217 protein-coding genes, 1 tRNA gene and 4 pseudogenes (2 of these 222 cut by a window edge) are annotated in these 230,686 nt (G+C 51.3%); 66 read left to right on the top strand and 156 right to left on the bottom strand.

From position 1 onward, the window contains the following. The 4 genes from JRJ22_RS06120 to JRJ22_RS06105 form a co-directional block, all read right to left on the bottom strand. On the bottom strand, positions 1-970 hold the 5' portion of the coding sequence (locus JRJ22_RS06120; RefSeq protein ID WP_206103679.1) for an acyltransferase family protein. Its footprint begins 1,193 nt before the window's first position; 970 of the gene's 2,163 nt are visible here — the first part of the coding sequence; it begins with the start codon at positions 968-970; its stop codon lies off the left edge, out of view. A gap of 206 nt (positions 971-1,176) precedes the next feature. Next, a complete protein-coding gene (locus JRJ22_RS06115; protein WP_206103678.1) occupies positions 1,177-2,160 on the bottom strand; it encodes a glycoside hydrolase family 43 protein in 984 nt (327 codons plus the stop codon). A gap of 37 nt (positions 2,161-2,197) precedes the next feature. Next, positions 2,198-3,301 (bottom strand): Gfo/Idh/MocA family protein, encoded by a 1,104-nt coding sequence (locus tag JRJ22_RS06110; RefSeq protein WP_206103677.1) that lies wholly within the window; start codon positions 3,299-3,301, stop codon positions 2,198-2,200. A gap of 35 nt (positions 3,302-3,336) precedes the next feature. Further along, positions 3,337-3,996 (bottom strand): ThuA domain-containing protein, encoded by a 660-nt coding sequence (locus JRJ22_RS06105; RefSeq protein WP_206103676.1) that lies wholly within the window; start codon positions 3,994-3,996, stop codon positions 3,337-3,339. Positions 3,997-4,167: 171 nt separating this feature from the next. Between JRJ22_RS06105 and JRJ22_RS06100 the strand changes: the two genes are divergently transcribed. Next, positions 4,168-5,004, top strand: coding sequence for an AraC family transcriptional regulator (locus JRJ22_RS06100; RefSeq protein WP_206103675.1), 837 nt, complete (start codon positions 4,168-4,170; stop codon positions 5,002-5,004). Between the two features lie 524 nt (positions 5,005-5,528). Here the strand turns inward: JRJ22_RS06100 and JRJ22_RS06095 are convergent. After that, on the bottom strand, positions 5,529-6,500 hold the full coding sequence (locus JRJ22_RS06095; RefSeq protein ID WP_206103674.1) for a LacI family DNA-binding transcriptional regulator: 972 nt from the start codon (positions 6,498-6,500) through the stop codon (positions 5,529-5,531). 125 nt (positions 6,501-6,625) lie between these two features. Between JRJ22_RS06095 and JRJ22_RS06090 the strand changes: the two genes are divergently transcribed. The 3 genes from JRJ22_RS06090 to JRJ22_RS06080 all read left to right on the top strand — a co-directional run bounded on the left by JRJ22_RS06090 (position 6,626) and on the right by JRJ22_RS06080 (position 12,087). After that, positions 6,626-8,041, top strand: coding sequence for a glycoside hydrolase family 1 protein (locus JRJ22_RS06090; protein WP_206103673.1), 1,416 nt, complete (start codon positions 6,626-6,628; stop codon positions 8,039-8,041). Positions 8,042-8,267: 226 nt separating this feature from the next. Then, complete coding sequence (locus JRJ22_RS06085) at positions 8,268-10,838, top strand: DUF2339 domain-containing protein (RefSeq protein ID WP_206103672.1); 2,571 nt, start codon at positions 8,268-8,270, stop codon at positions 10,836-10,838. Beyond that, complete coding sequence (locus JRJ22_RS06080) at positions 10,804-12,087, top strand: DUF3999 family protein (RefSeq protein WP_206103671.1); 1,284 nt, start codon at positions 10,804-10,806, stop codon at positions 12,085-12,087. The genes JRJ22_RS06085 and JRJ22_RS06080 overlap by 35 nt, the downstream gene beginning before the upstream one ends. 270 nt (positions 12,088-12,357) lie before the next feature. On the opposite strand, the gene JRJ22_RS06075 is transcribed toward JRJ22_RS06080, so the two are convergent. The 6 genes from JRJ22_RS06075 to JRJ22_RS06050 are packed head-to-tail and all read right to left on the bottom strand — an operon-like array spanning position 12,358 to position 19,122. Further along, positions 12,358-13,320, bottom strand: coding sequence for a sugar phosphate isomerase/epimerase family protein (locus JRJ22_RS06075; RefSeq protein WP_206103670.1), 963 nt, complete (start codon positions 13,318-13,320; stop codon positions 12,358-12,360). After that, positions 13,313-14,398, bottom strand: coding sequence for a sugar phosphate isomerase/epimerase family protein (locus JRJ22_RS06070; RefSeq protein WP_206103669.1), 1,086 nt, complete (start codon positions 14,396-14,398; stop codon positions 13,313-13,315). Before JRJ22_RS06070 ends, JRJ22_RS06075 begins: the two co-directional genes overlap by 8 nt. 60 nt (positions 14,399-14,458) lie before the next feature. Further along, positions 14,459-15,628 (bottom strand): M24 family metallopeptidase, encoded by a 1,170-nt coding sequence (locus tag JRJ22_RS06065; RefSeq protein ID WP_206103668.1) that lies wholly within the window; start codon positions 15,626-15,628, stop codon positions 14,459-14,461. A 22-nt stretch (positions 15,629-15,650) separates the two neighbouring features. Next, on the bottom strand, positions 15,651-17,219 hold the full coding sequence (locus tag JRJ22_RS06060; RefSeq protein ID WP_206103667.1) for an extracellular solute-binding protein: 1,569 nt from the start codon (positions 17,217-17,219) through the stop codon (positions 15,651-15,653). A gap of 40 nt (positions 17,220-17,259) precedes the next feature. After that, on the bottom strand, positions 17,260-18,135 hold the full coding sequence (locus JRJ22_RS06055) for a carbohydrate ABC transporter permease (protein ID WP_206103666.1): 876 nt from the start codon (positions 18,133-18,135) through the stop codon (positions 17,260-17,262). Between the two features lie 21 nt (positions 18,136-18,156). Next, positions 18,157-19,122 carry an ABC transporter permease gene (locus tag JRJ22_RS06050; RefSeq protein ID WP_206103665.1) on the bottom strand — a complete coding sequence of 322 codons (966 nt, stop codon included), beginning with the start codon at positions 19,120-19,122 and terminating at the stop codon, positions 18,157-18,159. Positions 19,123-19,367: 245 nt separating this feature from the next. On the opposite strand from JRJ22_RS06050, the gene JRJ22_RS06045 reads away from it, so the two are divergent. Beyond that, positions 19,368-21,713, top strand: coding sequence for a helix-turn-helix domain-containing protein (locus JRJ22_RS06045; protein WP_206103664.1), 2,346 nt, complete (start codon positions 19,368-19,370; stop codon positions 21,711-21,713). Positions 21,714-21,795: 82 nt separating this feature from the next. Here JRJ22_RS06045 and JRJ22_RS06040 read toward each other — a convergent pair whose 3' ends face one another. The 6 genes from JRJ22_RS06040 to JRJ22_RS06015 all read right to left on the bottom strand — a co-directional run bounded on the left by JRJ22_RS06040 (position 21,796) and on the right by JRJ22_RS06015 (position 26,255). Beyond that, a complete protein-coding gene (locus tag JRJ22_RS06040) occupies positions 21,796-22,443 on the bottom strand; it encodes a class I SAM-dependent methyltransferase (protein WP_206103663.1) in 648 nt (215 codons plus the stop codon). 310 nt (positions 22,444-22,753) lie between these two features. After that, positions 22,754-23,584, bottom strand: a complete 831-nt coding sequence (locus tag JRJ22_RS06035; RefSeq protein WP_206103662.1) for a PP2C family serine/threonine-protein phosphatase — start codon at positions 23,582-23,584, stop codon at positions 22,754-22,756. A 5-nt stretch (positions 23,585-23,589) separates the two neighbouring features. Beyond that, on the bottom strand, positions 23,590-24,069 hold the full coding sequence (locus JRJ22_RS06030; RefSeq protein WP_206103661.1) for a zinc-ribbon domain-containing protein: 480 nt from the start codon (positions 24,067-24,069) through the stop codon (positions 23,590-23,592). A gap of 43 nt (positions 24,070-24,112) precedes the next feature. After that, positions 24,113-24,646, bottom strand: a complete 534-nt coding sequence (locus JRJ22_RS06025; RefSeq protein ID WP_206103660.1) for a peptidase M56 — start codon at positions 24,644-24,646, stop codon at positions 24,113-24,115. Continuing rightward, entirely contained in the window at positions 24,643-25,398 is a 756-nt protein-coding gene (locus tag JRJ22_RS06020) for a hypothetical protein (protein ID WP_206103659.1), read from the bottom strand. The genes JRJ22_RS06025 and JRJ22_RS06020 overlap by 4 nt, the downstream gene beginning before the upstream one ends. A 227-nt stretch (positions 25,399-25,625) precedes the next feature. Beyond that, positions 25,626-26,255: a YfbR-like 5'-deoxynucleotidase gene (locus JRJ22_RS06015; protein WP_054939412.1), complete on the bottom strand. Its 630-nt coding sequence runs from the start codon at positions 26,253-26,255 to the stop codon at positions 25,626-25,628. Positions 26,256-26,564: 309 nt separating this feature from the next. On the opposite strand from JRJ22_RS06015, the gene JRJ22_RS06010 reads away from it, so the two are divergent. After that, the gene (locus JRJ22_RS06010) at positions 26,565-26,783 is read left to right on the top strand and encodes a PspC domain-containing protein (RefSeq protein ID WP_206103658.1); all 219 of its coding nucleotides are present in this window, start codon (positions 26,565-26,567) and stop codon (positions 26,781-26,783) included. A 62-nt stretch (positions 26,784-26,845) separates the two neighbouring features. Then, positions 26,846-27,538 (top strand): PspA/IM30 family protein, encoded by a 693-nt coding sequence (locus tag JRJ22_RS06005; protein WP_206103657.1) that lies wholly within the window; start codon positions 26,846-26,848, stop codon positions 27,536-27,538. 359 nt (positions 27,539-27,897) lie between these two features. On the opposite strand, the gene JRJ22_RS06000 is transcribed toward JRJ22_RS06005, so the two are convergent. The 12 genes and pseudogenes from JRJ22_RS06000 to JRJ22_RS05945 form a co-directional block, all read right to left on the bottom strand. Next, positions 27,898-29,145, bottom strand: a complete 1,248-nt coding sequence (locus JRJ22_RS06000; protein WP_232381045.1) for a M20 metallopeptidase family protein — start codon at positions 29,143-29,145, stop codon at positions 27,898-27,900. Continuing rightward, a complete protein-coding gene (locus JRJ22_RS05995; protein WP_206103656.1) occupies positions 29,142-30,479 on the bottom strand; it encodes an LLM class flavin-dependent oxidoreductase in 1,338 nt (445 codons plus the stop codon). Before JRJ22_RS05995 ends, JRJ22_RS06000 begins: the two co-directional genes overlap by 4 nt. A gap of 335 nt (positions 30,480-30,814) precedes the next feature. After that, on the bottom strand, positions 30,815-31,294 hold the full coding sequence (locus JRJ22_RS05990; RefSeq protein ID WP_206103655.1) for a DinB family protein: 480 nt from the start codon (positions 31,292-31,294) through the stop codon (positions 30,815-30,817). Next, a complete protein-coding gene (solA, locus tag JRJ22_RS05985; protein ID WP_332461391.1) occupies positions 31,294-32,469 on the bottom strand; it encodes an N-methyl-L-tryptophan oxidase in 1,176 nt (391 codons plus the stop codon). The genes JRJ22_RS05990 and solA overlap by 1 nt, the downstream gene beginning before the upstream one ends. Next, positions 32,466-33,647, bottom strand: coding sequence for an amidohydrolase (locus tag JRJ22_RS05980; protein WP_269751873.1), 1,182 nt, complete (start codon positions 33,645-33,647; stop codon positions 32,466-32,468). Before JRJ22_RS05980 ends, solA begins: the two co-directional genes overlap by 4 nt. Positions 33,648-33,714: 67 nt before the next feature. After that, complete coding sequence (locus JRJ22_RS05975; protein WP_206103653.1) at positions 33,715-34,731, bottom strand: LLM class flavin-dependent oxidoreductase; 1,017 nt, start codon at positions 34,729-34,731, stop codon at positions 33,715-33,717. An 11-nt stretch (positions 34,732-34,742) separates the two neighbouring features. Then, on the bottom strand, positions 34,743-35,495 hold the full coding sequence (locus JRJ22_RS05970) for an amino acid ABC transporter ATP-binding protein (RefSeq protein WP_206103652.1): 753 nt from the start codon (positions 35,493-35,495) through the stop codon (positions 34,743-34,745). Continuing rightward, positions 35,492-36,202 carry an amino acid ABC transporter permease gene (locus JRJ22_RS05965; RefSeq protein ID WP_206103651.1) on the bottom strand — a complete coding sequence of 237 codons (711 nt, stop codon included), beginning with the start codon at positions 36,200-36,202 and terminating at the stop codon, positions 35,492-35,494. The genes JRJ22_RS05970 and JRJ22_RS05965 overlap by 4 nt, the downstream gene beginning before the upstream one ends. After that, positions 36,199-36,984, bottom strand: coding sequence for an amino acid ABC transporter permease (locus JRJ22_RS05960; protein WP_206103650.1), 786 nt, complete (start codon positions 36,982-36,984; stop codon positions 36,199-36,201). The genes JRJ22_RS05965 and JRJ22_RS05960 overlap by 4 nt, the downstream gene beginning before the upstream one ends. Positions 36,985-37,017: 33 nt before the next feature. Continuing rightward, entirely contained in the window at positions 37,018-37,884 is an 867-nt protein-coding gene (locus JRJ22_RS05955; protein WP_206103649.1) for a transporter substrate-binding domain-containing protein, read from the bottom strand. Positions 37,885-37,888: 4 nt separating this feature from the next. After that, positions 37,889-38,404: a GNAT family N-acetyltransferase gene (locus JRJ22_RS05950; protein WP_206103648.1), complete on the bottom strand. Its 516-nt coding sequence runs from the start codon at positions 38,402-38,404 to the stop codon at positions 37,889-37,891. 119 nt (positions 38,405-38,523) lie between these two features. Beyond that, a pseudogene (locus JRJ22_RS05945) lies at positions 38,524-39,418 on the bottom strand (LysR family transcriptional regulator). Between the two features lie 298 nt (positions 39,419-39,716). Between JRJ22_RS05945 and JRJ22_RS05940 the strand changes: the two are divergent. Beyond that, the gene (locus JRJ22_RS05940; protein ID WP_206103647.1) at positions 39,717-40,286 is read left to right on the top strand and encodes a GNAT family N-acetyltransferase; all 570 of its coding nucleotides are present in this window, start codon (positions 39,717-39,719) and stop codon (positions 40,284-40,286) included. A gap of 73 nt (positions 40,287-40,359) precedes the next feature. Next, positions 40,360-41,022, top strand: a complete 663-nt coding sequence (locus JRJ22_RS05935; protein ID WP_206103646.1) for a 3'-5' exonuclease — start codon at positions 40,360-40,362, stop codon at positions 41,020-41,022. Between the two features lie 87 nt (positions 41,023-41,109). Here the strand turns inward: JRJ22_RS05935 and JRJ22_RS05930 are convergent, their stop codons facing one another. Further along, complete coding sequence (locus JRJ22_RS05930) at positions 41,110-42,066, bottom strand: 3'-5' exoribonuclease YhaM family protein (protein WP_206103645.1); 957 nt, start codon at positions 42,064-42,066, stop codon at positions 41,110-41,112. Positions 42,067-42,339: 273 nt separating this feature from the next. Continuing rightward, positions 42,340-44,235 carry an FMN-binding protein gene (locus tag JRJ22_RS05925; protein WP_232381044.1) on the bottom strand — a complete coding sequence of 632 codons (1,896 nt, stop codon included), beginning with the start codon at positions 44,233-44,235 and terminating at the stop codon, positions 42,340-42,342. A 46-nt stretch (positions 44,236-44,281) separates the two neighbouring features. Here JRJ22_RS05925 and JRJ22_RS29155 point away from each other — a divergent pair, with 46 nt between their 5' ends. Next, entirely contained in the window at positions 44,282-44,593 is a 312-nt protein-coding gene (locus tag JRJ22_RS29155; protein WP_232381043.1) for a hypothetical protein, read from the top strand. 987 nt (positions 44,594-45,580) lie between these two features. On the opposite strand, the gene JRJ22_RS05920 is transcribed toward JRJ22_RS29155, so the two are convergent. The 15 genes from JRJ22_RS05920 to ggt form a co-directional block, all read right to left on the bottom strand. Then, on the bottom strand, positions 45,581-46,033 hold the full coding sequence (locus JRJ22_RS05920) for an IDEAL domain-containing protein (protein WP_206103643.1): 453 nt from the start codon (positions 46,031-46,033) through the stop codon (positions 45,581-45,583). 370 nt (positions 46,034-46,403) lie between these two features. Further along, entirely contained in the window at positions 46,404-48,209 is a 1,806-nt protein-coding gene (locus JRJ22_RS05915; RefSeq protein ID WP_232381042.1) for an adenine deaminase, read from the bottom strand. Between the two features lie 155 nt (positions 48,210-48,364). Further along, a complete protein-coding gene (locus JRJ22_RS05910) occupies positions 48,365-49,597 on the bottom strand; it encodes a pyridoxal-phosphate-dependent aminotransferase family protein (protein WP_206103641.1) in 1,233 nt (410 codons plus the stop codon). A gap of 21 nt (positions 49,598-49,618) precedes the next feature. Then, complete coding sequence (gene allC, locus JRJ22_RS05905) at positions 49,619-50,866, bottom strand: allantoate deiminase (protein WP_206103640.1); 1,248 nt, start codon at positions 50,864-50,866, stop codon at positions 49,619-49,621. After that, entirely contained in the window at positions 50,863-52,257 is a 1,395-nt protein-coding gene (locus JRJ22_RS05900; protein ID WP_206103639.1) for an allantoinase, read from the bottom strand. Before JRJ22_RS05900 ends, allC begins: the two co-directional genes overlap by 4 nt. Before the next feature lie 86 nt (positions 52,258-52,343). After that, a complete protein-coding gene (gene uraH / locus JRJ22_RS05895) occupies positions 52,344-52,727 on the bottom strand; it encodes a hydroxyisourate hydrolase (RefSeq protein ID WP_206103638.1) in 384 nt (127 codons plus the stop codon). Continuing rightward, the gene (gene uraD / locus JRJ22_RS05890; RefSeq protein WP_206103637.1) at positions 52,724-53,257 is read right to left on the bottom strand and encodes a 2-oxo-4-hydroxy-4-carboxy-5-ureidoimidazoline decarboxylase; all 534 of its coding nucleotides are present in this window, start codon (positions 53,255-53,257) and stop codon (positions 52,724-52,726) included. The genes uraH and uraD overlap by 4 nt, the downstream gene beginning before the upstream one ends. A 235-nt stretch (positions 53,258-53,492) precedes the next feature. After that, positions 53,493-54,422 (bottom strand): ABC transporter permease, encoded by a 930-nt coding sequence (locus tag JRJ22_RS05885; RefSeq protein WP_206103636.1) that lies wholly within the window; start codon positions 54,420-54,422, stop codon positions 53,493-53,495. Between the two features lie 62 nt (positions 54,423-54,484). Beyond that, on the bottom strand, positions 54,485-55,606 hold the full coding sequence (locus JRJ22_RS05880) for an ABC transporter permease (RefSeq protein ID WP_206103635.1): 1,122 nt from the start codon (positions 55,604-55,606) through the stop codon (positions 54,485-54,487). Further along, positions 55,603-57,135: an ABC transporter ATP-binding protein gene (locus tag JRJ22_RS05875; RefSeq protein WP_054939382.1), complete on the bottom strand. Its 1,533-nt coding sequence runs from the start codon at positions 57,133-57,135 to the stop codon at positions 55,603-55,605. The genes JRJ22_RS05880 and JRJ22_RS05875 overlap by 4 nt, the downstream gene beginning before the upstream one ends. A 107-nt stretch (positions 57,136-57,242) precedes the next feature. After that, positions 57,243-58,412: a BMP family ABC transporter substrate-binding protein gene (locus JRJ22_RS05870; RefSeq protein WP_206103634.1), complete on the bottom strand. Its 1,170-nt coding sequence runs from the start codon at positions 58,410-58,412 to the stop codon at positions 57,243-57,245. 217 nt (positions 58,413-58,629) lie between these two features. After that, positions 58,630-59,250 (bottom strand): NTP transferase domain-containing protein, encoded by a 621-nt coding sequence (locus JRJ22_RS05865; RefSeq protein WP_206103633.1) that lies wholly within the window; start codon positions 59,248-59,250, stop codon positions 58,630-58,632. Between the two features lie 66 nt (positions 59,251-59,316). Next, positions 59,317-60,891 (bottom strand): PucR family transcriptional regulator, encoded by a 1,575-nt coding sequence (locus JRJ22_RS05860; protein WP_206103632.1) that lies wholly within the window; start codon positions 60,889-60,891, stop codon positions 59,317-59,319. Positions 60,892-61,226: 335 nt separating this feature from the next. Continuing rightward, the gene (locus JRJ22_RS05855; protein ID WP_206103631.1) at positions 61,227-62,414 is read right to left on the bottom strand and encodes an amidase; all 1,188 of its coding nucleotides are present in this window, start codon (positions 62,412-62,414) and stop codon (positions 61,227-61,229) included. A 61-nt stretch (positions 62,415-62,475) separates the two neighbouring features. Further along, positions 62,476-64,053 (bottom strand): gamma-glutamyltransferase, encoded by a 1,578-nt coding sequence (ggt, locus tag JRJ22_RS05850; protein WP_206103630.1) that lies wholly within the window; start codon positions 64,051-64,053, stop codon positions 62,476-62,478. A 226-nt stretch (positions 64,054-64,279) separates the two neighbouring features. On the opposite strand from ggt, the gene JRJ22_RS05845 reads away from it, so the two are divergent. Both JRJ22_RS05845 and JRJ22_RS05840 read left to right on the top strand, forming a co-directional pair. Then, positions 64,280-64,861, top strand: a complete 582-nt coding sequence (locus JRJ22_RS05845) for a chromate efflux transporter ChrB (RefSeq protein WP_332461368.1) — start codon at positions 64,280-64,282, stop codon at positions 64,859-64,861. After that, complete coding sequence (locus tag JRJ22_RS05840) at positions 64,861-65,400, top strand: chromate efflux transporter ChrA (RefSeq protein ID WP_206103629.1); 540 nt, start codon at positions 64,861-64,863, stop codon at positions 65,398-65,400. Before JRJ22_RS05845 ends, JRJ22_RS05840 begins: the two co-directional genes overlap by 1 nt. Positions 65,401-65,422: 22 nt before the next feature. On the opposite strand, the gene JRJ22_RS05835 is transcribed toward JRJ22_RS05840, so the two are convergent. After that, positions 65,423-65,800, bottom strand: coding sequence for a PH domain-containing protein (locus JRJ22_RS05835; RefSeq protein ID WP_054939376.1), 378 nt, complete (start codon positions 65,798-65,800; stop codon positions 65,423-65,425). A 167-nt stretch (positions 65,801-65,967) separates the two neighbouring features. On the opposite strand from JRJ22_RS05835, the gene JRJ22_RS29660 reads away from it, so the two are divergent. The 3 genes from JRJ22_RS29660 to JRJ22_RS05825 all read left to right on the top strand — a co-directional run bounded on the left by JRJ22_RS29660 (position 65,968) and on the right by JRJ22_RS05825 (position 68,683). Continuing rightward, on the top strand, positions 65,968-66,129 hold the full coding sequence (locus JRJ22_RS29660; RefSeq protein ID WP_408637868.1) for an RAxF-45 family protein: 162 nt from the start codon (positions 65,968-65,970) through the stop codon (positions 66,127-66,129). Between the two features lie 118 nt (positions 66,130-66,247). Further along, entirely contained in the window at positions 66,248-68,191 is a 1,944-nt protein-coding gene (gene abc-f, locus JRJ22_RS05830) for a ribosomal protection-like ABC-F family protein (protein WP_206103628.1), read from the top strand. An 18-nt stretch (positions 68,192-68,209) separates the two neighbouring features. After that, positions 68,210-68,683: an ASCH domain-containing protein gene (locus JRJ22_RS05825; RefSeq protein WP_206103627.1), complete on the top strand. Its 474-nt coding sequence runs from the start codon at positions 68,210-68,212 to the stop codon at positions 68,681-68,683. A 157-nt stretch (positions 68,684-68,840) separates the two neighbouring features. Here the strand turns inward: JRJ22_RS05825 and JRJ22_RS05820 are convergent, their stop codons facing one another. The 4 genes from JRJ22_RS05820 to JRJ22_RS05805 all read right to left on the bottom strand — a co-directional run bounded on the left by JRJ22_RS05820 (position 68,841) and on the right by JRJ22_RS05805 (position 71,333). Next, complete coding sequence (locus JRJ22_RS05820; RefSeq protein ID WP_206103626.1) at positions 68,841-68,993, bottom strand: hypothetical protein; 153 nt, start codon at positions 68,991-68,993, stop codon at positions 68,841-68,843. A gap of 202 nt (positions 68,994-69,195) precedes the next feature. Further along, the gene (locus JRJ22_RS05815) at positions 69,196-69,813 is read right to left on the bottom strand and encodes an NUDIX hydrolase (protein ID WP_206103625.1); all 618 of its coding nucleotides are present in this window, start codon (positions 69,811-69,813) and stop codon (positions 69,196-69,198) included. A 48-nt stretch (positions 69,814-69,861) separates the two neighbouring features. Next, positions 69,862-70,821 (bottom strand): TRM11 family SAM-dependent methyltransferase, encoded by a 960-nt coding sequence (locus tag JRJ22_RS05810; RefSeq protein WP_206104995.1) that lies wholly within the window; start codon positions 70,819-70,821, stop codon positions 69,862-69,864. Positions 70,822-70,859: 38 nt separating this feature from the next. Next, positions 70,860-71,333: a winged helix-turn-helix transcriptional regulator gene (locus JRJ22_RS05805; protein WP_232381041.1), complete on the bottom strand. Its 474-nt coding sequence runs from the start codon at positions 71,331-71,333 to the stop codon at positions 70,860-70,862. Between the two features lie 301 nt (positions 71,334-71,634). Here JRJ22_RS05805 and JRJ22_RS05800 point away from each other — a divergent pair, with 301 nt between their 5' ends. Then, complete coding sequence (locus tag JRJ22_RS05800; RefSeq protein WP_206103624.1) at positions 71,635-72,990, top strand: dipeptidase; 1,356 nt, start codon at positions 71,635-71,637, stop codon at positions 72,988-72,990. A gap of 92 nt (positions 72,991-73,082) precedes the next feature. Here the strand turns inward: JRJ22_RS05800 and JRJ22_RS05795 are convergent, their stop codons facing one another. The 5 genes from JRJ22_RS05795 to JRJ22_RS05775 all read right to left on the bottom strand — a co-directional run bounded on the left by JRJ22_RS05795 (position 73,083) and on the right by JRJ22_RS05775 (position 80,068). Further along, positions 73,083-74,321, bottom strand: a complete 1,239-nt coding sequence (locus JRJ22_RS05795; protein ID WP_206103623.1) for an extracellular solute-binding protein — start codon at positions 74,319-74,321, stop codon at positions 73,083-73,085. Next, positions 74,318-76,024: a methyl-accepting chemotaxis protein gene (locus JRJ22_RS05790; RefSeq protein WP_232381040.1), complete on the bottom strand. Its 1,707-nt coding sequence runs from the start codon at positions 76,022-76,024 to the stop codon at positions 74,318-74,320. The genes JRJ22_RS05795 and JRJ22_RS05790 overlap by 4 nt, the downstream gene beginning before the upstream one ends. A gap of 638 nt (positions 76,025-76,662) precedes the next feature. Next, positions 76,663-76,736, bottom strand: a tRNA-Gly gene (locus JRJ22_RS05785). Between the two features lie 75 nt (positions 76,737-76,811). After that, positions 76,812-78,935: a bifunctional diguanylate cyclase/phosphodiesterase gene (locus tag JRJ22_RS05780; RefSeq protein ID WP_206103622.1), complete on the bottom strand. Its 2,124-nt coding sequence runs from the start codon at positions 78,933-78,935 to the stop codon at positions 76,812-76,814. A gap of 170 nt (positions 78,936-79,105) precedes the next feature. Then, a complete protein-coding gene (locus JRJ22_RS05775) occupies positions 79,106-80,068 on the bottom strand; it encodes an aldolase catalytic domain-containing protein (protein WP_206103621.1) in 963 nt (320 codons plus the stop codon). Positions 80,069-80,307: 239 nt separating this feature from the next. On the opposite strand from JRJ22_RS05775, the gene JRJ22_RS05770 reads away from it, so the two are divergent. The 4 genes from JRJ22_RS05770 (at position 80,308) to JRJ22_RS05755 (ending at position 83,034) form a co-directional block, all read left to right on the top strand. Beyond that, on the top strand, positions 80,308-80,550 hold the full coding sequence (locus tag JRJ22_RS05770) for a FeoA family protein (RefSeq protein WP_232381039.1): 243 nt from the start codon (positions 80,308-80,310) through the stop codon (positions 80,548-80,550). Beyond that, positions 80,547-82,559, top strand: a complete 2,013-nt coding sequence (gene feoB / locus JRJ22_RS05765) for a ferrous iron transport protein B (RefSeq protein ID WP_206103620.1) — start codon at positions 80,547-80,549, stop codon at positions 82,557-82,559. Before JRJ22_RS05770 ends, feoB begins: the two co-directional genes overlap by 4 nt. A gap of 43 nt (positions 82,560-82,602) precedes the next feature. Further along, positions 82,603-82,785 (top strand): FeoB-associated Cys-rich membrane protein, encoded by a 183-nt coding sequence (locus tag JRJ22_RS05760; protein WP_206103619.1) that lies wholly within the window; start codon positions 82,603-82,605, stop codon positions 82,783-82,785. Between the two features lie 111 nt (positions 82,786-82,896). Continuing rightward, positions 82,897-83,034, top strand: coding sequence for a hypothetical protein (locus JRJ22_RS05755; RefSeq protein ID WP_167347598.1), 138 nt, complete (start codon positions 82,897-82,899; stop codon positions 83,032-83,034). Positions 83,035-83,139: 105 nt separating this feature from the next. On the opposite strand, the gene JRJ22_RS05750 is transcribed toward JRJ22_RS05755, so the two are convergent. From JRJ22_RS05750 to leuB, 5 genes are all read right to left on the bottom strand, one after another. Continuing rightward, entirely contained in the window at positions 83,140-84,672 is a 1,533-nt protein-coding gene (locus JRJ22_RS05750; protein ID WP_206103618.1) for a leucyl aminopeptidase, read from the bottom strand. 153 nt (positions 84,673-84,825) lie between these two features. Beyond that, positions 84,826-85,929 carry an ATP-binding protein gene (locus tag JRJ22_RS05745; RefSeq protein ID WP_408637867.1) on the bottom strand — a complete coding sequence of 368 codons (1,104 nt, stop codon included), beginning with the start codon at positions 85,927-85,929 and terminating at the stop codon, positions 84,826-84,828. 382 nt (positions 85,930-86,311) lie between these two features. Beyond that, positions 86,312-86,719: a hypothetical protein gene (locus tag JRJ22_RS05740; protein WP_054939362.1), complete on the bottom strand. Its 408-nt coding sequence runs from the start codon at positions 86,717-86,719 to the stop codon at positions 86,312-86,314. A 218-nt stretch (positions 86,720-86,937) separates the two neighbouring features. After that, positions 86,938-87,477: a peroxiredoxin gene (locus tag JRJ22_RS05735; RefSeq protein ID WP_206103617.1), complete on the bottom strand. Its 540-nt coding sequence runs from the start codon at positions 87,475-87,477 to the stop codon at positions 86,938-86,940. Between the two features lie 247 nt (positions 87,478-87,724). Further along, a complete protein-coding gene (leuB, locus tag JRJ22_RS05730) occupies positions 87,725-88,807 on the bottom strand; it encodes a 3-isopropylmalate dehydrogenase (protein ID WP_206103616.1) in 1,083 nt (360 codons plus the stop codon). A gap of 227 nt (positions 88,808-89,034) precedes the next feature. On the opposite strand from leuB, the gene JRJ22_RS05725 reads away from it, so the two are divergent. Next, on the top strand, positions 89,035-90,015 hold the full coding sequence (locus JRJ22_RS05725; RefSeq protein ID WP_206103615.1) for an aldo/keto reductase: 981 nt from the start codon (positions 89,035-89,037) through the stop codon (positions 90,013-90,015). Positions 90,016-90,115: 100 nt separating this feature from the next. Here JRJ22_RS05725 and JRJ22_RS05720 read toward each other — a convergent pair whose 3' ends face one another. The 8 genes from JRJ22_RS05720 to ilvB form a co-directional block, all read right to left on the bottom strand. Beyond that, complete coding sequence (locus tag JRJ22_RS05720) at positions 90,116-91,207, bottom strand: DUF4097 family beta strand repeat-containing protein (protein WP_206103614.1); 1,092 nt, start codon at positions 91,205-91,207, stop codon at positions 90,116-90,118. A gap of 20 nt (positions 91,208-91,227) precedes the next feature. Continuing rightward, positions 91,228-91,728 (bottom strand): hypothetical protein, encoded by a 501-nt coding sequence (locus JRJ22_RS05715; protein ID WP_206103613.1) that lies wholly within the window; start codon positions 91,726-91,728, stop codon positions 91,228-91,230. A 107-nt stretch (positions 91,729-91,835) separates the two neighbouring features. Beyond that, a complete protein-coding gene (locus JRJ22_RS05710; protein WP_206103612.1) occupies positions 91,836-92,279 on the bottom strand; it encodes a zf-HC2 domain-containing protein in 444 nt (147 codons plus the stop codon). Next, positions 92,276-92,818, bottom strand: coding sequence for an RNA polymerase sigma factor (locus JRJ22_RS05705; protein WP_054939355.1), 543 nt, complete (start codon positions 92,816-92,818; stop codon positions 92,276-92,278). The genes JRJ22_RS05710 and JRJ22_RS05705 overlap by 4 nt, the downstream gene beginning before the upstream one ends. Positions 92,819-93,072: 254 nt before the next feature. After that, positions 93,073-94,614 (bottom strand): 2-isopropylmalate synthase, encoded by a 1,542-nt coding sequence (locus JRJ22_RS05700; RefSeq protein ID WP_206103611.1) that lies wholly within the window; start codon positions 94,612-94,614, stop codon positions 93,073-93,075. 112 nt (positions 94,615-94,726) lie between these two features. After that, positions 94,727-95,719: a ketol-acid reductoisomerase gene (gene ilvC / locus JRJ22_RS05695; RefSeq protein WP_206103610.1), complete on the bottom strand. Its 993-nt coding sequence runs from the start codon at positions 95,717-95,719 to the stop codon at positions 94,727-94,729. Positions 95,720-95,900: 181 nt separating this feature from the next. Next, positions 95,901-96,389 carry an acetolactate synthase small subunit gene (gene ilvN, locus JRJ22_RS05690; RefSeq protein WP_054939349.1) on the bottom strand — a complete coding sequence of 163 codons (489 nt, stop codon included), beginning with the start codon at positions 96,387-96,389 and terminating at the stop codon, positions 95,901-95,903. Next, entirely contained in the window at positions 96,386-98,134 is a 1,749-nt protein-coding gene (gene ilvB / locus JRJ22_RS05685; protein ID WP_054939348.1) for a biosynthetic-type acetolactate synthase large subunit, read from the bottom strand. The genes ilvN and ilvB overlap by 4 nt, the downstream gene beginning before the upstream one ends. A 667-nt stretch (positions 98,135-98,801) precedes the next feature. Here ilvB and JRJ22_RS05680 point away from each other — a divergent pair. After that, positions 98,802-99,257 (top strand): GNAT family N-acetyltransferase, encoded by a 456-nt coding sequence (locus JRJ22_RS05680; protein ID WP_206103609.1) that lies wholly within the window; start codon positions 98,802-98,804, stop codon positions 99,255-99,257. On the opposite strand, the gene JRJ22_RS05675 is transcribed toward JRJ22_RS05680, so the two are convergent. From JRJ22_RS05675 to JRJ22_RS05655, 5 genes are all read right to left on the bottom strand, one after another. Then, a complete protein-coding gene (locus JRJ22_RS05675) occupies positions 99,254-99,595 on the bottom strand; it encodes a hypothetical protein (RefSeq protein WP_206103608.1) in 342 nt (113 codons plus the stop codon). The genes JRJ22_RS05680 and JRJ22_RS05675 overlap by 4 nt on opposite strands. A gap of 276 nt (positions 99,596-99,871) precedes the next feature. Then, on the bottom strand, positions 99,872-100,828 hold the full coding sequence (locus JRJ22_RS05670) for an ABC transporter permease (RefSeq protein ID WP_206103607.1): 957 nt from the start codon (positions 100,826-100,828) through the stop codon (positions 99,872-99,874). After that, complete coding sequence (locus tag JRJ22_RS05665; RefSeq protein ID WP_206103606.1) at positions 100,829-101,902, bottom strand: ABC transporter permease; 1,074 nt, start codon at positions 101,900-101,902, stop codon at positions 100,829-100,831. After that, a complete protein-coding gene (locus JRJ22_RS05660) occupies positions 101,895-103,433 on the bottom strand; it encodes an ABC transporter ATP-binding protein (protein WP_206103605.1) in 1,539 nt (512 codons plus the stop codon). The genes JRJ22_RS05665 and JRJ22_RS05660 overlap by 8 nt, the downstream gene beginning before the upstream one ends. 177 nt (positions 103,434-103,610) lie before the next feature. Further along, entirely contained in the window at positions 103,611-104,687 is a 1,077-nt protein-coding gene (locus tag JRJ22_RS05655) for a BMP family lipoprotein (RefSeq protein WP_206103604.1), read from the bottom strand. A 308-nt stretch (positions 104,688-104,995) separates the two neighbouring features. Here JRJ22_RS05655 and JRJ22_RS05650 point away from each other — a divergent pair, with 308 nt between their 5' ends. After that, positions 104,996-105,538 carry an acyl-CoA thioesterase gene (locus tag JRJ22_RS05650; protein WP_206103603.1) on the top strand — a complete coding sequence of 181 codons (543 nt, stop codon included), beginning with the start codon at positions 104,996-104,998 and terminating at the stop codon, positions 105,536-105,538. 91 nt (positions 105,539-105,629) lie between these two features. Here JRJ22_RS05650 and rplT read toward each other — a convergent pair whose 3' ends face one another. The 4 genes from rplT to JRJ22_RS05630 all read right to left on the bottom strand — a co-directional run bounded on the left by rplT (position 105,630) and on the right by JRJ22_RS05630 (position 108,310). Next, on the bottom strand, positions 105,630-105,989 hold the full coding sequence (gene rplT / locus JRJ22_RS05645) for a 50S ribosomal protein L20 (protein ID WP_038587257.1): 360 nt from the start codon (positions 105,987-105,989) through the stop codon (positions 105,630-105,632). 31 nt (positions 105,990-106,020) lie between these two features. Beyond that, entirely contained in the window at positions 106,021-106,221 is a 201-nt protein-coding gene (gene rpmI, locus JRJ22_RS05640; RefSeq protein WP_019912828.1) for a 50S ribosomal protein L35, read from the bottom strand. Positions 106,222-106,277: 56 nt separating this feature from the next. After that, positions 106,278-106,775: a translation initiation factor IF-3 gene (gene infC / locus JRJ22_RS05635; protein ID WP_054939340.1), complete on the bottom strand. Its 498-nt coding sequence runs from the start codon at positions 106,773-106,775 to the stop codon at positions 106,278-106,280. 296 nt (positions 106,776-107,071) lie between these two features. After that, positions 107,072-108,310, bottom strand: a complete 1,239-nt coding sequence (locus JRJ22_RS05630; protein WP_206103602.1) for a glycosyltransferase family 2 protein — start codon at positions 108,308-108,310, stop codon at positions 107,072-107,074. A gap of 412 nt (positions 108,311-108,722) precedes the next feature. On the opposite strand from JRJ22_RS05630, the gene JRJ22_RS05625 reads away from it, so the two are divergent. Both JRJ22_RS05625 and JRJ22_RS05620 read left to right on the top strand, forming a co-directional pair. After that, complete coding sequence (locus tag JRJ22_RS05625; protein ID WP_206103601.1) at positions 108,723-109,250, top strand: phosphatase PAP2 family protein; 528 nt, start codon at positions 108,723-108,725, stop codon at positions 109,248-109,250. Positions 109,251-109,308: 58 nt separating this feature from the next. Beyond that, entirely contained in the window at positions 109,309-110,424 is a 1,116-nt protein-coding gene (locus JRJ22_RS05620; protein WP_206103600.1) for an MGDG synthase family glycosyltransferase, read from the top strand. 114 nt (positions 110,425-110,538) lie between these two features. Here JRJ22_RS05620 and trmB read toward each other — a convergent pair whose 3' ends face one another. Together trmB and JRJ22_RS05610 are read right to left on the bottom strand one after the other, a co-directional pair. Beyond that, on the bottom strand, positions 110,539-111,255 hold the full coding sequence (trmB, locus tag JRJ22_RS05615) for a tRNA (guanosine(46)-N7)-methyltransferase TrmB (protein ID WP_206103599.1): 717 nt from the start codon (positions 111,253-111,255) through the stop codon (positions 110,539-110,541). Positions 111,256-111,462: 207 nt separating this feature from the next. Then, positions 111,463-111,645, bottom strand: coding sequence for a hypothetical protein (locus JRJ22_RS05610; RefSeq protein WP_054939336.1), 183 nt, complete (start codon positions 111,643-111,645; stop codon positions 111,463-111,465). A 351-nt stretch (positions 111,646-111,996) separates the two neighbouring features. Between JRJ22_RS05610 and JRJ22_RS05605 the strand changes: the two genes are divergently transcribed. From JRJ22_RS05605 to JRJ22_RS05580, 7 genes are all read left to right on the top strand, one after another. Further along, on the top strand, positions 111,997-112,950 hold the full coding sequence (locus JRJ22_RS05605; RefSeq protein ID WP_206103598.1) for a tRNA modification radical SAM protein MnmL/YtqA: 954 nt from the start codon (positions 111,997-111,999) through the stop codon (positions 112,948-112,950). Beyond that, positions 112,950-113,549 carry a tRNA 5-(aminomethyl)-2-thiouridylate-methyltransferase MnmM gene (locus JRJ22_RS05600; protein ID WP_206103597.1) on the top strand — a complete coding sequence of 200 codons (600 nt, stop codon included), beginning with the start codon at positions 112,950-112,952 and terminating at the stop codon, positions 113,547-113,549. The genes JRJ22_RS05605 and JRJ22_RS05600 overlap by 1 nt, the downstream gene beginning before the upstream one ends. A 7-nt stretch (positions 113,550-113,556) precedes the next feature. Further along, the gene (locus JRJ22_RS29655; protein ID WP_408637866.1) at positions 113,557-113,718 is read left to right on the top strand and encodes a VOC family protein; all 162 of its coding nucleotides are present in this window, start codon (positions 113,557-113,559) and stop codon (positions 113,716-113,718) included. A 39-nt stretch (positions 113,719-113,757) separates the two neighbouring features. Next, complete coding sequence (locus JRJ22_RS05590; RefSeq protein WP_206103596.1) at positions 113,758-114,726, top strand: type I phosphomannose isomerase catalytic subunit; 969 nt, start codon at positions 113,758-113,760, stop codon at positions 114,724-114,726. Positions 114,727-114,814: 88 nt separating this feature from the next. Then, positions 114,815-115,777 (top strand): alpha/beta fold hydrolase, encoded by a 963-nt coding sequence (locus JRJ22_RS05585; RefSeq protein WP_206103595.1) that lies wholly within the window; start codon positions 114,815-114,817, stop codon positions 115,775-115,777. Positions 115,778-115,955: 178 nt separating this feature from the next. After that, positions 115,956-116,153, top strand: coding sequence for a hypothetical protein (locus tag JRJ22_RS29150; RefSeq protein WP_232381038.1), 198 nt, complete (start codon positions 115,956-115,958; stop codon positions 116,151-116,153). A 9-nt stretch (positions 116,154-116,162) separates the two neighbouring features. Then, positions 116,163-116,813 (top strand): class I SAM-dependent methyltransferase, encoded by a 651-nt coding sequence (locus JRJ22_RS05580; RefSeq protein WP_332461390.1) that lies wholly within the window; start codon positions 116,163-116,165, stop codon positions 116,811-116,813. 11 nt (positions 116,814-116,824) lie between these two features. Here the strand turns inward: JRJ22_RS05580 and JRJ22_RS29145 are convergent, their stop codons facing one another. The 3 genes from JRJ22_RS29145 to recQ form a co-directional block, all read right to left on the bottom strand. Next, positions 116,825-117,916, bottom strand: a complete 1,092-nt coding sequence (locus JRJ22_RS29145; RefSeq protein ID WP_232381037.1) for a nucleotidyltransferase family protein — start codon at positions 117,914-117,916, stop codon at positions 116,825-116,827. A 321-nt stretch (positions 117,917-118,237) separates the two neighbouring features. Continuing rightward, a complete protein-coding gene (locus JRJ22_RS05565; RefSeq protein WP_206103594.1) occupies positions 118,238-120,172 on the bottom strand; it encodes a B12-binding domain-containing radical SAM protein in 1,935 nt (644 codons plus the stop codon). Positions 120,173-120,187: 15 nt separating this feature from the next. Beyond that, positions 120,188-122,023, bottom strand: coding sequence for a DNA helicase RecQ (gene recQ, locus JRJ22_RS05560; protein WP_206103593.1), 1,836 nt, complete (start codon positions 122,021-122,023; stop codon positions 120,188-120,190). Positions 122,024-122,306: 283 nt separating this feature from the next. Here recQ and JRJ22_RS05555 point away from each other — a divergent pair, with 283 nt between their 5' ends. The 9 genes from JRJ22_RS05555 to JRJ22_RS05515 all read left to right on the top strand — a co-directional run bounded on the left by JRJ22_RS05555 (position 122,307) and on the right by JRJ22_RS05515 (position 130,976). Next, positions 122,307-123,923 carry a spore germination protein gene (locus JRJ22_RS05555; protein WP_232381036.1) on the top strand — a complete coding sequence of 539 codons (1,617 nt, stop codon included), beginning with the start codon at positions 122,307-122,309 and terminating at the stop codon, positions 123,921-123,923. Next, positions 123,871-124,971 (top strand): GerAB/ArcD/ProY family transporter, encoded by a 1,101-nt coding sequence (locus tag JRJ22_RS05550; protein ID WP_206103592.1) that lies wholly within the window; start codon positions 123,871-123,873, stop codon positions 124,969-124,971. The genes JRJ22_RS05555 and JRJ22_RS05550 overlap by 53 nt, the downstream gene beginning before the upstream one ends. A 32-nt stretch (positions 124,972-125,003) precedes the next feature. Beyond that, entirely contained in the window at positions 125,004-126,188 is a 1,185-nt protein-coding gene (locus tag JRJ22_RS05545) for a Ger(x)C family spore germination protein (protein WP_332461367.1), read from the top strand. Between the two features lie 28 nt (positions 126,189-126,216). Continuing rightward, on the top strand, positions 126,217-126,402 hold the full coding sequence (locus tag JRJ22_RS05540; RefSeq protein ID WP_206103590.1) for a CLC_0170 family protein: 186 nt from the start codon (positions 126,217-126,219) through the stop codon (positions 126,400-126,402). A gap of 104 nt (positions 126,403-126,506) precedes the next feature. Then, complete coding sequence (locus JRJ22_RS05535; protein ID WP_206103589.1) at positions 126,507-127,538, top strand: RluA family pseudouridine synthase; 1,032 nt, start codon at positions 126,507-126,509, stop codon at positions 127,536-127,538. Between the two features lie 123 nt (positions 127,539-127,661). After that, positions 127,662-128,177, top strand: a complete 516-nt coding sequence (locus JRJ22_RS05530) for a hypothetical protein (RefSeq protein WP_206103588.1) — start codon at positions 127,662-127,664, stop codon at positions 128,175-128,177. 26 nt (positions 128,178-128,203) lie between these two features. Continuing rightward, a complete protein-coding gene (locus tag JRJ22_RS05525) occupies positions 128,204-128,599 on the top strand; it encodes a hypothetical protein (protein WP_206103587.1) in 396 nt (131 codons plus the stop codon). A 60-nt stretch (positions 128,600-128,659) separates the two neighbouring features. Continuing rightward, the gene (locus JRJ22_RS05520; RefSeq protein ID WP_206103586.1) at positions 128,660-129,229 is read left to right on the top strand and encodes a TetR-like C-terminal domain-containing protein; all 570 of its coding nucleotides are present in this window, start codon (positions 128,660-128,662) and stop codon (positions 129,227-129,229) included. A gap of 166 nt (positions 129,230-129,395) precedes the next feature. Next, entirely contained in the window at positions 129,396-130,976 is a 1,581-nt protein-coding gene (locus tag JRJ22_RS05515) for an oleate hydratase (RefSeq protein ID WP_206103585.1), read from the top strand. Positions 130,977-131,338: 362 nt separating this feature from the next. Here JRJ22_RS05515 and JRJ22_RS05510 read toward each other — a convergent pair whose 3' ends face one another. Both JRJ22_RS05510 and JRJ22_RS05505 read right to left on the bottom strand, forming a co-directional pair. Continuing rightward, the gene (locus JRJ22_RS05510) at positions 131,339-132,061 is read right to left on the bottom strand and encodes a DsbA family oxidoreductase (RefSeq protein ID WP_206103584.1); all 723 of its coding nucleotides are present in this window, start codon (positions 132,059-132,061) and stop codon (positions 131,339-131,341) included. A gap of 237 nt (positions 132,062-132,298) precedes the next feature. Then, on the bottom strand, positions 132,299-133,591 hold the full coding sequence (locus tag JRJ22_RS05505) for a glycosyltransferase family 4 protein (protein WP_206103583.1): 1,293 nt from the start codon (positions 133,589-133,591) through the stop codon (positions 132,299-132,301). A 280-nt stretch (positions 133,592-133,871) separates the two neighbouring features. Here JRJ22_RS05505 and JRJ22_RS05500 point away from each other — a divergent pair, with 280 nt between their 5' ends. Next, positions 133,872-134,804 (top strand): glycosyltransferase family 2 protein, encoded by a 933-nt coding sequence (locus JRJ22_RS05500; protein WP_206103582.1) that lies wholly within the window; start codon positions 133,872-133,874, stop codon positions 134,802-134,804. Positions 134,805-134,992: 188 nt separating this feature from the next. On the opposite strand, the pseudogene JRJ22_RS05495 reads toward JRJ22_RS05500, so the two are convergent. Both JRJ22_RS05495 and JRJ22_RS05490 read right to left on the bottom strand, forming a co-directional pair. Then, positions 134,993-135,868 (bottom strand): annotated as a pseudogene (locus JRJ22_RS05495) (IS3 family transposase); the annotation flags it as partial. Further along, complete coding sequence (locus tag JRJ22_RS05490) at positions 135,862-136,158, bottom strand: transposase (RefSeq protein ID WP_206103581.1); 297 nt, start codon at positions 136,156-136,158, stop codon at positions 135,862-135,864. The pseudogene JRJ22_RS05495 and the gene JRJ22_RS05490, both read right to left, overlap by 7 nt. 256 nt (positions 136,159-136,414) lie before the next feature. Between JRJ22_RS05490 and JRJ22_RS05485 the strand changes: the two genes are divergently transcribed. Both JRJ22_RS05485 and JRJ22_RS05480 read left to right on the top strand, forming a co-directional pair. Further along, positions 136,415-136,711 carry a transposase gene (locus JRJ22_RS05485; protein WP_206103581.1) on the top strand — a complete coding sequence of 99 codons (297 nt, stop codon included), beginning with the start codon at positions 136,415-136,417 and terminating at the stop codon, positions 136,709-136,711. Then, a pseudogene (locus tag JRJ22_RS05480) lies at positions 136,705-137,580 on the top strand (IS3 family transposase); the annotation flags it as partial. The gene JRJ22_RS05485 and the pseudogene JRJ22_RS05480, both read left to right, overlap by 7 nt. 182 nt (positions 137,581-137,762) lie before the next feature. Here the strand turns inward: JRJ22_RS05480 and JRJ22_RS05475 are convergent. Together JRJ22_RS05475 and JRJ22_RS05470 are read right to left on the bottom strand one after the other, a co-directional pair. After that, on the bottom strand, positions 137,763-138,953 hold the full coding sequence (locus JRJ22_RS05475; RefSeq protein ID WP_206103410.1) for an IS256 family transposase: 1,191 nt from the start codon (positions 138,951-138,953) through the stop codon (positions 137,763-137,765). Positions 138,954-139,204: 251 nt separating this feature from the next. Then, positions 139,205-139,777 carry a TetR/AcrR family transcriptional regulator gene (locus JRJ22_RS05470; RefSeq protein ID WP_206103580.1) on the bottom strand — a complete coding sequence of 191 codons (573 nt, stop codon included), beginning with the start codon at positions 139,775-139,777 and terminating at the stop codon, positions 139,205-139,207. Between the two features lie 247 nt (positions 139,778-140,024). Between JRJ22_RS05470 and JRJ22_RS05465 the strand changes: the two genes are divergently transcribed. Then, entirely contained in the window at positions 140,025-141,152 is a 1,128-nt protein-coding gene (locus JRJ22_RS05465; protein WP_206103579.1) for an FAD:protein FMN transferase, read from the top strand. A 79-nt stretch (positions 141,153-141,231) separates the two neighbouring features. Here JRJ22_RS05465 and JRJ22_RS05460 read toward each other — a convergent pair whose 3' ends face one another. The 6 genes from JRJ22_RS05460 to JRJ22_RS05435 form a co-directional block, all read right to left on the bottom strand. Next, the gene (locus JRJ22_RS05460) at positions 141,232-141,942 is read right to left on the bottom strand and encodes an HAD family hydrolase (RefSeq protein WP_232381035.1); all 711 of its coding nucleotides are present in this window, start codon (positions 141,940-141,942) and stop codon (positions 141,232-141,234) included. 23 nt (positions 141,943-141,965) lie between these two features. After that, positions 141,966-142,433 (bottom strand): GNAT family N-acetyltransferase, encoded by a 468-nt coding sequence (locus JRJ22_RS05455; RefSeq protein ID WP_206103577.1) that lies wholly within the window; start codon positions 142,431-142,433, stop codon positions 141,966-141,968. Positions 142,434-142,544: 111 nt separating this feature from the next. Next, positions 142,545-143,051, bottom strand: coding sequence for a metallophosphoesterase family protein (locus tag JRJ22_RS05450; RefSeq protein ID WP_206103576.1), 507 nt, complete (start codon positions 143,049-143,051; stop codon positions 142,545-142,547). A 529-nt stretch (positions 143,052-143,580) separates the two neighbouring features. After that, positions 143,581-144,867: an AAA family ATPase gene (locus JRJ22_RS05445; protein WP_206103575.1), complete on the bottom strand. Its 1,287-nt coding sequence runs from the start codon at positions 144,865-144,867 to the stop codon at positions 143,581-143,583. Position 144,868: 1 nt separating this feature from the next. Further along, positions 144,869-146,317 (bottom strand): RtcB family protein, encoded by a 1,449-nt coding sequence (locus JRJ22_RS05440; protein ID WP_206103574.1) that lies wholly within the window; start codon positions 146,315-146,317, stop codon positions 144,869-144,871. Positions 146,318-146,681: 364 nt separating this feature from the next. Next, a complete protein-coding gene (locus JRJ22_RS05435) occupies positions 146,682-146,942 on the bottom strand; it encodes a YqkE family protein (RefSeq protein ID WP_206103573.1) in 261 nt (86 codons plus the stop codon). An 89-nt stretch (positions 146,943-147,031) separates the two neighbouring features. Here JRJ22_RS05435 and JRJ22_RS05430 point away from each other — a divergent pair, with 89 nt between their 5' ends. Next, positions 147,032-147,376: a winged helix-turn-helix transcriptional regulator gene (locus JRJ22_RS05430; RefSeq protein ID WP_206103572.1), complete on the top strand. Its 345-nt coding sequence runs from the start codon at positions 147,032-147,034 to the stop codon at positions 147,374-147,376. Positions 147,377-147,407: 31 nt separating this feature from the next. On the opposite strand, the gene JRJ22_RS05425 is transcribed toward JRJ22_RS05430, so the two are convergent. Next, the gene (locus JRJ22_RS05425; protein WP_206103571.1) at positions 147,408-147,917 is read right to left on the bottom strand and encodes a GNAT family N-acetyltransferase; all 510 of its coding nucleotides are present in this window, start codon (positions 147,915-147,917) and stop codon (positions 147,408-147,410) included. Between the two features lie 83 nt (positions 147,918-148,000). Then, the gene (locus JRJ22_RS05420) at positions 148,001-148,843 is read right to left on the bottom strand and encodes an SDR family oxidoreductase (protein ID WP_206103570.1); all 843 of its coding nucleotides are present in this window, start codon (positions 148,841-148,843) and stop codon (positions 148,001-148,003) included. 119 nt (positions 148,844-148,962) lie between these two features. On the opposite strand from JRJ22_RS05420, the gene JRJ22_RS05415 reads away from it, so the two are divergent. Then, positions 148,963-149,676 carry an MBL fold metallo-hydrolase gene (locus JRJ22_RS05415; protein ID WP_206103569.1) on the top strand — a complete coding sequence of 238 codons (714 nt, stop codon included), beginning with the start codon at positions 148,963-148,965 and terminating at the stop codon, positions 149,674-149,676. A gap of 186 nt (positions 149,677-149,862) precedes the next feature. Further along, positions 149,863-150,957, top strand: a complete 1,095-nt coding sequence (locus JRJ22_RS05410) for a M24 family metallopeptidase (RefSeq protein WP_206103568.1) — start codon at positions 149,863-149,865, stop codon at positions 150,955-150,957. An 87-nt stretch (positions 150,958-151,044) separates the two neighbouring features. Here JRJ22_RS05410 and JRJ22_RS05405 read toward each other — a convergent pair whose 3' ends face one another. Continuing rightward, entirely contained in the window at positions 151,045-151,767 is a 723-nt protein-coding gene (locus JRJ22_RS05405; protein ID WP_206103567.1) for a queuosine precursor transporter, read from the bottom strand. Between the two features lie 396 nt (positions 151,768-152,163). On the opposite strand from JRJ22_RS05405, the gene JRJ22_RS05400 reads away from it, so the two are divergent. Then, positions 152,164-153,852: a methyl-accepting chemotaxis protein gene (locus JRJ22_RS05400; RefSeq protein WP_206103566.1), complete on the top strand. Its 1,689-nt coding sequence runs from the start codon at positions 152,164-152,166 to the stop codon at positions 153,850-153,852. Between the two features lie 197 nt (positions 153,853-154,049). Here the strand turns inward: JRJ22_RS05400 and JRJ22_RS05395 are convergent, their stop codons facing one another. The 9 genes from JRJ22_RS05395 to JRJ22_RS05355 form a co-directional block, all read right to left on the bottom strand. Continuing rightward, complete coding sequence (locus JRJ22_RS05395) at positions 154,050-155,654, bottom strand: cobyric acid synthase (RefSeq protein WP_206103565.1); 1,605 nt, start codon at positions 155,652-155,654, stop codon at positions 154,050-154,052. A 74-nt stretch (positions 155,655-155,728) separates the two neighbouring features. Continuing rightward, positions 155,729-156,541 carry an adenosylcobinamide-GDP ribazoletransferase gene (cobS, locus tag JRJ22_RS05390; RefSeq protein ID WP_206103564.1) on the bottom strand — a complete coding sequence of 271 codons (813 nt, stop codon included), beginning with the start codon at positions 156,539-156,541 and terminating at the stop codon, positions 155,729-155,731. Then, complete coding sequence (cobU, locus tag JRJ22_RS05385) at positions 156,538-157,086, bottom strand: bifunctional adenosylcobinamide kinase/adenosylcobinamide-phosphate guanylyltransferase (RefSeq protein WP_206103563.1); 549 nt, start codon at positions 157,084-157,086, stop codon at positions 156,538-156,540. Before cobU ends, cobS begins: the two co-directional genes overlap by 4 nt. After that, positions 157,083-158,144, bottom strand: a complete 1,062-nt coding sequence (gene cobT, locus JRJ22_RS05380) for a nicotinate-nucleotide--dimethylbenzimidazole phosphoribosyltransferase (RefSeq protein ID WP_206103562.1) — start codon at positions 158,142-158,144, stop codon at positions 157,083-157,085. The genes cobU and cobT overlap by 4 nt, the downstream gene beginning before the upstream one ends. A gap of 250 nt (positions 158,145-158,394) precedes the next feature. Continuing rightward, a complete protein-coding gene (locus JRJ22_RS05375) occupies positions 158,395-159,588 on the bottom strand; it encodes an aminotransferase class I/II-fold pyridoxal phosphate-dependent enzyme (RefSeq protein ID WP_206103561.1) in 1,194 nt (397 codons plus the stop codon). After that, a complete protein-coding gene (locus JRJ22_RS05370; RefSeq protein ID WP_206104988.1) occupies positions 159,581-160,600 on the bottom strand; it encodes a D-alanine--D-alanine ligase in 1,020 nt (339 codons plus the stop codon). Before JRJ22_RS05370 ends, JRJ22_RS05375 begins: the two co-directional genes overlap by 8 nt. Positions 160,601-160,614: 14 nt before the next feature. Further along, positions 160,615-162,072 (bottom strand): aminotransferase-like domain-containing protein, encoded by a 1,458-nt coding sequence (locus JRJ22_RS05365; RefSeq protein WP_206103560.1) that lies wholly within the window; start codon positions 162,070-162,072, stop codon positions 160,615-160,617. Between the two features lie 98 nt (positions 162,073-162,170). Beyond that, the gene (locus JRJ22_RS05360) at positions 162,171-162,635 is read right to left on the bottom strand and encodes a helix-turn-helix transcriptional regulator (protein WP_206103559.1); all 465 of its coding nucleotides are present in this window, start codon (positions 162,633-162,635) and stop codon (positions 162,171-162,173) included. 30 nt (positions 162,636-162,665) lie between these two features. Continuing rightward, entirely contained in the window at positions 162,666-163,013 is a 348-nt protein-coding gene (locus JRJ22_RS05355; RefSeq protein WP_206103558.1) for an AraC family ligand binding domain-containing protein, read from the bottom strand. A 149-nt stretch (positions 163,014-163,162) separates the two neighbouring features. Between JRJ22_RS05355 and JRJ22_RS29140 the strand changes: the two genes are divergently transcribed. Next, entirely contained in the window at positions 163,163-163,813 is a 651-nt protein-coding gene (locus JRJ22_RS29140; protein ID WP_232381034.1) for a sugar-binding domain-containing protein, read from the top strand. A 27-nt stretch (positions 163,814-163,840) separates the two neighbouring features. After that, on the top strand, positions 163,841-164,872 hold the full coding sequence (locus JRJ22_RS29135; protein ID WP_332461389.1) for a glycoside hydrolase family 2 protein: 1,032 nt from the start codon (positions 163,841-163,843) through the stop codon (positions 164,870-164,872). A 71-nt stretch (positions 164,873-164,943) separates the two neighbouring features. Here the strand turns inward: JRJ22_RS29135 and JRJ22_RS05345 are convergent, their stop codons facing one another. After that, positions 164,944-165,594: a TetR/AcrR family transcriptional regulator gene (locus tag JRJ22_RS05345; RefSeq protein ID WP_206103557.1), complete on the bottom strand. Its 651-nt coding sequence runs from the start codon at positions 165,592-165,594 to the stop codon at positions 164,944-164,946. Positions 165,595-165,719: 125 nt separating this feature from the next. Between JRJ22_RS05345 and JRJ22_RS05340 the strand changes: the two genes are divergently transcribed. Next, positions 165,720-167,180, top strand: coding sequence for an MDR family MFS transporter (locus JRJ22_RS05340; RefSeq protein WP_206103556.1), 1,461 nt, complete (start codon positions 165,720-165,722; stop codon positions 167,178-167,180). Between the two features lie 297 nt (positions 167,181-167,477). Here JRJ22_RS05340 and JRJ22_RS05335 read toward each other — a convergent pair whose 3' ends face one another. The 4 genes from JRJ22_RS05335 to cobD all read right to left on the bottom strand — a co-directional run bounded on the left by JRJ22_RS05335 (position 167,478) and on the right by cobD (position 171,759). After that, the gene (locus JRJ22_RS05335) at positions 167,478-168,221 is read right to left on the bottom strand and encodes a histidine phosphatase family protein (RefSeq protein ID WP_206103555.1); all 744 of its coding nucleotides are present in this window, start codon (positions 168,219-168,221) and stop codon (positions 167,478-167,480) included. A 7-nt stretch (positions 168,222-168,228) separates the two neighbouring features. Continuing rightward, positions 168,229-169,188, bottom strand: a complete 960-nt coding sequence (gene cbiB, locus JRJ22_RS05330) for an adenosylcobinamide-phosphate synthase CbiB (RefSeq protein ID WP_206104987.1) — start codon at positions 169,186-169,188, stop codon at positions 168,229-168,231. Between the two features lie 73 nt (positions 169,189-169,261). Continuing rightward, on the bottom strand, positions 169,262-170,017 hold the full coding sequence (locus tag JRJ22_RS05325; protein ID WP_206103554.1) for an adenosylcobinamide amidohydrolase: 756 nt from the start codon (positions 170,015-170,017) through the stop codon (positions 169,262-169,264). A 662-nt stretch (positions 170,018-170,679) separates the two neighbouring features. After that, the gene (gene cobD, locus JRJ22_RS05320; RefSeq protein WP_206104986.1) at positions 170,680-171,759 is read right to left on the bottom strand and encodes a threonine-phosphate decarboxylase CobD; all 1,080 of its coding nucleotides are present in this window, start codon (positions 171,757-171,759) and stop codon (positions 170,680-170,682) included. 312 nt (positions 171,760-172,071) lie between these two features. Here cobD and JRJ22_RS05315 point away from each other — a divergent pair, with 312 nt between their 5' ends. Further along, positions 172,072-173,073, top strand: a complete 1,002-nt coding sequence (locus tag JRJ22_RS05315; protein WP_206103553.1) for a lipoate--protein ligase — start codon at positions 172,072-172,074, stop codon at positions 173,071-173,073. Between the two features lie 86 nt (positions 173,074-173,159). On the opposite strand, the gene JRJ22_RS05310 is transcribed toward JRJ22_RS05315, so the two are convergent. From JRJ22_RS05310 to JRJ22_RS05300, 3 genes are all read right to left on the bottom strand, one after another. Next, on the bottom strand, positions 173,160-174,308 hold the full coding sequence (locus JRJ22_RS05310) for an ABC transporter permease (RefSeq protein WP_206103552.1): 1,149 nt from the start codon (positions 174,306-174,308) through the stop codon (positions 173,160-173,162). Then, the gene (locus tag JRJ22_RS05305) at positions 174,305-175,252 is read right to left on the bottom strand and encodes an ABC transporter ATP-binding protein (RefSeq protein ID WP_206103551.1); all 948 of its coding nucleotides are present in this window, start codon (positions 175,250-175,252) and stop codon (positions 174,305-174,307) included. The genes JRJ22_RS05310 and JRJ22_RS05305 overlap by 4 nt, the downstream gene beginning before the upstream one ends. 271 nt (positions 175,253-175,523) lie before the next feature. Then, positions 175,524-176,237, bottom strand: coding sequence for a metal-dependent hydrolase (locus JRJ22_RS05300; RefSeq protein WP_206103550.1), 714 nt, complete (start codon positions 176,235-176,237; stop codon positions 175,524-175,526). Between the two features lie 228 nt (positions 176,238-176,465). Here JRJ22_RS05300 and JRJ22_RS05295 point away from each other — a divergent pair, with 228 nt between their 5' ends. Together JRJ22_RS05295 and JRJ22_RS05290 are read left to right on the top strand one after the other, a co-directional pair. Continuing rightward, positions 176,466-177,410, top strand: coding sequence for a DMT family transporter (locus tag JRJ22_RS05295; RefSeq protein ID WP_206103549.1), 945 nt, complete (start codon positions 176,466-176,468; stop codon positions 177,408-177,410). A 43-nt stretch (positions 177,411-177,453) separates the two neighbouring features. Next, positions 177,454-178,260 (top strand): Cof-type HAD-IIB family hydrolase, encoded by an 807-nt coding sequence (locus tag JRJ22_RS05290; protein ID WP_206103548.1) that lies wholly within the window; start codon positions 177,454-177,456, stop codon positions 178,258-178,260. A gap of 77 nt (positions 178,261-178,337) precedes the next feature. Here the strand turns inward: JRJ22_RS05290 and JRJ22_RS05285 are convergent, their stop codons facing one another. The 8 genes from JRJ22_RS05285 to JRJ22_RS05250 form a co-directional block, all read right to left on the bottom strand. After that, positions 178,338-180,161: an ABC transporter ATP-binding protein gene (locus JRJ22_RS05285; RefSeq protein ID WP_206103547.1), complete on the bottom strand. Its 1,824-nt coding sequence runs from the start codon at positions 180,159-180,161 to the stop codon at positions 178,338-178,340. An 18-nt stretch (positions 180,162-180,179) separates the two neighbouring features. Continuing rightward, entirely contained in the window at positions 180,180-180,761 is a 582-nt protein-coding gene (locus JRJ22_RS05280) for a GNAT family N-acetyltransferase (RefSeq protein ID WP_206103546.1), read from the bottom strand. A 265-nt stretch (positions 180,762-181,026) separates the two neighbouring features. Next, positions 181,027-181,737, bottom strand: coding sequence for a 5'-methylthioadenosine/adenosylhomocysteine nucleosidase (locus JRJ22_RS05275; RefSeq protein WP_206103545.1), 711 nt, complete (start codon positions 181,735-181,737; stop codon positions 181,027-181,029). Continuing rightward, positions 181,734-182,894: an iron-containing alcohol dehydrogenase family protein gene (locus JRJ22_RS05270; RefSeq protein ID WP_206103544.1), complete on the bottom strand. Its 1,161-nt coding sequence runs from the start codon at positions 182,892-182,894 to the stop codon at positions 181,734-181,736. The genes JRJ22_RS05275 and JRJ22_RS05270 overlap by 4 nt, the downstream gene beginning before the upstream one ends. A 30-nt stretch (positions 182,895-182,924) precedes the next feature. Beyond that, complete coding sequence (locus JRJ22_RS05265) at positions 182,925-183,584, bottom strand: methionine ABC transporter permease (RefSeq protein WP_206103543.1); 660 nt, start codon at positions 183,582-183,584, stop codon at positions 182,925-182,927. Further along, positions 183,585-184,604 carry a methionine ABC transporter ATP-binding protein gene (locus tag JRJ22_RS05260; protein ID WP_206103542.1) on the bottom strand — a complete coding sequence of 340 codons (1,020 nt, stop codon included), beginning with the start codon at positions 184,602-184,604 and terminating at the stop codon, positions 183,585-183,587. Then, a complete protein-coding gene (locus JRJ22_RS05255) occupies positions 184,601-185,812 on the bottom strand; it encodes an aminotransferase class I/II-fold pyridoxal phosphate-dependent enzyme (RefSeq protein ID WP_206104985.1) in 1,212 nt (403 codons plus the stop codon). Before JRJ22_RS05255 ends, JRJ22_RS05260 begins: the two co-directional genes overlap by 4 nt. Before the next feature lie 171 nt (positions 185,813-185,983). Further along, complete coding sequence (locus tag JRJ22_RS05250; RefSeq protein WP_206103541.1) at positions 185,984-186,838, bottom strand: MetQ/NlpA family ABC transporter substrate-binding protein; 855 nt, start codon at positions 186,836-186,838, stop codon at positions 185,984-185,986. 218 nt (positions 186,839-187,056) lie between these two features. Between JRJ22_RS05250 and JRJ22_RS05245 the strand changes: the two genes are divergently transcribed. Both JRJ22_RS05245 and JRJ22_RS05240 read left to right on the top strand, forming a co-directional pair. Then, positions 187,057-187,512, top strand: a complete 456-nt coding sequence (locus JRJ22_RS05245; protein WP_206103540.1) for an S-ribosylhomocysteine lyase — start codon at positions 187,057-187,059, stop codon at positions 187,510-187,512. A 21-nt stretch (positions 187,513-187,533) separates the two neighbouring features. Next, on the top strand, positions 187,534-188,304 hold the full coding sequence (locus JRJ22_RS05240) for an SDR family NAD(P)-dependent oxidoreductase (RefSeq protein ID WP_206103539.1): 771 nt from the start codon (positions 187,534-187,536) through the stop codon (positions 188,302-188,304). A gap of 220 nt (positions 188,305-188,524) precedes the next feature. On the opposite strand, the pseudogene JRJ22_RS05235 reads toward JRJ22_RS05240, so the two are convergent. Then, positions 188,525-189,307, bottom strand: a pseudogene (locus JRJ22_RS05235) (MBL fold metallo-hydrolase). A 350-nt stretch (positions 189,308-189,657) separates the two neighbouring features. Here JRJ22_RS05235 and JRJ22_RS05230 point away from each other — a divergent pair. Beyond that, positions 189,658-190,848: an IS256 family transposase gene (locus JRJ22_RS05230; protein ID WP_206103410.1), complete on the top strand. Its 1,191-nt coding sequence runs from the start codon at positions 189,658-189,660 to the stop codon at positions 190,846-190,848. A gap of 142 nt (positions 190,849-190,990) precedes the next feature. Here JRJ22_RS05230 and JRJ22_RS29440 read toward each other — a convergent pair whose 3' ends face one another. The 5 genes from JRJ22_RS29440 to cysT all read right to left on the bottom strand — a co-directional run bounded on the left by JRJ22_RS29440 (position 190,991) and on the right by cysT (position 195,041). After that, positions 190,991-191,122, bottom strand: coding sequence for a hypothetical protein (locus JRJ22_RS29440; RefSeq protein WP_269751872.1), 132 nt, complete (start codon positions 191,120-191,122; stop codon positions 190,991-190,993). A gap of 152 nt (positions 191,123-191,274) precedes the next feature. Then, positions 191,275-192,345: a sulfate ABC transporter substrate-binding protein gene (locus JRJ22_RS05225; RefSeq protein WP_206103538.1), complete on the bottom strand. Its 1,071-nt coding sequence runs from the start codon at positions 192,343-192,345 to the stop codon at positions 191,275-191,277. A gap of 19 nt (positions 192,346-192,364) precedes the next feature. Next, positions 192,365-193,429 carry a sulfate/molybdate ABC transporter ATP-binding protein gene (locus JRJ22_RS05220; protein WP_206103537.1) on the bottom strand — a complete coding sequence of 355 codons (1,065 nt, stop codon included), beginning with the start codon at positions 193,427-193,429 and terminating at the stop codon, positions 192,365-192,367. A 2-nt stretch (positions 193,430-193,431) separates the two neighbouring features. Next, positions 193,432-194,229 (bottom strand): sulfate ABC transporter permease, encoded by a 798-nt coding sequence (locus tag JRJ22_RS05215; RefSeq protein WP_206103536.1) that lies wholly within the window; start codon positions 194,227-194,229, stop codon positions 193,432-193,434. Beyond that, positions 194,226-195,041: a sulfate ABC transporter permease subunit CysT gene (gene cysT, locus JRJ22_RS05210; protein ID WP_054939283.1), complete on the bottom strand. Its 816-nt coding sequence runs from the start codon at positions 195,039-195,041 to the stop codon at positions 194,226-194,228. Before cysT ends, JRJ22_RS05215 begins: the two co-directional genes overlap by 4 nt. A 186-nt stretch (positions 195,042-195,227) precedes the next feature. Here cysT and JRJ22_RS05205 point away from each other — a divergent pair, with 186 nt between their 5' ends. Then, complete coding sequence (locus JRJ22_RS05205; protein ID WP_206103535.1) at positions 195,228-195,629, top strand: secondary thiamine-phosphate synthase enzyme YjbQ; 402 nt, start codon at positions 195,228-195,230, stop codon at positions 195,627-195,629. Between the two features lie 150 nt (positions 195,630-195,779). Here JRJ22_RS05205 and JRJ22_RS05200 read toward each other — a convergent pair whose 3' ends face one another. The 3 genes from JRJ22_RS05200 to JRJ22_RS05190 all read right to left on the bottom strand — a co-directional run bounded on the left by JRJ22_RS05200 (position 195,780) and on the right by JRJ22_RS05190 (position 198,477). Then, a complete protein-coding gene (locus JRJ22_RS05200; protein ID WP_054939281.1) occupies positions 195,780-196,361 on the bottom strand; it encodes a TetR/AcrR family transcriptional regulator in 582 nt (193 codons plus the stop codon). Between the two features lie 3 nt (positions 196,362-196,364). Further along, the gene (locus JRJ22_RS05195; protein WP_206103534.1) at positions 196,365-196,997 is read right to left on the bottom strand and encodes a YigZ family protein; all 633 of its coding nucleotides are present in this window, start codon (positions 196,995-196,997) and stop codon (positions 196,365-196,367) included. Positions 196,998-197,121: 124 nt separating this feature from the next. Continuing rightward, positions 197,122-198,477 carry a glucose-6-phosphate isomerase gene (locus JRJ22_RS05190; protein ID WP_206103533.1) on the bottom strand — a complete coding sequence of 452 codons (1,356 nt, stop codon included), beginning with the start codon at positions 198,475-198,477 and terminating at the stop codon, positions 197,122-197,124. Positions 198,478-198,725: 248 nt separating this feature from the next. Between JRJ22_RS05190 and JRJ22_RS05185 the strand changes: the two genes are divergently transcribed. Further along, complete coding sequence (locus JRJ22_RS05185; protein WP_206103532.1) at positions 198,726-199,628, top strand: NAD(P)-dependent oxidoreductase; 903 nt, start codon at positions 198,726-198,728, stop codon at positions 199,626-199,628. A 106-nt stretch (positions 199,629-199,734) separates the two neighbouring features. Here JRJ22_RS05185 and JRJ22_RS05180 read toward each other — a convergent pair whose 3' ends face one another. Further along, positions 199,735-201,276: a M14 family metallopeptidase gene (locus JRJ22_RS05180; protein ID WP_206103531.1), complete on the bottom strand. Its 1,542-nt coding sequence runs from the start codon at positions 201,274-201,276 to the stop codon at positions 199,735-199,737. Positions 201,277-201,491: 215 nt separating this feature from the next. Between JRJ22_RS05180 and JRJ22_RS05175 the strand changes: the two genes are divergently transcribed. The 3 genes from JRJ22_RS05175 to JRJ22_RS05165 all read left to right on the top strand — a co-directional run bounded on the left by JRJ22_RS05175 (position 201,492) and on the right by JRJ22_RS05165 (position 203,285). Then, complete coding sequence (locus JRJ22_RS05175) at positions 201,492-201,974, top strand: GNAT family N-acetyltransferase (RefSeq protein ID WP_206103530.1); 483 nt, start codon at positions 201,492-201,494, stop codon at positions 201,972-201,974. A gap of 124 nt (positions 201,975-202,098) precedes the next feature. After that, the gene (locus tag JRJ22_RS05170) at positions 202,099-202,395 is read left to right on the top strand and encodes a transposase (RefSeq protein ID WP_090720361.1); all 297 of its coding nucleotides are present in this window, start codon (positions 202,099-202,101) and stop codon (positions 202,393-202,395) included. Between the two features lie 8 nt (positions 202,396-202,403). Next, positions 202,404-203,285, top strand: a complete 882-nt coding sequence (locus JRJ22_RS05165; RefSeq protein ID WP_206103441.1) for an IS3 family transposase — start codon at positions 202,404-202,406, stop codon at positions 203,283-203,285. Between the two features lie 75 nt (positions 203,286-203,360). Here the strand turns inward: JRJ22_RS05165 and ppnP are convergent, their stop codons facing one another. Together ppnP and tkt are read right to left on the bottom strand one after the other, a co-directional pair. Continuing rightward, positions 203,361-203,678, bottom strand: a complete 318-nt coding sequence (gene ppnP, locus JRJ22_RS05160) for a pyrimidine/purine nucleoside phosphorylase (protein ID WP_054939276.1) — start codon at positions 203,676-203,678, stop codon at positions 203,361-203,363. Positions 203,679-203,712: 34 nt separating this feature from the next. Next, a complete protein-coding gene (gene tkt / locus JRJ22_RS05155; RefSeq protein ID WP_206103529.1) occupies positions 203,713-205,761 on the bottom strand; it encodes a transketolase in 2,049 nt (682 codons plus the stop codon). A gap of 307 nt (positions 205,762-206,068) precedes the next feature. On the opposite strand from tkt, the gene JRJ22_RS05150 reads away from it, so the two are divergent. After that, on the top strand, positions 206,069-206,707 hold the full coding sequence (locus tag JRJ22_RS05150; RefSeq protein WP_206103528.1) for a hypothetical protein: 639 nt from the start codon (positions 206,069-206,071) through the stop codon (positions 206,705-206,707). Positions 206,708-206,756: 49 nt separating this feature from the next. Here JRJ22_RS05150 and JRJ22_RS05145 read toward each other — a convergent pair whose 3' ends face one another. From JRJ22_RS05145 to JRJ22_RS05080, 14 genes are all read right to left on the bottom strand, one after another. Then, positions 206,757-210,548 carry a glycoside hydrolase family 78 protein gene (locus JRJ22_RS05145; protein WP_206103527.1) on the bottom strand — a complete coding sequence of 1,264 codons (3,792 nt, stop codon included), beginning with the start codon at positions 210,546-210,548 and terminating at the stop codon, positions 206,757-206,759. 59 nt (positions 210,549-210,607) lie between these two features. Then, positions 210,608-212,869 carry a hypothetical protein gene (locus JRJ22_RS05140; protein ID WP_206103526.1) on the bottom strand — a complete coding sequence of 754 codons (2,262 nt, stop codon included), beginning with the start codon at positions 212,867-212,869 and terminating at the stop codon, positions 210,608-210,610. Then, a complete protein-coding gene (locus tag JRJ22_RS05135) occupies positions 212,866-213,495 on the bottom strand; it encodes a hypothetical protein (protein WP_206103525.1) in 630 nt (209 codons plus the stop codon). The genes JRJ22_RS05140 and JRJ22_RS05135 overlap by 4 nt, the downstream gene beginning before the upstream one ends. 134 nt (positions 213,496-213,629) lie before the next feature. After that, positions 213,630-214,127, bottom strand: coding sequence for a hypothetical protein (locus JRJ22_RS05130; RefSeq protein ID WP_206103524.1), 498 nt, complete (start codon positions 214,125-214,127; stop codon positions 213,630-213,632). A 19-nt stretch (positions 214,128-214,146) separates the two neighbouring features. Further along, a complete protein-coding gene (locus JRJ22_RS05125; protein ID WP_206103523.1) occupies positions 214,147-214,527 on the bottom strand; it encodes a hypothetical protein in 381 nt (126 codons plus the stop codon). 12 nt (positions 214,528-214,539) lie between these two features. Then, positions 214,540-214,683 carry a hypothetical protein gene (locus JRJ22_RS05120; protein ID WP_159067672.1) on the bottom strand — a complete coding sequence of 48 codons (144 nt, stop codon included), beginning with the start codon at positions 214,681-214,683 and terminating at the stop codon, positions 214,540-214,542. Beyond that, positions 214,680-214,904, bottom strand: coding sequence for a hypothetical protein (locus JRJ22_RS05115; RefSeq protein ID WP_206103522.1), 225 nt, complete (start codon positions 214,902-214,904; stop codon positions 214,680-214,682). The genes JRJ22_RS05120 and JRJ22_RS05115 overlap by 4 nt, the downstream gene beginning before the upstream one ends. 112 nt (positions 214,905-215,016) lie before the next feature. Next, positions 215,017-215,889 (bottom strand): hypothetical protein, encoded by an 873-nt coding sequence (locus JRJ22_RS05110; protein ID WP_206103521.1) that lies wholly within the window; start codon positions 215,887-215,889, stop codon positions 215,017-215,019. 9 nt (positions 215,890-215,898) lie between these two features. Next, positions 215,899-216,948 (bottom strand): hypothetical protein, encoded by a 1,050-nt coding sequence (locus JRJ22_RS05105; protein WP_206103520.1) that lies wholly within the window; start codon positions 216,946-216,948, stop codon positions 215,899-215,901. A gap of 13 nt (positions 216,949-216,961) precedes the next feature. Beyond that, the gene (locus JRJ22_RS05100; RefSeq protein WP_206103519.1) at positions 216,962-218,509 is read right to left on the bottom strand and encodes a P-loop NTPase family protein; all 1,548 of its coding nucleotides are present in this window, start codon (positions 218,507-218,509) and stop codon (positions 216,962-216,964) included. Then, a complete protein-coding gene (locus tag JRJ22_RS05095; RefSeq protein WP_206103518.1) occupies positions 218,506-219,570 on the bottom strand; it encodes a P-loop NTPase family protein in 1,065 nt (354 codons plus the stop codon). Before JRJ22_RS05095 ends, JRJ22_RS05100 begins: the two co-directional genes overlap by 4 nt. A gap of 16 nt (positions 219,571-219,586) precedes the next feature. After that, the gene (locus JRJ22_RS05090) at positions 219,587-220,333 is read right to left on the bottom strand and encodes an SAF domain-containing protein (protein ID WP_206103517.1); all 747 of its coding nucleotides are present in this window, start codon (positions 220,331-220,333) and stop codon (positions 219,587-219,589) included. A 130-nt stretch (positions 220,334-220,463) separates the two neighbouring features. Beyond that, positions 220,464-221,360, bottom strand: coding sequence for a formyltetrahydrofolate deformylase (gene purU, locus JRJ22_RS05085; RefSeq protein WP_206103516.1), 897 nt, complete (start codon positions 221,358-221,360; stop codon positions 220,464-220,466). 51 nt (positions 221,361-221,411) lie between these two features. Continuing rightward, entirely contained in the window at positions 221,412-222,539 is a 1,128-nt protein-coding gene (locus JRJ22_RS05080; protein WP_206103515.1) for a deoxyribonuclease IV, read from the bottom strand. 170 nt (positions 222,540-222,709) lie between these two features. On the opposite strand from JRJ22_RS05080, the gene JRJ22_RS05075 reads away from it, so the two are divergent. Together JRJ22_RS05075 and JRJ22_RS05070 are read left to right on the top strand one after the other, a co-directional pair. Further along, positions 222,710-223,165 carry a DUF2621 domain-containing protein gene (locus JRJ22_RS05075; protein ID WP_206104984.1) on the top strand — a complete coding sequence of 152 codons (456 nt, stop codon included), beginning with the start codon at positions 222,710-222,712 and terminating at the stop codon, positions 223,163-223,165. A gap of 28 nt (positions 223,166-223,193) precedes the next feature. Beyond that, entirely contained in the window at positions 223,194-224,096 is a 903-nt protein-coding gene (locus JRJ22_RS05070) for a TIGR01777 family oxidoreductase (protein ID WP_206103514.1), read from the top strand. 27 nt (positions 224,097-224,123) lie between these two features. Here the strand turns inward: JRJ22_RS05070 and JRJ22_RS05065 are convergent, their stop codons facing one another. The 7 genes from JRJ22_RS05065 to JRJ22_RS05035 all read right to left on the bottom strand — a co-directional run. After that, positions 224,124-225,779 carry a DUF6382 and FHA domain-containing protein gene (locus tag JRJ22_RS05065; protein WP_232381032.1) on the bottom strand — a complete coding sequence of 552 codons (1,656 nt, stop codon included), beginning with the start codon at positions 225,777-225,779 and terminating at the stop codon, positions 224,124-224,126. Between the two features lie 18 nt (positions 225,780-225,797). Beyond that, positions 225,798-226,310 carry an A24 family peptidase gene (locus JRJ22_RS05060; RefSeq protein WP_206103513.1) on the bottom strand — a complete coding sequence of 171 codons (513 nt, stop codon included), beginning with the start codon at positions 226,308-226,310 and terminating at the stop codon, positions 225,798-225,800. Between the two features lie 25 nt (positions 226,311-226,335). Continuing rightward, a complete protein-coding gene (locus tag JRJ22_RS05055; protein WP_206103512.1) occupies positions 226,336-227,313 on the bottom strand; it encodes a TadE/TadG family type IV pilus assembly protein in 978 nt (325 codons plus the stop codon). Between the two features lie 15 nt (positions 227,314-227,328). Then, a complete protein-coding gene (locus JRJ22_RS05050) occupies positions 227,329-229,593 on the bottom strand; it encodes a hypothetical protein (protein WP_206103511.1) in 2,265 nt (754 codons plus the stop codon). A gap of 75 nt (positions 229,594-229,668) precedes the next feature. After that, positions 229,669-230,331 (bottom strand): TadE/TadG family type IV pilus assembly protein, encoded by a 663-nt coding sequence (locus JRJ22_RS05045; RefSeq protein WP_232381031.1) that lies wholly within the window; start codon positions 230,329-230,331, stop codon positions 229,669-229,671. Next, complete coding sequence (locus JRJ22_RS05040; RefSeq protein WP_206103509.1) at positions 230,331-230,519, bottom strand: Flp1 family type IVb pilin; 189 nt, start codon at positions 230,517-230,519, stop codon at positions 230,331-230,333. Before JRJ22_RS05040 ends, JRJ22_RS05045 begins: the two co-directional genes overlap by 1 nt. Positions 230,520-230,532: 13 nt before the next feature. Beyond that, on the bottom strand, positions 230,533-230,686 hold the final stretch of the coding sequence (locus JRJ22_RS05035; protein WP_206103508.1) for a type II secretion system F family protein. 719 nt of this gene lie beyond the right edge of the window; the window shows 154 of its 873 coding nt (coding positions 720-873); its start codon lies beyond the right edge, outside the window — the gene reads right to left on this strand; the stop codon is at positions 230,533-230,535.

The raw sequence follows: 230,686 nt of genomic DNA, 5'->3' as shown, positions 1-230,686 counted from the left end.
CTAACTCTGCATTGGAAATGAGCACGGGGATCGCTACAACGGCAAGAACGATAATCACCCAGGGCACCGGATGGTTCAGGTAGGGATCTATGTACCGGTTAAGCCACAGCAGGATTCGCATCGCTACATAAGTACAGCCAAAAACCAGCCCCCACATGAGGACAATGTGCAGACTGCCCAAACCGAGACGGTCAAAAGTCAGGATGAAGAACAGATGGGTGAATAAAAATAAAAACGAATGCTGCCCGAAATATAAAATCAAGTTGGAGGGTGAATAGCTTCGTTTCCTTCTGAAGATGAAAAAGGCCCCAAATAAGACAAACAGGGACAGCAGAAAATATTTCACGGACATATTATATTTAATAAAATCCGCCTCATGCAGTCCTCCGTAAGAGAATATGCCCAATAACAGCGCTGCACCCAGAGCTAAAATAAGATTCATCTTATTGCTGCATCTGTAAGCGAACACTCCAGCCACAAAAGCAAATATCCAGGGGAAATAAGTGAAGCCTATCGTCTCCGTGAACAGCATGGATTTCAGCGGAAAGTCCGGCAAGTGGTTCCCGATAAAATAATGTACTGAGAATAGAAGAAGCGGCAAGAGAAGATAAACAACGAGCGCGGGCTTCAAATATTTCTCCAGGAGAAATACACTGAGCACTCCGAGTGTGATGATCTGGGGAACATCCATTACTGAAAAAGCCTGAACATCCGGTCTCCACATGAGATTATACGAGAATCCGATGACAGCGAAAAGCACATAGAAGCTGAACAGCGACAGGAAGCTTTTTCTGCGGGCCTGGAAGGTGGTAGTAACACCCGAGACTGCAAAGAACAGTACTGGTGCCAGACTGGCGATAATCTGAAACACACGTTCATTGCCATTAAAATAAATAGGAATATGAGCCACAATCATCAAAATACAGCTAAATCCTTTGATAGCATCCAACGAATAGTCATATTCCTTCAATTCTCTCACATCCTTTTCCGTTAGGTTTCTATTTCACACATAGAGTATAGAGGTTTGATGCCGACTTTCCATCCCTCAAAGGTGTAAGAATGTTAAGAAGTGCGCATCGCAGACATGCAAAAAGACTGCAGATTCTCCCCTAAGGGCAGATATCCGCAGTCCTCTACTAGTTGCAGCACACTATATTCTTTCTATTTCCTGAAAGCTTACTCTGCGTAAGGATCAATCGTTTGAATAGTTCCGTCGGCATTATATTTCAGCTCTGTATATTTCACGCAGCGTTTGTGATTGACGCCTTCGGATAAGGAGCTGTCATGATAGAACAGATACCATTTATCTTCAAACTGGACGATAGAATGGTGGGTCGTCCATCCGATGACCGGAGTAAGGATGGTCCCTTTGAAGGTGAACGGTCCCAGCGGATTCTTGCTGATGCCGTAAACCAGCTTGTGAGTAGTACCGGTTGAATACGACAGGTAGTAATAATCGTTATATTTGTGAACCCATGGTCCTTCAAAATATCTCCGATCTTCGTCACCGGCGAGAATCGGATTGCCGTCTTCATCCACGATCGAAATTTCCTGCGGCTCTCCTGCAAATGACAGCATATCCTCACTCAGCAATGCTACACGCGGGCCGATCGCCGGCTTGTCTGCCGGCGGCCCCTCTGTCTGCGACGGTTCAAAGCTGCCGGTCTGCCATTTCTCCAGCTGTCCGCCCCAGAGTCCACCGAAATAAATATAGGCTTGATCGTCCTCATCCACTAATACGGCAGGATCTATGCTGTAGCTGCCCTTGATATAATCCGGTTCTGCCTGGAAAGGTCCAGCGGGAGAATCTCCCGTTGCCACACCCAGTCTGAATATTCCGTCATGATCACGTGCAGGAAAGTACAGATAGTATTTATTGTTCTTATACGCAGCATCCGGTGCCCACATCTGGGCGGAAGCCCATGGAACATCCCGCAGGTGCAGCGCTTCGCCATGATCCACGACAGAAGCATCGAAGTTATCCAGGGACAATACATGATAATCCTCCATCGCATATTGGTCCCCATTATCGTTATCCGGCCCGTCGTGATCCAGATCGTGTGAAGGATAAATATAAATTTTATTCTCAAAAACATGGGCTGACGGATCAGCTGTAAAGATGTGGGTAACAAGCGGTTGATTAGGTTTGATGTTCGTCATGATTTCAGACTCCTTATAATTTATTTACTGGATTGCTCTAACTCAGATAGCCTTTAATGAGGCCAAGCGGCAAAGGTCTTGGCTGTTCACAGCGGGTTGCCAGCTCCACATAACGTCTGGTGTCCGAGCTGGTATGGAAGGCATTCATAATTTCAAGGACATGACCCGCCAGCTCGCCGGCCGCCCGCGGCTTGTTGCCGGATGTAATGCAGTCAGCAATGTCGGCGACACCGATCCCCCTGCTGTTGTCGGCATAATTATGCACCAGCGGAATTTCCGTAAATGCGCTGCCGTTCGCCGGCTTCAGCAGGATCGGTCCGCCGAAGGTATTAGGATCGGGAACAATCAATGTTCCGCGGGACCCGTAAATCTCGATGCGGGGCAGCGTGCTGTCCCAGACATCGAAGCTTGTAATAACCGTGGCCACTGCGCCGCTGACGAATTGTACCGTACCGGCAACATGGGTCGGCACCTCAACATCAATCTTCTGCCCGAACTTCTTCGAGCTGGTAATCGTACGCTGCGCAAAGGAAGTTTTGGTCATGCCGCATACCGTGGCAGCCGGTCCCAGCAGAGATACCAGGGCAGTGAGATAATAAGGCCCCATATCAAACATCGGACCTCCGCCACCCTTGTAATAGAATTCCGGGTCCGGGTGCCAGCTCTCATGCCCGTGACAGACCATGAACGCCGATGCCGCTACCGGTTCCCCGATAAACCCGTCATCGATTAATTTCCGGCAGGTCTGAAGCCCGGCACCAAGGAAGGTATCCGGCGCACAGCCGATCATCAGGCCTTTTTCTTCCGCCAGTTTAACCAGTTCATTCCCATGCTCCGGTGAAAGCGATAATGGCTTCTCGACATAGACATGCTTGCCTGAGAGCAAGGCCTGCTTACATACCTCGAAATGTCCTGCCGGTGTAGTCAAATTGACTACAATCTGAATCTCATCAGAAGCAAGTAATTCTTCAGTCGTCCAGACATGCGGAACGCCATATTTCTCAGCCGCTTCCTCTGCCCGTTCTCTGAACACATCGGCGCATGCGAAAACTTCTGTATTTACAAACAGCTGCGTAAGATTCTCAAAATAGATCCCGCTGATATTGCCGCAGCCGACAATTCCGACCTTAACCTTATCCAAAAACGATCCCACCTTACGTTATAAAGTCACTTGAGTTATCTGGCAGCCCACACGAATCCCCTGCGCATCAGTTCTTTGGCTTCCGGAATATCGAAGATGTCGGCATGATGGCCAAGCGAGTTATAGAACACTTTGCCCGCGCCCCATTTTTTGGTATACACGACAGGCATCGTAATGGCTCCGTTAGCGGAATGAGGCCCTTCGCTTACTGAAAAAGTGGTGGTTGCCAGTACATTCACCGTAGGATCTACATGCAAATAATACTGCTCCGATTTCACTTTGAAATCCTTAATCCCTTCAACAATCGGACTGGAGCTGGAAGGCACCATGTTGACCTCATAGTCCACGCCGTCGTTAAACGGATGGGCCACCCATTGCGATCCGGTCATAAATTGCCATTCCACACTGTTGCGGAAGGAATCGCACATGCCGCCGTGGCATCCTGCCAGACCTACTCCGGATTCTACGGCCTTCAGAACGGGCTGAAGCTGCTCATTGCTGATCTCGCCCATCGTCCAGATTGGAACGATCAGATTCAGTCCCAGTAATTTCTCCTCATCCTTGAAGCTATCTAACGTATCGGAGATCTCAACTTCAAAGCCTTCTCCCCGCAGCAATTCAGCGAAAACTTCAGATACCTGGACCGGTTCATGCCCATCCCATCCGCCTCTAACAATCAGTGCTTTTTTCGTCATGAATTACATGCTCCTTTGGATTATAAAGAATGGATATTGTATATTCGCTCAGTTCAATTGTAATGCAAGCGCTCTATTACGGCTCGTCATTTTCATTGCCTGGATGGTCATTTTTTGCTATTATCCAAGAATAAATGGCTTGCTGTTTCTAAAAAATCAAAGGAGCTCCGTATGAAGGCCTATCATGAAAACCGTATGTACCATTCCACCCTCCCGTTTAGCTGCGACTACTCGCATAATTTGAATTTCCTTGCCCATTGGCATAATGATCTTGAACTTATGTATGTGTGTGAGGGCTCCATCCGCATGGGAATTAATCTGGAGAGCCGGGTTCTCCACAAGGGAGATATGGCATTTTGCAGCAGCGGAGATATTCACTATTATGATAGCAGTGACTGCGAATCGACTATTCTGCTGCTCATCTTCAATCCCCAGCTGATCGGCAGCCCCGGGGGCTGGCCGAAGGACGTTCGCCTGACAAGCCCGTTTATCACCGCTGGTGACACAAACACAGCTGCCGGAATACAGCTTCTTTCCAGGGCGTCCCAGCTTATCCTTCAGTTGAATCAGGAGTCTGAAGCTGAGTTGCCGCAGCATGAGCTATTTATTACCGGAATGCTGTATGAGCTCTGCGGGCTGATCCTGCGGCATCTCCCTTGTGAGCCCGCTGATCAGAAAAAGGATAAGCGGCGGATGACCAGCATGAAGATCATGCAGGCCGTACTCGATTATCTGGAGACCCACTATTCGAGCATGATCACCCTGGAGGATGCAGCCAAGCATGCGGATATGAGCCTGTTCTACTTCTCCCGGTTCTTCAAGAGCACCACAGGTATGAGCTTTATCTCCTACCTGAACCATATCCGGGTGAACAAGGCGGAAGAGATGCTGCTGAATACGGACAAGTCGATCATCGATATTGCCCTTGACTGCGGATTTACGAATGTAAGAACCTTCAACCGGGTGTTCAAACAATTCAGGCACAATACACCGTCAAGCTTACGGTAGAGCCCCCCACGAAGCGTCCTGGCAGATCGGAAATACCGCACCGTGACCTGACAGGTCTATACCACCGCGTCGCCTTCTGCAAAACTTGGAACGCACCTGCCCAACACGTCACCGGAACTGCCCCCGCCAAGCATTTAGTTGGTTTTTATCCACTTAGTTCCACCTATTATCAACTTTAATAATCATTAGTTGGATAATCGCCACTTAGTTTTGCAGGAATCATCCTTTCAAGGCCAAAACAGCAGTATTAAGTGGCGTTTTTCCCACTAATGTTCTCCGGCCGGCAGTTTACCCGGAATTAGATGGCGAATTTCCACTTCGTTAATCAGCAGAGCCCTGTAGACTTCTCCTCATATAGATCACAAACTGAATCCGCGCTACCTCCCTAAGGCTTCAATTCCAACAGACAGGCTGTCCTTTCAGGGACAGTTAATCCTCAATATTTACTTTTCCTATATAAAAAAAGAGCCAATCCAAGCCAGTCATCTCCATGACCAGCCGGACAGCTCCTTCTGCTATATCCCTTACGTAGTGGCCCGCTGAACCAGCCTGTACTGCAGCTTCTGCTGCTCTTCTTCCACACCCTTCAGCTTGCTGAGCAGCAGATGAAAGGCATTCTTCGCCTGGTCAGCAATGGGATTATCGATGGAGGTGATGCCGAGCGTGTGGGCAAGCTCCGTATTGTCGAAGCCAACGACAGCCAAATCTTCCGGAATCCGCAGCTGCTGCCGGCGTGCTTCACTCACAATGCCTGCCGCTACCAGGTCATTGGCGCAGAGGATGACATTAGGCCCCTCCTCAGTGCCAACCAGCAGCTCCCGGACCAGCTGCTCTCCTTGACGAATAGAATATACACCGGTGCGTGACCAGTGGGGGTGTACAGGCAGCCCGTACTTCCTCATTGTGTCCTCATAAGCGTTGATGCGGCTGAGGGTATTCATACTGCTTGGCCTGCCGAATGCATTAGCAATACGGGTGTATCCCCTTTGAATAACATGTTCAAGCCCAAGCAGATAGCCGTCATATTGGTTCATCGCAACCGAAGCAATCTCCGGAAGCTCCATTCGCTGCCAGGAGACTATCGGACCATATTTGCAGTAGGAGTCTAACAGGGCCAGATCATTAACACAAGTACTGATTACCAGCGCATCCACTCTTTTTCTGCGCATATCCTCGAAGGCCTGGAGCTCTTTTTGGGGATCGCCGCCGGAAGTATATATAATTGTCTGATATCCATGCCCGCTTGCCGTCTCGACGAAGCTGTTCAGGAATGGCAGCATCACTTCATTAATCCCCTCCGTAACCATGCCGATCTGCTGGGTCTGCCCTTTGGACAAGGAGATGGCATTGCCGTTTGGGACATAATCCAGCTCCTCCATGATATTCGTAATTTTATCTCTCGTCGCCTGGCTCACATGGGGGGAATGATTCAGCACTCTCGACACGGTGGCTTTGGAAAATCCCGACAGCTTGGCAATTTGATCAAGATTCGACATGAGGCTCTCCTTAACTTTTCAAAAAATACTTGACATGTAACGCGTTACAACATTTAGCATGCAATTGCAGGACATATTATAAGCATACCATAACTCTCAAATATCAATAAAAAGGCGGGTTAACAATGAGCGTACAATTTCCTGAAGGCTTCTTATGGGGCGGCGCAGTAGCGGCCAACCAATGTGAAGGTGCATATAATGAGGACGGCAAGGGCTGGTCCACCCAAGACGTGGCTCCGCAAGGCATCAAAGGACCGATCACCGAGGTGCCGACCGAGGATAATATGAAGCTGGTAGGGATTGATTTCTACCACCGGTATAAAGAAGATATCAGGCTGTTTGCCGAGATGGGCTTCAAGGTGTTCCGTACCTCCATTGCCTGGTCCCGGATCTTTCCGAACGGCGATGAGCTGGAGCCTAATGAGAAGGGTCTGCAATTCTATGACGATCTGTTCGACGAATGCCATAAATACGGGATTGAGCCGCTCGTTACGCTCTCCCACTACGAGACTCCGCTGCATTTGTCCAAGCAGTATAACGGCTGGGTCAACCGGGATTTAATCGGCTTCTACGAACGGTATGCCAGAACCGTGTTTACACGCTACACAGGTAAAGTGAAGTATTGGCTGACCTTTAACGAGATCAACTCCATTCTGCACGAACCGTTCATGAGTGGCGGGATCTACACACCGAAGGAACAGCTGAGCAAGCAGGATCTGTATCAGGCTATCCATCATGAGCTGGTGGCCAGTGCCTCGGCAGTAAAAATTGGCCATGAAATCGACCCTGAAGCCAAAATCGGCTGTATGATTCTCAGTATGCCTACCTACCCGCTGACTCCGAACCCGGACGATGTGATCGCAGCGATGAAATCAGAGCACATGAACTATTTCTTCGGCGATGTGCATGCAAGAGGTGTATACCCTGGTTACATGAAGCGTTACTTCAGAGAAAACGGCATCGAGATTCATATGGAACCAGGAGATGCGGAGATTCTGAAGCACACGGTGGACTTCATCTCCTTCAGCTACTACGTGAGCATCTGTGAGACCGGCGACGACAGCAGACGTAACCAAACCGAAGGCAACCTGTTCAGCGGTGCAGCGAATCCGTACCTCGAAGCCAGTGAATGGGGCTGGCAGATTGACCCGCAGGGTCTGCGCTATGTGCTGAACATGTTCTACGACCGCTACCAGAAGCCGCTGTTCATTGTTGAGAACGGGCTCGGCGCCAAGGATGTGCTGATCACAGGCGAGGACGGTGTGCCGACAGTCAATGACGACTACCGGATCAAATACTTGAACGACCATCTGGTTCAGGTGGGTGAAGCGATCGAAGACGGCATCGAAGTGATGGGCTATACCTCATGGGGCTGTATCGACCTGGTCAGCGCCTCTACCGCAGAGCTCAGCAAACGTTACGGCTTCATCTATGTAGACCGTCACGACGACAACACGGGTACGCTTGAGCGCTACCGCAAGAAATCCTTCTACTGGTACAAGGACGTTATTGCTACTAACGGACAAAGCCTGCAGCGTTAAAACCTGCACCTGGGCATACAAAAACCCGCAAGCCTCTCCAGCTCCTGGAGGCTTGTGGGTTTTTCGGTTTCAGTGTCTGCTGCAGATTTACCCGGTGAGTGGCCGCCCGTACCCGGATTCGCCTTATCGTGACAACAGCATGAAGTTCCGCACAGAAAAGGAAGATTTTGCTTCTTTGTTTATAGTAGAATAAAGCTATTAGGACAAAAAGCCATTGGGGGCGCTTATGGAGCAGTTCAAAGATCGTCTTAGGGCCTTAAAAGAGCAGCAGGATGTACTTCTGGGAGAGTATCAGGAGCTGATCAAAGCCTATGAGGGCAGTAATCTGGTGAATGAGAATGAAGCTTTGAAGAAACGGGCGGCAGCGGTAGAACAGGCTTTGGCCGAGACCGAAGCTCAGAGAGTTAGGCTGAAGCAGGAGAACGCAGAGCTGCGTACAGCACTGACCGAGCAGATTCTGGATGAGAAGCTGGGGATTCTGCGGTTGTCCCGCAGGAAGCTGCATACCTATTTCGCTGCGCAAAGCGCTGCCCAGCATGACCGGCTGACCGCTTTTGAGCTTCGGACCAAGCAGCGTATCGCAGAAATGTACCGCACGGCGGACCGTCTGCTCAGCAAGGACAGTGCAGAGATCCGCACCAGCCTGGAGGCGCTGTCAGCCAGACTGAACGAGAGCATTCTTCTGCGCCGGGCGGAGCTGCTGGAAGCGGAACGGCCGCTCGCGGCAGAAGTGGATCACCGGCTGGATGAGCTGGCTTCCGAAGGGGTCAGCGAGGAAACGATCCGGCGGCGGCGAAGACAGAACCGGATCGAGATGAAAATCGGGCTGAACTGGATCAACCGGCTCGGTATCCTGCTGCTGATCCTGGCAGTCGGCGCTGGCTTCAAATACAGCTACTCTACCTGGTTCACAGGATATATGAAGGGCAGCGCCTTTTTCCTGCTCGGCGCCTTAATGCTGGGAGGGGGTGAGTGGCTGTTCCGTAGAGGCAGAGGCACCTTTGCGCTGGGGCTGCTCGGCGGCGGGATTTCTGTGCTGTACGGCTCGATCTTTTACAGCTATTTTCTGCTTGAGATTATCGGGATCTATCCCGGCCTTGCCCTCTCCGTCCTCGTTACGCTGACGGCGGTTCTGTTATCGCTCCGGTATGAGTCCCGGACCATCTGTTCGATGGGTCTAGTCGGAGGCTATCTGCCCTTGTTCTCCTATATAGGCGCGTTTGGCCTGGAGGGAGGCGCAGTGTATGCAGCTATGGGTTATCTGTTCCTGCTGAATCTGCTGATTGTGCTCATTTCCCTGCGTAAACGCTGGATCGTTGTCAATTACATCAGCTTCCTGTTCAATACACCTTCGATGCTGCTGCTGATTGTTCTGTCGGACAGCTACGGCATAAATATGTTCTATTCCATTCTGACCTTCGCCATGTACCTGGGAATTACGCTGTGGTACCCGTTCAAGTACCGTACCAAGCTGTCCTGGTGGGATTTCGCGCTGCTCGCCTGCAACACAATGGCCAGCTGTATAATCCTGTATGTACTGTTCCTGGATGCGGGGCTTGGTGCGTACAAAGGAGCGCTTGCCCTCGCCTTTTGCCTGCTGTATCTGGGACTCGGCCGCCTGCTGGAGAAGATGATGGGGCAGGAAAAAGAGAGCATGCTGCTCTTCTATGCCACTTCCCTAACCTTCGCGGTGCTGATGATTCCGTTTCAGCTGGGTACCGTCTGGTGGTCTATCGGCTGGCTGGTTGAGGCAGTTGTACTGACGGTTTACGGCCATCTGCAGCGCTTCAAAGCGGTCGAACGGACCGGCTGGGGCATCCTGATGCTCTCTTTGGCCCTCTTCTTCTTTATCGATGTGCTGGTGCAGTCTTCATCTGCCAACTCTGTGATTATCTACGACAATCCGTATTTTGCGCTAAAATACACCTTCATCACAGCAGGGATGCTAGTTGTCACTCTTGTCTACGCCATCCGCCATTCCCGGCGGGAGATTTTGCTTACCAGCTCCCCTGCTGAGGTTCAGGCAGGTATCTGGTTCAAATATGCGGCGCTGGTGAACACCTATGCTTATATCCTCTATGAATCGCTGCATCTGTATGACCTGTATGTACCGGAGGAATTCACCCGCGCTACGTTCTACAGACTGCTGCTGTCGGCCGTGCTGACGTTAGGGCTGGCCTATGCGCTGCCGAAAATCAAAGTGCTCTATGATGCCACCGTGGCATACATGGTTTATTTTCTGTACGCAATCGGTTATGTGATCTGTATTGCCTTAACTACCTGGCAGCATAGCCTTAAGGTTAATTTCTCCGATAATACGGCGGCGGATTATGCTGCACTCGGACTGCTAATCCTCTTCAATCTGTTCGTCTGGCAGAGTGGCGGGCGTCTGCTAAAGGCACTGCTGAAGCGTGAATCCAACAATGAGGAGCTGTATCCGGTGGTGATGGGCGTATATCTGCTGGTCATCGTTACGGCTTTCCTTGGGGTACAGCTGCGGCAGAACGATGGCGGTCTGATCTTCAGCCTCACTTATCTGCTGCTCGCGGTGCTGTTCATCATGTTCGGCTTCCGCCGCAGATATGTGTACATCCGGCGGTTCGGTCTGGCCCTGTCGCTGCTGGCTACCGGCAAGCTGCTGCTCTATGATCTGATGCTGCTGAATACCGGCAGCAAGATCATCGCCTATTTCAGCTTCGGCCTCTGCCTGCTGGGCATTTCGTATCTCTATCAGCGGGTATCGGCCAGAATGGAGGAAGTGTATGCAGAGGCGAAACAGGATTCTCCACAAGATTAGTACTATGCTTCTGTTGCTCGGTTCTCTTAACCTGCTCTCCCCCGGACAGCCGCTGTCTGCCGCAGCTGAAGGGAGCGCCACCGGCCAGGCATGGCGGTACTCGAAGCAGATTGTGATCCCCGGGCAGGCAGCCTATTATCAACTTTACCTTGATCCTGAGGTGTACCGGGGCTCGGCAGAGGATCTGCGCGATCTGCGGATCGTAAACAATACGGGCAAGTATGTTCCCTTCTACAGGGAGAGCGGAGAAGAGCGCCCGGAGGAACATAACCTAACCTACTCCGCTACACTGGTTCACAGCGTGAAGAAGAGCGGGAGCACAATGTTCGATTACAAGGTTACACCATTGGCCGAGAATACCGATATCGAGGGCAACCGGCTGGAGTTCAAGCTTCCGGCTGAGGACTTCCTGCTTCACGTGCAACTGCTTGGCAGCTATGACGGCGTGGTCTGGGAGCCTGTAGCCAAGAGTGATCTGTACGCCGTAGATGGGCGTGAACAGAATAGCATCGACCTCGGCAGCACTTATAAATTCAGTTATTACCGGCTGGTGGCAGAGAAGAATGCGGCGGATCTGCAGTTTCCTGCTATGACCCTGCAGCATAGCAACCGGGTAATCAAGGCTGAATTCTTTAAGCAGCAGCAGGAAGCAGCGTATGAGATTCAGGAAGAAGACAAGCGCACTGAGATTATCATTCACAATAATGACCGGCTGAGAGTTTCCGGGCTGCAGCTGGAGAGCAGCGGCAGCTTCACCCGCAGGTATGAGCTTTATGACGGGGAAGGCAGAGTCATTCCCGTAACAGGCACCGGAGAACTATACCGGCTGGATTTCAAGGATACGGAGATTGCCTCCACAGCTATTGTTCCTGTGAAGGCCTTGTCCGCGCCCATCCTGCGGATCGTCATCCATAATCAGGATGATGCGCCAATAGCGCTGTCCGGGCTGAAGCTGGAATACCTGCTGGACCGGATCGTTTTTGCTGCTGACGGAGCCCAGCCTTACCGCTTGCTCTACGGGAATGCTGAGGCGGCTGCGCCGCAGTATGATATTGTGAACTTCAAGGATTATATCGCCGGAGAAGATCGGCCGCTTGCCCGGCTTGGAGCGGCAGAGCTCCGGCAGGCGCCGGAAACGGCCCCTGCGAACTCCAGCTGGTTACAGAGCAGACTGGGATTCAATATCGTGATTATTGCCGTCTCATCGCTGCTGATCCTCTTCCTAGCCCGGAAGCTGGGAAGGAAGTAGCACGGCTGTTGTGAGGCCGATTCCGGATTTCATTAATATTAAATAGAACAGCGATCCTCCTGTCATTGGAGAATCGCTGTTCTAACGTGTGCGTACAAATAATGCAGCAAATCCGGCTGGGCTGGAATACTGCTTTAAGTAACCTTTCGATAACCATTTGGCCAAAATTTCAGACAAACAAAAACGTATGCCGCCCCAATTGGGCAAACATCCGTTTTTGCTATAGAGAATCGAGGGTGCATTCAGGTTAAACAGGCTAATCTCTCCATGTCAGCTGGCAGCAAGGAATGCCAGCAAACCGGTAACCCGTTCACCTTTCACACCAATAAGTGACGGCGGAGCCGGAACCAGCGGCTGTGCGCCGGCCAGCCATGACGCTATCTCTGCCAGGCTGATATCGGGATGATCCCCGAACCAGCCCGGGGTCAGTAACGGCATGACCAGCTCCGCCTGGTGCAGCTCTCCCCAATACCAGGCCCCGGGATCACTCCTGCGGATCTGCCCGATCAGTTCCGGCCACGGGATGCAACCGCTCCCGGCGGGGCATAAAGCCCGCGCCAACCCGCTGCCGTTCCACAGCAGCTTCGCGTCATCCACATGCACCTGGCCGATCCGCCCGGCCAGCCGCCGGGCCGCAGCCAGCGGATTCTCCATCCGCACAATCAGATTCACCGGATCAAAGGCAGCCGCAAATACCGTGGAATCCAGCTGATCCAGCAGGCGCGCAACCTCCCAGGAGGTGATCTCCTGATGCGTCTTGATCAGAATTCGCGAACCGATGGATCGGACATCTCGCTGAATCCGGCGCAGCAGGGAGGCAACCGCACTAAGCTGCTCGCTCCACTCCAGCGAGCGGTTAAAGCGGTCATATTCTGTACCGATGACCAGCATCACCTCTGGCTGTCCGAGCCACCGGGCGGCTTCGATCAGCCTGAGCAGGCCTAGCGCCAGATCGCCGCCGCCCGCCTCCAGCGCCTCTGCCGAACGACCCGGCTGGTAAGGGTTGAGCATGCCTGCGGAGATACCCGGGACGATCCCAGCCCGCTTGGCTAACTGTCCTGCCTCTTCCAGCTCCTTCCGGTCCAGCTCTGGACTGATACTGGCGGGCGAACCCAGATACAGGCCGTCAAAGCCCCGTTCCGCCGCTCTCACAATCGCTTCTCTCACAGGGAGTTCAGGAGCAAACAGCTCTTTGGCAAAGATACCCCGGCGCCCGGCCAGAACCTCAGACATGGGACGGCGCCTGCTCCCGCTGAATACCCAGCTCCCGGCACAGTCCATCCAAATAACGCCGGGAGGCAATCACTGCCTGCACCGCTTCCTCTTCTTCGAATCGTTCTGCGTTCAGAGCCTGCCAACCTTTGGCCTGACCGCTGCGTATCCGCTCCGAGTAATTCCGCGCCAGCTCATAATAAGCAGCGAAATCCTCACGCGTCAGATCCGGATGGCCCTGAATCCACTGCGGATCATACACCTCAATGACCATCGGTTCGCCGGGCATTCGCCCGCCGTGCGGAACCTGCGCTTCGAAGGATAACGTCAACTCCGGATTATAGCGGTTAAGCTCCTTCAGCACCTCGCTGAAATCAACCGCACCTTCGCCTTCACACGGCATCGCCCGCTGATAGACGCCTCCATCGGTCAACTCTAGATAGGCATCCTTGATATGCGTCTGCCGTACATAAGGTGCCAGGCGCCGGGCGGCAAGCACCGGATGCTCGCCGCGAATCATCACATTGGCGGTGTCGAACACCACGCCCATCACATCAGCTCCGACCGCTTCAATCAGTCGGACGATTTCATAGGAAGTAATCTCCTCATGAGTCTCCATATTGAGATGCAGCCCCAGATCGAGTGCCAGCGGCTTCAGCTTCAGCAGCAGCCGCTCTGTCGCCTCCAGCTGCTCCTCCCAGGTCACATCGGTGCGGAACCGGTCCGTGGCGAACATCCCCTTATAGGGTTTGGCACCGCCAGTGGAGACCCAAAGCTCGCGGATATCGGCCTCCGCAGCAGCCTCCATCATGCGGCGGAAGCCGAGCAGCACATCGCCGTTGCCAATCGCCCGCAGCTCCGGGGTTTCTGGATTTGTGTATGGATTAACCCGGCCCAGCCCGGCCTCCAGATACATACCGAGCTCCTGCGCTTTACGCTGTACAGCCTGAATCTCCGCGCCGTTCAGATTGGGACTGATGTGCAGGATAGTGCGGAAGAACACCCCCTCCAGGCCCAGACTATGAGCGTATTCCAGCTTCTCTACAGGACTTAGATTATGCCCTCCGGGCAAGTATTTTCCGTCGACACCAATACGCATAGCTTATCTCCCCTCAAATAAGATTATTACCGTTCGCTTAACCTTCCGGCTGCCTTCAGACTATGACAGATAATAGATTCCCCGCGGCGTCTTGGACAGCCAGCTTCCCTTGTCCTTCCCGGCAACGGCCGTATCCCCATGACACACATGCCCCAGCTCAGGCATTGTGAAGTTGGGATGCACTTCAAAGACCATATTTTCAGTTACCCTCGCCGATTCGCCATCCCTTGACTGATCTCTGCCCGCATTCAGGAAAGGGGCAACACCGGGATCGCTGTAGCTGTTGCTCATTCCGTGAATCGATTGGAACCGGAACGGATCTTCCGTCCTTGTATACGGGCAGTACTCATCGATCATGGACTCCAGCACATCCACCAGGACATGGACCGGCGTTCCAACCGCCATCTTGGCCAGTGCTGCATCCTGCATTTCAAGAATAGCTCCGGAAATACGCTGCAGCTCAGGAGAGGGCTCCTTGAACATCCCCATTCTTAACACCTGTGCGTAATACCCGTCCAGGCAGACAGTTGTACCGATCTGCACACGTGAATCAGGACCTATAGGCTCCACCAGCTCGAACAGCTCAAAATACGTTTCCGGCGGGCGCTCACCAACCGCCAGCCAGCAGGAGGCAGAGTCCGCACCGAGCCGTCTGCCCAGATACTCCACCTCGGCCATAATTTCCGCCCCTGTAATTCCCTTAACTGAGGCGATACCCATGGCGTGGGCCACCATTTTATCGGCAATTTCCGTCGCCTTCCGGTGTTTATCCACTTCATACGGAGTGCGCTCCAACCGCTGTACATTCACGATCTCGGTTCCCTCCAGCTTCTCGTAGTCATCCAGCAGGGCAAAGAACCTGGCCGACTGCGCGACTGTGAAATCATCCGCACCCGTGTAGGCGAGTACTGATCCGGGCGGCACCAGCTTCGCCAGCACCTCCTGCAGCGAGCCGTATAGATCCGTTGTTTTCACAACCTTCCCCTCCCCGCCAAAACGCATAAGGAACGCCCGCGCCCGGTTTTTATCCGCCGATACGATGACTGCGCTTCCCTTCGCGGGAACGACCAGGAATACTTCCGAACTGAAGGGCATCCAGCCGGTCAGATAACGCACAGTGCCCGCTCCTTCACGCGCGCCATTGGCAAAGGCGACCAGGGCGGAAATCCCCCGCCCGGCCAGTGTTGCCTGGAGTATTGCGATTCTTTGCTTCGTTTCATTGATTGTCATGGTCAAAGCCCCCTCAGCTCACTTACTTAAGCGAATCATTGTACATTTTCTTCAGCTTACCGACGCCCATCGAGTCCATTTCCTTCACATAAGCATCCCAGTCCGTCTCAATCGATTTCGTCCCGTATACAAACTGTTCCGTCATCTTGGCAAAATAATCATTCACAGTCGCATAGACCAGATTTTCTTCCTCGCGCTGTGCCGCCGACAGGGAAGGCACCTTCGTAACATCCGCGAACCAGCCTTCCTTATTTGCCACTTCCGTCATTTTCTCAAAATCAGGGTCGCCAAGCACCGCCGCGAACCATTTGTACGGCCAGAGCATTACGTAGGAGCCGTTAGCAGCGCCAATCTCCCACAGGGCCCGGTTCAGGTTATCCTTTTGCAGCATCTCATCACTGAACTTCTTCTCTCCGTCAACTACGCTATAGGTATCGCCTTCAATCCCCCAGGTCAGCAGATCAATCCCTTCGTCGGAGTACAGGTAATCAATGAAGCTCAGGAGCTGATCGAAATACGGCTTTTTCGCCGCCGACGCGGGGACGACCATGCCGTTTGAAATCCGGTCGCCGACCAGCATTTTTTTGCCGGCAGGACCTGCTATCGGTTCCAGCATCGAGATTTCAAAATCCGGACCGCTGTTCTCCTTGCCCAGCAGATTTATAGCACTCTTATGCTCGCCATTCCAGAAATAATAGACAAAGCTTTTACCCGTAGATATTTTCTGCATCAGCTGATCGGTGGTAGAGGTGAACATCTCGGGATCAGCCAGCCCCTCATCAATCAGCCGGTTGAGATAGGTCAGATAGGCCTTGTACTTGTCACTCGTAAATAAGTAGTCGTACTGCCCGGCGGCTTCATCATAGACAAAACCCTTATAGTTCGCATCCACTCCCCAGGCGGTCCCGAACATCGTCCGCAGATTCTCCGCGCTGGTCCCGGTCAGCGGGTAGCTGTCCGGATACACCTCCTTCAGCTTCTTCAAAAGGGTGTACAGCTCGTCCATATTCGTTGGCGCCTGCAGTCCGTTCTGCTTCAGAATATCGGTGCGGATCAGTGGCGCACGATTGTAGTTGGCATAATCCTTCATGAAGGGTACCACGTACAGCTTGCCGTCCGTCCCCCGCCAGTTATCCAGCTCGGTCTCGATCTGAAACTCTTCAATCCGGCTCTTGAGATGAGGAAGCTTGTCCATATAGTCACTGATGGGAAGTAGCACACCGGTCTCGCTCATTTCCAGCACTGTAGGCTGCTCCACGCTCGTCACCATATCCGGAATCTTGTCGGAGCTCAGTACAATTTTTGCTTTGCTTTGATAATCAGAGGGAACTGCCTGTACATCAAGCTCCACATTCGTCCGTTTCTCCAGTTCAACCAGTGTCGGCCAATCCTTGCTGAACGGCACCCCGCCTTCGGCCAGCAGCATTGTCAGGGTTGCTGGCCCGCTCCCCGCCGCAGCGGTCTCATTTCCGGAGATTTCGGCTGCACTACTACCGTTGGAACATGCACTTAGCATAAGCAGTGCGGTAAGTACCCCCGCCCCGGTCTTTACTCTACTGCCAATTCCTTGCACCTTCATGCTCTTTGTCATATGTTTCTCTCCTTTTCCCTCTGGGCTCTCTGAGTGAACTTTAGCCTTTAACCGCACCGATTAAGGCGCCTTTGGTGAAATACTTCTGTGTAAAGGGCAGCAGGATGAAGATCGGAAGTGACGTTACCATGATGGAGGCGGCTTTCAGCGAAGCAGTTGAGACGTATTTAGTCGTTTCCTGACCCGCCATTCCGCTGTTCACAAGCTGCTGTCCATCCAGGATATTTCGCACGATCAGCATAATCGGATACATACTGGTCTTGTTCAAATAAATCAGTGAGCTGAACCAGTTGTTCCAGTAGAAGACAACCATAAACAGTGCCATCGTGACCAGAATCGGCTTCGATAAGGGAAGTACTATGCGAAACAGGATTTGAATCGGATTGAGTCCATCGATCAGTGCCGCTTCTTCAATCGGTTCGGGGAACTCGCGGAAGAAATTCATCATTAGCATTAAGTAATAAGGAGTAATACAGAACGGCAGAATCACCGCCCAGATCGTATCCAGCATCCCCAGGCCTTTGATCATCATATAAGTAGGAATCATCCCGCCGTTGAACAGCATGGTCAGCATAATCATCCAGATGAAAAAGGACTGTCCGGCGATTTTTTTGGATAAAGGATAAGCACACATCGTCATCAGCAGGAGACTGAGCGCCGTTCCAACCGTGGTCTGCAGAACAGAATTCCGAAAGCCGCTGAGAATATCCCGGTGGCTCAGGATAAACTGATACGCCATCGTATGGAATCCTATCGGCAGGAAGCTTACTTTTCCGCTGGCATTGGCTGCAGAGCTGCTGAAGGATACCGCATGCAGATGTACAAACGGCAGCAATACCGCGCCGAATACAACGATGATGAACAACGCGAGAACCAGCTTAAAAACCCAATCTTCATACCTTCTAATAGTGCGCATGGCAGTCTCCTTTCTTCATGATCAATATAAGGAATAACGGGTATATTTCTTGGCTAGCGCATTGGCTGTGACCACAATTACGAGTCCAAGGAGGCCTCCGAACAGGCTGATTGCTGTCGAATAGCTGTAGTTGGTGCTCTGAATACCGATGCGGTAGACAAGCGTCTCGATGACATCGCTGCGCTCCGAGTTGCTTGGCGTGTACATCAGCAGCACCTTCTCAAAGGCGACAGTCATCAAGTGGCCGAAGGACATAATATAGACAACCACAATGGTTGGCATAATCTGCGGCAGCGTGACATGCCAGATCTTTTGCAGCCTTCCTGCTCCATCCATATCCGCCGCCTCGTACAGCTGATGGTCGATGGAGGTAATTGCCGCGAAGAAAATGATTGAGTTCCAGCCGGTAAACTGCCAGATTTCAGAGGAGATATACAAGGTCCGGAACCACCCTGCTTCATTCATAAAAAAGGTAGGCGGAACCCCCAACTTGCCCAGCAGCTCATTGACCAATCCGTAAGTCGGTGACAGCAGCTCCGTCATCAGACCGACAACGACAACAATGGAGATGAAATTCGGCAAATAAGAAACCGTCTGGACCAGATTCCTCATTCTGGCCGGTTTAATCTCGTTGACGATCAAAGCAAACAGGATCGACACCGGCACGGTAAATACTAAATGGTAGATATTCAGCAGCCAGGTGTTGTTGAACGCTCTCCAGAAGCTCGCCTCACCAAGGAACATTTTGAAATACCGCAGCCCCGTCCACTCTTCACCATAAATCGAACCGCCGGGGACAAATTTGCGGAAGGCCAGAATGTTACCAATAATCGGCCCGTAGCTGAACACCAGAATATACAGCAGCGGGATAAGCAGCAGAAAATAATAATGAATATTTTTTCTGATGATCCTCCGCGTCCTGTTCATCCGTCCCTCCTTCCGTACCTCTCTACTGTGTGCCTTGCCTATGACCATCACACGATTCATCTACTCACCTCCTTGTAGTTCCTATGTCATATTTAGAACCATCTCACTGTAATTAAAAAGAGACATAAATCATTTTGTGTAATATATAATGACAAATATATTTCAATTTCGACATACATTTTTATTAAATGTCTCATTTTTAGCCTTTTATGTTATTATACCTGTCATAAGAGTAGTATTTTTTTGTGCTCACCTACTATTATTGAACTTAAACCTATCTTCAGATTATAGAGGGGGAGACAATAGTGAGAAGGAGAGTTACTGCATGGGTCAGAGGCAAGTTCCGCAGCATGATGTACCGCTTTTTCTTTTGCTTTCTCGTCCTGGCCTCGCTTATCCAGCTGGTGAGCTTCATCAATTACCGGGTCAACCTGGGGTATCTGGAGACGCAAATGAAGGGGAATTACAATACCGTACTAAGCAATATGGCTGACGGGCTAAACAATGTGTTCACGGAAATTTACAGCCTGAATTATTTACTGTCACTGGATGAAGCGACGATGCAGGTCTTCTCCTCCAATTTCACTGTCGATTCACACGCCAAATATGCCCGAGTCTCCCAAAGCATCCGTTCGCTCGCTCGCATCCGCTTAATGAATGAATATATAGACAACGTCTTTATTTATAAGAAGCGGGATGGACTGGTCATCAGCGATCAGGGCACCTACTCTGCTGGTGACTTCTTTGGCCGGAGCCGGCGGCTGGAGCTCTACAGCGAGGATTTCTGGACTGCCTACGGCTCCCAAAACAGGCCTTTTCAGATTCTTCCTCCGTCCAGGTCTGTTTCCCAAAACGGCGCGTACATCCTCCCTGTCGTCCAGACAGCCATCGCCGAATATAAATCCAACGATTTGTTTGTCATCAGCGTTAAGGTAGATTCGCTCGTACAGCTGCTCATGGACTCCAAGCTCACCCCCAACAGCAAGCTGTTTGTGCTGGGGGATGACCGCCAGGTGATCGCTTCTACGGAGATGGACACGCCCGATGTGGAAATCAGCCAGTTTCTAAAAACCTTTCAAGCCGGTGAACAGACCCATCTCAAAACCGAAATCGGCGGAAAAGCGATGCTGGCGATACAGATGAACACCCGCTTTGTATTCAAGAATCTAAACATGGTAGCCCTTGTACCTGTCTCCGACATCCAGGAGAGTATGAGTGCAATCAAATTCTGGGGCAATCTTTTGAACGTGCTCGCTTTGCTACTCTCGATCCTCATCTCTTTTCTGCTGAGCCGGAAGCTGTATGCGCCCCTACAATCCCTGATCGTCAAGCTGCCCGCGACAGCCTCAGGTCCGCCGGCCAACGAATGTAAGCTGCTGGACAGGGTGTTCCACCGGATGCTGGATGATGTCAGCAGCCTCAATGACAAATTAACCTTCATCTATCCCCTTGCGCTGGAGCAGTGGATGGTTAACATTCTGCGCTTTAAGCGGCTACCCGATCAGCAGGAGACCGAGGCATTCCTTCAGAAAAGCGGCTTTGCCTTCGAGCACTCTTCCTTTGTCACAGCGCTGATTCGGGTCAAGTATGCCGGGCCGTTTCTTGGAGAATACAGTAAGAGCGAGCAAAATACAGCGCGCAACCGGATTCTCCAGTTGCTGAAGGAGCATATCCCGGCTGCCCGGCAGTGGATCGTTGTGGAAATAGAGGATAATGTGTATGGCCTGCTGGCCAATGTGCCGCAGCTTACCGGCCGTCAAAAGGAGCTGGACACCTATTTCACCCTCCTTCAGAACGCTCTGCTCACGGATCATGATGTTCAGAATATATCCATTGGCGTGGGAGAGATCCATCCAGGATTCGCCGGGCTGCAAGAATCTTACCTGGAGGCCATGAAGGCTATCTGGCGCATCTTACCGCTGCAGCATGAGCGGATTCATTATTTCGTAAGAACGGAATCGGAGAAGGCAGAGGCATTACTAAGCGCGGGCGACAGCAGAAAGATCTTTAATGTGGTCTGCTCCGCTAAAAAAGACGAGCTGTCCGTGCTGCTAGAAACGGTTGTGCTCCCGCATCTGTCCGGGGGACTGAATGAAATCGGACTTAAGGAGCTGTATCTGCAGATTTTTGTGATCGGTTCAGAGGTGCTGAAGTATAAAGACACCACCCTGCCGGATGGTGCCTACCGGGAGTATTTTCATAGAATCCTCTCGGATAACCCTCTGTCTGTAGATGGAACTATGGAGTTTCTTATTGAGTTTCTGGAGGCAATTATGGAGGCAGTAAATCCGGAGGCGGACGGGCCGGAGTCCGTGATCTTCAAACAATTTATAGACATGCATTATCAGGAGGATATTCATCTCGACCTGCTGGCAGACAAATTTCATACAACGTCCAACTACATGTCCCGTCTGCTCAAAAAAGAGCTGGGCAAACCGTTCCATCAGTACCTGCAGGAGCTAAGGATCGGAAAAGCGAAAGAGATGCTCGCCCGCACCGATCTGCCGATTCAGGACATTTGGGCGGCAGTGGGGTTTAATAACCGTAATTCCTTCATTCGTTCGTTCCGCAAGCTGGAGGGTATCTCCCCGACTGATTACCGCAACCAATTCCCGGCAGCAGGCGGCGAGGATATCCGGAAACAAATGTAGCGGATCCGAACTCCAGCTGTTTCAGCGCCTAGTATCGCTACCCACTCCACTGTTCCAATGTAACTCTTCCTGTTATCAGTCATCAGATGCTTTTCTTAGCGATAATATGCGTAAAAATAGCGACATCCCTGTAAGGACTCAGCTTGCCGAGTTCCAGCTCCAATTGCAACATCCGGTTATGCCAGTCCTCATCCTGTTTGATTTCATTATCCGCGATATATCCGTACAGGTTAAGGATCCCGAAACGTTCTTCAATTTCATAGCCTGCAGCCTGAAGCCAGCCTGCCAGCTGCTCATAAGGATATACGATAAACTCCGTCTGAATAAGTCCGCTGTATTCCTTGTTACTGCTTAGGCTGGCAAGTGCGCTGTCCGGATCTTTATTCAGGATGGCTTTCTTCATGACCTTCGCAGCCGGATTATGCGCAATTAGCGATACATAACCATTCTGCTGCTGACAGCCGCCAATATGCTGGACAAACTGCTCCGGATCTACCGTATATTCAAGAATATTGTGGCAAAAAATCCAATCGTATGTCCCCAGATTTCCATGAGCCCGCTCAAAGGAATCATTAAGGTAGCGGACGTTTGGGCCTTCCGCTACCGCAATCGCAATCATTTTCGTTGTAGGCTCAACACCAGTAACCTGGTGACCTTTCCGGCTGTATTCGTTACTGGAAATACCGAAGCCGCAGCCAATATCCAAGATAGACTGGATCGTATCAGGCATGAAAGTGCCGATTTGTTCCCAGGCCGTCCTATAAAATAATCTGCCCCAGGGCATTCGCGTGTAGTTCAAATACGGTTCTACTGATTCTGAAAATGCGGTCGTTGCATTCATCGGCTTCGTCCTCTCTACGTCGTATCTTTTATATGACTCCGCGCCGTCCCTGTTAATTTCCTCCACTTTAAAAACTATAATATAACCTCACTACCGCAGGATGAATAATCCATCACTGTAACTCCATCACATTATCCAATAGAAACAGCCCAAGCTGCCCGCTTGAGCTAAGAGATTTCTGAAATTCCCGCCGAATCACCTATTTGGCATCACTAGGCATTACCGCCGCCCGCTCATTATAGTAAGTCCAGGCAATAACGGTAGCACTGTCGCGGCCTTGCGCTTCATGTACTTCCAAGATTGCGGCCTCTACACAGGACTGCAAATTTTTTTCATTATAAAATGCTTGGTACAGCTTACACGGATCCTCAAAGGTCTGCCGGTCATGCTTCAGACGCCCGTATTCCAAAAGGCCATCTGTGGTCATGACGATCACATTGCGCCCTTTTCTCAATTCCCTGACCCCAGAGGAGAAGCAGGCTACCGGCTGATCAAAGGTATTTACATATCCGATCCACTCATAATAGTTACGCTGATTCAGCAGGTATTGCCCCCTGGCAGCCAGTTCGGGATGCAGCAGATACACCGAGTTGTCGCCTACCGAAAACCACCACAGATAATTTTCCTTGCGCACGCATATGAGGCACGCTGTTTCACCTGTAACTTTCCTGCACTGGCTTCTGAAATCATCAGATCCCAGGGTCGTGAGCAGCAGCGTCTCCAAATCCTTAAAGGCCAGATGGACAGGCCGCGAAAGGCATTGCTCAATCTCGCTGGAGATATGTTTGACTGTCCTGATCAACAGCTCTGCACTTTCTTCCGTATTATGGGCATCCAACAGCATACTGAACTCCCAGGTCCCGCCCGGTCCAATTAGAATGAATAACCCGTCTTCATTTTTGTCCGCGCCTGCCAGTGAATTGCCGCCATACCGGCCAATCACCATATTTTCAAAAGTTGCCGGCTTGAGATGATCCAGATACCTCTCCCTGCTGCCAACCCAGCTTAGCCCGCCCATTCTCTGACCCATGCCGCTTAGTTGTCCCCGGTGTCTTGTTTCTCCAGTGACAGGGGGGTTGCCTCCGCCTCGGGTACTTGCGGCGCTTGGTGAGTTTGCGCAATCTTAGGCTCTTGCGGAGTCAGCGGAACCTGCGGTTCACGCGGAGCTGCGAAGGTGTGCCCGCAGTTCGGACAGAAACGCGCTTCCGCCGGCACACTGCTGCCGCAGCTTTTACAATGCTTCCCGTCCCCCAGCGCTTCAATCTGCTCCAGATTGGCTTCAATCTCAGATTTCAGCACGAGCACACGATTCATATTTACCGCAAAGGCTTCTTTAGGCAGGGTTGATTCATTAAGCGTAGCTTCGAACAGCATTTTGCCCATCACCTGATACTGCTTGTCAATTTCATTCTGCTTGCTGCTGTTTTGCAGCTTCAAACGGTTTACCTCGACCACGTTCATGGCCTTATTCCCGGCTTCGGTCACACCCGCTTTAAACTTGTCAAAAAAACTCATCTGCATCCCTCATTTCCTGTTGATATCCCTTTCAGCATACTATTCAATACCTTTCAAGGATAGCCCAGATGATGATACCCTCCTTGCGGTATTTGTGGGGATAGACAAAGCTGGATTTGATCCGGCTTTTTTTGTCATAATACACTCTGGCTCTCAGCCCTTGATCATAGTCATACATCCGGACGGTGTAATGCTTCCCGAGTATCCCGGCAGCCTCTTCAAGGGTATGGAGCGTCAGCTCTCCCGCACTCACTACGCCCTCTGGAGACATCGTCCTCAGAATGATAATCTCTCCGCTCCTGTTATAGGCGATGGAGAAGTCCTTATAATAGACATACTCCGTATCGCCTGCTTTTTTGTCAGTGAAAGAAGGGTCCTTAGGGGTTCGGCTCAAATCCAGCTCCGCTATATTCTGACCCAGCCGGATTCCGGTAACCGTTAATGAAGTTAAGTCTGTTGACTCCGTAACCATCGCCGCCACCTGATTTTTCAGCAGGAACGCCAGGATGACGAGAGCCACAAGAGCCGCTGCAACCGCTTTTCTTTTTAACCCTCTCCCTGTGTTCAGCCGGTTCATAGACCCGATCCCTGCTGCACATTGCCCGCGGCTTCTATGTACAATATTTGGTCCCGGTTAATGCAATAGATATGGGCTGCCTCCGAACGGTGAATATGGTCTCCCGCGATAATGTCACCTCTGCCTGCATGCTGCAAAAGATACATCCCCGGCAGGATTTCACCGCTCACCAGCTTGATATTGACTCTGGGGTGTATCTGATAGTCCTCCGCATAGGAGGTATAGACCGGTTTCATATACAGCTTGCCGATTACAAAATATAAAGTAATGAGCAGAAGGAAGAATCCGTACACTACCGGCCGCTTTTGGTGATAGGCGAAATATAAGATATCGTAGTTATCTGTCATATTCAGGTTAAGCGTGATTTTAAGCCTGTCCATTAGCTTCATCGCGAATAAGCCAAAAAAGCAAGCGCCCAGCAAACTATGTACAGCCATTAACCCTAAACGGGCGGATTCCCGGTACTTACGATTTCCTGAGCCCAAAATATATGTAATAATAATGCCGATCAGCACCAAAGACATCAGAAGTGAGCTGTCAAACGGATGAAGCGCAAATACCACCACAGACGATAAAATAACAAAGATAAGAACTTCTAACGTTATTTTGTGCCAAGAAGAAGGTCTTCGACTGGCGTATACAAAAGGGGCTGTAGGGTAGTTCCTATAAAAATTAATACCGTACACAACGAACAACAGAATGCCAAACCATACCATCGCATTAAAAACAGGCAAGAAATGCAAATATTCCACAGACCAGGTCTCCCCTTCAAAAATTTTCCTTAATATTATCATATTTAAGCTGCTTTGGATTAAAGCTCTCATTTTTGTTATTTTTATCATATATTTGGTGACTGGTAACCATCTATACCTGGGGAATTCTGTTTATAGCAGCAAGCCTTATTACAGTCGTTCTATTTGCCCAGGCAACGGAATCCGTGATCCTGGCGTACATAAAAAAAAAGAGTACCGCTCATCAGTTACAGAGCCAGTGCCTCTTCCGTAATTCTTTTAATATCCACGGGTGACAACGTTTCTTCATTGACCATATCCGGCAAAATCTCAGTCAGGAAATACTCCACGCATCTCAGGTCAATATTCTTAATCTTGATCAGCGCATTGCGGTACATCACCACAAATTCCTTCTCCGTGTTCCCCCGCTGTATTTCGGCAAAAGCTTCATAGACCTGATCCATTTTATCCGCAACCTCCAGAATCAGCCCCTCCAGCGACTCATCCTTGCCTTCACGCAGCTGATGGAAGAAAATGCTTTTGAACTCCTCCGGGATATGCTCCTCAATAAAGTTATGAACCATGCCTTCCTCAACCTGCTGGATCAGCGACCGCAGCTGCAGCGAGGAATGCTTCACCGGCGTTTTGATGTCCCCGATAAAAATCTCTCCGTAATCATGGCTGCTCGTGATCTCATACAGCTTCTTCCAGTCAATGACCGCACCGTGCTTTTCTTCGATATCAGCCAAGGTTTTGGCATACTGCACAACCTTCCAGGAGTGGGCTGCTACACTATGCTCCTCGAATTTGAATTTACCCGGGCAGCGGATGATCCGTTCCAGCTCATTCAGCGAGCGGAAATACTTATGAATTCCCATAGGCCAGTCCTCCTTATTGTCCATAGTTTTATCCGAAATTTAATCCTTCTCTAAAAAGGTTTGGAGGGAGAAACTTACTACAAGTATAGGGCCGGAGTGTTAAGCGGGGATTACACAGGGTGGTTTCTTATGTAAAAAAGAATGCTGCAGCGCATCAGGTTCTGCCTGGACTTGCCCCGTCTTATTGCGGGAACCATCCCCGCCTTAGGTCTGGACTGAAAAACAGTCCCAAGGCCGTTTTGCAAGACTGCAAATCGCCGTAGAATAAACACATAGACAACGGACATTACAAGAGAGGAAGAGAAAACAATGAAAAAATTATTCCGTTCCGAGACAGACAAGAAAGTTACTGGTTTATGCGGAGGGCTGGCCCGTTACTTTAATCTTGATACCACGCTCGTCAGACTGCTTGTAGCAGCCGCTGCAATTTTCAGCTTCGGTACAGTGGTATTCATCTATATCGTTGCCAGCATTATCGTCCCTAAAGAATCTTTCTCAGGTTTCACCGATAGCTTCGATCATTATTAATCTTGGATGAAGTCACGGTTCAATTAATAAATCCAAAATTCAAATTCAAAGGAGAAATGAACATGAGCAGCATATTCGAACGTATTACCACCCTTACCAAAGCAGCAATTCACGAAGGATTGAACAAACTGGAAGACCCGGTCCTGCTGACCGGACAATATCTGCGGGACCTGGATGAAAAAATCGGCATTGCCGAAAGCAAGCAGCGTGAGCTCAGAGTAACGGCAAGCGTGCTGGAACGCCGCAAAGCCGAATATCAGGCGCAGGCGGAGAACAGTGAAGCCGCTGCTGTCAAAGCGATGAGTGAAGGCAATGAACCGGCAGCCAGAGCTTCAGTAATGGCTAAGCTGCGGTACCAGGAAAGTATTCAGGAAACAGAAGGCATCCTCGAAGAAACACTTCAGACTCTTGCTGCGCTTGAGGTTAATCTGCACAATGCCAAAGCTGAGCATGAACGGCTGAAGGCGAAACGGGCAGAGCTGGCTGAACGCGCCCGCAAAGCGGCGGAGCTGAGCAAACAGGCTGCTGCTCAGAACCGTTCTGGATATTCTGGCGCTCCCGGATACGGACCGATCATTAGTGCCGGTGCAGCATCACGAGGCTTCGAACGGATGGAGGACAAGATCAATGAATGGGAAGCACAGGCAGGCCAGCCGGCCCAGGCTCCCGCCATTGATCCGGCACTGCAAAACGCTGTGGAAGCCGAGCTGGCGCGTCTGCGCACACAGAAGCCGGAAGATGGCAGCGTAAAGTAAGGCAGCCGTTTATAAATTGCATACTATGAAACAGATCAGAGCAGCGATCCTCCGATATCCGGGGGATCGCTGCTCTGTGTTGTTGGCAGTTAGAGCAGCCACTCTTTACGTGTGGGGTAAGCGGGTAAACCTGACCTTCGCACTGGAAGGACGGAAACAATGGGATTATTCCGCTTATATCCGCACTTACGCATTGGAAGGATGGAAACAATGGGATTATTCCGCACCTGCCTTAACTTTTAATGGTTTTAAAGGCTCTTCCGGCTGCATCTGCACGGGTCCCGCTTCTATAACAAAATGGGATATCCAAGGAGCCTCCCGGCTCATTAGATATCCCTTAAATATTGGACGCAACTCGTTCATTTGTGCTGCATTACAAGGCTGACCCATATCCTTGCGCCGTGGACCAGCATATCTTCATCAATAGTAAACTGCGGCTGATGGATGGCATGAGTAATTCCTTTCTCAACATTTCCGCAGCCGATGAAGGCAAATGCACCGGGAACACGGTCAAGATACCAGCCGAAGTCTTCACCGGCAAGACTGGGCTGATCCAGCAATACTGCCTGATCTTCCCCCAGCACCTCACGGGCTGCACGAAGCATCCGCTGCACGGCTTCCCCGTCGTTGACCACTGTAATTCCCTCGCGTAGCTCCATCCGGTATTCTCCGCCGTATGCTTCCGCAGTCGACGAAGCATGCCGTTTTAGTCCCTCTGTAATCGCAGCTACTGTTGTCTTCGAGAAAGCTCTGAACGTTCCAGTCAGTTCACTGCGCTCAGCGATAACGTTCACGGCTGTACCTGCATTCACAGTGCCGAAAGCCAGCACTGCTGCTTCCTGCGGATCTGTCTGATTCGCCATCATTCCGTTGATGCCCGCTATAAACTGCGCGGCCATCTGGATAGCATCCACTGCATTGTGCGGGGCGCTGTGATGTCCGGCCGTTCCCTGAAATTCCACCTTGAAATGGCTGGAGGCTGCCATGGCATAATGCGGGTGAACGCCCAGCTGCCCTGCCGGAAGCTCAGGCATGACATGCAGTGCATATGCAAAGTCTACGTCTTCCAGAATTCCATCCTCGATCATATCGCGTCCCCCGGAGAGCAGCCTTCCGTCTATCGGGCTCCGGACTGCACCTTCTTCCGCCGGCTGAAAGACGAACAGGACCGTGCCTGCCAGCTGCTCCCTGAAGGCTGCCAAAGCTTTGGCCGCCCCCAGCAGCATCGCGGTATGGGCATCATGTCCGCAGGCATGCATGACTCCTGCCTTCACAGACTTGTATGGCAGCTCATTTTGTTCCTCAATCGGCAGAGCATCCATATCGGCCCGCAGCAGAATGACCGGACCGCTGCCCGCAAGCCCCTGCAGCGTGCCGGTGACACCCATTCCAAAATGCCTGCCAACATTCCGCCGTACCGAAATCCCCCATTCTTCTAATAGGCCGGCTACCTTATCAGAGGTGCGGGCAACATCGTACAGCAGCTCTGGATGGGTGTGCAAATCACGGCGGATCGAGATGATTTCTTCCTCTAGCTGACCGGTATAAGCCAGCATTTCCGCGATACCCGGGTTCCGGTTCACCGCAACGTTTCCATCAGCGGTCAAATCTGTCCTGCCGGCTGGGAAGCCTTAGCGTAGCGGTTCTCCGGCACAGGAATACCAAGATTACCGCGCAGGGTGTCACTTTCGTATTCCGTGCGGAACAATCCCCGCTCCTGGAGAATCGGCACCACCCGGTCCACGAATTCCTCCAGGCCGTTCGGTACAGCGGCTGCGATCATGAATCCGTCTGCGCCGCCCGATTCAAACCACAGCTGGACCTGATCGGCTACCTGCTCTGGAGTCCCGATGAAGCTGCTGCGCGGAGTAGCGGATTGAATAGCAACCTGCCGCAGCGTTAAGCCGCGCTCCTTCGCATCCTTTTTAATCTTATCCGTGCCGCTCTGGAAGCTGTTACGTCCCAGCTCGCCAACATCAGGGAACGGCTCATCCAGCGGATACTGCGAGAAATCATGATGCTCGAAGAATCTGCCCAGATAATTCAGTGCGTTCTCGATCGTTACGAGTCCGGCAACCTCCTGGTATTTGCGCTCCGCCTCCTCCGGCGTGTCGCCGATAATTGGGGCAATTCCCGGGAAGATCAGCACCTCATCCGGGTTCCGGCCAAACGAGGCAATCCGCGACTTCACATCACTATAGAAAGCCTGCGCATCCTCTAGCGATTCATGTCCAGTGAAGATAGCGTCCGCTTCCTTCGAAGCGTAGTTTTTGCCGACCTCCGAAGAACCTGCCTGGAACACGACCGGCTGCCCCTGCTTCGAACGGGCAATATTGAGCGGTCCCTTCACAGAGAAGAACTCCCCTTCATGGTTCAGCGTATGCATTTTTTGCGGATCAAAAAAGACGCCTGACTCCTTGTCGCGGACAAACGCATCATCCTCCCAGGAATCCCACAAACCGCGCGCCACCTGTAAATACTCCTCTGCAATGCGGTAGCGTTTGCTATGGTCCGGATGCTCTTTTTTGCTGTAATTCGAAGCGGAGCCTTCCAGCGGGGAAGTAACCACATTCCAGCCGGCCCGGCCGCCGCTGATAACATCGAGAGAGCCGAACTGGCGCGCAACCGTAAAGGGTTCACTGTAGGAGGTAGACAAGGTGCCGACCAGACCGATGTTAGTACTGACAGCAGCAAGTGCGCTGAGAATCGTCAGCGGCTCAAACCGGTTCAGGAAATGCGGAATGGACTTTTCGTTAATGTACAAGCCGTCCGCGATGAAGATCAGATCCAGCTTGCCTTCCTCTGCCTTCTGTACCCACTGTTTATATAATTCGAAGTTCACACTGGCATCAGGCTTGGCGTCCGGATGGCGCCACATCGACGTGCTGCCTCCCACTCCGTGCAGCAGTGCGCCCAGCTTCAGTTGTTTTGGTTTGGTCATGTTCGTTCCTCCTCAAAGTTATATTAGCATCCGCTTCATTGATCTTCTTCGCAAAACATGCTTCGGAAGCAAGTTCTTATTTTTAATTTATAGGTTGAACTTGTGAGTCTCTATTATGGGATAGGCCGTGACTACAGGGAATATTTGGACTTCCGGCCGCTGTTATGTTTGAATTTCCTGATTGAAACCGTTGTTCACGGTCGAAATTCAAACATAAAGGCGGATGCTACTGCTCCTACAGTTCCAAAATTCCCCTCCGCCACTTTTCCCTACATGTCTGTTTTCAAGTTCAATCTACATAACTTTGCATACGCCTAGTTTTGATACGCTAAGCCTTACTGAATGTATGCTGCGATGACTGCGCCCTGCTTAATCCGTCCAATCTGGGCAAGATGGTTCTGCACATGTGCAGTGAAGCTGCGGACAATGTCGGTTATTCTCACGGTGTCACCTTTGAAGTTGATTCCGCTTTTCTCCCAATCCTCTGCACTCAAACGGCCAAGCAGCAGGCTGTTATAATGCAGCAGGCTGCGGAACAGCTCCAGACTGTCGGCGGCGTTTCCCTGATTGGCATACTGCCCGCTGATCCAGGCATCCTGGTTAAAGGCCGGCAGCTGTGCTGTGGTACCTGCAAGGATGTCACGGATGCGGAATGAAACTACAATGCTGTGATCAGCTAGATGAGCCAGCACCTCCGTAATACTCCAGCTGGCCGGTTCCGCCTTCCATTTCAGCTGTTCCTCCGTTAACCCGTCTGTCGCTTGTACTAATTGCTGATGCGTATTTAGATACTCACTGATTTGAGCACTGCTCATTACATCCCCTCCAATATAAGACCTGCCTGTGAATGGCCAGACGGTGTGAAGCGCGATAACGAAAAGGGCCGGATATTATGGCTTGTTGCCCCGCTGATCGTGAGGTCCGCCAGTATTTCTCCTACGACACTGGAAAATTTAAAGCCATGCCCCGAGAATCCTCCGGCTAACAGCACATTAGGGTGGAGCGGATGGCGGTCTATGATAAAATCTTCATCCGGCGTATGCTCATATTTGCATACAGAGCCTTTAAGCAGCCGCCCGGCGGCACCCGGCATGTAAGCCTCCAGCACCCGGCGGAGGTCTCCCTCGTCGGCGGCTTCACTGCCGAACGGCGCCAGCGGTTCACCCGGCGACCATTCCCGACCCGTATCATGCCGGCCGATCTTCAGGCCGGCCCCGCCAATACCGGGAAAGCCGTAATAACCGCCTTCCTCGGTTCCCAGCGTAAACCCGGGGAAATTCCCGGCAGCAAAAGCCGGTGCGCTATCAAACCAGCCGACGACCTTGCGGACCGCCTTAATTGGCAGATGCACAAAAGGCGCCAACATGCTGAACCAGGCTCCGGCGCTAAGAATCGCTGCTGCTCCGTGATAATCACCTTTAGCCGTGTGAATCGTAACACTGCCTTCGCGCGCCGTGATATTCAATACCGGTGTATTCGTCAGCAGTTCCGCTCCATGTGCCAGAGCAAGCTGGCGGTAAGCTGCAATACACCGCTCACTGTACAAATATCCGGCATCCGGCTCATACATCGCTGCGAACGATTCAGGAATGCTCAGGGCCGGCCAGCGCCGCCGGATTTCCCCGGCGTCCAGGTGCTCTACCCGCACCTTCCGTTTCTCTGCTTCAGCCAGACGGCCGCTGAAGGAATAGACGGCGCTGTCCGCGAGATTGAGCACTCCCGAGCGTACCAGCAGCTCTGTTCCGCTTAGCTGCTCGGCTTCCTGCCATAACACATCTGCACGCAGTGCCAGATCAATATAGGCGGGATCTCCGCTATACGCATGGCGGATCAGCCGGGTATCGCCGTGATGACTTCCTTCTGTATGCGGCGGATCAAAGGCATCGATGAGCAGCGTCTTCACCGCGCGCCGGGCCAGCTCATACCCGGCACTCATCCCCATTGAGCCTGCGCCAACGATAATGACGTCATAATTTAAATGCTCAGCTATGATTCCGCACCTCCCCCGGAAGCGTAGTACTCCAAGGAACGTACAGCGATATCCGCGAGGAAGCGGGCGGCCACCGGCAATGCCCGTTCATCCAGATCGAAGGCCGGATGATGCCATTCCCGGCTTCCGTCCGTGCCGGCGAAGACGAACAGTCCCGGCACTACGCGCTGGTAGAAGGCAAAGTCCTCACCCGCCGGAGAGGGTACCGGCTTCACCGCTCGGTAGCCGAGTGCTTCGGCCGACTCGATCCCAAGCGCGGCAAGGGCTTCGTCGTTAATTACCGGCGGCGGTCCGCCGATCCAGCGGACAGTAGCAGATGCTCCCAGGGCGGCGGCTACTCCAGCCGTTACCTGCTCGAAGCGCTCCAAAACCTTAATGCGCACGGCTTCATCGAACGTGCGGATCGTGCCTTCCAGCACCGCTTGGTCCGGAATGATATTCCATGAATTGCCGCTGTGGATCTGCGTCACACTCACCACCGCGCTTTCAAGAGGGCTGACATTGCGGCTGATGATGGACTGAAGCGCAGTCACTATATGCGAAGCGGCTACGATAGGATCGGTCCCTGCTTCCGGCACCGCCGCATGTGAGCTCCCGCCCAGAATCTCAACCACAAACCCGTCCGCGGCTGCCATGAGCGGGCCGCCGGTAATGCCGATCGTTCCGACCGGCAGGTCGGGCTTGTTGTGCAGCCCGATTACCGCGCGCACCTCTTGCAGTGCCCCGCTGCTGATAATCCGCTGCGCCCCTTGTGCCTTCTCCTCTGCGGGCTGGAACAAGAGGCGCACCGTACCCGGCAGCTGCTCCTCCTGCTGCTTCAACAGATAGGCCGCGCCGAGCAATGCCGCCGTATGAAAGTCATGACCGCACGCGTGCATTTTGCCGTGAACCTGCGAGGCATACTCCGCGCCGGTTTCCTCCTGGATCGGCAAGGCATCAATATCGGCCCGCAGGGCGATGACCGGACCGGACCTGCCGCTTCCAATCTCTGCGATTACACCGGTTGCCAGCCCGTAATCCAGAATTTTAATCCCGGCCTGTGTAAGCTGCGAAGTAATATATTTTGTCGTTTCAAATTCTTCATTGGACAGCTCCGGGTGCCGATGCAGATGACGGCGGATTCCGGTTAACTGATCGCCGAGCGCTTCTGCGCTCAGCTCGGCGGTTTTACTGGTCATATACAGGCTCCCTTCCTTTTACGATTTCCTGTCTGATTCCGGTTTCCTTCGCCTTATACTTTGTACCTTAGGCCTCTGCCGTCACCTCAGCGAGCGCTTCACTCAACAGCTCAAACGAGCGAAGCCGTTTGTCAAACGGCTGCACATTCGTCGTTACGATGAACTCCTCCACACCGGAGGCTTCCGACAGTGCCAGCAGCTGTTCACGCACGGAGGCCTTTGTGCCTTTGGTAACCTCCGGCTCCCGCTCTTCGATCGTGTAGGCTTCTTGGCTCTGGCGGGCAAATTCCTCCGCCTGCTCCCGGGTAGCTACCGTCAGCGTCTTCCCGCCCGCCAGCGTAATCCGGATCAGCTTATGCGCTCCCGCCAGCTCCTTCGCTTCTTCCTCCGTCTCCGCAGCAATGAGTGCCAGGGCAATAATCGCCTGCGGCTCTCTGCCCTCCGCTGATACAAAACCGCTGCGGTAAGCGCGGATCGCCTCCAGCGCCACCGACCGGTCTCCGTTGATGAACAAGGAGAACACGTACGGTAAGCCCAGCTCAGCGGCAATTTCCGCACTGCTTACACTTGCCCCAAGCACATACAGCTCAGGAGCAGTACCCGGAATGGGGCCTGCCTTCAGCCCTGCCAGCGGATGATCTTCCTCAAGCCGGCTATGTACGTACTTCTCCAGCTCGATAATTTTATCCGTCAGGCTGGGGGAATCCGCCTTCCCCTGCTGAAGTGCCTGCGTGCTGCGCGGCAGCCCGCCCGGAGCACGTCCTACACCCAGGTCCACCCGGCCCGGAGCCAGGGAAGCCAGCACATTGAAATTCTCTGCCACTTTGTACGGGCTGTAATGCTGCAGCATAATTCCGCCGGAGCCGATACGGATACGCTCCGTCTTCGCAAGCAGATGGGAGATCAGCACTTCCGGCGAGGAGCCTGCCACCTGCTCAGAATCATGGTGCTCGGAAACCCAGAAACGGCGGAACCCCAGCTGTTCAGACAGCTGCGCCAGCCTGATGGTATGCCGGAAGGCTTCCTCCGCTGTTTCTCCCGGATAGATCGGACTTTGATCGAGTACGCTGATTGTAATGGCCATGATTTTGCCCCCTATATGGAATAGTTCAGTTCAGGTGTGATCCGCTTCAGAAACTGCTTCGTTCGTTCTTCACGCGGATGGTTGAACAGCTCTGTTGGTGTGCCTTCTTCAACAATGACGCCGCCGTCCATGAAGACCACATGGTTCGCCACATCGCGGGCAAAGCCCATCTCATGGGTCACCACAATCATAGTAATTCCTTCCTTAGCAATTTTGCGGATAACGGCCAGCACTTCGCCCACCAGCTCCGGGTCCAGCGCCGACGTCGGTTCATCGAATAGAATAACCTCCGGCTCCAGCGCCAGGGCACGGGCAATGCCGACCCGTTGCTGCTGGCCTCCGGACAGCTGGCTCGGATAAGCGTCCAGCTTGCTGCCGAGGCCAACCTTTTCAAGCAGCGCAATGCTCCGCTTTCTGGCTTCGTCCTTCGGAAGCTTTTTGACAATCAGCAGCCCTTCCATCACGTTCTCGAGTGCGGTTTTGTGCCGGAACAGATTGTACTGCTGGAACACCATTGCCGTTTTTTGCCGGAGCTGATGAATCTCCTTTTTGCGGGCATGCTTGCAGTTTACCTTGAAATCCCCGATGGCGATCTCTCCGCCGCTGGGCTTTTCCAGATAGTTCACACAGCGCAGCAGTGTCGTCTTGCCTGATCCGCTGGGCCCTAGAATGACGACAACCTCTCCTTTGGTCACCGTTAAATCTATATTGCTGAGCACCTGATGCCGGCCGAATGACTTCGATATTTGCGTTAAGCTGATCATGCCACTCCCCCCCGGTTATACAGATTAATCCGTTTCTCAATCACTGACGTCGCGCGCTCAATCAGGAACGTAAGCCCCCAGAAGATCAGCGCCGCCGCCAGGTAAGCCTCAAAAAACTTCCAGTTCGTCGAAGCCACAATCTGCGCCTTGGCGTTGATATCCACCACCGAGACGGTAAAAGCCAGCGTAGATCCGTGCAGCATTCCGATTACCGAATTTGACAGATTGGGCAGACTCGCCGCCAGCGCCTGGGGAAATACAATCCGCTGCAGCGCCTGGGGTGTGGTCATGCCGATGGAATGGGCGGCTTCCAGCTGGCCGCGGTCCACCGCGAGCAGGCCGGAACGGACAACCTCGGACATATAGGCACCTGCTGTAATCGAGAATGAAATATAAGCGAAGCCGATCATCGGAATCGACACCGACCTGAAGCTCCAGCCGAACTGCTCCGCCAGACCGTCAATCAGCACAGGAAGCCCGAAATAAATCAGCAGCAGATGGGTCAGCATCGGCGTGCCTCGGATAAAGGTGACATACCCGACAGCCAGCGGATAGAGCAGTGGAATCCGGTAGATCCGGATCAGGGCTACCGCCACTCCAATCACAAACCCGATCAAAACAGAAACCACAGTAATATATAAGGTCGTAGGAATTGCACTCAGAATCTGCACGAAGGCTGTCCAGATAAACGACGGGTCCAGCTTCATAATCCGGCGCCTCCTTTACCCGGTCCCAGTTCAGCAATAATGCGGCGGTAGGACCAGTTTTTGTGGATTTTAAACGATTTTTTCTCGGAAGTGCTACGTTTCTCATGCCGCAGCAGCCGGCGTTCTGCTATAAGCAGCAGCTTCTCGATGGTAAAGCTGATAACCAGATAGATCAGCGCAAGCGCGATATACGTTTCAATAAAATGCTGCGTTAAGCTGCCCAGCGTCTGCGCCTTCCCCGTCATTTCCATCACACCAAGCGTGAACGCCAGTGACGTGTCCTTCAGCAGGGCAATCACCAGATTAGAGAATACAGGAATGGCAATTCCAAGCGCCTGCGGCAGCACGATCCGTGTAAAAGCTTGAAACCCCGTCATCCCTGTTGCATAAGCAGCTTCGATCTGCCCCTTATCCACCGCCAGCACAGCGGCCCGGATCATTTCAGACATATAAGCCCCGGTATGCAGGCCGTAGGTCAGAATCACAAACACCAGCACCGGCGTACGGGTCATATCCACATGCACCAGCTTCAGAATTTCAGGCAGTCCGTAATAGAACAGGAAGAGCTGAATAAGAATCGGCGTGCCCCGGAAAAAGGAGATATAGATTTCAGAGCAGGTCTTCAGCACCGGCACTTTATACAATCTTGGCAGCGCTACGAGAAATCCGACAATAATTCCTGCCTGCAGTGAACAGCCAACAATCAGCAGCGTGGTACCCAAAGTCCCCAGCAGCTTAGGCAGATATGAAAATACATAGCTGATATCAAACGGTGCACCCATAAACTCCCTCCCTTCCCGTGCTCACCGGCTTAATCACTTTGCAGAATCCGCTGTAACATCCGCACCCAGCCATTCCGTGCTCAGCTTGCCCAGGGTGCCATCCGTCTTCAGCTCTTTGATCGCACCGTCAATGGCATCCGACAGCTTCTGCGAATCGGCATCATCCTTGCGGAACACATAGAGAATATCTGCGGAAGACAGTTCAGGACCGGTCGCCTTGAGCTTGCTCTGCGGATCAATGATCGGCAGGACAAAATCTGCAGCGAGCGTAGCATCCACACGGCCGGTGCTGATCTGGTCAGCTGCATCGTTGGCCGTACCGCTCTGGTACACGATGTTAATCGCATTGTCATGCTCTTTATTGTAGTTCTCAAGAATTTGCGCCTGAGCGCTGGTCGCGCCAACCAATGCTTTCTTGCCTTTCAGATCGTCCAGTGTCTGGACCTCATTGTTATCCTTAGCCACGACAATGCGGTTTCTCCAGTGGGCGTAGGCTTCTTTATTAAAGGAATACTTCAGCTCACGCTCCGGATTCTTTTCCATGACATGGGCCACGAGATCGATCTTCTTCGTCTCGAGACTCAGGAGCAGATTGCTGAAATCCATCGTCTGAAAATCGAATTCATAGTCCGGCAGCCGGTTATCAATTTCTTTGAGCAGCTCTACATCGAAGCCTGTAAGCTTGCCGTTCTCATCAAGGAAGCAAACTTGAGGAAAACCTGTGCCTGTGCCCACAATAATTTTCGTAGCTTTGGCTGGCTCAGCTGTTGCATTCGCGGAGGCGGCCTCAGCCGTATTTCCGGTCTGGCCGCTGTTCGCGGCGTTGTTGCTGTTATTCCCGCAGCCGGCAATCGCAAGTGTCAGTATGGATGCAAATACGAGTGAAATGGACTTTTTCATGTTTCTATCCCCTTTGAATGAATTGTGGTTTGTCTGCAAGTGTTTTTTTCAGCAGATACATAATGCCGTCGCCGTTCTGCGGGTCAAGCTCCAGGAACCGCTCGTAACCCCGGCGTTCATACATTTCAACCAGCCACGGATGCTTCTTCGCCGTTGCCAAAGTGACTTCACGTGAACCCAATTGTCCGAGAATAATATTCTCTTCCACCCAGTCCAGCAGCTTTCCGCCATACCCCTTGTTGCTGTATTCCGGGTGGGCAGCGAACCATTTGATAAAAGGCAGCGGGCTAAGCTTCCTGATCTCTTCCTCCTTGGACAATGTTATAGTCGCAATTATCGTTCCGCCGATTTCGAGCACGTAACACTCATTCGTGGCTATGTTGTCTTCAATAAGCGCCAAGTCGGCATTGGCCGCCGGCCAATGCAGCCCGAGTTCACGAATCAGCTCATAGGCGCGGTATGTAACATCCAGCAACTGCTCCGCATCCTTCAGCTCTGCCAGCCGATATACCTCACTCATGTCATGTCCTCCAGCCATTTAAAATTTAATTTTATAATCCCTATCGATTTAGTCGTGATTATATGCAATTAACTTTATCACTGCATAGCCCCGTTCGCTAATAGAGTTTTTTAATACATCTATACAATTAGTCGATCTCCCGCTTTGCCGAAACTCAGTTCTAGCAGCGTTTCAATGAATTCTGCATTTTCTCCATTCAGTGAAATCAGGCTGGTCCGCAGGGAGATGCCCTCCGTCTCCGCGATATCGACCCGGATCAGCGTTCCTGCCGCTACCTCCTCCTGCACGCTTAATGCCGGAAGAAAGCAGATACCCGCTTTTTTCAATACAAGCTTCTTGGCCGTTTCCAGATTATCGACCTGATATTCAATATTCGGCGGCTGTTCCATGCTCTCAAATACGCGGTGCAGCCGCATCCAGTCCAAGGATCCGCATTCAAAAAAAAACCAGCGTCTCCTTGCGTATATCCTGCAGGGAAGCACGCCCGCTCTTGGCCAGACGGTGCCCTGCATGAACATAGAGCGAAATCGGATCCTCGCAGAATGGAAAAGTCTGAATCGCCGGATTGACAACTTTACGGATAAAAGCCAGATCAATCTCCTTCGCTTTCAGCTTATCAATCAGCAGATCTGTGGATGCCGTCGTCAGCTTAATGCTGATATGCGGATATTTCCGCTTCAAATGAAGCAGCAGGTGCGGCATTAGATAATTGGACACCGACACTGTACTGCCGATTCTCAGCTCATTCGGAATGTGCCCCTTCGCCTGAAGCTGATGTTTACCGTTCTGATAGACCTGGAGAATTTGCTGGGCGTACGGGAGAAATTGCTTGCCTTTATCCGTAAGAAGGATCTGCTTACCCAGCCGGTCAAACACACGGCAATCCAGCTCCCGTTCGAGCGATTGAATGCGGGCCGTAACGGTTGGCTGTGAAATATACAGGACTTCGGCGGCTTTATTGAAGCTTCCATAGTGGTTGATGTAGACAAATGCCTCAATATTATCGATGTTCACTCCCAGGCCTCCTTTGATGCTTTTATAATATTTTACTATTCCGATGAATTAACAATGATTTATGGCAATGCTTACCTCATAGATTTTGTATATATCTTATTCACGGTCTATTTTTTTGTCAACACATCTTCACGGCACTTCAGCCCTTATTCCATTAAAATAATCACAAAAACAGATAGAAGTTTTCTATCCATTTATTAGAATGATTAAATTCATCTTATATCAATAGGAATTGTCGATTATAATAACATCATTCAGATGAGCTCACCATTTTGACTTAAGGGGGTATAACGAGAACATGTCAAAAGAGATTATTATCCGTGAAGCCGTAGATAGCGATCGTGAAGCCATCGCCGGAGTACTGCTTGATGCATACAGCCAATATTCAGCCTTCCTGCCTGAGGCCTACTGGCTTGAATACCGTGATTCCATTCTCGATTCCGTACACGGAAATGCCCCTGGTGCCCGTATCATTGCAGAAAGCGGCAAGCAAATTGTGGGCAGCGCACTGTTGTTCACTTCCTCGGAAACTGCCTACGGCAAGCCTGAGCTTGGCATCCACTCCCCTATCCTGCGCCTGCTTGCTGTATCCCCTGCTGCCCGCGGCCGCGGAATTGCTACACTCCTGATCCAGGATGCCGCGCGAAGATCCCTTGAATGGGGTGCCTCTACCCTGAACCTCCATACCTCCGACATGATGGCCTCAGCCATCAAGCTCTACGAGCGTCTAGGCTTCAAGCGGGCCTATGAGACTGATATTTTGAACGGTGAAACTCTGGTGAAAGGTTATCAGCTGGACCTCCTCCCCGCCGGCACTTGGAATTCTGATTTCCCGGTTCCTTCAAAACATACGATCACTTTTTTGTAAATTCAGTAGATTGTATTTCCCCCTTTACTAATCTAATATGAATAGTACATATGATAGATAAGGGGCTTTACCAATGAATTTTACAGCAATTGACTTTGAGACCGCGAACTCCAGCCGCTCAAGCGCCTGTTCTCTGGGGCTAGTCCAGGTAAGAGAAGGCGTTATCACCGCCGAGCATGTGTGGCTGATCGATCCGCGCCAGCGGTTTGACGGAATGAACATCGCTATTCACGGCATTACACCCTCAATGGTCCAGGGACAGCCTACGTTTGAGGAACTGTGGAGCAGTGTGGAGCCGCTGCTGCAGGGCGAAATCGTGGTAGCCCATAACGCAGCCTTTGATATGAGCGTACTGCGTTATTGTCTGGATGCCTCGGGAAACCGCTACCCTGATTTTCAATATTTGTGCACTTATCTGCTCGGCAAAAAAATGCTCCAGGAGCTGCCGTCCCATAAATTAAACATCGTATCCCAGCATTTCGGCATCCACCTGAACCATCATGATGCGCTCGACGATGCTCGTGCGGCAGCACTCGTACTGCTTAAGCTGATGGAGCAGGATCAGAAGTTTGAGCCGCTCCTGCTGGCAGACAACCAGGGGTACACAGCCGGTAAGATGTTTTCTGGCGGATATACGCCTTTTAAATCACCGCCTAAAAAAGCCCCCCGAAAGAAGCAGCCTGCCAAGACGCCTTCTTCGCTGCCACAGGCTCCGTCTGTTAAGCCGTATTTCTGAGCAAAGTCAGCTATGCAACACAACAAAGAGCAGGTCCTCCCCGCCGGGAAGAACCTGCTCTTTTGTTTTTTACAACGAGAATGGCTTTTACAGCTTCAGACGGTATACCGCCTTATTTTCCAGTCCCCGGATAAAAGGTGTCCATTCTTCGGTTTCAGGCGTTGTATCCAGCGCATCCTCCACCATCTGCAGCTTGGCATCCATAGCATCAATGTGATGCAGGGCTACCGCCTCCGCTGTCTGCGGCTGAACAGGGCTGCCCCATTCCCCCAAATTATGATGCGACAGCACCAGATGCTGCAGCGCCAGCACCTTTTCAGATTCCAAATCAATGTTAGAGCGGATCGCCGCCTCTGTAATCCAGTTGGAGGCCATCGAGATATGCCCGATAAGCTTGCCTTGTACACTGTAATCCGAGACAATTCCAAACTGGGAGATCATTTCCTCCGGTTTGGCGATATCATGTAAAATAATCCCCGCTTTCATCAAATCGGGATTCAGGAACGGGCGCTGCTTGCACAGGAAATCTCCGATTTCCAGCATCCGTACCATATGATAAGCAAGCCCGGCGAAATACGCATGGTGGTGGGTTTTAGCCGCCGGATAATGCATCAGCTTCTCTTCCACTTTACCTACACAAAACGCGACTAATGTTGAAATTTCCTGATCCATGATACTGGCCATGGCACCTTTGATCGTATGGATTAGATCCACCGGACGGATGGGGGCCGAACGGATGAAATCGGTCAATGACACACCATCGGACTCATTAGCCAGCCGTATCTTGGTGATCTTGATCTGCAGTTTTTCACGGTAGGTATGGGCAATGCCGCGTACTTTGACCAGTGCCATCGGAAAAAAAGTTTCTTTATCCGTCGTGCTGACATCCCAATACTTGGCCGATAACTGGCCGCTGGAATCACCGAGTACAATATCAAAATAATCCTTTGGAGGAGTACCGTTTGTTTGTTTCAGCGTCAGCTCTCTGAGCAGATAGAAGCCGACGAATTCATCCTGTGGTGATAGCTGTTTAATAAGTGTCATGTTGGAGCCTCCTGTTACTTACAGGCTTTCACCTGTTGTATATAGTAAACTTTAGACATTCATCTCCGAAATCCCTTTAAATACTATACGATTGTCATTACTAATTATGTCGCTGTTCTTTATGAATCTATTATTATACACGATAATACTAAGAAAAAACGACTTCACCGTCTTTTTATAGATAGGGTGACTGTTTCTATGTATTCAAAAAAAGGGGTCGTCCCCCGCCATTTGTATGGCTAAGGACAACCCCTTCATTTGTTGTAAATCAACTTATTTACTTGCTGTCGCCAGAGCGGAAGTGATTGCTTCAATGACTTTGGCGGAAACGGCCTTCTCAGCATCGTTCGCACCGAATGCCGCTGCACGATATCCGTACTTGTGCAGGGATTTGCCGTTCGAAGTGGACTCGATTTCAAACTTCACGGCAATTTCAGCTGCTGTCAGCATTTCTGGAATTTTAACTTTTCCAGCTTTATCCAGATAGTATACAGTCATTGCTACAGGAACATTGTTCTTCACAGTAACCATTACATTTACGGATTTGTCAGTGCTGGTACCGATGAAGATACCGTCAAAGTAAGCTGCTTTATCAACTTTTACAAGCTCTGCTTTTTCGTAAGCTCTGTCTACTGCGGTTTTGAATCCGTTACTGCTTGATGTTGCACCGGACACCGCATCAACCTGCTGTACGCCTTCTTTGGTGCCTGCTGCAAGGAAGCTTGCAGTGAGCTGAGGAATAGCCTTTTGCACTTCAGCATAAGCTGCTTTGCCCAGATCTACAAGGTTCATACCTACACGGGTCAGAACAACATTTACGATCTTGCCGTTACGCAGGGTAACATCGGCTTTGTTTGTGCCTTTATCATAAGCATTACCATAAGAGGTGAACGTACCGTCTTTATAAGTACCTTGAACCTTGGAAGCATTAGTCAATGCATCAGTCAGTGCTGCTCTTGCTGCTGCGGACAAGGCTTCTTGGCCAGCAACATCAGCCAATTGCACGCCTTTATCAAGCAGACCTGCGGTCAGCTGTTCAACCAGTGTTTTTTGGTCAGCAGTCAGTTTGTCATCGGCAATAAGCTTACCGTCTGTTCCGAACAGGCTGAGTTTAATTCCGGTTACTTGATCAGCTGCAACATCAACCAGCAGCAGGATTTTGGATTGATTATCCACACCTGCGAATTTGCCGTCGAAGTATTGGCCTGCTGTAGGAACCTTCAGGGCTTTCTCAAATGCTCTTTGTACTGCCTGATTCCAGCCGTGGCTGCTTTCAGTAGCGCCGGAAATACCGTCTACCTTTTCATCATAATTAGCAATATAAGAACCGTTAGCAAGCAATTTTGCAGTCATTGGAGCGTTAGCTTTTACCACTTCGGCATAAGCTGTTGTTCCTCTGTCAATCAGGTTGGTTCCAAGTCTGTACAGTTTCACGTCTACCAGTTTGCCGTTACGGATAACAACATCGGCTCTTTCAACGCCTACGCTTCTTGCAGTACCGTAGGAAGAATAGAAGCCGTCAACATAAGCAGAGGTGTTGTTAATTTTGGCATTTTGTTCTGCATCCCAGAAAGCGTTGATGGCAGCTTTGGATTCAGCTTCATAGCCGGCAACCGGCTGTGCGGAAGATCCCTTAGCGAGCAGTACAGGTGTAATCGCTGCAATTGCCGCAGTTTGTTCAGCTGTGTATGCTTTTTCGTCAACGAAGCTTCCAGTGCTGGTCATTGGGTACAGCTTCACTGCTGTAAGGCTGTTAGCATCGTAGCTTGCGAATACAGCGTATTTACCTTCAGGATCAACACCCATGTGATCGCCTGCGAAGTAAGTAGCATCTGCCGGTTTAACTTTCATTGCTCTTTCAAACGCTCTGTCCACAGACAGCTTCCAGCCGTTGCTGGAACGTGTTGCGCCGGATACAGCATCAACTGCTGCTGCACTGTCTCTGGTTTGACCTAGCAGTCTTTCTTTCATCAGACCGTAAGCTACCCACACGCCGCTATAGTTGTTGCTGACCGTGTTGTCGATGATTTTCGGGTTGGTTCTCATCAGTACGATATCAGCGATCTTACCGTCTTTGATCGTAACTTTTACGCCTTCAGTACCCTTGGAGTAAGCATTGCCGTAGGCAACATATACGCCGTCTTGATACACGTTTTGTTTAACCGTCACAGGTTTAGCCGTTGCAGCCGGTTTTGCCGTTGCAACTGGTTTTGCTGTGGCAGCTGGTTTTACTGTTGCTTTTGCTGTTGCTGCCGGTTTAGTTGTCGCTTTTGCTGTTGCTGCCGGTTTAGCAGCTGGTTTAGCTGTCGCTTTTGGCGTTGGTTTCGCAGTTGGTTTTGCTGTTGCCTTTGGTGTAGGCTTTGCTGTTGGTTTTGCTGTTGGTTTTGCTGTTGCCTTTGGTGTTGCCTTTGGTGTTGGCTTCGCTGTTGGCTTAGCGGCTGGTTTTGCTGTCGCTGCCGGTGCTTCTTCCGAAGCTGCTGAAACTGCATCCACTGTCAATTTCAGAGCCGGTGCGTTAATCGTGTAAGCGAATGGCGCAAGCAGTAAAGCTGCGCTGATTGTCAAAGTAACTAGTTTTTTCAATGCATATTCTCCTTTACCAAATCCCCAGTAGTATATAGCTCTTCGAAAAAATCCCCCTGCTGGTCCTCTCCCGTCCTTTCTTACGAAGAACAACATGTCTCTTCATAAGAAATCATCCCCCCTCTCCAGTTCCTCATGACCCAGTCTTGTGCTTCAGAAGATGCGTTCACATATTTACTAATTCTACTATAAGGTGAAACAATTCACATAAAAGGGTGAATTAAACATAAAAACTATGAACCTCTCAGAGGTAATTTCTGGCTTGATGGTATCAAATATCCGCTTCTTTTCTCTGTATATAAAATCACACACCCTATAAGAAAAGTCACTTTTTGCGATTAACATAAAAAATATATTTGATCTTACTCTCAAAATCTCCCATTTTCTCCGTCTTATGATAAGCCTATGATTTTATGTATTGTGTCCAGAGCAAGTGATGTGATATTTTATAGCGATGTCAAGTTTTCTGAAAGTGAGTGTCCGCTCAAATGAACCCGTCTCCTATCGGCGTTATTCTTGCCCAAATCGGAACACCCGAAGCCACCAAACACCAAGGTTGTCCGCACCTATCTGCGCAGGTTTTTGTCGGACCGCCGAGTAATCGATTATCCCCCCTTTTGGAAACATTGCATGAGCTTGCGGTGGAAGGACGGGAGCATTTCGCCTTTAGGCGGAGGAGAACGCGGGGAACTCATAACTGCACCCTGCTTGAACGATAGCAGGGAGTGGCTTGTCTTTCTCGCACAAATGGTTACTGACAACGCTCAGGGATGGCTGGCAGCAGAAAGCCCCCCGGTTCATTCGCCTTCTTCTAAACAGGAGATTATGCATAGCCCTCATTCTATTTCAAATAAGCCGCTAATCTCAGCTGTAAACTGGCAGATCTAGCGGCTCTTATATTTAAATGTATTCTATAGCTTGCGCATGAAGCTTATGCGGTTAATTGTTTGTATTTAGCGGTCAGTTCCTCAAACCAATTCTTATCCTGCAAGGCCAATGCAAAATCAATCAATTCAGCAATTTCAGCCGGCTGCAGCTCCGGGGAATCATTGAAGCAAACCTCAGCAGTTGCCGTTGCCAGCCCATTTGCACCTTCAGCAAAATCGTAAGAAAACATAAGCTTAATGTCACTCTCCATAAATTCATTGCGGAGGAAATACAGCACTTCACACATCAAAACCGGTCTGACATGGTTATCGAACACACAATCCATAACCTTTGCCCAATATTGCTGGTTGCTGAGATGCAGCTTATCATTGGTTAGCAGATATTGCTCCCCCCGAAAATCATTAACAAATCTGAGCTCAAGCGGCTCCATCTTAAAAATACCGGCAATTTGCTTCATTGTGATATTCACAATGTCCTGTGTATCTAATCTGATCATCTCATACACCCCGTTCCTTATATTTGAACTTTCAGTAACTGTTCAGCAGACTACGAATTGGCACTAATTTTAATTAATTTAAAAGTATTATCGTCGAATCTTGGCGGTTTGTTAATATTTTTTATTAAAAATCTCAAAATATATGTTTCGAAATGTGATGAATCGGTTAATATTATGTCCCTTATGTCAGAACTGTAACCATTCCGGTTATTTCTGGAAGGTGAGGCTCTGCAATCCGACTGCGTTGGAGTGAAAGATAAGGAGTTTAGTTGGATTTTTGCAGAGTCCTTCATATAGAAAAAAGTGCCTCCAGACCGGTAACCGGCTGGAGGCACTTTTGGTAGTATACGGGAATCCGGCGAATTGACGCCTAGCAGAATAAAGATACGAGCTGAATGCCCTCTTCCGGTGAAATCCGCACCAGACCCTTATCAGAAATCCGCAAGGTCGGAATAACTGCTAACGCCAGCAGAGACAGGGTCATAAAAGCATAATTCAGCGTGCAGCCTGCATCATACAGTACTGTACTGATTGCCGCAGACTGGGCGGCGGCTACCTCAAACGGCTCTGCAGACATTAGACCGGCGATGGCCAGCGGGAATAGCGTGGTACCGGTCCCTGTAATTACAGCCACACCGCCTTGAGCCTCTGCTACCGCAGCTGCTGCTTTTGCCATCAGGACATCATCATTGCCGATCACCAGCACATTGTGGCTGTCATGGGCAACCGTCATGGCAATAGCCGCCGGCTCCTGGAAGCCGATCCCCTCAACTACACCTACCGATTTGTTGCCGGTCCCTTTGTGCCGTTCAAATACTGCGATTTTGCAGAGTCCGTTTCCAACCTGCAGCACCCCGTTCTCTACCGGCAGCTGTACGATCCGTTCTTCTGTCTCCACATGATTCTCGATGACCTTGATTACCCGGGTAGCGAGGGTGCCTGACTCCACCGGAGCATGGATCACAAAGTCTTCCGGCACCGGAAGCTGCTGCAGATGAACCGAAGACCGCACCTCCTCAGGATAGGTATAAGACGGAAGCTCAGCTGTCATAATGCCGTTCTCAGCCACCACCACACCGGCAGCTATTGTCGTTACTACATGGACATCGGCCAGATTTCCATCCAGCAAAATAATATCCGCACAGGAGCCCGGCGTAATCGAGCCGATATCACGGGCTACGCCGAAGCGTTCAGCGGTGTTAATGGTTGCCATCTGGAAGGCAATCACCGGTTTTACCCCTTGGGAGATCGCATGGCGTACGACAAAATCCATATGTCCCTCGTCGCGCAGCGATTCCGAGCTGCGATCATCGGTGACCAGCATCATCCGGCGCGGGTCCAGCCCGTGCTCCGTATGCGCAGTGATCGTCTTCGCTACATCATGCCAGGCGGAGCCGCGGCGCATTTTGGCATACATCCCCAGTCGGACACGTTCCATGACATCCTCAGCCGTTACACATTCATGGTCGCCGGTTACACCGGCGGCGGCATAAACCGGAAGTCTCCAGTCGCTGGACGGCCAGGTGAAATGCCCATCCACGTATCTGCCGGCACGGAGTGTCGCCTGGATTTCGCCGATCATTTTATTATCGCCATATACCACGCCCGGGAAGTTCATAACTTCACCCAGAGCGATGACATCCTCACCCCAGGTATAGGCTTCTGCAATCTCGGCCGGTCCGAGTGAGGCGCCGGTTGTTTCGAACTCCGCCCCTGCCGAAGGTACACAGGAAGCTACCTGCATATACGCGGCAAGCGGCGTGCCGCGCATTTCATCCAGCATCAGCTTAATCCCCTTCAGCCCGAACACATTGGCGATTTCATGCGCATCAAAGAATCCGCCCGTCGTTCCCATCGGCAGCACCGCACGGGCAAATTCGGTAACGGTCAGCTGTGTGCTTTCGATATGGCAATGTCCGTCAAGTAATCCGGGAGCAATATATTTGCCGGCTGCATCAATAATCTTTGTACCTTCACCAATCGTATGAGAGACGTCCTTGCCGACATAGGCAATGCGTCCCCCTTGTACCGCAACAGACATCCCCTCCAAAATCTCCCCCGAGACCACATTGACCAGCTTTCCTCCCGTGATGACCAGAGATGCCGGCTGATCGCCGCGGGCTGTAGCCACAAGCTCAGGCACACAATCCGCAAGCGGTTTTCTTTTAAACGTCATGACTTCCACTCCCTCCGATTTGCTTTTATTTTAATAAAAACGGCTATGCCGCCCCTTTGCGGGACGCAAGCCGTTTCCTGGGTAATGCCTGAACCGTCCGGCTCAGCCGGGCAGCCTTATTGCATTTATTTTAGTCCCGTTGCCTATTCAGACGATTATCTTACTTTTGCCTCGTATACGTCAAGTGCCGCCTGGACACCGAGGCCGGCGGGAAGAGGATGCCCATGCCGCAAAAGCGTGGCCTCAAGCGCTCCTAGTACCCGCAGCACATTATTTTCACGGCAGCTGAAGCCCATCGTGCCAATTCGCCAGATTTGTCCTTTGAGCGGCCCGAAGGAGCTGGCAATCTCGATGCCAAAGCGGTTAAGCAGCATACTGCGAACAGACTCCCCGTCAATCCCCTCCGGAATCCGGACGCAGGTAACCACTGTCAGCTTGCTCTCCGGATCGCCATACAGCTCCAGGCCCATCGCCGATAGTCCGGCTGTAAGCGCCTCTTCATGCAGCGCATGTCTGGCATGCCGTGCCCGAAGGCCTTCCTCCAGCACCAGCCGCAGCCCTTCACGCAGTGCATAGAGCATCGAAGTCATCTCCGTATGATGGTTCAGCCGCTGCGGACTCCAATAATCCTGCAGCATGCTTAAGTCAAAATAATTGCTTCGCACAGGAGGCAGCTCCCCCGCTTCGAACTCGCCTGTTCTGAGCCCGCGCTCTACCTGCTTGCGCTTCAGCAGTTTGGCTTCCGCCCGTTCATTATACGTAACCGGTGCCATCCCGGAGGGAATCGACAGGCATTTCTGTGTACCGCCGATGACAGCGTCCAGCATCCAGGCATCCGTCTCCACCGGCACACCGCCGATTGTTGCAACGGCATCCACGATGAGCAGGGCATCCTGCTCACGGCAGGCTCGCCCGATCTCGGCCAGCGGCTGCACCCGGCCCGTGGAGGTTTCCCCGTGAACAATAGCTACTATATCCGGCTTAATGCTTTGGATCGCGGAAATCACTTCCTCGGGAGCAAATACGCTGCCCCAGGCTTTCTCAATGGTATAGACCTCTGCACCGCAGCGTTCGGCGATTTCATGCAGCAAATGGCCGAAGCGGCCAAAGATCGGAATCAGCACCCGGTCGCCAGGTGCGATTAAACTGACCATTACCGCTTCAATACCGGAACGCGAAGTGCCGTCGACCGGAAAAGCCCATTTATTGTTCGTAGCAAACAGCTCACGGAGCATCCCCATGGTCTCGTTCATAATATCCGTAAATTCAGGATCAAACTGGCCCAGAACCGGAAAAGACATCGCCCGCAGTACGCGCGGATCGACCTCCACCGGTCCCGGGGTCATGATACACCGCAAGGACGGTGACAAATCTTCGTACCGCTTCATGAGAACCTCTCCCTCTGATGTTCAGCTTTCTTTATAAGCCAACTCATATAATATGGCCGTTAATACATTCAATCCGGCAGCCAGCTCTTCCGGTGAAGAGTATTCATCCGGTGAATGGCTGATTCCGGCCCGGCTCGGCACAAAAATCATTGCTGTAGGACATAGGGGTGCGAAGAGCTGTGCATCATGGCCTGCTCCGCTAACCATCGTGCGGAAGCTTCTCCCCTGCTGTTGGCTGATCTGCTCCAGCAGCCTCTTCAGCCCCTCATCCATAGGCGCTGGAGTGGTAGCTAAGGTTGCTGTGAGCTCCAAAGTCAGTCCGCGGCTGTCGGCAATTCTTTCGAAATGTGCCTGAATGCCGCTACAATAGCGCTCCAGCTGCTCAGCTTCGCTATGGCGGATATCCAGCGTAAACTGTACCTCACCCGGTATGACATTCGGCGTACCCGGGGACGCCTCCAGCTTCCCGCAAGTTGCTACCAGCGGATCACCGGTCTGAACTGCCGCCTGCTCCATCGCCAGCAGCATCTCTGCAGCACCCGCTAGCGCATCCCGCCGCAGCCCCATCGGGGTTGTGCCGGCATGGTTAGCGGTGCCGCCAACTTTCACATGAAATCGCCGCTGCCCGGCGATAGCCTCAACAATTCCAATCTCCAAAGCCGATTGCTCCAGTACGATCCCCTGTTCGATATGCAGCTCAACATACGCGCCGATATCTTCTCTGCGGGGACCCTTCCCGGGCTTACGTTCCAATCCGCAAGCTTCCATAGCCGAAGAGATGGTTACCCTCCGGGAATCTGAGCAGCTATCCGCTTCGCTTCCGTTATACATCCCTGTTACATTGCCCGAGCCCCAGAAGGTGATGGGAAACCGGCTGCCCTCTTCTTCGCAAAAGGCTACTGCCTCCACGGTCCGCAGCGGCTGCCCGAAGGTCTGCTGCAAATAATGCAGGGCAGTAACGGCAGCAGCAATCCCGTATGCACCGTCATATTTCCCGCCGTTCAGAACGGTGTCAATATGTGATCCGGTTAATATGACTTTATCGGCTGTCTGCGAGCCTGTAAATCTTCCATAGACATTGCCGACCTCATCACGCCTTACTTCCATACCCAGGGCAGCCATCCTCTCCTGCAGGAACTGATGCGCCCGGAGCCATTCCGGAGTATACAGAAGGCGGGATACTCCGGCTCCTGGAGCGCTGAAGGCCGCAAGCTCCTCCAGCAGCTCCATCATCTCAAGCACCGGTGCCTTAATCGTCGGCGTTGTCATAATAAAGACTGCCCTTCATTGACCCGCAGCCACTGGCCGCCATCCTCAATCAATAGCCCGTCTGCTGCGGTATATACCACCGCTCCGCGGCTGATCGTTGCCGTAACCTTGCAGGATAAGGTCATGCCGGTATAGGGGCTATGTTTATGACGATAATAGAGATACTCTGCGCTCAACATATAGGAGTGATTCGGGTTCAGCAGCACCAGATCGGCGTCCAATCCAAGCTTGATCGAGCCTTTGCGGTGGTCCAGCCCGAACCGCCGGGCCGGCTGCTCTGCCAGCAGCGCGGCTATCAGCGTAACCGGCAGGCCGCGCACATTAACCCCTTCGTGGAACATCAGCTCCAGGCTGCTTTGTGCCCCGGAGATACCGCCCCAGGCTTCAAAGAAGCTCAGCCCGGGATCAAGCTTAAGCTCAGGCGGACAAGGGGAATGATCCGAGGCGATCAGCTCGATATGCCCGTCTGCCAGCACCTTCCACAGCTTCTCCTGCTCCTCCGGGCTGCGCAGCGGCGGCGCGCATTTAGCCAGCACTCCCAGCTCCTCCAGGCTGTTCTCGTTCAGAATCAGGTAATGGGGGCAGGTTTCTGCAGACACATCAAGCCCGCGGAGCTTGGCTTCATGGATCATTTCAATTGCTGCTGCCGTGCTGATATGCACAAAATGCAGCCTGCAGCCGGTGCGTTCACTGTACAGCAGCGCTCTCGCCACGGCCTCCAGCTCAGCTTCCGCCGGACGGGAAGCGGCAAAGTCACGTGCACTGGTCCGGCCGCTGCGTACAGCATCAGCCGACAGCACTGCGGTGATCTCCTCGCTCTCCGCATGCAGGGCAAGAATACCGCCGAGCCCGGCGATTTTTTTCATTCCCTGGAACAGGGTATCATCATCCACCTCGCGGAACCGTCCTTCTCCTTCACCTCCGGGATTGGAGATGAACGCCTTGAAGCCGGTAACACCGGCAGCCGCCAGCTCCTCCAAATCATCCAGATTGCCGGGAACCAGCCCGCCCCACAGCACATAATCCACGGCGGAGTTGCCGGCAGCCGCCTCAGCTTTGAGCTGCAGCGCAGCTTTATTCACTGTAGGCGGATTGCCGTTCAGAGGCATATCCGCATAACAGGTGCAGCCTCCGGCGGCAAGCGACGCCGAACCGCTGCGGAAGCCTTCCCAATGGCCCAGCGCCGGTTCATTAAAATGAACATGCATATCGATCATGCCGGGCAGAACATACTGTCCTTCCGCATCGATGACCTTGGTCTCCGGATAAACCGGCAGCTGCTCGCCCAGCGCGGCAATCTTTCCGTTCTTCACAGCGATGTCCATCTTGCGTACTTCTCCGGGCAGCACAACGTCCCCATTCTTGATGATAAGCTCATACGTTTCCTTCATGAATCGGTCACCTCCGGCCATCTTATATAATTGAACTTGTGATTATTCTATTTTGGGATTGGCCGGGAATACAGGGAATAGTATCATCAGCTTCCCCGGTACGTGCTGTACCCTCCTTGAGCCACTAGCAGCGGAACATGATAATGCTCTGCAGGATTGACTATGTTGAAACGGATCGGAATTTGTTCGAGAAAAGAAATATTATTATCCGCTGCAGCCCCCGAAGCGCCCTTGTCTGCCGGATCACTGCCGCGGAAATAGTCTCCGGCCCTAAATATCAGCTCATAGCTGCCGGGAGCAAGCTCGCTGCCCGCCAGCAGCGGGATATCCAGTCTGCCGTCGCCGTTCGTCACCGTTTCCCGCAACAGCTCCCGTGCAGCGCCGTCAAGCTTCCAGAGCTCCAGTGCCATCCCGGCCGCCGGCACTCCCCGGGCCAGGTCCAGCACATGAGTGGTGAGCCTGCCGCTCATGACTGTGTGCCCTCAGGCTCAGGCAGCAGATCGCGCAGCCGGAAACCGGTGATTTTGCCAATCTCATGAAGCGCCTGCTCCCATTCTTCTTCCAACGGACGGTTAACCCGTTCCCCGATCGCCATTATGATGTCATCCTTGTTTTTACCGCGTACGGCCAGAATAAATGGAAAACGAAATTTCTCCGTATATGCCGCATTCAGTTCCGTGAGCAGTTTGAACTCCTCTGGCGTCAGCCGGTCCAGACCCGCTCCCTGCTGCTCTGCCGCTGACAGCGGGGTAACCTGAAGTCTCGTTGCCAGATCGGGATGGGACCTAAGCAGGGCTTCAACTTGGCTGCGCGGTGCACTCCGTGCCGTCTCCAGCATCACATTGTGCAGCTCTTCCACCGAATGAAACGGAACATGCTGGTAAACCCCCTCTGCCACCCAGGATGAATGTTCGAAGATTCCGCCAAGTGCCGCCACAAACTGTTCTTTACCCATTCGGTTGATTTCGTCTATTGTTAATGAATCCGATCCTGCACTCATATTCCAGCCCCCGCTTTCTTCCGATTCTACATATTTTGCTATTAATGTATTAATATTCTCTGCAAAAGGGTAAAAAAAGTCCATTTGCTGTATTCAAGTCATCTACTTTTGCTCTGCGCCGGAAATAGCGATTTCTATGCTGGTTAGATGTTCGAACTACAAGAAATGGAAGGTTGGAACGATTATAGCACCAAACGATAACTTAAGTCTCTGTTACCTGCCTGCTTTCTTTCTCTTAGAACCGCTGTTCACGCACATAAGGTGTCCCCAGCGATTCCGGGGTGCCCGAAGGCTTGTTACGGTTGCGGTAGCCGAGATACATCAGCACCAGAATCGTTACGATATAAGGAATCATCTTGAGAAAATAAGATGGAACCACGCTGCCCAGCAGCTGGATGCGGAAGCCCAGCGAATCGAGTGCACCGAAGAAATAAGCGCAGAAGAGCGCGCGCAGCGGATTCCATCTGGCGAAGATAACCAGCCCGACGGCAATCCAGCCGCGGCCGGCCGTAAGGCCTTCATTCCAGGTCGGCGCGTAAGCGAGCACCATATCCGCCCCCGCTAAGCCAATCAATGCAGCACCGGCCGTTACATAGCTGTAGCGGATCAGCTGCACACGGATGCCCATAACATCAGCAGTCGCCGGGCTGTCCCCTACGGCCCGCAGATGCAGCCCCCAGGAGGTGTGATGGATCAGCAGATGCAGCACCAGTACCAGCAGCAGGCTGAACCAGGTTAAATAGTCCATCCTGCCGAAAATATCTCCGATGACCGGAATCCCGTTCAGCCAGCTGAGGTTCAGCTTAGGCGAAGTCCCTGGCAGCGGAAGGCCGCTGATCGACTTGCCCAGATACGCGCTGAGGCCGCTGCCGAACAGGGTCATGGCAAGCCCGGACATCGTCTGGTTCGCCCGCAGCGTCACACAAAGGAACGAATGCACCATTCCGAGCACTGCGGTGACTGCAATAGCCGCAAGGAGTGCCAGCAGGAGATTGCCGCTGCGGATATAGACGATACAGGTAGTCACTGCCCCCATCAGCATCAGTCCCTCAGCGCCAAGCTGGATTATGCCCGCACGTTCGTTCAGAATACCTCCCAGCGTAGCCAGCAGCAGCGGGGTTCCGGCAGAGATTGCGGCTATTAATAACTGTGTAGTGAAATCCATAGGTAAACTCCCTTCTCAAAATCCCCGCGGTAATATACGTTCTGATAGATGAATGGCGCCGCTTATGCGCTCCGGCGTATGCGGAAACGGTGAATCATATCGCCGGCTATCAGGAAGAACAGGATCGAGCCCTGCAGCATTTCAGAAATTGACGAAGGCAGTCCAATGGTCTGTACACTATAGCCGCCGACGATCAGTCCTCCGAATAGAACAGAGGTGATGATTAGACCGAGCGGGTTCAGCTTGGCAAGCCAGGCAACGATAATTGCGGTGTAGCCGTAGCCGGGTGAAATCCCCTGCATCAGCTTGTGCGTCACCCCGGAAACCTCAGCCATACCGGCTATTCCGGCCAGCCCGCCGCTGATCAGCATAACGATAATAATATGCCGTTTAATATGAATCCCTGCATAACGTGCAGCTGTCGGATTGGCACCAATCAGCCGCAGCTCATAACCCCAGCGGGTAAATTTAACCATCAGATAATAGATGACTACCGCGACAAGCCCAAAAATCAGCCCGATATGCAGTCTGGTCGTCCCAAGAACAGGTAAGGACTGGGCAGCCGTAAACATCGGTGATCCCGGGAAATTGAAGCCCTTCGGATCTTTCCAGGGTCCAAACACCACATAATCCAGAGCCAGCAGCGCCACATAATTTAACATCAACGAAGTAATCAGCTCGTTGACACCGAAGTGCGTCCGGGGAATAGCCGTCATCAATCCCCATAGCGCCCCTGCCGCTGTACCGAATAACAGCATCAGCGTTATCGACCAGAAGGAGGGGAGATCCGGAAAATAAATCGTAACCGCCGTAGCCGCCATCGCCCCGACGGTCAGCTGTCCTTCGGCACCGATGTTCCAGACGGAAATCCGGTAAGCAACAGCGATGCCTAGTCCGCACAGCAGCAGCGGGATCGCTTTTACCATCGTTTCTGTGAAGCCATAGGAGGTACCGAAGGCCCCCCGAAACATCTTTTCATATACCGTAACCGGACTCATCCCGTTAGCGGCAATGAATATCGCACACAGCAGAAGCGCCAGTATAACGGACAGAATCGGCGACCACCACGGAGAACGGGTACGGCTTGAATCGTATTCCAGCCGCAGCGAGAACCGTTTACCGGTCTTAGCCGGAGCCGGCTCCAGCACTGCTGCTGCAGAATTGCTTCCATTTTTCGGACTCATACCGCACTCCCCTCCCTGTGCCTGATTCCGGCCATCATCAGACCGATTTGTTCTCTGTCCGCGTGCTCATGATCACTTTCACCGATGATGGTGCCGTTGTATATAACCAGAATCCGGTCAGACAGCTGCAGCAGTTCATCCAGATCCTCAGAAATCAGCAGCACTCCACTCCCTGAACTGCGCAGCTCCATCAGCAGCTCATGCACCCCGGCCGTCGCTCCCACATCCAGACCCTGTGTAGGGTGAACTGCAACCATCAGCTTCGGCTTATGGCTGACCTCACGGGCAAACAGCAGTTTCTGCTGATTACCACCGGACAATTGCTGAACCGGTGTATCGAGCTCAGGTGTCTTCACATTGAACCGCTGGACCAGCTCCTGGGACCATAGACGGTTCTTTGCTGCTTTCAAAAAGCCGAATTTGGAATGCTCTTCACTGCGGTAGGACTTAAACAGCAGATTATCCACCGAGCCCAGCCGTCCGGCCAGACCGCTCTTCATCCGATTCTCCGGCACATGGGATATCCCTGAATCGATCGCTCCTCTGACCGAAGCTGTCGTCACCTTGCTGCCATCAAAAATAATCTCGCCGTTCTTCCAGGTTCTAAGCCCTGTAAGCACTTCTGCCAGCTCCTTCTGGCCGTTGCCTGCTACCCCCGCAACCCCGACAATCTCACCTTCACATACCTTCAGCGACAGGTTGTCGAGTGCCTTGCGGCCATGATCGGCTGAGACTTCCAGCCGGTTAACGATAAGCAAAGGCTCACCTTGGGTGACCTCACGCTCCTGGCGGCTGATCGTTACCTCTCTGCCTACCATCAGCCGGGCCAGTTCCAGCTCATCCGTATCCGCCGTAGCCAGCGTAGCAATCATCTTTCCTTTGCGCATAACAGAAATCCGGTCGGAAGAAGCCATCACTTCTTTCATTTTATGCGTAGTCATAATCACTGTCTTGCCCGCCTGCTTCATCACCCTCAGTGTTTCAAACAGCTGCTCCGCTTCTCCCGGAGTAAGCACAGAGGTGGGTTCATCCAAAATAATAATATCTGCCCCCCGGTACAGTGTCTTGACGATTTCCACACGCTGCTGTTCACCGACGGACAATTGCCAGATCGGACGGTCAACCGGAAATTTCAATCCAAACCGTTCTCCCAGCGCCTCAATTTCTTCATGCTTATGCTTGATCCACTTACTTCCCCGCCAGAAAGACGACTTTTCGCCAAGCACGATATTTTCCGCTGCTGTGAGACTTTGCACCAGTCTGAAGTTTTGAAATACCATACCGACACCCAGGAGTGCTGCATCCTTAGGCGACCGGATTCTGGCGGTCTGGCCATGAATCAGAATCTCGCCTTCATCCGCCCGGTATACACCTGACAGCATGCTCATAACCGTGCTCTTACCTGCTCCGTTCTCACCAAGCAGCGCGTGAACCTCACCCGCGTTTGCCGAAAAATCGACTTGATCGCTTGCCGTTACAGAACCGAATTTCTTCACAATCCCGCGCATTTCAACCGAATGGTCCTGCATTTTGGGATGCTCCTTTCCTTATAGTTGTAGTACGGGTGGGGAAGGTTCCACCTTAACGGAACCCGCCCCACCCATAAGGACATGCATATGAAATTATGATTAAAACATTATTGCGGGATTGTGCCCTCTACGCCTTTTGCCAGCCAGTTCATACCCAGTACTTCCTCAAGGGTCAGTGTCTGACCTGCCTTAACCTGCTCTTTGCCTTGGTTATCAGAGATCGGGCCAGTAAATACATTCAGCTCACCGCTGATAATCTTGGCTTTGGCATCTTCCACCAGCTTCTTCACATCATCCGGAACCTTGTTGCCAAATGGTGCAATATCGACCATCTTGTCATCCATGCCGCCGGAATATTGCTCATTGGTCCAGGTTCCATCCATAACAGACTGAACCACCTTGGTGTAATACGGACCCCAGTTCCATACCGGGTTAGTCAAATAATTGTCAGGAGCGTATTTGCCCATGTCGGAGTCATTGCCTCCGGCAAATGCGCCGCGTTCCTGTGCTGCCTGGAGTGTTGCAGGAGAATCTTGATAAGCCATCAGTACATCTGCGCCTTTATCCAACAGGCTGATTGCGGCCTGACGTTCCGTTGCCGGGTCATACCATGTGTTAGTCCATACTACGCTTACCTTCACATCAGGATTTACACTTTGGGCGCCCAGAGTAAAGGCATTAAGGTTATAGATAACCTCGCTGATCGGGAAGGCTCCAACATAACCAAGCTGGTTATTCTTAGTCATTTTGCCGGCTGCAATCCCTGATAAATAGCTTCCCTGATAGTTTTTACCGAAGTAAGTACCCATGTTTGCTGCTGTTTTGTAGCCGGAAGCATGCATAAACTTCACATTTGGAAATTTATTGGCTACGTTAAGCGTAAAGTCCATATATCCGAAGCTTGTTGTAAATACGATATCATGGTTCTGGGCAAGCTCTGTAATGATCCGTTCAGCATCCGCGCTTTCCGGAACGTTCTCCACAGTATCTGCAGTGATGCCCAGCTCTTTCTCCATGTACAGACGGCCTTGATCATGCTGATAGGTATAACCGCCGTCACCCGGAGGTCCGATGTAGACAAAAGCAACCGTCGGCTTCTTTGCAGCCGGCTCTGTTGTTGCTGCCGCCTCTGTTGCCGTTCCCGCATTCGTTGCCGCCGGCGCCTCCGTAGCAGCTGTGTTAGCCGCATTGTTGTTGCTTCCGCAGCCCGCCAGTACTACTGCAAGCAGGAACATGAGCACAAAGCTTAAAGTAAATCCCTGACCCCTTTTTTTCATAATTCTCCTCCTCCAGGATATCTCTCCTAATGGCTGTAACCATTAATGTATCTCTACTATACTGAGACCGGACGTTTACGTAAATTTATATAACATACGTTTGTGCCTTGTAATAAGAAGTCCTACTTTTTTTGTGCCTAATGCACTAAAACGAGAGTAATTATACTTAAAATATGTGATATTTTATGACATTTATCTGGATACACGTCTCTTGAGGTCAGCTTTCTCCATGAATACTCCATTCCTTCGGGTTTTGCACTGAATCAAACGGCGCACAGTTATCCATGAAAAGGCGGACGGCATCCGGTTCCAGGACTACCCCTTTATATTCAGCCGAACACAGAATTTCTTCCGCCCCCTTATCATCGTCCAACCCTTGCAGTACCTTAAACATTCCTCTGGAGAATAGAGCGGGCGGCATTACCATTCCCTCATTGGTGCTGGTCACATAATCGAGTCCCGGGTTCCGCTCAAAAGTGCCGATCAACCGGTTCACAAGTGATTCCGTAATAAACGGCTGATCAGCAAGAGCCACAACTACCGCATCAGGCTGCATCGGCAGAATTGCATTCAGCCCGCAGCGCAGGGAAAATGAAAGTCCCAAATGAGCGGTCAGGCAGGTTTCGGTACGCCTTACGTGCTGTTCACCGGCAGGAGGCAGCCATTCTAAATGATCATCTGCCCGAACAACAACCACCAGCGGTTCAAGGGCGCAGCGGTCAAGCTCACTGAGCACGACACTTCTAAGCGAGACCTCCGGGGATAGCTTAAGCGATGATTTCGACACGCCCGCTCGTCTGTTATGTCCTGCCGCCAGATAAATACCGGCTATTTTCAAAGCTCTCCACTCCTTTCGGCAGCGCCTGTTGTAATTGGGATTAATTCCTTAGCAATACCAGAGGACTCATTCGCGTTCCAGCATTTTGCGGAATACGAATACCAGCTTCAGCCTCATCAGGTCATTAATTTTTTTGAAATCGACATCCAGAAGCTCACTTAACTTCTCAATCCGGTAAGTGGCAGTATTGCGGTGAATGAACAGTTTTTTGGCGGTTTCGTTCACATGTCCGTCATTGTCCAGATAGACCTCCAGCGTATGGAGCATCTCCTTGACGTACTCCGGCTCCCGGCTGAGCAGCCCGCGCAGATTGCCGTTAATATACTTTTCCATCGTATCCGCCGGAATCTGGCCCAGCAGAAGATGCAGTTCAAGCTGGCGGTAATGCACCACATTCCCGTACGCCCCCCACTGCCGGACCATCGACATGCATTCCCTTACCTCGACAAAAGCTTCCTTCAGCCCTTCCGGTTTCACCTTAATACTGCTGACGGCCGCCCGGGGATAGTATGCTTTATCAAGCTTCAAATTGTGAAAACATTCATTTATCAGAGCACGAAACTGCTCAGGGGTGTGCTGGCTAACCGGCAACAGTGATACTAGCCCCTCATCCATGATGACATGAATGGCATTCAGTTCTCGCAGGGCAGGACGCTCTGCATATTCTTCCTTCAGCCGGAGCAGCTCCCCCTGCCTGTCATCTCCAATAGAGGCTGTATCGGTAAGCACCAGTTGAAAAGGGGAATGTAACAGTGTCACTTCCAGCTTGACTGCGGCCTGGGACAGCTCGCTGCAGGACAATCCGCCCTTCAGGCACCGGCGCAGGAGACTGCTGAATTCACGGTGCTCGGCATGCTCAAAATAATCTTCATAACCGGAATGAATATGAAAGGAAATAAGTTCGGCTCCCTGGACAAATAAGCTCTCTTCCACAGGGAGCAGCAGCGGATCAATCGAACAGTATAATAAATAGCCGGAGCATTTCTCCCCTTGCATCAACGGTATCCGCAGGCCTGTTTTGTCACCGATGCGAATACGCTGATTGCGGTTCTGCCAAGGCCAGCCTTCCAGCAGCTGTCGGTCTTCGTACTCCGAATTATTGTACACCGCGTCTCCCCGGGCGCTGACAACCGCAAGCGGGTAGCCAATGACCTCGGATACCGACTCGAACAGCGGACGGCTCCGTCCGGAGCGTAGCGCGAAGCGCATCAGCTTGCGCTGCTTATCCATAATACTCTGCAGCATGCTGGTGCTGCGCGACAGTTCTGCACGAAACAGCCCGTTCATCTGATCGGAGAATGTAAACTGGAACGGCAGCTCAATCAGCGGAAAATTCAGCGTCTCCGCTTCAGCGATCAGCTCCTCCGGGACCGTATCCCAGAAGCGGCCTAACTTGATGCCCAAGGCGGAAGAACCGCGGCGGTTCAGGGTGTGCAGCAGTGCAGACGCATCCTCCAGGCTGTCCTTGATCAAATAGGCTGTTGTCAGCAGCATTTCCCCTTCTTTAATCCAGTCCGAAATATCCGGCGCATCCATCACATTAATCGACTTCACAATTCTGTGCTTCCCCTTAGCTCCGGCTATAAGTTTTGCTTCGGATAAAGGATAAATGGACAACGCTTCTTCAACGGTAAGATGCATGCCACCCCTCCTCAAATAAGTTCATTTATTATCGTTCGGCCTTTATGTTACTTTATGTTACTTTATGTAACATTATAGATAAAATGACCTCTTATTGAAAGAGAAAGTTTAAAACTTTCGTATATCATGTTAGATAATATTACGCATGTCACAAAATATTAACGATTGTACTTCTATTCGCTGACCGGTCCAGATTCCGGCGCTGCGTTTGGCTTATGAATGGTTAATGGAGGGGAGCCCGAAATAGCGCGGAGTGTGAGGGATGAATAAAAAAACTTCCGTTCCCGCGTGAATACGCAGAGACGGAAGCCGGGTATGCCAACGTTTATTTGCTTCTAATTCCAATTTTGCCGGACCCATGAGAGCAGGCGGAGATCCTGGCCGTAACCGCCGATGACAGACAGTCCCAGCGGTAGTCCGCCTGGGCCATGAACCGGCAGCGTGATCTGCGGCAGTCCCGCCAGCCCCGCAATACAGCAGAGCATCATGGCTCCGCTGCGGTTCAGTTCCAGTTGCTGCAGATCACCGCCGCGCAGCGGTGCCGGTCCGGGAACGGTCGGGATGACCAGACATCCGTCTTCCCCAAGCAGATCCCGCAGCCTGGCTGTGATCTCCTGGCGCAGCGACATGGACCGGCTGTGATCCTCCCCGGCAATGGTTGCTGCCCATGTGAAGCGTGCGGCAATGTCCGGGCCAAAGACCGGCTGCTCCTGCTCAATCCACGCTCCATGGGTGGCCCAGATTTCTGTACCCTGCAGCTCCCTGAACACATCCATCCAGGTCTTCAGGCCTTCTGCTGAAACAATTGTTTCCAGCGTCTCATCTGCTCCAGCTTGCAACCGGGGGAGGTCTTGCTTAAGGAAAACAGAGCTTGCAGGCTCCGCCAGCGCCCAGCCATCCGCAGGGATGTACAGTTTGCTCATTCTGTCACTATTCTGGTGTAATGGCAGCTGTTCCTTACAGAGCAGCACCTTGCCTATCCGCAGCAGCAGTTCCGGGTTGTCCGCAATCCAGCCCACCGTGTCAAACCCCGGTGCCAGCGGAATCACCCCGTCCATCTCCACCGCCCCATGCGTCGGCCGAAAGCCATACACCCCGCAATAGGACGAGGGAACACGGATTGAACCGCCCGTGTCCGTTCCGAGCGCGAAGTCTGCTTCTCCGGAGGCTACCGCCACTGCCGAGCCGCTTGAGGAACCGCCCGGTATCCGGCCAGGTCCGCGCGGGTTAAGCGGTGTACCGTAGTGGTAATTCTCACCGCCCAGACTATACATCAGCTCATCCGTATGGGCAGCTCCGCGTAAAGAGGCTCCAGCCTCCAGCAGTTTAAGCACCGCCGCCGCATGGGCGGCAGATGGTTCATGACTGCGCAGCCAGTCGGGATTCCCGGCGGAAGAGCTGTGCCCGGCTATGGCGAACACATCCTTTACAGCAAAACTTAGACCTTCTAACACGCCTTGTTTCCGGCCGGTTACTTCAAGCTCCGGAACAATGAAAGCGCCATGTTGATTATTAAGGACCATCTCTTCCTCTCCTTTCCTCCCGGACCGAACGGGGAACTGATTCTTATACCGCCGCAATGCCCTACCAGCCAATGGCTGCACCATCGCAGCGCGGATCAGTACCGCCGCTGCGGTAACCGTTGCCGTCAATGGCGATGGCATGCGCATGGCCCATGATGCCGTCATATTCTTCGGCCTGCCGGACAATATGGCCGGCTGTGGCCAGGTCATCAAGCACATGCTGGCCTACGCGCTTCTCCACTTTCAGCTCCTGCGTCGGTTCTCCCCAGGTTCTGCCCCACACGAACCGCGGTGCATTCACCGCCTCCTGCGGATTCATGCCGTAATGCAGCATCCGTGTCAGCAGCATCGTCTGGGTCTGGGGCTGCCCTTCTCCGCCTTGCGTGCCATACAGAAAGGCGGGCTTGCCGTCCTTACAGGCCATGGCCGGCATAAGCGTGTGAAACGTACGCTTATGCGGCTCCAGCGTATTGATATGTGCAGGATCGAGCGAGAAGAAGGAGCCGCGGTTTTGCAGCAGAATTCCCGTCTCTCCAGCCACAGCACCTGATCCGAATTCAAAATAAAGACTTTGTATGAACGATACCGCATTGCCCTCGCCGTCCACTACAGCGGCATAGGCCGTATCCCGGCCAATCGGCTCGCTGCCCAGCGCTGCAGCCCGCTGCATGGAGATGGATGCCGCGAGCTGCCCGCCATACTGCTTATCCAGCAGCTGGTCCAGCGGGACCTTATGGAATGTCGGATCGGTAAGCACCTGATCCCGGTCGCGGAAGCTCAGCTTCAAAGCCTCTGCGAGCAGGTGATAATACTCGTAGGAACCCTGTTCGATATTCCCGAAATCAAAGTGCTCCAGTATATTCAGCGCCATCAGTGCCGCAAAGCCCTGTGAGTTGGGCGGTGCCTGATAGACAGTATGCCCGTGATAATCGGTGGAGACGGGGTCTACCCATTCCCCGTGATGATCGGCAAAATCATCACGGGTGAGATACCCGCCGGCGGCATGCATATAATTAGCTATATTCTGCGCAATTGCCCCCTTATAGAAGGCGTCGCGTCCGCCTGCCGCAAGTAACTGCAGCGTCCCGGCCAGCTGCGTCTGCACGAACTTCCCGTGGACAGCCGGAGGCCGTCCGCCGGGAAGATAGATCGCCGCCGCCTCGGGCGTCAGCGCGGCTCCGGCTAAGATACTGCCCCCGTACTGATCCGGCGACAGCGGAAACCCTGCGGAGGCGTAGCCGATCGCCGGCTCCAGCACCTCCGCAAAGGTCAGGCGGCCGTACTGGCGCTGGACCGCCGCCCAGCTGTCCGCCATTCCGGGCACCGTAATGGCGCTGCGGATCCCCCGCCGGGGAATCGCTGCTTCCCCGGCGTACCGGTCCCTGCGGACGCCGTAGCCGGATCGTCCGCTGCCGTTGTAAGCCCGGACGCTCCCTTCGCCGGCACTGTAAGTGAGCCAAAAGGCATCACCGCCCAGCCCGGTCATATGCGGATAGACTACGGCGAGCGTTGCACTGACCGCTACCGCCGCATCAAAGGCATTGCCCCCTTTTTGCAGGATTCCCGCCCCGGCCGCGGAAGCCAAGTAATGGGGGCTGACCACCATTGTTTTTGTGCCGATTACTGGCCCTGTCGTCATGCACCCATCTCCATTTCATGAAACGCTTAAGGTTAGTGTCATTTAACCGTACAGCAAATTCCCCTGTCAATGTGTTAAGGGCAAACTCAAATTCAGCCGGCCTGTTTTTGTGAGCCATGCACAAAGATTTACGCAAATCCGGCATGAGCAGTAGTTGCCCTCATACCAGTTGTTATAGAATGAGTCAAACTCAGACTACGTTTCTAAACTTTTTAGGGGGAGTCCCGTGAAATCAACCAATAATGAATATGCGCAGCTTGCAGTAGCGATGTGCAGAACGGGAATTCTCGGCTACGGAGGAGGACCGTCTGTCATCCCGCTGATCCGGCATGATGCCGTAAGCAGGTACGGCTGGCTGACAGATGACGAGTTCGGCGAGACGCTGGCTATCGCAAACGCCTTGCCGGGACCGATCGCCACCAAAATGGCGGCCTATCTCGGCTATAAGCTAAAGGGAGTCCGCGGGGCCATACTTTCCGTGTTGGCGCATATCCTGCCCAGCTGTATTGCAATGATCGCGCTGCTCTCTGCCGTTAATTATTTAAGCGGCTCCAAAACCGTGGCGGGAATGATCGCCGCCGTTTCGCCCGTGATCGCGGTGATGCTCGGAATGATGGCGTACGAATTCGCACAAAAAGCTTACAAAGGGCTTGGAAAGTGGATTGGAAGTGCTTTTCTCGTACTGGCGCTGGTGCTGCTGGAAGTGTTGCATCTGCACCCGGCCATCGTCATTGTGCTCTATCTCAGTTACGGAACGGTTCATTACCGGATACTTGCGGGGAAGAATAAGAAGGGAGGGACCGCCTAATGGAATGGCTGGAACTGATCTTTGGATTTTTCATGGCTAATCTGCTCGGCTATGGCGGCGGCCCCTCCTCCATTCCGCTGATGTATGAAGAAATAGTCCCGCATTACGGCTGGCTCACCGACGAGCAATTCTCCAATATGCTGGCGCTTGGCAATGCCTTGCCGGGTCCGATTGCCACTAAAATCGCTGCTTACGTCGGCTATGATGTCTATGGCTGGGTTGGAGTTATTCTTGCGCTGCTCGCTACCGTCCTCCCTTCTGCCGCTGCGCTGATTATCCTCCTCCAGGTCATGCAGAAATATAAGCAGTCTCCTGTCGTAAAAGGGATGACTCTGCTCGTGCAGCCGGTAATTGCTATTATGATGACTGTGCTTACGATTCAAATGGCGAAAAGTCCGGCAGAAGCCATCGGGTTCTGGCAGACACTTATCATTGCCGTGATAGCTTTTGCCGCCATGAAGTGGCTGAAGCTGCATCCTGCACTTGTGATTGTTGCCGCTTTTGCCTATGGAGCGTTTCTGCTTCCTTATACGGTCTAGCCGTGGCCGGACTCTCTGGTGTTCATTTCAAAATATACTGCGACAGCACCGCCTGCACCTCGTAAATATTAACCGATTTATTGAACGTCTTCTTCAGCGGCAGGGCACTGCCGGATACATACAGACACAGCTCCGCATCCAGATCAAAGTGGCCCGCCGTCTCCACGGAATAATGGGAAATGCTCTTATAGGGTATAGAGTGGTACTGTGTCTTCTTGCCGGTTACACCCTGTTTATCGACGAGAATCAGCCGTTTATCCGTAAAAATAAACATATCCCTGATTAGCTTATATGCCCGTTCAATCTTCTCCTGAGGGGCCAGAATCCGTGCGTACTCCCGCTGTACATCGGCTAGCTCAACCTGGGTTGCATTTCCCAGGAGACCGTTAAAAATCGCCATAGTCTCTCCTCTTTCCCGTGACAAAAATTTGGGCGGCCAGCACCGCTCCCTAACATCCTACTTGTGCCGCCGGAGTTATATGCGGTAAAAAATCCCTTTTGCCCTTGCATATTCTGAAGATATTGGTTAAACTAACTTTAAATTTGTTACGAAGGAGGTGTGGAGGAATGGATCACAATGTGACTAATAGTGTTAATAGCCGGCTGATTACAATCATGTCTGGCATCGTTCATGTAAATGCCGTCAACGGGAGAAGTCTGTCCATTTACAAGAATTTAATAACACTAAACCATTGTGAAATGCCTTTCCAGCCACACTTCAACGGATAGACCAGACCGGAGAACTGTTCAAGGCCGCGGGGAAATTTCCTCGCGGCTTTTTTATGTTCATTTTTTCGGCCTCCATCCTGATTAAGCGGCTCAGGGCATTCTAAAAAGGAGAATACACATGATCATCTCATGTCAAAATGTTCAGAAATACCACGGTGCCCAGCTCGTACTGAGTGACATCACCTTCGATATCCGTCAGGGCGAAAAGATCGGCCTGATCGGCCGCAACGGCTGCGGCAAAACCACCCTCTTCCGGCTGCTGAGCGGAGAAGAACGTCCGGATCAAGGACAAATATCCATCCGCCGGGGCAGCATTGTCGGCTTGCTCGCACAGATCCAAGAAGCCGACGCTCAGGAAACTGTCTATGCCGTACTGCAGCGCAGCTTTGCCGAACCTCTCGCGTGGCAGAGCCGGCTGCGGGAACTGGAGCAGCAAATGTCCGGGCCTGGCACCGGGACTGATGAAGCTGCCTGGAATAGGCTGCTCAAAGAATACGGCAGCCTGCAGGAGAAATTCGAAGCGGCCGGAGGGTACGAGATTGATTCGTCCATCCAGCGCGTCGCGCAAGGCCTCGGCATCACTGCCTCCCAATATGACCGCGTATTCGCTTCCCTCTCCGGCGGCGAGAAAACAAAGGTCGGTCTGGCTGAGCTGCTGCTGCGCCGACCCGACGTTCTGCTGCTTGACGAGCCGACCAATCACCTGGACATGGAGGCTATCGAATGGCTGGAGCAGTACCTCCAGAACTACGATGGCACCGTACTGGCCATTTCCCATGACCGCTATTTCCTCGATGCCGTCGTCAGGAAGGTGGTTGAAATTGAAGACGGTGAAGCCATTACGTACCACACTAATTATAGTGGTTATCAGATAGAGAAAGAGGCCCGGCTGCTTCAGCAGTTCGCCGATTACCAGGAGCAGCAAAAGAAAATCAAACAGATGCAGGAAAGCATCAAGCGGCTGATCGAATGGGGCAACCGTTCCAATCCGCCGAACCCTTCCTTCCACCGCCGGGCCGCCTCGATGCAAAAGGCGCTGGACCGTATGGTCAAGGTCAAACGTCCGGTCCTGGAGCGCAAAGCGATGGATCTGCAGCTGCAGCAGGATGACCGAACCGGCAATCAGGTCGTTATCCTGGACCAGATCAGCAAAAGCTATGGCAGCCGCGTCCTCTTCACAGGAGCCAGCGATATCCTGAGATACGGAGAAACCACCGCACTCATCGGAGGCAACGGCGCCGGCAAAAGTACCCTGCTGCGGATGATCCTCGGCCAGGAGGCCCCGGACAGCGGAAGCTGCACACTGGGCTCACGGGCGGCTGTAGGCTATCTCGCCCAGGAAGCCGTGCCTGAGGAAGGCAAGCTCTCTGTACTGCGTTATTTCCGTGAAGAGGCGGGACTGGAGGAAGGCGAAGCCCGTGGTCAGCTTGCCCGCTTCCTCTTCTACGGCAGTGATGTATTTAAGGACATCACCAATCTTTCCGGCGGAGAGTGGACGCGGCTGCGGTTCGCGGTGCTGATGCACCGCCGTCCAAACCTGCTCATTCTTGATGAGCCGACCAATCATCTCGATATTGATTCCCGCGAGGCGCTGGAAGAAGCGCTGGAGGAATTCCCCGGCACCGTGCTGGCGGTTTCGCATGACCGCTATTTCATCAACCGCTGCTTCGGCAAGCTGTGGTCGATTGAAGACGGCCGGTTCCATGCATTCTCCGGGAATTATGAATATTACAAAGTGAAACAGGCCGAGAAAGCCGCTGCCCGTTCTTCAGAAGCAGAGGCAGCCGGTTCAAAAGCCGGCGGTCCGCCAAAAAATGATTCCGCACGAAGCGGCAGCTCCACTCCTCCCGCTTCCTCCCGCAAACCGCTTACTGCGGTCCGCTGTGAGGAAGAGATCGCGGCAGCCGAAGAACGGGTGAGCCGCATTGATGCCGAGATGCTGGAGCCCTCTATCGCCAGCGATGCATTGAAGCTGGCTGAGCTACAGCGCTCGCGGGATGCCGCGCAGGCCCAGCTGGATGATCTATATACAGCCTGGATGAACGAAGCGGATTTAATTTGAGGGGAGAAGGTGAGTGGAATGACAGAAAACACAGCTATAGCAGACTACTGGAACGCATATGTAGAGGAGCACCCGGAGGCAAAGGATAAATACGACAGTGCATGGGCCTTCGGTGACAGCCCCCGGCTGGCAAACGAGCTCCTGGAGCTGGTACTGCAAGGAATTAAGACAGGGACTGCCTCCAATAAGGTACTGTTCGAAAAGCAGGGATTGAGTCTGCCTTTTATCGGCGGCCATTCTATCCTGCTGGATGGAGACGGCGTGCCCAGGGCAATCATCGAAACAACGCATATCGAGACTGTCCCTTTTAATGAAGTGACTGCGGAATTCGCTTATTCCGAGGGCGAAGATGACCGTTCGCTGAAATCGTGGCGTCATGAGCACGAGGTATATTTTACAAGAGAATTTAATCGCTACGGCATGCCTTTCGATCCTACTATGAAAGTAGTGTGTGAGAACTTCCGTCTGGTACATGTGAAGCCAATGCCGTAACCAGAAGCAAAAAGGCTGTGCCATCCTTAACAGGGGCACAGCCTTTTTTACGGAGCATAAAGTAGTTAGAATTAAAAAGGCCGCTTCTTCCGTGGCGGAGAGGCAGCCTTCATTGTATAGTTGCAATTCAAGTAGGATGTAATTCTTCGGGTGCTGTTTACCGCCAGATTCCCATGATCCAGCCGAATACTGAGATCCATAAGGGAATGCTGATCAGAATACCCCATACCAGTCCGGTAGCAATATTGCCTTCGGCAGGACGTGTTACACTCTCCTGTGTAAGCGGAAGTCTCAACTCTTCTTGTTCCATGCGATCCCCTCCTAAAATATCTTATCGTCACAGTAGAGGAAAAAATGTAGACCGCCCGGCCCAAAAAGTTGTGTTTCCGGATAATTTTTTAGATATAAAGGCTCAGCGGATTTTTTTGAAAAGGCTTTCATGTTTATTATTAACCAATTTTTGCCTCAATTAAAACTTATATTTCACTTTGTCATACATTATATGCACTTTCCTAGTCCAAAATGACTGGCTTTTGAGGATTTTTTAGGAATTCGAACAGCATCTTGATCTGCTTTTCCGTATTCCGTTCCTGCGACAGCTCAGGCAGTTCATCTTCACCAAAAAAGCCGACTCCGTTAGTTTCCACACCTTCCGATGCTTCTCCTCCTGTAATCCGGCACAGAATAAAAAATTTGTATACATGATACGGCTCCGGCGGGTGATTATGGAACTTTTTGTCCAGCACAGCGAGCAGCCGAACCGCTTCAGCCTGATAACCTGACTCTTCGGCGATTTCCTTGACCGCCACCTCTTTCGGAGACAGCCCGATATCCCCCCAGCCCCCGGGAAGCGCCCAGTTACCGTCGAGCTTCTCGCGGACCAGCAAAATTTTCCCATCCTGAAAAATAACGCCGCGGATATCCACCTTTGGTGTACAGTATCCTTCATCCTCTGCAAAAGCGAGCCGGATCTTCTCCTTGCTCTCAAACGTATAATTCGCCAGAATATCTACGCTAAGCTCACGCAGCGCCTGATACCGCTCAATATCGTATACATCCTTGGCGTATGTAAGACCCGTCTGGGCAATGGCCTGAATTTCCTTGGCCCAGGTCAACCATTTCGCTTCCATCACAGCAGCGCCTCCACTCAAGTTTTTATGTTTCTGCGGATTGTTAAGTTATCTGCAAAGCATCAAATGACGGGAGAACTGGCCTTTTTTGGCCACACAGCGGTCTATAATTTCAAACCCGGCAGCTGCGATCATTTCGTCCATCGCTTCAATGGCAACAATGACAACCCTGTCAGCAATTCTGTGGGCATTAACCAGGATATCAAACTGCTCTTCAGGCGTGATGCTCGAGTACAAATTATAAGGCATGTCCACAACCGCTGCATCGTAATGCTCCGTTATGTCGGCGATATCCCCCAGGGTGACCTCACTTTCAAAGCCGAAATGGGCAATATTCGTCCGTGCTCCCGCCGCAATGAAGGGATTAATGTCACGCCCGACAATATCAATTCCCATAGACAGCGCTTCGACCATTACCGTTCCGATACCGCAGCAGGGATCAATGACTCTGACACCCTCCGGAGCCGGTACAGCCATATTGACCGCCGCCCGGGCCACCCTTGTGCTGAGTGCGATGGAGTAACTGCGCGGTTTCTTCATCTGCCGGAACCAGGTAGCCTGATTCTTATGGTAAACACCGAAGTACCAGCGGCCGCCAAGCGTTACGATACCGTACACTAGCTCCGGATGGTTCACATCCGCCTCTCCCTCGATGCGCAAGCCGATTTCCCGCTCAATCCCTCTGCGTTCATCGTACTCTATTTTTTCCTCCGGGGACAAATCATTGGTCTTCACAAAAATCACCTTAAAGGTCTTTCCGTCCACCTCTACCTGCTCTGTCTGCTTATAAATTTCCATCAGGCTGTCTCCGGCGTACATTACATCAATCCGTTCCTTGATAAACGGACTGCGGCTGACTTCTACATTAATACTGCTGGCGAAGATCCCCGGAGGAATTGCTTGGCCAAACAAACAGCGCAGTTCCATACCGCATAAATCCAACTCGTCCCCGGAACAGGCATATGTATAAATATAAGCGGGAATCTCCCCCTTCTGAACTTGTTCCATTTCATGCTCCAAACCTGATTGTGAATTCGCTGACACTATTATTCCGCTCCTATCGCTCCCGCCGCTGGCGATGCTGTTGTTTCTTCCAGGCTGTCTGCCGTTATGGCATCCTCTAGCCTGCTGTCATAGTTTATACGTGCACTAGTAACTTCTTCACGATTCCTGTTTACCCAACCGACCAGAGAAGTCAGCGGCTGCAGCAGGGATTCCCCCAACGCAGTTAGACCATATTCAACCGTTAAAGGGACCGTGGGTGTAGCTTTGCGCCAGACCATGCCATCCCGCTCCAAAAAACGGAGGGTCTGGGCCAGCATCCGCTGTGAGATGCCAACGGAGCGCCGCTGCAGCTCCTTGAACCGCAAGGGTCCGGTACCGAGATTGACGATGATCAGCACACTCCACTTATCGCCGACCCGGTCCAGAATCTGCCGGGTAATGGTGCAATCCTCCAGCACCGGCTGCAGCCGGCCTTGCGCAATGAATGATCGGTCCATCAGCTTACCTACCTCCATGTAACCTAAGCATCAATAGTGCCTTTTTGCGCCATAGGTCAGTTAAGTCTAGCATGGTTACTGAACGTAATCAACAACCGGAAGAGTACTGATCTCTTTATAAACATCGCTAGTATAAACGCTGAAGCTGGATCGGCTGGTAACCGGATTTACAATCTGTTTTGATCCATAATGAGTTCTCCAGTATAATGGATGCATTACACTGCCAAACTAGCCGGTGGTCAATTAACGGTCCGGTTCAGGATTTAAGCTTATCTGGACGGTTTTGCGCAGCGAAACTCCAAGGAGGTACATATTCACTATGACTTATGAACAATATTTCCAGGCTGAGCGCGATGCTCAGCTCGCTGAACTGAAGGAATGGCTGGCCATTCCCAGTATTTCTGCCCTTTCTGTGCATAAAGAGGACGTAAACTCGGCAGCTCATTGGCTGACTGACACCCTGAAACGCGCGGGCCTCGAGAATATTGAAATCCATCCTACTGCAGGCCATCCCGTAATTTATGCCGATTACCTGCATGCTCCAGGGAAGCCTACTATTCTGGTCTATGGCCACTATGACGTGCAGCCGGTAGATCCGCTGAACCTGTGGACAACGCCTCCGTTCGAACCGGAAATCCGCGACGGCAAGCTGTATGCACGCGGAGCAACTGACGATAAAGGCCAGGTGTTCATGCACATCAAAGCCATCGAAGCGATCCTTAAACAGGAAGGCACACTGCCGGTCAATATCAAGCTGTGCATCGAAGGTGAAGAAGAAATCGGCAGCGTAAATCTGCCTCCGTTCCTGGAAGCAAGCAAGGATAAGCTGGCAGCAGATGCGGTACTTGTCTCCGACACCGCCCTCCTGGAACGCGGGCGCCCGGCGATCTGCACAGGACTGCGTGGCCTCTGCTCCCTTGAAGTCAGCGTCCATACGGCTTCTACAGATTTACACTCCGGCTCTTACGGCGGCGGGGTCCCTAATGCACTGCATGCGCTGGTCTCCTTGCTCAGCTCGCTTCATGATGACAAAGGCCGCGTAGCCGTTGAAGGCTTCTACCAGGGCGTACCTGAGCTCTCCCCGCTGCTGCGTGAAGAGTTCGCTAAGCAAGGTGTGAATGAAGAGAAGATCAGAGAATCCCTCGGCCTCGACCAGCTATACGGTGAAGAAGGCTACAGCTTTGTTGAGCGGGTCGGTGCCCGTCCAACGCTTGAGCTTAACGGTGTCTACGGCGGCTTCCAAGGGGAAGGCAGCAAAACCGTCATTCCTAAGGAAGCCCATGCTAAGATTACCTGCCGACTGGTCGGCGACCAGGATCCGCAGCATATTCTGGATGCTGTGGAAGCTCATCTGAATGCCAACATCCAGGCAGGGGCCAAAGTACAGGTAAAGCAGATGGAAAAAGCGCGCGCCTTCAACATTGATCCGTCGAACCCGATTCTGCAGACGGCTGCAGATGCTTTTGGCAAAGTATACGGCACCCGCGCGCTCTTCACCAAAGACGGAGGATCGATCCCGATTATGGAGAGCTTCTCCCGCATTCTGAAGGCGCCGGTTGTCCTGATGGGCTTTGGTCTTGATGACGAGAACCTGCATGCTCCGGATGAGCACTTCAACCTGGAGAACTTTGATAAGGGCTTGCTTACGATTGTTGAATTCCTGAAGACGGTATAAGCGAGACCGCTAGGTATTCGTGACGTGATATATGCAGTAATAAAGCCAGGCTCCCGGGGTATTCCGAGAGCCTAGCTTTTCTGTGTTTCTATTCACTCTATATTCAGCATAAGTTTCCATGCTTGTTCAATCTTTTGAACGCCAGCCTGAACAGATTGTTTGCCAAGTAAAATATCCGTGAGATTAGGAGTGAAATCGTTAAACATCTGGGAGCCTTCCGGAATTAGAGGCCTTGCTTTTGCTACATCTACCTGATCCTTAAATCCCTGGATAATGGGATCATCAGCCAGCTTTTGATTTTGATAGACACTGGTCTGTGTAGGCAATGTTCTAAGTCTTTCCGACTGGAGTAGCTGGATTTCTTCACTAGTTAGATATTTAATGACTTCGTAAGCTTCTTCCGGATAATCACTGTAATTCGAAACTACGAAGCTATGTCCACCTATTGGAGAGCCTTGCCCGTTTGGTCCTGCCGGAATCTGAGCAATACCAAGATTATCTGCGTCCTTGAATTCGCTCCCTTCCAGAATTTCCAGAACAGCCCAGGGTCCATTGATAATCATTGCTGATTTCCCCTCTGAGAAATCCTGCATCATTCTGCTATAAGAATCACTGAAATCAGGATACTTCTGAGTGGCCCCTTCTTGTTTTAATTGAAGCATAAAGGATAAGGCACTAATTGAATTAGCAGACGTAAGTTCGATTTTTTTATCATCTGTTATTGTGCTTCCGCCAAAAGCCCATAGGTAAGGCAATGCATAATAAGCATCATTATTTAAATAGACTCCATAACGATCTTTAGATGAAACTTTCTTGGCGATCTGCAGCAATTCGTCCATAGTAGCTGGAGGTGAACTATATCCAGCTTCATGTAATATCCGTTTATTATATAGAAGTGCCGGCGCTTCTAACACAGAAGGCAAACCATAAAGGCTCCCTTGATACTCGTTTGATTGCAGAGCAGAGGTAACATAACTTGCTCTATCTTTGTCTGATGCTAGCTCATCCAGTGGATACAGTAACCCTAAGTCCGCAAATTCTGGTATCCAGCTATTATCTGAGCGAAAGATATCCACCTTTTCGCCACTAAGCAAAGCTGATTTAAACTGGTTTGAAGCAGTACTAAAATCCACCGGTGCAAGCGTCACTTTCACGTTGGGATGTTCTGCATTATACGCATCAATCCGTTGTTGTAAAAAGTCTGTTTGTTCCCCTTTATCCGTAGTCGTCCAAAATGTCAACTCAACTTTATCTGCTGCAGAATTAGCGCAAGCCGAAAGTAGAAGCATCATTAATGCTGAGCCTAAAAGCATATTCAATTTTTTTCTCATTGTTCATTTTCCTTTTTCGCCAATTTGAATTGACCAATCAGGTCACTTAACTCTTCTGCCAGGTTGGCTAAAGCTGATGATGATGCAGAAATCTCTTCCATCGATGCAAGCTGCTGCTCGGTAGAGGCGGCAACACCATGTGTACCCGATGCATTTTCTTTGGCAATCTCAGATATTTGTTCCATAGTTCCAACCAAGTTCTCTGTATCTTCCTGGATGTATCCCATAGAGCGCGTTACTTCTACAATATCCTTTTGTACCTTCCCGATCAGGTTGAGAATCCCTTCAAAAGAGTTGCCGGCAATTTCAATGAGTTGGATCCCTTTCTGAACTTCTATTGTTCCATGATTCATTTCACTTCTTGCTATACCCGCCTCTTCCTGGATACCGGTAATCAGAGCAGCAATCTGATTAGCTGATTCTTTGGATTGCTCTGAAAGCTTGCGAACCTCTCCTGCTACTACCGCAAAACCTTTTCCGTGCTCACCTGCACGTGCAGCTTCAATACTAGCATTCAAAGCAAGCAGCTCCGTTTGCTTCGTGATCTGCATAATCAGTCGTATAGCCTCTCCAATTTGATTAGCTTGGTTGTTAAAGCCGGATACAATTCTGCCTAGCTTAGTGTTGCTCTCTTCGATAACACGCACTTGTTGAATAGCATTTACCAGATCCAACTTTCCTTGTATAGCCGTCTCTGAAGTAGTATTTATTGAGTTAAGTACCGTCTGATTATTTGCTGTGATTTGATGAACGTTAGTAGATAATTGTTTGATAATCTGCATGTCTTTCTCGACATGATTGGCCTGTTTTTCCGTTCCAGTCGTAAACTCCTGCATAATGGCGGCAATATGCGCAGTAGCACTGCTTGTCTGCTCCGCACTGAATTGTAACTGGGCAGAAGAGGCAGCTACCTGCATGGACACATCACCTGCACTGCTGATCAATGAACGAAGTGATTGAGTCATTGTATTAAATGCCACGGCTAAATCCGTGAGTTCATCTTTCCCTTTAAAATGCAGTTCAGGGACAGATAAGTCTCCTTGTGCAACTGTTATCGCCGAAGTTTTCAATAATCTTATTCTGCGGATTAAATAGTTAGATATTAAAAATGCAATCGTAAGCGAAAGCACAGTCGCTATAGCGGCCATGAGGATATTTACGAATTTGTTTGTTTGGCCGGCCGCTGCAATCTGGTCTTTATATTGTTCTACTCTTAGTTCTTCCTCTTTAGCAAAGGATACAAGCGAGAAGGCGACAGGATCGAATGAACGTCTTGTGAATCGGTCTTGTGCATTCGTTAGGTCACCGCTTTCTCTTAAACTCATGATTTCTTCAGTGTTTTTCTGATAAGTATCCCAATACTGTTCGAATTTTTGGATGCTTTTGGATTCCTTATTTTCAGTAATTGTTTTCAAGTACATCAACTTTTTTTTTACAGATTCTACATCTGTATTATATCTGCTCATAAAATTATCCTTTAAATGATCGGGTGCAAGCAAATAATGCGCTCCATCATCATTGGCCATTCTGGCAAATAAATTTAACATTTGAGCATTTTCCAAGCGTTCCTGGGCAAGCGTAATATCGTTTGTTAAATGGGTGATGCGCTGTGTCATCGAATTAGATACAGCAACAGTCACCAGCAAAATAACAATAATGGAAGAAAAACTTAAGTATAACTTACTGCGCATCGAAAAAGACAAAAGACTTCCTCCACTCATCATGTAGTTTTATTTGTTTATATTATCGGCAAATGCAACCCAGAAGTTAAGCTGTTTCTACTGGAACAGACCGCACAGGAAATACCCTCTTATAAATTAACATTCATATGAGGACAAAAAAACTACGTCTGCCCAATTAGCAAACAAATACGTTTTACAAGACGGCTTAAATAAAGATGAGGGTCTCGGCGGAAGCGCAGGCGGTTTGTGCCTTCGTGAAGCCGGGACTCTCATCCCTTACGCTCTTTAAAGTAATCTTCATACTCCACACGACTGAGCCGTTTTAATAAGTCGTTGCTCGTTAACCACTTCAATTAAGATTTCACGAAGATGGTCGGTAACCGAAGCGCGAAGTAGCGTCAAGTATCGCTCATACAGCCGCTCGCAGTTTCTCTCGGAGGTCACGACTCCCCGGCGATTCAGCTCCTCATGCAGTTCAGAAAGAGTGTAATGGTGTTTAAATCGGAGTTCACCAACGAGAGCAAGCACGTCGAACCCGTAGGACGTATGTTTCATGACGAGCGCATCCGCTTCGGTAGAACGGTAGTAGGATTTTGATAGTGAAACGGGCAAACGTAGAAAAAAACCCTTGCATAACAAGGATTTTAGAAGTTAAATATTGGAGCGGGTGATGGGAATCGAACCCACGCTATTAGCTTGGAAGGCTAAAGTTCTACCATTGAACTACACCCGCGAGCGTAAAGTGAAGACAAAAGATATTGTATCATTCCGATGAATAAAATGCAACCCTAATGACTTTCCACTCCGCTTACATTGATACTTCCAGCAATGGCTTCAGGAATGCCGTTTCAAATTCTGCGGCTTTTACCGGTTTGCTGAACAGATAACCTTGGGCTTCATGGCAATGCTGCTGGCGTAAGAAGTTCAGCTGATCTTTATTCTCTACACCTTCAGCAGTAACCTTCAGCTTCAAGTGGTGGGCCATGGATGTAATCGTAGAGACAATTGCGGCATTATTGCTGTCTTCCATCACTTCAGAGACGAAGGAACGGTCAATCTTCAGCCGGTCAATCGGCATATTCTTCAAATAGTGCAAGGAACTATAGCCTGTGCCGAAATCATCAATGCTGATGAATACGCCAAGCCGCTTCAAGCGGTTAAGCTGGTCAAAAGCGGTTTCCTTGTCCAAGGTCATGCTTTCCGTAATTTCCAAATCCACATAACAAGGATCAAGACCGATCTCCTGCAGGATGGCATCAATTTTACCGGCCAGATTAGGCTGTAGAAACTGTCGCATGGACAGGTTAATGGATACACAGATCGGGCGGTATCCCACTGCCTGCCACTCTTTATTTTGCCGGCAGGCTGTTTTGAGTACCCACTCCCCGATAGGAACGATAAGCCCGCTCTCTTCTGCAATCGGAATGAACTCTACAGGCGATACCATCCCCCGTTTCGGATGATTCCAGCGCAGCAGTGCCTCCATCCCGACAATCTCTTCGGTCTCAAGCCGTACCTGCGGCTGATAGACAAGATAGAATTCATCACGCTCCAGTGCCCGGCGCAGGTCGTTTTCCAGCTTGAGGCGTTCTTTGGCCTTCATCTGCATGGATGGTATATAGCGGCGGATCTCCACGTTTTGCTCTTTGGCATTATGGACAGCCGTATCCGCATTCTGGATCAACTGCTCCGCGGTATCCCCATCACCGGGGTGGATACTCATCCCAAGGCTAAGAGAGATATGATATTCACCGGATTCCAGCTGCACTGGAGTCTCGAACAGCCGCAAAAGCTCTGACGCGCGCACCAGACAGCTCTCTACACCAGTCCGCTCCGTCATCAAGAAGGCAAACTCATCTGCCCCCATACTGAACAGTTCTTCGTTCACCTGAACCTCATTTTGAAACCGCTCCGAAACAAGCTGCAGCAGCAGATCGCCGGCGAAATGCCCCAAAGAGTCATTGATATTTTTAAAATGATTAATATTCATAATGACAAGCGCCGAGAATCCACGGCTTTTATCTTTTTCACTCTGCACGATCATTTCTTCCACTCGCTGCATCAGACGCCTTCTATTCGGAAGACCTGTCAAATCATCGTGATACGCCAAATAGTTAATCCGTGCTTCCGCCTGCTGATTCTCATGGTAAGGTTCATCGATTGTCAGCCGGTAGACCCCGGTGAGCATCAGATAATAAGCTATTCCGCTGCTGAGCATTCCAAAGAGATAATCCATCTCCCCGACACTTAACAGGTTCATGAAGAATACCTGACTCAAGGCGAAAAAGATCAGGGCACGGATAATAATGAGCAGAGAGGCTGATTTCTCAACCCTGCCCGGGTATACAATAATGCCGACACTAAGCAGATAGACAAACAACACCGCCATATCCACCAGATGCTTCATCGTGTTTACCCAGGAATAGGCCGGAAATCCCTGAGCAATGGAATGGCTAAAGATCAGCACCGACAGCGAAAGGGCAATCAGTACGAGCGATACACCGAATACCTTTTTTTTACCCGTTACAGATACAGGCTGGTCTTCCTTGCTGAAAATAAACAGTATGCCGAATGCGCTGGCCAGACGCGAAAAGGTAAGCAGCCAAAGGGATTGATTCGTGCTGATAATAGAAGATATTGCAGGAATTCCTACAAAACTTAAGGTGTGTAGAAAATCAAAGATGCATACTCCTAAAAATAAAGCGGAGGTATAAAGTCTTGCTCTGGATAATTTGTCGGAGAAAAACAGCCATCCTTGGGCAAAAATCGCAAAACCAAAAGCAATATTGCAGCAGCCGATAATAAGATAGAGTGCTAGCAGTACATCCTGATTCTCGATGTGACTAAGCGGTGTACGGAAAATCTGAATTAGAAGGAACAGTGCGGCCCCTATAATCGCCGCTTGGATTGTCTTTCTCTCTTCTTGTCTCATAAGTCCCTCGCGTCTAAAAAAATGATATCTACTATATAGATGAATGAATGATTTGAGCCCTACATTTAAATATCGGCTGTAATGTCCTGTAAAGTTACACTCACCACTTATATTTAAAAGAAAAAGCACCTCCCTCTGAGGCAGAGGTCGGCACTTTTGTATGAAGACGATTATTTATCTCCGAAGCTAACCTCAGGCGTTGTCAGCTTGTCATAGAAATCGACAGCCTTATCTTTATCCTCTGATGAACGGAGCGCCATCGCTGAGCGCGGGTGCTCATCCAAAGTGCCGGTGATCATATATGGAATGATATATCCCCACTCTTCTTTCTCACAGAGCGGAATCATCAGACGCTCGATAATATCAAGAACCGGACGCAGCGTATACTTGGTATTCTTCAAGTGGGTAACCAGCAGCTCAGTCGGGCAGTTCCCGGCGGCACGTCCCATTCCGTAGCAGGAGGCATCCAGCAGTTCTACTCCCAGCTCAGCCGCAATAAGAGTATTGGAGAAGGCCAGCTGCAGATTGTTGTGCGTATGTACGCCCAGACGTTTGTTAGGCAGATGGGTTTTGAACTTGTCCACCAGGTATTTCATGTCGTTATGATCAAGACTGCCGTAAGAATCTACAATATAAACAACATCAACGACACTTTCGCGGATCATTTCAAAGGCTTCCAGCAGCTCATTCTCCATCACATTGGACAGAGCCATAATATTAATGGTTGTTTCATACCCGCGGTCATGGAAAGTCTGCACCAGCTGCAGCGCTTTGTCGACATCCTTGCTGTAGCAGGCTACACGGATCAGGTCAAGCATACTCTCGCTGCGCGGCAGAATATCATTTTCGTCCACCCGCCCGATATCTACCAGCGCCGACAGTTTGGTGTTTCCCTTTTGGGGAATAACCTTGCGCAGGAAATCATCATTCAGGAAACGCCATGGGCCTGCATCTTCAGCCCCTTTTAGCAGCTTGGGAGAGTTTTTATAACCGATTTCCATATAATCAACACCGGCTTCATTCAGACCGGCATACAGATTCTGCACAAATTCTACGCTAAAATCCCAGTTGTTGACGAGTCCTCCATCACGAATCGTGCAATCGACAATTTTGCTTTGATTATTCTTCACCATTTTGTTTCTCCCTTCAACATTTCCTACATTATTTCCGCCAGCATAAGATTACTATGCAATCATTATCGTACAATCATACTGTAGTGAAGAATAAAATGTAAAGATTATTTCTGTTCTCCTCCATAACTGTTTTTAGCACATGTAAGCTATGACATAAATCACTGCAAAATTTATTAAAATTTGCTACAGTACAAGAAAGTAAATGAGATTGATTATCAGTCTCTATTGGAGGGATTAAAATGGCCTCTACATCCTGCTCATTACTGCGCCTACAACCGGGCTCGACAGGCTCTATTTATAGAATTGAAGGTATGAACCCTATCCTGCGACGCCGTCTTGCAGATCTTGGGGTGTCCGAAGGCGTTATGATCCGTCTAAAAGGAAAAGGCCCCTTCTTGGGTCCGATTACACTGGAGTGTAACGGGCAATTGTTCGCGATTCGCCGGAAGGAAGCTTCCATGATTGAGGTGAATGTTTCATGAGTTCCATTGCACTCGTAGGTAATCCCAACACCGGAAAAACCTCACTTTTTAATACATTAACCTCTTCCTATGAATATGTAGGGAACTGGGCTGGCGTAACCGTTGAGAAAAAGGTGGGCAGCCTGAAGAATGGCGCAGGCAAGCTGATCGATCTACCTGGAATCTACTCCCTGCACCCCCTTTCCCGTGATGAGGGCGTTGCCGCGCAGTATCTGATCGATGAGTCGCCGGAAGCGCTCGTTAACATTGTGGATGCATCACAGCTGGAACGGAATCTGCTGCTGACCCTGCAATTGCTGGAATATGGCAAGCCGACCGTACTCGGCCTCAATATGATCGATGTCGCTAAAGCCCGCGGCATTTATGTTAATCCTGAGATCCTGCAAAAGCATTTAGGCATTACTGTACTGCCGCTGGTTGCCAGAACCGGCAAAGGCAGCGGACAAGTACTGAGCATCCTGGAAAAAACATCGAGCATACCTGCAGTAACCTTTAAGCTCCATTATGGAGAGCTCGTAGAGCAGGCCATCGCGGCCATTCAGCATGAATTGCAGCAAACTGCTGATTTACCGAACCACCGCTGGGTTGCTCTTCAATTGCTGGAACAGAATCCGGTGGTGCTCGAGCTGCTGAGTAAACGCATCAATATCAGCCGGCTGCTGGAAATCTGCGATACCTGCCAAACCGAGCTGCAGAACAAGAAGCTGGCCTTGACGCTGCCGCAATGGATTCGTTCAACCCGTAAAGAATACATTCATTCGATATGTCTTGAGGCAGTGGATACAACAGCCCAGAAGCCGCATAATCTGACGGAAAAACTGGATTCCATTCTGACCCACCGTTTTTTGGGACTTCCTCTATTTCTTGTTTTTATGTATGCAATGTTCAAAACAACATTTGACTGGGTCGGCGGACCTTTGTCAGATATCGTAGACGGCTGGATTTCCGGCCCCATCAGTGACAGTGCTAATTCACTGCTCCAGACGATCGGGGCATCAGGATTTACGCATGCGCTGATTGTAGACGGCATTATCGGCGGGGTAGGAGGCGTGGTTGTCTTCGTTCCGCAGATTTTTATTCTGTTCCTGATGATTTCTTTCCTGGAGGATTCCGGATACATGGCACGTGTCTGTCTGCTCATGGACAGCACAATGGAACGGATGGGGTTAAACGGCAAAGCATTTATCCCGTTTATTATCGGCTTCGGCTGTAATGTCCCCGCTATCATGGCTGCACGCAGCATTGAACAGCCTAAAGAACGGATGCTCACAACTCTCTTGTTGCCGCTCATGTCCTGCTCTGCCCGATTGCCGGTTTATCTATTGTTTGCCGCAGTATTCTTCCCGGCCCAGCAGGCAACGGCAGTTATGTCCATGTATGTGCTCGGTGTTATATTCGCACTGATCCTGTGCAAGCTGTTCTCCAAGCACTTGTTCAAGAATGAATCGTCCGTCTTCATCATTGAACTGCCTCCTTACCGTATGCCGCAGCTTAAGACGCTTGGCCGCAGCACCTGGGAGAAAGGCAAAGGCTTCCTGCGCAAAGCAGGTACCATTATCCTTGCCGGTTCCGTAATTATCTGGCTGATGTCCTATGCCGGGCCCACCGGATTCAATGTGGACATGGATAACAGTTTTTTGGCTAAATTCGGCGGGCTGATCGCACCGCTGCTGCACCCGCTCGGCTTCGGAACCTGGCAGGCCGGCTCCACGCTGGTTCCCGGCTTCCTTGCGAAAGAGGTTGTAGTCTCCACCATGAATATCATCTATCACACGCCGGACACTGCCGGATTGGAAAGTCAGATCTCACAGGTATTTACACCGCTGAGCTCCATCAGCTTCATGGCCTTTATCCTGCTCTATATTCCTTGCCTGGCCACTGTGGGGGTTATTAAAAAAGAAACAGCTTCCTGGAAGTGGACTTTCTTCTCTATGGGGTACTCCCTGGTGCTGGCGTATATGGTATCATTTATTATTTTCCAAGGCGGAAGTTTATTGGGATGGTCGTAAAGCCTGGATTAGCAGACTTTCTTGCAGAAAGCGGGGACAAACCATGTTAGTCAATATTGTGATTGTAGCTGCAGTGTTCGGTTATTCGGGCTGGATGATTTACCGGCATGTTCAAAAAGGGAAACAAGGTGCTTGCGCCGGCTGTGATAAAAGCAAAAGCTGCCCGGCTGCTTCGCTGGATTCGCCATTCGCCTGCTCTTCAGGAACGGCCGACAGCAAGCTGTAAATCAGCGGTATTATAGCTGCCAACTTCATACAGCAGGTTTAAACTCCTTGGTAATCGGGTATGTTTGTTATAAGCAATTGCAGCTAGACCACAACCTAAGGAGGAATAACCATGAATACTAAAAAAACGTTATTTACTACCGCAGCATTGGGAGCCGCTTATTTGCTAAAAAATAAAAATGCACGCGATAAGATTATGGAGGGTATCCAATCCTTCACCTCACAAGTGCGGGCTAAACGGAACAGCTGAACATTCTAAATCAGACCTTCATACCTTAACGATTTCACTTTGATTACAAAAAGCCGTAAAGCTCCTGAAAACTTGGAGCTTTGCGGCTTTTCGTCTGATATCCTCTTAGTTTCCGGTTGAAGCGGCAGCCTGTTCTGATCCTGTCCCGCACGTAAAATTCACTAAATATTCCAGCATCGTACGCACCATAACTCCTGTTGCCCCTTTGGGGTTCACGCCCCGCTCTTTGGACAGGAAGGCTGTTCCGGCAATATCCAGGTGAATCCACGGCCGCCCTTCAGCAAACTCACCGATAAATAAGCCTGCCGTTGTGGCACCTCCGAATCTTCCGGCTGCGTTGCGGATATCCGCTACTTCACTTCTCAGCATTTCACGGAATTCAGGATACACCGGCAGCGGCCAGATTTTCTCTCCGGACAACCTGGAAGCAGCCAGCAGCTCCTGTAAAAACGGCTCGTCATTAGTGACAGCACCGGTAGCAATATCCCCCAAAATCGATAGCACCGCACCAGTAAGTGTGGCTACATCAATGATGCGTTCTGCCCCCCATTCCATGGCATAGGTCAACGCATCCCCGAGTACTATTCTTCCCTCCGCATCGGTATTGAGCACTTCAACTGTTCTTCCGCTAAGAGAGGTTATTACATCCCCTGGCTTAAAGGCAGCAGCCGAGGGCATATTTTCAGCAGCAGGGATGACCATAACCACATTAACCCGCGGCCGCAATCTGCCCAGCGCGTCAATGACACCCAGTACAGCTGCCGCCCCGCCCATGTCACTGATCATATCTTCCATCCCTGGCGCTCTTTTCAGTGAAATTCCGCCTGTGTCAAAGGTAATTCCTTTGCCGACAATCCCTATGACATTCTCCCAGTCGCCGGTTCCCTGGTAACGAATAGCTATCATCCGCGGCGGATGCACACTGCCCTTCCCGACAGCAAGCAGGCCGCCCATCCCTTTTTGTTCCATTTCACGTTCATCCAGCACTTCAGCCGGAAGGCCATGACGCTCAGCCACTTCAATGGCTGCCGCCGCTAGAGTGGATGGTGTCAGCAAATTGCCGGGAAGGTTCGTCAAATCGCGGGCCAGATTCGTCGCTTCGGCAAAGGCCAAACCCCGCTGTATCCCCTGATTCCAGCTATGATTGACCGCTTCCCCCGTTTGCTGCTCCGTACGAAACACCACAGAGGTCAGTCCTCTATAAGGAGGCTGTTCCTGCTTGTAATGCTTCCTGCGGTAGCCCCCAAGCACAAGGCCTTCGGTAAGCATCTGGGCCACTGTTACAGCCTCCTTAGACATGAGCAGCTCTGGTACTTGAATGATAAGCACCGAGATTTTGTGGCGAAATGCAGCGCGGGAAACCTGTGCAGCCAGCACCCTTATTTCATCTGCATTCGGCATTCCTATTCCGCTTCCCGCTAAAATGACAAGAGAATGACTAGGCAGATCTCCGGCGGCCAATAGATAGGTCTGATTTAGCTTCCCTGTAAAAAGTCCTGCTTGGGCCAGTGGCTCTATTCTCGACTTCCATGCTGCCGGCATACTGCCGCGCTCCAGCTCGGCTTCGGATACAATAACACATAAGGCATCGCCTGTTATGGCAGCAGATGAACCGCCGCTGTTCCATTCAATGATCATATACTTCCCTCCAGCCGTTCTTCCTATAACCATATCCGCTATCAGAACGCAGATAAGGCTGACTTCCCGCACTAAGCCGTGCATCACAGGAATCAGCCTTTTAGCATTTCTTATTATATCGCATGGGTTCTGAAAAATCAGCCTGCAGTCCCGCTATTGAATCAGCGGCAGGGAAATGACAAAACGGGTCCCTTCGTTGACTCTGCTGCTGACCGAAATGCAGCCCCCATGATTCTTGATAATCCGGTCACTAACGGACAGACCGAGCCCCGTCCCGTTTTCCTTCGTGGTAAAGAATGGATTAAACAATCTGTCGAGTGTGCACAGATCCATCCCTTTGCCGTTATCAGAGATAAAGATGCGGACCTCTGCACCTTCTCTGCGGGCCCCAACCTCAATCTTGCCAATATAATCATCCGAGCGCTCTGTAATCGCTTCCATTGCATTTCTTATTATATTCAGCACTACCTGTTTCATTTGCTTGGCATCACCGGAAATGATCATATCGCCTTGAAGCGGATGGAGATTGATTTGGCAGCCCTTCATTAAGGCTTCACTCTCCGTAAGCAATACGACCTCTTTCAGTAATGCCGACACAGGAATCATGCTGACTTGGGGGGCAGAAGGTTTAGATGACGTCAGAAATTCGTGAATAATGTCATTAGCGCGGTCAATCTCGGCCAGAATGATCTTCGCGTATTCCTCTTTACCCAGCTGATGCAGATGCGGATGCAGTAATTGGATAAATCCGCGAATGGCTGTCAGAGGATTACGGATCTCATGGGCGATTGAAGCGGATAATTTGCCCAGCATGGCCAGGCTATCGTTCTGATAAGCGGTCTGCTCAATCAGCTTATAATCGGAAATCTCTTTCAGGATAAACAAATAGCTTCCCTTCATTTGCTCGCCTGAGCGCAGGGTGGCCCGCCAATAACGGCCATATTCATCTATGAATTCATAAGTAGGTTTGTTTTTTCTCACCATTTCGCGGTAAGCTCGCAGCACCTGCTTTCTTTTTAAACGGCTTAGCTGAATATTCGCCAGCAGATGAGTCATAGTGCAGCCTAGGAGTGAATGACGAGCTAATTCAAGGAAAGCATACATCTGCTTGTTTACAAAAACCAGAACCCCTTCTTCATCAAAAAGCATAATTCCACTCTCAATGTGCTCTAGTACATCTTCATATGTGGTTTTCATTGATACGGATTGAAACATTCTTGCCGGTAAAATCAAGCTTTCCTGATATTGGCTTATCACGATACGAAGTTCCCCCTTTTACTGCATTTGGCGTAGACGCTTAAGCGACATCAAATTACTATGTAAATGAGTATATGACGAAGCCGCCAGAACATTCGGAAATCGTATTATATTATCCAACCGTTTCAACTATATTCCAATCATATCCAAGAGAAGAAGACAACGCAATCAGAGAAACTGTCGAATGGCAAAAAACTTGCTAAAATGATTCTTAAGGCATAGTAAATATTATTACTAATGCAATAAGCCGCCTATAACGCGGCTTCAGGTTGCATTTCCCCGCATAATTCTACTCTAAGATATATCAAAAAGCCTTCGCAGCCGTAGCGAAGGCTTTGGTAACAGACTATATCCGGAACTTATTTGCATTAAAATAATGACCTTAAGCTTTTTGCTGGAGGCGATGGCGGCGCTGGCTCATTACTGCGAGGCGCTTCTTAAGCTCTCGCTCCCATTTGCTGTCACCAATCTGCTTGGCTACGCCCAGCAGGTCAAGAGCCATATCAATCTGACTGCGAACAATCGCCAGCGGATCTTCGCTCTCCATATTAATGACATTCTCGAAGATCGCCTCTTCGTCTTCCATTACATAGTCCTGAAAATCAACGTCGCTAACTCCATCGCCATGAGCATATTCCGCCAGAATCTCATACTCGTTCTCGACTTTGTAATGTACCTCTACCCGGTGACAGACCGGGCAAAAAAGCAGGGGAACATTATGGACTTGCGTGCGATAATGTTTAAGGGTTCCCTTCGTTCCGACCATACTCGCTCCACAGCAAAAGCTCATTTTTGTTCACCCTCCTTGGGTATGTTCCATTGATTTCGTATTATTGTATTACAATAACCTGCCGGAGATTCCTCTCCTTTTAGGCTATATATTAACCGCTCCGCCTATTTTTAAACGACATCACTGCCAGAAACTGGTGTTTTGTTGCAAAAAACCCCCTCGCCGGGAAATCTTCCCGCAAGGAGGTTTTCATCATTCTCTCAAAGAGCAGACAGCCCTTACAGGTTCTTGTCGCCCGGTTTCCAGTTCATAGCGCACAGACCGCCTGATTGCAGAGCCTGCAGCACACGGAGCGTTTCTTCTACGCTGCGGCCTACATCATTATGGTTAACCACTTCATATTTCAGTTCGCCATCAGGATCGATGATGAACAATCCGCGAAGGGCTACACCCTCTTCTTCGATCAGGACGCCGTAATCACTGGCAACCTTCTTCGTAATGTCCGAAGCCAGCGGGAAGTTCACTGGTCCCAGACCATTCAAGTCTTTTGGTGTAGTGATCCATGCTTTGTGGCTGTGGATGGAGTCAATGCTCACGCCGAGAATCTCAGTATCGAGTGCCGCGAAGTCAGCTGCTGCATCACTAAGTGCTGTAATTTCTGTAGGACATACAAAGGTGAAGTCGAGCGGATAAAAGAAGAATACAAGCCATTTGCCGCGATAGTCGGACAAGCTTACCTTACCAAAATCTTTACCGTCGCCCGAAACTGTTTCCATTGTGAAGTCCGGAGCCTGTTTACCTACCAAACGTTCTGCCATTGCTTAAATCCTCCTTTGATTATGTAAGAAAAACAACCACTCATAGCAGCCCTTAAGGGAGCTGAGGCAATATGCTTTTCTTGATTAAATGTGTTGGTCACTTACTTATTGCTATAGACCAAATGGTATCATCGCACCAAATTAAAGTCAATATTACACTCATTACTTTTTTATAATTATTATAAATAAGCAACATTTTGTGAAGTTTTCTGTTTTTCTGCGTCAAAGGAGGACTGCAGTGGTAGATTTACGCTTTACGGATTGCAGCAACGATCAGATCGCCCATTTCAGTCGTGCTGATGGCTTTACTCTTATCGACAGCAATATCACTGGTGCGGTGTCCTGCATCCAGCACCTCAGCTACAGCGGCTTCAATTGCCGCTGCGGCATCCTCATAGCCAAAGGTCATGCGGAACATGAGCGCCAGCGACAGGATAGTCGCAATCGGGTTAGCCAAGCCCTGGCCGGCAATGTCAGGCGCTGAGCCGTGTACCGGTTCATACAAGCCGTAGCTGCCTTCACCCAGTGATGCTGAAGCCAGCATGCCGATCGAGCCGGTCAGCATCGCTGCCTCATCGCTCAGGATGTCTCCGAACATGTTCTCGGTAACAATGACGTCGAAGCTCGACGGACGGCGCAGCAGTTGCATCGCACAGTTATCAACCAGCACATGCTCCAGCTCCACCTGCGGATATTCCGGAGCGATTCTGTTGACTACTTCACGCCACAGGCGGGAAGTCTCAAGTACATTCGCTTTGTCTACGCTAGCCAGCTTATTGCGGCGTTTACCGGCAATCTCAAAAGCCTGGCGCACGATGCGCTCCACTTCTGTTACATTGTACACGCAGGTATCAACAGCTTCTTCACCGTGCTCGCCCTGACGGCGAAGCTTCTCGCCGAAGTAGATGCCCCCGGTCAGCTCACGAACAACCATCAGGTCCGTACCTTCCAGCACTTCCGGTTTCAAGGTAGAAGCATCCTTCAGGCAATCGAACACTACTGCCGGACGCAGATTGGAGAACAGGCCCAGCGCTTTGCGGATACCGAGAAGGCCGGTTTCCGGACGCAGCTCCTTCGGGTTGTTGTCCCATTTCGGTCCGCCGACTGCTCCCAGCAGTACAGCATCCGCACTGCGGCATATTTCCAGCGTATCTTCCGGCAGCGGAGTTCCCCGCTCATCAATGGCAATTCCGCCAAACAGCGCATGCTCGGTTTCAAAGGTGTAGCCGAACAGCTCCTCTGCTTTTTTCAATACTTTTTCCGCTTCAGCCACAACTTCAGGTCCGATTCCGTCCCCGGCAATTACGGCGATTTTTTTAACCTCGCTCATTTCCGTCACTCCTTAGATGTTCTGCTGCACGCAGACATAGTTCTTCTGTCTATTGTTGTATCATAACGGGAGCCAAAGGACAAAGATATAGATTCTATGAAAGTGATAGGTATTGCCTATAATGATTGCTTACAGGAAATTTGCTCTTATTTCTTAAGTTGTTTACAATTAGTATGTTAGTGTTAATCTTTGGAAGCTACTCAATATCGTAAAGGAGTGATGGTAAAGTGCAATATACGAAGCTGGGTAAGTCAGGGCTTAAGGTTAGCCGCCTCTGTCTGGGCACTATGAACTTTGGCCCGATTACGGACGAGAAAGAAGCTTTCCGGATGATGGACGCCGCACTGGATGCCGGAATAAATTTTTTTGATACCGCTAACATTTACGGATGGGGCGAAAACTCCGGGCTCACAGAAACGATTATCGGCCGCTGGTTCAAGCTTGGCGGGGGACGGCGGGAAAAGGTCGTGCTGGCTACCAAAGTCTATGGTGCTATGAGTGATAAGCTTGACGGGCCTAATGATGAGAGCGGTCTCTCCTCCTACATTATCCGCCGCCATCTGGAAGGATCCCTGCAACGTCTGCAGACCGATCACATTGAACTGTACCAGATGCACCATGTGGACCGTACAGTGTCCTGGGACGAGCTGTGGGGTGCCTTTGAGCTAGCCGTAAGCCAAGGTAAGATCGGTTATGTCGGTTCCAGCAATTTTGCCGGATGGGATATTGCCGTCGCCCAGCAGGAGGCAAAAGCACGCGGGTTCCTGGGGCTGGTATCGGAACAGCACAAGTACAGCCTGACCTGCCGTCTACCTGAATTAGAAGTGCTGCCTGCGTCTCAGAACCTTGGTCTTGGCGTTATTCCCTGGAGCCCGCTGGACGGTGGACTGCTCGGCCGCAATGCACTTAAGAAAATTGAGGGCAGCCGCAGCGGGGGTAATCCGGAGCGTGTAGAACAACATAAACATCAGCTGGAGCAATTTGCGGATTTAAGCCGCGATCTCGGTGAACCGCAGGATAACATCGCCCTTGCCTGGCTGCTGACTAATCCGGCAGTAACGGCGCCGATTATCGGACCGCGCACACTGGAGCAGCTGGAAAGCGCACTGCGCTGTCTTGAGGTTGTACTGGATGAAAGTGTACTGAAACGATTGGATGAAATCTTCCCGGGTCCGGGCGGTGCCGCTCCGAATGCTTATGCCTGGTAAGCAGTACAATCAAAATAAACTGGTATGATTTAACATTCATTGACTGTAAAAAAGGAGCATTCCCCGATAATGCCTGCGCGGGGAGTGCTCCTGCTTTTTGTTATTCGGCTGTATCGACTGTTATCGATCCGTTGCTGGTAGATAATGATACCTCATGAGTACCTTTTCCAAGCACAGCTGTTCCATTGTTATCCCCATCACGTTCCCAGGCTACATTACCCTTCAGTGACCCGTTGCTCGTATCCGCTTTAATTTTGGCGTCCGTTGCTGCCGGCAGATTGACTGTGACTTTACCATTGCTCGAGGAGAAATCCCAGTCGCCTGTAACAGCAGAATTAATGCTGATCTTGCCATTACTGCTCTTCGCAGATAATGAACCGTCAATATTGGTAAGTGTTATTGCACCATTAGAGCTTACAAGCTCGGTTTCCCCCTGCACATTCTGTGCACTAATGGTTCCATTGCTGGTATGGGCATCTACTCCTCCGGCGATATCGTGGATATCGAGGGTTCCGTTGCTGGTATCCACTTCAAGCCCTGCCTGCAGGCTGCCCGCTTCAATGGATCCGTCGCTGGTCTCCACTTCCACGGCCAGATTCTTCGGAAGACTGACATTCAAATACGGCTCTTTGGTGTAGATCCCAAAATGAATACCGGATAGCCAATTCGTTTCCAGGTCCAGCTTCAGAATCAGCGTATCGCCTTCCGTTGACACCTTCCATTTCTTCTCCATCTCACTTGCCGCTTCGCTTTCCGAGCTGCCCGGCAATTCGAGCTTGCCCTCATAGTTGAGGGTAGCTCCTTCTACTCCCTGTATCTTCACTTTTCCGCTGGGCAAATCAATCTTAACCTGTTTAATCTCCGGCTTCACTTCCACTGTTCCGCTAAGCGGCGTCAATTGTGTTTTGCCAAAAATTCCGCCCAGTGTTCCCCCGGCCAATACGGTCTGTCCCCCGCTTGCAGCCACCAGGACGATAATCAGGACAATGGCCCATCCGCTGACACGCGTCTTCACATCCGAACGGAAGAACAGCCGGATCAGCATTTCCAGACCGAACAGAATAAGCAGTGCCGGCCACAGATAACCCAAGATGTCGTATGAAACCACATCAATCTGGGCCAGAACTATAATTACTCCCACTGCGATGCAGCCTAGTGCAGCAGTAAAGCTGCCGATTTTCCATCTCCCCATGGCTTTTAATCCCCATTTCTCTATACTTTTGAGTTATTTTTGAGCATTCTAAAGCCGTATCCGATGAGAGCCAGTGACAGCAGGATCGACCCGATATTCATATCGGAGAGGATGCGCCAGAGCCACGGAAACGCTGTAATCAGGAGCAGCATGCAGCCTGCAGCTACACAGCCGATGCCTACCCAAACCGGATTCACATCATCATGCGGATAATCTGGAATATGAGGAGGCATTCCCATACTCCAAGGAGCTCCGAAGCTGTCGGGGTGGAACATCATCCGTTCATGCTCGGCAGCCGCCATCTTCATCCATGCCGCCTTCTGCAGCGCATCAAACAGCTGGTAGAACCATAGGGCAGCCAGTGCGAACGGGAATACCATTGGCATGGATGGGATGAACATAATACACATTGAGGCTCCGATCATGTATTGCAGACCCAGCTTTTTGAACCCCAAATATAAATGCCCGAGTCCCGGAACCAGTGCCAGGAAAAAGGTAAGCCAGCGTTTTTTCTTAATCATCCTATATCCTCCTAAAAGTTTTGTGAGTAATCCTTCTGTAACTCTGTTTCGTACAAAACTGGCTTCGGAATCATTTACCAAGTTTTGTGAGTATAACTATTTATGGCTCACTTGGGATTAAACCACGCCGTCACCGAAGTGGACATCTGTCCGTTGATCTCGTTGATTCCATAGGCCAAATCTTCGAAAACACCAAACTGCAGCAGCAGGAAGGTCAAGCCTACTGCAACTCCATAATGCATCCACGAGGTTCCCGGCGCAGTACGGCGTCTGGCCATGGTCGCTTTTGTGGCGCGTTCCCGGCGTCCCGATTCAAGCTTTTCAATATGTGCCATCACATCTACGGTAAGGTCAGGAAAATCCAGAGGTTCCAGTGTGTCTGCTCCACGTTCCATGTCGCTCCATAGTGCAGCAAGCCCTTTAGCTTCCTCCAGCCACGATGAGCAGTCGGGACAAGCTTCAATGTGCAGGCGGATATTCAGCTCCACTTCTGGAGACAGCATGCCTTCGATATAATGCGGCATCCATTCTTTGACTGTAGCACAATTCATCGCCATTCCTCCCCGCTTTTGCGCATCATCTGTCTGGCTCTATAGAGCTGTGATTCAACTGTTTTGACCGAGACGCCTTTCTGCTCGGCGATCTCCTGATAGGAGTGACGCTGAAAATAATACAGCTGCACGACCGACCGGTACGGTTCTGTGAGACTGTTTAAATTCTGGTCCAGCTCCTCCGAGGCTTCCTTGCGGAGCGCAACATGCTCCGGCGTCTGTGAGGTGACCCAATCATTTTCCGTATAGTCCGCTGTACTGCGGTGCCGCCACTCTCTGTCATTCGCCCGTTTCCAGTCCAGACAGGTCCTGTAAGCAATCCGGTACAGCCAGGTGGAGAATGAGGATTGTCCCCTGAAGGAGGGGAGCGCCTTGTAGGCTTTGATGAAGACTTCCTGGGCCATATCCTTGGCCGACTCGGCTTCTCCCGTAATTTTGATGCATACTCTGTATACCATGCCCTGATAACGTGTTACCAAATGTCCAAAAGCTTGGCTTTGGCCGCTAAGCACAGCTGAAATCCATTCTGCCTCTTCCAAGTAGTTCTCCCCTCCTTCTTCATAACGTTAGACGCCGGGGACTCCTATACCCCTGCAAGCAAATGAAAAAATTTTTTCGTTTAATATCACTGTCTCCACTGTATATTCTAACAGGATAAATACCAAGCATTAAAACCATAAAATAACGATTGTAAATCCTTCTAAACCCAACACAAAAAACCATCCAACAGCGGAGAATTTCCCACTGAATGGATGGCTTCATCAAATGTAGTGATGCAGAAAATTATACATCTTTACAACTGCGCATGATCACGCCGTGTATACGTTTTACGTTTCTCCAACAGCTTGTTGAGCGCATCCAGATAAGCCCGGGCACTGGCCTCGAGAATATCCGTACTTAATCCGCGTCCCTGTGCGGCAACTTCACCCTGCGACAGCACAACATGAACTTCCCCCTGCGCGTCCTTACCTCTGCTGACGGCTTTTATGGAATAGTCACCCAGTGTAACTTCCTCGCCGGTAGCCTGATCAATGGCATTATAAATTGCATCTACAGAACCGTTACCTTCAGCTGTTGCGACAATCGGTTCAGCTTCCTGGCCTTTGATGACAACTTTTGCCGTAGGAACAGCTTCATTGCCATAAGTTACATAAATAGTCTGCAGGCTGAAAATCTCCGGCGTATCCCCCAGCTTTTCCTCCAGCAGTGCCAGGATATCCTCATCGGAAACCTCTTTCTTCTTATCCGCCAGATCCTTGAACTTCGCAAAGGCGGTGTTCAATGCTTCTTCCGGCACATCATAGCCCAGATCACTGAGCTTATCACGGAAAGCATGACGGCCGGAGTGCTTGCCCAGCACCAGCTTGCTCTCTTTCAGCCCGATGGTTTCCGGCGTCATGATTTCGTAGGTTGTTTTCTCCTTGAGCATTCCATCCTGATGGATACCTGACTCATGCGCAAAAGCATTGGCTCCGACAATAGCTTTGTTGCCCGGAACAGCCATACCGGTCAGCTTACTGACCAGACGGCTGGTACGGGAGATTTCCGACAGGACAAGCGAAGTCTTGGCGCCAAAAAATTCGCTGCGTGTCTCCAGCGCCAGAGCCACTTCTTCAATCGCCGTGTTGCCGGCGCGTTCCCCGATGCCGTTGATGGTACCCTCAATCTGATCCGCGCCGTTCTGGATTGCAGCCAGTGTATTGGCGGTAGCCATGCCCAGGTCATTATGACAATGGGCACTAAGCTGAACCTTCTCAATATCGGGCACCGTATCCTTCAGGAATTTGAAAATCGCCCCGTACTCTGAAGGATTCAGGTAACCAACCGTGTCAGGAATGTTCACCACATTTGCTCCTTCGCGAACGGCCATGGCTACCATTTCAGCCATGAAATCACGCTCGGTACGTCCTGCATCCTCCAAAGAAAATTCCAGCTTGGAGAAATATTTCTTCGCATAGCGGATTGCCGACTGCGCGGTTTCCAGCACCTGGGCCTTATCCATCCGAAGCTTGTGCTGCCGGTGAATTGGTGAGGTAGCCAGGAAAATATGAATACAAGGGTCTTGTGCTCCCTGCAGTGCTTCTCTTACCGCGTCAATATCCGACTCTCTGGAGCGTGACAATCCAATCAGTGTAACATTCTTCACCGCCCGGGCTACCGCGTTTACCGCTGCCAAATCCCCCGGTGATGCTGCGGGGAAACCCGCTTCCATCCGGTCAATTCCAAGCTTCTCTAACTGGTAGGCGATTTCCACCTTCTCACGCGTATTCAGGTTCACACCCGGCGACTGCTCTCCGTCGCGCAGTGTCGTGTCGAACACATATATTTTCCGCAAGCTGAGCACCTCCTGAAGATTGTGCTAAAACCCTCAAATGCGGCCCGCAAAAAAATACGGCCGCATCTGAGGATTACACTATTTTTATCTAAACTAATTTAAGTATATGAGACTATTTCTTAGCCCAGTGCATCATTTGGCGCAGCTGGCTGCCGACAACTTCAATTGGATGAGCAGCTTCATTGCGGCGGGTCGCTGTCAGGAAGGCGCGGCCGGACTGGTTCTCAAGGATAAAGTCGCGGGCAAACTTACCTTGTTGAATATCTGTCAGTACAGCTTTCATTGCTTTTTTGGTTTCATCCGTAACAATGCGTGGTCCAGTTACATAGTCACCATATTCTGCAGTATTGGAGATGGAATCGCGCATAGTGGCAAGTCCTCCTTCATACACCAGGTCAACGATCAGCTTCAGCTCATGCAGACATTCGAAGTAAGCCATTTCAGGAGCATATCCTGCTTCTGTCAGTGTTTCGAAGCCGGCTTTGATCAGAGCGGATACACCGCCGCAAAGTACTGCCTGCTCGCCGAACAAGTCCGTTTCAGTTTCTTCACGGAAGGAAGTTTCGATAACCCCTGCACGTGTACAGCCAATACCTTTGGCATAAGCAAGTCCGATAGCTTTGGCATTACCGGTTGCATCCTGTTCGATTGCGATTAGTCCAGGAACGCCGAAGCCTTCAACATAAGTACGGCGAACCATGTGGCCCGGGGATTTAGGTGCTACCAGCAGCACGTCTGCATCCTTAGGAGCAACGATTTGACCGAAATGCACGTTAAAGCCGTGGGAGAACATCAGTGCCGCGCCGTTTTTGAGGTTTGGCTCAATTTCATTTTTATATACGGATGCCTGTGTTTCGTCCGGCATCAGAATTTGTACTACATCTGCACGGGATACTGCTTCTGCTACTGGCAATACTTCAAATCCGTCATTCTTAGCGGTTTCGAAAGATTTACCTTCACGCAGGCCGATGACAACCTGAAGACCACTGTCGCGCAGGTTCTGCGCTTGGGCATGCCCTTGGCTGCCGTACCCGATTACTGCAATTGTCTTCCCTTTTAAAACGCTGAGTTCTGCATCCTGTTCATAGTACGTTGTCACTGCCATTGTCAATATCCTCCTTTAAATTGGGACCCATCGTAAAGAGCGGGTACTTCAAGAGCGCTGGAGACCAGAATTTCTGCTTCAGGCGCTCCTCAAGTTCCCGCTCTTTCGCGGGAAGTTCATTAAGATCTTATCAAATTAATGCAAACAAGCAGTAATTCGTTAAAGCCGTAAATTAAACCGACTAGGCATTCCCGCGGATCATGGCGGTTACTCCTGTGCGGGACAGTTCCTTAATGCCGTAAGGCTTCATTAGTTCAATCATTGCATCAATCTTTTGCGTATCACCAACTACCTGAACAAGCAGGCTTGTTGCTCCAATATCAACCACAGAAGCGCGGAAGGTTTCGACTACACCCATAATTTCCGGGCGCTCAGCCGGTTCGGCTTTGACTTTAATCAGTGCCAGCTCACGCGCAACCATCGGCTTAGAGCCAAGATCCACAACCTTGATCACATCAATCAGCTTATAAAGCTGCTTCTCGATCTGCTCTAGCGTATGCTGGTCACCGAGTGTAACGATGACCATCCGGGACAGCCCAATCTCTTCAGACTGTCCAACGGTAATACTCTCAATATTAAAACCCCTGCGTCCGAACAAGCCAGATACCCGCTGCAGCACACCCGGCTGGTCATTCACAAGCACAGAAATCGTGTGTTTCATCACTGTCATTCATCCCCCATCAGCATTTGATCAATGGTTGACCCTTGAGTTACCATCGGGTAGACATTTTCGTCTTTGGGAACAACGAATTCTACCAGAACGGGTCCCGGCGTTTCCAGTGCTTCCTTCCACGCTGCGCCTGCTTCTTCTTTGTTCGTTGCCCGCAGTCCTTTAACGCCATAAGCTTCAGCCAGTTTTACGAAATCCGGGCTGCCAGCCAGATCGGTATAGCTGTAACGTTTCTCATAAATGAGGTTCTGCCACTGCCGTACCATACCCAGAACCTGATTGTTAATAACTACAATCTTGACCGGTATATTATTGATTGCACAAATGGCCAGTTCCTGGGAACACATCTGCATGCCGCCGTCTCCGTTAATGGATACTACCAGACGTTCCGGATGTGCCATTTGCGCTCCGATGGCTGACGGGAATCCGAAGCCCATTGTTCCAAGACCCCCGGAAGTAATCCAGGAGCGCGGATGGTTGAATTTGTAGTACTGTGCGGCCCACATCTGATGTTGTCCTACATCTGTAGTTACGATAGCCTCGCCTTTTGTGGTGTCATTGATCATTTCAATGACCCATTGCGGCTTGAGCTCCGTATCAGAATCATTGTAGCGAAGCGGCTGATCCAGCTTCCACTGGGCAATCTGTGTTCTCCAGGCATCCGCATTTGCTGCACGCGTCACATCAGGAATGAGCATTTCCAGAACCGTCTTTACATCACCGACGATTGGAATATCAGGTGTAACGTTCTTGCCGATTTCCGCCGGATCAATGTCGATGTGGACAATCTTCGCTTTTGGTGCAAACCCGTCCAGCTTGCCTGTCACGCGGTCATCAAACCGTGCGCCGATATTGATCAGCAAATCACATTGCTGTATCGCGTTATTGGCCGTATAAGTACCGTGCATCCCAGGCATTCCCATCCAGAGGTCATCTGCACTAGGGAAGCAGCCGAGGCCGAGCAAAGTGGTTGTAATCGGGATTTCCGTCCGTTTCACGAATTCGTACATCGCTTCATGCGCCCCGGAGTAGATAACGCCTCCGCCCGCAATAATTATTGGACGTTCAGCTGCCGAAATCGCACGGATCAGCTTATCCAGCTGAAGCTTGTTAGGAGTGGTGCGCGGGTTATAGCCGCGGAGGTTAACTCCCTGATGCTGCACCGGTGTGAACAGCGTCTTCGCAGCCGATACATCCTTCGGAATATCGATCAGCACCGGACCCTTCCGTCCAGTATTTGCAATATGGAACGCTTCGTGGATAATACGCGGAAGATCCTCAACATCCCGCACCAGATAGCTATGTTTCGTTATTGGCATCGTTATACCAGTGATATCCGCTTCCTGGAATGCGTCCGTTCCAATCAGGCTGGAAAAGACATTCCCGGTAATCACCACGAGCGGAACCGAGTCCATAAATGCTGTAGCGATCCCGGTAACAAGATTGGTTGCTCCGGGACCGGAGGTTGCGATACATACGCCCGCTTTACCGCTTGCTCTGGCATAGCCGTCTGCTGCATGAATCGCACCCTGCTCATGACGGGTCAGAATATGTTTGAAATCATCGAATCCGTGAAGCGCATCGTAAATATACAATACCGCTCCGCCCGGATATCCGAATACAGTGTCTACACCTTCCAAAACCAGACTGCGCAGCAGGACTTCGGAACCCGTAATCACCTCAGGATTCTTCCACTTCTCACGTAATTCTTCTGTAGACCGCACTTCCGGTGTTTGCGCGCTCATCAGTATTCCTCCCTTCAATAGTTAACATTCATTATGCAAATGACGGACCGTCTTCTATACAACAGTAAGGGGCTGACAACAAATTATCCCCACAAAGTAGAGCTTTGCTTCAATGTTGCTCAGGTACTTTGCGGAGGTCCCCATATATACTTTCTAAACAAAAAAACCTTCCGCCTCCCACGCGCCAAAGAAGAAGCGCGTGAGGGACGAAAGGTTGATCTTCCGTGGTACCACCCATGTTTGCATTACATCTCACGATGCAACGCCTTATCAGGATACAAAAATCCATCGATGTAGGCAGGGCCCAAATCTCTGTAACCTGAAGTCCGTAACGCGGACTAAACGATTCCCCCTAATAATTTCACCACTTTTGCCGGTGAACCTTTCAGGGAAACAGCTCCGAGGTGAGCTCGTATATAAGGGATTCTGGTGGAGGTTGCAGCATATCCTCTCACTCTCTGAGCAAAAGAGCCCTTAAAACTTCGTCCTCATCATTGCCGATGCAAGTATGTTCGTTAAAATGTTTAGACACATTATATGATTCCTCACACGGTTAGTCAATACCCTTATTTCATAAACTGTCACAAAACGTTGTTCTACGGTTTCCGTAACGCCCACACCGACTCAGGCATATGATGTACGACAATGCGTGGAAAGGGGGCGCTCTATGATTCGTTACCGCAGACCCAAGCAGGACGACAGCGTCATTATGGACTTAATTGAAAAGCAGCTTGTCCCGTTGTCGCATCTGCCGCAAACCGTAATCAGCCAGGTCAGAAAAGATTTGCCCCGGCGCTTAGGCCAAGGCGTTACTCTTGTAGCTTGTCCCGACTATGAGAGCGATCCGCTGGGGTTTGTCCATTTCATGCTGCATGGTGATTTGCTCTATATTGATATGCTGGCCATAGCCCCGTCAGCGCGCCGCAAACGCTGGGGGAATATGCTGATGGACCGGGCGGAGCGATTTGCATTATCACGCGGCTGCAAACGGGCAAAGGTAGCTGTGGATACAGGTAATGCGGCAGGCATATCTTTTTATGAAAAAATGGGCTACAGCGTAGCCCGTTATCAGCCTCAGAACTATTGTTATGAGTTCGAAAAGCAGTTTACCCGATTTCTTTAAAAGAATCCGATCGGAGGATACGGAACTCCGCCGTAACCCGGGCCTGGTCCATAACCGCCATAGCCGGGTCCCGGTCCATAGCCTCCGTAAGGCCCGCCCCCGCCATAGCCATATGGACCGTAGGCATAAGGAGCTGTACCGACAGCAAGCAAATCAAACAGCACCAGCGGAATCAATGCTTTGGTTTGCACTTTTTTACTGCTGACACGTTGGAGAATAAGACGGTTTCCTGAAACGCGCAGCAGCTTGCCCATTACCTTGGAACCGTCTTTTTTTACTGCAACAATATTTTTGCCGACCAGCTTCATTACCTGCTTCTTTGTAACCGGATGTGCCATACAATCCCTCCTAAAAGTTTTGAGTTGAGCTTTCTTGAACCACTTCGTACTTCGTACAAAACTGGTTTCAGAAGTATAAACTTAGTCTTATATTCCTGCGTATTCGCTTAAGGTTCAACTCAGTCTATTCGGTGAAGCAGCAGTTCGCCTGTACACCTGTCCCTGCTTCAAGGGTGTAGCAGGTTAACATATCCATATCCGCTCAAAAACTTAAAAAAGCGCATGTCCAATTGGACATGCGCTTCTGTACTTTTTTAAACCCGCTTTAATTTGGGATTACCGCTTACCAGGATCGTATGGCTCACCTAGTGCTTTTGGCGCTGCAGACCGTCCTACAGCACTCACTAAAACTATAATCGTCAGAACATAAGGAATCATGAAAATGAATTCCTGCGGAATGCTCTTAGACCATTCAAACAGCTGCACATAGTTGCGGATCGCTTGTGAGAATCCGAAGAATACTGCAGCCCCGAAGGCACCCATCGGATTCCATTTCCCGAAGATCATGGCAGCAATCGCGATAAAACCTTGACCGGAAATCGTATTGTGCGCAAAGGTCCCCGTAGTCGTCAAGGTGATTGTTGCCCCCCCGATACCGGCAAGCAGACCACTGAGCATAACACCGATGTATCTCATCTTATTGACATTGACGCCCAGAGTATCGGCAGCACTGGGATGTTCACCGACAGCCCGCAGACGAAGTCCGAACGGAGTCTTAAATAATACAAAATAAATAACGATAACGAGCACAATCGCTAAATACGTAGTCGGATAGGAATTGAAAATCCCTTCACCGATAACCGGAATCTTGGACAGCCCTGGAACAGGAACTTTTTTGAACCCTTCCAGCAATGGAGTTTCACCGGCTCCCTCAAAAAACAGCTTAACCATATAAAGCGTACTGCCCGCAGCCAGGAAGTTGATGACCGTACCGCTGATCGTCTGGTCCGCCTTGAACGTTATCGAAGCTACCGCATGAATCAGCGAGCCAATAACACCAACAGCCATCGCACAAACCACACCAACCCATGGAGCCCAAGCTCCCATGCCTGCATCCTGGGCATAATATCCGCCGACCGCTGCGGCAAACGCACCAAACATCATTAACCCTTCAAGACCGATGTTTACTACACCGGAGCGTTCAGAGAAGATGCCGCCAAGTGCGGCAAAAATGAGCGCCGTGGAAAACACAAGCGTTGTATTGAGCAGCTGTCCTAACGTCTGCAAATCCATCTATAACACCTTCTCTTTCTTGCGCTTGAAGTAGAACGGTTTAAGCACCCAGCGTACAATTCCTTGTGCCGCAATAAAGAATATGATGGAGCCAATAACGATACGGATTAGTTCCGGTGGAACATCCGCACCAAAACTCATACCTGCTGAACCGTAAGTCAGCATGCCGTACAGAATTGCCGCCAGAACTACACCCAGCGGATGCGTTAGCCCCAGCAGCGCTACTGCGATGCCGTCAAAGCCGTAGCCGGGTGACGCCGCAAAGATGGACTGGTAATGGAATACGCCAAGCACCTCTCCTGCCCCTGCCAGACCTGCAAAAGCACCACTGATAAACATGGCCTTGACTACGTTGCGTCCAACGTTCATGCCTGCATATTCTGCGGCATGCGGGTTAAGTCCAACCGCACGCATCTCATACCCTTGCTTGGTCTTCCACAAGAAAACATAGAAGAACAACGCGGCACAAAGTGCAAGAGCCGTACCCCAGTGTACACGGGCGTTATCGAACAGCGAATTCAAAAATGTCATGGACAGCGAAGCCGGATTGTCCACCGAACGGTTCTGCCCTTTAAGCAGCAGAAAATGTTTAACAATATAATTGGACAAATACAGTGCGATCCAGTTAAGCATGATGGTAGTGATAACTTCATTAATACCGCGCTTTGCCTTTAGATATCCGGCAATCCCTGCCCAAATCCCGCCGCAAAGACCGGCGGCAATAACAGCAAGCGGCACCAGCAGGAATGAAGGTGTTCCTGCAAGCTTAATGCCGACAACTGAAGCTGCTGTCATTCCGATCAGCACCTGCCCGTCCGCACCAATGTTAAACATCCCTGAACGGAAGGCAAAGGCTACGGCAAGACCTGTAAACATGAGCGGTGTCATCTCACGTACCGCCTCGCCGAAGTCATACGGGCTGCCAAATACGCGTTTGAACAGTGCGGAGTAGGCGGCGATAGGATCATACCCGCCGATCAGCATTACGACAGCTCCGACCAGGAAGCCCATAATGATCGCGACAATAGGCACTATATAGCTGTCTGTCGCGAAGATTTTTTTAAGTCTATGCACCCGCTTTTCCTCCCTGTTTCAAGCTGCCCGCCATCATCAGACCCAGTTCCTGATCATTGGTATCCTGCGGGAATACTTCGCCGACAATCTGGCCCTCATAAATAACGGCAATTCTGTCGGATACGTTCATAATCTCATCGAGTTCAAAAGAAATCAGCAGTACAGCCTTGCCTTGATCACGCTGGGCAATCAATTGTTTCTGTACGAATTCGATCGCTCCTACATCAAGACCGCGCGTAGGCTGAGCCGCAATCAGGAGTGTCGGATTTTTGTCTATTTCCCGCGCAATAATCGCTTTTTGCTGATTACCGCCCGACAACGAACGGGCTTTATTCTCAATGGATGGCGTGCGTACGTCAAATTCCTTAATCAAATCTTCAGCGTGCTTATCAATGATATCCTGTTTCAGGAATCCGCTCTGGTTATATGGACTCTTATAATACGTTTCAAGAACCATGTTCTCACTGACGGTAAAATCAAGCACCAGCCCGTGTTTATGGCGGTCCTCCGGAATATGAGACACATTCATCTCAGAGATTTTACGCGGAGAAAGATTGGCAATCTCTTTGCCTGAAACAGTGATTGAACCGGAATCAATCTTGCGGAGTCCTGTAATCGCCTGGATCAGCTCGCTTTGTCCGTTGCCGTCCACTCCGGCAATGCCAAGAATCTCCCCGGCTTTCACTTCAAAATTGAGTCCGTTAAGCACGGATACACCATCTTTGTTCTTGCTGTGGACATTCGTCATTTTCAATACGCTGGTTCCCACCTGCGCAGGACGCTTGTCCACCTTGAATGTTACATCACGTCCGACCATTTTTTCAGCCAGTTCGTTCGGATTAGTATTCGCAGTTTTTACGGTATCAATCACCTTACCCCGGCGGATAATGGTAACCCGGTCAGAAATTTGCATAATTTCTTTCAACTTATGTGTAATAAGTATAATGGACTTGCCCTCTGCAACGAGCCGCTTCATTATTGCCATCAGTTCCGTAATTTCCTGCGGCGTCAGTACAGCGGTAGGCTCGTCGAATATAAGTATATCCGCTCCGCGGTACAGGGTCTTCATAATTTCTACCCGTTGCTGCATACCGACCGAAATGTCATGAATTTTCGCGTTCGGATTTACTTGGAGTCCGTACTGTTCAGATAGCTTACGAACCTGCTCCGCGGCGGATTTATAGTCGATTTTAAGTCCTTTTTTGGGTTCCATGCCAAGAACAATGTTCTCGGTTACCGTAAAAGGATCAACAAGCTTGAAATGCTGGTGAACCATACCAATGCCAAGCTCAATAGCTTTATTGGGGTTATCGATAATAACCGGTTTCCCGTCGATTTCGATGCTGCCTTCATCGGGCTGGTATAGTCCGAATACGATATTCATCAAGGTTGATTTGCCTGCTCCATTCTCCCCAAGCAGTGCATGAATCTCCCCTTTTTCCAGCGTCAGACTAATGGCGTCGTTCGCGACAATACCGGGAAAGCGTTTTGTGATTTGCTTCAACTCTACGACAGGAGCCGCAGCACTCATGGAATCACCCTCATCACAGAATATATATCATTGCCTTATAGACACGCCATGCCACCCCTCGCAGGGCGGCAGGCTGTGTTTAGATTAACCGCTTTTGTAACAGGGAACAAGGCCAGCTTAAGAACCGGCCTTGTTCCTTGTAATATGGTGACGTGAATGACATTACACTAAATCAGTTTATTCGGATGGAACAGTAATTTTTCCGTCAATGATTTGTTGTTTGTACTCGTCAACTTTAGCCAGGATTTCAGCAGAAACGTTTGCTTTGGATGTTTCTGGAAGGCCTACACCATTGTCTTTCAGGCTCAGCACGGTTGTAGTGCCGCCTTTGAATGTTCCGTCAACCACTTGCTGGGAAACTTTCTTAACCGCTTCATCCACACGCTTGATCATGGAAGTCAGGGTAACGTCATCGCCAAATTCCAGAGATTGGTCTTTGTCTACACCGATAACCCATACTTTAGTACCGCCAGCATCGTTGCGGGATTTAGCTTCGTTAAATACGCCGTTACCAGTTGCACCGGCAGCAGGGAAGATGATGTCGTTGCCAGCATCATACAAAGTAGCAGCCAGAGATTTACCAGTATCAGGCTTGTCATATGCACCTGCATAAGTAATGGTTACTGTTGCGTTAGGGTTAACAGCTTCTACGCCGGCTTTGAAACCAACTTCGAAACGTTTGATAACCGGGCTTTCCATACCGCCGATGAAGCCTACTTTGTTAGTTTTAGTAGTCAGACCAGCAACTACACCTACCAGGAAGGAACCTTCATTTTCAGCGAAAGTTACGGATTCAACGTTAGGAGCATCAACTACACTATCGATGATGGCCAGGTTGGCATCCGGATTTTCTTTAGCTACTTTAAGCAGTGCATCACCAAGGTCAAAACCGATACCCCAAGTCAGGTTGTAGCCGCCTTTTACGAATTGGTTAAGGTTAGGCTCATAATCGGCATTGGATTTACTTTGCAGATATTTAATTTGGGCACCGGATTCTGTTTCAAGAGCTTGCAGTGCTTCCCAAGCGGATTGGTTAAACGATTTGTCATTTACTCCGCCTACGTCTGTAACGAGACCGATCTTTACATCGGACTTAGGAGCTTCAGCTGGTGCATTAGTTGCCGTTCCGGCGTTAGTACCTTTGTCTCCGTTTGCTGCATTTCCTGAATTTGCGTTATTGTTGTTTCCGCATCCTGCCAGAACGACAGTGCAAGCCGTCAACAAAACGAGCGACGATTTCAAAAACTTTTTCATCGATTGTGATCCCCCTTATGAAATTGGATGTCTTCTGTCTTCTGCTTGGACATACCATTAGATCAAATTATAACTGTAAAAAAACCTAAAATCCAGTCTATAAATGACCTCAGGTCAATAATAATTTGCATTTTTTCACAAGAAAACGCTTCCTCTAACACAGCGCGTAACCTTTAAGGTCATAATATGTTAGAAAAGTTCCGAATTGGTTGAAGAAGCGCATTGTAGACTATAATATTATTGCACACAGTTAGAAATTCTATTATCATAAATGCTTACATATTGTAAGAAAAGGGAGTACTGAAACCATGAATGAACAAAATTCTCTTCAAGAAACGCCGTCTTTCAAATATAGCCGTGAATCGCGCGTCTTTAAAACCGGCCGTGTTTTCCCGAATGATGTCAACAATCATAAGACACTATTCGGCGGCAAGCTGATGAGCACCATAGATGAAGTCGCCTCCATCTCAGCTATGCGTCATTGCCGTAAAAATGTCGTCACAGCATCCACGGACTCCGTTGATTTCCTCCAACCGATCCGTCCTACAGACTCCGTCTGCTTCGAGTCCTTCGTCTCCTGGACAGGCCGTACAAGCATAGAAGTATTCGTCAAGGTCATCTCTGAGAACCTCTATACCGGCGAGCGCATAGTCGCCGCTACTTCGTTCCTCACCTTTGTAGCCGTAGAGGAAGACGGTACTCCAGCCCCTGTCCCGGCCATCATTCCGGAAACGGACGAAGAGAAACTGATCAGCGAATCCGCAAATGAACGTTCTGAATTACGAAAGATCAGACGGGCCAGCAGCAAAAAACTCGCCTCACTGCTGAACACCAGCAAATACTGGGAATAAGCCAGGCAGAAGCTGCCGAACCAAGCCGCACAAAAAAAGCACCGTCACACGGGTTCCCCCGCAGGCGGTGCTTTTCGGTTAATTATAACACTTACGCGTTGATCTTCTCTTTGGCTACAACAGCCAGGGAGTTGAATGCGTTAAGATCGTTTACTGCCAGGTCAGCCAGCATTTTACGGTTCACTTCTACTCCAGCCAATTTCAGGCCGAATACAAGCTTGCTGTAGGAAAGGCCGTTCAAACGAGCTGCTGCGTTAATACGAACGATCCACAGTCTGCGGAAGTTACGTTTAGTCTGACGACGGTCACGGTAAGCGTAAACCATCGATTTCATTACTTGCTCGTTAGCTGTTTTGAAAATGCGGTGCTTGGAACCGAAGTAACCTTTTGCCAATTTCAATACTTTCTTATGTCTACGACGAACTACAAATCCGCCTTTAACTCTTGCCATATTAATAAACCTCCCAAAAATGTGTGATAAACTATTTCAAGTTAGCTAGTCCTTGTTTCAAACGTCTTACATCCCCAGGGGCCATTACTGGATTGCCGTTCAATACGCGCTTAGCACGTTTCGATTTGTGGGACAGCAAGTGGTTCTTGTGAGCTTTATAACGCAGTACTTTACCAGATCCGGTAATTTTGAAGCGGCCTTTCAGGCTGCTGTGTGTTTTCATTTTAGGCATGGTGTTTCCTCCTTGAATATTATGCGGCGCCAAATTGCTGTGCAAGTGACTCCAAATTATTGGGCTTTAGGAGCCAAAATCATAATCATGCTGCGGCCTTCCAGCTTAGGCTGGCGCTCAACAACAGATATATCTTCCACTTCGGTCTTAACACGTTCCAGGATCTTCTGGCCGATGCTAGCGTGGGTAATCTCACGTCCGCGGAAACGGACAGAGCACTTCACTTTGTCGCCTTCGCCCAGGAACTTGATGACATTGCGGAACTTAGTCTGATAATCATGTTCCTCAATGTTAGCACGGAACCAGACTTCCTTGATGTCCACGATCTTCTGGTTTTTGCGTGCTTCCTTCTCTTTCTTCTGCGTTTCATAACGGAACTTGCCGTAATCCATGATGCGGCATACCGGCGGTTTCGCCTGCGGTGCTACGTTGACTAAATCCAGATTAAGATCAATCGCCATCTGCAACGCTTCGCGGATCGGCTTAATTCCGATTTGCTCGCCTTCCGCTCCAACCAACCGAACCTCTTTGGCCCGAATTTCATCATTGATCATATGTTCCTTACTGATAATACTCCACCTCCGGATCTTCTTAGACAATTTCTTTATTGCGGTTCTCCATAAAAAAGGGGTGCCGGTAACTCCCGACACCCCGTGTTTGATCAACGTTCATGAATTATAACATTCATAAAGCATTGAGATCAAAACCAGCTGGCATATTACCAGTCAGGTGAGAAGCCGGTGCTTCTGCTTGCAATCCCTATGTTTTGCATACTTGAATAATATACACCACAGCACAAGCTGTTGTCAACTGTTTTTCCGACAGCATTGTACGAAATACATTTGGCTGATTAGACCTGCTTACTCTGTACTTCCTCAAGCCGCACGACCCGCGTATGTTTGGTATGACTCCACTGCTTGTTGTTCTGCGTGAAGAATGCATAGAACGTAATGGGATACCACGAGAGCAGGTAGATTGGGAAGACCAGCAGGTACAGATATACCTTCTTGAATTTCACCTTCTCGAGCGCCATCGCCAGCAGGAAGGTCAAAATGTTCGCTCCGACTGCAAAATAGCTGAGCCAAATCGGCAGATGCCCGTAAATGTTCGCGATATGCGGACCGTCAAACACGGAAGTGTCAATCCACATGACCGCGGTCATCAGAAACGTCAGCAGAACGATATATACATTCGCTCCATACAGCGCGAGGTCAAACTTCGTCAGGCTGCGTTCTTTAATACTCTGCCACAGCAGAGGGAAGAAATAACGGCGGGCCACTGTGAAATGTCCCTGCATCCAGCGCAGACGCTGTCTGGACGACGCCTTGAAAGTGAGCGGCTTCTCATCGAATACCTTAGCATCATAGTTGAATTTCGGGTAGACGCCTTTGGAGGCACTGCGCATGGTAAATTCCAAATCCTCCACCAGGCTTGTCGCTCCCCAGCCCATTTCTTTAAGCAGGGCTGTCTCAAAGCACATGCCGGTTCCGCCAAGGAAGTTCGCCATCTGCAGATTGTGGCGCGACAGCTGCCATAAGCGGTTGATGTACCAGTAAGAAACACCATATGCGGCAGTAATCCAGGAATCCTCCGGATTCTTCGTATCGATGTAGCCCTGGATTACCCGGGCGCCCGAGCAAAGGTCATTGTTCATCTCCATCAGGAATTCTGTATGTGCCAGGTTGTCGGCGTCGAACATGACCACCGCATCATACTGGCGAGGCATAGCCCACAGTTCCTTCAGCATCCATTCGATGGCATATCCCTTGCCACGCAGATTGTTGTTGGTGCGTACACAGGCATTCATCCCGTGCTCCCTTACGATCTTTGCCGTCCCGTCCGTGCAGTTGTCACAGATGACAAATACATCGTACAGATCTTGGGGATAATTAAGCTGTTTCAGATTCTCCATCAGCGCGCCGACGACCTCTTCCTCGTTGTGCGCAGCCACCAGTACTGCAAATGACTTTTCCGGTGCAAAGTGTTCCTTTTTCTTTTTCTTGCGCAGTCCAAACAGTGAAAATCCAAACTGATAAACTGCAATTGCCGCCAAGATCACTTGGAGCGTAACAAACAATGCGTCTGTCATGATCTTTTGATGCCCCCTTTTTCACTCTTGATATGCCCTTTTTTTCTGTTTCTGGCATGTTAAACGTTGTTGCTGACCCATTTGTTGCATCCCTTACAGTAGATCAAGAGTTTCCCCTTTTTTGCGGGCAGGCGTTCAATTTATTTATATCCCGTTTAAAAGATGTTATAGGGATTCCTGCTGAACGGATTCCTCATTTTCTCTGTTACCTTTTAAACGCGTTCGGCCTGCTTGAATCATTGTACGGCGTAATGGGTTCTTAAGTCAAAACTGACAATTTCCGCGCACTGCTGAGCTTTTCCTTGAAATGGACTACCTTAAAAAAGTATGATAAAGACAGCTTTAGGGTATAAACCAAGATTAGCTTCAGCAGCGCTTACTATCCTCAGCCGGACTATCGGAGGGACAAGGTATGAGACAATTATTCATGAAACTGCTTCTCTGGGAACGCCGCCTTTTTAAATGGATCAACGGCCGTCTGCATAACCCATTCCTGAACTTTTGGCTCTTTTATCTTACCCATCTGGGCGGTGCAACCAGCGCTATCGGCATTAATCTGCTGGTCTGGGCCTTTGCTCCTCAGCCGCTCAAAACAACAGGACTTCAGGCACTGACAGCACTGGCCGTCAGCCACCTGCCTGTTGCCGTGGCCAAGAAGCTATACCCGCGCATGCGGCCTTATCTGGCTCTGCCGGGAACGAATACGTTTCACAATCCGCTTAAGGATCATTCTTTTCCTTCAGGCCATACTACAGCTATCTTCGCCTCTACGGTTCCTTATATGGCAGCTTATCCTGCCCTTACCGTTATTCTGCTGCCGCTGGCGTGCATTGTCGGCTTCTCCCGAATTTATCTCGGTCTGCACTACCCCTCTGATGTTATGGCAGGTGCAGTCATCGGCGGCGGCGTCGCGATAGGCACGATTGTTCTATGGATCTGAAGCCTGCTACAAAAGTCTGACCTGCGAAAACCATTTTTGGGAACAGGTGAAGTAAACATTGCGCAAAAAAAGAGTGTTATTACTGTCAGAAGGTTTTGGCGCAGGACATACACAGGCAGCATACGCGCTGTCGAGCAGCCTGCGTAAATTGTCGCCGGGCGTACAAACGAAGGTGCTGGAGCTTGGAAACTTTCTGAATCCCAAGATGGCGCCTCTGATCGTTTCGGCTTACCGCAAGACGGTAACCACCCGGCCCCGGCTGATGGGCTACGTCTACCGTCACCAGAAATCATTTAACCGTCTTACCACGCTTGCCCTGCACCGCTTATTTTATACACATACACAAAATATTGTGAAGCAGCTTAAGCCCGATATTATCGTCTGCACCCACTTCATCCCTAGTGCTGTGGTCTCACGCCTAAAACGTCTGGACCCGGCCTTCAAGGCACCGCTCGTGACAGTCATAACCGATTACGATGCTCATGCCAGCTGGATCAGTCCGGAGGTGGACCGCTATCTGGTCTCCACCCCCGAGGTGAAGTCGAAGCTGCGCCGCCGCAGCGTCTCCGCCGCCAAAATCCGGGTGACCGGCATGCCGGTACACCCGAGCTTCTGGGAGCATCCTGGACGCGAAGAAATTCTGGAACAGTTCAGCCTCCGCGATCTGCCGACTGTGCTAGTCATGGGCGGGGGCTGGGGCATGATGAACGACCAGATAGTGAACGAGGCACTTGCCGGCTGGAGCGATAAGGTGCAGATTGTCTTTTGTCTCGGCAAGAACGAGAAGCTGCTTGAAGAGATGATGAAAGACCCCACCTACAGCCATCCTAATATTTCGCTGATCGGCTTCACCCGTGAGATCGACAAGCTGATGGAGGTCTCCGATCTGCTGGTCACGAAGCCAGGCGGAATGACCTGCAGCGAAGGGCTGGCCAAAGGTATCCCGATGCTCTTTCATCACCCCCTGCCGGGACAGGAAGAAGAAAACTGCCGTTACTTTACGTCAGCCGGGCTTGGAGAGCCGATCTCCTCCCTGGAGGTCGTCGATAAATGGATGGAACGGTTGCTCTACAATTATGAGGATGTGCAGGCGAAGCGGAAAAGCCATCTGGAGGATATCGCAAGGTTCCACCCGCTGCAAAGCGCCCAGAGCATTATTGATATGCTCGAATAGGACACACGAGAACAAGTCGGCATATAAAAATGGCAGTCCGGGAAATCCCGTGGCTGCCATTTTTAGGGTTACTCCCTTCTATAGCTAATGCGTAAAACGCAGGCATTACACAGGCTACAGCCGGTATTTGTCCAGACGTCCGGCCTGATAACGGGCCAATGCCTCTGAACCGACAATCGCCTCACAGCGATGAATATTGACACCGCGTCCATAAAATTTGGTTTCATACTCGGTCATGACATGCTCTTCGTTAATGATGCCGTCTGCGTGCAGATCCAAGGAAATATTTTTCATCTGCAGGCCGTAATCGGCAAAAGCATTCAGTGAGAATTCGAACAGGCTGCGCGAATCCGTCTTCAGGTGAATTTCTCCCAGCGGGCTGAGCAGTCCGCGGTATTTGTCAAGAAAACGCGGGTGGGTCAGGCGGCGGCGGGCATGCTTGCTTTTAGGCCACGGATCACTGAAATTTAAATAGATGCGTTCCAGCTCCCCCGGTGCAAAAACTTCCTCGGCATAGTTAATATTCGCAAGGGCGACCTTCAGGTTAGGCGGCGTCTCGTGCCCGGCCGGTTCCCATACCAGTCTGGCCTTCTCAGCCGCACGGCGGATCAGCTCATCGTACATATCGACGCCGATAAAATTAATATCGGGATATTTGAAGCTCATTTGACTAATAAACTGCCCCTTACCCATTCCGAACTCCACATGGATCGGGTGGTCGTTGCCGAACAATTCTGACCAGCGGCCCTTGAGGCTGCGTGGATCAAGGATCACCAGGTCGGTTTGCTCCTCCAGGCTTTCACGTATTCCTTTTCTTCCGCGTAAACGCATAATATTCCTCCGCTTGTCTCTAATACATTACTTATAAATATGAACTCTTAGTATCACTTGAAATATTGTGCCGAACTTGTCCGCAAAAGTAAAGGGATTTAAGGCAAAATAGGAAAAAGGAATTCTCCGGAGGGCAGGAAACGGCCGCTGGAGAATCCCTTTTTTGTTGTATTTGGAATTGGGGTCCACTTTTCAACAGTTCATAGTCTACCTTGACGGAGTATCAAAATCAAATTTCTTCTCGAAAGCGTTTCTGATCTTACGCTGCGCTTCGGTCTTGATCTTGTGATTGCCATTAAATTCAACACCGGTAAGTGCAAGCGCCTCATCGGGAGTCAACTGTACATCAATCGAGCCTTTTCCTTCGGCATATGCCGTTTGAGAATTCATCGTGATCACCTCTTAGGTTTAGTATGGGCGGGACGACACGAAAGTATGAATTCAAGAAAGAAATTTTAGTTGGTGCATCAGCTTTTTTACAATTTAAATATAACATATCGTGTAAGCATTAACAAGGTAAACTTGGTAAATAAGCAGCCTATTTTTCACCTATTTTCCAGGCGGTAATGTTACGCTATACGCTGAATTTTGATACAATAGACGGGTTAGAAAGAAATGGCCGTATGTCCCTTAACGGAAATCCGCCTTTCTCAGTGAAAATATAAGGATTATGCCGGCTGAAACCAACATCCTTCGGCCCTCAAAATAAATGTTCTTATATGTACGAAAGGAGCTTCACCTGTGAGCCTTTTACAGACCCCCTCTCCACTGCTGTGGGGAGATAAACGTTTCCATACGTGGAACTACGAAATGCGCGAGCACATGGACACGAAAGTCTTCAAAGTTATGCTCGATGCGGGCTTTACCTGTCCGAACCGTGACGGCTCGATCGCCAAAGGAGGCTGCACCTTCTGCAGCGCCAGAGGCTCCGGTGATTTCGCCGGCAGCCGCCGGGATGATCTGGTCACACAGTTCAATCATGTGCGCGACCGCCAGCATCTCAAATGGCCGAACGCCAAATACATCGGCTACTTCCAGGCTTACACTAATACGTATGCTCCGGTTGAAGAGCTGAGAGAATATTATGAGGTTATCCTGCAACAGCCCGGTGTAGTCGGCTTGTCCATTGCGACACGCCCCGACTGCCTGCCGGATGATGTCATCGAGTATCTCGCTGAGCTTAACCAGCGTACGTATCTCTGGATAGAAATGGGCCTGCAGACGATCCATAACTCCACCTCGGAGCTGATCAACCGGGCACATGATACCCAATGTTATATTGAAGCTGTCGAAAAGCTGCGTGCCCATGGCATCCGAGTCTGCACCCACATCATCCATGGGCTTCCGCAGGAAACCCATGAAATGATGCTGGAAACCGTCTCGGCGGTTGCAGGCATGGATGTGCAGGGAATCAAGATACATCTGCTTCATCTCATGCGCAAAACGCCGATGGTCAAGCAATACGAAGCCGGCCTGTTACGCTTCCTGGAGCAGGACGAATACGTGAAGCTCATCGTGGATTCACTGGAAATTCTGCCTCCGGAGATGATCGTTCACCGCCTGACCGGGGATGCGCCGCGCGAGTCGCTGATTGGACCCTTGTGGAGCCTGAAAAAGTGGGAAGTGCTGAACGCTATCGACCAGGAACTGGTTGCACGCGACAGCTGGCAGGGTAAGTACTGGAGGAAGAGCTAATGGGCTTCATGTCTGTCCTTAGCTTTGCTCATAAATTAACCGCCGAACGGCTCGCTTCCGGCGGCAGAGCCATCGACGCAACCGTGGGCACCGGTGCGGATACGCTCGTTCTCGCCAAGGCGGCCGGGCCGCGCGGCGGAGTGTATGGCTTCGACATTCAGCCTGCGGCGCTGAAGCTTGCGGAAGAGCGCCTGCGGCTGGCCCGGGAGGAAGCGCCGGCTGCGCTGTCTCCCGTGACGCTGCTTCATCGCAGCCATGCAGCGATGGCAGAAGCCGTTCCGCCGGAATGGCGAGGAACGGTCTCGGCGGTGATGTTCAATCTCGGCTATCTGCCCACGGGCGATGCCGATAAGACCATCATCACCGAGACGGAGAGCACGCTGGCCGCGCTGGATGCCGCCCTGGCGCTGCTGCGCCCGGGCGGCATTATCACAGCCGTGCTCTATCCCGGCCATGAAGGCGGCGACCGCGAAGCCGCCGCCGTCGAATCCTGGGCGGCAGGGCTCGCCCAGCCGCAGGCGCAGAGCATTATATACCGCCAGCTGCAGCGGGCCTCCGCCCCGTATGTTGTTGCTGTAGAAAAGAAAAAAGGGAGCTGATATCTGAATGAAGGTACCGGAATTTGAAGCCGAGCATAGCCGCATTGCCGCGCTGAAGTTTCCTGGCCTGACAGAAATCAGCACACTGTTGAACGGCAGCCGTTATTTCTTTTTTGACGGGCCGGACGGTGAAAAGCTGGAGTTCTTCGAGTCTACCCGCAGTAATTAGAGAAACAGCATTATCAAAAACGGAGAGGAAGATACTGTGATGACAAAACCATATCCACTTAAGTTTCAACCGGAGTTCAAAGAACGTGTGTGGGGCGGCCGGGCCTTGGAGAAATTCGGCCTTAACCTGCCGGAGGGCCATATTGGCGAAGGATGGATGATCGCCGATCATCCGAACGGCGTCTCTTCCGTTGTGAACGGCGAATTGGCCGGACAAGGCCTCGACCAGATCCGTGAGCAGTTCGGACAGGAATGGTTCGGAAGCAAAGGCATCTCCGAAGCTGGCGGACGGTTCCCGCTGCTGATTAAGCTGCTGGACTGCAACGACAATCTGTCCGTACAGGTGCATCCTACAGATGATTATGAAGGATTGCCTAAGGGTGAACTCGGCAAAACAGAAATGTGGTATGTGCTGGACGCTAAGCCTGATGCCAAAATCATCTACGGCCTGAAAGAAAACGTCACCCGCGAAAGCCTGCGTGCCGCGCTGGAGAACGGTACAGTGATGGACAGCATGCAGGAAATCACAGTCTCTGCAGGCGACGCATTCTACATTCCCGCCGGCACGGTCCATGCGCTCTGCGCCGGAGTCGTTGTAGCGGAAATCCAGCAGAATTCGGATACTACATACCGGATTTATGACTACGACCGTCCCGGTCTTGACGGCAAGCCGCGCGAGCTGCATATCGAAGATTCGCTCAACGTTACCGCTTATGAAGGGGCTGGGGCCACTTCGATGAAGACAGATAGTGCAGTTCCAGGAGAATGGCTGCAAATCGCCTCCTCCCCTTATTTCATCGTTGAAAAAGGGGTTGTAAACGGTGAGTGGAACCTGTCCACCACCCCGGACAGCTTCACTATCCTGGTCATCTGCGAAGGCAGCGGACATCTGACATGGGAAGGCGGCTCCCAGCCTTATGCTGCAGGAGAATGCTACCTGCTGCCGTCTACCCTTGGAGCCTATGGCATCGAAGGCCACTCCACGGTGCTCCGTTCTTATTTGCCATAAAGCAAGCCCTTCCGTGAATAGACTATAGCAGCAGTTGGTTTTGTACGGCGTTGCTCACAAAACTAGGTTACTTTCAGGAGGACAGGCGATGAGGGAAAACAGTTTTACAATGACCGATCCTCTCGGTGTCAATATCCATGTCTATGAATGGCTGCCTGAACCGGAGGCTCCGGTCAGGGGTGTAGTGCAGATTGCCCACGGCATGTGTGAGACGGCTGCACGTTATGCCCGCTTTGCCTCGGCACTGACGGCGGCCGGGTATGCGGTCTATGCCAACGATCACCGCGGCCATGGCAAAACGGCAGGCAAGGTGAATCTGCTTGGCGATACCGGCGAGAACGGCTTCTACTGGATGCGGCGCGATATGCTGCAGCTTGCAGGCATTGTGCAATCCCGGCAGGAAGGCTTGCCGCTCTTCCTGCTCGCTCACAGCATGGGCTCCTTTCTGGCCCAGAAGCTGATGTGCGAGCCAGGCAGCGGAGTGTACTCCGGTTTCATTCTCAGCGGCACCAACGGGCCCCGCAGCATGCTTCGGGCCGCTGAATCTCTGGCGGCAATGCAGCTCAGACTGCAAGGGGCACACCACCGCAGTGTACTGATTAACGGCATGGTATTCGGTCCCTATAACCGCAACTTCACTCCGATCCGGACTGCGTTCGACTGGCTGAGCAGTGATCCACAAGAGGTGGACCGGTTCATTGCCGATCCGTTCTGCGGGGCGATCTGTACCACCCGCTTCTTCCGTGATTTCTTCCGGCTGCTGCGCGATATTCATTCCCGGGAAACGCTGCTTACGTTATGCAAAGATAAGCCGGTATTTCTATTCTCAGGAGCCAAAGATCCTGTAGGCATGAACGGGCAAGGTGTGCTGCGCCTGGCTGCTATATATAAGGACCACGGGCTAAGCGAGGTAGAGTACCGTCTTTACCCGGAAGGCCGGCATGAAATGCTGAACGAAGTCAACCACGATGAGGTCACTGCCGATGTGCTGGATTGGCTGGTCCGCCATCTTCCGGCCGAGTCCCTGCTGCTACAGCCGGCTGCAAACTAAAGACAACTCAAACATATAGATTATTTACAAAAGACAGGGCATCCGTTGTTCACGGAATGTCCTGTCTTTTTGGGCTGAGCGTAGCAAAGCTTCATCCAAGGCGGTATGCCTGAGAAATGTTATAGACATCTGCTCAGCCCGGCTGTACAATCCATCCAAAATAAGGAGGAATGTGGAAATGAGTTACTCAGGGAACAGGGGTACGGAACAGGATCTCGAGCAAATCCTCGAATATTACAATGCCGGAACCGAAAAGGACCGCCTCACGCGGGGTATAGGTGTCATCGAATGGGAACGCAGCAAAGTCATCATCTCCAGATACCTGAGCGGGAACAAACAAGTTATCTATGATGTCGGAGGCGGCACCGGTGTCTAATCCCGATGGCTGGCAGAGCTGGGTCATGAGGTCCATCTGCTGGAGCTGTCTCCCGCTGCCGTAGAATATGCCAGAAATCTGCAACAAAAGGAGAATACCTTCCCACTCCACAGCATCGAGTTGGCGGATGCCCGTCAGCTGCTTCGGCCGGATGAGAGCGCCGACCTTGTGCTGCTCATGGGGCCGCTCTATCATCTGACGGCCAGGGAGGAGCGGATTGCCGCGATCCGCGAAGCTGCAAGAGTGCTCAAACCAGGCGGAATCCTGATTGCTGCCGGGATCTTCAGATTCAGCTCCACGTTATGGGGTCTGTCCGTTTTTGGCGCGAAGAATGAATTCATCGATGATTCGGTATTCTTCGGGATGGTCAGACGGGAACTTACCGAAGGACAGCATATCCGACCTGAGGAATATCCGCATTTCATCTCAAGAGCTTTCTTTCATCTGCCCTCGGAATTAAAAAGCGAATTGACCGATGCCGGTCTCACTCATCTGTCTACAGCTGATGTCGAAGGACCAGTCTGGATCGTGCCGGCATTCAGTGAAAAGTGGAACGACCCCGGCAGCCGGGAAGCACTAATGCAAATAAGCTCCCTTGTTGAAGAACAAGAGAGCTTGCTGGGAATGAGTCCGCATATGCTGGCGATTGCCCGGAAATAACAGGCAGGGAGCTAGTCTTCCCAGGGCATGACCTGCAGCTCCGGCCATTTCTTTTGCCATTTGATTGTCTTGCTTCGGTAAATCTCTTCACTAATCAGCACCTTATTCGGTCTTAAGGTCAGACTGAACAAATCCTTCAGGCCAAACGGGGCGTAGATGTGCCACTCTCCGTTCCCGTCCAGCCTGGCCCCGAGCGCAGTCACCGTTGTCGGCCAGCTGTCGATGGCAGCCTCCAGACTGGGATAAGGCTGAAGCCTGACTCCGAACCTATCCTCATACCAGAGATGGACGCGGGCCTGATTCTTAATATCCACCGGGATAGCAGTCCCGAAAAAGCACTCCCGCCCCTTAGCAATGAGATGATCCTCTGCTGCAAAGCTCAGATCATCCGGATCAAAATAGATGAGATCGATATCCCCGATGCCGTAATCCGGAGCCCGGCCGGTAAGCTCATTCCATACGGTCTGCACCAGACAGCCCGCTCCGATGTAATACGGGTACGGCTCCATGAACTGAGCCTTGCGAAAGACGTCCATCAGCAGCCGGCTCCGGGAGAAAATACCGGTCAGGCGCCCCCGGAGCAGGAGCTCCTCATCCGGGTTGTCTTGCGGCAGGTCAAGCTCATACTGCAGAACCTTCTGCGGCCCTTTGCTCCCGGTTCGGCGCAGTCCGTGATCACGAAATCCGGCTCCCAGGTAGAGATGACCCGCAGGAAGATTCCGCTCGTTGACGGTCAGCACGATTTCATAAACTGCCGGAAGATAGGTACGGACAAAGGCTGGCAGTAAAGCCATGGCAGTCTTGGCGATCCCCCGCCCCTGGCTGGCATAATCCACAAGGAATGCCCGTACCAGCACTGCCCCCTGGTAATCCTTGTAGAACTCGGCGATACGCTTACCGGTATGCAGGATGAAAAATCCCGCGGCTTGACCGTCCTCCGTAATGACTACTGCAAGTTTGTCAGGATCACTTAACGCAGCGTCCAATGTCTCTGACGGCAATGCGGTAAATTCCGCCTGCTCCGGGGGAAGCTGAAACGCCATAAGCTGCTCCTTGAAGCTCTCTTCATACAAAACCAGTGAAATCCGTCCGGCCTCTCCCACCGCCGCACCTCTCCTTGCTTCTCGCAATTATATATTCCCAGCGTTCATGACGGACGCGCTAGCGGGAAAATCTCCACCTAAACCTTCCATTTTCGCCTGAAATGGCAATTAAGGCGGAAAATCTCCAGCTAATACCCCGTAAAACACTGATTTTGAGCTATCGGGGAAACACTAACGGGAGAAATCCCCTCTCATCCTCATCATCGTTCCGCCAGAGGAATTTAGAGGGATGAAATCCCATTATTGTGTCTCATCCCGCAAAACAATCGTTGTCTAAGCAGCTCATCGTGCTTTTTCCCATTGTGTAGAGTGCAACAGATTTTAATTTAACGGCAGGGTGTAATACTGCGCGCGCTGGCTCTCATCCTGCTGGTACAGCACGATGAGCAGAGTGCTTCCTCCTGCTTCCGGCAGGGCCTCAGCGACGGCTGCAGATGTCCCTCTGCCTGCTGCAGCAACTGCTGCCATGCTGTTACCCGGTGAGCCGGAGTTCCCTGCGGATTCAGCCATAAGTTCTAGAGCAGACGCATCAGCTTCGGCTGCTACAACAGCTTCCTTCACGTCAACCGATTCAGCCGCATCCGCACGCAATCCGCTGATCGAATCCAGTACCGTTTCCAGATGAAACGGCAGCACTTCCAGCACGGTGAACTTCTGCAGCTCCCGCTCGTTGAACCCCGCTTCGGCCAACGCTGCGGATACCCGCTCCGGATGAGCGGCTATCTCCTTCATATGACGCGCCCAGTCCGCTTTGTCCATTGCATGGTCCCACCAGATTTTGCGCGGCTTGTACTTGTGGCCCAGGAAATAATCCAGCTTCATCAGCCCGGTGATAATATCCATGGAAGGTGTACCGCTGTCCGTCAGGAACGCATGCAGCCGTGTAAACAGGTCCTCCAGCTGGTGGCCGATTTTTTGCCAGCCCCGCTCCTCCCAGTAATCGCCAAACGCCTGGAAGAAATCAAACGGCGATTCAAATACATGACGGATCAGATACTTTACCGTATGATCAAGCCGGTGGCTATTCCAGTATCTCTCCAGCACATCCTCCAGCCGCTTCAGCCGGATAATATCTGAGAAAGGCATGACATGGCTGCTGAGAATCTCATAAGGCGCATGCTCCATGTACGTATAGTCATATTTGGCTGCCTGGGCACGCAGACCGGTTCCACGCAGCATTTTGAGGAACCCGAGCTGTAGCTCCTCCGGCTCCATTGCGAAGACGTCGTTGAAGGTTTTACGGAAGGTGGCGTAATCCTCCTGCGGCAGTCCGGCGATAAGATCGAGATGCTGGTCGATGTTGCCGCTGGCTTTGATTTTCATCACTGTACGGGACAGCTTCGCGAAATTCTGGCGGCGTTTGACCAGCTCATTGGTCTCATCATTGGTTGACTGTACACCAATCTCGAACCGGAAGATGCCCGGAGGTGCATTCTCGGCCAGAAAATCCAGCACCTCAGGACGCATGATGTCTGCCGTAATCTCGAACTGGAACACACAGCCCTGATGGTTGTCGATCAGAAACTGGAACATTTCCATCGCATAGCTGCGGTTGATGTTGAAGGTGCGGTCCAGGAACTTAATGACCTTCGCCCCGTTATTAATCAGATAGAGCAGATCGGACTTTACCCGTTCAATATCGTAGTAACGCACGCCCACCTCGATGCTCGATAGGCAGAACTGGCAATTGAACGGACAGCCCCGGCTGGTCTCAAAATAAACGATCCGCTTGCTGAGATCCGGCAGATCCTCTGCAAACCGGTGCGGTGTCGGCAGGGTGTTAAGATCGCTCTTGGGACGCGGCGGATTGACAATCAGCTCCTCGCCTTTGCGGTAGGCAGCCCCGTAGACAAAATGGAACTTGCGGTCATCCCGCAGCTCCTGCAGCAGATGGTGAAAGGTCTCCTCCCCGTCCCCGTTCACGACAAAATCAACACCTGCTTCACGCTTCATCCAATAGAGAGGTTCGTACGAAACCTCCGGGCCTCCTAGTACAATCGCCACCTCGGGCAGCACCTGTTTGAGGATACCGACCAGCTTGATCGTCTCCTCTATGTTCCATATATAACAGGAAAAGCCGATAACATCCGGCTTCTTCTGAAAGAGGTCAGACACGATATTCATCACGGGATCTTTGATAGTGTATTCTGCCAGCAGAATATCCGGAAACTCATGCTCACTGTATGCCTTAAGCAGACGGATTGCGAGTGAAGTATGGATATACTTGGCATTTAATGTAGCCAGGACGATTCTCATGCCTTATTACCTTCTTTACATTTCATTTTGAAAAAACTCCAGAAACGGCTTGCCGTATTTCCGGTATTTCACTTCACCGACACCTTTAACCCTCAGCATTTCCGCTTCGGTCTGCGGACAAACCACACTCATCTCACGCAGAGTAGCGTCGTTAAAAATAATATAGGACGGCACATGCTCGCGCCCCGCCAGCTCGCGGCGGATCAGGCGCAGCTGCTCGAACACCGTCTCGTTGACCGCAGACGGCGAAAGATCGTAGCTCCGGCTGCGGCTCCGTCCTGAGCCGGAACCTCCGGTAAGCAGCGGACGGGCGACACGCTGCATCACCTCACGCTGGCCGCGAAGCACCTCGGCGGCCAGCGGCTGCAGCCGCACGACCGGATACTGGCCTTCCGACAGCGCCAGATAACCTTCCGAGATCAGCACATTGATGCTCTCGGTAATCTCTTTCTCCGTCCGGCTGGACATCGCACCATGAGTCGGCAGCTTCTCGAAGCCGTACTGCAGCACCTTCTGGTTACGTGAACCCTTCAGCACGGAAGCAACCAGCGCCACGCCATACCGTTCCCGCATCCGGTGGATGCAGGAGAAAATCTTCTGCGCATCCACTGTCATATCCACCAGCTCGCGTTCATCCGTGCAGGAGCTGCAGATTCCGCAGAGCTTGTCCTCATTGTCTTCCCCAAAATACTCCAGCTGCGCACTGCGCAGACAGCGGGTGGTGTAGCAGTAATCAATCATCTGCTGAAGCTTGCGGTATTCATTGGCTTTGCGTTCAGGATCCTGAGGATTCTGCTCGATCAGGAACTTCTGTGTCATAATGTCCTGTGCGCTGAACAGCAGAATACATTCACTCGGTTCCCCGTCCCGGCCGGCACGTCCGGCCTCCTGGACATATGCCTCCATATTCTTCGGCATATTGTAGTGGATGACATAACGTACGTTGGATTTGTCGATCCCCATCCCGAAGGCATTGGTCGCCACCATGACCCGGATATCATCATAAAGGAACTTCTCCTGGCTGTCCGCCCGCTCCTGGTCGCTCATTCCGGCATGATAGCGTCCGGCTGCGATTCCTGAGGCCTGCAGCCTCTGGTACAGATCGTCGACCTCCTTGCGGGTTGCAGCATACACAATGCCCGGCTGGTGGGAGTGACTGGCGGTATAATCGAGCACAAACTCGCGTTTGTTCTCTCCGCGCAGCACCGACATCGCCAGATTGTCCCGGCCCAGCCCGGTCATGAACACGCCGGGCTGGCGAAGACGCAGCAGCCGGACCATATCCTCCATGACCTCCGGCGTAGCAGTTGCCGTAAAGGCCGCGAGAATCGGCCGCTGCGGCAGTTCTTCCACAAACGGCGATACCGCAAGATAGCTGGTACGGAAATCATGCCCCCACTGCGAGACGCAGTGCGCTTCATCTACGGCGACGCAGGAAATGGACAAGCCTGCCATTTCCAGGCGGAACCAGTCCAGCTCCAGCCGCTCCGGCGCAACATACAGCAGCTTCAGCTCGCCCCGGCGCGCGGCGCGGATCCGTTCATTCACTTCTTTGCCGCTCAGGGTGCTGTTGATATAGGCAGCCGGGATACCCGCCGTTGTAAGGGCGTCCACCTGATCCTTCATCAGTGAAATCAGCGGTGAAATGACCAGCGTCAGCCCCGGCATCAGCAGCGCCGGAACCTGGTAGCAGATCGATTTGCCTCCGCCGGTCGGCATGATCCCCAGCGTATCGCCGCCTTCCAGCAAATGCTGCACGATTTTTTTCTGGCCATCCCGGAAATCGGGATAACCGTAATATTTTTGCAGTTCAGCCTGCGCCTGTTCCATAGTAGGTGCTTGCATCTTCATCTCTATCATAACTCCTAAAAGTTTTGTTGACATATGCTTCTGAGGAAACGCTTCGCAACAAAACTAGCTTCGGAAGCATACACATGTTTCTTTCTTTAGTTTACCGGGCAACCGGGTATTGAGCAACCGCGGGAAGGAGAAATGAACGCTTTCTCTTTGCGGGTTCCATAATCTATTTACATAAAAAAAGCCGTTCCAAGCAACACTTTATAGTGATCTTCTAAACTGTCAGTCTAAGGAGGCGGCCGATCTGGAAGCCTGGAAAGAAAAATATGCTTCATATGTGCAAAAGCAGCAGTCCTGCCCCCCGTCCGCTCCCGGCTCTGACAGCCTAAGCCATAGCCTGACAGACAATCTGGAGTCTTTGCTGGCCCTACTGGGGCAAAGCGGCGACCTGGTGGTCCGTGATTTCCTGCTATTCGGAAAATATCAGGCCTCGATGGTCTTCTTCTCCTCGCTGGTCAGCCAGGAGCAAATTCAGGAGCATATCCTGAAGCCGCTGATGGCCCGGCCTTCCGGGCATCCCGACTTTACGGATAACCTCGCGGATATGGTTCATTATATCTGGAATACGGCCGTTCAAGTAACACAGGGAACTACGGAGCAGTTCATCTCTTCCCTGCCGCCCGCCATCGTTAAGGGTGAGCTGGTCCTGCTGATTGAGGGAGTGAATGAGGCCCTCCTGCTTGATATGCGGCAGATTGACATGCGCGGTGTAGAGCAGCCGCAAACAGAGCAGGTGATCCGCGGACCGCGGGAAGGCTATGTGGAAAAGCTGGAAAACAACCTAGCACTTCTGCGCTACCGGCTGCAGAGTACGGATTTCCGCATCGAGATCAGCCCGCTCGGGACCCGGACCCAGTCACGGGTGGCCCTATGCTACTTAGACAGCGTAGCCGATCCGCATCTTGTAGCCGAAGCCATGCGCAGAATCTCAATTATTGAGACAGACAGTATTATTGATGCCGGATATATCGAGCAGTTTATTGAAGACCAGCCCCTCTCCCCCTTCCCTCAGGTACAAAGTACGGAGCGGCCAGACAAAACGGTGGCTGCGCTTCTTGAAGGGCGGGTGGCGATACTTGTTGACGGCTCACCGTTTGCCCTTGTGGTCCCCGCCCTGTTCAACCAGTTTTTCCAGACTGTCGATGACTACACCGAGCGGTTTATTATGGGCAGCCTGATCCGGCTGATCCGGCTGGTCGCATTATCGTTCTCCCTGTTCTTCCCAGCCATATATGTCTCCGTGATTTCCTTCAATCCGGAGCTGATGCCTACCGATTTCGCCGTCGCAATCTCAGGCGGCCGGGCGGGCGTTCCCTTCCCGGCGGTGATTGAGGTCCTGATTATGGAGGTGTCGATGGAGGTGCTGCGGGAAGCGACCATCCGCCTGCCGCAGATGATCGGCGGAGCCTTGTCCATAGTGGGTGTACTCGTCATCGGCCAAGCTGCAGTTGCTGCCGGGCTGGCCAGTCCGATCACTGTCGTCATAGTTGCACTCACAACCATCGGATCCTTCGCTACTCCGGCCTACAACGCCGCGATAGCGCTGCGGATGCTGAGGTTTCCGCTAATTATTCTTGCCGGGATGTTCGGCATGTACGGGGGCATGATCGGCACGATCCTGATCATCAACCATCTGTTGTTCCTGGAATCCTTCGGTGTGCCTTATATGTCCCCGTTTATTCCCGGTAAATGGCGCGACTGGAAGGACACGCTCGTGAGGGTGCCTTTATGGTGGATGCGCCGCCGTCCCAGCTTTCTGCATATTCAGGACAGCTCCAGACTTCCTGCTTCCATTCCAGGAGCCTATGCAGACCAGATTCTACAGCAGGGAGGTGAAGCGGATGAACACTCCAAGGCAGATCACAACGCTGCGGGCGGCAGCCGTGATCAGTAGCACAATTATCGGTGTAGGGATTCTAAGCTTTCCCCGGTATATGGCTGTTGCCGGAGGCAGCAGCGCTCCCTTTGTTGCCTTCTGCGGCATCGTTATTTCTTTCATCAGCTTCTGGTTGCTGGCTTCACTGTGCCGGCGCTTTCCCCGGGAGCCGCTGTTTGTCTTCAGCCGGCGTTTACTCGGGCGCCCGCTCGCATTCGTATTCACTTTGCTGATTTTTCTGATCTTCACCCTGCTCTCCGGTCTTACCGTGCGCCAGTTCGGAGATGTAGCTACCACCGTGCTGTACAAGAAAACGCCAATTGAAGCCACGATCTTCCTTATGCTGCTGATCTGCCAGCTGTCGGCCAGAAGGAGTATTATCAAGTTTTCGTATATTCATTTCTTCTATCTGCCGCTGATTATCGGCCCGACTGTTCTGATCACGCTGATTTCCATGCGGAATATCGATTGGCTGAATCTGCAGCCAGTGCTGACGATGCCCTCAGTATCGTTTTGGAGAGGCGCCCGGGAAGCCAGCTATTTGTTTCAGAGCTCTTTTGTGATCATCCTGCTGATTCCGTATATGCAAAAACCGAAACAGGCAGTACGTGCAGGCGCACTCGCCATTGCCGTTGCCGGCCTCCTCTATCTGCTGATCGTCATAGCTTCGGTAGGATTGTTCGGCTCGGAAGAGACCAAGCTGCTGATCTACCCGACACTGGAATCCGCCCGCTCCGCAGCCGTTGGCGAAGGGTTTCTGGAACGGCTGGATGCACTGTTTATCGTCCTGTGGGTCATTTCGGTCTACACCACTGTTTATACCACCTATTATTTAGCAGCTGTCCTGCTGCAGAATTTGTGTAACTTCAAGGATCAGCGAAGCACCTCTACCGTGCTGCTGCCGCTGGTCTTTATCTCCGCCATGCTGCCGACTAATGTTTTCGAGACCTACACCTGGTCGCTCACCCTGGGGAATGTTTCTCTTATGGTATTGACCGGATATGCAGGTCTTCTGTGGGCAATGTTCCTGTTTCGCCGGATCCAGAAGAAAGGAGCGTCAGGATGAAGCTGCTCCGGAGGTTTCTCTTAACAATTGCAGTGTTAATCATGTCATCCCTGCTTCTGGCGGGCTGCTGGGATCAGGTTGAAATTGAGGACCGCGCACTGGTGCTAGGACTGTCCATTGATGCTGCTTCTCCGGAACAGGCGGCACAAGAGGAGAAGGTCACTCATCTGAACGAAGACTCTCTGCCGAAAGAATTCATCACTGTAACTGCACAAATTGCCGTCCCGGGCCGTGTACCGCTGGGTCCGGGGAGCGGGAGTTCAAGCGGCGGCTCCAAGACAAGCCCGGTCTGGGTAGTTACCGTGGTGGGCCACACGCTGGATGATGCAATGAATAATCTGCAGCAGCAGATCGCTGATCCCCGTTATCTCGTTCATCTGCGGGTGATCATCATCAGCGAGGAGATTGCGCGGGGAAGGATGGAAGAGCTGAATGATTATCTGCGGCGCAATCCCGAGGTCAGGCGCAGAACCTGGCTGCTGGTCTCTGAGGGCAAAGCTTCAGTATTCATGGATGTAGATCCTCCTTTGCAGAGGGTGCCTACCCTATATATCCTGTCCATGATGGAAAAGGCTGTGACCAGCGGGAAATTCCCCCGTGATTATCTCGGCACGTTCTGGTCTGCAGATTCGAAGTTGGGACAAAGCGCCTATCTGCCTTATGTGGCACTGCGTAACAAAGAAAACATTCTCATTAACGGCTTGGCTTATTTTAGCGGCAATCAAATGGTCAACACCACGAAACCGCTGGAAATCGGCGCATTCATGGCGGTCCAGGGAATAGACCCAGGCGGTTATTCGACCTTGTTTACCACTAAAAATATGGGGATCGTGATGATCAAAATCAACCGCCGCTTTACAAAGATATCCAGTACCATTCAAGACGGAAAACCTAGCCTTGTGTATGAGCTTTTTTTGGAAGGGGATTTAGAAGAGCACTTTCACAGCAAACTGCCAGTCAATTCCTCTGCCGCCCTGCATCAGATCGAGCTGGAGTTCAATAAGCAGGCACAGGGTATTGTCAGTGGGCTGATCCGGCATACCCAGGCTGATCATTCCGATATTTTCGGGATGGGTGAAATCATCCGGGCCCGCCACCCGCAGTACTGGAAGCAGCATATCCATGAGAAACAGGACTGGGAAGAAATCTATGGCGGGATTCAGGTCGAAGCTAAGCTGCATTTGCGTTTGCGGCGGGTGGGACTGAAAGACAGGTAATATAAAGCCCTTCAAAGGGGGGAAACCAATGATCCGATTATTAGCCTGGAGCATTATGGTTCTGCTGTTTGCTGCGCTGGTGCTGCTGGCAGTGGACCGGAACATCTATAGGTCTAGCGGCTGGACCCGGGAACAAAGGTTCACGTCCATCCTGGGCTGGACCTACACCGTTGCAGCTTTGCTGATCTTGAGCGGTCTGCTGATTTATCTGTAGTTTCTACTTCAGCCGGGAAGGCCAAGTGCCACCCGCTCCATAGTATTTCTTCACCGCCCATGGTATATTGAGGAGTACTCTATTATAGGACGGAGAATGTATGCATGAACACGAGAAGAAATCCCAAAGAGTCGTCCAAGCGTGGCGCTAAATCCGGAGCCTCCAACCCATCACAGTCTAAACCAGGTGCAAGAAGCCATTCTAATAAACCCGCCGGCAAGCTGGGCCAAGCCGCCAAAGCGAAAACTCCGGTTTCAGTCAAAACCTACGCCGTAGCTGAGCCTGCCGAGCTGCTCCCTTTTCTGCTGAAGACCCTTACGAACCGCGGACGCAATTCCATTAAATCGCTGCTGGCCCGCGGACAGGTATCGGTGAACGGCAAAGCCGTTACCCAGCATAACTTTCAGCTCCACCAGGGTCAGACGGTTGCCATCGATCTGGAGAAGCAGGTGCAGGCCAAAGAGATGGCCGGACTGACTATCGTCCATGAGGATGATGATCTGATTGTGATCCAGAAGGATGCAGGACTGCTGTCTATTGCCACGGGTGAAGAGAATGAACAGACGGCATACCGCCAGCTGATGGAGCATGTCCGTCTGACGAATCCGCGCAACCGCATTTTTGTAGTGCACCGGCTGGACCGCGACACCTCCGGCGTCATGATGTTTGCCAAAAGCGAGCAGATTCAACAGAAGCTGCAGAATACGTGGAAGGATACAGTGAAGGAACGCTCCTATGTGGCACTGGTGGAAGGCTCAGTTAAAAAAGCTGAAGGCACAATCAGCTCCTGGCTGAAAGAAACTTCCACGCTCAAAATGTATTCCAGTCCCCACGAGGGCGACGGACAGCATGCCGTGACCCATTATAAGCTGATCCAGGCGAACCGCCATTTCTCGCTGCTGGAAGTACGGCTGGAAACCGGGCGCAAAAATCAGATCCGCGTACATCTGGCGGATATCGGCCATCCCATTGCCGGGGACAAGAAATACGGCGCACAAACCAAGGCTGTCGGCCGGCTGGGCCTGCATGCCCGTGTCCTCTCTTTCATTCACCCGACAACGGGAGACCTGCTGACCTTCGAGAGCCCGATTCCAAAAACTTTTCTGAAGTACACCGCACCTGCGCCGACGAACTAGTGTTAAAAAAATGAGGGGTGTCCAGCAGCTTCGCTGCTTGGGCACCCCTTGCCTGTATGTGGAACATTTTCACTCCTTTTTGCGTCATGGTACAATAAAGAGAAATGCCGAGAAGGTGCGCCCTTGTTCCATCCTACTGTTTTTGACAATATTAAAGTTTCCCTTGAGAACCAGCTGTACGATTATGACAATCTGGATGGAATCCTTATCATCACAGACCGCACCGACCTGCTCAATCTGGCGCTGATGTCCAGGGAATTCACGTTGTCGTTCAAGCTGAGCGGCGGATACAAAGTCACTTCTGAGGTTGTACTCCTCTCGTCGGTGAAGGATTTGAGCGATGAAATCCTGGAAAACCCGGGGACCGATCCCGGCTGCAGTCTCCTGCTCCGCTTTTATATGGAAATCGAAGATGTACCGCTTCAGTGTCCGGCGATTGATCGCATACTCTCCGGCATCTGGGGGCCTGATCTGAAGCCTGAGCAATCGCTCAGCTTCCGATATGGTGAAGAAGGCGACACTTACCACAACTGTATCCAGCTGACGTTCAACCGTCAAATTACCGAAGCGCAAATGGAAGACATTCCTGACCTGCTGAAACATCTGCTGCAAAGCGCGGAAGAGCTGGAAGGGGTATAAACTAAGAATGAGGTGAACCTTTAGCCATGAACTTCCTGCCGCCTGTCAAAAGCAATTCCTGGTTCCGGTGGATGGCCGTTTACGGCGTCCTGCTCTGGCTGCTGCTGCTTCTGCACCGTTTTCTGCTGCTGGGAGAACCGTTTAATGCGCTGATTGCCCTGCGTTTTGTCCTGCTCTCCCTGGTCGTATCCGGAGTGATCCATCTTTTGGGCTGGCTCGGTGCCCGGCTGCTCTGGATCTGCTCTACGGCCGGAATTATGATTGGGTTTGTTGTAATGGCCAGCTATACGTACAGGGATATGTCCGGCTGGGAGGATCTGGCGGGGTTTCTGTCCTTCGGCATGTCCATGCTGGGAGGGTTCGTCCTGGGTCTGGCTGCTGAAGGAGTATATCTGCTGATCAAACGCCGGCGTCAGGTGTAAACCAGCTTTTTTACAGCATAGCGTCTGTTATAGGACTACAAGATGAGGTGATCAAAAGCCATGTCCACTTCCTTTCTGACCAAAAATGCGCTTGCCCGTTCGTTAAAACAGCTGATGGAGCACACCCCGCTGAACAAAATTACCGTCAGGCATCTGGTTGACGATTGCGGGCTGAACCGCCAGACCTTTTATTATCATTTTCAGGATATCTTTGACCTGCTGGGCTGGATTTACAAGACTGAGGCGGTGGAGAGCATTGCCAAGTACCGCAGCTACAGCACCTGGACAGACGGCTTTTACCGGATCTTCTGTTATATAGAGAGCAACAAAGTCTTCTGCTACAACACACTGGATTCCCTCGGCAGAACTCACCTGGACGCCTACCTGTATGATGTGACGAACGACCTTGTGATGGGTGTGATTCAAGAGCTGTCAGCCGGAATGGAGGTCAGCAGTGAGGATAAGCGGTTTATTGCCAACTTCTATACCCTGGCCTTTACCGGCCTTGTCATTCAGTGGATGCGCGGAGGGATGAAGGATCAGCCGAAACATATCATTGAACAGCTCAGCGTCCTGATTGAGGGCAACTTCACCAGAGCGCTGCATAAATACGAGAAAAAGCTGACGTAACCTTGGGGTGCGCGGCTTTTTTTGTCTAAAAACTAGACACTTTATACCAAATGACCAAAATTCATACACTCCGGCGGTTTTGATTATACCTTATGTGCTACCCGTGCGTTACATTAGGGGCAGCAACAGAGCAATAGTAATCAGCAACCCTATGGAGGCGACTTTTGTGAAAAAAGAGTACGGTAACCAGCAGGTATATTTTGTCGGCGGCGGAATAGCATCCCTTGCAGGTGCGGTTTACCTCGTCAGAGACTGTGATTTTCCCGGACAGAACATTCACATTATTGAGGAGATGCCAATCCTCGGCGGCAGCAATGACGGCGCAGGCGATGTAGAGCACGGATATGTCATCCGCGGCGGACGGATGCTCAACGATGAAGCCTACGAGAATCTATGGGAACTTTTAAATACAATCCCGTCCATTGACCATCCGGGACAATCGGTGCGGGAAGACATTATTGCGTTTGACACTGCCAATCCGACGCATTCCAATGCCCGGCTGATTGACAGCAAGGGTGAAGTGCAGGACGTATTGTCGATGGGCTTTGATATGGCTGACAGGCTGGCGATGGGCAAGCTGATTATCACTCCGGAAGAAGCCATGGGCAAGGCACGGATCAACGACTGGTTCGGGCCGCACTTTTTTAAGACAAACTTCTGGTATATGTGGGCCACCACCTTCGCCTTCCAGCCATGGCACAGCGCGGTCGAGTTCAAACGGTACATGCTCCGCTTCATGCATGAATTCCCGAGAATCCAAACCCTTGAAGGGGTAACACGCACACCATACAACCAATATGACTCGATCATTCTGCCGCTGCACAAATATCTGGAACCGTTCGGCGTGGACTTCACCCTGAAATGCACCGTAACCGATCTGCAGTTTAAAGAAGGTGACGGACTAACGGTTACCGGAATGAATGTGTCCCGCCAGGGTGTAGCGGATGTTATTGAGGTAAACGAAGGCGATCTCGTCATTGTCACGAACGGCTCAATGACCGAAGGCTCCAGCCTCGGCTCAATGACCACAGCTCCCCGCCTGAACGGCAAAGGCAGCTCATGGAAGCTATGGGAGAACATCGCCGCCAAGAAGCCGGGACTAGGCAATCCTTCCGCCTTCGATGATCATGTCGATGAATCCAAATGGGAGTCCTTCACCGTGACCTTCCAGGATTCCGCCTTCTTCGACCTGATGGAGAAATTCACCCGTAACCGCGCCGGCACCGGCGCACTGGTCACCTTCAAGGATTCCAGCTGGTTCATGTCGGTGGTGCTGGCCTTCCAGCCGCATTTCCGTAATCAGCCGGAGCATGTCAAAGTGTTCTGGGGCTACGGGCTGTATCCGGACAACGTCGGTGATTTCGTCAAGAAGAGAATGTGCGACTGTACCGGGGAAGAAATTATGCAGGAGCTGATCGGTCATCTTCATTTCGATGCACACAAGGACGAAATTATGGCCACTGCCAACTGTATTCCCTGCATGATGCCATATATCACTTCCCAGTTCATGCCGCGGCTGAACAGCGACCGGCCGAAGGTTGTGCCTGAAGGCTCGACCAATCTCGCGTTCATCAGCCAATTCTGCGAGATCCCGGATGATGTCGTATTCACCGAGGAATATTCGGTAAGAGCCGCGCGGATTGCCGTCTACACCCTGATGGGCGTTAACCGCCCGGTTGAACCGATCAACCAGTATCAATATGATGTGCGGACACTTCTTTCGGGCCTCGTGACTTCTTTTAGATAGAAGGATAGCTGCATAACCAAAAAGCCCGCTCTCCAGGTGAATGGAGAGCGGGCTTTCTTCGGTTTGGAACAGGTTACTCAGGACACCAGCGCCTTTATTTGCCGGAAATCCGCCAGGTTTGCCTGATTATCGGACCCAGTTGCTCTTATTGTTGAGCAGCAAGGTGAAAAACAGCGTTATTCGCAACAATAAGGTCTCCTGTGTCCGTTACAGTCTGCATTTTCACTTTTAGAACAACATAACGGCTCTGGAGTCCGTCAGCTTTGGCAACCAGCACACATACACTCGATCCAAAACGCTGTAGCGATAACATTCGCTCTTACTTGCTAACCGGTGCTGTGATAGCTATTCAACGCCGAAGGTCAGATACTGCAGGAGCCGTCATCGCAGCCCTCAGCATCGGGAGCCTGGGACTTGGGCTGTCCTACAACCTGCAGCACCGGCGCCTTCTGCTCCTCAGCCCACACGGTGTCAAGTACCTCGGTAAATACCGGGCCGGGCTGGGCGCCAGAGACCGCGTATTTATTATTGAAGACAAAGAACGGCACGCCGGTGACGTTTAATTGCTGAGCCGCTGCGATATCCTGTTCTACTTCATCTGCATAAGCGCCGTTTTCCAGCACCGCCAAAGCTTCCGCTGCATCGAGCCCCGCCTCTGCAGCAAGTCCGGCCAGAACCTTGCGGTCCCCAATATTCACAGAATCGGTAAAGTATGCCTTAAGCAGACGTTCGGTCATTTCTTTGGCTTTGCCTTTGGTATCAGCATAATGATTCAAACGGTGAGCATCAAAGGTATTGGTTGGCACCACTGTATCAAAGTTGAACTGCAGACCGACGCCACTGGCCTGATCCGCCAGCTGTGCGTTCATTGCCTGTGCTTTGTCGCGGGTCATTCCATACTTGGAAGCCAGCATGTCATGGATATCTCTGGTTTCATCCGTCCGGGCAGACGGATCCAGCTGGAAGCTGCGGAACACAACCTCCACCTTGTCACGATCTGCAAATTGGCTCAGCGCGTGCTCCAGCCGTCTTTTGCCGATATAACAGAAGGGGCAGGCATAGTCAGACCATACATCTATTCTCATTGTGATTTCCTCCTAATGTTCAAGTATCTTGAGTAAAGAGTTTACTTATAAGTGACATTAGATTCATTAACAAAAAATATGTCACTTACAATTATATAGTTATAAACTGAAAATTACAAACACTATCTGCGGGAGTCTCCTCATTACTACGACAAAAAGGGCAGCCTGCTGCGTCAGTTGTCTGAACGAACAGTATGCCCTAATATGAGGCGTGTTTTGCACGGGGAGCAGATAGGATTAGAGCTGAACAGGCGGGCCCAGATCCGGAGGTGTAACAGCGGCCAGCTTTTCCGCTTCTGCCGGGTCCAGCCCCAGGCTCTCGTGCAGCAGTTTATACAATCTGGTCCCGATGATCTCCTCTGAATAATCGGACCGGACAATCTCCTGGGCAGCTTCCCCCATCTCCGCGCATAACTTCGGATTGCCGAGCAGGGTCTCAATAGAGGAGGCCAGCCCCGCGGGATCAAGTCCATCGGTGAGCAGACCGCTTAGTCCATGCTTCACTAGTCCCCTTACCCCCATTACGTTAAATCCAACCGTTGGCAGTCCGCAGGCACCAGCCTCCAGAATGACCAGCGGCAGCCCCTCATAACGCGAGGGCAGAACAAACATCTCGGAGGCCGTATAATAGTTGGCCAGCACATGTTTGTCCCGGACTGTACCGAGAAGGATGAATGTATCCTGCAGACCTTTTTCACGGATCAGCGCCTTCAGGCTCTGCTCATCCGGCCCGCCGCCGGCGATCAGGATCTTCAGATCCGGGATATGCCGCAGCTGCTCTGCTGCCTGAACGAGTAACGAATGGCCCTTCTGGTGCTCAAACAGCCGGCCCACAGTGATGACATAGCGGTTCTCCGGGTTCAACCCCAATGCTGCAAGAGCCCGCTGCTTATCCCGCCGGTAAAAAATCTCCGCGTTCACAAAATTCGGCAGCAGCCGGATCCGGTCCGCCATCGCCGGAAAATGATCCACCATGCTCTTCTGCTCATCTTCATTAAGTGTGGTCAGAAACGCGGCCTTGTGCAGCGTATGCTTCTTGATCGGCATAATCCACTTATGAATACTTCCTCCGTGGTAGGCGGCGATAATAGGAATCCCCAGCTGCTTGGCGGTTACAGCCAGCCGTTCAAACCTTCCGGAGGCATACTCCTGGGCATAAATAAGGCTGATCCCGTCGCCGCGCAGAATGTCAGCCAGATCTTTTTGAATGGTCGATACATATTGTGAAATGAATTTACCGATCGGTGTACGGTGCGACAGCGGAATCAGACAATAGGACCTGTAGAGCAGGCCTACCGGAATGAACTTAATCGTACAATCCACAATGCCGTGACGGTAAGTGCGGACTTTATCCCCGGTCCGTGTGAAATTATAGATGGTGGTTTGGATGCCTTTTCGATGCAAGAGACGGGCATAGTCGAAAGAAAAATCGTTATGATACGACTGTACATATTCCTCTTCCGTAAGACCCAGGCCTTTTACGAAGAAATCTTCAAAGTAATTGGTATGCATAAAGATCCCGACATGCATAACGTCTCCTCCTTAAAGTTTTGTTAGGATATACTGCTATGAATTACTGCGGCAAAACTGGCCTAGGCCCGGGTTTTGTCCAACTAGTTCATATTTCATAAAAATAACTGCAACTTATTTCCTACCAATTATAATGGTAAACGCTATAAAAAAAAGTAAACGAAAGTGGTATATACGGCCTTCCTAAGGGGGGGTACACTGGTATTAACATGAATTTTCGGTGGATTTCTTATTTATACAATAAGGCGGACGATTCAGGCGTCCCGGAAGGAGCAGCAGCATGCATGATGTATCCATAGTCATTCCCACGCGTAACCGAATTAAAGATCTGACCCTATGCATTGAATCCATCGGCAGGCAGACTGAGCTGGAGGAAGTCTCAATCGAGCTGCTGATTGTTGATGACGGTGAGATTGAGGAGGAAGTACTGGGGTATTTCCGTAAAGTACTGGCGCAGATGCCTAGTGCTGAGCTTCATTATTACCGCAAAACCAAACCCGGCGTCTGGCTCTCCCGCTATGAAGCGCTCGGACTGATCGACGGGGAGATTGTGCTGAGCTTCGACGATGACGCAGAGCTGGATGATCCGCTCTACATCCGCCGCATGCTCGACACTTATGACTCTGATCCTTCCATTGTCGGTGTAGGCGGCATTGCCAAAGGCCTCTCCAGCAGTCCGTCCGGCAAGCTGCTGGGTATGCTGACCTGCCAAATGTCACACTCGCCCGGCAGACTGTCGGCAAGCACCCTCGCCGGGTCTTTGCTGCTCTGGGGAGAGACGGAGAATATTTTTGAGACGGACTTTTTCCACGGCTGCAACATGTCGTTCCGCCGGGAGGCACTGAAGGACATGAAGCCTTACCCGTGGATGACCAGCTATGCGGTAGCCGACGATATTTATATGTGCCATCTGGCGAGTAAATACGGCAAGCTGGTCATTAATCCCGATATGAAGATTACCCATCATGAATCGCCAAGCTCCCGCGATAAGGCCGGCCGGGTCGCCCGGGCGACGGCGGTGAATCATTATTATCTGCTGAATCTGCGCAAAGCGCCGGTGAAGAATTATGCCGCCCTGTTATGGACGCTAACGTATCTGACAGCCAAGTCTACACTGAAGCGGAACTTTAACGCCGTAACCGGGTACGTCAGCGGCATCCTGTTTGTATTAAATCCGCGCAAAAACAAATATAGCGAGTATATGCTGGACTAGAATGATCTCCGCAAGTCAGTGCCGCAGCATGATCTCCCCCAAGCATCGCCCCACCTCAAAAACTCCCGCTGCCACATTTTCGGCAAGCGGGAGTTTTTTCTATAAATTATGCGGCTCAACATTAATTCACATCGCAAATAAAGGGAATCTTGGACCTCCGTCAAGAAAGTGGACACCAAAAGACAAAATTAAGCTGCTTTTCGCTTGAATTTCGCGGCGAACTGGACCGGAGATATGTAGCCCAGAGCGCCGTGGATTCGTTTGCGGTTATAGAAAAATTCAATGTACTGGTAGATTTCTTCATAGGCCTGTTTCTTTGTTTTAAATCGAGTACAGTACACAAACTCTTTTTTCAACAGGCTATGAAAAGATTCAATACAGGCATTGTCGTAACAGTTGCCTTTGCGGCTCATACTGGCCTGCATTTGGTATGTTTCCAAGCGCTCACGGTAGTCGGCAGAGGCATACTGTGATCCACGGTCCGAATGGTGTATGAGGTCTTTCTTGGGGCGTTTAGCCTTGTAAGCATCGTCCAGGGCACCTAAAACAAGATCGGTGGTCATACGGTCGCCCAGCCTCCAACCTACGATTTCCCGGGTGCATAGGTCAAGTACGCTGGCGAGATACATCCGCCCTTCCCGGCAAGGAATATAGGTGATGTCTGCGACCCAAGTCTGATTCGGTTTTTCGGTGAAAAATTGCTGGTTCAGTAAATTAGGTGCAACAGGCAAATCGTGATTGGAGTCGGTCGTATTCACGCGGAATTTCTTTGCTACACAGGACCGGAAACCCAGCTCTTTCATGTACTTCCCTACGGTGCGCTCGCTGACTACATGGCCTTCACGCTGCAGCAGAATCGTGATTTTGGGACTGCCATAGCGGCCCTGTGTATCGTGAAAATAGTAGGTAATCCGCTGGCACAGCAAAGCTTTCCGGGCTGCTTGTAGACTTGGCTTTGCGGTTCTCCACTTGTAATACCCGCTCCTTGATACCTCGAGGGTGCTGCACATCTTCTCCACAGAATACCGGGAGCGGTGATCTTCGATAAACTGAAATCTCAGTTCTTTGGATTGCTGAAGATGTGCACTGCTTTTTTTAAAATTTCCATTTCCTCGGCCAAGTCGGCCAGTTGCCGATCTCGTTCTTTCAGCTGGCGCTCGAGCTCTTTAACCTTTTCCGGACTGGACAAAGGCTCGCTCTGAAACTGCCGATATTTGCCCAGCCATTGATGCAGGGTTTTTGCAGGGATATCGAGCTCCTGGGCCAGTTCCGCCACCGTCTTGGTCTGCTCTTGGATATACTTTACCGTCTGCTTTTTAAACTCGTCGTTATAGCTTTTTCGTGTTCCACTCATGTGGACACCTCCTCGTTAATCTCATTATCTCTGGGCTTTTAACGGGTGTCCACTTTTAAGACTAACAGCATCTCTCCCTCTATTTCTATGACAGTCGCACCATTCAGGGAATTAACGGGAATGACGCCCGTTACTTTTGGTGATATTCCCTTTGGAAGCGGGCAGAGAAAAGATTATAGGGATAAATGCTGTTAGTCTTAAAAGTGGACACCCGTTAAAAGCCCAGAGATAATGAGATTAACGAGGAGGTGTCCACATGAGTGGAACACGAAAAAGCTATAACGACGAGTTTAAAAAGCAGACGGTAAAGTATATCCAAGAGCAGACCAAGACGGTGGCGGAACTGGCCCAGGAGCTCGATATCCCTGCAAAAACCCTGCATCAATGGCTGGGCAAATATCGGCAGTTTCAGAGCGAGCCTTTGTCCAGTCCGGAAAAGGTTAAAGAGCTCGAGCGCCAGCTGAAAGAACGAGATCGGCAACTGGCCGACTTGGCCGAGGAAATGGAAATTTTAAAAAAAGCAGTGCACATCTTCAGCAATCCAAAGAACTGAGATTTCAGTTTATCGAAGATCACCGCTCCCGGTATTCTGTGGAGAAGATGTGCAGCACCCTCGAGGTATCAAGGAGCGGGTATTACAAGTGGAGAACCGCAAAGCCAAGTCTACAAGCAGCCCGGAAAGCTTTGCTGTGCCAGCGGATTACCTACTATTTTCACGATACACAGGGCCGCTATGGCAGTCCCAAAATCACGATTCTGCTGCAGCGTGAAGGCCATGTAGTCAGCGAGCGCACCGTAGGGAAGTACATGAAAGAGCTGGGTTTCCGGTCCTGTGTAGCAAAGAAATTCCGCGTGAATACGACCGACTCCAATCACGATTTGCCTGTTGCACCTAATTTACTGAACCAGCAATTTTTCACCGAAAAACCGAATCAGACTTGGGTCGCAGACATCACCTATATTCCTTGCCGGGAAGGGCGGATGTATCTCGCCAGCGTACTTGACCTATGCACCCGGGAAATCGTAGGTTGGAGGCTGGGCGACCGTATGACCACCGATCTTGTTTTAGGTGCCCTGGACGATGCTTACAAGGCTAAACGCCCCAAGAAAGACCTCATACACCATTCGGACCGTGGATCACAGTATGCCTCTGCCGACTACCGTGAGCGCTTGGAAACATACCAAATGCAGGCCAGTATGAGCCGCAAAGGCAACTGTTACGACAATGCCTGTATTGAATCTTTTCATAGCCTGTTGAAAAAAGAGTTTGTGTACTGTACTCGATTTAAAACAAAGAAACAGGCCTATGAAGAAATCTACCAGTACATTGAATTTTTCTATAACCGCAAACGAATCCACGGCGCTCTGGGCTACATATCTCCGGTCCAGTTCGCCGCGAAATTCAAGCGAAAAGCAGCTTAATTTTGTCTTTTGGTGTCCACTTTCTTGACGGAGGTCCAAATTTCCCTTTAATCTCAAAATAAAGGGTAGCGTCAAGAAGTTTGTGTAAGAGAGCAGAATGTAACTTCTCGGGTGTTCGTTGGTAAGTGCAGATGTTCTTTGGGGCGGGGGAGACCCCGCCCCAAAGAACAAGGGATTTCGAGTTACTTCTCTGGCTCTGCCTGCGCTGGATATCGCTCTTCAAACATCTCATTTAGTTTCTTCTTTACTTCCAGATCGCCGAAGCCGCGAATGACCCGTTCGCTAAAACGTTCGTTGTAATCGATGACGTCCAGGTAGACAATTTTCTCTGCCGCATCCATATTCGTGAGGCTGTTCATCGGCTTCAGGCGTTTTCGAATTTCCTTGTTCATTCGTTCAATCGGATTGGATGTGTAGATGGCTTCTTTTATGAGCACGGGATACTTGTAAAAGGTCAGCAGCGTCGGTAACTGTTCTTCCCAGGACCGCATTTCTTTCGGGTAGAGCTTGCCCCATTTGGCCTTCACCGTGTCAAACGCAGCCCGGGCCAGATCATGGTCTGCAGCCGTGTAGATGGTCTTCAGATCTTCAATGACTTCCGTTTTGTGCTGAACTCGAATTTTCGGAAAGGTCGAACGCACTTTGTGGACGATACAATGCTGCACATCCGCCTTCGGATAAGTTTCACGGAACGCTGCATCGAGTCCCGGAAGCCCATCAAACACGCCCAGCAAGACTTCCTGGACACCACGGTCGTAGAGGTCTTTGAGCACCTCGCGCCAGCCGTTTGCGCTCTCCTGGCCGCCTACGTAAAAGCCAAGGATCTGGCGGTGACCGTCTTCGTCGATCCCCATGGCGAAATAAACGACTTCTCCGCTAACGGTGCTGCGCTTGAGTTTCACATATAGGCCATCCAGGTAGATAACGGAGTAGCGTTTGTTTAACGGGCGCTTCTGCCACTGATGAATGTCGTCAAGTACCGTAGCTGTAATGTTGCTAACGGTCGTGGGTGAATAGTGGCTGCCGAACATACTTTCAATGAACCGGGCCACATCTCGCGTTCCCATACCACTTTTGTACATCTGGATGACAGCCTCCTCTAGCCATCCATCTCGCCGCTGGTAGGGCTCGAACAACTGCGTTTGGAAGGCTCCTTGACGGTCCCTAGGAACGGCCAGATCCTCTACATTTCCGTATTTCGTGTGTAGATCCCGGGTGTAGTATCCGTTGCGGCTGTTGTGGTTCCCGGCTTCTTCACTGGTCATGAATTGCTGGATTTCCGCTTTCATAATGGACTCTAGATTATCTTTTACAAATTGGGTGACAAGATTTTCAAATAGATTATTTAACATGTTTTCGGGTAGAATAGTCATCGAGTAGGGTTCCTTTCTTGGTGGACTTCGACAATCCCGAGAATACCCTACTTTTTTGTTGCCTGACTAGGCTCCAAATCTTGGTACACAACTTACTTTACGCCATCAAATAAAGGCGTTTCGTCCATAAATAGCGGGCGTTTTTCTCTCTAAATTCTCAAAAGGGCGAATCCGAACCATCAAATCGGCAGCCTGCAACGTAGTTGCTCCAAACCTGATGAAACATCAGGCGGCCCTTTAAGCTGTCATCTTTATTTGAGGATACCATTCGAGATAAACAGGATCATATGCTCCTTAATCCGGTTTTCATCCAGCGGCTCATGCGCTTTGTTCCATTCTGTAGTCAGCGCCAGGTACAAACGCAAAATCATGAACGCGGCGACACTGGAATCGCAGGACTTCACTTCCCCGTTCTCTATCGCCGTCTCAATCTGCTGTCTCAGGAAATCCAGCGCATAATCCTCCATCCGCTTGACCCCTTCCAGCGCCTGAACAGTTCCGATGTCACGTACCTCCTGCGCCAGCTTAACGAACAGCTCATGATCGGAGCGGAACTCCAGGATCGAATCAAGCAGATTAAACAGCTTATGAATAAAGGTGTCATCTTCGGTGGCAATGCGGTTCATAACAGAAGTTAATTCCTGCGAAGCTTTAATCAGAATCTCCTCAAACAGGTCTTCTTTTGTTTTGAAGAATGTATAAATCGTACCTTTGCCGACATTCGCGATTTTGGATACCTGCTCCATTGTCGTTGCTTTATAGCCGAATTGCACAAAGGATTTTGAAGCGGCCTGCAGGATTAACGACTTGCGGTCGATAGACATAGATAAACTCCTTTCCTTCTAAAGCACCAACAATTGACTGAAATTAAATTCCGGTCAGCCAGTCATAAAACAATTTATCATGACCGCATGAAGAAGACAACTCTTTATTTCAAGCGGGACGGTTGATAGATTGACTATCCCTATTGTTGTTATGCGCAAAATGTCATGAAATTAGTATCCATTGCCATTCTTTCTGGGGTATGATAAGAAGGATGTGATCAAGAAACTACTTTATGGATGGTGGAATATGTTCAAAAACAAGAAATCGGCGCTTATCCTGACCGCATTGGGTCTTGTCATCGTTGCAGCTGTCGGCATCTGGCTGGCGCTTGGCAGCAAAGGAGACGACAACAGCAGTAATACGGCTGCGAATGAGAACTCCGGAGGCGCAACCGTATCAGAAGAAGGCGGAACCAAGGCCCTGTCGCAGACTTTTTATATCTATGATACTGTCGTTAACATTAAGGTGTTCGGCGATAAAGCAACTCAACAAAATATGGATGATATTCAGCAGATGCTGGAACGTATGGATACTGAGTTCAGCCGTACCAAAGAAGACGGTGAGCTGTATGCCGTCAATCAGGCAGCCGGCAAGGAAGCTGTTGCTGTATCCGATGAAACGCTGGATGTGGTCAAACAATCTCTTAAATATGCCGAGGAAATGGACGGGCTGTTTGATCCGACGATCGGACCGCTGGTGGATCTGTGGGCGATCGGCGAAGGCGGAGAACATGTGCCTGACCAGGCCGACATCGATGAAGCCAAAAGCCTGACCAATTATAAGGATGTTATTATTGATGAGGCTGCGAAGACGGTCAAGCTCGCCAAAGAAGGCATGGTGCTGGATATGGGCGGGATCGGCAAAGGTTATGCCGCTGACCGGATTGCTGAATATTTGAAGGAGCAGGGCCTGGACAGCGCGATGATTAATCTCGGCGGCAGCAGTATTATTGCACTCGGCAACAAGCCGAACGGCTCTCCATGGAATATCGGTCTCCAGGACCCTGATCAAAGCCGCGGCACACAGCTGGGCACGATCAAAATTTCCGATGAAGTTATCGATGCTTCCGGAGTATATGAGCGCTTCTTCATGCAGGATGGGGTACGTTACCACCATATTCTTGATCCGCGTACCGGCTTCCCGTCCCAGAACGGGCTGAAGAGCATCACCATCATGAGCCCGAATGCAACAGATGCGGATGCTTTGTCTACCGGCGTATTCCTGATGGGCCTGGAAGAGGGCATGAAATATCTTGAATCCCTGCCGGAAAAAGTAGATGCGTTCTTCATCACCGATGACAACAAAATCTACGCCACTTCAGGCCTCAAGGACAGACTTATCCTGACCGACCCTACGTATACCTTCGCGAATTAAACAGGATTGCCCATGAGGGCAACAAAAAGCGGCAGAGCTGAGGCTCCGCCGCTTTTATGTATTTTACTGCAAACTTTCCTCAGATCAGAGGTAGCTCACTAAATTCCTTGTAATTCGTAAAAGTATAGCTCGGAACATGCTCTGTACGGGGCTGTCTACCGCGGGGATTGTACCAGCACACCTTCCAGCCCGCCGACAGTGCGCCGACCACATCATTATCCCAGGTATCCCCGACATACAGTGAGTTGTCAGCGGTTGTCCCTGTTACCCGGTTAACATGCTTGAAGATCGCCGGGTCCGGCTTCGCCAGTCCGACAGCATCCGAGATGAAGATCATCTCCTGCGGAATCAGCTTGTCGATGCCGAGGCCGCGCAGCTTGTTCATCTGATGCTCCTCCGGCCCGTTCGTAATGATCCCGACCTTGTGTCCTAAGGCAATGAACCGCCGCAATTGCGCTTCTACCCCGTCAATCATTTCTATCGTGTACTGCCGGCCTATGTAAGCTGCCTGAACCTGCTCCGCCTGCCTGCGGTTAAGCTCAAGCCCATATTCGGCAAAAGCCAGCTCCAGCCGCAGCACCCGGGTCTCCTCCAGCTCAAGCTCGCCTTGCAGATACTTCGGCCAGAGCAGATCGCTGTGATGCCTTACGGTATAGAATAAATCCGCATAATTCAAATCGCTCTCATCCGGCGTCAGCACCTCGCGCACCGCTTCACGGAACGGCACCAAATGGTCGTACAGCGTATCATCCAGATCAAAAAATACTGCCAGTTTATTGCTGTTATCCACTTTAACGCCCCTTACTATAGCTTTCATTTTTCAAAAAACAGATCATAGGTATAAAATTCATCATCCCGGACGTAACCCTGTGCTTCATACAGACGCTGTGCTGATATGTTGTCAGTCATCGTAGTCAAAGTCAGGCCTTTGCTCCCTGTGTTCAGGGCAAAATCCCGCACCCCTTCCAGCAGCATGGTGCCAATCCCCTGTCCGCGCAATGGCTCTGCAACGTACAGGTCATTCAGCACCCACAGCCGCTGCAGCGTCACTGATGAAAAGGACGGATAAAGCTGGGCTAAGCCTCCGGCATGCCTGCTTCCACCTTCACCTGTCACCGCCATAAAAATGGCCGATTCCCCCGTTTCCAATCTCTGCTGCAAAAAATGCAAAGCCCCCTGCAGGTCCGGCTCCTGTCCATAATACACCCTGTAATCATTAAACAACGGGGCAATAAGCTCCGCATCCTGCAGTACTGCACGCTCTAAATGATAGGATATCATGCCTGTTCCCTCTTTTCGTCAAATGGCTATTTACGTATATTGTAAAATATCCGCCTCAGCACTGACCATGGAGAGAATGATGTTTCATTTGGACAAAAGCTCTCAGCCAGGCTACTCCTTGGAGTCGTAGAAGACATGCCGGGCATTGATTGTGCCGTCTTCAATATCCAGCAGTCCAAAGGAATACTGCTTCTCGCGCCGTTTGTCGGTTGGCGACCCCGGATTGAACAGCAGAATACCGTTCTCCCTGCGCAGCAGCGGCTGATGCGAATGGCCGAACAGAATACAGTCCACCTCTTCGCCTTCAAAAGCAAGCAGCGCGTTCCCATCCGTGCCTTTGCGGGAATAGGGGGCATGACCGTGGATCAACCCGATACGCATACCCTCAAGGGTAACAATCTTACGCTCCCCGAACCGCTGGATAATCTCAGCTCCATCATTATTGCCGGCAATCCCCTCTACCGGCGCAAGCTCGGCCAGCAGATCATAAATCTCCATGGCCACCCAGTCCCCAAGATGCAGAATCTGGTCCACCTGACGGAATTCCTTCACAAGTGCCTGCGGCAGTGACTTGGCCGACCGCGGCAAATGGGTATCCGATACAACTCCTATTCTCACCCTTATTCAGCTCCTAATCTGCATAATCTCGTACATCTATCACCCATAGGCGAATGCATATTTTCAGATCATTGTACGATTTGCAGGAGATAGAAGCAAGTAGAGCGGTCTGATTGTACGATCATTACAATTTCAGTCCCGCCAGTTCCACAGCCGTACAGATTTCTCCAACATATATTTCAAACATATCACTGATTCATCATACAGCGTCTTTAATAGGAAAACCGCCTAATTTACCCGTAACGGACTCAACTGCGCTTATTTGTACCAGAATCCATTTTGGATAAGGCTAACGGACTCCAGTGCGCTTATGTGCGGATTTTCGCCCCAACAATGACTAATACCGAGGCAATAAGCGCGGTACGGTCCGTTAGCCTGAGGAAATGCACGCCACCGGGAAAGTAAAGTCTTTCCGGTCCGTTAGCGCCACCTCCGCTTGCTTACAAATCACTCTTCTGAACAAAAAACAGCCATGCCACCCGCTGAACCTTCAGCAGGTGGCACGGCTTAGGGTGCTTATCTCATACTATCAATAAAATCCGATCGTGGACGAGGCATCCCGCATCCATTCCCGCTTGCGCCCCTTATCCAGCTCGCCGCGCATTCCGCGGACCAGCTGCTCCACATTGGCGGTGCCGTTCTCATGCCACTCCAGCGCGGCACTGACGTAGAGCTCACCCAGCTGGGTCAGTGAGAAGTCCGAGGTCAGGCGTGCAGCCAGGGCAACCCCTTCCTCGCCGGCAAAAGCGGAGAAGCCGCGCAGCTGCAGATACTCCAGCCGCAGCTCCTCGCCCGGCATTTTGATCTCGTAGGCCCGGTCAAAGCGCCCCGCGCGGTTCATGAGGCCGGGATCTATTTTCTCCGGATAATTGGTGGTGCCGATCAGAAAGATCCCTTCCTTGGAGGTCGCACCGTCCAGCGTATTCAGGAAGAACGAACGGACCTCCTGCGGCATCGAGTCAATGTCCTCAATGACCAGCACCATCGGTGCCAGCCTGGCTGCGGCCTCGAACACCTCATTTACCGATTCACTGCTGGTGTATTCAGTAATCTGCCAGTACACTACGGGTCCGGGCACGCTTCCGGCGATGGATTTGACGAGCGTTGTTTTACCGTTGCCGGGGTGGCCGTAGAGCAGAATTCCCCGCTTATAAGGAATATCGTATTTGACATAAAAACTGCGGTCTGCGTCAAAAAACTGGTCGAGCGAGCGGTAGATTTCTTTTTTAATTGCAGCATCCAGCACGACATCCTCCCGTCCTACGGAACGGGTAATCGGCTCGTCTTCACGGAACATACCGTTTCGTCTGTCGGTGAACACCGTCACCTTATTGATGTTCTGCTCCCGCTGCCGCTTGCGCACATTGCTTAAGAACACCTGCAGCTGTGCATCCGATGCGGCAAAGACGAAATCCTGAAAATTAATGCCGTTCTCCTGAAACACAGGCACCCGGGCGAGCGCTACCCCCATGGCCGGATAAGCCAGCACATTGTTGCGGATCGACAGGTGGATACTATACTCGGGCTGCTCCTTGTCATCATCATAGATGAAGGTCCGGTCTTCCAGCCGGTCAAAAATTCGTGCCACATGCTCCACCTCAGGATTACCGGACTCTACATCATTCTGCAGCAGCTTCCAATATTCACTGTTCGGATCGTCACTGGCATACAGCTCATAGCGGACACCATAGCGTGAATAGAGAGCTTCAAGGATTCCGTCAACGAGGCGGGCATAAACGTCATACCCCTTGATCAGGCCATTTTTGCCTTCGTCGTATTCATAAATCACAGCTTGTTTTCTGCACTCCTGCTCCATTCTATTTCGTCCCCTTTATCGCTGCGAGCGGCTTGCATTTGGCCACAACAGCAGCCAGGCCGGCGCCCGTAACGCTTTCTATGATCTCATCTACATTCTTATAGGCCTGAGGGGATTCGTCAATAATAGATTCCAGGGAATGCTGATTCACCACAATCTCATCTGCCTGCCCTACCTTCAGCGACTGTGAAAATTCATGGACCGACACCAGGCGTTTGGTCGCTGTGCGTGACCGGATACGGCCCGCTCCATGACAGATCGAATAATAATTCTCTTCCCCGCCGGGCTGGCCGGCCATGATATAGGAAGCCGTACCCATCGAGCCGGGAATCAGCGCCGGATGTCCAGTCGCAGTATAGACTGACGGATTATCCGGATGGCCGGCCGGCAGGGCACGTGTCGCCCCCTTGCGGTGCACAAACTTGGTGCCGGAGGAAGTCTCCTCTCTCCAGGCGTAATTATGCATCAGATCGTAGAGGGTGCGCAGCTCGCATTTTGTGCCGAACACGTCCCGGAAGGCCTCGCGGACCCCGTAAGCGATCAGATGGCGGTTCACCACCGCATAATTCAATGCGGAATACATTAGATTGACATAGCGCTGACCTTGCGGATGCGCAAGCGGAGCATATATCAGCCGCGGATCTGCACTGCCGAGCCCCAGCTGCCCCATTACCTTGGCGAAGGCGGGAGTACAGAACTGGTTGACCAGGCCGCCCCATGCCCGGGAGCCGGAATGGATCATCACGGCAACCTGCCCGTCCTGCAGTCCCCAGGCTTCGGCCACTGCCCGCTGATCTTCGGCAATCTCAATCGCCTGAATCTCCACGAAATGATTGCCGCCGCCGAGTGTGCCGAGCTGGCGGTGGCCGCGGTGCCAGGCCATATCGGGCAGCTCATTCAGAATCTCCTCGTCAAAGGATAGCTTGCTGATCTCCACATGGGACAGCGCGCTTGATTTCTTCGGCGTATAGCTGTCAGGGATGTATTTGTTCGGCAGGCCGTGCAGCCCCTTGCGGACGATATTCTCCAGCCGAATATCACTGTAATGGCCGCGCTGCTGTGCTTCCATCGGCAAATATTTCTCAATGGCGCGAACCAGCTTCCGGCGCAGCTTGACCTCTCGCAGATCTTCTTTGTGCAGATTCGTCAGATGCACACGCATGCCGCAGCCGATGTCGCTGCCCACGATGGACGGCGACACATAACCTGATGCGGCATCCCAGACCGCAGTAGTGCCGATGCAGGTTCCGACGCCTACGTGCACATCCGGGGTATAGCTCATATATTCTATATTTGGAATCTGCAGATTGTTATTGGCCATTTCCAGGACCTTGTAATCAAGTGAGCCAAACAGCTGCTCGCTGGCATATACCTTGAGGTCGCCGCCCGGAAGGGCCACCTCATGTTTATAGCGGGGCTCATAACCCGCTTGCTGATCTATGGTATTCATAAGTGATTTTCATTTCCTCTCGAGTTGGTAAGATGAGTTGTAATTTTCAGATAACACAAAAAGAGCCGCAGATCAGTTCTGATCGTACGGCTCCCGGAGCGCTGGGTGCAGCTTCGAATTCAAGCTTCCGCAAGTTCAAAGCACACCCGTATACAGTTGTGACTGATGGGCTGGGCAGCGCATCATGTCTCCCGGACGAAGGCGATGAGATCAGATTGTTCATATGCAGTTGTCATGCGGCTTAGCGGCGTTCTCAATCCATTCGTTCCAATCATGACCCATCGGCCTCCCTTCTCTAAATGATAAACCCAATATTAAATGGCACTGCTGCAGATTGTCAACCCTAATTCTGGTAAACTTTAATTTATTTAAATTTATGCCAGTCCTGGCTGCTGTTCTCCAGAAGATGGGCAAAATCATTCTCCAGCCGCTTCTGCTCCGCTTTACGCTGATCCTCCACCGCCTTGCGGGCCGCTTCCTTCTTGTCATTTTCTTCGGCCTTGAGCGCATCTGACTGCGCCTTCAGCTTGTTAAGCACATCACTGCTCAGCAGATCCTTAAGTGTTGCGGGAGCATCCGTTACAGCGGGGCGCTGCACACTTGCGGTCTTCTTCTTTTTAGCCATTTCAGACATCCTTTCGGTCTTGTATATCCTTCAAATTTGTTTTAGTTATAGGTCTTTTTGTTTATAATGTTCAGTAAGAGGTGAGCCTAATGAAATCCATTGACCTGTGTCCAAAGTTACAGAAAAGCATGGATATTATCGGCAGACGCTGGACGGGCTTAATCATCTATCAGCTTCTCCAGGGACCGCAGCGTTTCAGTACGATCGAGGCGGCACTGCCCGTTAGCGGCAGACTCCTGTCGGAGCGCCTAAAGGAGCTGGAGCAGGAGGGGATTGTCCTCCGCGAAGTATTTCCCGAGACACCTGTAAGAATTCAATACTCCCTGACAGATAAAGGCCGGGGCCTGGAATCGGTAATCCGCGATCTGGAAAAGTGGTCTGAATCATGGATTGATTCCAGCGACTGCGGGCCTGAAACAGTTCCGCCGCAATAAGCTTTTTAGCCAGATTCTCTAATAGCAGCCTTTAGTCCTGCAGCTTGCGTCCGATAATAACCAAATCACGCTGGATACCGTCCATTTCGGCAACACCCGGCAGCAGGCCCCAATCTTTAAAACCAAATTTCCGCAGCAGGGCGAGACTTGGTTCATTATGGCCAAATACAAAGCCGACCAGATTCTGGACGCCAAGGCGCGGGCATTCCTCAAGGGCCTTGGCCAGCAGAATGCTACCGGCTCCTTTGCCGCGGAATTTCTCATTTACATAAACACTGATCTCTGCGGTTGCATTATAGGCAGGACGCCCGTAAAATGACTGAAAGCTGAACCAGGCGGCAATCTCGCCCTCCTGCTTCAGCACCCATAGCGGACGATGGTGGCTGTTATGCTCATGGAACCATTTGACCCGGTCTTCAATGCTCACAGGCTCAAGATCGGCTGTTACCATCCGTCCCGCTACTGTTGAATTATAAATCTCCACGATTGCCTGTAAATCCTCAATTGCTGCATCTTCTATGGTGTAATTGTGCCAAGCCATACTGCCATTCCTCCCAAATTATACTCAACGACAAATCCTATGAATCAGCCCTGCTAATCGCCATGCTAAGGTTTAAGTGCGCCTCAGGCCAATCCCGTCTGCTCCAGGCTCCATTGCCAAAGGCGTGCTGCTTCTTCCGCATTCTCCGCCCTTGGCGACAGATGCTGGATTTGGCGGCGGTAGTAATACTGTCCGGTTACTCTGCTCAGCTCCGGGGCGGTCGCCAGATAAATGGCTGTGTCTGCCCCCTGCTCAGGAGTCAGGAAAAAGTGCGAGAGCAGCTTCAGCACCGAGCGGCCGAACCCTGTTTCGCGGTTCACTCCGATGCTTGTCCCCACCGCTCCCGGATGCACCGCATTGGCCGTAACCGCAGTTCCCTGCAGACGGGCGGACAGTTCTCTGGTAAACAAAATATTAGCCAGCTTGGAACGGGCATAAGCTTTGGCAGGATTGAAGCCGCGCGAAAGTGTATGATCGTCCAGGTGCAGCCTGCCAATCTTATAGGCACCGGAGGCTACAACCACGATCCGGCCCTGCTCAGCTGCCTTCAGCGGATTCAGCAGCAGATTCGTCAGGAGAAAATGCCCCAGATGATTGACACCGAGATCCATTTCGAAGCCATCTGCCGTAAGCTCACGCCGGACAGTCACGACTCCGGCATTAGTAATCAGCACATCAAGTACCGGATATTCGGTTAAGAAGTGACCGGCAAAGCTGCGGATGCTCTGGAACGAAGCCAGGTCGCACAGCATCAGCGTAATGTCGTCCGAACCGCTCTGCCGCCGGGCTTCCACCAGTGCTTCCTCACCGCGCTTCTGGCTGCGGCAGGCCATAATTACCTTTGCCCCCCGGCGGGCCATCTCGATTGTTGTTGCCAGTCCCATCCCGGAATTGCCGCCGGTTACGAGCACCGTTTTTCCCTGCATGGCCGAATTCCCCTCCCGTGCGCAGAACCTGCCAGCTTCAGCCCTGGCCTGGCCTTTAATAAACAGATGTATTAAGATTATGTTACATCATATCAGGGGTTGAAGAAAAGGAGCTCAGGATGAATATTGGACACAATGTTATTGCGCTTACGATACCTCTTGGCCCATCGGAGGTTCATCCGGTACTGCTAAAGGACGAGGATGGTCTGACTCTGATTGACACCGGCATGTTCGACCAGTACGATGCGCTGATTCAAGCGGTCAAGGATGCAGGAGAAGCCCCATCTAACATCAAACGGATTATCCTTACCCATCAGGACACGGATCACATCGGTAATCTTCCCGCTCTGGTGCGTGAACTTCCGGACGCCCAGTTGTTCGCCCATCCCGGTGATCTGCCTGTCATTAACGGGAGCCAGCCAATGCTCAAAATGACCCCGGAACGGATTGCCCAGCTGCCGCAGGCACGCCAAGAAGAGTTCCAGCAATTTCTGGAGCAGCTTAGGCAGCTGAAAGACATCACAGAACTGCATGACGGCGAGCACTTGCCCTGGGGCGGCGGGCTTGAGATTATCCATACCCCGGGTCATACGCCGGGCCACATCTGCCTCTACCTGCCGGAGCAGGAACTCCTGCTCGCTGCCGATGAGCTGCGCATAGTTGACGGCAAGCTGGCCGGCCCCTGGGATGCCGCAACACCGGACATGCCGCTGGCCCTCCGCAGCCTGCTGAAGCTGAAGGACCTGCCCATCCGTTCGGTCCTTTGCTATCACGGCGGGCTGTACGAAGGCAGCCCGCAGGCGCTTATCGGGTCATTGACCGGGGCGCTGTAGGCAGTTACGCCAATAGGGGAGTCTGCACTGGCTGTCCTGTCCGCAGATTCCTGCGGCGGGGCAGCTTTTTTACGCATTGCGTTGGTCCGGACACTGGCAACCACACCGGCAGGTGCACCCCGTCCGGTTATGATCTATAATGATAACGTTGTTTTTTAACGTGTAGACGAAAGGGGAACACCTGAAATGAACGAGGCTCTGAAAAGCCTGGAGCAAGGAATGGCGGGTAACGGGCTGGATGCCCTGCTCGTAACTGATCCCAAGCATGTATACTATTTGACCGGCTTTGCCAGCAACCCGCATGAGCGGTTTCTGGGCCTGCTGCTGATCCGCGGAGAGGAGCCTGTACTGATAGTTCCGGCGCTCGATGCCGAAGCTGCCCATGCAGCCTCCTCCGTCACCACGATCCTGACGCACAGCGATACGGATAATCCTTATGAGCTGCTGAAGTCGCGTTTTGGCGGCGCTGCCCCGGGAACACTCGGCATCGAGAAGGAACACTTCTCCGTGAGCCGTTACGAGCTGCTGTCTGCGGCGGTTCCGGCTGGTCAATTCAGCGACATCGGACACCTGCTGCGGGCCATGCGGGCCAAGAAAACGCCGGAGGAAGTCAAGCGGATGAAGCATGCCGCCGAGCTCGTGGAGGAAGTCCTCCGCCGCGGCCTGAGTCACATTAAGAGCGGGGTCACCGAAATCGAGCTGGTTGCAGAGCTTGAATATCTGATGAAAAAGGTTGGCGCTTCCGGCCCCTCCTTCGATACGATGGTGCTCTCGGGCCCAAAAACGGCTTTGCCGCACGGGGTGCCCGGAGACCGGGTAATCCGGCAAGGTGATTTGCTGATGTTCGATATGGGCGTATATGCCGCAGGCTATGCCTCCGATATTACCCGGACCTTTGCTGTGGGTGAGATTGACAGCAAGCTGACCGAGATTTACAACACCGTACTCGCCGCCAATATGGCGGGCATCGCAGCCTCGAGAGCCGGTGCCACCTTCGGTTCGGTCGACAAGGCGGCACGTGATGTCATCGACGCTGCCGGTTACGGCCAGTACTTCATGCACCGGGTCGGCCACGGCCTCGGCATGGATACCCATGAATATCCTTCACTGCACGGCTTGAATGAAGATCTTATCGTGAACGGGAACGTATTCACTGTCGAGCCCGGCATCTATGTACCAGGCCTGGGCGGCGTGCGCATTGAAGATGATGTGTTCATTACGGCGGACGGTCCGGTCACATTGACCAGCTATCCGAAGGAACTGACTGTTCTTCATCTGTAAACAGCCGTTTTCCAGCCATTCATACCAAAAAGCAGCAAGCTCCGCTTTCGGGGCTTGCTGCTTTTCTATATGGGCGCTAAGCCCGTTCTATAAATCAATCCGTGCTTCCGTGTCCCTGCGGGCCTCAGTCTCTTCAGCAAAGCGGAAGGAACGGGCAATATAAAGGATCGGCGTACCTGCAGCCGTCAGCAGGAATTTCGATAAGTAGGTCGTCAGCAAAATTTCGGTCCATACCTTTAAGTCGTAAAATCCGGCAAAGGCAATCAAGCAGAAAATCAGCGTATCTACAAAGGAACTGATCATGGTGCTGCCGTTCGAACGAATCCAGAGTTGGCGTGAGCTGCTGAAATATTGGCGTATCCATGAATAAAGCCGCACGTCCAGAAACTGACTGATAAAGTAGGCGGTAAGACTAGCCAATGCCAGACGCGGCATCATGCCGAAGATGGTCTCCAGAGATGATTGGGCAATATCTGTCTCCTGCGGCTCGAACTTCAGAACCATCTGCATAATTACCGTCGTCATCAGCAGTGTGAAGAAACCGAACCAGACTGCATTGCGGGCTTCTGAACGCCCGTACTTCTCATTCAGCAAATCGCTGGTCATATACAGCGTTACATACATGGTGTTGCCGAGTGTCATTACTATTCCCAGCGGCATTTCAATGGTCTTCGCCACTTGTATATTGGCAATAACCGTCGCAACTCCGACCCAGGCATATAAGCCTTTTTTACCGAACAGGCGGTAGCAGAGCAGAAAGAAAGCAAAATTGACCACCACAAATAAAATACCCCACAGCAGATTAAACATGTTTCTCTGAAGCCTCCTAGTTTTGGTTACGCGGGATGGTTACGAACCGCGGTTATTTAGTTTGTAAGAAACAAAAACATAAATACTCTATCATATATAAAGCTAACAAGCCATGGAAATTTATTTTCTGTAAATCCAGTGCGCTGTCCGCCTATTTTCGTAAAACTAGCATTTCTTTCGATAATTATTCATATTTTTCTGAAAATTATGCTTTATAATTCAATTTTTCACTATTCAACCGGAGGTTAATTCTATAGAATAGTTATCAGTCAGATTCCCGGAAAACGATAGCTTGATATATGACCTGGACCTACGGAATATATTGCTGCCTGCCCTGCTGTAAAGCATGGGCAATGGGATATACGATGCATCCAAACAAAAGAAGGAGAGAATGAAATGGTACGTTTTAAAAATTCGATCAGCCGCAAGTTCACGCTCTTATTGTTTGTCGTATTATTGCTTACGTCTCTTGTGCTAAGTGTCAGCTTCTACTTTATTTCCATGAATACGATCGACAACTACGTCATGCCGCAGATTAATAAGCTCCTGTCTGGCGCTGCCCAAGATGTATTCAAGAATATCAATGCAACACATGCACAGCAGACCCTGAATAAAAGCGAACAGGCTGCAACCAATCTTCAATTCTATTTTAAAGATAAAAAAGAGCAGCATGATGTAGAAACAGTCTTTCTGATTAATCTGGCCGAAGGTAAAGCTACTGTATTGACTGCCGATCAAGGCTCTAAGCTGAAGGCTGAAGAAAGCCTTACCGTAACCTCTGCAATGCAGCAGGCCGCCAAAGGAAAAACAGGACTCAGCGATACATATAGCGACAGTCACGGTATACATAAAACAGCCTATCTTGGCATTCCCGGAAGCACGATGATTATTGGTGTGAGTTATGATGTAGGTTTTGTTCAGGATAAAATCAACAGCATTATCTGGACCAGTGTGGCCATTACACTTGCTTCGCTGATTATCGGCCTTGCCGCCGCCTATTACATGAGCCGCAGAATCACCCGCCCGCTCACCCAGCTTACGGCATACAGCAACAAAATGGCCAGCGGTGACTTTACTCAGGAACTGGTGATTCAAGGAAACGATGAGGTCAGCCAGCTGTCTGAAAGCTTCCGCAGCATGGGCCAGAAGCTAAAAGATATGATTGGACAGGTTCTCGATACCTCCAATACCGTCGTCACGGATGCCAATGATCTGAAAGCACGGGTTGAAGTGCTGAACGAAATGGCTCAGCGTTCCTCTGAGTCCGTAAGTGAGATCAGCAAAGGCAGTGCCACAATTGCCAGCAGTGCTATGGAGAATTCCCGGGCCATGGATGAAATCAATGTCGGCATCCAGCATATCGCTTCCGCCGCCGGTGAGGTTACCGAGCAGATCAGTGAAGCTTCCGCAGAGGCTACGGGCGGCAATGAGATTGCCCAGAGTGCAGTAGAGCAAATGCGCCAGGTAGAGGTTGCCTCTGTGCATTCACTGGAGCAATTCCGCATCATGAACGAACGGTCGCAAATGATCGGTGAAGTTGTTCAGGGAATTACGGAGATTACGAAGCAGATCCAAATGCTGTCGCTGAATGCCTCGATTGAAGCAGCGCGTGCAGGCGAGCATGGCCGGGGTTTTGCCGTTGTTGCCGGAGAGGTACGCAAGCTGTCCGAGCAGTCGAAGGAATCCAATGAGCAGATTCGCGATTTCCTGCTGGGTCTGCAGGAGGATATGAACCGTTCGGTAGAAGAGATGAATCACGTAAACTCGGAGGTCTCTTCCGGTGTCAGCAAAGTAGTTGAAGCAGGAAATGCCTTCAACCAGCTGCTCATTCTTATTCAGAGCATCAACCACAGTATTCAGTCCGTCTCGGCTGCCACTCAGCAAATCTCCGCCGGAACCGAAGAAGTCAGCGCCTCTGTGGAGGAAGCGGCACAGATTACTGCCAAGTCCCGCTCCAATGCGGACTCGCTTGCCGAGAACTCATCCCGGCAGTATCAGGAGCTGGAAGGTCATGCAATGACCGTAGAGCATCTGCACGAACAAGCAGTCAGACTGCAGGAAGCCGTGCGGCAGTTCAAAATTTAGCCCCGCCCCGATCATAACATCTGCAATCAAACCAAGGGACTCCCTGGAAGCTGCTAGCTTCCGGAGAGTCCCTTTTATAATGCCGCACTAGCTTATTGGAGCGGACGTGATTCCCGCAACCAGAGCTAGGTCAAGATACCCGCTGCCGATCTTGGCCAGTCAGCCACCATAAACAGCAGAAATCGCCATGGACACTCTTATTCCTCTTCCCTGGGCAGGCCCATAATTGTGTACACAGCCTCCATATCAAGGTTCTCCCGTACAGATGCAGCCAGCCGGTCAAACTCCTGTTCACGCAGCTCTGCCGATGAGAAGGTTGCTGCCAGCGGCGTCAGCCCTTTAGCCTTCCGCAGACCATCAAGCCAGCTGCGGCGCAGCTCATCATTATGGAACAGGCCGTGCAGGTATGTCCCCCATATCTTGCCGTCAGGTGAGCCCCAGCCTTCAAGCTGCTCCTGCCCATCCGCAACTTCCAGCCTGAACAGGCTGCGCACAGCGGCGGGCTCCAGATTTGTCGTTGTTCCCATATGGATTTCATATCCGCTCACTGCGATATTGGCCGCTGCCGCCGTAGAGATTCCGCTTAATTGCAGCGGATGGCCGGCGGCCAGGACACCATTCACCCGCACGGTCGTTTTATGCTGCAGAAAAGCTGTCGACAGCGGGAGATAGCCTAGCCCCTCACTTTCTCCCGGCTCTGCGCTCTCCACAGCGTCCGGATCCAGCAGCTTCTGCCCGAGCATCTGATAGCCACCGCAGATTCCGGCGAGCTGGAGAGTTCCCTGATGGAGCGCATGCCATATCGCTTCCGGGAACCCTTGCTGTCTAAGGAACGTAAGATCGGCTGCTGTATTCTTCGTGCCCGGCAAAATAATGGCATCCGGTGTGCCAAGTTCTCCGGATGAGGTCACATAACGCACCGCGGTATCCGGTTCATCCTCCAGCGGATCAAAATCAGTAAAATTCGAGATTCGCGGATAGCGGATGACCGCAATATCCAGCTCCTTAATGCTGCCGGGCTGCAATCGGCCCGAGGTTCCTTCCAGAACTACGGAGTCCTCCGCTTCGATCCGCAGCTGCGGCAGAAATGGCAGCACGCCTAGCACCGGAATACCCGTGCGCTCCTCCAGCCAGTCCAGCCCCGGCTGCAGCAGGGAGAGATCACCGCGGAATTTGTTGATGATGAAGCCTTTGACGCGTGCCCGTTCATGCGGCTCCAGCAGCTCCAGGGTGCCTACCAGAAATGCGAAGACGCCCCCACGGTCAATATCCGCAACCAGTAATACCGGAGCGTCAGCCCAGCCTGCGAGATTCATATTCACAATATCCCGTGCCTTCAGGTTAATCTCGGCCGGACTTCCGGCGCCCTCCATCAACACGGCATCATAGCTGTCACGCAGCCGTCCGAGCGCAGACATCACCGTCTCCTTCGCCTCGGGAAGGAACTTCTCGCGGTACTCCCGCGCACTCAGTGCCGCATGCGGCACGCCGTGTACTACAATCTGTGCGCTCATCTCGCCTGAAGGCTTCAGCAGAATCGGATTCATATCGGTGGTAGCTGTAATGCCGAAAGCCTCGGCCTGCATGCCCTGGGCCCGGCCGATTTCTTTGCCGTCCAGCGTGACATAGGAATTGAGCGCCATGTTTTGGGATTTAAATGGGGCAGTGCGATAGCCGTCCTGTACCAGAATCCGGCCAATGGCAGCGGTAACGAGGCTCTTGCCGACATCCGAGGCCGTTCCCTGTATCATCAGCACAGCCGCAGGCCGCTGCTGTGGTTGTAGTTCAGTTTGTTGTTCCATGTATGGGTCCTCGCTCTCTTCCTGCTTTCGGTATGTGGCTTGCGGCGTATGGCTTGCGGCTAAGCCGCAACCAGCTACATCAGGTTGTGCTGCAGCAGCACAAGAAGCAGCAGTACCACTGCTTCCAGCAGCTCGTTCAGCGCGCCGTACACGTCGCCGGTGAGCCCGCCGAGCCGGCTGCTGATCCGCCGCGCCGTCAAGGTGCCGCAGGCCACCGCGGCAAGCGGAGCCAGGCAGGCCGCCGCCAGCTGCTGCGGCCAGGCCGTGCCTCCCGCGCCGAGCGCCAAAGGCGCAGCGGCAGCGGGCAGTGTCAGCAGGGCGGCGAGCAGCAGCGTGCGCCGCTCCTGCCTCAGCGGCAGCGCGGCGAAGCCCGCTGCCAGGCCTTCACTGCCGCGGGCAGCAGGGTAGCGGGCCATCGCCCGCACCATGTACCAGCGGCTCCAGACCGGCGGAAGCAGCAGCATCGGCAGCGTATAATACTGGCTGCCTCCGATAAAAGCTGCCAGCAGCGAAGCCTTAAGCAGCAGGAGCAGCACGCAGGCCAGCACACCCATGGCTCCCACGCGGCTGTCCTTCATAATCTCCAGCATCCGCTCCCGCGAGCGGTAGCTGAGCAGCGCATCGGCGCTGTCCATCCAGCCGTCCAGATGCAGTCCGCCCGTAAGTCCCACCCACAGGATGAGGGTAATTACAGCGGCAGGCCAGGCTGGCAGCAGCCAGACAGCAGCGGCCGCACCAAGCGCAGTGACAAGCCCGATTGCCGCACCGACCAGCGGATAATAGACCACGCTGCGCCGCAGCAGCTCCGGCGAGAAATCCCCGCCATCCTTAACCGGGAAGCGGGACAGAAACTGAAACGCAGCAGCGGCATCCCTCCGTGCACTCACAGCTTGTACTCCCTGCTTTTCAATTCAACCGGAATGCCGGCAGTGACCAGAAAGACCTGACGGCAGTGCCGGGCCAGCTGTGCATTCATCCTGCCGGCCAAATCCCGGTACAGCCGCCCGAGCGCATATTCCGGCACGATGCCGTCACCGACCTCATTTGTCACAAGAACAAGCGTCCCTTCGAAGGCGGCTACGCTCTGCTCAAGCCTCGCGATCTCCTGTTCTACCCTCTCCTGTCTGTCCGTCTCGCCCTCTACGTCCAGCAGCACATTGGAGAGCCAGAGCGTCAGACAGTCCACAAGTACAGCCTTTCCGCCCGAGAGGCGCTCAAGTAATGCCGGCAGATCAAGCGGCTCCTCCAGCGTCTCCCACTGGCCGCCATTTGCTTCGCGCTGCCGGCGGTGCAGGGCGATCCGCGCCTTCATTTCTTTGTCGAACGCCTGTCCGGTTGCTACATACAACGCTTCATCCGCCAGCGACAGTGTCAGGCGCTCAGCAAAGCTGCTCTTACCGCTGCGCGCCCCGCCTGTTACGAGAATGCTCATCGGCTCTCCGCCCCGGAGACCCCCGCGCTTTCAAAGGTAGCCATTTCACGCATAATCCGGCTGACCGCTTCAATCAGATGCAGGCAGAGAACTCCTCCTGTTCCTTCACCGAGGCGCAGCCCGAGGTCAAGCAGCGCTTCCAGGCCCAGACGTTCCAGCATGAGCTTATGGCCCTGCTCGCCGGAAACATGGGAGGCAATCATGTAATGGATGGATTCCGGGGCAAGCGACTTGGCAGCAAGAGCTGCTGCGCCGGAGATGAAGCCGTCCAGAACGACGGGAACTCCGGCCGCTGCCGCACCAAGAATCAGACCGGCAAGACCGGCAATCTCCAGCCCGCCTACTTTGGACAATACATCGATGGCATCCCCGGCATCCGGGGCATTGAGCCGAAGCGCCCGTTCCACAACGGCGATTTTATGACGCAGCCGCTCATCATCAATCCCGGTGCCCCGGCCTACTGCCGTGTCTGCCGGAATGCCTTGCAGCGCGCAGAGAACTGCAGCACTGGCCGTAGTATTGCCGATGCCCATTTCGCCGGTAATAAAAATCTCCGTCCCGCTCTTCACCGCTTCCTCAGCCACGCTGATCCCGGCCAAAATAGCCCGCTGCGCTTCCTCCCGGCTCATCGCAGGCCCCTGTGCCATATTCCCGCTGCCGAAGCGTACTTTATGATCAATCAGCCCGGGATGGCTCAAGTCCGCCCCCACACCGATATCCACCAGCTTCACCTCAGCACCGGCCTGACGGGCGAGTACATTCACTCCTGCGCCGCCGCTGAGGATATTGTAAGCCATCTGCACGGTGACCTCCTGCGGAAAAGCGCTGACCCCTTCACTGCATACGCCGTGATCGGCAGCCATTACCACCACCGTGCGTTTGCCGTAAGCCGGCTGTTCCGTCTTGGAGATGCCCGCCAGCCGCACGGCCAGCGTCTCAAGCCGGCCAAGGCTGCCCGGCGGCTTAGTCAGTATATCCAGCCGCTGCTCCGCGCGCCGGATTGCTTCCTGATCGGCCGGGACAATCCGTCCGATTACTGCTTCAATTGCTGAGATCATAGATTATTCCTCCTGTGCTGATGTATAATCGCATATTTTAGGTGCTTCAAGTAACTATTGCCGGCTATGTTCATAGGGTTCTGCTCCGTACGCAAAAAGGCCCCTTCTGCGAAGAAGGGGCCGATCGCCAACATGCTGCGGCCGCAAGCTATTATACTGCATATCCCTGTTTCTTCCTTTAGGATTATAGGGGATATAACAGGATCGTACAATTACATTTTTACCATTGTTGTATCCGTTAGGGAATCCGTTATATTCTAACCTTCATAAATCCTTCCATCCGCTCCAGCGCCTCGTTCAGTTTGGCCGTAGAGGTCGCATAGGAGCAGCGGATGTGCCCCTCTCCGCCGCTTCCGAACACATGCCCGGGAACAGCAGCCACGCCTGCTTCCCGCAGCAGCCGCACGGCAAATTCTTCCGATTGCAGCCCCGTATGGGCAATCGACGGGAAGGCATAGAATGCCCCCTGCGGCTCATGGCAGTGGAGTCCGATGGTGCGGAGACCTTCCACAAACAGCGTTCTGCGCTGCCGGAAACATTCCTTCATCTGATCCTTGTCGCGCAGTCCGCTGCGCAGGGATTCAAGGGCTGCAATCTGTCCCAGTACCGGCGCACACATCGCGGTGTACTGATGAATCTTCAGCATTGCAGCCAGCAGCTCGCGGTTGCCGCAGGCATACCCTACGCGCCAGCCGGTCATCGCGAAGGCCTTCGAGAAGCCGCTGATCACGATGGTCCGCTCCTTCATGCCGGGAAGCGCAGCAATGCTGGCATGCCTGCTGTCATAGGTCAGCTCGGCATAGATTTCATCCGAGAGCACCAGCAGGTTATGCTTTTTAACCAGTTCGGCGATAGGCAGCCAGTCTTCGTAAGACATCACCGCGCCTGTAGGATTGCTCGGGAAGTTCAGCATCAGCAGCTTGGAGCGCGGGGTGATGACCTTCTCCAGCGCTTCGGCCGTCAGCTTAAAGCTCTGCTCCGCAGGAGTCTCAACCTCTACCAGTGTGCCCCCGTTCAGATGGGCAATCGGGGAATAGGCGATATAGCTGGGCGAAGGGATAATCACTTCATCACCCGGAGCGGTGAAGGCGCGCTGTGCCAGATCCAGCGCTTCACTGCTGCCTACAGTGACGATCACTTCGTCTGCAGCATCATACTGCAGCCCAAACCCGTTATGCAGATAACGGGCAATTTCCTCCCGCAGCTCCGGCAGCCCGGCATTTGGCGTATACATAGTTTCTCCGCGCTCAAGCGCCCGGATGCAGGCAGCTCTTATATGCTCTGGCGTTGCGAAATCCGGCTCCCCCACACCGAGTGATATTATATCGTTGTTACCGGCAGTAAGATCAAAAAAAGCGCGGATGCCCGAAGGCGCAATCTCCCGCACACGCGGGGCAATCCACTTTTGCCCCAGCGTGCGCTGAAGTGAAGACTCTTTAAGCATGGCCGGTCACCTCCTGCATCCTTTTATCTGCCTGCGTTGCCTGCTCTCCGGCTTCCGCACCCGCTTCGTTTGATCCCTTCGCAGCCGGTACCTCCCCCGCTTGAGCTCCCCGCGCCTGCAGCGAACCGGCAATGATGGCATCGAGCAGGCTGCTGAAGGTGTAGCCGGCAGCGAGTGCGCTTCGCGGCAGCAGGCTGGTTTCGGTCATCCCCGGCAGGGTGTTCACTTCAAGGACATAGGGAACGCCATCTTTCAGCAGCATATCCACCCGGGCATAGACGGAGCACTTCAGCGCCTTATAGCAGGCAAATGCTGCCGTACGCACCCGTTCGTGAGTCCCCAGAGACAGCTGGATTACACGTTCATCCGCTCCGCCTAGCGCATATTTGGCGCTATAGTCGAACCAGTCCGCACCCAGCGAGCGGATGCCAATGACCGGCAGAAGGTCGCCGCCTAGAATCGGGCAGGTAATTTCCTGCCCTTCGGTGAATCCTTCAATCAGAATGGAACAGTCTGCGGCAAATGCTTTTTCCACCGCCCCCCGCAGCTCTTGTGCATTGTTCACCTTCGACATGCCGATACTGGATCCGCCCGAATTCGGCTTAACCATGACCGGATATCCGAGGCGTTCCACCGCTTCCGGCGCATAATCATCCATGCTGTCCCAGCACAGCCAATCCGGGGTCAGGATTCCCTGGCTTCTGAGGATGGTTTTGGACAGATGTTTATCCATGCACAGGCTGCTGGACAGCACGCCGCTCCCGGAATAGGGGATACCGAGCGTCTCCAGCGTGCCCTGCACCGTTCCGTCCTCGCCGTAGGCGCCGTGGAGCGCCAGCAGTGCGAAATCCAGCCCTTTTACCTGATCAATCAGCTGTCCGCGCTCTGTAATGACTACCGGCACCGCCTCGTATTTGCTCCGGTCCAAGTGCTTCAGCATTTCTCTGCCGGTATTCAGCGACACCTCATATTCAGAGGATACCCCGCCCATAATTACGCCTACTTTTAACATCTCCATACCCCTCTTCATCCCAGTAGTTGCCGTGCTGTCCTCCCGATAATCTCAATTCCCCTGCGTATATCTTCGTCCGCTACCCTCGAGAAGCCCAGCCGCAGCGTATGTTGTCCGGTTCCGTCCGTAAAGAAGATATCTCCCGCTGTAAAAATAACCCCCTGCTCCCGGCAGGCCGCCAGCAGCTCTCTTGTGCTGAAGCCTTTGGGGAAAGTAACAAAAAGATGCAGGCCCCCGTCACCGCTTATCCGGGAATAGGGCAGACATTCCTTGCAGCAGGCCATCGTCAGCTCGTATTTCCGTTTATATTCCGTTCTGGCCCGTTTCAGAAATTTCTCCAAATGGCCACCGAGCAGATACTGATACAGGATCGACTGATCCAGCGTTGAGGTATGAATGCTGCGTGCCCGCTTGACGCTTTCGAGCACATAAATCAGCTCCTGATCCGCCAGCACCCAGCCCACCCGAAGCCCGGGAAACAGTACCTTGGAGAAGCTCCCCAGGTAGATAATACTGTTGCCGCTCCCGGCTGCTGCGATCAGCGGAGCCACATGGGAGCCCGAATACCGCAGCTCCTCGTTGAACCCGTCCTCAATCACCGGCACCCTGTATTCTGCCATCAGCTTCATGAGTCCCTGTCTTTTCTCGGGCGACATCACAATTCCGGTTGGATTGTGGTAGGAAGGCACGAAATACGCACAATCAACCTCCTCTTCCTCCAGAGCCCGCTTCAGCTCACCCAGGTGAATGCCGTCAGGCTCCATCGCCACCCCTCTGATGTCAAAGCCGTTCAGCCGCAGGTTTTTGAGTGCCGTATGATGGGTGGGATTCTCACAGAGCACCGCTCCATGCCGCTGCCCCAGTGCAGACAACACAATATCAAAGCCCTCCGTGAACCCGTTTGTAATCAGCAGATCCTTGCCGCGCATGTCTACGCCCTTGTGCTCCATATATTGCCGCAAATAATCTATTAAAGGCTTATACCCCTTGGCATAGCCATAGTTCAGCAGAACATTGCCTTCCACGGACATCCGGTCCAGAAATGCCCGTTTTACATTGTCCAGGTCGAACAGGCTTTCATCAGGTGCGATGCTGGTAAAAGAAATCGTACCCTTACCCGCGCGGATGCCGCGCTTCATAATATCCAGCTCCTCCGCCAGCAGTGCTCTGCTGCTTAAGCGGGTCTTCCAGTCCATCGTCCAGGCCGAGACTGCTGTGGTGCTATCCGAAGCAGCCGCAGACGCCACATAGCTGCCCTGCCCCTGCACCGTGTAGGCGAAGCCGTCATCCTCCAGCGCCGTATAGGCGGAAATGACGGAATTGCGGCTCACCGCAAGCAGCAGGCTCAATTCCCGGGTAGAGGGCAGCTTTTGCTCCCCTTGGAGGGCGCCCCTTAGAATGAGGCTTTTCATATAATCCTTAACCTGAATATATACCGGCCGTCCGGCAATGAGCTTGAAATCCTTAAACATGCGTAAGTCGCCCCCCATAGCTATCATGGCATAGTCTTTCCCGTAAAAAAAGAACCACAGCCCCGGCTTTTTCTCCCGCCTGTGGTTCTATAGGTAATTTATTCTCCATTTCTCTGTCTGCTGCGGTAAAGGGTCGGGGAGACACCGTTTAACTGCTTGAATATTTTGCTGAAATGATATTCCTCGTAAAAGCCGCATAATTTGGCGATTTCTCTGACCGGATAACCGGTAAATATGAGATAGCGGCAGGCCTGCTGGTTCTGTATATGCATATGGTATTCCTTCGGGCCCATGCCTGTATGCTTCAGGAACAGCTTGCGCAAGTAAGAAGCGGAAATGCCATATTCATCAGCTAGCTTTTCGATCCGGTGATGTTCCATATAAGCGTTCTCGAGCTTACTCTTAATCTGTTCAAAGGCAGCGAAGGCTCCGGACTCCGGCAGATTCCAGTCGGCTTGTACGGTCTGGTGAAGCTTATGCAGCAGAATCTGCGATTTAGCCCGGGAGACGGCTGTACCGGCGGTCAGTCCGGGCAGCCAGTCCTGATGAATCTCCCGGAACAACCGGCCTAATTCCTCTGCCTGCTGGTCACATTACTGGCTTAAGAAGGGAAGTCTCAGGGTACCGATGGGCTGCACATCCTTCCAAACCGCATCATAGCCGAGCTCTGCACAATCGAACAGCAGCATCGTCATGCGGAGCGGAGCATCCATCTCCGAACGCATGGACAACTGGAGGCCCGGTTTCAAATAGATCAGCATTCCAGCCTGCACCTGATGTTCAACATTGGTCCGGAAAATGCCCGCTCCCTCATGAACCCAGTACAGGCTATGCACATTCACCATATTGCGGATATCCTCCCAGCCCGGATAGGTAACCTTGTCCAGTACGAAATGGATATGCACGTTGAGGTCATTCAAGTTGTAGCCGGCCGCTTCCAAGTCATGTCTCCCCCTATAGCTTAAAGCGCGATTTATACAAGACATTAGCGTTTTTTTCCATTCAATGCTGAAACGCAGAATGTTACTATCCATATTATCAGGATGCCTGTATTTGACAATATACCGGACAATAATGAGGAGGAATCGGCTTGTTAAGGACTTTTCGCCAGCATCAGATTCGCAGAACAGAATTACTGGACGGGCCTTGGGACTTTGTGCAGGATCCGCTTAATGCAGGGATTCAAGAACAATGGTATGAGCGTTTTCCACATTCTTCACAATCTCTCTATGTACCCTCCTGCTGGAATAATGAACTGGGTATGTACGAATACGAAGGAGTCGCCTGGTACCGGAAAAAAGTGCAGATTCAGGCGGCGCAGCATGTCCGGCTGATCTTTCATGCTGTGCTGGGCCATTCTGATGTGTATCTGGACGGCCGGCATCTTGGCTACCACTACGGCGGATTTACCCCCTTTGAATTCATTGTTCCTTCCCTGGCCGCAGGTGAGCATGAGCTTGTCGTCCGGACGGACAGCACGCTGGACCGCCTGACGATTCCGACCGAGCAGGTGGACTGGTTCCATTACGGCGGCATCATCCGGCCTTGCGAGCTGCAATATCTGCCCGATTTGTATATTGAACAATTGAAAATTGACTATGCGCTCCATGGCGCGGACGCCGATGTCTCTGTTCATGTACAGATCCGCTCATTCCTGCAGGTGCAGCAGTCGACTAGACTGACACTTAGCGAAGGCGGACATGAATTGCACTCGGAAGAAGTCCGGATTGAGGCTGGCTAGACCTTCAGCCACACCTTCAAACTTCTCCTGCCTGAGGTGCGCCTGTGGAATGTCGGCCATCCGGAACTGTATTCCTTTCAGGTACGGACAGAGGAAGACGACAAGACCGAACGGATCGGCTTCCGCCGGATTGAGACGAAGGATCAGCGCATCTTAATTAACGGCACTCCGGTCTATTTAAAGGGGGTTAACCGTCATGAGGAGCATCCCGAGTGGGGTTTTGCCTTTCCCCCGAAGCTGATGCACAAAGAGCTTGATATCATACTGGAGCTGGGCTGCAATTCCGTCCGGGGCTCGCATTATCCCCAGAGCTCTTATTGGCTTGATCTGCTCGATGAACACGGCCTGGTGTACTGGAGCGAAATCCCGATCTGGGGAGCTGCCCTGCCGAACGAAACGGTAAGTGAGCCGCTCTTTCAGCAGCGTGCACTTACCATGATTGAAGAAATGATCGGCTTGCATGTTCATCATCCGTCTGTCATCTTCTGGTCGGTTCATAATGAGATTGACAGCCGCACACAGGAGGCCTATGTCTTCACACAGGCTCTGGTCGGCCTGGTGAGAAGTCTCGATACTTCCAGGCTGGTTACCTATGCGACCATGCACCCGCTGGAAGATATTTTGCTGCCCCTGTTCGATGTCATCGGCATTAATAAATATTTTGGCTGGTACGAAGGTGAGGTGGGAGGCTTTAAAGACATGCTGGAGCAGTTCCATGAGCGGGCAGAGCGGCTGGGAGCCGGTGACAGGCCGGTGCTGATGACCGAGTTCGGCGGTGCAGGGCTGTCCGGCGATGTAGGCTGGGAGCCCCGATTGTTCAGCGAGGATTATCAGGCCTATATTGTTACCGGGGCACTGGCGATCTTCCGTAACGATCCCCGGATCGGCGGAACCTTCATCTGGCAGTTTGCAGACATCCGCGGCGATCTGAAGAGCACCAGCAAGAGCTTCCGTGACCGCGCCCGCGGCTTCAACAATAAGGGCCTTGTTAATGAATACCGCAAACCTAAGCAGTCATTCCGGGAGGTGCGGCGCATCTACCGTTCCTGGACCGAATAGCTCTCTTACGGAAATCCGTAAATATGAACACCCCTCCTTATCTCCAGGGAGGGGTGTTCAGCATATGCATATCACTGCTTCGGCCTTACAAGCGGCATGAAAATGTCATCGATAATCCCTGTAATCGTGGATTCCGCTACCGGCTCATGGGTGGTAAGGAGTTCATACACCAGCAGGTCTGCAGGAAGCGAGATGACGCGGGGACTCAAATCTGCCAGATTAAGCTCTCCGCGTTTCTCGGCATTCTGCAGAATGGCTTGGATAGCCGCTGTAAGCTTATTTTCAGTCTGGCTATGCAGCATTTCCGGCAGGGAAGCAATCAGACTCCCCCCGTAATATTCAGTCATCAGACCATGAATGGTCTCGGCGCCGATCATTTCCATCGGTTTCACAATGCCAAGCAGCAGGGCGAGCATATCACCGCGCAAATCACCGGTATCCGGTGTAAGACCGAAGCTGTCCGGCTTCACCAGATGTTTGCCTATGGCGGCAGCGACGATTGCAGTCTTGTTCGGCCAGCGGCGGTAGACCGCATTCTTATTGGTTTTTGCCCGCAGCGCGATATTCTCCATGGTCAGGCGGTTATAACCAACTTCATTCCATTCATCCCACGCAGCCTGCAAAATCGCATTCTCCAGCACATCTCCGCGGCGGCGTCCGCCCGTGGTTTGCTCTTCCCCGTCAGCAGGCTCTGCAGAAGAGTTCTTCTTTTTCTCGGCCATTATTTAGTTCCCCCCTTCATTATTTTCATAAATTTATTCTTGCATTTCAAGTCAAATTGAACTATCTTAATCACATAGAGTACGGTACGTACCGTACTCTATAGAGATAGGAGAGGAGTATTTCCATGGCAAAAAGTAAATCTGCTGAAAAAATTGACCCGGCCATTCTAAAAGTAGCTCTTATTCTGGTATTCGGTGCACTCGCCCCGCTTTTTGACTCAACTATGGTCAACGTAGCCATCAAGACGCTTACCCTGGACTTAGGCAGCACCGTTTCTGTGATCCAATGGGTGGTAACCGGATATGTACTGACTATGGGTATATCCATACCGGTCTCCGGCTGGGCGGTTAACCGTTTTGGCGGTAAAAGGGTGTATCTATTTTCACTCACCGTATTTTTAGCCGGTTCCATCCTTTGCGCGCTCGCCTGGAATCCGGGCAGTCTGATCGCCTTCCGGCTGGTGCAGGGGGTGGGTGCAGGCATATTGATCCCCACGCTGCAAACCGTGCTTGTCCAGTCCGCCGGCAAAAGTCTTGGACGCGTCATATCCATTATCGGCATTCCTACCCTGCTGGGTCCGATTCTCGGCCCGGTACTGGGCGGGGTAATTATCAACGGCCTGAGCTGGCGCTGGATTTTTTACGTCAATATCCCTATCAGCTTAATCGCCCTGTGGCTGGCCTCACGGGGAATTCCTGCAGACCAGCCTTCTGCGCGCAAACAGCCGCTCGACCTTACCGGCCTTCTGCTGCTGTCCCCTGCATTCGCCATCCTAATTTATGGCATTGCCCAAATCAGCCAATATGGCGGCTTGAACAGCAAGGAAGTGAGCATTCCGCTGGTGATTGGTCTTGTGCTTATGGCTTCATTTATTGTTTACGCGCTACGGACTAACCGAACACCGCTACTTGATCTTCGCTTGTTTAAATCCCGTATTTTCTCCGCTTCGAATGCTACCGTGTTTCTTGGAGGCATGGTCATGAACGGAGCCCTGCTGCTTCTGCCATTATACTATCAGCAGGTACGGGGTGAAAGCGTGCTGTTTACCGGAGTCCTGCTGATTCCGCAAGGAATCGGGATGTTATTGACCCGGAGCTGGATCGGCAGCCTGTCTGACCGTATCGGTTCACGGCTCATCGTGATCATAAGTCTTGCGGTAACGATTATTTCCACCCTGCCCTTTGCCTTTGCCGGTCCGGATACCAATCAGATATTGCTCGCGGCTGCACTCGTGCTCCGGGGGGCGGCACTGAATGGTCTACTCATCCCGGTCATGGTCTCCGCCTATGTCGGACTGCGCAAAGACCAGGTGGCCGATGCCAGCATTGCACTGCGGATTTTCCAGACGATCGGGGGAGCCTTCGGCGCCGCCATCCTGGCTACCGTCATATCGCATCAGCTCTCAAGCCACGCTGCCTCGGGCGCCCTTACCGTTGCCGGGGCCTATAATGTCGCCTTCTGGTGGTCGATCGGTTTTGCTGTGGTCTCTTTCCTTCCGGCACTGTTATTGCCAGACGGGAAGGAGGCAGCCATGGTAAAAGATGAATCTGCGTTAAAAAAAGGCAGCGGGGTAACAGAAGCCTGATTGAGCTTACAGAGCTTACAGAGCTTACAGAGCTTCAAGAGCTTCAAGAGCTTCAAGAGCTTCAAGAGCTTACTAGTTTACGAGCTTATAGAGCTTTATAGAGCTTTATAGAGCTTTATAGAGCTTTATAGAGTTTACAGAGCTTATAGAGCTTATAGAGCTTATAGAGCTTATAGAGCTTATAGAGCTTATAGAGCTTATAGAGCTTATAGAGCTTATAGAGCTTATAGAGCTTATAGAGCTTATAGAGCTTATAGCCCGTGAATCACGACTCCCGCCAAACGCAGCAGCTTAAATTCACATTTCCGTTCTGCTTAATGCCCAGCCTTCTGCCTGCAACACCAGGTGCAGCACCGCCACCGTTCCCGGCGGCGGTGCTGCTGTCGTGTGGAACGTCAACCCGGACCCAGCCTTCGCCAGCCATTGGCGGATGACACCGCCGTGTGTAACAATCAGCACTCGCAGTTTCAAGAGCTTTCCGCTGAATACAGCGGCACCCGGGCTGTTATTTTCCTTGCTCTCCCCCTGAGCTGAACATCGATACCCCGGTAAGCTCTCCCCGGCTTTCGCTTCGAGCACCAACCCGCTCATAAAATGCTCCAGCCTGGAGGTAAACGCCTCCCAGGGTTCCCCGCTCGGCGGCGTAACTGCCGATGGATCATCAATCCAGCTTCTGTACAGTGGATTATTCTTCAGCTGCTCATACGTGCAGCCTTCCCATGCCCCAAAACACATCTCCCGTAAGCGGGAATCATAGACAGTTTCAGCTTCCAGCGAGGGAGCAATGCAGTGCAAAGTCTCCCGGCAGCGGAGCAAATCACTGCAGTATACACGCCAGAAGCTGCCCGCCAGTTCCGGCTGTTCTCTTAATGCAGCCAGATTCTCCCGTTCCTCCGGCAGCAGCGGTAAATCGCTGCTCCCCAGATAACGGCGCTCCTTGTTCCATTTCGTATGCCCATGGCGAAGCAATACCAGCTCCAGCTCTATTTGTCGCTGCTGCCGGCCGGGATTCGGTGTTTGCTGATGTCCGGTGTTTTCCATTCCCGGCTCAGCCCCCCGTCCCTATGAAGGCCAGCGTTGCACAGAGGACTACAAATATTGAAGAAGACAGCAGCATCATCCGGGAGGTGACGATAATATCCTCCGGCTCCAGACTTCGCAGCGGTTCGCCCATATAGGCACGGAATGAGGCTACGCCGTGATAAACGTTGACTCCGCCCAGCCGGATGCCGAGCGCTCCGGCTACAGCTGACTCCGGATAGCCGCTGTTCGGGCTGGGATGCAGGCGGGCGTCGCGGCGTACGGTGCTCCAGCACCTGCGCCAGTCCAGCCGCAGCAGCCTTGCGCATAGGGTTAACAGCAGCGCTGTAATCCGCGCCGGTATGTAATTAGCAACATCATCGAGCCGGGCGGAAGCCCAGCCGAGGTCGCGGTATTTATCGTTCTTGTAGCCGACCATGGAATCCAGCGTGTTCACGGCGCGGTAGGCCATCGCCAGCGGCGCACCGCCGAGCAAAGCGTAGAACAGCGGAGAGATAATCGCATCGACGATATTCTCGGCAACAGTCTCTACGGTGCCGCGCACAATTTCCGGACTCTCCAGCGAAACTGTGTCCCGGCCGACAATCATTCCCAGCGCTTGCCGGGCCGCTGGAAGATCTCCCTTGCGCAGCTCCACATAGACAGCCATCCCGGCATCCTTCAGCCCCTTGGCGGCTATGGTTGTGGAGATCAGCCAGGCTTCCGCCGCCAGAGCCAGCCAAGGCGAGATCACGGACAGCAGCCACAGAAGCGCTGCTGTCAGCAGCCAGCTGCCGCCCGCGACGAGCAGCGGCAGCAGCACTCCGGCCCGTTTCAGGCTGCGTGGCTGTCGGACGAAGCGGCGGATCAGCCGCTCCAGTGCTGTTATCGCCTTCCCCATGAGCACCACAGGATGGGGCAGGCTGCGGGGATCGCCGACCAACCGGTCCAGCACATACGCTGCCAGTAATACCAGAGCAACGGTCATGGCTGGTCCCTCCATGACCGGCATAGTACTGCGCCTGTTGGCCCGTTCATCCGCATCCGGCTCAGATAAGGCCTCATTCGCCGTTCTTCCTTGCCTGCTCCTGCACAGCCTTCACCGACTGGAGACTGGCTGTCACAGCGGCATAGACCAGCCTGCCGACAGCGCCGCCAAGTTCAGTGGCTGTGCCGGCATAGACATGCTCTGCCCCGTAGCGGCGGCTCCCGCTGACCGCAAGCACGACCGCATCGGTCGTCGTACCTGTAGCGATCAGGCCATTCTCAGGATCGGTGATCCCGAGATCGGCCAGGGCGGCAGCTTTGGCTTCCGCTGCCGTCATCACGGCATTAACCATCGCTGCCGGTGTCAGCAGGCCGTCAATGCCGAGCATAATATTGATCGTGCCCAGGCGGTAAGCCTTCAGCACGCTCCGCTCCACCCCGGCCCGGGCCGCGTTGCCTGCGGCTGCAGTGACGCAGCAGAAAATACCTGCCGACCCTGTATCTTCTTCGGCTACAGCCGCATGCTCAAGCGGTACTGCTGTCATCAGCCCGGCACAGCCCTCCGCCGGGTATCCCCATTCCGCCAGCTTGTTCTCCATATCGCGCACAGGATTGCTGCACTCATAATCACGGCTGACGTACTGGTTCACGGCCCGCTTCAGCCGGCCCATTCCCCCGCCATACACCGCACTCGATATACAGTCCGCCTCAGCCGGGAATTCCAGCAGCAGATGCTCCTGCTTCCATTCCAGAACCAGCCCCGGCCAGACCTTTGAGTGATACGCCCTTACCCCTCCGGCAAGCTCAAAAGGAATCTTCACTTCCGTCATTTCTAATCCGCTCCTTCCGTAACTTTAATGTTGTCATTATGTGTTTACAGGGATCCGCCTATTTGGCTTTGGCGCAGAATCGATCCGCTCTCTATAGGCCTATCGGATGCTATCCCACCTATCGGATGCTATCCCGCCTATCGGATGCTATCCCCCGGCCATCCGATTCACTATAGCGGGAAAACCTCCAGCTAATTCTTTCATTTTCGCTTGAAACCGGACTATAGGCGGAATACCTCCCGTTAATTTCAAGAGAAACACGTATTTATTAGCTATAAGGGAATTATTAGCGGGAGAAATTCCCGCTAGGGTCTGTCTCCGTCCCCTTTATAGTGAGTTAGCGGGAGAAATCCCCACTACTGCTACTGTATCTCCGTCCCCTCAAAACAACCTTCTTAACAAGCCTGCACTTTGTACAACAGATCCGGCTAATTTCACCCGCCAAATCCATTCTGCTGTATTTCTTGCACTAGATTTCCGCGAATCACCTAGAAATCACACTTTTCTATTATTTCAACTGTACAAAGTGCAATAGATTTCAATTAATATGTCCCCAGCTTACATTCTGCTGTACAAAATACAACAGAATACTTCATACATACATTCAGGCTGAATCATTTGACTCCACAGAGCCTATTCTGTTGTCCAAAAAAAATTCAACCCTACAGGATCTCTCCCATCTCCCGCAGCAGCCGGGCATTGTCCTCATGGCCCTTAACCGCAACGCGGAGATGTCCGCTTGCAAGGCCAGGGTACATGGCGCAGCTGCGCACCAGGATGCCCCTGCGGCCAAGCTGCTCCTGCATAGCCGCAGCGCTCCACGCTGCGGGCAATTCCAGGAGCAGGAAGTTCGCCTCGCCCGGCGGCACAGCGCAGCCGAGGCGCAGCAGCCCCTCCCGCAGCAGCTCCCGCTCCGCTGCGATCAGCCCGCGCGTGCGCTCTTCGTAGCCGCGCCCGCTGCGCAGGCAGGCTTCCCCGGCCAGCAGCGCCAGGCCGTTCACGCTCCAGGTCACCTGCTTGCCGGTCATGGCTGCGGCAAGCTCCGGGGCTGCGATTGTGAAGCCCAGCCGCAGCCCCGGAATGGCATAGAACTTCGTCATCGAGCGGATTAGCACCGTATGCCGGTAAGACCCCAGCTCCGGCAGCAGGGATTGCCGCCGCTCCTCCGGGATGAAGTCGATGAACGCTTCATCCACGGCAAGGATTGTGCGGCAGGCTTCCGCCTTGCGGGCCAACAGCCGCACATCCTCAAGAGCGTACTGGACGCCGTTCGGATTGTTCGGCTGCCCGAGGAAGAGCAGATCGACCTGCTCCAGCAGCCCGGTGATCTGCTCCACTTCCGCCCGGTACTCCTGCCCCCTCGTCCCCTGGACGGAGAGCACCTCTGCTCCGAACTGTTCGGACAGCTGCCGGTATTCGGAGAAGCAGGGCTCTACGATACCCACCCGGCGAGGGGCCACGGCCAGCAGCAGCAGCGCCATCGATTCCGCAGCCCCGTTGCCCACAGTGATCCAATCAGCGCCGACCCCAAGCTCCCCGGCCAGCAGAGCCTTTAATCTGCGGTGCCCGGGATCGGGATACGCTGTAATAGCAGCCGCCGCATCCCGCAGCAGCTCCAGCACGCCGGGCGGCGGACCGAGCGGATTGATATTGGCGCTGAAATCCAGAAAAGCGCCGTTCCCCGCACCATAGAGTTCCGCGGCCGTCAGCAGATCGCCGCCGTGGCCATATTTTTCAAGCATGCCTACACTCCCTTTAATCTTCTCTCTCATTTAAGTTCATTGACCCAATTATTGCCTCTATCGCAGAAGTACGTCAATGCTTTCTATTTGGGCTGTGGCTACTGAGAATATTTGGACTTCCGGCCGCTGCACGTCTGCAGATTTCCTGATAATTCTTACTGCTCGCAGCTAAAATCTGCAGGCCGCCGCTACCACTTCCACAGTTTCCAAATTCCCCTCCGCCACTTTTCCCTGCATGTTTATTTTCAAATTCAGCTTAGATAGTTTAGAATAAATGCAGTAGTTAACCATGCACAGGCGGAGGAATACACTATGCTTTTTATTGATAACACAGGAATCACAGACGCATCGATTAATCTGGCGATTGAGGAATTTGCGCTTAAGAATCTGCCGATGGACGACAGCTACCTGCTCTTTTATATCAACAGCCCGTCCATTATCATCGGCAAACACCAGAATACAATCGAAGAGATTAACCAGGAGTATGTAAAAGACAACAACATTCAGGTCGTGCGCCGGTTGTCCGGCGGCGGGGCTGTCTATCATGATCTTGGCAATCTCAACTTTAGCTTCATTACCAAAGACGACGGCCAGTCGTTCCATAACTTCCTGAAATTCACCCAGCCGGTCATCGACTATCTGCAGTCCATGGGTGTCAATGCCGAGCTGAGCGGCCGCAACGACCTCCAGGTCGGTGAGCGCAAAATCTCCGGTAACGCCCAGTTCTCCACACGCGGACGCATGTTCAGCCACGGGACATTGATGTTTGACCTCAACCTCGATGATGTGCAGGCTTCCCTGAACGTCAATCCGGAGAAATTCAAATCCAAGAGCACTAAATCTGTGCGCAGCCGCGTAGCCAACATCAAAGAGCTGCTTGGTACTGACATGACCATCGAGCAATTCCGCGACGGGCTGCTGCGTTCCATCTTCGGCATGGAGCCTTCTGAGGTTCCGCAGTACAAGCTGACCACGGATGACTGGGTGCGGATAGGCGAAATCTCCAAGGAGCACTACCAGAACTGGGACTGGAACTACGGCCTGTCGCCGAAGAGCAATGTGAAGCACACCCGCAAATTCCCGGCAGGGCTCGTCGATATCCGCATGGATATTGAAGATTCCTACATTAAAGATATCAAAATCTACGGTGACTTCTTCGGCGTCGGCGATGTGGTTGACGTGGAGAACGCACTGCGCGGCAAACGTTATGAGAATGCAGAGGTCAGAGAGGCACTGTCCGGGCTGGACCTGACGCATTATTTCGGGCGGATTGAGCCGGAGGACTTTATCGGGCTTATTTTCCTGGAAGAGTAGATTATTGGGACAAGCCTTGTATTCACACCAAAACCAGCCAAGCTCCGCAAACCCGGGGTCTGGCTGGTTTTTTTTAATAGAATAGACTACGCTCTGGAAAGCTTGCGCTTCTGGTAGAGTATCAATCCTAATCCGAAATATATAACGGTGAGTATAGCAATCATAATGAAATCAAACCAGACCTCACTTAAGCCTGCTCCATAGTTCAGAATGTTATTAAAAGCATTTGCAGTATGCGTAAGCGGCAGCAGATCTGTTATCCCAAAGGAATGCCCGCGTACTGTAACTACATTCAGCTTCGGTAAAGGGAACATGCTGCCCGAGAAAAACATTAAGATAAAGAACGGAAAACAGCCAATCGTTAACACATCAAACATCGTATTCAGGAAGCTTGCTACCACTAAGCTTATGGCTACCATCGAGAGGCTCGACAGGATCCCAATGACAAGGAATGCGCCTAAGCCTCCGTCCGGTGCCGGCCTGTAACCTAACCCAAGTGCTGTCCCATAGGACAGAATAATGGCTCCTGCTGCTATAGTGGCTTGTGTAATACATATGCCGCCAAGGAAATTGAACGCGCCAAGACGGCTAAGCTTCAATCTGATGAGTGTCCTTTTATCATTTTCCTTCACAATGGAAGCGGATGCCGTAAAAAGAACCATTAGCACAGCCAAAGAAATTAAACCCGGAACATATCCTTCAAATTCATTCAAAGACTGTTTTTTCTCCAGAAAAGTTTCATTTATGTTTGCCGGCAGCGTTATTTTTGCGATATCCATGCCTTGCTTGTATACACCGTCTGCCGCGAAAACCGCTGCAACCGAATATCGCATATTCCCCATGCTTCCATAAAAGCTAACCTGAGCAGGAGCCAGGTTGTTCCCTGTAGCCTTGCCGGCTAACTTGCCGGAATAGTCTTCGGGTATAACGATGCCTATATCCATGGCCTTTTCTTTTACCTGTGCCTTCAACTGATCCTCATTATCGAAACCGCTTATTTTAAAGATCCGCGAGTTGTCCTGCCCCTCCATCATCTTGAGGCTATGGATTAATTCAATCGATGCACGTCCTGAATCCAGATTCAGAATACCTAAATGATAGGCAGCAGGCGTTCCCCCGTAAAAAAGATTCATCAGTACTAAAAAGAACGGAGAGAACAGCAGAACCATCGTAAGAATCTTCCAGTCTCTTAGGTTCTCCTTAAAGGATTTGCTAACCGAAGCCGCCAGCTTCATTCCCGCAGCCCCCTTCCGGTCAGAGCAATAAAGGCATCCTCAAGCGTCCGTTTTCGAACCGTCATATCTTCTATAGGTATGTTAAAAGCTTTTAATCTCTGGCTCACCTTCGGGATAAGCTCCAGCACACCGCTTCCTCCAAGCAGAAAAAGTCCATCTGTATACTTTCTCTCGGTACATTCATAGGGCATCGACTTCAGAACTTGACGGGCTGCATCGGCGCTTACCCCTTTTACCCGTATCTGCAAAAGCTCCCCCGCTCCGGACTTCTCCTTGAGCTTTTCTGGAGTTTCTGTCAGCAGCACCTTCCCGTGGTCTATGATGGCCACTCTGTCTGAAAGTCTGTCCGCTTCATCCATGTCATGCGTAGTCAGGATAACCGTCTTTTCCTCTGCCAGCTGCCGGATGAAATCACGCACAAGAATCCTGCTCTGGGGGTCAAGCCCGGCCTGCGGTTCATCCAATATGATCAGCTGCGGGTCATGGACAAGTGCCAGCGCGATATTAAGTCTTCTTTGCATACCGCCGGACAGCGTCTTGGCCAGCTTATTCCTTTTCTCCCACAGTCCAAGCGATTGGAGCAGGCTTTCGGCCTTATTACCGGCTGCTCTGGAGGTTAGGCCATAGGACATTCCGGCAAATTTCAATTGTTCAAGGCAGGTCAGCAGCTCCCATACCACAATTTCCTGCGGACACAGCCCTATCATCGCTTTAATCCGCTCATAGCCGGAAGACATGGAGATGCCGTTCACGGCAATCCGGCCTGAATCAACTTTTAAGAGACCGCATAACATTCTTATGGTCGTGGTTTTACCGGCACCATTGGGTCCGAGCAGCCCGAATACCTCTCCCTTGCGTACCGAAAAGCTTACATTGTCTACTGCGGGCAGTTGACCATAGCTTTTGCATAATCCCTCTACAGACAGAAATACCCCAAGCTCCATACACTGATTACTCCCTCCGTTTAGTCAGCCGGACCTACGTATGTTCAATATAGCAATGCCTATCCGTGGGGTCAATTAAATAAATAACATCATGCCTGAAGAAGGCAGCGAACGTAAAACCACCCCACAAAGCCGGGGCCTTCTCAAGGAAGCTGATTCAGATACTTTGCGGGGACCCCTGAATATATACTTTCTGATAGGTCAAAAAAAGGCTCCCCGCTGCAAGCAGCGGAAAGCCATCGGTGCCCCATGAGGGCTTTTTTTGCCCGTCTCATGGGGTAAGCACAAACACATAAACGGCCAGGGCCAATGTGAGCACCATGCACAGATGCTCCACCTTACTGCCCTTCTTCGTACCGGTGCTCATCAGCTTCAGCCGCAGCTTGAAGGGCAGCGGCGGCAGCGGGGTAATCCCGCGCTGGGTCAGCGAGTCGGCCAGCAGATGAAGCAGGTACGACATGCCTCCGGCGATCCACAGGCTGCCGCCGTCATTCATGCCGAGGGAGGCGAAGTAGAGCAGCGCTCCCCAGCCGGCAGCCGCGTACAGCGTATGCGTGATTCCCCGGTGCGGGACCACCGAGGATACGACCAGCAGGCAGGCAGCGATGTAATTCCAGGGATCGTAATCGTCTGCGAACGCGAACAGCGCCAGGGCGATCAGCAGCATGAACAGATGCCGCAGCCTGCGGCCCGGCAGAAACGACACACTGCCGACCAGCAGAGCCAGGGCGATATTCCACGGCGGAGCGGCGATCCCGGCAAAATAAAGATAAACCGCTGCCCCAATCAAGGTCACCTGCAGAAGCCGCAGCAGTGATTCAGGGACAGCCTTGCGGACCAGCAGCGAGTTTGGCTCATCAATATCGGGCAGCAAAGCGCTGACCGCCGCCACGGCAACCGCCGGAATCGTGATTTCATAACCGAGCAGATTCATCACAGAGAGCGTAACCCCGGTGCTGATTACTAAATGGGATTTGCCCATCATCTTGGAAACCGCCCCTTTCTAGGATGTCGAAATAAAATAAGAACAAATGTGCGGTTACCGAAGTATACCAAGAGAGCGTTTTTTTGTCCAGCCAGAACATTTATGTAGGATTAAGAATCCGGTTACCGGCTTGGCTCGGGCATAGTTTTGGCTTGTCCTTCCCTTGGTTTTAGGATACAATTTGGACAACTTGATACGTTTTCTGTATTTCATGAAAGGATGACCGCGGTGAACCGCTCCCGAATAGCCGATCTCAGTCTGCTCCTGGTGGCAATGATGTGGGGATGCACATTTCTGATTGTCCAGCATGCCGTCAGAGTGCTGCCGCCGCTTGCCTTCAACAGTATCCGGTTCACGGGTGCCGCCCTGCTGCTGGCCCTGATCACGGCTATTTTTTACCGCCATGAATGGAGAATGCTAAGCTGGCGCATGGTGGGACACTCCCTGCTGCTGGGCCTTTTTCTGTTTATGGGCTACGGATTCCAGACGATGGGCCTGCTGTACACAACCACTTCCAACACCGGGTTCATCACCGGCCTCTCGGTAGTGATCGTACCCTTCCTGTCCCTGGCGCTGCTGAAGCATTCCATCTCCCGGTATACCTGGTTCAGTGCGGGACTTGCAGTGGCAGGATTATATCTGCTCACCTTCACCGGCTCTGCGCTCTCGCTCAATAAAGGTGACACTCTGATCCTGCTCTGTGCCATCGCCTTTGCCCTGCAGGTCGCATATACCGGTGTATATGCACCGCGTTATCCGGCCCTGCCGCTGGCAACGCTGCAGTTAGCTTTTGTCGGCCTGCTCAGTACGTTTGCCTCACTGATAGTTGACGGAACCGCACCCCTGGCGCACAGTGCAGAGCTGGTCATGAAGCCTGATGTGCTGTGGGCGCTGCTGATTTCGATCGGGCCGACCAGCGCCTTTGCCTTCTGGATTCAGACGGCCTGCCAGAAGTACACCACACCGTCCCGGGTAGCTATCATTTATGCGATGGAGCCGGTGTTCGCCGCTTTCACAGGGCTTGTCTTCGGTGGTGAGACGCTGGGCTTATCCGCTGGACTGGGCTGCCTTTGCATCCTTGCAGCGATGCTCATGGCGGAGCTCAGCCCCGAGCCTGCCCCGACCATCCAGGATCATGATGAATCCGCTCCTTTGGCTTCATCAGACCGGTGAGTTCATCTATACTAGTACAATAACCTTTTAGGAGAGAACCCAAATGTACAAACTGATTGCAATCGATATTGATGACACCCTGATTAATGATGACAAGGAAGTTACCCCTGCCACCCAAACTGCGCTGGAGCAGGCTGTCGCTGCTGGCGTAGTTGTCACTCTCGCAACCGGCCGCGCCTATGCCTCTGCCCAGGCCATTGCCCGCCAGACCGGATTGAACGTGCCGATCATCACTTACCAGGGTGCACTGGTGAAGAATCTGATGGACGAAAAAGTGCTCTACGAACGTTACGTGCCGCAGGATGCCGTGCGCAAGCTGTTCCAGTACTGCGTGGATCATGACCTGCACTTGCAGACCTATATTGACGACAAGCTGTATGCGCGCGAAGAAAACCAGAAGCTGATCGAATACTCCCAGCTGAACAGAACCCAGTATTACATCGAGCCGGATTGGGAAGGTAAGCTCGTTCCGCAAAAAACACCAAAAATGCTCATCATCGATGATCCGGCGTTCCTGGATGAACTGTCACCGATTCTCCGTGAGCTGCTGGGCGATTCGGTCCACATCACCAAATCAAAGCCTCACTTCCTGGAGATCATGCACCATGAAGGCACCAAGGGTCTTGCGCTTGAGTTCCTGGCTCAGCACTTCGGCTGCGAGCTGTCCGAAACGATCGCCGTCGGCGACTCCTGGAACGATCATGAGATGCTGGAAGCGGCCGGCCTCGGTGTCGCCATGGCTAATGCCATTCCAGCACTGAAGGAAATTGCCGATTTCGTAACCCTCAGCAACAACGAAGACGGCGTAAAATATGCCATCGATAAATTCATTCTGCAAACAGCCGAATAATCAGCTTGTCTGCTTAACAAAAGGGTGCCTGGCGCCGGTTCTTGAAGAACCGGCGCCAGGCACCCTTTCTAATGCTTTTATTGCCCGGTTACAGCAGCCGTGAACGATTGGGCTGCCGTCGTTACCGTTCTTACAGTAGCAACTCCCGTAATTCCAGCCTCCGAAGCGCCGTCTTCCTGCTCCAGCTGCGAATGGTAGAGATCATAATACCGGCCTTCCGCTGCCAGCAGCTCGTTGTGGCTACCGCGTTCCACAATCTCCCCGTTCTCCATGACCAGAATGAGATCAGCATTCTGAATGGTCGACAGGCGGTGGGCGATAACAATCGTTGTTTTATCCTTCATCAGCTTACGGATGGCCTGCTGAACCATTTTTTCTGATTCATTATCCAGCGCCGCTGTGGCTTCATCCAGCAGCAGAACCGGAGCATTTTTCAGCATCGCTCTGGCAATCGACAGGCGCTGGCGCTGGCCCCCGGACAGCCTGGAGCCATGCTCACCGATATCTGTATCCATGCCATCCGGCAGCTCCATTACAAAGTCATAGGCGTTCGCCTGCCGCAGCGCCTCATTAATCTCATCCTCCAGCGCACCCGGTCTCCCGTTTTGAATATTATCGCGGATACTTCCGGTGTACAAACCCGATTCCTGCGGCACATAGGCAAAATAACTTCTCAGGTGGTCCAGACTTAATGCTGTTATGTCCGTTTCGTTAATTACAATCGAACCTTCATCCGGCGTATAGAACCCGAGCAGCAGCTTGAACAGTGTGGATTTCCCGCCTCCGCTCGGTCCGACCACCGCCACTTGCGAGCCTTGCGGCAGCTCCATGCTGATCTTGCTCAGGCTGGCTTTTCCGGCATCCGGATATTGAAAGGAAACCTCCGAGAGCACCAGACGTTCGAAGTCAGGCTGCTTCGCCAGCGGCTCCGGCAGAACTTTGACCTCGGCAGGCTCATCGATGACTTCAAAAATCCGCTCCGCCGCACCCAGCGACTGCTGCATGGAGGCTACCAGGCCCGGAAGCGACGAGAACGGCATGATCAGATAGTTCATCAGCTGAATAAATGCGATCATCGCCCCAACCTCAAGCTTACCCTTCGCTACGAACCATCCGGCAATAATCAGGGCCAGAAGGAACGTCGCATTACCCAGCACCGACGCTAACGCACCTGTAGCCCCTTCGATTGAACCGCGCTTTTGTTCTGTCGCATTAATATCCTCACTGTGTCCCTTATACTGCTTCAGGAGTCTGCGTTCGATGGAAAAGGACTTGAACACCACACTGCTCCCGAGGATATCATTCAAAAAAGACGTCGTCCGGCTCATGCTTTCCTGCAGCTTCACACTATTCATGCGCATCGCATTGCCGAATACTTTACCCGTAAGAAAAAGCAGCGGACCCATCGCAAAACAGATTAAAGCGAGCAGCCAGTTAATATACAGCAAGTAAGCAAAAGCTGCCAACGCGAGCAGCGGATTGCGGATGAGATCGATCATTACCCTTCCGCAGGCTTCACCCACCGATTGGTTGTCATTCGTGAACCGGGACAGCAAATCGCCGGAATGGTTGCGGTCGAAATAGGACTGCGGCAGACGGAGCGTGTGGCCCATCATCTCCAGACGCAGCTCATTTCTGATTTTGGCCGAGACGTTCGTTTTGAAATAGGCACTCGCATAATTGTTGAGCAAACCTACGAGCAAGAAGACAACGCCAAACGCAATCAGTCCCGAAAACGCACCCACATCGAGGCGTACCGCCGCATCGGTGATTCTAGACAGATACCAGGCTGTTGTAAGATCATAGACGATACTAATTAAAGTGGTCAGCAGCAGTACCGTATAAATCAGCTTATGCCTGAGCATGTATGTACTTAATCTGGAGAATGCACTCTTCTTCAATAGATGATCATCTCCCTTTTAAAATTCCGCCCCGCGCACCTTCGCATATACTTTCGTGTCATGAAGCTCTCCGTCAAAGCCGCGTGTGTTACACCGCAAAATGCCGTCCAGTGTATACCCCGTTCGCTCCGCCACAGCTGCGCTTTTGGTATTCCGTCCGCTGCACCGGATCTCAATCCGGTTAGCCTCCAGCTCCCGGATAGTAAACTCTGTGATCGCATTCACCGCTTCCGTCATATACCCCTTTCCCGCGCAGGAGCTTCTGATCCAGTATCCAAGCTCAAAAGCGCGGACATCCCAGTCTATATGGTGGAGGCCGCTGCAGCCGATGAAGGTTCCATCAGCCTTGTTATAAATATTCATGTGCATATTGCTCCGGTCGAGATATTTGAGCCGCGACTCCCGTGCGTATTGCTCGGTTTCCTCGGGCGTCTGCAGGCTTTGGGCAAAAATCATCCACGGCTTCAGCTCATTCAGACTCTCTGCGATCGCCTCATTCATCTCTGCTCCATCGCCCCAGCGCGCAGCCCGGATCAGCAGACGCTCTGTTTCAAAACTCTCTGGAATATCCAGCATAATTGGAATTACAGATTGAGACATTCTCTTATCCTCCTATCTTTAGGTCAAATCACCTTTTCCCGAATTATAGTGTTAAACCCTTTACCTGGAAGTGATATATCTCTTATTAGTTTACAGAACAGAGAGGAGGAATGTACAGAGACGCAGGAAGTAAAGTCTTCTCCTTCTCAAGGCGGAGCCTGGGGACAGACAGCACAAAGCCGTCCTGCTTGGCCGGGACTGAGCATGAATAAGCTCTCCTGTACCTGTAAGACGGCTGGTCTGTTCTATTATATTCTTGTTTCATTCAAGCTTTCTGCGTTTCGTACAGCGATAGAATTTCCAGCACCACCTCTGCCGAGTTCTGCGCTGCAAGGTCGAGGTGAGCTTTGAACAAGCCGGCAGCCCCGGCGCCGGCAATATCCGAGATCGACCGGACCGCCAAAAACGGGACACCGAACTGATACGCCGTCTGGGCAATCGCTGTACCTTCCATATCCGTAGCCAGGGCTTCCGGGAATCTGCTGCGGATCTCATCGGCCCGCTCCGGCTGGCTGATGAACGAGTCGGCCGTTGTAATCAGGCCGGCAACAACCTGCTCCTGCCGTTGGCCCCGCTGAATCACCTTTACCGCCAGCTCAAGTAGTCCGGCTGAAACCGGATAACGCTGCGGCATCTGCGGCACCTGACCGTAAGCATAGCTGAATGCCGTAGCATCCACATCACTGTAGACCAGCTCTTCCGCGATTACCACATCACCGACCTGCAGCCCTGCCCCCAGACCGCCGGCTGCTCCGGTATTAATAATTAATTCGCAGTGAAACCTTTCCAGTAGCAGTGTTGTTGTCAGCGCTGCGTTCACCTTGCCGATACCTGACTTAAGCAGCACCACCTCCCGCCCGTTCAAGCTTCCGCTGTACAGCTTGCCGCCGCCAGCCCGAAGTTCAATTACATCCTGCATCTTGGACAGCAGCAGGGCTACCTCTTCTTCCATAGCGCCTATAATTGCTATGCTCATGTTGCCTTTGCTCCTTCACCTTGAGGATTCTTTTCCCGCCCGTTTACTGCTGATGCGGGTTCGCATCTCCGCCTGTTTATGTATGCCTCCAGCTCTTCTACCGCACCTGCGACAGCTTCGGCGGTAATGATACCCGGCATCCGGTGAATGGATGCTTCCGGTACAGCCGCCCGGCTGCCGAGCTTCAGCAGATCCCCGCGCGTCAAATGCGCAAGCCCCAGATCACCGAGACTGGCCGGTAAGCCAATCTGCTCATAAAAGGGCAGCAGAGCAGCAATCTCGCTCCAGTTATTTTCGAGCGCCAGCTGGACCAGCACACCGTAAGCCACCTTGCTGCCATGCAGCACCCGGTGGGACTCGGGAATGCCGGTCAGGGCATCATGAATCGAATGGGCTCCCGCCGTCCGCCCGTAATCCTCAGCGAATCCGCCGACCAGACCGCCGGCCATAATATTCGTTTCAATGATCCGCACCAAGGCATCGTTCAGCTCGCCCGCTCTTATAGCAGCAAGCGCCTCCCCGCTGTACTTCAGCAGATTCTCGCGGCATTTACGCGCCGCATACCAGCCCAGCTCCACTTCAAGCGGCGGGGAGTCCAGATTTCTGATGATCACATCTGCTTCATACCATTTAGCCAGTGTATCTCCGATTCCGGCAGTCAGCAGCTCAGGCGGGGAAGCGGCAATCACCGCCGGGTCCAGCAGCACAAGCGCATTGCTGCGCGGGAAGATATCAAAGCGGATGAATTCGCCATGCTCATCATACATCACGCTGAGAGAAGACCAGGCCGCACAAGTCGCTGCAAGTGTTGGAAGAATCACTGCCGGTATATTCAGCTTAGCCGCCGCTGATTTTACCAGATCGGTAATTTTCCCGCCGCCCACACCGATTACGGCCTGAAGCTGATGATCCGCAGCATAGGCGGCAATCGTATCTCGTTCACTATAAGTGCATTCACCGCTGTACCTGTAAAAATGCGTCTCCGTCTCTGTAAGCTCCGGCCAGAACGGCGCTGCCGCAATCCATGACTGCCCACCTCTTACTACAAGCACCCGGCTGATTTCCCGTCTCTGTAGATGCTGTTCCAGACTGCCCCAGCTTCCCGCGCGGCAAATATATTCCTGAGGCGCGGCGCGGACGATTATTGGCTGATCCATAGCTTGATTATCTCCTCCCTGTTCCTTTCACTAATCACGGCGGGCTTTACGGGCCAAGCGGTTCCCGGCCGACTGGATGCCCTGGACAAATATGATCAGAATGATCACCGTCACGATCATGACAAAGGTGTCGAAACGCTGGTAGCCGTAAGAGATCGCCAGATCGCCAATGCCTCCGCCGCCTACCGTTCCTGCCATCGCAGTTGCTCCGACCAGCCCGATCATTGCGGTAGTCATGGTTAGAATGAGAGAGCCAAAGGCCTCAGGGAGCAGAAAATGCCAAATGACCTGAAAGGTCGTTGCCCCCATAGCCTCGGCAGCCTCCAGAATGCCAGGGCTGACTTCAAGTAAGGAGTTCTCCACCAGCCGTCCGATATACGGAGCCACGTAGACGATTAACGGCACAATCGCTGCACTGGTACCGATCGAGGTATGCACGAGAAGCCGGGTAAAGGGGATGATGGCCACCAGCAAAATAATAAACGGCAGCGAGCGGATAATGTTGATCAGCGGATTCAGCACGGCGTATATCAACCGGTTCTCGAGAATACCGCCGGGACGTGTAATCACTAACACGATGCCGATCGGAATACCCAGCAGCGCTCCAAAAAAGAGTGATACGCCCACCATCACCACGGTTTCCCGCAGAGCTTGAAACAGTTGCTCCGAAGTAATTACTGTATCGAACATTCAGGCTTCCACCTCCGTAATTTCAACCCCTTGGCTTACTATAAAAGAAGCCGCCTGGTCGATCACTGTATTCTCACCATGCATCTGCAGAATCATATTGCCCAGCGTGGTCTGTTGGATTTCCGTCATATTGGCGAACAAAATATTCACGTTAACCTCATATCTGCGGATCAGGCTGTTAATGATCGGCTCCGAGGCTGCTCCGCCGACAAATTTGAGCTTAAACAGCCGCCGTCCGTTCTCCGCCTTCAGCGTATGCAGCACACTTTGCGGCACTGAGTTATGAATAACGGTCTGTACGAAGTTCTGCGTGGTGGGATGAAGCGGGCTGCCAAAGACATCAAGCACATTTCCCTGCTCAATAATCTCCCCCTTCTCCATTACGGCGACCTTATTGCAGATTTGCTGGATGACAGCCATCTCATGGGTAATAATCATGATTGTAATGTTATAGGCTTCGTTAATCCGTTTCAGCAGCTCCAGAATGGATTTAGTCGTCTGTGGATCAAGTGCCGAGGTCGCTTCATCGCAGAGCAGGATGGAGGGGTTGCTCGCCAGCGCCCGGGCGATACCGACCCGCTGCTTTTGCCCGCCGGACAGCTCTTTAGGGTAGCTGTTTGCCTTATCACTTAGCCCGGTGAACTCCAGCAGCTCGGTTACACGTTCACGGATTTCCTGCTTGCTTCTCTTCAGCAATACAAGGGGGATGGCGATGTTGTCGAACACCGTCTTCGATTCCAGCAGGTTGAAGTGCTGAAAGATCATCCCGATCTTTTTCTTTACCTGCCTTAGCTCCGCCGGGCTGTATCCGGAGAGCGGCTCGCCCTGCACGAACACTTCACCGCTGGTCGGACGTTCCAGATAATTGACCAGACGGATCAGTGTGCTTTTTCCCGCACCGCTGTAGCCGATAACCCCGAAGATATCCCCTTTAGCGATACTCAGGCTGACTCCTCTTAAGGCTTCTATCGATTGTCCTTTGCGTGTAAAGGTTTTGTGCACATTTCTGATTTCAATCATGCGTCTTTGGCCTCCTGACCCCAAGCAGACACCGCCCGCTTAAAAATACCAGCCGCAGCAATCCGGTCCACAGCCTCGTTCAGCTTTTCTTCACTGTTTACCAGGCTGAGCCGGATATAGTTGCTGCCTTGGGCACCAAAACCGCCACCCTGGGCTACAGCCACCTGCGCTTCATCCAGCAGCCGCCCGGCAAAGGATTCACCGCTGTAGCCTTCCGGCACCTTAAACCAGGCAAAAAAAGTACCCTTCGGAGCGGCAACGTCCCATCCAATGTCCCGCAGCCGGCTGACAAGAACATCGCGCCGCCGCTCATACAGCTTGCCCAGCTCCTGCACAGCCTCCTGCGGCCCCAGCAGGGCGGCAACCGCCGCATCCTGAACCGCACCGAATACTGTGCTGTATGCCTGAGTGTGATAATGCTTGAGCGCGGCAATAATTGAGGCATTGCCTGCAGCAAAGCCGAAGCGCCATCCGGCCATATTGTAGGTTTTGGAAGCCGTGTAGGTTTCGACGCCGTATTCCTTGCCCCCCGGCTGCTGCAGCAGGCTGAGCGGCTTATAGCCGTCAAAGCCGAATGCGCCGTAAGCGAAATCATTCAGCACCGGAAATTCATAGGCCGCCGCAAAAGCAAGCGTCTTTTCAAAGAATTCCTCCGTGGCTACCGCTCCGGTCGGATTGTTCGGATAGTTCAGCATCAGCAGCTTGACCTTTCGGGCAATCTCTTTGGGAACTGTGCTGTAATCCGGAAGGAACCCCTCCTCTTCATAGACGGGAATCGTGTGAACCCGGGCCCGGGCCAGTGCAGCCGCTGCATGGTAGGCGGGATAAGCCGGGTCTGCAGTAAGCAGGATGTCACCGGGGTTAAGCAGACTCTGCGGAATTCCGGTCACGCCGATCCCCGAACCGTTGAACACTGCAATTTCTGTCTCCGGGTCAAGCTCAACGCTATATTCGCGTTTATAGAACGCGGCTATGGCTTCAAGGGTGCCTGTTTTGCCGTAAAAGGGCGGGTAGCCCTGATTCTCCGGCTTGTCGATCGCCTCTTTCAGCGCATTGATAATATGCTGCGGGGTCGGCTGGTCGGGATTGCCGCTGGCCAGATCGATGACATCCATTCCCTTGCTGCGATATAAGGCGATCTTGGCCTTCATCGCATTGAAATAATTGCCGGGGAGTTCTGTGACTACAGTAGAAGGCTTAAAGTCCATATATATTGCACCTCTTTGCAGGTTCTGTGGAATAGACAATGATCTGCCGCTCCTCCTTGCCGTTTTGCAGGCCATACAGCATCGCTTGGCTCGAACAAAACTTGCTGCGGAACAATCCGCATAAGGGGAACGGCAGACCAGATCGTGAGTCTCTTCTCTGTTTAGCTTCTTTTATTGCTTAAAGTAGTCAGGCAATCTGTATCCTTCATAGTCCGGTTTCGACTTGATATATTCCTGGAATTCAGCGGAATGATAGCCTTCAATGATATCTTTGACAAACTGGGCATCCTTGTTCTTGCTGTCCACCGCTACAACATTCGTAAACGGATCCGTCATATTTTCCAGCTGCAGCGCTGTAGTCAGTTTAATATTGTTCGATACGGCGAAATTCCCCTGTATAGCAGCGTAGTCTACATCCTCCAGAGCACGCGGGCCTTGGGCCGGCTCAGTGGCAATGAACTTCAGTTTATGAGGATTTGAGGTAATATCGGCTAATGAAGTCTGCAGCGGGTCAATATTATCCTTCAGTGTAATCCAGCCTACATCTTTCAGTACGTTAAGGGCGCGCAGCATATTTACGGGCTCATTCGGCAGATTGATCTGATCACCATCGCTTACCTCATCCAGACTGGTATGCTTTTTGGAGTAGAGGCCCATCGGCGGGGTTGGTACTTGCACTACACCCACCAGATCGATTTTTTCTCTTTCATTAATAGATTTCAAATACAGAGAGTGCTGGAATACATTCGCATCTATCTCCCCGTTAGCTACAGCCACATTAGGTTGAATGCCGTCTGTAAATTCTTTATAAGTAATCGTATACCCTTTCTTCTCCAGATAAGGTGCGACACCGTTCTTGAACTGGTCACTGTATGGCCCCGGGTTGAAGCTGATCCGCAGCGTCTTGCTCTCTTGTCCGGAGGAATCGCTGCCCGAACCCGAAGCTTCGTTATTGTTGCCGCATCCCGCAGTGAATAGAGCAACAGCAGTAACCAGCAGCAAGGAATGAATCCATTTTTTCTTCATCGTTTATTTCTCCCCCTTAAGTATCTTTTTCTGTGCATCGCAGGCGTGAATTAATACCAAGTAAATGCATCAGAATTTAATTGATTCATATGTTACAATGCATTATTATTCATGTCAATACATTTTAACTAAGTTGAGTGGAATACTCAGATTAACTATTTACTTCCTTTTGACATTGTGATAGGTTGATATGAAAAAGACCGAAAGGGAGAGAAAACATGGCTAAAGTTGAAAGTTTCCAATTGGATCATACCAAAGTAAAAGCCCCTTACGTCCGGATTGCAGGGACCGAAAAAAATGAAAAAGGCAGCACGATTCAGAAATACGATCTGCGGCTGCTGCAGCCGAATGTGGATGCCCTGCCTACTGCCGCTGTCCATACGCTGGAGCATCTGCTGGCCACGTATTTACGCGATGAGCTTGAAGGCATTATTGATATTTCCCCGATGGGCTGCAGAACCGGTTTTTATCTGATTATCTGGGATGAGCATAATCCTGCCGATGTCGCTGCCGCGCTGACCAAGGTACTGAATAAAGTGCTTGAAACAGAGCATGTTCCGGCAGTTTCTGCCCTCGAATGTGGCAACTATAAGGACCACTCTTTGTTCAGTGCCCAGGAATATGCCCGCATCGTGCTCGAAGCAGGCATCAGTGATGACCCGTTCAGAAGCTAATCCGGGAGGACAAGGGCAGCCATGCTAAGTATTGATTTCACTGGAAAAACACTGGTGGTCACCGGGGGGCTTACCGGGATAGGCAAAGGCATCGCCAATTTGTTCCTTGAGGCTGGAGCAAATGTCGTCATCGGCGATATCGCCTGCAAGGCAGAGCTGGCGCGTGTACATGAGCGGCTGGTGCTGATCCGGATGGATGTGACAATGAGCGGGGATGCTGCGCGGCTGATTGACTGTGCGGTGGAGACGTTTGGCCGGATTGACTTCTTGGTGAATAACAGCGGCATGTCAACGATGGATTTTGCCGTGGATATCAAGGAAGCGGATTGGGATAAGGTCATGGATATCAACGCCAAAGGCGTGTATCTGGTTTCTCAAGCCGGTGCGCGGCAGATGCTTCGGCAGGGCGGCGGAGGGCGAATCATCAACATCGCTTCACAGGCAGGCAAGAACGGCTACCGCTGTATGGGCAACTATGTTGCCTCCAAGCATGCCGTGCTGGGCTTCACCAAAGTGATGGCACTGGAGCTGGCCAAGGAACAGATTCTGGTAAATGCCGTCTGTCCGGGCATTGTGGAGACGGATATGAAACGGCGTGAGCGTGTCGAAGGTGCCGCTTTACGCGGAATGGAGCCGGAGGATATACTGGCTGAGGATCGCTCACAGGTGCCGCTGGGCCGGACGGCTGAAGTGGAGGATGTGGCTAATGTTGTACTGTTTCTCGCCAGTCCCCTCTCTGCTTATATGACCGGCCAGGCGATCAATGTCACCGGCGGCATGACCATGAATTAAAGACAGGGACCCTGCCCGGCGGCATACGCCGCTAAGTAGGGTCCCTATTTAAATGCTGCTAATATGGCAGGAATGCCGCGTCTATTAAAACTAAGTTTATTCAGCAGACCACCTGGTATGCACCATGAACGGCCGCCCGGAGAGCATTTTCTAGGAGTGACAAAGGGACAAAGCCGGTATTTTACGTGGAGTTAGATACCGCAGAATAATGAGCAGGTCTTCAACTCTTTCCCCGCTCCAGCGCAACCTTCATCCCTGTCTCAGCCAGAGTAACTCCCTCCGGCAAAATGTAGTCTTTGCGGATATCCACATCATGCGACATATGGGTATATATGGTGCGGCGCGGCTCAATAAGCTTCAGCAGCTCGGCTGCTTCCGTCATATCATATACAGAGCGTGTAGACAGCTCCGCCGCCTCGTAATAAAAGCTTGTGCCCAGCACCAGCAGATCCGCCCCAACCATCGGTTTGGTCTCCTCCGGTCCCAGCGAGATGGAGTCAGAGCAATACACCCACGCATACCCTTTCTTTTCCAGCCGGTAGGCATAGGAATAGCCGTTCTTGCCATGGTTCACCCGCCAGGTGCTGATCTGCTAGCCATCCAGCGCGATTCCGTCATCGCAGGGAATCATATCAATATGGCCGCTAAGCCATGGATACTGCCGCAGAATCACTGGGATCACCTCTGCCGGTGCATACAGCTCACCTCTATAGCCCATCCAGCGGCAGGCATCCGCCCATTCCGGCAGCCCCCCGATATGATCGAAATGGGCGTGGGTCACCAGCAGTCTGCGCATACTGCGCAATCCCTGCAGCTCCATTTGCCGCCGCCAGTCCGGCCCGCAGTCAATCGCCAGAAAATCACTGCCGTTATCTATAAGCACGGATGAGCGCAGGCGGGCATTCCGCCCGTCCGTTCTAGCTTCCATGCAGGTCTCACAGCTGCAGTACACCCGGGGTACGCCCATGGCGTCGCCTGTCCCCAAAAACACCAGCGTATCCATCTTCACTCTCTCCTTCAGTTCCGGTTCGGAAGTTATGTAACCCCCATTATAGTACATATCACAGTTCAACTCATCCATTAAGCTTCCAATGAGCCTTGGAACAAAATCACCCGGATGGCTAAACATTCAGCTTCTCTGAGGCCTGGCTTCACAGCCAGAACACTCTTACGCTTGTCCACGGGAAGAATACCCGGACAATCAGCGGGATTTTTACCGTTGATTTCTCCGCTCCGCCCACTTTACGATGGCGTAAAGTAAGTTGTGTACCAAGATTTGGAGCCTAGTCAGGCAACAAAAAAGTAGGGTATTCTCGGGATTGTCGAAGTCCACCAAGAAAGGAACCCTACTCGATGACTATTCTACCCGAAAACATGTTAAATAATCTATTTGAAAATCTTGTCACCCAATTTGTAAAAGATAATCTAGAGTCCATTATGAAAGCGGAAATCCAGCAATTCATGACCAGTGAAGAAGCCGGGAACCACAACAGCCGCAACGGATACTACACCCGGGATCTACACACGAAATACGGAAATGTAGAGGATCTGGCCGTTCCTAGGGACCGTCAAGGAGCCTTCCAAACGCAGTTGTTCGAGCCCTACCAGCGGCGAGATGGATGGCTAGAGGAGGCTGTCATCCAGATGTACAAAAGTGGTATGGGAACGCGAGATGTGGCCCGGTTCATTGAAAGTATGTTCGGCAGCCACTATTCACCCACGACCGTTAGCAACATTACAGCTACGGTACTTGACGACATTCATCAGTGGCAGAAGCGCCCGTTAAACAAACGCTACTCCGTTATCTACCTGGATGGCCTATATGTGAAACTCAAGCGCAGCACCGTTAGCGGAGAAGTCGTTTATTTCGCCATGGGGATCGACGAAGACGGTCACCGCCAGATCCTTGGCTTTTACGTAGGCGGCCAGGAGAGCGCAAACGGCTGGCGCGAGGTGCTCAAAGACCTCTACGACCGTGGTGTCCAGGAAGTCTTGCTGGGCGTGTTTGATGGGCTTCCGGGACTCGATGCAGCGTTCCGTGAAACTTATCCGAAGGCGGATGTGCAGCATTGTATCGTCCACAAAGTGCGTTCGACCTTTCCGAAAATTCGAGTTCAGCACAAAACGGAAGTCATTGAAGATCTGAAGACCATCTACACGGCTGCAGACCATGATCTGGCCCGGGCTGCGTTTGACACGGTGAAGGCCAAATGGGGCAAGCTCTACCCGAAAGAAATGCGGTCCTGGGAAGAACAGTTACCGACGCTGCTGACCTTTTACAAGTATCCCGTGCTCATAAAAGAAGCCATCTACACATCCAATCCGATTGAACGAATGAACAAGGAAATTCGAAAACGCCTGAAGCCGATGAACAGCCTCACGAATATGGATGCGGCAGAGAAAATTGTCTACCTGGACGTCATCGATTACAACGAACGTTTTAGCGAACGGGTCATTCGCGGCTTCGGCGATCTGGAAGTAAAGAAGAAACTAAATGAGATGTTTGAAGAGCGATATCCAGCGCAGGCAGAGCCAGAGAAGTAACTCGAAATCCCTTGTTCTTTGGGGCGGGGTCTCCCCCGCCCCAAAGAACATCTGCACTTACCAACGAACACCCGAGAAGTTACATTCTGCTCTCTTACACAAACTTCTTGACGCTACCCACTTTACGGACAATCAACGGGATTTATACCGTTGATTTCGCCGCTCCGCCCACTTTCCGGACAATCAACGGGATTTTTACCGTTGATTTCGCCGCTCCGCCCACTTTCCGGACAATCAGCGGGATTTTTACCGTTGATTCCGCCGCTCCGCCCACTTTACGGACAATCTACGGAATTTTTACCGTTGATTCCGCCGCTCCGCCCCGTTTTTTGCATCAAAAAAATCCGCCCCTCCAGCACTGAAGGAACGGCTCTGCTTATCCATTATTTCCGCTTTAATCACAGCCGCCGGCCGGCAGTCGAGAGGCTAAATGCCCGCCAGCACCTGATACCAGACACCCCGCTTGGAATACAGCGTCTCCCGGACCTCCGCCCAGCCGCCGAGATAATCGATCCCGAACAGCCCGGAAGGAACCGGATAACGGCTCTCATTCTCCGCATAAACCTGCTCGTTTACCGGACGGAAGCCGTATTTGGCGAAGACCTCCTGCGCCTGCTCTGTGGTCAGGAAATCCACCAGCGCCTCAGCAGCCTGACGCGTACCATGTTCATCGGCATATTTATCTACGACCGCAGCCGGATTCTCGATCAGAATCGTATCCTTCGGAAGGATAACCTCATATTTCACGCCCTGGGCAATCCGCGCCAGCAGCTCATTCTCGTAAGTGACAATGACATCGCCTACGCCATACTCAAAGGCCGCCATCGAAGCCCGCCCGCTCTTATCCAGCGATTCCACATTGGCATGCACGCTCTTCAGAAAAGCTTTGGCGGCAGCAGGGTCCTTAACCCCTGTCTGCTCCTCGGACAGCTTCAATCCGGCGCCATAGATCGCGTTGATATCCCACTGCGCTCCGCCGGACGTCTTCGGATTCGGGTAGAGCACCTTAACACCAGGCTTTGCGAGATCGGCAAAATCATGAATCCCCTTCGGGTTGCCCTCCCGCGTGCCAAGCGCCACTACTGAGCGGGTCACCATACCGTTCACACCGTGATCTTTCCATGTATCCGCTACGAGTCCGGCCTTCACCAGCTTCCCGACATCGCCTTCCAGGGCCAGCAGAGTTACATCCGCCTCGAATCCTCCGGCAATCGCCCGGGCTTGGGTACCCGAAGCTTCGTAGGACTCCTGGAATACGATCTTCTGGCCCGTCTTGGCCTTCCACTCCGCTGCGAACAGCGGCAGAATATCACTCATCGCATCCTTCACCACACTATAGGCGCCGACAACTAGCGTCAGATCACCTTGCTGCGGAGCCACTGCACCTTCCGCCGTTTCCTTACCGTTCCCGCAGCCGGCCAGAGCCAGTGCGAGCATTGCCAGCATTAGGGCTGCCAGCCATCCGTGCAGTTGTCTGCTCCTTTTGAGAACCCTCATCCCGGCACACATCCTTTGTTTAAATAAACACAGGCATCGGATCTTCCTTCAGCCCGTTCTCCTGAATCCAGCTGCGCTCGTCATTGAACAGATAGGCGCGGTGGACAAGCACGGAAATTTCCTGGCCCGGTGTAAGTGTCTCTTTCTCCAGAGACCGGTAAGTCACCAGCTTATGCCCGTTCACCTCAACCTCTACCAGCCATTCACTTCCGCGGAAATGCAAGTGCTTCACAATGCCCTGCTCTGTGGCCGAAGCCATTTTGAATTCATGCAGATGGCCTACTTCAATATATTCCGGACGGATCAGCGCCTTCGTCGGTTTACCGCCACCCGCATTCTTGAAGCCTTTCAGCTCATTAGCGCTCTCAATCAGCGTAGATTCTCCGATAAAGGTAGCCACGAACGGCGTCTTCGGCTCCTTATAAATATCCCACGGGGTCCCCTTCTGCTCCAGACGCCCCTGATTAATGATCATAATCTCATCGGCAACTTCAATCGCTTCATCCTGGTCATGCGTAACGAAGATCGAGGTGATGCCGACACGTTCAATCAGCTCGCGAAGCCATGAACGCAGCTCCTGGCGGATCTTCGCATCAATGGCTGCAAAAGGTTCATCCAGCAGCAGCAGCTGCGGCTCAGGTGCAAGTGCCCGGGCAAACGCCACCCGCTGACGCTGGCCCCCGGAGAGCTGATGCGGATATCGCTTCTCGAATCCTTTAAGCCCGGTAAGCTCGACAAGCTCCATCACCCGGCCATGGATGGTATTTTTGTTTACTTTTTTCACCTTAAGCCCAAAGGCAATATTCTCATACACGGTCATGTGCTTAAAGAGCGCATAGTTCTGGAACACAAAGCCGATTTCCCGCTCCTGGGGCGGAAGAGTATTGACCGTTTTGCCATGAAAAATAATTTCACCGCTATCCGGCGTCTCTAGTCCTGCCAGCATGCGCAGAATCGAGGTTTTGCCGCCGCCGCTTGGCCCGAGCAGGCCAATCAGATGACCTTTGGTAATTCCGAAATTGATGTCCTTAACGGCGTGAAAATCTCCAAAATGCTTATTCAGTCCCCGAACTTCTACATGCATCTCTAGTGCACACCCTTTCTTCTTTTACTCCATTCCATTAACAGCAGCAGCCCTGCGGAGAACGCGGCCAGTACCAGCGCCACACCGCCCGCAGCAGTCACATTGAAATTCTCTACATCCTGATAAACCAGTGTAGTAGCGGTTTGGGTTTTGTTCATGATGTTGCCGGAAACGACCAGTACCGCACCAAATTCCCCCAGCGAGCGGGCAACCGTAAGAATTACACCGTAGATGACCGCCCAGCGGATCGAAGGCCAGGTGACCTTCCAAAAGGTTGTCCAGCCATACGCCCCGAGCGTCGAAGCGGCCTCCTCCTGCTGTGAACCGATCTCCTGCAGCACCGGCATCACCTCACGCACCATCAGCGGGAAGGTGACAAACAGCGTGGCAATGACCATTCCCGGAAAAGCATAAACAATCTTTACTCCGATTTGTTCGAATACCGCGCCTAAAGCGCTATCCGGTCCCAGCAGCAGCACAATCATCAGTCCGCCAATGACCGGAGATACAGCGTATGGCAGATCGACGATGCTGTTCAGCAGTCCTCTCAGCTTTGCGCTCAGCCAGTTGGCACGTACAAGATAAAGAGCCATCATAATTCCAAACAAGGTGTTCAGCAGCGTAACCACAGTTACAACAAGCCCGGTCATCATCAGCGCATGCAGCGCCTCCGGCCGGGACAGGGATGCCCAGAAGCCGCCGAAGCCTTCGCTGAAGGCTTCCGTGGTCATCTTGCCCAGGGGAGCCGCAATCAGCAGGAAAAACACAAGATAAGTGAGTCCAATCCATAGTCTTCTCATGATCTTCTCCCCCGCATCTGCAGCATATTAATCAGCCAGAGAATCACAAAGGATAAGGTCAATAGAATAACAGACACCGCAGCGGCGCCAACCGGATTATCACTTTCTACCTCACCGAAAATAAACACGGAGGATACGAGTGTCCGTCCCGGAATATTGCCTGCTACAAGCACTACAGCACCGAACTCGGCCAGCGCCCGTGAAAAAGCAAGCATTCCTCCGCTAATCATCCCTGGAGCCATGGAGGGCAGAATGACCTGCCGGAATACCCGGCTGCTCTTGGCTCCCATCGTATAAGCCGCTTCCTCCTCGGAAGGGTCAAGCTCCTCCAGCAGCGGCTGCACCGCGCGGATCACAAACGGAAAAGTAACGAAAATCATGGCTATCACGATTGCCGGCTGATGAAAAACAATCTCGAAGCCGAGCTTCTCCGCCAGCCCGCCTATCAGACTGCCGGGGCCGAGCAGCAGCAGAATCATCAGTCCCCCTACTGCTGTCGGCAGGGCAAAGGGCAGATCGACCAGGCTGTTCAGCAGAGCTTTACCGGGAAAACGGTAGCGAATCAGCACCCAGGCGATCATTGTACCGAGCAGTACATTTATGACTGTAGCGATAACGGCCAATTTCAGCGTGAGGAGTACCGACTTCCAGGCAATAGGGTCACTTATGCTCTCGGCAAAGCTGCTGAAGCCCAGCGAAAACGAATTGTAGTAGACGCCCATAATCGGCAAAATGATCAATACTACAAAATACAGCAATATAGTTGTGCGAAATCCCCAGGTCCATCCCTTGTGTCTTAGCAGCGAATTCAAGTTATAAGTCCCCCCACCTCCGGGTATCCGGTCGGTATAGTAGCCATTACGCCATAATTATTCCTATTAACATACTTGGTTTTATAATTATTACTACTTTACCAAAGCCGCTGGTGCCCGTCAATTACTTTTGTTCAATTTGGGGTAAACTATAGTATATTTATTCTATAAGGAGGGGATAGCGTTATGCTACATACGATTGAAATATCGACCAGTAAGCGTGACGAGCTGCGCGATATTACCCGTGAAGTCATCTCATTTGTAAAAAAGAGCGGTGTGCAAAATGGAATTGCCGTCGTCTATTGTCCGCATACTACAGCCGGAATTGCCATTAATGAAAATGCTGATCCGGACGTAAAGCATGATGTTCTGATGAGACTGGACGAAGTGTACCCCTGGGAGCATCCTAAATACCGTCATGCAGAAGGCAATACCGCTTCGCACCTGAAGTCGATTACCTCCGGTCCATCCCAAAGCATCATTATTCATGAGGGCAGACTGCTTCTGGGCCGCTGGCAGGGCATTTATTTCTGCGAATTCGACGGGCCGAGACACCGTGAGTGTTATGTGAAAATTATCGAGGGCTGATCCGGTTATCCTGTTATTCGAAAAAAGAAGCGGCTCCGTCCGATTCTAAGGAGCCGCTTCTATATAATATATAGCTTCTATAACACTTTCACCAAGCAAAGTTATACCAATGCACAGCTCTAAAGCGAAGAGCCCCAAAAAAATTGCACTCTATAAACTGCGGCTCAGTACCTTAATATGCGTCAGTGCCGCCTGCTTCACGTCCTCGAATGATACCTTATCCTGAATATAATATGAAATAAATCCGTGAGCAGATAAAAATAATGTCAGCGGAACACTCTGCCAATCCTCGGAAACATATCCTTCTTCCTTCATATGCCGGCGCACAATGCCTGCGAATAATTCAAAACATCGTCCCTGTTCTGCCCGGCAATACGCGAGAAGCTCTTCATCACGGATCATAAACATGATCTCATACTGATATGGATGATCCAGTCCAAAACGGATAAATTCCATCACAAGCTGTTCTACCCGGGTCATCCCCTGTTCAGGAGGGTTGTTCATTGCCTCGCTAAGCAATGCTGCCACGTGATTGAAATCCTCAACTACAATCGCATAAAATAATTCTGCTTTTTCTTTGAAATGATAATAGAGTGAGCCATGGCTGTACCCCAAATGCTGACCGATGCTGCGCATTGAAATCGCACGGTAGCCCTTGGTAATAAACAGATGCCTTGCCGCCTCCAGAATCCTCTCTCTCGACAACTCCCGCTCCACTGCTCTTCTTGCCATAATCTATTCCCCTTCGCTGTAGTAAATCCGCCGCCCTTCTGTAACCAGTGCCTGCCCCTGGGTAAGATCTGTTATCCATGCCATAAAGGCGTCACCTTCATCATTCCGCGGAAGACACAGCAGCGTCACTGTATCGGTAAAAGCAGTTTCGCCAGTCTTAATGGCTCTGCTCCGCAGTTCATTCTCTACCTTGCCGAGCCAGGTATAGTCGATCTGCACGAACACTTCGCGCCTTAACACACGGGTGATCACTTCTCCGGCCTCCAGGGCCAGAACAGCACCATCCGTATATGCCCGGATCAGTCCGCCTGCTCCCAGCATGATACCTCCGAAATAACGGGTAACGACAATTGCGACATTTTTAACTTGTTGGTTGCGGATTACTTCCAAAATCGGTTTACCGGCCGTTCCACTCGGTTCCCCGTCGTCTGACTGTCTTTGAATCTCGTCTCGTTCTCCAATCATATAAGCGGAGCAGTTATGTGTGGCATTCCAATGCTGTTTCTTGATGTTCTCGATAAATTGCACAGCTTCTTCTTCATTGTCCACCGGCATTACATGGCCGATAAACCGCGACTTACGGATTACGACTTCCCGGGACCCGGGAGAACGCACCGTCCGATATTGTTCCAGCATCCTATTCCAGTCCTTACCTGTCTATGATAACTTGATATAGTTTGGGAGCAGCCCCGGTAAGAATTACCTGCGGACTGCTCCCAGTTACTGCATTTGTATGAATGGTCTGTGGTGTGCCGTAATGCTATTCAGTAAGTCTGGCTTCCAGCTCCGCTTTTTCTTTTTCGTAGCCCGGTTTGCCCAGCAGCGCGAACATATTCTTCTTGTATGCTTCTACGCCCGGTTGGTCAAACGGGTTAACGCCAAGCAGATATCCGCTGATACCGCAGGCTTTTTCAAAGAAATAAACCAGGTAACCAAAAGTATAAGGAGTCTGATCCGGAATGGTGACTACCAGATTCGGCACTTGTCCGTCTGTGTGCGCCAGCAGTGTTCCTTGGAATGCCTTCTTGTTTACAAAATCAACGGTTTGACCGGAAAGGAAATTCAGGCCGTCAAGATCGTCAGCATCGCTCTCAAGCGTAATGTGATGACGGACTTGCTCCACTTGGATCACCGTTTCGAAGATGTTGCGGTTGCCCTCTTGAATGAACTGGCCCATGGAGTGCAGATCCGTAGAGAAGTCAACGGAAGAAGGATAGATACCTTTGTAATCCTTGCCTTCACTTTCGCCGAACAATTGTTTCCACCATTCGGAGACAAAGTGCAGGGACGGCTCGTAGTTCACGAGAATCTCTGTAGTTTTGCCTTTACGGTACAGCGCGTTGCGCACTGCAGCATATTGATAAGCCTGGTTCGTAGCTACATCCGGATTGTTGAACTCATCCGCTGCGGCTGCTGCCCCCTGCATCATTTCTTCAATGTTGATTCCCGCAACAGCGATCGGCAGAAGTCCTACCGGTGTCAGCACGGAATAACGTCCGCCTACATCGTCAGGAATAATGAACGACTCGTAGCCTTCTTCGTTAGCCAGCTTCTTGAGAGCGCCTTTTTCCTTGTCTGTGGTAGCGTAAATGCGTTTGCGTGCTTCTTCCTTGCCATATTTCTTCTCCAGTGCTGCGCGGAAAATGCGGAAAGCGATAGCCGGCTCAGTTGTTGTACCGGATTTGGAGATTACGTTCACGGAGAAGTCTTTGCCTTCCACCAGATCAAGCAGGTGCGTGATGTATGTAGAGCTGATGTTGTTACCGGCAAAATATACTTCCGGTGTCTTGCGCTGATCTTTGGAAAGGTTATTGTAGAAGGAATGCGTAAGTGCCTCAATGGCAGCGCGTGCCCCCAGATAAGAACCGCCGATACCGATAACAATCAGCACGTCAGAATCACTCTGGATCTTCTTGGCTGCCGCTTGAATACGGGCGAACTCCTCCTTGTCATAAGCGTTAGGGAGATCGATCCAGCCTAGGAAATCGGAGCCTACTCCAGTCTTGTTATGCAGTTGCTCGTGGGCTAATTGAATTGGAGCGGCAAAATAGTCGATTTCATGCTGGTTGAAGAAGGACAGGGCTTTGCTGTAGTCAAAATTAATCTTCTTGGACATCGGTTATGGTAACCTCCTGTTTATCTCTTTAGATTTGACACCGTTTGTTACAACTTTATACTCTAGGATACTTTAATTTGCCTTGACTGGCAAGGTCTTAGGGCACATCCACGGCTTTTGGACCATGTTTTTGAGAGTTTCATGGAAGCGTTTGCCGTATATACAAAGATATCCTGCCCTGTGGAACAACCCTAAATGCCGTGATAGAATGTAGAAAAGTGAACTTAAAGAGTGAAGGTGGAGATGGAATGAAACAGATCGGCTTTATCGGACTCGGAACAATGGGTGCTCCTATGGCCTCCAATCTGCTGAAAAGCGGATTTCAGGTAACGGTATACAACCGCACGGCTGCGAAATGCAAGCCGCTGGAAGAAGAAGGCGCACAAGCGGCGGCTACTCCACAGGCTGCGGCACAGGGCAAGGATATTATTATTACCATGATCAGCAACGATGATTCGATTCGTGAGGTTTTCTACAGTGAGGACGGCATACTTGCAGCCCTTAAGCCGGGAGCCGTGGTCATCGATTCCAGCACAATTTCCCCCGGACTGGTTAAAGAAATCGCTGCAGCGGTGGAAGAACGCGGCGGCAGCTTCCTTGATGCTCCGGTAACAGGCAGCAAACCGGCTGCTATCGAAGGTACGCTAGTATTTATGGTTGGCGGCAAAGCAGAAGTCATCGAAGCGCACCGGGATATCTTCGACACCATGGGCCGCCTCCTGCTGCACATGGGCGATAACGGTAGCGGGGCCGTAGCGAAGCTTGCCCACAACTCTATGGTCGGCATCCATAACGTTGCACTCGCTGAAGGCTTCTCCATCGCCGTGAAGAACGGCGTACCGGCAGACAAGTTCCTGGAGCTTGTCCAGAACGGTTCGGCAGGCAGCAAGCAAGCCGAGCTCAAGGGACGCAAGATCATCGACAATGACTTCAGCAACCAGTTCTCACTGGCCCTTATGCTGAAGGATCTGAAGCTCGCTTCCTCACTCAGCGATGCCACAGGCGTGCCCACACCAATGCTTGGTGTAGCCAAGAGCATGTTCCAGGCCGGCTTCAATCATGGCTATGGGGACGAAGACCTGTCCGCTGTAATCAAATCCTATGAAGAATGGATTGGCCGGAAGATCGGCGGCAGCGCAAGCGAGGAATAGAAGTAATAAAAGGGGGTGTTCCGCAAGCCGTTATACGGCTTGCTGGAACACCCCCTTTTTTTGATGCGGGATTGTTGCGGGATCGATAGGATATGAATTTATATAATTACGGCGTGCTCACAGACTCTGGCACGATCTGTCCGGATACCTCCGGTTCACTTGGTACGGCTTGCCCAGGCTCGGTTGCCGTGTCTTGCTCAGTTTGTTTAACCGGCCAGATTAGCTCGGCCATTCTTCCGTCAATCCACCAGCTTCCGCTTGGAGTGGAGGCAAGCAGCCAGTTTCCCCATCTGCCGGTTACCTGAACAGTCTGCGGTTCCAGATTCGTAACTTTAGGAGCGTATCTATCCGGATATTTGTATGCCGGAGAACTCACCTTCAATTCAGCAGTTGCCATAACCTCCTCAACCACCGCCAGCTTTCCCGAAGCAGGATGAATCCAGCCGACGCCTTCACTCACCTGCACTTGATACCAGTCACCCTTCTTAGCGATAACATGGAGCCTTTGCGGCAGCAGATTGATGCCGCTGGCTGAAGCCCCTATCCGGGAATATAACTGAGTACCGGCCAGTAGATCCATAGACTGCTGCAGGTACTGGACCTTCTGCTTTTTCATCCATAAGGAGTAAGACTGCCCCGCGGAATATAGCCCCACCGTCCTGTTATTCTTCCAAATGCTTGCAAATTGGCTCAACGGAACCGATGTCTCACCAGCATATTGTGCAATTTCAATCGTAAATCCGGGGCGGCCAAACTCCTGGATGAACCAGTCCTTGTAGCCGCCGCCCGACGGGTTGTTCTCCGGTGCTACCAGCGAATAACCTGTCAGACTGCCAAGTGCCCGGGCCATCGTCCGGTCGCGGGACAAATTGCTGCCCAGTGTATTGAAATGCCAAAAAATGATTTCACCCGAGCTATGATAAGAGATCGTTACCTCCGGATCTATTCTGTATGTAAAATCCATCATAGTCTTTACTTCCGGCGCTTGTGCAGGCCTTTGTCCTTTATAATTCTGGTACCACGGATATGAGCCCGCATTCCTGATTGTGTTCCAGTTAGCCGGATATTGGCGGTTGAGGTCAACCCCCTGCATATTCGCCTTCCAGCGGGTGAAATTTGTACTATTGCCATTATAACGGCGCAGTGTCTGGGCCAGAGCTGCCGGGAGTCCGGCCGTGCCCTGCTGGGCCAGGGTAACCCCATCCGGATTGACCATCGGAACCAGCCAGATGCTTACTTCATCCAGAAGCTGGCGTACGTTGTAACCGGCAATAGCTGTATTGTTAGCGTAGGCCTGGGCGTATGTATCAATCATTTTCATCAGCACAGTAGTTGTCATCCACTCTCTTGCATGGTGTGAACCGTTAAGGAACAGCACGGATTCTCCTCTGCCCAGCTTTACAGCCCACAACTGGCGCCCGTAGGGACTCTGCCCCAGTGACTCCATTGAGACCAGGTCCGGATACGCCTTCACTAACCGTTCAATATCTCTCTGCATAATCGTATAGGAATAAACCTGATCAGGATTCACAATATTAGCCGCTGCCTCTGCAGGCCCAGCTACTCCTAGTAGAAATACCAGCAGTATACCACTCCAAAAGCTTAACAAAATCTTATGTACTCCCCTGCCAATCCGTGATGTTCCCATTCTTCTGCCTCCGCTTTATGTATTCGAGGATTCTAGCTTCTCTATCATTTAGTGGAAGTATATGAGAATGTTCCTGTCCCGTCAATATCTAGCAGGACTTCAATAGCCAGGGTACAGAAAGTGTTCATTAATAAGCTGCAGAAGCAGGTGTAGGGCGTATCTTTCGCGAATCCTATAACCCGAACATAATCCATAATATCCCAAGGAGGAATAAAGTGTTTACTATATTACTTGCTGATCTGCAGGATGCAGTCAGGCTGGCCGAAGTTCAGAAGCGGACATTCGATGCCGATGCCAGACAATTTCAGAATAAAGAAGAGGACGGACCACCAGGATATGACTCTGCTGAATGGCAGGCCGAGCAGATGAACAATAGGCATTATTACAAGCTGCTTGCTGATAACAATCTCATCGGAGGCATGATCGTTTTCCCGTCACCAGGAGCTGAAGAGTGCCATCTGGGCCGTATATTTATTGATCCACTGCATCAGAACCGCGGCTACGGTCAGGAGTGTTTCCGGTTCCTGTTTCAGACCTATCCCTCTGCAAAAAAATGGACACTGGACACACCTTCGTGGGCGGCCAGAAACCACTACTTCTATCAGAAGCTCGGCTTCGTCCGGACAGGAGAAACTCTGGATAGGGTGAACGGCGAAGCAATCATTGAATACGAACGGGCCAGCAAGCAGTCGGAGTAGAAATCTTTTTGCGTATATGAACAATTCCGGTATAAAAAAAAGCCCCGCAGTTTGATATGATCCCCCTATAGTAGACAGAAAAAAGCAAGCCGTTTAATCTGTCTACTATGGAGGGGATTTTTTTATGGGCGAAATGAGAAGAACGTACGATGAGAAGTTCAAGAAAAAGGCAGTGGACCTCTATCTCAAAAAGGGATTGGGGTATAAGAGTGTAGCGCGTGAAATGGGCATCAACGATTCCCTGGTGCGCCGATGGGTGAAGCACTTTGAGGCAGAGGGAGTAAAGGGCCTTGGAGAAAAAAGAGGGAAAGCAAAAGGGCCAGGAATGGGCAGACCCCGCACTCGTCCTGAAGATCCAGAGGCCAAGATTAAGCGCCTTGAGGCAGAAAATGAAATGCTAAAAAAGCTCTTACAGATGTGAAAGGAGGAATGGACGCTGTTCCGAGCAGCAAAAAGTTTGCAGTCATTAAGGAATTGCTTCATAAGAAATACAACCTTACCCTGCTATGTAATCTGGCTGGAGTATCTAGAAGTGGTTTTTACAAGTGGTTGAACCGGCAAACGTTCGTTTCACCCAAGCAACGCGAAGACGAAGCGATGAAGCTTAAAATTGTCGAATGCCACGAGAAGCTTAAAGGCATTTATGGATACCGCAGAGTGAAGGTATGGCTAAAGCGTACCTACGCCATTCATATGAATCACAAACGTGTACAGCGACTCATGGGCGAGCTAGGACTTCGAGCAGTTATTCGGAGGAAAAGACCTTACTATGGCAAGAAAGAGGCTTACGTGATCTCTGACAACCACCTGAATAGAGAGTTTACAGCAGAGCAGCCGAACCAAAAGTGGGTCACGGATATTACTTACCTTATCTTCGGTGGACAACGGTTGTACCTGTCTGCGATTAAAGATCTGTTTAACAATGAAATTATAGCGTACCAGATTAGCTCGCGGAATGATCTAAAGCTGGTGTTGGATACAGTCAAAAAGGCGAGAAAACGGCGGGATACCAAAGGTGTTCTTTTGCACAGCGACCAAGGATTTCAGTACACTAGCCGTCAATACAGTAAACTACTGGAGCGGTATGAGATAAAGGCAAGCATGTCCAGAAAGGGTAACTGCTGGGACAATGCTTGTATGGAGAACTTCTTCGGTCATTTTAAATCCGAATGTTTCTACCTCCACTCCTTTCACTCTGCAAAACAGGTGAGGCATGCTGTGCAGCAATATATCCGCTTTTACAACCATGCACGTTTCCAAACGAAACTAAACAACCTGAGTCCCTATGAATACCGAACTCAGGTTGCTTAAAATATTGCTTTTTATTTACTGTCTACTTGACAGGGGTCACTTCAGTTAAGCGGAGCTTCTTTTTTATACATTTAATTATAGAATCGGGTAAGAACAGCAATAATCAGTTAAAGCGAATACTTCCAGCGCAAATTTGGAGTTACCGGGAACGTGGAACGTTTCCGCTCCTTTAATTTCCTTCCACACATCTGTGCCGGGAAGCAGCACTTTCAGATCGCCGGATAAGATCTCCATTGTCTCCGGGCCATCCGTGCCGAATTCGTACACACCAGGCAGCATAATGCCGAGCGTCACCTTCGTACCATCCTCCAAAATAACTGTACGGCTGGTAACTTTTCCATCGTAATAAACATTCGCTGCTTTTTGAATTGTCGCGTTGGTAAACTGACTCATGTGCTTATTCTCCCCCTTGTCCTTATTCCGTCTATTATAGCAGTGCTTTTACGCGGCTGACTACATTTTCTACTGTGAAGCCGTATTCTTTCATTACGATATCGCCAGGCGCGGAAGCACCGAATGTAGTGATACCGAGAATGTCGCCCTGATCGCCTGTGTAACGCTCCCAGCCGAAGGTCTGTGCCATTTCAACTGCCAGACGGGCTTTAACTTCAGGCAGGATAACGGAATCGCGGTAAGCTTTGTCCTGTTTTTCGAACAGATCCCAGCTCGGCAAGCTGATAACACGTACATCAATACCTTCTTCAGCCAGCGCTGCTTGGGCTTTTACAGCCAGCTGCACTTCAGAACCGGTAGCAATGATCTGTGCCTGCGGAGTACCGTTCTTGGAATCGGAGACAACATATCCGCCGCGTTTGATGTTATCGCGTACGCCTTCAACAGTACCTGGCAGGATCGGCAGGTTCTGGCGGGTAAGCACCAGTGCCACAGGATTGGCAGTGTTCTCTACTGCATATGCCCAAGCCGCAGAAGTTTCATTGGCATCAGCTGGACGAATAACAGTCAGACCCGGGATAATGCGCAGGGAAGCCAATTGTTCGATAGGCTCATGGGTAGGACCGTCTTCGCCGACAGCGATACTGTCATGAGTAAGAACATAAGTTACCGGCAGCTTCATGATCGAAGCCAGACGGACAGCCGGACGCAGGTAATCGGTGAATACGAAGAAGGTACCGCCGAATACTTTGAGACCGCTGTGCAGGGCAATCCCGTTCATTGCTGCAGCCATACCGAATTCGCGTACGCCGAAGTAGATGTTGCGGCCGTCGTAGGAATCAGGTGTAAATTGAGTCAGACCATTCAGGTGAGTCATTGTTGAGCTTTCAAGGTCCGCGGAACCGCCCACCAGCTGAGGTACGCCGGCAGTCAGGCCGTTGAGTGCATGACCGGAAGCCACACGTGTGGATACTGCTTTGTCTTCTGCTTTGTAGAATGGAAGGTTTGCATCCCAGCCCGCTGGAAGCTCACCGCTGATGGCTGTTTCGAGCTGTGCAGCTAGCTCTGGATAGGCTTGTTTGTAAGCTGCGAATTTCTCATCCCATGCTTTGTTAGCCGCGATGCCTTTTTCTTTCACTTCAGCAAAACGCGCGCGCACTTCATCAGGTACATAGAAATCTTCTTCGTATACCCATTTGTAGAAGTCTTTAGTCAGCTTCGCTTCATCAGCACCCAGCGGGGAGCCGTGAGTACCGCCGTGGCCGCCTTTACCTTGCTTGTTCGGGCTGCCGTAGCCGATAACCGTCTTCACTTCAATCAGGGTTGGTTTGCTGCTGTCCGCTTGTGCTTCCGCAATCGCTTGGCCCAGAGCCGGAAGATCGTTGCCGTCTTCTACGCGCAGAACCTGCCAGCCGTAAGCTTCAAAGCGCTTCGCAACATTCTCAGAGAAAGCCAGGTTCAGCTTACCATCGAGCGAGATATCATTTGAATCGTACATAACAATCAGCTTGCCCAGCTTAAGGTGTCCTGCCAGGGAAGCAGACTCGGAAGAAATACCTTCCATAAGATCGCCGTCACCGCAGATTGCGTACGTATAGTGGTCAATTACATTGTAGTTGTCTTTATTATAAGTAGCGCCCAGCTGAGCTTCAGCCATTGCCATACCTACAGCCATACCGATACCTTGTCCAAGCGGACCAGTGGTAGCATCCACACCTGCAGTGTGGCCAAATTCAGGATGACCAGGAGTCAAGCTGCCCCATTGGCGGAATTGCTTCAATTCTTCCATCGGCAGATCGTAGCCGCTCAGGTGCAGCAAGCTGTACAGCAGCATGGAGCCATGTCCGGCGGACAATACAAAACGGTCACGGTTAACCCAAGTCGGATGATCCGGATTGTGATTCATAGTTTTGGCAAATAGTTGGTAACCCATTGGTGCGGAGCCCATCGGCATACCCGGGTGTCCGGAATTGGCTTTTTCAATTGCATCGATTGCCAAAGTACGGATGGTTGTGATCGCCAGGTTATCCACCGTCGAATTTTCTTCCTTATGGATCGCTTGTTCTTTTGCCTGTTCAGTCATTAAGATAATCCTCCTTGGAATCAAGAATGTCATTTTGACTATTATTGTATCACTAATGTGGAAGCATTTCCAATTGTTTTTGTAAAGATGAGGGGTGAACAGCTTATTTTTTGCGGCTTGAATCCAGTTTATACACTGGAACAGTCAAAAAAAGCGTAATTTAGAGGCAGTTACTTAGCCTTAAGTCTAGTTTCAGGTCAAGACTAAAGTTTGTTTTCCAAAGCAGGATTATACAGTAAGATGAAGGTAATTCATTAAGAAATTTTACCGGATTATCCAAAACTTCCAGCAGAAAGGATTTTATAATATGGGTACGGGCAAAAAAATCTATATTGTACTAACCGGAACGGGGACCGCCTTTAGCGGAATCATTAAATGGTTCACAAAAGCTGAACTGAATCATGCCTCGATTGCCTTTGACAGCGGACTGGACGAAGTATACAGCTTTGGCCGCAAAAAAGTGCATAATCCGTTCGTTGCCGGCCTTATCCGTGAAAACTTCATTCACCCCTTCTACAGCACAGCAGACTGTGCAATCTACCAGTTGAACGTCAGTGACGAAGAATATGAGGCCATGTACAACCATGTGCAAGGGATGATGGAGAACCAGGAGCGCTATAAATATCATCTGCTGGGTCTGATCGGAGTCCTGCTGAACGTCAAATTCGACCGGGAAGATGCTTATTTCTGCTCCCATTTTGTCGCCTCCGTATTTGAAGAGGCCGCGTTCAAGCCGGTGGCCAAGCCCTCTTGTTTCGTAACACCGGAAGATTTTGCAGAATCACTATGCGCCCATAAAATTTTCAGCGGCAAATTATCCTACTACTTGCACCTCACAAAAGGCAGCGCCTACATACCCTCACCCAAAACGCCCATATTTTCAACCTCAGCTCTGGGGGCCCGGATGCTTCAGGTAAGCGAAGAACGGACCGAGGGGATCGTCTAGCGATCAGCCCTCCGCCCGTTGCAGACCAGCTATAACAGCTCGGAAGAGATTATTTTATCCGGTGGCTCTGAAAATATTCACTCCAATCTCCCAGGATCGATACCGTCACAGTGTCCGTTTTAGTATTCCATTCGTTCCTTGCCGTAAAAGTAAATGTAACCGGCCCATCCGGCAGCTTCTCAAAAACGGGATCATACAGCTCACCCATCCATTGTGTTTTGTTGGCGTCCGTTGAATGCAGCACAGCTCTATAACCTCCGGTCATGGTCACTTCAACCGAATCCGGCAATCCTGCTGTGTTCGCCTGGAGGACAAAACGCTCCCCCGCCCAAAAGATATTATATCCCCGCGGACTCTCCGCCGTGCCGCTTTTGCCCATATTGTAAGTCTGACGGTTCACGTTCCATTCGGCCGTATGCCGTACTAATCCCTGTACCGTGAGTAAATTGACCATAAAATATTTCCGCGGGGTTACACTGCTCCAGCTAAAACCGTCATACACCTCAGCTTCAACTGCATATTTCTGGTTCTCCACTAATGCACCCGCTGGAATCTGCCACTGCTGTGCACTTGAAGTCTGCTCTCCTGACTGAACGGTAACAGCCCCCGTAGTTAAATTCATAATCCTCACTCTATACCGCTGCTGGACATCTCCATCGTCATCCTGATAATCCCACTTGATTACGGGAGTCAATGTGCTGACCACTGTGGGAGTGCTCTGGCTGGTACTGGACGGATAAGTAATGCTTGCGGTTGGAATGCGGTTTGCAACGTTGATATTCTGTACCAGCTCTCTCGATAGTCCCAGCGAGTCTGTTACAACCTGTCGCAGGGTGAAAATTCCGTTTGTGCTAAACTGCTTGGTAAAAGCACTCTGCGAGCTGGCCAGCTCTTCTGTTCCGCCAAAAGGCTTCAAATAGTATTTATAGCTGATGCTGTCGCCTTTGGCAGTGTCCGCATCCGTAGCAGTACCTTGAATCGTTAGCCTATCGGTGCGGTAGATCGGCACCTGAGCAGCGTTGCGGCCAGTATCGGTCATGAGCGTAAAGCCCGGCTGCGGGGGATTGTCGATGATGAAGGTTTTCTCGTTGGATACTTCGGACCAGGAATACATGGAGTACACTCGGCCTAGAACTGTAAATAATTTAAATTTTTCAAATGTACCGTTGGGTATTTGATACTGCCGTACCGCTCCAGTACCATCTGAATTCTCAATCGTTTTAGCAAGAATGCTATCTTTAGTATAAAATTCGAGCCTGTACTGTTCTTGAGGATCATTCTCCGGATCCACATATGTCCATTTGATAAGTGGATCACCAGTTATGCTCGCATCAATGATCGTTGGACTTGCCGCCGTACCGGCCGGAGCAGTCAAGGTCATAGCCGGTGCGAAGTTCTCGTTTACCGTCACCTTCAGGCTGGCAATATTTGATTTTGCTCCTATCTGATCTACCGCCCAATGCTCAATGGTATATACACCCGTATTGTAGAAGGTCACGTTGACTGATTTATTATTGTGCAATAGGGTAGCCTGTCCCTCACTGTCGATCACGCGCCAGTAATACTGCAAACTGCTGATATCCGCACTATCCAGATCCGATGCTCCAGATGTGTAAGTCTGGGTGGTATACTGAGTTGCCGCAGCCGGACCCGAAATATCAGTTGTAGGAACGTGATTCAAAATTTCAAATACCCGCGTTGCAAAGGCTTCTTGGCTTCCGTCGGATACATTCAGCCGCATTTCCCAGTCCTGTGAGATCGCCGCTTTGTCCGTGATTCCGAGCCCGCTAATCAGATTCCGGATAGCTACATTGTGGTTGCGATTGCTGCCGCCATAGATATAGCTGCTATTGCCTTTACGACCATACCATGTGTAGGAAAGTGCATCACCGTCCGCATCCGGATCTGGGGTTGTATTTTCCATCGTCACGACATCATCACGATATACTTGAGCTGGCATTGTAAATTGTGCAACCGGCTTGTTATTGATGACCGTAGCCCACTGAGAATAATAATTGGACCAGACTCCACGGTTATCTCTAACCCGCAAAATCACCTCGTAACTGCCGACGCCGTAATTCGTTAAGCTCGGAGGGGTAACATAAGATCCATTATTATAATAAACCTGCCCTCCATTTTTGCGGATGATCCACTCATAGGTATCCAGGTAATCGTTATCCGGATCATACGATTTATCTGTTATTGTTGTGCTTTTACGATAACTTACATGAATAGGATCAATAATAAAGTTGGCAACGGGAGGCAGGTTTGAGCCTGTACCCACTACTTGTGAAGCCCAGTCGCTATAAACGCCTATCCCTTGCGCTCCGTCCATGTCCCGTACCCGCAAACGTATTTCGTATGCGTCATTTGCCGGCCGGGAACTCAGCTGCCCATCGGTCCAGACCTCATCCCCTACCTTTCGCCATTGCCACTGGTGTTCGATAAGCCCCTTATTGGATGCAGTGGTGTGGTCAATGTCAAAGGAGTTGTCCGTTAATTGAATGGTGTTCCCGATCAGCCTGGCTGAGAAAAGAGCGGTGGGCTTCCGGTGAATCAAAAAAACAAGGCTGGATTGATTGTTACCGCTCCACAGCCGGAATTCATCGAAACGGTCATTTTTCGGATTGTCCCGGACCTGAACAATTGCATTATATAATCCGGAGTACGGAAATGAAGTATACATCGTTCCTCTCCATAGTCCTGAATCATAAATCGTGCCCATCGGATTATCAAAAAAGCTAGAATCTTGATCGTATCGGAATCGGACACTATACTGCGGATCAGATTCATAGTCTGAATAAGTGCTACCTATTTCAAATGGTGAATTGATTAAATAATAGTTTTTGTTCTTCAGCTTGTTTTTAACGTTGAAGTTAAACTGACCGCTTGCTTTTAGGTTAAACCTATCTACAACCGTAACGGTCCCCGTATAACTCCCAGGCTGCAGGGAATCGTTGATAGCATCTATAGGAACGGTAAACTGCTGCGAAGTATAGGAGTTATACACTTTTATTTTCCGGTAATACACATTAGGGATTTCAACGATTACATCTAATGTATCGTTATCCGGATCTTGTGCGTAGCCGGTAACATTAAATATGTTCTGCCCCTCTTCATTTTGAATCGTCAGATTATTTTGAGTAGTGAGGGATAAGCTCGGCGCACTATTGGTTATCAACGGAATTTTATGGTAGTCGTTTACGGCATAAGTAACATATTGTCCGTTATACAGCATATCAACCCATGAGGTACCGACCTCTAAAAATTTAGGATCTCCGCTTAAATAATGACCATAGTAATCTACAAAATTCATATCAAAAGAAAAGCTTTTACCCTCAGCGGTATAACTACTCTCTTCATATTCTATAGGCCTATCGTCAATAGAATTCCCTTCATGCCTACCATCCATTTCAAATTCATGATCTTTATTCACATACGGGCTAAACCCATAAACAGAATATTTTGTGTGTGCTGCATGGTCAGCCATAATGAACCATGTTGGACTATGATTTTCACGATATGTTTTTATGGTTGAAGTAAATGTAGTTATATCAAAAGAAAAATTCTTTGTTACTCTATTGTATTGAATGTTGGTAACCGAAAAGGCATCCCGATGAACGTAACTCTTAGCTTTAAAAGCATCATCTAAAAATCCGGAAGTTGGGGGCAATTCTGCATAGAGATCAGCTGCAGGCGCATAATAATCATTATATTTAACAACAGTTGTATCTAAAGCCAATGCAGATTGTGTACCAAAACCTCGTAATTCAAAAGGTAATAGCAGTAATAAACATAAAAGCACTTTGAGAATTCGTTTCCCTTTTTTGATCTTTACCACGTCCAATCACCCTCAGGTCCTCGATTTACTCGGATTAATTTCATTTGATCCTCCCTCATTTACAATGACCAATCCGATAATGGAGGACGATTCAGAACGGTAACGATTCGTTCAGCCACATTCTGGTTAGCAGTATCCGCTGACTTACGGTCATTTATTGAGACAAACTCATCTATTGTCGGTTGACCAAACTCTTCTTTCGTTGTTAGACGAATTTCGTAACGCCCTACTTCGGTTGGATAGAAATTAATTCGATCCAGATTACCGTTATTCATGAGCACCCATGCTTCCTCAGCATAGTTCCCATCGTTATCAGAATCATATCTATACTCCCACACTCGCTTTGCTAAATAATCATAGTCTGGAGAAATGGATAGGTCATCAATGGTTACACTTGCCTTGTTCCCGTTCGATGGATCCCGGTAAACAGTATTCGGCATGGAGATATAAGGTACAGGGGGTTGGTCAGGCTGGACGGTGAAAGTAATAGATTTCGTTGCCGAATAGCCCGCAGTATTTTCGACATACAGGGTGGCTTTATACTGCCCTGCGACTTTTATCAAAATGTCTGCATTGTCTGTCCCAGACAAGCTTCCACTGTACTTTATATCTGCATTTGTCCCTCCGGAAACTGCAGAAATCGTAAACTTTGTTTTGCCTGGAATCATCGGAAAATCGTCTGCAGCATTTTTGCTGGCATTGTGCAGTGTTATTTTACGATTTTCTTTTAATGTTCCAAGGATCTGCAACTTGGCAGCTGGCGCTGGGGCTATCACTTTAATATCGCGGGATGTCGTTGCTGTAAGGCCGTCGTTATCCACCACAGTAAGTGTGATAGTTTGAGTCGTATCAATGGAATCCAGGCCATAACGGGTATCACTCGATTTGCCGTATAAAGCATCTTGCACATTAGGATGCTGCCAGATATATTTCACAATCGTTCCATCCGGATCAAAGGAATCTGCTCCTGATACGATAAACTTTTCACCGGCTACAACTTGGTCTGGCATGGATATTCTGGCTTCAGGTGGTTTACCTGTTGAAGGTGGCGGCGTTGGATTAGGCCCACTCGAAGGCTTGGGTCCATTATATGTACTGGCACTTGAGCTCAGTGATTGCGTTAAGCTGCTTATGGGTCCATCGGGCATAATAATCGGTTTGGTGAAACGAACAGTAACCGTCAGGGCATACTCCTGTTTGAAGTTGGTAGCAGCGGCATTTTCCTTTTTAATGTAGAACGTGAATTCTTGTGTACTGCTTAGTTTTTTTACATAATCCTTTTTCACTTGTAGGGATGCGTCATTATTCGACTCCTTAGCGTAAAACACCCACTCCTGAATATTGGAAGTATCCGTATAGGCTGCCAAGGTTCCTTTTAATGAGATTACTACAGGTATATCGCTTCCTGTTGCTTCAGTCGGGTTAGGATTTGGTTTGATGAGATCTACTTCTCCTAGAAGGGTGGGCTCGGTGGGTAAGGAATAGTCGAAAGTTACTGTGCCACCATAGGAATAGGTGGGTATCTTGGCTGAAGAAGTGTAATAATACCAAACGTTCGCCTTATAGAACCTTCCCATTGCTGGATAAACTACTGGAGGATTGGCCGTGCTGGTTACATTGTCCCATCCTCCTTGATCATCAGCTGTAATTGGAATTTGATAGGCAATAACCAATTTGTTCCCTTTCGGGTATGCATTCGTTACCCATGCGTCAGTTTTCATTATTGTAACCAAGATTGAATTTTGATCAACGTACTTTTCGTCAACGGATTCCATACTCAACGTTTTCCAGAAACGCCCTTCGGTTGACTGATTACCAGCCGCATTTACTGTAACTTTTGGGACCCTTTCTGAAGGATAGGTGAAGTCTGGTGCGGGTAGATCCTTTTTAGTCATCGTATCCGTGCTTGGGCTGTAATCATTTATCTGCCATGTACGACCATCAGCATATCGCCAAATGCTATTGCCGATTTTAGATTCAAATGGGTATTGTCCACTATACAGACCTTTTACTTGAACCGTTTTGCTTGCTTCGACACCTTTCAAACTAAGTTTAATTTTACCATTACTGATCTGTAATGAATTCACAGCATTCGTGCCATTATACTTTAGAGTGCTCAGGTTTATCGATGAAGCATTTACACCTAATGGCAAGTCTAGTGTAAATGCTTTTGCACTGTTATCATCTCCAACAAGTCCATATGAAATGGGGACAGAGACTGTCCCCGTTCGGTTATTTGATCCTATAGCTGAAGCCACATGGATATTCAAAATTGAAAAGATAAGCATACTAGCAAGGAGTAAAACTCCTACCTTCCTCATTTGCCTACACCGTCCGGATCTACAAGATTGAGGGTCTTAGTATTATTTTGATTTATAACCGTAACAAAAAAATGTCTTGGTTTAACTTCTACGTAATAGGCTTCATAAGTGCTAATAGATTGATTTGGTTTAAGTACAAAATTACCGAGGGCTTCTTTGCTATTGTATGGATAGTTTGGATCTCCAGGAGATAGGAAATATCCATAACCATTGTTCAGGACATGATCGACTGAAACTACCCACTTTGAACTGAGGTCATACATATCTCTACGAATGGTCCGGGATGTTTTATTAGTTATCGTAAATTTCGTCCAGATTAAATATTTTGCCTTTGGGTACATATTAAGCGGCAGGAACTTATATGTTTTCCAAATAGTCTGCGCATCTTTCGAGTTAACATCATAAATCATTACCTTATGCAAGGTGTAAGAAAGTCCATCGGCATCGATCGTAGCCGGCAAACCTTGCGTTTTTTCCATACCATACTTAAAAAAGTTGTCGGTCATAGCAGGGGTTTTTGTAGCAGCTGCTGCTGCAACATGATTGTTTTGAGCAGTACCGCCTAATGTTAAAAGCTGTCCAACTAGCATTGCCGCAACAGATATTCTAAGAATCATTTTATTCATTATTTTTTCTCCCCTTAATAGTGTTATAGATTTTTTGTGAGCGGATATTTAAATTCACTTTGATTGGTACCTTCCAACCGAAAATAGTGACCTATAATCTCTTAACAAAAAGAGCTTACCATTCCGATTACGGATTAATCATTCATCTTATACTCCTGTACTGCCGGTACGATAATAGCCTCTTGAACCTTCGCGCGCGAGATCAGGACGGGATGCTTCGTCTCAATCACGGCAATGACGGAAGGCCCTTGTATGTATTTGGTGATGCCGTAAGTACTATCCTCATAGAGAAGCGGAAAAGTTACTCCGGTGGAATCATCCACGATATCAAATTTCACAATCTTCACACGGGTTTGCAGTCTGCTGCCGACCATTGGCGACAAGCCGTCGTCAAGTCCCAGATTACGCTGAAGCGACTCTATGAAGGTGGCATAAGCTTCAGCGGGATCGATGATAAGCCGGCCTTGCGCTCTTGCGCTTTCGTTAAGCTCCTGTGAGGCATCATGGACAGCAATGTTATTGGCATCCTTTAACATGCTGCGCAGCATGTCCCACTCCTGATTTTGAATTTGAAAAAACCAGGAGTAGACAAAGATCAGGAGCACAAAAGCGAGTTTGATAACATAATCCATAGTTTAGTTCATCCCTTAATTAGTCGAGATACTCGCTCATGATCGAACCGTGTCCGTAATAACTTGTCGGCTGTGACATGCCGGAGAAATTATAAGGAAACAGATTTAAGCGGGGCGCGGTGATATATACATCAATCCGCTGCTTGCGCTCCTGCACGCTTTCCGTACTGCTTGAGATTACAATTGAAGCTTCGGGAAAACCCACCGCCTTCAGGTTAGCAATCACCTCACTTTTCATCGATGCTGTTACCATCCCTTCTGTAGCCGCTTTTTGCGTAATGTAGGATGTATTGGCTTTGACCTGCAAATCAAGCAAATAGTCGATATAAGTAAAGATAGGCTGCAGGATGATGAACAAAACAAGCCACATAAATAATGCCCGGAGGACGGTTTCTTTCACCCCTACTCCCCCTTAGTACTGCTCCACTTGCTTGGTATGCGCGATAATATCATCCTGACTTCCGCCAATGATATTTGTGGCCGCCCCGATAAAAATACCGGCAATCACAAACCCGATAGCCAAAAACATAGCGATAGAGATCGAGTCTTTTTTCATACCGTTTTAGACCATAAAACTGGAGAAGCTTGTACTGCAGGGGTTTGATCGAGATCTGTGGGCAAAATCATAGCTGCACTTACACCTGGAATAGTTGGTCTGTTGTCATCCGCATCATTGATCACATCACGTACCACAGGAATCAGGATGGCGATGACAATAGCAACACAGAGGAATCCGATAGCGATAAACAAACCCGTAGAAATAGCGTCTTTTTTCATTGTTAATATCTCCCTTTTAATTTTATATTTTTAATAGATGCTTGAATATAACAAAAACCTCATTTGATGCAATTCCAAGGAATTGAACCTTTTTTGCAGACTCAGCAACTCCTCATTGAAACATCCCCACTCCATTAAAGTTTCCTTTAATCAGCATGATGTACTGCATAGCTAGCGAAACAATCATCAGAAAGGTGGCGATGGACGGGATTACGTTAATGATCGTCGAGACGTCGCCGATGAAGGACCACTTTTTCAGATATTGGTCGCTGGAGATTTTGGTGATAATCTTGCCCTGCTCCCGCAAATAATTGGCCGCTTCGGTATCATCATCCATCCCTTCGGTTGCCAGCAGAATCGAACGGATATCGTTAATAAAGACATGTCCGGCCGGGAAATTCCCGCAAAACCATTCGATTGCCCGCTCCGTACCTTCATCCACCGCCCGCTCGGAGAGTTCATACAAATCCTGCCGGATATAATGAAAATGGCTTGCTGTCCCTGCGCAAAAAGAACCAAACTGTACATACCCGCGCTTACGCAGCCGGTTGTTTTCATATAGCCGGATGAAGGAGATGAGCTCACCGTCTTTTTGAATCAGTGTCTTCTGATGCAGCCAGGACAGCAGCCAGCCAAACGGCAGATACCGCTTAGGACTGCTGATGATTAGAATGAGCATAGGAATCAGCAAATCGGTCGTTGAAAAAGGCAGTTCACGGATGAATTCGCTCACCGCCTGAACTGCTACATAAATCAGCGCTGCCGAATAGCGGAAAAGTGTGATTTTGCCTGCGGATATGGAAAGGCCGGCGGATTGCAGCAGCTGCTGCAGCCGTTCGTTCTGCACTTTTTCCCCAAGCGCTTTCCACTTTACTCCAAGCCTAAGGGCATAACGCTCCTGCTTACTGCTGCTGCTCACAAAAACCAGCAATGCGAGATAGACCACTCCACAGACAGCAAGTAAAAGCAATAACCGATCCATCATTCATCACCTCTAGTGGTAGTCCAGTTTGGGTCTGGCGAGTATCGTACTGATAATAAAAGAAATAAACAGCCCGGAGATGATAACCATCAGAAAGGTAAGACCTACGGTAGTCTGAAACTGCAGCTTAAAGTAGACATCCGGCTTCAGCATGTACATAAACGTCCCGACTGAAGAAACCAGTACGACCAAGTTCCCATAGAGCCCCAGACTGATCGCATCCCTGCTGCCTGCTTTTACCGTCATAATAGTGTCGCGCTGCTGCTCCATGGAACGGTTGAGCATCATGAGCGAGCTTTTTAGATAACGTGTCCCCTCCTTCTCGCAGTACAGCAGATCAGATACAAACTCAACAGCAAAGGTCGTGCCTATCGCATCCGAGAATCTCGCGGCCTGCTCATTTAGCTCATATTCATTGCTGTAATTGGCAAATGCCGCACTCAGCAGCCTCACGGGCGTCTTCAGAACATTTTCCTCGGTCAATAAATCGGCCGTTCTGGCCAAAATAGAATCCGCCGATAAATGCGTGAATTTGGTCGCAATCTTGATCACGTCAAGCAGATCGTAGCTGCCGTGTACTTTTCTCTGTGCATAACTGTATCGCAACCGTAAATATGGAATGCTTCCCGCAATAATTGCCACAAACAGCGGAAGCCGCCAAACCTCGTGAACCGGCAGCCGTTCCCCGAAGCTGATCCCCTCCAGAAATGGATTGTTAAAGCTCATATGTCCCGGCAGCTCACGCAATGTCAGTAAGGTGGACAAGAATACCGCTATAAACAGAAAACCCGAACGCATGACAAAACGCATAACACTGATCCCAGGCTCATACCTCCGGTGTGCAAAATAGAGCAGGTCATCTAAATGCCGGTACAGCCACAGCCTTTTCTTAACCTTGCTGATTCTTTTGCGGAAAAGACTCCTTCTAAGCTTCATATGCTGATCTATACTCTGCCCAAGCTGCCTCAAATGACGTTCAACCAGCGGCTTTACCATCTGCCAGAGCCCCCAGGCAACCAGCAAATGAAGAGCAAAGCGGATCAAATAAAAGATGAAGTCCACGCTTTACGCCCCCTCATTCGTTCAGTACAATCCTGGATTTCAGGCTCTCCTTCAGCGGATTCTCCATAGGCTTCATCGCAGCCAGATGACCCAATTCCTGCATTAGCACGCGCATGGCACGCGCATTTTTCTTACGCATCTTCGACATCAGCTTCTCCGTAAGCTTGTCATTATAGCTCCAGGCCGACTGCTCCTCCTCCCAGCGCATCAGATCATTCGCGAACACCGAGTTGTGCTCTTCGTCATAGAACACCTCGGAAATCCGGGCCAGCCGCTTTTTCCCGTCCGGTACGCTTTCCAGAATAAAGACCAGCTCGCAGGACTTCAGTGCTGAGATCAGATGCCCTTTCAGACTCCCGCCAATCCGCGTTGAAACTGCAAAAGCCCCTTGATACGGAATATCCTCTGAGTCAACCGTATGAAAAGTGCCGGTGATGCCGTCGTAACCTTTCTCGCCGCTCCACAGATAGAACTCCCACTCGTTATAGCGCATTTCCGTCATATAAAGGATGTTCGGATCGTGGCGCAGCGACTCCACCCCGACCTCCATCAGTTCCTCATTGGCCGCCTGTATCGGAATAATCCGGTGTCCCTTGATCTGATACGGCAGAATCGACTCCGGATGCTTCTCTATCATCACCACCCCCATGCAGGAGGCAGAACCCAGAAGCTGCTCACCGACAATCGTGTTGGCGAAGGTGGTTTTGCCTGAACCGACTGCACCGGCAATGACCGTATTGCGGAACGTTCCGGACAGTGCACGGATTAGCTCTATAGCCTCCGCAGGAATACACTCAGTGCCAGCCTGATCCTCCAGATCAAGAAACTCTACAACCTGGCGCCGCATCGAAATCGTCGTAAATCCTTCCCAAACCCTGGGCGACACCCAGATGGCAAGCCGGATGAACCTTCCGGGCCACAGCGGATCATCCATTTTGAACTCCACCGAAGGGTTGTCCTTGTTCAGCTTTTTATTCGGGTCGCTTTTAAGGAGGGAACGTTTCAGCTGCTCCACCCGGTCCAGCGAGGGCATGTCATAGGGATAGGCGACAAACCTGCCCCGATGGTTGTAAAAGATTTGCCGTCCGATCATCTGCAGTCCGGTAGATTCGCTGTACGCACGGTCTGTGAACCAGCGGTAAGCCGGGCCAAATCCCTTCCATTCATGAAAAAGAGCTTCGGCTGCGGTCCGGTATGCCTCAGGCACGCGGCCGGTAAATGGAGTTTTGCGCAAATACTTTTCAATTTCGTTCATAAAAAAGCTGACTGCCTGCGGATCGCCAATCAGCGCCTTCGCATTCAGTTCAAAATAACTGTCATCTTCCCGCTCCAGCCCCGCGTTCATGTCGCTTTTCATTTTTTGCAGGAAGCCGTAAAAATCTTCCTTCCCCGGCTTGCTGGTACGCAAAACACTCTGTTTCAGGGAGAACGGACGGACGGCTGTCGGTATAGCAAGCGGATTATCCATGAGCTCATTAGGTTGCCAAGGCGTTTTTCGCTTAGAATATTGCCCCTCATCCCGCCACTGTTCCTGCCAACTCTCTTCACGGTATTCGATCATTGGAAAATCCCCTTTTTCCGCACTTCCGCCGCGAGACCTAGGGACACTAACAGTGCGTGAACCTTGTCATCTACATGCTGTAGTTCTTTTTTGCCTAGGGGAAGGCTGTCCAAAAGCGGCTGGTAGTAGGGCAACTCATGCAGAATTTCACAGCCGAAGCGCAGCGCCAGACTTTTGGGTGAAGTTATTTCTTCCACATTGCTGCGGTTAATGATCCACTGGAAATCCTGCGCATGCAGATCCATGTGCCCGGTCAGCTCGAGTAGAGCTTGAAGCCGGTATTCATGCCTGGGGTGCGTAACCATCATGCGCAGTGCTGATTTTTGCATACCCACGTACCATGCCGCACTCTCAGGAATGGAGCCAAAGTCAGCAACAACCACATCTGCGTTCGCACCTGCTTCCGCCAGCAGATATTCAATCTCCTCCTCCTGATAATCGTGGACGCTTAGATAATCGAAATTGCCCGGTAAATAGGAATATCCGTCCTGCCTAACCAGCCCTTCAAAATCCTCGCCGTGGAGCATCTTCCCTGTGATCCGGGGACGCAATCGGTCCAGACTTACTGCTGGTTTACGGTCATAACCGGGGTCATACAGATCCATTCCCAGCAAAATCACCCGCAGCCCTGCCGCAGCAATCCGTCTGGCGAACAGCTTAGCTACACTGGTGCAGCCGATCCCTGGACCCGAGCCGAAAAAACCGACCAGATTTGCGCGTTCCTCATGGTCCTCCTCTATGATGTACCGCAGCTTTTCAATTATTGCCGAGGATGTGGAGCGCGGCGGAATAAAACAGATCCCCAGGCTTTCACACAGCATATGAATGGCCTGGTAGCCGCGCACTCCTTTTTGCAGATATACGTACAGGATCGTGGAGCGCGGAAACTTTCGGCTTAGCTCACTTAAGGCATTAACAGATACTTGTTCACTCGTAATCATCAGCAGGTGCCCTTCGGCATGGACAGGTTCAGGCATTACATTTTGCGAAATCACTGTAAATCCGGCCAGCTTCATTTCATTAATCGTCAGTTGATCCATGCCCAGACTGAATATTTTCAAGGCCCCTCCCTCCCTTCTATTCAACGCGTACAATCCACAGCTTCTTGCCCTGCTCCAGATATTGCCCCAGCAGCTCACCATCGCTTTTCTTCAGCTTCAACTCCGGTGCCGCTACCTTGCCTGTTGAAGTGACGCGGTTATTGGTATTGCCGTTCTCCGAGTCCAGCACATCATTGTTATCCTCTGAACGAACATAGTTTACGGTGACACCGCTCAGGAACACCTTTCGGGCAGGGCTTACCGGCTCAGAATCTCCTGTTCCCGCTCCCGGAGCGCCTGTCTCAGCTATTGTGCCGCCACTCCGCTCCTTATTCGGCGAATCACCCTCTACCAGGTAAATGTCGACCTTATCTCTGCTGCGCAGCGAGCCGTTGATGGCATAGATGGCTTCCTTGGGGATCGGAAATATCCCCTCGTCCTGCTGCGGCTCCAGATTACTCACATCTACCAGAGATGCCGTCAGAATGCTGCCGTCCATCAGATTCACATTGGTAATCTTGTGCTCCACCTGGGTAATTTCCGTAATTACGCCCGAGGGGACATCTTTCGTCTGAACAGAATCCAGGTAGAGATCACTTTGCTTCAGTTCATAGTTTTTTGGTAAAAAGCCGCCGTCAGCCACCTTAATCTTGACTACCGTCTGCGACAATACATAAGGCTTGAAATACAGATCGTAGCCGAGCAGCCCGCCGAAACCGGCAAGCAGGATCAAAAAGGCAAAGAAATAATTACGTTTTAACAGAGTTCCACGCTGTGAAGCCAACTCCCTTACCTCCTTTAAAAAGCGATTTTTGCCCACGAAAAAAGGCACTTTGGCAGAAGTAGCCAAAATGCCGGTAAAATGCTTTTTCACCTTTTGAAATTTATTCGTTTGTAATGTTTGGGAATTGTAATTAATTAAATACTACTGTCTTATTGTGATGCACCAAAATTCTGTCCTCGATATGCCATTTAACCGCCCGGGCCAATACTACCCGCTCGATGGTACGTCCGATTCGTTTCAGCTCGCTCACATCGTCGCTGTGGCTGACCCGCTGCACGTCCTGCTCAATGATTGGACCGCCATCCAGCTCTTCAGTGACATAGTGGGCGGTAGCTCCGATAATCTTCACCCCGCGCTGATACGCCTGGGCGTAAGGTTTACCGCCTACGAATGCCGGCAGGAACGAATGGTGGATATTGATAATCCGGTGCCGGTAATGCTCGATGAACGAAGGTGAGATGATCTGCATGTACCGGGCCAGAATAATCACATCGATATCGTCTCCGATGACCTCCAGCTGGCGCTGCTCCGCTTCCGCCTTCGTATCCGCTGTAACCGGAATATGGTGGAACGGGATGCCAAAGGATTCAACATAGGCCTGCATATCTGTGTGGTTGCTGACTACAAGAGCAATATCCGCATCCAGATCCCCAGCCTGCCACTGCCAGAGCAGCTCGACCAGACAGTGATCCTCTTTGGATACAAAGATTGCAAGTTTCTTCTTATGGCTCACATTGAAAATCTGCCAGTCCATCTGAAAACGCTCGGCGACACCGCCGAAGATAGAGCGCACCTCATCCAGCCGCTCATCAAGCTTAGGCAGGTCAAACTCTACTCTCATGAAAAACATGCCGCCGTCCGGATCCATAGTATATTGGTCAGACTGCACGATATTGGCACCCTGCTGGTATAAAAAATGCGACACAGCCGCTACGATTCCCGGTCCGTCAGGACAAGAAATGAGCATACGTGCCCGGTTCGGATATTGTCCGCCTGTAGAATGATCTCTTTTCACATGTAATTCCATAGTCCGCTGTCCATCCTCTCATCTACTTGCGCAATCTAACGTATGTCTAGTTTAAGCGTTCACGAGCACCTGTTTACCTGCAAGCCAGGCAATTAAGCGCTGATTGACAGCTTCCTCGCTAAGCTGCGGGAAGAGTCCGGCTGCGGCAACATTATCGTAAAGACGTTCCAGCGGCTCACGCGGATCAGCCTTTTTGGCCTTGGCATCATTTTTGAGCAGATCCCATACATCAAGCACATACTTACGGGAATCCATCTCCTGCTTGGCAAAGAAAGAATGCAGCTCCTCCACTTCCTGCAGGAATTCTGCGCCGAACCGTTCAGCCACATTACCGCGCAGCAGTGCGATTTCGATCTCGTACATCGGGCGCAGCTTTTTGGCATCCTTCCCGATCCATGGCGTCTCCAAAATAAACGGCAGACCTGAAAGAGCTTCGTGGTGGACCACCTTGTTGATCGTCTCGAAGCCTATCCAGCCTGAACCAATGGGAGTATGGCGGTCCTTGCCTGCTCCGCGCGGATTTTTGCTGTCATTGATATGGACCACACCCAGCCGCTTGAGACCAATAATCTCGTCAAACTGACGCAGGACGCCGTCCAGATCACCCACAATATCGTATCCCGCATCATGGATGTGACAGGTATCCAGACAGATGGACAGCCGCTCATTATGTACGACCTTATCAATAATGGAGGCAATCTCCTCGAAGCTGCGACCGATTTCTGTCCCTTTACCTGCCATCGTCTCCAGGGCAATATGCACTTCCGTCTCGTTCGTACCGCCAAGCACCTCATTCAGACCGTCAGCAATCCGCTGGATGCCGTATTCCGCGTCCTTGTCTGTGTAAGCTCCCGGATGAAGTACAATATGCTTGACCTCAAGCTCATGCGTACGGTGGATCTCCTGCTGCAGGAAATCAACAGCAAGCTGATATGTGTTGTCCTTATAGGAGCCCAGATTAATAATATATGGAGCGTGCACGACGATCTCTTCAACGCCGTTAGCCTTCATTGCCAGTTTCCCTTCGGCAGGATACATCGCTTCAATCGGCTTACGGCGTGTATTTTGCGGCGCTCCCGTATATATCATGAACGAGCTGGAACCATACTCATTTGCTTCATTAGCCGCGCTTAAGAGCCCCTTGTCCGCGCAGGACACATGTGAACCTATTTTCAGCATGCCTTTTTCCCTCTTTCCTTCACGAATTAACCCTTATTCTACCGTGATCGGGAAAATAAATCTAGGCAACCCTGGCGGAGTGCTTTCGCTTCGCAAAACTTTAGAAATACGCTATACTTTAAGTAAGATGAAGATTTGTGACAATCATCATTGTCAAAGGCGGTGTATACATGTCTGATTTCAGTTTATTATCGTCGATACCAAGCAATTGGTTTATGAACTCCATCGCATTTTGGACCTTTCTACTGCTGGGCTGCATGTGCATCGGCGGCTTCTTTATGTTCCGCAAATTCCTGAAGGTGCTGCCCAAAGCTGACGGCAAATCCAAGCTGGACTGGCAGAACTATTGGGTCGAACGCAGCCGTCCATTGTGGAGCGATGAAATGAAGGCGTTTCTGGATCAGCTGGTGCAACCGGTTCCAGGGCCTTTCCGCGATATCGCCAAGCATTCTATCGCTGCCGAGATCGGTAAGATCGCCGTGGAGAGCAATGCGCCGGCCGTGACCCGTGAGCACTGCATCAAGGGCTATATCGTTGCCACTCCGCGAAGGGACAACCGGTTTCTCGTTACCTTTCTTGAGAAGAACGGCATCGACTACACTCCCTATCGGCATCTCATCAAGTAAGTCTCATCCTGAAAGGGAGGATTCTCTCATGAAATATATCATCTGCGGCGGCAGCGGATTTATCGGCCGTGAGCTTACGGAATACTGGCTCGCTGCCGGACATCAAATCCTCTTAGCCGGCCGCAAGCTGCCGAATAGTAAGCCGGCTCATCCCGCTCTCAGCTATACAACATGGGATGACCTTGCCACGACTCCTGAAATTGCAGAAAATGCGGACGCACTGGTCAATCTGGCCGGAGCCTCACTCAGCCAGCGCTGGAGTCCAAGCGGGAAGAAAGCAATTATGGAATCCCGGCTTGAAACCGTGAGCGCCGCCGGTAAGCTGATTGCTGCTCTGCAGCATAAGCCACCTGTCATTCTTCAAGCCTCTGCTGTCGCCATTTACGGTACATCCTTTAACGATACCTTTGACGAAGATTCACCTGCCCGTGTCATGGACTTTCCTTCAGAGGTCGTTAAGACCTGGGAAGCCGCTGCAGATGAAGCTTATCAAGGGGTACGGCTGATCAAACTGCGCACCGGCGTTGTCCTGGGAAACGAGGGTGGAGCTTTCCCCAAAATGAAGCTGCCCTATTCCTTAGGCTTTGGGGGCAGAATTGGCAGCGGGAAACAGTGGCTCTCCTGGATTCACCTGGAGGATATCGCACGGCTGATCGATTTCTGTATCCGCACCCTGGAAATTACAGGCCCTGTCAATGCCACCGCCCCTAATCCCGTGACAAACGGGCAATTCGGTAAAATGATCGGCAAAGTATATCATCGTCCGCATTGGTTTCCGGTTCCTGCTGTGTTATTAAAAGCGGCTATAGGTGAACTCTCAGAAATCCTGCTGGAGGGCCAGCGGGTGCTTCCGGCCAAAGCGGTGAATCATGGCTTCACCTTCACTTATCCAACCTTGCAGCCAGCACTGGAGCAGCTTAAATCCGAGTAAGGCTTGCCCGTTCTCCCCAGGCTGTTCTCAGGCTGAACGGAAGGTGTAGCAGCCTTTTACGATTGTAAACACACTCCCTTCAGTCAGCGGATATTCTTTGTAGGGGATCATCGGAGCTCCCTGATACAGCGTTCCGTTTCTGGAATCCAGATCCTTCAGGATATACCCTGCCGGCCCTCTTGATATTTCGGCATGCACCCTTGAGGCTCCCTCGGACTTCTCTACATACTGGGCAACCTCCGGGGAGCGGCCGATGATAAAGCTGGCACGGTTCAGTTCAATCTTCTCACGAATATCGCCTTCATCTGTCTGGATTCGTTCAAGATAAGGAGCTGCACGTGCCTGCTCTGCCTTCTCTCGCTCTGTACCCGGAGCCTCACTGCGCGTCAGCAGCGCTGTTGCCGCTTCTGGGGCAGGTTGATGCCTGCCCGCCACTGTCGTCCTGTGCCGCATATCCTCAATATCCGGATAATCCGGTACAGCCGGCTCCCGTTCAGTCCTGATTGGAGCCAGGGGATGAACAGGCGCTAGCGGATTTCTGCCAAAATCCCACTCTAGCTCCTTCGGCTTGCGACTCTGCCTATGCTTGTCCACCCATCCCTCTTCAGCCTCAGGCTCTTCCCCGTAGTCAACCTCCCCACTATTCCGCCCAAACATCATTCTTTCACTCCATACCAGCCAGCACAGGATTCCAAGTATTAAGGTCGCTGCAAAGCAAACTATCAACCAGATCATGACCGGATTATCCAGATACAGAAACTTCCACAACAAGGCATCTGCCAAAACAGCGCCTAAGGCAGCATAAGTTCTATAGGAAGACGGGGAGTTCCCGTCATTCACGGCATCTACAGGACCAAGCGAGTCCGATTCTTCCTTTATTCGGAGTTTAGGCAAAGAATTGCTCCATGACGCTTCAATCTGCTCAGCACTGGCTGCTTCCACCTGCGGCTGAGTGAATGACCATCTCCGCGGCACAACTGGTTCCACCGCTGCAATCACCTGTGGTTTCTGCTTGATCATTGTCTCTGCAGCCGAAGCTTTTGCCCCGCTTGATAGAAAGCCCGCTGGGGCAGAATCTGTATTGTCAGAAGGTCTAATCACAGGAATTCCGTCAGCCAGCAGCTCTGCCAGCAGCGTTTTAAGCCCCGTCATGGTGAAATCCTCACTGCCGCAGTACTGCAACAGTCTTTGGACCCCGCTTCCGGAAAGCTCTGTTACCGATGCCATAAGCACCATGATCAGAGACTTCATGCCCTCTCCAGGTGGTGTCTGCAGCCTCTCAGACTGCAATGGTATGTAAGTTAGGTATACCTTGCCGCTGCTTAGAGACCCCTCTACAAAAATATAGTCCTCATGCAGTGCGTACTGTTCCGCCCGAAGCATATACAGCCTGCCTTCTTCGATTCCCCGGGTAATCTGCAGCAGAAGTCCGAAGAAATCGGCCATGCCCAGTTTTTCACTTTTCAGCAGATGACTGAGCATTTTGCGGCGGGAGACAGCATATTCAAGGGTAACCTGCAGATCAACCTCCCTCAACAGCAGACGCAGATGATGAGGAATAGCCGTATTCATCAGCATCCTGGCCTGAACCATGTTAAGCTCTGCGGCGGACAATCCGTCAGGGCTCCCCAACTGCATCGATAAACCATCCTGTTGTACAAAATCACGGTTTAATCCGAACAACAAGCTTCACCTCCTTATCTAAAGATAGACATAAGCGCATAAAAATCCCGGGAGAACTGCCAGCATAAAAGGAAACCTTAGCATCTCGCTGTCCTTTCCGCTTCTTAATAAAGCGGGATTACGCAGCAGCAGAAATCCGGCAGTCCTGCTGATAACGTTGCGCATCCGCCTGCCTGTCTCTCTTCGGGCTAGCACAATAATCCAACCGATCACTGCACCGAACAAAACGGAATACATAATTACCTGCAGTGAGAACCATACCCCCAGCCAGGCCCCAATCCCGGCAAAAAGCTTCACATCCCCGGCACCCACCGCTCCCATAAAATACATAAGCAGCAGGACGGCAAACCCCGCGGATGCACCACAAAGTGCGAACAGCAATCCATGCCACCCGTAAATGAATCCCCTTGAACATAGTCCCGTCACCAAAGCAAGCACGGAGATCCAGTTCGGTATCCGCATCCTCCGCAAATCCGTGATGTATGCCGCCCCCAGAAAGATCAGGCAGCCCCAAAAAGCCCATTCCGCCATCTGCAATTCGCCTACTTCCGCTGTATCATTTCACTACTGTAAAAGTTGCTTCCAGGCTGGTTCCGTCGTCCAAAGTGATTACAAAGGGCCAGGAACCCGGCGTCGTATTTACCCCGATTTTCCACTCCCATTCGATATATCCGGCTTCGTCTGCCTGCTTCCAGCCCAAATATTTCGCCGTACTCTGGCCGCTCTTATAGTAAATTGACAGGTTAGCCGATGCTCCCGGCGGAACCTTGACCCTTATCCTGCCTTGATGATTAGCAACGCCGGGATTTGGCTTGTTCAGTATTACGATGGAGCCATGCTCCCCACCCTCTCCGGCATTCCCGCTCTGCCCTGCAGCATCGGTATTACCTACCCAGAGCCGTTCTACCGCGCTGGCTTCCAGAACGATACCCCGGTTCAAAAAAGGTACCTTCATCGGCAGCTCGTAGCTGATGACAAGTCCGAAGTAGGGGCGTGTGCCGTTCTTCAGCTCCGGAACGGTGACATTGGAGACATGAAGCCGGTCATATTCCAGCCAATCTGTAGCCATATACGGCTTGATAAGAGGCTTAAGTGCATGGTCAAGCACAGACTGCGACGCCTCAGCCTGAAGCTCCTGCAACGGACCCTCTGCGCGCTGCACGGCAGATCTGACCCACTCATCAACCGGTGCCGGCAGATCAGCTGCATAGCTGTCGCTCCATTCCGTAATTGATAGCCGGGGAATACTCCAATTGCCGGAAGACAATATTGGACCGGCACGTGCTGGATCAGCTGTACCGCTATCCTGCTCTCCCCACTTCTGAGCAGCCAAAGCCGCAGGATAAATATGGGTCGAGACCATCTTGACCGTGTCGGAGGCGGTACTCTGTAAAGCCGTCGAATACAACGTCATCTGAACAATAAAGATCAGGAATAAGACAAATAGGAGAAACATAGGGAGTACCATAGCCGCTTCAACAACCATACTGCCTTCATCCTGGTGCTTGCATCGTCTCTGGTACCAGCACTTCATTCTGCTAACCTCCTGCTAATAAGAATAATCAGCCTGTACAGCCCTGTAGTACACCTTACCTTCCACCTCACCTGGCAGAGCCGAGCTATAATCCAGCAGCTTCACCACCCCTGGCAAAAACCACAGCCGCAGGCCCATACGGATTCCTGCTGAAGCGTAGGTGAACCTTTCCGCCGGATTGATTCCTGTATCAAGCCTGATCAGGGCCAGCATCCGCGACAGCTGTACATCCCCCGTCCCGTGCAGCAGCATAAACAAGCGCAAGTAATCGCGGTATTTCAGCTTTGCAGGCAAATATTTGGACAACGGAACCTCTCCTGTCTTGCATAGGAGCAGCATATCTTGAACCGCTTGCTCCACACCGTACAGCAGTGCCGCAGCCAGAATGGCCAGTGGATTGCTGAGCCGGGCACTTTCGATAAAACCCTCCATCGTCCGGATAGCCAGCCTGAGTGCAAAAATCTCTCCAAAGGCTGCCGCCACATTTCCCGCAGGATTATGAAAGCCGTATAAAATGTACTCCAGCTCCTGGGCATGCGGATCTAACTGATCTGCCAGCACAGAAGCTGTATCACCCGCAGGGCCAGAGACTGCCGGTGTCAGCAAAGAAAGATCAAAATGCGGAAAATACAGCGCTGAGTATTCTGTTTGGAACAACCTATCCCGCGCCCCCTCCATAATGCTGCCTATGGAAGCATATAGACCATCCACCTTCTCCATTGCTGAGCCGCCTGAAGAATAAATATCCGTACCGTTCCCTGCATCCCCAGTTGTCCCATGATCCTGCGCCTGATTCAGTTTAATATTATCTTCATAATATTGCCTGAGTGTGCTGTAACGCTCCATCGCTGCCCCCGCACTGTCACCTAGACTGCGTATCTGCTCCAGCAGCTTCATGGCATCCCCTAGCTTGGTTTTGGCCTGCCGTTCCAGCTGCTTACGCTCACTATCCGAGGTCCGGTGCATTTCGATCCGGGCAGCTTCAGCTGTAATAACGGCCCCGTCATCTCCGTAATTCTTCAGATAATTGCTGCTGGCACGTGAAGCCTCTATTACGGCGGTGCTCATTTGGGCAAAATCAGCGTACAGCCCGGAGACACCTGACAGCACGGCCGGCAGGGCAGAAACTGGCGGTTCTACCGCCTCTGAAGCCAATTCTTGTGCAATCAAATCTTGCTCCATCCCGCTGATTTCGGCAGGTGTAAGAATAAGCGCGTCTTCCTGCTCACGCAGCTTCGCCAGCGGGTCTGCGCTCAGTTCAGTGTTGCTGCTGCCTGGAATATCCCAGCCGCTTGCCGAAGCTTCACCGCTCTCCGCCCCGCTGGTTCTGGATTGCTCCAGCACACTTCTCATCTGCTCATTTAGTTCCCCGGCCTGCTTAAGCGCCTCTTTCGCCTCAGCCATCATAGAGTTATGCTGCAGCTTGTAAGCGGACAAAGTACCAGGGAGACCGGAAATCAGAGCAGCAGCTTGCTCTATGTAGCGGGCTAGAGCCTGCTGATACTTTTCAGACTGCGTTTCCCGGTCACGGAATAGGTCCGCGTAGTATTTTCCGACATAATCTCCGTACATGGCCACAATGTCAGCGGCAGATGCAATATTCCCAAGAGAAAGAGTACTAATATCATCCTTAGCAGGATTCATAATCATCTGCTGCAGTACTCTCCCGCTCTCCGCTGCCTGCCGCCGCCGCTTCATCATGAGATCCAGTGCTGCTTCGCGCGCATCATATAAAGGCTGCAGCTTACCGAGCACCTTCGTTGAACGTGAAGCTTCCCCCATGGCCGCCGACAGCGGCTTAAACTTTCCGGCCAGCTCCAGTGTGAAGTCAATCGGTGCCTTATATTTCATCTCCTCGGCAATCTGCCTGCGGAAGATATCATAGCTCCCAATGGAACGGCTCCAGATTAAGGAGGAATTATCCAGCTTAACAGGCAGCAGATTAAAGGCATCTCCCCGTCCGCTCTCATATAAATTATCATTCAGCACACCGGACAGCAGCTGATCTCCGTCATCGCCCCCAAAGGCAAACAAACCGTAGTTCTCCCGCAGGCTGTTATCATAAGAGGACATCACCGAGCGGACCGCAGCCCTTGCCAGACGTTCCTGCTGCACATTTGCCGCGGAAATCCTTGCATAATCGATCAATACAGCGGTAAACAGAAAAACAAATGCCAGCACCATGATCAGAAAAATCGAGACTGAGCCTTCCGTCCGGTTGTTCCGCCTGGATTTCTGCCCTTTTCGCTGACCGGAAGTTAAAGCATTTACAATCCTCAACCGATCTGCCTCCCCTGGCGTATTGTTCTGAGACATCGTTCCACTAGTTTGGAAATCCATTCTTCATCCAGCTGTCTATTTTTTCAGCTTAGTCAGCATCTTGCCAGCGTCCTTCTTCTCCATGCTTGTCCCGGAACCGCTGTCCTGTCCATCCCCCTTGAACTTCGCTCCATAATAACGCATCAGGTCTACGGTGCGGATAAACTCCACTGGATCTGCAACAACCGATTGTGCCCGCACTTCCGGTTCAGCGTTATCCTCGAGGATTTCATCCAGCACCGGTAAATGAAGCACTCGCTTAAGCTCCGCACTTACTTTGCGGCTAGTCAGACTGTAGGTGTAAGCCAGCTCACCTGTCATATTAGCCGGAACCTTCCCGGCAGATTGCTGAAGTTTGACAACCGGCAATGTCCCTGAACCTGACGCTGCAGGCAGAGCCAGCTTCACTCCGCCATTTCCGGCTCCTGCACCAAATAGTGAGGTAAGCAATCCTTCCTCTCCAATGCGCCAGTACAGCGAATCATAATCACCAGTGGCAAATGCCCCTTCCGCGCCTTTATGACTGTTATCCCAATTGAAAGCCGCACGCTCTGCCGTAGCAGAGGCTATCTGCAAGAGCATAGATCTTTGGTAGGTATACAGGCAAAAAAACAACAGCAGCATTGTAATCCCCATGATAATGGGCAGCAACATTGACGCTTCAATGGTGAAGCTGCCTTCATCATTCTTCAGGTTCATCAATCAAAAACTTCCTGGCTCTTACTTCCGGCTGTACTGATCAAATCCTTGACCACCTTCACAATTTCTGTGCGGAACACCAGAACCACCGCAATCAAGACCGCAATGATCATAATCATCTCCAGCGTGCCCAGCCCCTCTTCATCCTTCCACAAGCCTTTTGCAGCTTCCGCTAACATCGTCATCATTCTCCTCATCCTCCTACATTTTCAGCATCATGATCGCCGGTGTTCCCACCAGCACAATTACAATTAAAAAAATAAGCACCATCGGGAAAACCAGCTTCGAGGAAGCCTGTTCCCCGCGCGTCCGGCTGACCGCCTTCCGTTTCTCCCATAACATCCGCGAAAGATCC

Source organism: Paenibacillus tianjinensis, assembly GCF_017086365.1.
GTDB classification, from domain to species: domain Bacteria; phylum Bacillota; class Bacilli; order Paenibacillales; family Paenibacillaceae; genus Paenibacillus_AQ; species Paenibacillus_AQ tianjinensis.
This window is presented reverse-complemented; position numbering and strand designations above follow the sequence as displayed.

What these genes read in the sequence shown, in the direction of transcription:
- JRJ22_RS05735 (WP_206103617.1), bottom strand. Translation starts at nt 87,477, where the DNA reads ATGGCAGAACGTTTGGTAGGTAAACAGGCTCCGGACTTCACAATGGAA.
- JRJ22_RS05650 (WP_206103603.1), top strand. Translation starts at nt 104,996, where the DNA reads ATGAATGAACAAAATTCTCTTCAAGAAACGCCGTCTTTCAAATATAGC.
- JRJ22_RS05315 (WP_206103553.1), top strand. Translation starts at nt 172,072, where the DNA reads ATGCTTTTTATTGATAACACAGGAATCACAGACGCATCGATTAATCTG.
- JRJ22_RS05585 (WP_206103595.1), top strand. Translation starts at nt 114,815, where the DNA reads ATGAGGGAAAACAGTTTTACAATGACCGATCCTCTCGGTGTCAATATC.
- JRJ22_RS05180 (WP_206103531.1), bottom strand. Translation starts at nt 201,276, where the DNA reads ATGGGAACATCACGGATTGGCAGGGGAGTACATAAGATTTTGTTAAGC.
- JRJ22_RS06095 (WP_206103674.1), bottom strand. Translation starts at nt 6,500, where the DNA reads ATGTCGAATCTTGATCAAATTGCCAAGCTGTCGGGATTTTCCAAAGCC.
- JRJ22_RS06115 (WP_206103678.1), bottom strand. Translation starts at nt 2,160, where the DNA reads ATGACGAACATCAAACCTAATCAACCGCTTGTTACCCACATCTTTACA.
- JRJ22_RS06055 (WP_206103666.1), bottom strand. Translation starts at nt 18,135, where the DNA reads ATGCGCACTATTAGAAGGTATGAAGATTGGGTTTTTAAGCTGGTTCTC.
- JRJ22_RS05920 (WP_206103643.1), bottom strand. Translation starts at nt 46,033, where the DNA reads ATGATCAGATTAGATACACAGGACATTGTGAATATCACAATGAAGCAA.
- JRJ22_RS05955 (WP_206103649.1), bottom strand. Translation starts at nt 37,884, where the DNA reads ATGAAAAAGTCCATTTCACTCGTATTTGCATCCATACTGACACTTGCG.
- leuB (WP_206103616.1), bottom strand. Translation starts at nt 88,807, where the DNA reads ATGAGCGAGGTTAAAAAAATCGCCGTAATTGCCGGGGACGGAATCGGA.
- JRJ22_RS05755 (WP_167347598.1), top strand. Translation starts at nt 82,897, where the DNA reads ATGAATACTAAAAAAACGTTATTTACTACCGCAGCATTGGGAGCCGCT.
- cbiB (WP_206104987.1), bottom strand. Translation starts at nt 169,188, where the DNA reads ATGACCGTTGCTCTGGTATTACTGGCAGCGTATGTGCTGGACCGGTTG.
- JRJ22_RS06040 (WP_206103663.1), bottom strand. Translation starts at nt 22,443, where the DNA reads ATGCCTGATACGATCCAGTCTATCTTGGATATTGGCTGCGGCTTCGGT.
- JRJ22_RS05130 (WP_206103524.1), bottom strand. Translation starts at nt 214,127, where the DNA reads ATGGATTATGTTATCAAACTCGCTTTTGTGCTCCTGATCTTTGTCTAC.
- JRJ22_RS05075 (WP_206104984.1), top strand. Translation starts at nt 222,710, where the DNA reads ATGTCTGATTTCAGTTTATTATCGTCGATACCAAGCAATTGGTTTATG.
- JRJ22_RS06080 (WP_206103671.1), top strand. Translation starts at nt 10,804, where the DNA reads ATGCAGAGGCGAAACAGGATTCTCCACAAGATTAGTACTATGCTTCTG.
- JRJ22_RS05930 (WP_206103645.1), bottom strand. Translation starts at nt 42,066, where the DNA reads ATGACACTTATTAAACAGCTATCACCACAGGATGAATTCGTCGGCTTC.
- JRJ22_RS06075 (WP_206103670.1), bottom strand. Translation starts at nt 13,320, where the DNA reads ATGTCTGAGGTTCTGGCCGGGCGCCGGGGTATCTTTGCCAAAGAGCTG.
- allC (WP_206103640.1), bottom strand. Translation starts at nt 50,866, where the DNA reads ATGACAACGCCGACGATTAAGGCACCGGTGCTTGAGATGATGGAGCTG.
- JRJ22_RS05775 (WP_206103621.1), bottom strand. Translation starts at nt 80,068, where the DNA reads ATGGTGAAGAATAATCAAAGCAAAATTGTCGATTGCACGATTCGTGAT.
- JRJ22_RS05260 (WP_206103542.1), bottom strand. Translation starts at nt 184,604, where the DNA reads ATGATTGAAATCAGAAATGTGCACAAAACCTTTACACGCAAAGGACAA.
- ilvC (WP_206103610.1), bottom strand. Translation starts at nt 95,719, where the DNA reads ATGGCAGTGACAACGTACTATGAACAGGATGCAGAACTCAGCGTTTTA.
- JRJ22_RS05630 (WP_206103602.1), bottom strand. Translation starts at nt 108,310, where the DNA reads ATGACAGACGCATTGTTTGTTACGCTCCAAGTGATCTTGGCGGCAATT.
- JRJ22_RS05230 (WP_206103410.1), top strand. Translation starts at nt 189,658, where the DNA reads ATGACTATTCTACCCGAAAACATGTTAAATAATCTATTTGAAAATCTT.
- ilvB (WP_054939348.1), bottom strand. Translation starts at nt 98,134, where the DNA reads ATGAGCGCGCAAACACCGGAAGTGCGGTCTACAGAAGAATTACGTGAG.
- JRJ22_RS05275 (WP_206103545.1), bottom strand. Translation starts at nt 181,737, where the DNA reads ATGAGCATAGCAATTATAGGCGCTATGGAAGAAGAGGTAGCCCTGCTG.
- JRJ22_RS05310 (WP_206103552.1), bottom strand. Translation starts at nt 174,308, where the DNA reads ATGAAGCTGGCGGCTTCGGTTAGCAAATCCTTTAAGGAGAACCTAAGA.
- JRJ22_RS05435 (WP_206103573.1), bottom strand. Translation starts at nt 146,942, where the DNA reads ATGGCTAAAAAGAAGAAGACCGCAAGTGTGCAGCGCCCCGCTGTAACG.
- JRJ22_RS05280 (WP_206103546.1), bottom strand. Translation starts at nt 180,761, where the DNA reads ATGTCTCAATCTGTAATTCCAATTATGCTGGATATTCCAGAGAGTTTT.
- JRJ22_RS05655 (WP_206103604.1), bottom strand. Translation starts at nt 104,687, where the DNA reads ATGAAAAAGTTTTTGAAATCGTCGCTCGTTTTGTTGACGGCTTGCACT.
- JRJ22_RS05835 (WP_054939376.1), bottom strand. Translation starts at nt 65,800, where the DNA reads ATGGCGATTTTTAACGGTCTCCTGGGAAATGCAACCCAGGTTGAGCTA.
- ggt (WP_206103630.1), bottom strand. Translation starts at nt 64,053, where the DNA reads ATGACGACAGGGCCAGTAATCGGCACAAAAACAATGGTGGTCAGCCCC.
- JRJ22_RS05715 (WP_206103613.1), bottom strand. Translation starts at nt 91,728, where the DNA reads ATGATTAAGAAAAAACGCTGGCTTACCTTTTTCCTGGCACTGGTTCCG.
- JRJ22_RS05240 (WP_206103539.1), top strand. Translation starts at nt 187,534, where the DNA reads ATGCTAAGTATTGATTTCACTGGAAAAACACTGGTGGTCACCGGGGGG.
- JRJ22_RS05325 (WP_206103554.1), bottom strand. Translation starts at nt 170,017, where the DNA reads ATGACGGAAGTGAAGATTCCTTTTGAGCTTGCCGGAGGGGTAAGGGCG.
- cobT (WP_206103562.1), bottom strand. Translation starts at nt 158,144, where the DNA reads ATGATCTCAGCAATTGAAGCAGTAATCGGACGGATTGTCCCGGCCGAT.
- rplT (WP_038587257.1), bottom strand. Translation starts at nt 105,989, where the DNA reads ATGGCAAGAGTTAAAGGCGGATTTGTAGTTCGTCGTAGACATAAGAAA.
- JRJ22_RS05840 (WP_206103629.1), top strand. Translation starts at nt 64,861, where the DNA reads ATGGAATGGCTGGAACTGATCTTTGGATTTTTCATGGCTAATCTGCTC.
- JRJ22_RS05740 (WP_054939362.1), bottom strand. Translation starts at nt 86,719, where the DNA reads ATGAGCTTTTGCTGTGGAGCGAGTATGGTCGGAACGAAGGGAACCCTT.
- cobD (WP_206104986.1), bottom strand. Translation starts at nt 171,759, where the DNA reads ATGCTTGAAAAATATGGCCACGGCGGCGATCTGCTGACGGCCGCGGAA.
- JRJ22_RS05500 (WP_206103582.1), top strand. Translation starts at nt 133,872, where the DNA reads ATGCATGATGTATCCATAGTCATTCCCACGCGTAACCGAATTAAAGAT.
- JRJ22_RS05855 (WP_206103631.1), bottom strand. Translation starts at nt 62,414, where the DNA reads ATGGTCCTTAATAATCAACATGGCGCTTTCATTGTTCCGGAGCTTGAA.
- JRJ22_RS05600 (WP_206103597.1), top strand. Translation starts at nt 112,950, where the DNA reads ATGGGCTTCATGTCTGTCCTTAGCTTTGCTCATAAATTAACCGCCGAA.
- JRJ22_RS06105 (WP_206103676.1), bottom strand. Translation starts at nt 3,996, where the DNA reads ATGACGAAAAAAGCACTGATTGTTAGAGGCGGATGGGATGGGCATGAA.
- JRJ22_RS05770 (WP_232381039.1), top strand. Translation starts at nt 80,308, where the DNA reads ATGGCCTCTACATCCTGCTCATTACTGCGCCTACAACCGGGCTCGACA.
- JRJ22_RS05465 (WP_206103579.1), top strand. Translation starts at nt 140,025, where the DNA reads ATGTTCAAAAACAAGAAATCGGCGCTTATCCTGACCGCATTGGGTCTT.
- JRJ22_RS05250 (WP_206103541.1), bottom strand. Translation starts at nt 186,838, where the DNA reads ATGAAGAAAAAATGGATTCATTCCTTGCTGCTGGTTACTGCTGTTGCT.
- JRJ22_RS06010 (WP_206103658.1), top strand. Translation starts at nt 26,565, where the DNA reads ATGAAAAAATTATTCCGTTCCGAGACAGACAAGAAAGTTACTGGTTTA.
- JRJ22_RS05825 (WP_206103627.1), top strand. Translation starts at nt 68,210, where the DNA reads ATGACAGAAAACACAGCTATAGCAGACTACTGGAACGCATATGTAGAG.
- JRJ22_RS05410 (WP_206103568.1), top strand. Translation starts at nt 149,863, where the DNA reads ATGAACGAGGCTCTGAAAAGCCTGGAGCAAGGAATGGCGGGTAACGGG.
- JRJ22_RS05110 (WP_206103521.1), bottom strand. Translation starts at nt 215,889, where the DNA reads ATGATGGATCGGTTATTGCTTTTACTTGCTGTCTGTGGAGTGGTCTAT.
- JRJ22_RS05885 (WP_206103636.1), bottom strand. Translation starts at nt 54,422, where the DNA reads ATGGATTTCACTACACAGTTATTAATAGCCGCAATCTCTGCCGGAACC.
- JRJ22_RS06025 (WP_206103660.1), bottom strand. Translation starts at nt 24,646, where the DNA reads ATGAACCGGCTGAACACAGGGAGAGGGTTAAAAAGAAAAGCGGTTGCA.
- recQ (WP_206103593.1), bottom strand. Translation starts at nt 122,023, where the DNA reads ATGAAGATGCAAGCACCTACTATGGAACAGGCGCAGGCTGAACTGCAA.
- feoB (WP_206103620.1), top strand. Translation starts at nt 80,547, where the DNA reads ATGAGTTCCATTGCACTCGTAGGTAATCCCAACACCGGAAAAACCTCA.
- JRJ22_RS05590 (WP_206103596.1), top strand. Translation starts at nt 113,758, where the DNA reads ATGACAAAACCATATCCACTTAAGTTTCAACCGGAGTTCAAAGAACGT.
- JRJ22_RS05070 (WP_206103514.1), top strand. Translation starts at nt 223,194, where the DNA reads ATGAAATATATCATCTGCGGCGGCAGCGGATTTATCGGCCGTGAGCTT.
- JRJ22_RS05135 (WP_206103525.1), bottom strand. Translation starts at nt 213,495, where the DNA reads ATGAATAAAATGATTCTTAGAATATCTGTTGCGGCAATGCTAGTTGGA.
- JRJ22_RS06090 (WP_206103673.1), top strand. Translation starts at nt 6,626, where the DNA reads ATGAGCGTACAATTTCCTGAAGGCTTCTTATGGGGCGGCGCAGTAGCG.
- JRJ22_RS05990 (WP_206103655.1), bottom strand. Translation starts at nt 31,294, where the DNA reads ATGAGCAGTGCTCAAATCAGTGAGTATCTAAATACGCATCAGCAATTA.
- JRJ22_RS05720 (WP_206103614.1), bottom strand. Translation starts at nt 91,207, where the DNA reads ATGGGGAGATGGAAAATCGGCAGCTTTACTGCTGCACTAGGCTGCATC.
- JRJ22_RS05475 (WP_206103410.1), bottom strand. Translation starts at nt 138,953, where the DNA reads ATGACTATTCTACCCGAAAACATGTTAAATAATCTATTTGAAAATCTT.
- JRJ22_RS05140 (WP_206103526.1), bottom strand. Translation starts at nt 212,869, where the DNA reads ATGAGGAAGGTAGGAGTTTTACTCCTTGCTAGTATGCTTATCTTTTCA.
- JRJ22_RS05950 (WP_206103648.1), bottom strand. Translation starts at nt 38,404, where the DNA reads ATGAGTGAGGTATATCGGCTGGCAGAGCTGAAGGATGCGGAGCAGTTG.
- JRJ22_RS05625 (WP_206103601.1), top strand. Translation starts at nt 108,723, where the DNA reads ATGAGACAATTATTCATGAAACTGCTTCTCTGGGAACGCCGCCTTTTT.
- JRJ22_RS06050 (WP_206103665.1), bottom strand. Translation starts at nt 19,122, where the DNA reads ATGAATCGTGTGATGGTCATAGGCAAGGCACACAGTAGAGAGGTACGG.
- JRJ22_RS05305 (WP_206103551.1), bottom strand. Translation starts at nt 175,252, where the DNA reads ATGGAGCTTGGGGTATTTCTGTCTGTAGAGGGATTATGCAAAAGCTAT.
- JRJ22_RS05405 (WP_206103567.1), bottom strand. Translation starts at nt 151,767, where the DNA reads ATGTTTAATCTGCTGTGGGGTATTTTATTTGTGGTGGTCAATTTTGCT.
- JRJ22_RS05660 (WP_206103605.1), bottom strand. Translation starts at nt 103,433, where the DNA reads ATGAGTGCTGCGGCTCCTGTCGTAGAGTTGAAGCAAATCACAAAACGC.
- JRJ22_RS05940 (WP_206103647.1), top strand. Translation starts at nt 39,717, where the DNA reads ATGTCAAAAGAGATTATTATCCGTGAAGCCGTAGATAGCGATCGTGAA.
- JRJ22_RS05215 (WP_206103536.1), bottom strand. Translation starts at nt 194,229, where the DNA reads ATGAGAAGACTATGGATTGGACTCACTTATCTTGTGTTTTTCCTGCTG.
- JRJ22_RS05345 (WP_206103557.1), bottom strand. Translation starts at nt 165,594, where the DNA reads ATGGCCGAGAAAAAGAAGAACTCTTCTGCAGAGCCTGCTGACGGGGAA.
- JRJ22_RS05335 (WP_206103555.1), bottom strand. Translation starts at nt 168,221, where the DNA reads ATGGAAAACACCGGACATCAGCAAACACCGAATCCCGGCCGGCAGCAG.
- JRJ22_RS05540 (WP_206103590.1), top strand. Translation starts at nt 126,217, where the DNA reads ATGATCCGATTATTAGCCTGGAGCATTATGGTTCTGCTGTTTGCTGCG.
- JRJ22_RS05810 (WP_206104995.1), bottom strand. Translation starts at nt 70,821, where the DNA reads ATGGAACAAGTTCAGAAGGGGGAGATTCCCGCTTATATTTATACATAT.
- JRJ22_RS05870 (WP_206103634.1), bottom strand. Translation starts at nt 58,412, where the DNA reads ATGAAAAAAAGGGGTCAGGGATTTACTTTAAGCTTTGTGCTCATGTTC.
- JRJ22_RS05980 (WP_269751873.1), bottom strand. Translation starts at nt 33,647, where the DNA reads ATGACCAGTAAAACCGCCGAGCTGAGCGCAGAAGCGCTCGGCGATCAG.
- JRJ22_RS05760 (WP_206103619.1), top strand. Translation starts at nt 82,603, where the DNA reads ATGTTAGTCAATATTGTGATTGTAGCTGCAGTGTTCGGTTATTCGGGC.
- JRJ22_RS05910 (WP_206103641.1), bottom strand. Translation starts at nt 49,597, where the DNA reads ATGAAGCGGTACGAAGATTTGTCACCGTCCTTGCGGTGTATCATGACC.
- infC (WP_054939340.1), bottom strand. Translation starts at nt 106,775, where the DNA reads ATGATCAATGATGAAATTCGGGCCAAAGAGGTTCGGTTGGTTGGAGCG.
- JRJ22_RS29660 (WP_408637868.1), top strand. Translation starts at nt 65,968, where the DNA reads ATGGATCACAATGTGACTAATAGTGTTAATAGCCGGCTGATTACAATC.
- JRJ22_RS05200 (WP_054939281.1), bottom strand. Translation starts at nt 196,361, where the DNA reads ATGGCAAGAAGAGCAGTGGAGCGGGAGTTGTCGAGAGAGAGGATTCTG.
- JRJ22_RS05525 (WP_206103587.1), top strand. Translation starts at nt 128,204, where the DNA reads ATGAACTTCCTGCCGCCTGTCAAAAGCAATTCCTGGTTCCGGTGGATG.
- JRJ22_RS06060 (WP_206103667.1), bottom strand. Translation starts at nt 17,219, where the DNA reads ATGACAAAGAGCATGAAGGTGCAAGGAATTGGCAGTAGAGTAAAGACC.
- JRJ22_RS05440 (WP_206103574.1), bottom strand. Translation starts at nt 146,317, where the DNA reads ATGAATACCATAGATCAGCAAGCGGGTTATGAGCCCCGCTATAAACAT.
- JRJ22_RS05510 (WP_206103584.1), bottom strand. Translation starts at nt 132,061, where the DNA reads ATGAGAATAGATGTATGGTCTGACTATGCCTGCCCCTTCTGTTATATC.
- JRJ22_RS29150 (WP_232381038.1), top strand. Translation starts at nt 115,956, where the DNA reads ATGAGTTACTCAGGGAACAGGGGTACGGAACAGGATCTCGAGCAAATC.
- ppnP (WP_054939276.1), bottom strand. Translation starts at nt 203,678, where the DNA reads ATGAGTCAGTTTACCAACGCGACAATTCAAAAAGCAGCGAATGTTTAT.
- JRJ22_RS05860 (WP_206103632.1), bottom strand. Translation starts at nt 60,891, where the DNA reads ATGCATCTTACCGTTGAAGAAGCGTTGTCCATTTATCCTTTATCCGAA.
- JRJ22_RS05100 (WP_206103519.1), bottom strand. Translation starts at nt 218,509, where the DNA reads ATGATCGAATACCGTGAAGAGAGTTGGCAGGAACAGTGGCGGGATGAG.
- JRJ22_RS05370 (WP_206104988.1), bottom strand. Translation starts at nt 160,600, where the DNA reads ATGTTAAAAGTAGGCGTAATTATGGGCGGGGTATCCTCTGAATATGAG.
- JRJ22_RS05365 (WP_206103560.1), bottom strand. Translation starts at nt 162,072, where the DNA reads ATGTTTAAGGATTTCAAGCTCATTGCCGGACGGCCGGTATATATTCAG.
- JRJ22_RS05120 (WP_159067672.1), bottom strand. Translation starts at nt 214,683, where the DNA reads ATGAAAAAAGACTCGATCTCTATCGCTATGTTTTTGGCTATCGGGTTT.
- JRJ22_RS05710 (WP_206103612.1), bottom strand. Translation starts at nt 92,279, where the DNA reads ATGAATTGTGCTACAGTCAAAGAATGGATGCCGCATTATATCGAAGGC.
- JRJ22_RS06100 (WP_206103675.1), top strand. Translation starts at nt 4,168, where the DNA reads ATGAAGGCCTATCATGAAAACCGTATGTACCATTCCACCCTCCCGTTT.
- JRJ22_RS05170 (WP_090720361.1), top strand. Translation starts at nt 202,099, where the DNA reads ATGGGCGAAATGAGAAGAACGTACGATGAGAAGTTCAAGAAAAAGGCA.
- trmB (WP_206103599.1), bottom strand. Translation starts at nt 111,255, where the DNA reads ATGCGTTTACGCGGAAGAAAAGGAATACGTGAAAGCCTGGAGGAGCAA.
- JRJ22_RS05395 (WP_206103565.1), bottom strand. Translation starts at nt 155,654, where the DNA reads ATGGAACAACAAACTGAACTACAACCACAGCAGCGGCCTGCGGCTGTG.
- JRJ22_RS05425 (WP_206103571.1), bottom strand. Translation starts at nt 147,917, where the DNA reads ATGGCTTGGCACAATTACACCATAGAAGATGCAGCAATTGAGGATTTA.
- JRJ22_RS05975 (WP_206103653.1), bottom strand. Translation starts at nt 34,731, where the DNA reads ATGGCCATTACAATCAGCGTACTCGATCAAAGTCCGATCTATCCGGGA.
- rpmI (WP_019912828.1), bottom strand. Translation starts at nt 106,221, where the DNA reads ATGCCTAAAATGAAAACACACAGCAGCCTGAAAGGCCGCTTCAAAATT.
- JRJ22_RS05535 (WP_206103589.1), top strand. Translation starts at nt 126,507, where the DNA reads ATGAACACGAGAAGAAATCCCAAAGAGTCGTCCAAGCGTGGCGCTAAA.
- JRJ22_RS05815 (WP_206103625.1), bottom strand. Translation starts at nt 69,813, where the DNA reads ATGGAAGCGAAATGGTTGACCTGGGCCAAGGAAATTCAGGCCATTGCC.
- JRJ22_RS05255 (WP_206104985.1), bottom strand. Translation starts at nt 185,812, where the DNA reads ATGGACTTTAAGCCTTCTACTGTAGTCACAGAACTCCCCGGCAATTAT.
- JRJ22_RS05805 (WP_232381041.1), bottom strand. Translation starts at nt 71,333, where the DNA reads ATGGAGGTAGGTAAGCTGATGGACCGATCATTCATTGCGCAAGGCCGG.
- JRJ22_RS05225 (WP_206103538.1), bottom strand. Translation starts at nt 192,345, where the DNA reads ATGAGGGTTCTCAAAAGGAGCAGACAACTGCACGGATGGCTGGCAGCC.
- JRJ22_RS05680 (WP_206103609.1), top strand. Translation starts at nt 98,802, where the DNA reads ATGATTCGTTACCGCAGACCCAAGCAGGACGACAGCGTCATTATGGAC.
- uraH (WP_206103638.1), bottom strand. Translation starts at nt 52,727, where the DNA reads ATGAGCGGCAGGCTCACCACTCATGTGCTGGACCTGGCCCGGGGAGTG.
- JRJ22_RS05045 (WP_232381031.1), bottom strand. Translation starts at nt 230,331, where the DNA reads ATGAACCTGAAGAATGATGAAGGCAGCTTCACCATTGAAGCGTCAATG.
- JRJ22_RS06035 (WP_206103662.1), bottom strand. Translation starts at nt 23,584, where the DNA reads ATGGGTCAGAGAATGGGCGGGCTAAGCTGGGTTGGCAGCAGGGAGAGG.
- JRJ22_RS05400 (WP_206103566.1), top strand. Translation starts at nt 152,164, where the DNA reads ATGGTACGTTTTAAAAATTCGATCAGCCGCAAGTTCACGCTCTTATTG.
- JRJ22_RS05490 (WP_206103581.1), bottom strand. Translation starts at nt 136,158, where the DNA reads ATGAGTGGAACACGAAAAAGCTATAACGACGAGTTTAAAAAGCAGACG.
- JRJ22_RS05430 (WP_206103572.1), top strand. Translation starts at nt 147,032, where the DNA reads ATGAAATCCATTGACCTGTGTCCAAAGTTACAGAAAAGCATGGATATT.
- JRJ22_RS06005 (WP_206103657.1), top strand. Translation starts at nt 26,846, where the DNA reads ATGAGCAGCATATTCGAACGTATTACCACCCTTACCAAAGCAGCAATT.
- JRJ22_RS05340 (WP_206103556.1), top strand. Translation starts at nt 165,720, where the DNA reads ATGGCAAAAAGTAAATCTGCTGAAAAAATTGACCCGGCCATTCTAAAA.
- JRJ22_RS05115 (WP_206103522.1), bottom strand. Translation starts at nt 214,904, where the DNA reads ATGAAAAAAGACGCTATTTCTACGGGTTTGTTTATCGCTATCGGATTC.
- JRJ22_RS05245 (WP_206103540.1), top strand. Translation starts at nt 187,057, where the DNA reads ATGGCTAAAGTTGAAAGTTTCCAATTGGATCATACCAAAGTAAAAGCC.
- JRJ22_RS06015 (WP_054939412.1), bottom strand. Translation starts at nt 26,255, where the DNA reads ATGGGAATTCATAAGTATTTCCGCTCGCTGAATGAGCTGGAACGGATC.
- JRJ22_RS05040 (WP_206103509.1), bottom strand. Translation starts at nt 230,519, where the DNA reads ATGATGACGATGTTAGCGGAAGCTGCAAAAGGCTTGTGGAAGGATGAA.
- JRJ22_RS05800 (WP_206103624.1), top strand. Translation starts at nt 71,635, where the DNA reads ATGACTTATGAACAATATTTCCAGGCTGAGCGCGATGCTCAGCTCGCT.
- JRJ22_RS05915 (WP_232381042.1), bottom strand. Translation starts at nt 48,209, where the DNA reads ATGACGTTTAAAAGAAAACCGCTTGCGGATTGTGTGCCTGAGCTTGTG.
- JRJ22_RS05670 (WP_206103607.1), bottom strand. Translation starts at nt 100,828, where the DNA reads ATGGATTTGCAGACGTTAGGACAGCTGCTCAATACAACGCTTGTGTTT.
- JRJ22_RS05300 (WP_206103550.1), bottom strand. Translation starts at nt 176,237, where the DNA reads ATGATGGGCAAATCCCATTTAGTAATCAGCACCGGGGTTACGCTCTCT.
- JRJ22_RS05455 (WP_206103577.1), bottom strand. Translation starts at nt 142,433, where the DNA reads ATGATATCCTATCATTTAGAGCGTGCAGTACTGCAGGATGCGGAGCTT.
- JRJ22_RS05290 (WP_206103548.1), top strand. Translation starts at nt 177,454, where the DNA reads ATGTACAAACTGATTGCAATCGATATTGATGACACCCTGATTAATGAT.
- JRJ22_RS05375 (WP_206103561.1), bottom strand. Translation starts at nt 159,588, where the DNA reads ATGCTTAAAGAGTCTTCACTTCAGCGCACGCTGGGGCAAAAGTGGATT.
- JRJ22_RS05565 (WP_206103594.1), bottom strand. Translation starts at nt 120,172, where the DNA reads ATGAGAATCGTCCTGGCTACATTAAATGCCAAGTATATCCATACTTCA.
- JRJ22_RS29655 (WP_408637866.1), top strand. Translation starts at nt 113,557, where the DNA reads ATGAAGGTACCGGAATTTGAAGCCGAGCATAGCCGCATTGCCGCGCTG.
- JRJ22_RS05750 (WP_206103618.1), bottom strand. Translation starts at nt 84,672, where the DNA reads ATGATCATTGAATGGAACAGCGGCGGTTCATCTGCTGCCATAACAGGC.
- JRJ22_RS05185 (WP_206103532.1), top strand. Translation starts at nt 198,726, where the DNA reads ATGAAACAGATCGGCTTTATCGGACTCGGAACAATGGGTGCTCCTATG.
- JRJ22_RS05780 (WP_206103622.1), bottom strand. Translation starts at nt 78,935, where the DNA reads ATGAGACAAGAAGAGAGAAAGACAATCCAAGCGGCGATTATAGGGGCC.
- JRJ22_RS05420 (WP_206103570.1), bottom strand. Translation starts at nt 148,843, where the DNA reads ATGCAGGGAAAAACGGTGCTCGTAACCGGCGGCAATTCCGGGATGGGA.
- JRJ22_RS05965 (WP_206103651.1), bottom strand. Translation starts at nt 36,202, where the DNA reads ATGAAGCTGGACCCGTCGTTTATCTGGACAGCCTTCGTGCAGATTCTG.
- JRJ22_RS05875 (WP_054939382.1), bottom strand. Translation starts at nt 57,135, where the DNA reads ATGCAGGACCATTCGGTTGAAATGCGCGGGATTGTGAAGAAATTCGGT.
- JRJ22_RS05190 (WP_206103533.1), bottom strand. Translation starts at nt 198,477, where the DNA reads ATGTCCAAGAAGATTAATTTTGACTACAGCAAAGCCCTGTCCTTCTTC.
- JRJ22_RS06085 (WP_206103672.1), top strand. Translation starts at nt 8,268, where the DNA reads ATGGAGCAGTTCAAAGATCGTCTTAGGGCCTTAAAAGAGCAGCAGGAT.
- tkt (WP_206103529.1), bottom strand. Translation starts at nt 205,761, where the DNA reads ATGACTGAACAGGCAAAAGAACAAGCGATCCATAAGGAAGAAAATTCG.
- JRJ22_RS05935 (WP_206103646.1), top strand. Translation starts at nt 40,360, where the DNA reads ATGAATTTTACAGCAATTGACTTTGAGACCGCGAACTCCAGCCGCTCA.
- JRJ22_RS05520 (WP_206103586.1), top strand. Translation starts at nt 128,660, where the DNA reads ATGTCCACTTCCTTTCTGACCAAAAATGCGCTTGCCCGTTCGTTAAAA.
- JRJ22_RS05150 (WP_206103528.1), top strand. Translation starts at nt 206,069, where the DNA reads ATGGGTACGGGCAAAAAAATCTATATTGTACTAACCGGAACGGGGACC.
- JRJ22_RS05220 (WP_206103537.1), bottom strand. Translation starts at nt 193,429, where the DNA reads ATGCATGTAGAAGTTCGGGGACTGAATAAGCATTTTGGAGATTTTCAC.
- JRJ22_RS05610 (WP_054939336.1), bottom strand. Translation starts at nt 111,645, where the DNA reads ATGAATTCTCAAACGGCATATGCCGAAGGAAAAGGCTCGATTGATGTA.
- JRJ22_RS05505 (WP_206103583.1), bottom strand. Translation starts at nt 133,591, where the DNA reads ATGCATGTCGGGATCTTTATGCATACCAATTACTTTGAAGATTTCTTC.
- JRJ22_RS06030 (WP_206103661.1), bottom strand. Translation starts at nt 24,069, where the DNA reads ATGAGTTTTTTTGACAAGTTTAAAGCGGGTGTGACCGAAGCCGGGAAT.
- JRJ22_RS05485 (WP_206103581.1), top strand. Translation starts at nt 136,415, where the DNA reads ATGAGTGGAACACGAAAAAGCTATAACGACGAGTTTAAAAAGCAGACG.
- JRJ22_RS05880 (WP_206103635.1), bottom strand. Translation starts at nt 55,606, where the DNA reads ATGAGTCCGAAAAATGGAAGCAATTCTGCAGCAGCAGTGCTGGAGCCG.
- JRJ22_RS05675 (WP_206103608.1), bottom strand. Translation starts at nt 99,595, where the DNA reads ATGGCACATCCGGTTACAAAGAAGCAGGTAATGAAGCTGGTCGGCAAA.
- JRJ22_RS05995 (WP_206103656.1), bottom strand. Translation starts at nt 30,479, where the DNA reads ATGACCAAACCAAAACAACTGAAGCTGGGCGCACTGCTGCACGGAGTG.
- JRJ22_RS05415 (WP_206103569.1), top strand. Translation starts at nt 148,963, where the DNA reads ATGAATATTGGACACAATGTTATTGCGCTTACGATACCTCTTGGCCCA.
- JRJ22_RS05900 (WP_206103639.1), bottom strand. Translation starts at nt 52,257, where the DNA reads ATGAAGGAAACGTATGAGCTTATCATCAAGAATGGGGACGTTGTGCTG.
- JRJ22_RS05080 (WP_206103515.1), bottom strand. Translation starts at nt 222,539, where the DNA reads ATGCTGAAAATAGGTTCACATGTGTCCTGCGCGGACAAGGGGCTCTTA.
- JRJ22_RS05470 (WP_206103580.1), bottom strand. Translation starts at nt 139,777, where the DNA reads ATGTCTATCGACCGCAAGTCGTTAATCCTGCAGGCCGCTTCAAAATCC.
- uraD (WP_206103637.1), bottom strand. Translation starts at nt 53,257, where the DNA reads ATGAGTGCAGGATCGGATTCATTAACAATAGACGAAATCAACCGAATG.
- JRJ22_RS05820 (WP_206103626.1), bottom strand. Translation starts at nt 68,993, where the DNA reads ATGGAACAAGAAGAGTTGAGACTTCCGCTTACACAGGAGAGTGTAACA.
- JRJ22_RS05795 (WP_206103623.1), bottom strand. Translation starts at nt 74,321, where the DNA reads ATGAGAAAAAAATTGAATATGCTTTTAGGCTCAGCATTAATGATGCTT.
- JRJ22_RS05270 (WP_206103544.1), bottom strand. Translation starts at nt 182,894, where the DNA reads ATGGATCAGCCAATAATCGTCCGCGCCGCGCCTCAGGAATATATTTGC.
- JRJ22_RS06065 (WP_206103668.1), bottom strand. Translation starts at nt 15,628, where the DNA reads ATGACAATCAATGAAACGAAGCAAAGAATCGCAATACTCCAGGCAACA.
- JRJ22_RS05970 (WP_206103652.1), bottom strand. Translation starts at nt 35,495, where the DNA reads ATGATCAGCTTAACGCAAATATCGAAGTCATTCGGCCGGCATCAGGTG.
- abc-f (WP_206103628.1), top strand. Translation starts at nt 66,248, where the DNA reads ATGATCATCTCATGTCAAAATGTTCAGAAATACCACGGTGCCCAGCTC.
- JRJ22_RS05165 (WP_206103441.1), top strand. Translation starts at nt 202,404, where the DNA reads ATGGACGCTGTTCCGAGCAGCAAAAAGTTTGCAGTCATTAAGGAATTG.
- JRJ22_RS05265 (WP_206103543.1), bottom strand. Translation starts at nt 183,584, where the DNA reads ATGTTCGATACAGTAATTACTTCGGAGCAACTGTTTCAAGCTCTGCGG.
- cobU (WP_206103563.1), bottom strand. Translation starts at nt 157,086, where the DNA reads ATGAGCATTCTCGTAACAGGCGGGGCGCGCAGCGGTAAGAGCAGCTTT.
- JRJ22_RS05445 (WP_206103575.1), bottom strand. Translation starts at nt 144,867, where the DNA reads ATGGAGCAGGAGTGCAGAAAACAAGCTGTGATTTATGAATACGACGAA.
- JRJ22_RS05960 (WP_206103650.1), bottom strand. Translation starts at nt 36,984, where the DNA reads ATGGGTGCACCGTTTGATATCAGCTATGTATTTTCATATCTGCCTAAG.
- JRJ22_RS05195 (WP_206103534.1), bottom strand. Translation starts at nt 196,997, where the DNA reads ATGCTGGAACAATATCGGACGGTGCGTTCTCCCGGGTCCCGGGAAGTC.
- JRJ22_RS06070 (WP_206103669.1), bottom strand. Translation starts at nt 14,398, where the DNA reads ATGCGTATTGGTGTCGACGGAAAATACTTGCCCGGAGGGCATAATCTA.
- JRJ22_RS05550 (WP_206103592.1), top strand. Translation starts at nt 123,871, where the DNA reads ATGAACACTCCAAGGCAGATCACAACGCTGCGGGCGGCAGCCGTGATC.
- purU (WP_206103516.1), bottom strand. Translation starts at nt 221,360, where the DNA reads ATGGAATTACATGTGAAAAGAGATCATTCTACAGGCGGACAATATCCG.
- ilvN (WP_054939349.1), bottom strand. Translation starts at nt 96,389, where the DNA reads ATGACAGTGATGAAACACACGATTTCTGTGCTTGTGAATGACCAGCCG.
- JRJ22_RS05060 (WP_206103513.1), bottom strand. Translation starts at nt 226,310, where the DNA reads ATGGCGGAATGGGCTTTTTGGGGCTGCCTGATCTTTCTGGGGGCGGCA.
- JRJ22_RS05055 (WP_206103512.1), bottom strand. Translation starts at nt 227,313, where the DNA reads ATGAAGTGCTGGTACCAGAGACGATGCAAGCACCAGGATGAAGGCAGT.
- JRJ22_RS05205 (WP_206103535.1), top strand. Translation starts at nt 195,228, where the DNA reads ATGCTACATACGATTGAAATATCGACCAGTAAGCGTGACGAGCTGCGC.